Genomic DNA, 227,493 nt, shown 5'->3' with positions numbered 1-227,493 from the left:
GTTGCGGATGGTGGCAGGGCTGGAGCGGCCCACCTCCGGGCGCATCTTTCTCGGCGAGCGCGACATCACCGACCTGCGCTCGCACCAGCGGCCACTGAACACCGTGTTCCAGAACTATGCGCTCTTCCCCCACCTCAACGTCTTCGAAAACGTCGCGTTCGGACTGCGAGAGCGGCGGCAGAAGGACATCGCGTCCAAAGTCGACGCGATACTGGAGCTGGTGCAGCTGCGCGGCTACGGCAACCGCAGGCCGGCCCAGCTGTCAGGTGGACAGCAGCAACGGGTCGCGCTCGCCCGGGCCATCGTGAACGAACCGCAGGTGCTGCTGCTCGACGAGCCGCTCGGCGCGCTCGACCTGAGGCTGCGGCGCCAGATGCAGATCGAGCTCAAGCGCATCCAGACCGAAGTGGGCCTCACCTTCGTGCTCGTCACGCACGACCAGGAAGAGGCGATGACGCTGGCGGACACGATCGCGGTCATGCACAACGGCCGGCTGGAACAGCTGGGCAGTCCCGTCGAACTGTACGAGAACCCGCGGACGACGTTCGTCGCGAACTTCCTCGGCAACTCCAACCTCCTGTCCGGCCAGGTGGGCGAACGCCGTGCCGACGATCTCGTGGTGGACGTCACCGGCCACCGGATCGTGGTCCCCGCCGCTCGTAACCACGCGCCGTCCGGCCGGGTGTACGTGGGAGTACGTCCGGAGAAGCTGCACATCACGACCGCGGAGTCACCGGTCCCGGCCGATCACAACGCCGTGCCCGGCCGCGTCGTCGATTCGAGTTTCACCGGCATCGGAACGCAGTACCAGGTGCGCCTGCCGTGGGGCCAGGAGGTGATGGCCTTCGCTCAGAATCTTTCCGCCGGGGCCCGGTTGCCCGCCGGCGAGCAGGTGACGCTGCACTGGGACGTCGCCCACACCTTCGCGCTCGACGGTGCGGAGGAGGCGACCGCGGGCGACGAGGCGCGGCTCGAAATGGCGACCGCGGGCGCCGTCGGGGCCGAGCCGTGACCACGGCCGGGCAGGCCGTAACCGAGCCGGTGCGCCGGCGGCGGAGCGGCATCCCCACCCCATACCTGCTCCTGCTACCCGGCCTTGCGTGGCTGGCCTTCTTCCTCCTGGTGCCGCTGGTCACGTTGGTGTCGATGTCGCTGCAGAGCGGGTCGTTCGCCACCGGCTACCGGCTCACGTTCGCGTTCGGCAACTACCCCGAGGCGCTGTCGGCCTACCTGCTGTGGTACGTGCGGTCGTTCGAATACGCCGGTATCGCCACGGTCGCCGCTCTGCTGATCGGGTACCCGCTGGCCTACGCGATGGCCTTCAAGGTCGGTCGTTTCAAGTACCTGCTCCTGGTCCTGGTCATCGCGCCGTTCTTCACCAGCTTCCTCGTGCGGACCCTGGCCTGGACGACGATCCTGAGCGACACCGGCCCTGTCGTCGGCGTGTTCCACAGCATCGGCATCCTGGGCGCGCAGGATCGCCTACTGGCGACTCCCTTCGCGGTGATCTGCGGCCTGACCTACAACTTCCTGCCGTTCATGACGCTGCCGTTGTACGCCAGTCTGGAGAAGCTGGACCGACGCATGATCGAGGCCGCCGGCGACCTGTACGCGTCGAGCTTCTCGACGTTCCGCAAGGTGACGTTCCCGCTCTCGCTGCCAGGTGTCGTGGCCGGCACGTTGCTGACCTTCATCCCGGCCGCCGGCGACTTCATCAACGCGGAACTGCTCGGCAGCCCGCAGACGTACATGATCGGCAACGTCATCCAGAGCCAGTTCCTCCGTACCATGGACTATCCGACAGCGGCGGCGCTGTCGGTCGCCCTCATCGCGATGATCATCGTGCTCGTGGCCGTGTACGTGCGGCGAGCCGGCACCGAGGAGCTCGTATGACGACCACCCAGGCTGTGGAGCGTCCGGCCCTACGTCCGGCGCGACGGGGGCCGCTGCGCCGGGTACTCGACTTCGTCGCACGGCATGTCGTGCTCGTCGCGGCCATGGCGACCGTGGCGTACCTGCTGCTGCCCATCGCGGTCGTCCTCATGTTGTCGTTCAACCGCCCGGCGGGCCGCTACAACTACACGTGGAACGAGTTCACGTGGCACAACTGGACCCACCTCTGTGGCGTCGAGGGCATGTGCACGGCGCTCTCCCTGAGCCTGAAGATCGCGGCGCTTACCACGATCGGGGCGACGGTCCTCGGCAGCCTCATCGCCTTCGCCCTGGCACGGCACCGATTCCGGGGCCGGAGTGCGACGAACCTTCTCGTGATCCTGCCCATGACGACCCCGGAGGTCGTCCTGGGTGCGTCGCTGCTCACGCTGTTCGTCAACCTGAAGATGCCGCTCGGCTTCTGGACGATCCTGATCGCCCACATCATGTTCTCCCTGAGCTTCGTCGTCGTCACAGTGAAGGCCCGGCTGGCCGGTTTCGACGGGCGCCTGGAAGAGGCGGCAATGGACCTCTACGCGAACCGATGGCGGACCTTCCGCCGGGTGACGCTGCCGCTGGCCATGCCCGGGATCGTCGCCGCCGCACTGCTGGCGTTCGCGTTGTCGTTCGACGACTTCATCGTGACGAACTTCAACTCCGGCAGCATGGTGACGTTCCCCATGTTCGTGTGGGGCTCCGCACGTCGCGGCGTACCGGCCCAGGTCAACGTCATCGGGACGCTGATGTTCGTCATGACCGTCGTCGTCGTGCTCGTCGCCCAGGTGGTGGCGCACCGCCGCGACCGCTAGCCGCTCTCCGACCAGCGGGAGCGGTGGCGGTCCAGCTCCCATGGGTCGTGAGCTGAGAAGACCTCCACCTCATCTCCATGATCGCAGATCAGAGCGCGTAGCCGCGCCTGCGTGGACACCCTTTCGGCCTCGTCGACCTGGGCGTCACACTGCAGGATGTCCAGCAGTGGATGACCGTGGGGATCGATGAGGTCGAGCTCGCGGTGGTAGTAGTACGCGTCGCCGGCGTGCAGCAACCACCGGTCGTTGTCACGTACCGCCACTCCGGCATGGCCGGCGGTGTGTCCGCCGAGCGGCACCAGAAGGATCTCCGGCGGAAGCCCTTCCAACAGCCGGGCGCCGTCGAATCCGAACCATCTCTCACCTCCGTCCGTGCCGTACGTGACCCATTGCGGCTCATGCGCCCAATGCGCCGGACGGTAGCGGCGGCTGGGAGCCTCCGCGAGCGCCGCCCGTCGTTCGGACTCCAGGAGGTGGACTCTGGCTTGGGGGAAGTCAGGCATCCCGCCGCTGTGGTCCACGTCCAGGTGCGTCAGGACAATATGCCGTACATCAGCAGGATCGTGCCCCAGTCTGGCGACCTGACGTACGGCGGTCTCGGCTGGGTCGAGCAGCGGCTCGGCAAGTTGCATCCAGTCGTGGGCCAGGGACTCCCGCGGTCGTTCCACATCACCCAGGCCCAGCCCCGTCTCCACCAACACCAGGCCTGCCGCATCGGTTTCGACGAGGAGTGCGTGACACACCACGTGCTCCGGAGAGAGGGCGTCATACGTGGGGTCGATCTTGCGCATCGACCCGAGGTTCAGATGATGGATGTTCATGCCGCCTAGACTGCAACTTGAAGCGCAGTTCAAGTCAAGGAGCCCCGTTGAACGAGGCGTTGCTGGACATCGCCGAGGTGGCGGCGCGGACCGGCCTGGCACCGTCGGCGTTGCGGTTCTACGAGAAGAAGGGGCTCATCACGTCCACGGGTCGCAACGGCCTGCGCCGGACCTACCGGCCGGAGGTGATGGAACGCCTCGGTCTGATCACCTGCGCGCGCAGTGCCGGATTCACGATCGCCGAGATCGGCCGATTCCTGGAGTCCGGGCTCGAGCAGACCGAGCTGCGCGCTCGGATGGCGGAGAAGCTTCCACGCCTGGACGAGCAGATCGGCCGGCTCACCCGTATGCGTGAGAGTCTCCGCCACGCCGCGACGTGCACGCACGAGCCGCTCGGCGAGTGTCCGGACTTCAGACGGGCCGTGCGCAACATCTACGCTCCGGAGCCGATCCCGTAGGCCATCCGTTCTGCCTCGTCTCGGAGTGACCTTGAGGAATCACCACGAGGCCGGCGCACGGCCCGAATGACGTGTGGTCGTGGGACATCACGAAATTGTCCGTGCCCACGCGCGGCCAGTTCTTCAACCTATACGTGGTGATCGACATTTTCTCGCGGCACATGGTGCACTGGGAGATTCATATCCGCGAATCGGGTAACTCATCACCCCGCAGTTCATAACAGACGGCACACAAAAGCCGTGGATCATCATGAGGCGGACCGGTAGCGTGATGCCCCGGTCATGGCATTTGGCCTGCCCTCGACCGTGGTTGCTGGATTTCACCACCGATGCATGAGCCGTGAACCACTCGCATGAGCAGACCTGGAGATGACGAATGAAGCGCATGTTAGTTGTATTAGCTGCCGGACTGCTGAGCTCCAGTCTCGTTGCCGCACCGGCCTGGGCCGCCGATGCGGTGACGGACTCTCTGGTCCCCGATATAGCGACCGCTCAGCAGGTCGCGGCGTTCTGGCTTGGAGACGGCGGGGCCAACCTGAGGAACGCCACTCCGTACAACGTCCAGACCGTGGTCGTCGGCGAGCGTGTTCCGACCGCCGGCGTCCCGGCCGATGGCAAATCCGGCTACATCGCGCCCTTGGCCCCGAGCACCTCCGGTCCGCCGAACGTCAAGACGCCCGTTGCCTCAGGCAAGGTGTTCTTCGTCGACGCCGACGGCCGGCCGCACTGGTGCACGGGCACCGCCGTGCATTCGGCCTACCGCAACCTGGTCGCCACCGCGGGGCACTGCGTGTACGACATCCAGGGCAACGCCACCACACTCGACAAGTGGGTCTTCGTTCCCGGCTACTCCGCGGGCACGACTCCGTGGGGCCTCTACGTCGGAAAGCAGGCCTCCACCCATTACGACTTCCGCACGTACACCGATCACGACCGCAACTACGCCTTCGTCAACGTCTACAGCGGCGTCGTCTCCTCTCCCTCAGGGGAGCTGACCGACCTCGGGAGGCTGGGCGACAACGTCGGCGGACAGGGCTTGGCCTTCAACCTGACCGCGGGCACCTCGGTCGACGTCTTCGGCTACCCGGCCGGCCCCCACCCGGACGGCAAGCAGCCTTACACGGGCGAGACCATCGAATCGTCCAGCGGCCCGACGTTCGGCATGAGGATCACCAACTTGCCTGCAGACCAGATCATCGGCGTCGATTCTCGGTTCACCGGTGAAGGCTCCCTCGGCTCGTCCTGGCTGTCTTCCTATGACAAGCGCGCCCACCTCGGCTACCTCAACGGCATCACCACCAGCGTCTCCGACACCGACGGCAACCTGCGCTACGACACGAGCGTCTCCCCGTACTTCGATGGCCAATTGCGCGCGGTCTACGGTACCGCCAGCGGGATCTGGACCGGCTCGATCGTGTAACCGGGCACGGCCTCCGACGATCCCGAGGGATGTCACAGCTCCCGTAAGCCCGCAGAACCACCACCGACCCTCGGCCCCGCGGGGCCGAGGGTCGGCCTGGTCACGGTCGAACACGGGGTCTCGGCCAGTAGATCATCGATGTGGTGCGGCATCAGCGTGCCGAAGACCTGCTCCGCCATCCCGCGCTTGGGCAACGGCGCGAACGAGGTGGGAAGCAGGTCCCTGGATGTCCCCTCTTTCGGCAGGTGAGATGGCGAACGAGCGGTTGCGCGCGGCCCTTCTCGAACACGGCACCACGGTCGACGCACTGGCCGAAGCCGTCGAGGTGGACGCCAAAACGGTGGAGCGGTGGATCACCCAAGGCCGCGTGCCGTATCGAAAGCATCGTTTTGCTGTGGCGTCATTCCTTCACATCCGTGCAGCCATAGGAAGGCTTCGTCCAGCCGGACTGTTAGGACGCGCCGCCGGCAGATGTCCCGGAAAGCAGCTAGTGGCCGCGTCTGGCCCGGCTGCGGGACGGTGTAGCTTTCCACGGTGACCGCTTGCACCCCCTACGGGCTGGAAAGATCCGCATCGCACGGAAGTGGCGACGTGTCGTGAGGATCACCGCGCAGGAGCTCAATCGCGCCACGCTCGCCCGGCAGTTGCTTCTGGGGCGGCAGCGACTGGGCGTCGTCGACGCCGCCAGGCGCGTGGTCGCTCTGCAGGCGCAGCAGCCCGCCTCGCCGTACGTTGCGTTGTGGAACCGGCTTGCCGGCTTCGACCCGGTCGACCTCGACGTTGCCTTCGCCGACCGCACACTGGTCAAGGCGACGCTGATGCGGATCACGTTGCACGTGGTGCACGCAGATGACCATCCGGCCATGCATGCCGCCATGCAGCCGACGCTGCGAGCCGCCAGGCTGGGCGATCCTCGTTTCACGGTGAGCGGGCTCCGCGCCGCCGACGCCGACGTCCTACTCCCGGACCTGCTGGAATTCGCGGGCCGGCCCCGTACCGCGGATGAGGTCCAGGCATGGATCGCCGAGCGGCTCGGGGTTCCCCCGAAGGGCGTGTGGTGGGCGGTGCGGTCGTTCGCACCACTGCTGCACGCCCCTACGGGCGGACCGTGGTCGTTCGGTCCGCGGCCGTCGTACGTCGCGGCGGGGACACCGCCGACGCCTGGGGGAAGAGACACCTCTGACAAGTACCTGCAGACATTGGCCCTGCGCTACCTGGAGGGATTCGGCCCCGCCTCGGTGGCGGACGTGGCACAGTTCGCCCTGGTCCAGCGTTCCAGGGCACGGGACGCCCTGGCTGCTCTCGCGGATGTACTGGAACGGCTGGAAGGACCCGACGGCACGGAGCTGTTCGACGTCCCCGGCGCACCGCGCCCTGCCGAGGACACGCCGGCTCCGCCCAGACTGATGGCCATGTGGGACAGCATCCTGTTGGCCTACGCCGACCGGAGCCGCGTCATTCCGCCGGAGTACCGCAAGCTCGTGACCCGGTCGAACGGCGACGTGCTGCCGACACTCCTGGTCGACGGGTACGTCGCCGGCGTATGGCGCCCGGTCGACGGAGGAATCGAAGCGACCGCCTTCCACCGCCTACCGGCCGAGACATGGGAAGGACTCGCTACGGAGGCCCGGTCGCTGGTGGCACTCCTGGCCAGCCGCGACCCCCGGGTCTACCGACGCCACGACCGCTGGTGGACCACACTGCCCAGCGCCGAGGTCCGGGTGCTCCCTGGGTGATCAGGCGGCGCCCTGGCATCCCGTCGGATGCCAGGGCTGGCCCTTCCGTTCCAGTGGTCGTCGTGCCGTCCATTGGACGGCCCCTTGCCGCGCGGGTGCCTTCGCGGACGTCTCAGTTTCCCCGGTACCGCTCCCCCAGGACTCTCACGAAAGAGGTGAGCAGCCGGGCGAACTCCCGCTGGTCGTCCTCCGGCCATCCGCGCATCGCCGTACCGAAGACCTCGCGCCGGAAGCGGTGGACCTGTTCCGCCTGCTCCACGCCCAGATCGGTGAGCTCCAAGGTGCTCCGGCGGCCATCCTCGGGATCGGCCACCCTCCGGAGCAGCCCGGCATTGACGGCCTTGGCCACCAGACGGCTGGCGCGGGGCTGATCGACGCCCATGCGATCGGCGACGGAACTCACCGTCGCCGCTCCGGGGCCCTCCTCCACGGCGTCGATCACTCCGAACAGCGCGGGGTCCAGCCGGGTATCTCCCGCGATGCGCTGGATCGCGCGACGGCTCTGGCTGCGCCGGATCGCCACCATGGCCCGCTCGACTGCGGCAATCGCTTGTTGGTCTTCCATGAACCCAGGATACATGTATAAATACATGTTATTGTCAGAATACATGCATCTGTCACAGAGGAAGGCGCCATGGACATCTCCGAGATCACCGGCGAGCAGCGTCCCATCGGCTACTGGATCAAACAGCTCCATGTCGCCATCGACCGCTCCATCGACGACCTGCTCGCCAGCGAAGGGCTAACCCGCCGTCACTGGCAGGTGATGAACGTCATCGCCAGGCAACCCCGCACACAGGCGGACCTGGACGCCGAGCTCAGCCCCTTTCTCAGCGCCGAGCAGCCGTCCCTGCGCCCAGTGGCCGACGGTCTCCGCGACCGTGGCTGGCTCACCGGGGACGAGCTGCTCACTCTCACCGGCCCGGGGATCCGCGCGCACGCGGACATACACGACAGGGTGACCGTCACCCGCGCCCGTGTCACCGAGGGCATCAGCGCCGAGGAGTATCGGGCCACGGTCGACGTCCTGGCCCGGATGACGGCGAACATGGGCGGCTGACAGGTTATGACGGTTGGAACGGCCCCACCCGGACGGCTTGACCTGGACCCACCCGGCCTCGCTGATGATCTCGGAAACTCGATGTCGGCCTGAAGCGGCCCCACCCGAGATGCGACGCCCGAAGGTATGTGATGACCCCGCCCCCGGATCCGGCGTCCGGGCGGGCCCGGCTGTCCTACCGCCGCGCCGCCGAACTGTTCGAGTCGGCCACCGCCGAACTACCAGGCTGGCCGTGGACGCTGCATCAACTGCGCCACAGTGCGCTGACCCATGCCGCCGAGGATGGCGCCCACACCTCCACCCTGCTGGCCTACTCCGGGCACACCTCGGTCGCCTCGCTGGCCCGCTACGCCCGCGTCTCACCGGAGGCGTTGGCCCGCTGGCAGGAGGGCCGTGACCCGGCGGCTCGTCGCCGCTGAGCTGCACCTACCGCTGATCGGCCGTCGGCCGATGCCGTGACCTCAGCTGGAGTGGATGCTCTGCCGCTGGGCGGCTTCAGGCTGGGCGGCGGCGATGACGCCATGGATGGCCTGGCCGAGGCGGTCGGCGGCCTGGTCGCGCTGCCGGTGGAATGGTGACGGCGGGCATAGCCGAGCCGCGCACGAGCGTGCGCCGTCCGATCTTCGCTCGGCTGTATCCGCGGATGAGCCGGGCCATGAACACCGGCGGGATGAGCGAGCACCGCCAGGCGCTGCTGGCCGGGCTGACCGGCCAGGTGATCGAGGTCGGTGCCGGCGACGGGGCTACCTTCGCTCACTACCCGCCGTCGGTGAGCAGGGTGGTGGCGGTGGAGCCGGCTGCTGGACGCGACCGTCTGGCCATTGCTACTGGGCGGCTGCCACACCGGCCGCGACACCGCAGCCGCCATCGCTGGAGCGGGGTTCGACATCACCGAACTCGATCGGTTCCTGTTCCCGCAGGCGCGCACCCCGTTCTCCTTCCACATCCGCGGCACCGCCCGCAAGCCGTAGAAGGGCGCCTGACGGCAGGTGTTCGCTGAGTGGTCCAGCAGACGGCCACGGACTCGCTTCGGGATCGAGCTGCGGCCCGGGCCGGTGGATGGTCACCTGCGCTCTTTGGGGTGAGTCTCATACATGCGGGCCGCGACCAGCAGGGCGAACTGGGCGAACTGGGCCAGGTTGGCGCGCAGCCCGAGCCGGACCGGCGCGTGGGGGGTGGTGTTGGGGGTGGTGCTGTCGGTGGTCACGTTCCTTCCTCCAACGGCTGCCCGGTGGCCTTGGCCCAATCGTCGGGGCCGCCGTCAAGCACCCGCACCTGGCGGTGCCCGGCCTGGGCCAGGAGGCTGGCCGCGGTCATGGCGCGCTCGCCATGACCGCACATCACCACGGTCGGCTCACGCGGCACGTCCACGGCACGGACCGGCAACTCGCCGAGTTCGATGTGGGCCGCGCCCGGCACATGCCCGGCGGCGTACTCGCTGTCTTGGCGCACATCCAGCGCCGCGCCGACCTCAAGGCGGTCGGCGGTGACCATCGTGATCCTTTCCTGGCGACCGTCCCATGGTTCGGCCAGCTCGCCAGCCAGCGCCTCATAGCCGATCTTCAATGCTTGCCAGACGATCTCGCCGGCGTCTTGGTCGGCGTCGCGGACGATGACGAACGGCGTACCCGCTCCGGCCGCTCCGCTGGATCTGCCCGCCTGGTGCCACCTGACCGGCCACACCTACCGCGGCCTGCTTTCGGCCAGCCCACGCCCCACGTACGCGGTCCTCGTCGGTGAGCAAGCGCGGCCAAGCGCGCCGCACTCACCCTGGCAGCTCACGTGAACGCCCGGGTGCTCAAATCCGGCGGTCGGTTGCGCTTCTACGAGCACGTACGCTCGGCCAACCCCGCTTTCGGCCTGCTCCTCAATGGCGTCGGTCCGCTATTGCCAGCTCAGCCGTTCTTGCAGGAGCGCCTGCTGGGCGGGGTTGGCGGTCAATTCCAGCGCGCGTCGGTCGCACTCGCGGGCCGCATCAGCCTGCCCCAGCTCGCGCAGGAGTTCGGCGCGAGTGGCGTGGTAGGGCGGATATCGCTCCAGCACGCCGTCCAGATCGTCCAGCTCCGCCACAGCGGCCTCGGCCCCTTGGACGTGCCACAGCGCGACGGCCCGGTGCAGCCGCGTCACCGGGGACGGCGCCAGGTGCACCAACATGTCGTACAGCACCAAGATCTGCGGCCAGTCGGTCTCCGCCCAGCTCGGCGCCTCGGCGTGGCAGGCCACGAGCGCGGCCTGCACCTGGTACGGCCCCGGCCGATGGTGCCTGCGCGCGGTACGGGTGAGCAGCGCGGTGGCTTTCTCGATGGCCGTGCGGTCCCACAGTGCGCGGTCCTGGTCGGCCAGCAACACCAGACGGCCGCCCGCATCGAAGCGGGCCGCGCCGCGGGCGCGGTGCAGCCGGATCAACGCCAGCAACCCGATCACCTCCGGCTCATCCGGCACGAGGCCGGCCAGCAGCGCGGCCAGCCATTCGGTGTCCTCGACCAGGTCGCGGGCGTGGGCGAACTCGGCTGTGCTGGACAGGTAGCCCTCGTTGAACAGCAGGTAGATGACGGCCAGCACCTGCTCCAGCCGCTCGGGCACCTCCTCGGCGGTGGGGATGCGGTACGGGATCCCCGCTTCGCCGATCTTCTTCTTGGCGCGGGTGATCCGCTGCGCCACCGTGGTCTCCGCCACCACGAACGCCGCGGCGATCTGCGCGGTGCTCAGCCCGCACACCACCCGCAAGGTCAGCGCGATCTGCGCCGTACGCGACAGCGCCGGGTGGCAGCAGGTGAAGATCAGCCTCAGCCGATCATCCGGCTCGGCCGCCGCCGACGGCCGCAGCTGGGCGAGTTTGGCGCGGTAGTTCGACTCGCGCCGCAGCACGTCCAGACCTCGGCGGCGAGCCACCGTCAACAGCCACGCGTCGGGCCGGTCCGGGACGCCCTCGATCGGCCACCGCTTGAGCGCGGTCTCGATCGCGTCTTGGACCAGGTCCTCGGCGGCGGAGAAGTCGCCCAGCAGCGACATCAACGAGGCGGCCAGCCGGCCCGCGTGCTCGCGCACCACGCGGGCCAGCGCCTCGCGCGTCACCTGCTCATGGGCGTCGGGGTCCATGACGCCGTCCGCACCTTCGCTCACGACGCGGGGCGGATCTCCACGATCGGGCAGGCTGGCCAGGACCTGGCCAGCTTCAGCGCCTCGTCCAGATCGGCGACCTCGACCTCGGCGAACCCGCTGACCACCTCCTTGCCCTCCACGAACGGCCCGTCGGTGATCACCGGTTCCCCGCCGCCCAGCCGCACGGTGGTGGCGGTGTGCACCGGCGCCAGGTGCGTGTGGTGGGTGATCTTGTCGGCGTGCTCGGCGAACCAGCGGCCCACCGCCTCATAGGCCGCATCCCGCTCCAGCTCGCCCATGGCCTCCAGCTCGGTGGCGAACTGCTCGGTCTCGATGAACATCAGCACGTACTTCACCCCTTGGCCTCCTCAGATCGTGTCGTGTTCTCCTCGAACGGCGATGCGCCGCTCAGCTGGACGGCAACGCGGTGTACAGGTCGATGCCGTTGCCGTCCGGATCGGCCACGGTGGCGTAGCGCATCCCCCAGAACGCGTCGAACGGCTCGGCCAGTCCGCGGTAACCGGCCTCGACCAGTTCGGCGTACTTGGCGTCGACCCCGGCCGGGGCGTCGAACTCAAAACACAGCAGGGTGCGGGGTCCCCCGGTCGGCGCGCTCCAACCGGGCAGGAACGAGGTGCGGAAGGCCTCGGTATCCAGCATCAGGTGCAACCCGCCCGGCAGGTCGCATCCGGCGTGCTCAGGCGAGTGAGGGTCGAGCTTGAACTCCAGCCCGAGGTGGGCGTAGAAGGCGATCGACGCCTGCATATCAGACACCACGATGTCGATGGTGTTCATGGTCGGATTCATGACGCACTCCCTGGGAAACGGTCGTCCTCGACTCGGCGGCCGACTCCACCCGGGCCGTCGGGCGACACCGTAGTGCCGCCGACGCCCGGGCGGTTCCGTGCGGCTGCCTGTCCTTACCCGTAAGACGATCGGCGCATCCCCCGATACGACACCCTTCAGGACCTCAGGTGATGTGCCGGGCGATGTCATTGAGCGCATCGCGCCCGGCCTGCGCCACCTGGCCTTCCATCTGGCGCAGCATGACGGCTTCCAGCTGAGGGGTACGCCGCACGAGATCGGCCGCCATCTCCATGCGGTGCTCCATCGCCACCGCCAGGCGAGCCGGAACCGGCCTATACGCCGGCCTCCGACTGGCCCGCCGCGGGCATAACCCCGACGGCTCAGGCGAGCGCACCCCTGCCCCGGATACGCCGTCTGGCCCGTCCGTGCCCGCACGTCAGCGGGATGAGGCGACGGGCTCGCGCGAGCCGTAATCGGAGTTCCCCCTTTTCTATCCATGATTTCCTGAATTCAGGATTCCGTGTACTCTGAAGAGCATGTTGACGATCGCCCCCGAGATCGAGGTGCTCGCGCGGTTCGGCCGCGCGCTGGCCGATCCGATCCGCTGCCGGATCCTGATCGCGCTGCGCGAGGCCCCGGCCCACCCTGCCGACCTGGCCGAGGCGCTGGGCATCTCCCGCACCCGGCTGTCCAACCACCTGGCCTGCCTGCGCGACTGCGGCCTGGTGGTCGCCTTCCCCGTCGGCCGCCGCACCCGCTACGAGCTGGCCGACCCCCGCCTCGGACACGCGCTGGACGACCTGCGCACCGCGGTGGTCGCGGTGGCCGCCGACGCCACCTGCCCGGACGCGGCGGAGAAGGGCTGCTGCTGATGGCCACGATCGCCCTCGGCCCCACCCCCGCCCGCCAGGCGATACTGACCCGGCGGATCCGGCTGCTGGTGGCCGCCACCATCACCTACAACGTGATCGAAGCGGCGGCGGCCATCACCGCCGGCACCATCGCCTCCTCCGCCGCGCTGATCGGCTTCGGCCTGGACTCCATCGTCGAGGTCGCCTCCGCCGCCGCGGTCGCCTGGCAGTTTTCGGCCGCCGACCCCGAGCGGCGCGAGAAGGTCGCCCTGCGGGTCATCGCCGTCTCGTTCTTCGCGCTGGCCGCCTACGTCACCGTCGACTCCGTGCGCGCCCTACTCGACGCGGGTGAGGCTGAGCATTCCACGCCCGGTCTCATCCTGGCCGCCCTATCCCTGCTGATCATGCCGGTGCTGTCGGCCGCGCAACGCCGCGCGGGCCGCGAGCTGGGCTCGGCCTCGGCAGTGGCCGACTCCAAGCAGACCCTGCTGTGCACCTACCTGTCGGCGGTGCTGCTGGCCGGGCTCGCGCTCAACAGTGCCTTCGGCTGGTCCTGGGCCGACCCGATCGCCGCGCTGGTCATCGCCGCGGTAGCGATCAAGGAAGGCCGCGAGGCCTGGCGCGGGGATGCCTGCTGCGCCCCGAACCCGTTCCCCGTCGACGCCCCCGCCTCTGCCTCGCGTCCGGCGGTGTGCGCTGACGACTGCTGCCAGGCCGACCGTAAGAACGCCTCATGAGCCGCCACCGGATGCCCGCCCGCGTGCGGGCCGCTTACCTCGCCGAGATGCGCACCGCCCGCAGCACCGCCGACTCCGGGGCCCGCTGGAGGCACCTGGAGCGGGCGCACATCATCTCCCAGCCCTGGCCCTGGCCGCACACCCGCAACCATCTGGCGATGTTCGCCCTGGCGGTGCGCGAGCGTGACCGGCGCGAGGCCTTCGGACAGGTGATCCGGATCATCGTCGCGGCGCCCGGCTCGGCGCTGGGCCGCTACCCCGAGGGCAACACCGGCCGCGCCACCGTCCCGCTGACCCAGCCGCAGCCGGTGCCCGAAGACCTGGCCGCCCTGCTGGCAGGCTGAACCACCCCCGTCCCGCCAGCAAGCGCAGGAGGAGATCCGCGCGCGCTGGTGTGAAGGGTGGCCTGCCAGCGGGCCGAGCTCATTCCTCCGGCTCGAACTGATAGGTGGCCGGGGGCACAAATGACGGGTTGGGCTTGCTGTCCCCCTTCGACGGGCGAGGCGACACAAAGACCCATCGAATACTACTCAACGTATTTGCTCTACTACAAAATGTAACATCGCCGTGGTTCGACCTAAGAGGCCATCCCTCACGACAGATCGGAAATGCCATGTCGATGTCACCACGACCTCGATCCGTGTACACCTTGCTGGCCTGCGTCCTGACGACGCTGCTGGCCGCGCCGGCACCACCGGCGACGGCCGACACCGGTACGCACGCTGCCACCGCGCGCCACGCCGCCGCCCAAACCGCCGCGGCGCCTTGCGTCCGGGCGGGCCAGACGACTTACCCCGTCAGCTACTACTGGAAGAACGCACTCGGCATGCAGCTGGGCAGCGGGTCGGTCTCGGTCGACACCTCCCCATCCCTGTGGGGCGGCCAGATCGCCCCGGGCAGCACTTTCACCCTCACCTTGACGCACCGCACCGCCCAATGGCCGCTGCTGGTGCGCACCTACACCACCACCTGGGACCTGTCGTCACTGCTGACCTACGCCGATGTCATCGGCCAGTCGGGGACCGGCACTATCAATGGCACCACCCTGTCGATCGCCTCGTCGGGCTCCAAGACCGACCCGCCTGCGAAAGTCATCACCTTCCAGGTCAGGCAGGGCACCGTCGGAGGCAGCATGACCATCCGGCCGAGCGGGATCAGCAGCGTCATCGCCGCTCCAGGCCAACTTGGAAACAACACCTCCGCGCCCCCGATCCAGATCGTCAACGGGCAGTCCATCTCGCCCACCAAGGCCGCCGACGACACCGCCATCGCCCAGGGCAGGGCCGTCAGTGTGCCCGTCCTGGCCAACGACACCGCCACCGCACCGACGATCAGCAACATCACCACTCCCGGCCACGGCACCGCGACCGTCTCCGGCACCGACGTGGTCTACACCCCCGGTCCGGGCTTCGTCGGCACCGACACCTTCACCTACACCGTCACCACTGCTTGCGGGACCAGCACCGCCACCGTCACCGTCACCCTCCCCTGCACCGATACGCCCATCCGCCTGGCCAACGGCAGCTTCGAAGCACCGCCTGTGACCGGGTTCCAGTTCCTTCCCGACGCCTCCACCAACCCGGGCATCGGCTGGCACACCACCGCCACCGACCGCCTGCTGGAGTTCTGGCACACCGGCACAAACGGGGTCCCGTCGGCCCACGGCCGGCAGTTCGCCGAACTCAACGCCCACCAAGCCGCCACGCTGTACCAGGACCTGCCCACCGTGCCGGGCACCCGCATGACCTGGTCGCTGTATCACCGAGGCCTTTTGGGCACGGACGTGATGCGCGTGCTCATCGGCGCCCCCGGCGCCACCGTGGCCCAGACCCCCACCGGGGCCTCCTCGCCCGACATCGCCGACGACAACACCGCCTGGCGCCTCTACACCGGGGTGTACGTCGTGCCTGCGGGCCAGACCGTCACGCGCTTCGCCTTCGAGTCGGTGGCGACCACGGGTAACAGCCCAGAGAACGGGAACCTCCTGGACAGCGTGACATTCGAAACACCGGTCTGCCCTGCCGCGCCATGAACGCGGTGAAGGCGAACAGAGCATCACGTGCCCGCGTTCGGCTCGACACCCCTCTCACAGCGCCTCTCCACCATCCCCGATGGAACGGGTGTTCTCGTGCTTGGCGTTGACCAAGTCGGCCTCGTCGGTGAACACGGTCCAGTGCTCAACCAGCTCATCCATCCCTAACGTTGGAGGCTCCACGCCTACAGATCCGTCGGGTGTGTCCAGTTAACGGCTCTGGCACGAATGCGGTGGTAACGGTACGTGGTCAGTTCACCTAGGAGAGCAGAATGCGCTGCCGTAGCAGGGCGAAGCCGGCGCGACCGTACATCTGACGTTTCAACAGCTTGACCTTGGTATTCGTGCCTTCCATCGGGCCGTTGCTGTAGGGCAGGGTCAGCCCGGCGACGACGGCCTGCTTATCCTTCTCCAGGCCAAGGGCAAAGCTGTGCAGGGCGGGCAGGTCATCGGCGCGTACTGCGCTGATCCATGCGTCAAGGTCATGACCGCGACGCTGCGTGAGGATGGCGGCGAGCTCCCGCACCCGCGAGGCCAGGGCCGTCAGGTGCGGGCAGGCGGGGATCAATTCCTCCAAGTGCCGGCGGCGATGAGGCGGCAGGTCGTCTGGGCGGCTCATGAGCCAGGTGACCAGCCGACGTGGTGAGGGCGGGGTGCGGTCGGGGTCGGCGCGGCCCTGGTTGAGGTAGCGCACCAGCAGGTTGGCGCTACCCGTGTACCCCTGCTCGCGGATCTCGGCCAGCAGATGCGTAACCGGCACGCCAGGCTCTTCGGCAAGGCGGCGACGTAGGTGCTCGCGGTAGGGGTCGACCAGGGTGGAGCCGTACTTGGGCGGACGCAGAAGATCGTCTGCCGAGGCGGCGCGGGCATAGCGTTTGACCGCGTTGAACCCCCAGCCCAGGCACCGGGCGCACTCGCCCAGTCCGAGCCCCTGGTCAAGGAGCGCGTGGACCTGAGCATGCTTGCGGCGGGTCCGTTCCGCGAGCGCACCGGTGCGGCGGGGCGGCCCGGTGTGCCAGCAGCGGCTGTGGGTGACCACGGTCTTCTCCACCGCGGCGGCCAGGCCGTGCCGCAGATGCCACCGGTCGCTGACCTGCACCGCGTCCGGTGCGCCCTGGCGGATGGCTTCGGCGTAGGCGGCCGAGCCATCACGGCACACGATCTGGGCGCCGGGGTGCTCGCGCAGCCACGCGATCAACGTGGAGGCCTTGCGGTCCGGCAGCACATCGATGCGGCGGTGGGTGACCGCGTCGATGAGCAGGGTCGCGTAGCGGTTCCCGCGCCGCAGCGCGAAGTCGTCCACGCTCAGCACCGCCGGCACCGGCCCGGCCGTGACGGGAACGGCCATCAGCATCCGCAGCACCGTGGTCCGTGAGACCTTCACCGCCAGGCGGGACAGCACAGCCACGCCGGCGCGGCCGGCCAGCACCACCGCCACGTCCACGATCAGCGCGGCCAGCCCCACGGTACGACGCGCATAACGGGCCGCCACCTGCCGAACCTGTTCACGAAACGTCTGCCGCACACATCCGCGGGTTTCACACACCAATCGGCGTATTCGCAGGTCGACGACCACGCTGCCGCTGCCGACCGGCACATCCGCCAGACGCCGCGTGTGATAGGCGTGCACCCGCCGGGCCAGTACCCCACACGCCGGGCAAGGCACCGCCACCGACCGTGTCCGGGCTCGCACAAGCACGACCTGCTGCTCCGCGGCCACCTGCTCGAGAACCACGTCGGCCAACTGCGGGAACAGCGTCTTCAGGATCTCCGAGGCACACGAAGATCGCCCTGCCAGCTCGCACACTCCGTTACCACCGCATTCGTGCCAGAGCCGAAAACACCCGTACAGTCCCTCTTGAGGGTGTACGAGACGCGGGGGAGAACCATGCAGACCAGCAACACGAACATGTCGATCAGCGCGGGAGTCGAGTTCAACCCAGCACTACAGACGATCTACGCCCCATCACAGATGGGGGTCCTGTGCCCGGCTCACAAGCTGGGCGTGCGGCCTGAGGGCTGTCTCGCGCATGCCCGTGCTGGATGCTAAAAGTTTTCGAACAAGTCGATTAGTTGGCGAGCTTTGGAGTGGAGTTCATCGAAGGTCACTATATCGATATCGCGTAAGTTGCGGCGATAAAGTTCAAAACATCGCCGTTTACTAGCCAGATCGAGCTCTCGCTTCGCGTTGCCCACAATTAGCAGGGCCCTGGGATTGAACGCCTTGATCGGCGTCGGATCGTCCTCTTTGGCCAGACAGCGGTATTCCTCAACCAGGGACCGCTTGTTAACGAGAATTTGCTGCGAGGCGCCGCTCAGTTCGCTAGACGGGGACCATGTGTTATTCCTATATTTCTGGCTGGATAGAAGATCTGTCTTTGGAGTCTTAATTTCTATTAGAGCCACATCTTCTGTAAGCCTGTTGCCGTACAGGAAGTCGGCTACGTTTCCATCCCTGTTGTCAATCCCTTTCCCGCCGACGTAAACTTGATCATCTATTATGATGATCGGCTGAGCGTAGACCTGTGAAAGTACCCAGTTGTTCCCCTTTAGCAGGTTATGCCAGTAGGGTTCGTCCGCTCGGCCGAGGCTGGCTTCGTACTTCTGTAAGAAAGCCTTGAGGCGAGCAGCGCCAACGGCCGCGTCGAAGTTAAGCAGTTGCGCGGAGTCTAATTGCCCTAGAAAGTCGGACAGTTGGTTGGCCTGGCGATTTGTAAGCCAATCGAGGAACTTTTGGACGATCGATTCGCTCGCGACGTCCCCATCCAGTATCTGTTCAAGGTTGGCACCCTCTAGTAGGTGCCGCAACCCATTGTTGCGCGGTTCGCGAATGTAGTTTACCTGCCCACGGGGAATTCCATGCTGTTCCGCGATATCGTATATCCGTGCTAAGGTTTCGTGTAGCAGCGAAACTTCTTCGCTTCTTAGAGCAAGGCGCACGCCCTCGCCGTCTTTCAGTGATGACAAGTTTATCGAGTCATAGTTCTGCCAGACACCACTCGGACGTTTCTTTTGATAGACGAACGTTCCTCGGACCACGGGAGGGGCGTCATCTTGCTTGGCTACTAGTTCTGGTTTGAAGACCAGTCGCGCCCGTTCTCCTGATCGCAGAACGATTGGCTCAATGTCGGCAGTGTTCCTTGAGGTAGACCTTATGGCTATCTCTTCTTCGCTCATGCTGTCCTACCAGTTGCGTGTGAATCGAACAAAGCTTCGAGAGTGGGCTCGTCTGGAAACAATGGCGCCCTTCACCGTACCTACTTGGCTCTCGGCTATCCAGAGGTTCCTACCCCTCGGTAATACTGGATAAATGGACAAATGTAGATGTATCAGCACATTTTGAATCAAACGGCCTGAATTGTAGGTGGATTTTGTGCAGCGCAAAGGCCACTCCCCATGATCGGAAAGCGGCCTTTTGATCTTGTGTGCCAGCGAAATGTAGCAACGGCTACGATACGAGCTGATCACCGAGCCGCTTGAGCGCCTTGCGCGTCTCCTCGGAAGAGACCTCGCTGTAGATGTTCATCGTGACCGCGATCTGGCTGTGGCGAAGAATCTGCATCGCTACTCGCGGGTGAACATCCAGCGCGACGAGAAGGGATGCGCAGGTCTTACGTGTGGTGTGTACTTTCACCCTCCGGACACCTGCCTTGCCGCACGCATGAAGTTGGCCCGGTTTGGTGGACACCTGACCTCTGGGGAACCCTGGTTCCCGGAAGGAGTCCACTGTGCCGAACAACTGTCCGCCGGAGTTCCGCCGGCAGATGGTGGAACTGGTGCGCGCGGGACGGTCGCCGGAGGAGCTCGCCAAGGAGTTCGAGCCCTCCGCGCAGTCGATCCGTACCTGGGTGCGCCAGGCCGACCTCGATGACGGCCGCCGCCAAGACGGCCTGACCAGCGCCGAGAGGGACGAGCTGGCCCGGCTGCGCCGTGAGAACAAGATCCTCCGTGAGGAGAAGGAGATCTTGCGTAAGGCCGCGGTTTTCTTCGCGCGGGAGACGGATCAGCTGAGATGAAGTACCGGCTGATCGATGCGGAGAAAGACCACCACGCTGTCTCCCTGCTGGCCCGGGTGCTGGGTGTGTCGCGCCAGGGCTACTACGCCTGGGCCAAGCGCGGCCCGTCCGCTCGCGCCCGTCGTGATGCTGAGCTGACCGAGAAGATCCGCCGACACCACACGGCATCCGATGAGGTATATGGGGCGCCGCGCATCCATGCCGACCTGCGTGAGATCGACGGGGAGCAGGTGGGCCGCAAGCGAGTGGCCCGGCTGATGCGCGCGGCCGGGCTGGCCGGTGTCTCCCGGCGTAAGGGCTGTCGCACGACGATCGCGGATCGGCGGGCTGTAGCCGCGTCGGACCTGGTGAAGCGGACGAGCCGAACCGGATCTGGACGGCCGACATCACGTACGTGCCGACCTGGCAAGGTTTCGTCTATCTGTATGTTCTGTGGAATACGAGCGAAGCGAACTATTCCTTGCAGAACAAGGATTCTGTGGACTGCGACGTAGGAGCATTCCACAGAATCGCTGTGGTCTTGGACGTGTTCTCGAGGCGGATCGTCGGCTGGGCAATGGCCGACCACATGCGCACCGAGCTTGTGACCGACGCGCTGGCGATGGCGATCTACCAGCGCCGCCCCAGCGTCGGTGTGATCCATCACAGTGACTAGGGGAGCCAGCTCGGGTTCAAGGAGTCGTTGCAACACTGCCTGTCAGCACGAGCATAGATACTCGCTGAAGGCCTCGGCGGGAGTACGCCAGCCGAGTGTCTTACGGGGGCGGCTGTTGAGCGCGGCGGCGACTGCGTCCAGATCGTTTCGGCTGTGCCTGCTCAGGTCGGTTCCCTTGGGGAAGTACTGCCGGAGCAGGCCGTTGATGCTTCTATGTCAAGCGGTGAGTTGGTGGCGGGTGATGTGGTGCTGCCAGGACGCTTGGTCGGTGGTCATGGCGCGGTGGATGACGTCGATGAGGTGGCGTTGGAGGATCCGGCGTGCACCGCGTTTGCCTTTGGTGGGTTCGTGTCGGGCCAATAGTTCTTGTGCGGCGGGGTGGAAGCGTTTCTGCACGATGGCTGCGGTGTAGAGGACGCTGTTGAGGCGACGGTTGCCGCCTCGGTGGAGGCGGTGGCGTTCTTTGTCGGAGGAGTAGACCGGGATCGGAGCGCAGCCGGTGTAGCGGGCGAGCTTGGCCGAGCTGGCAAAGCGGGTGATGTCACCGATCTCCGCGATCAGAACCGCCGCGGAGATGTAGCTGATCCCGGTGATTTCCAACAGTCTGGGTGCCAGCGGGGTGACGAGTTCTTTGATCGTGGTGTCGAGGTCGAGAACGCGTCGGTTGAGATCGGCTATCTCGGTGGTCATGTCGGTGAGCGTCCGGTGGACGTGCGTGCCCAGCCGTGCCGCGTCCAGCAGCGTGGTCAGCGAGGCCAGGCCCTTGGGGCGGGCGAGATCGCCCGGGGTGTGGTCGAGCCAGACGTGCAGTTGGGCCTTGAGCTGGTTAATCACCATGGTGCGGCGCTTGATGAGGTCTGTGCGGTAGTCGACCAGGACGCGCAGCTCACGCACGTGTTCGTCGATGCGGTGCCGGTCCAGAGCTGGGGTGGCGATGGCGGCGTGCGCGGCTGCGGCGGCGTCGACGAGGTCGGATTTGGCACCGGTGGCGGCGTGCAGTTTGCGGTGAGCGGCGGTCAGCCGGGTCGGCACCCAGACCACTTCGTGGCCGGCGAGCAGCAGGCCATCGGCCAGGCGGCGAGCGAACCCTCGGCCGTCCTCGATGGCCCAGGTGACGGGCATGCCGTCGGCGAGCGACCGGATCCACTTCAACAGAGCGGTGATCAGGAACGCGTCGTTCTTGACGGTCAGTGGCTTGCCGATCCGTCTGCCGTCGGCATCGACGGCCACTGCGACATGGACGTGCTTGTGCGGGTCGATCCCCACTGTCACCATCGATTCGTCCTCTCTGCTGTCGTAGATGAGACAGAGGCGAGGGCCCTGGCCGGGGGACAGACCTATTGCGAGTTGACGGCTCAGCAGGCTTCTGACTTATTGAATGAGGCCAGATGCCGGGGTCTGCAGCCCTAGCGTTCAGGGCTCTCGCCCTGCGGGCCGTCGTGGACATATCAACGGAAAGCCTTTCGGCACGTGTTCTCCGAGTCACCCGACGGCCCGATCGGAGCATCTCCCGTCGAAGAAGCCCCGCGCGACCCACCCTGCACCAATAGGTGTTCTCGTTGGTGCCGCGCTGCCAGGGACTGTGCGGGTCGGCGAAGTAAACCTCCAGCCCGGTGTCGATGCGCAGTTGAGCCTGCCAAAGAGGGCCAGCGGCGACACGCACTCGGCCATTGACAGCCTCCCGCTACCGCATCCCGTAGGCACCGGCCAGGGGGTGGACGTGACTGCCAAACCTTGCAAGTTCAGATGCCCAGCGTGTGTCAGTCCTCTCAACTACGCTTTGCGATGTCATTAAGAACACGCATAGCGTGCCGGCCTGAACAGGACCGGTACAGTCCGGGGAGAGACGGTCACAGGGTGTACAGCGCGCAGCAGAGCCGCATCGAGAGCTTCATCTGGGGAATCGCGGACGATGTCCTGCGCGATGTGTACGTGCGCGGCAAGTACCGCGACGTGATCCTCCCTATGCTCGTCCTCAGGCGCTTCGACGCGGTCCTGGAGAAGACCAAGGATGCGGTCCTCCGGACCCATGAGGAGCTCAGAGGCCTGGGCTTGATCGACCCCGAGCAGCTGGATTTCCCGCTGCGGGAGGCCGCCGGGGAGGCATTTTACAACACCTCGCCCTTCACCCTTCAGAAGCTTTCCAAGCGGACTAAGACCCAGCAGCTCCGCAGTGACTTTGAGGCATACCTGGACGGCTTCTCGCCGAACGTCAAGGAGATCCTCGACAACTTCGAGTTCCGCAACCAGATTCCCAAGCTGTCCCGCAACGACACCCTCGGCATGCTGATCAAAAAGCTGCTGTCGCCAGAGATCAACCTCTCACCCGAGCCGGTGCTCGACGCGTACGGGCGGGTCCGCCTGCCGGGTCTCGACAACCATGCCATGGGTACGATCTTCGAGAACCTGGTACGCCGGTTCAACGAGGAAAACAACGAGGAGGCTGGCGAGCACTGGACCCCGCGTGACGTGGTCAAGCTCATGACCCGGCTGATGTTCCTGCCCGTCGTGGACAAGATCAAGGGTGGCACGTACCTGCTCTACGACGGCGCGTGCGGCACCGGCGGCATGCTCACCGTCGCCGAGGAAACCTTGCGTAGCCTCTCGGCCGAGCACGGTGCGAAAGACATCGTTACCCGGCTGTACGGCCAGGAGATCAACTCTGAGACGTACGCCATCTGCAAAGCCGACATGCTGCTGAAGGGTGATGGCGAGGCCGCCGACAACATCAAGGGCGGTCCCGAATGGTCCACGCTCTCCAACGATGCCTTCCCCCGTCAGCAGTTCGACTTCATGCTCGCCAACCCTCCGTACGGCAAGAGCTGGAAGGCCGACCAGGAGCGGCTGGGTGGAAAAGCGAATATCTCTGACCCCCGGTTTATCGTCACCTTCGAGGGCGAGACGGAGCCGTCCTCGCTGGTCACCAGCTCCAGCGATGGCCAGATGATGTTCCTGGCGAACATGGTCTCGAAGATGAAGTCTGGGTCGCCACTGGGCAGCCGGATCGCTGAGATCCACAACGGCTCGTCCCTCTTCACCGGGGACGCCGGGAGCGGCGAGAGCAACATCCGACGCTGGATCATCGAGAACGACTGGCTTGAGGCGATCGTCGCACTGCCGCTGAACATGTTCTACAACACCGGCATCGCCACCTACGTCTGGGTGATCACCAATCGGAAGTCCGAGGCCCGTAAGGGCAAGGTGCAGTTGATCGACGCCACCGGCTGGTCCACTCCACTGCGTAAGAACCTGGGAAGCAAGAACTGCGAGCTGTCTGCGGCCGACATCGAGCGCGTCACACAGGCATTCATGGACTTCACTGAGACGGAGCAGTCCAAGATCTTCCGGAACGAGGAGTTCGGCTACTGGAAGATCACGGTGGAGCGCCCACTGCGCCTTCGCAGCCAGTTCACCAAGGCGCGTGTGGAAGTCCTGCGTTTTGCATCAGGTGAGGCGGAGGCGAGGGAACTGCTGCACGAGAAGTTCGGCGACGACCTGTTCACGGACTTCGCAAGCGTGACCAAGCAGGTGCGTGAGCAACTGGAATCGTGGGCGCGCGCGACCGGCTCCGATGAGGAGGAGGTGGACGCCGACGTACCAGTCCTCAAAGAGGCTGCCCGCAAGAAGCTGTTGAACGCAAAGACCTGGGAGCGGGACGGGCAGTTGGTCAAGGTTGGCGCGGCGCTGCTCGGCGACATGGGCGAGCAGAGCTTCGACGACTACAACGAGTTCGACCGGCAGGTCGGTCTGGCGATGGGCCGCCTCGGCCTCAAGCTCAGCCTGGCCGACCGCAAGGTCCTACTGCGTGGTATGAGCTGGCGCGACGAGACCGCGAAGCCGGTGATCCTCAAGCGCCACAAGGCCGGCACGACCGCGCGTCCTCTGTACGGCCTGTACGAGATCGAGGAAACAACGTCGGTGAAGCCTCAGGCCCTCGTCGTCGAGTACGAGCCCGACAGTGAACTGCGCGATACGGAACAGGTGCCCCTGCTGGAACCCGGCGGCATCGAGGCGTTCTTCTGCCGTGAGGTCCTGCCGTACGCGCAAGACGCGTGGATTAAGGAGGGCGCGACAAAGAAGGGGTACGAGATCAACTTTCCCCGGCACTTCTACAAGCCCCCCGTGCTGCGAAGTCTTGAGGAGATCCGAGCGGACATCGTGACGCTGGAGAAGGAAACCGAGGGGCTTTTGGGCGACCTGTTCCTAGGGGGTGCTCAGTGAGCGGAGATCTCTGTCCCTACCCCGAGTACGCAGAACCTGCTGTTTTTGAGCTTGGCAGCATTCCTAGCCACTGGGAGGAACGGCGCGCCAAGTTCTATATGCGAGAAGTGGACGAGCGTTCCCGCTCCGGCGCCGAAGCGCAGCTTTCCGTTTCGCATCTCACTGGAGTAAGACCGCGACGCCACAAGAACGTCACCATGGTTGCCGCGTCTTACGCAGGGCACAAGCTCTGCCATCCCGGTGACGTGGTCGTGAACACAATGTGGGCTTGGATGGCGGCGCTCGGCGTCTCGCCGGAAACCGGACTTGTAAGCCCTTCATATGGCGTATATAGATTGCGCGCCCCTCAAACGTTCGACCCTGTCTACCTCGATCGCCTCCTCAGACTTCCGGCCTATGCCTATGAATATCGAGTTAATTCAACCGGGGTCACTTCATCGCGCCTTCGGCTTTACGCCGATAAGTTCCTCAACATCGCCCTGGTCCGCCCTCCTATCGAAGAACAACGTGCCATCGTCAAGCACGTATGGCACGTAGAGCGAGAGGTCGGAGCAGCCATCCGGGCCAAGCAACGGATGATCTCGTTGCTGACAGAATTGAAACGGGTTACAGTCCAACAAGTTATCTTCGGCGGACTTGGTCAGGCTTCCCAACTGTCAGCGGGTTCAATCGATCCGCAAGACCTACCGGATTCCTGGGATGCTCCGCCATTAAAAGCGGTGGCCTCCATTCAGTCCGGTATAACGCTAGGCAAGGACTACAGCGGCAAGAAGGTTTATGAATATCCCTATCTGCGCGTTGCAAACGTCCAAGCAGGGCGCTTAAGCCTCGATTCAGTTTCCACTATCCACATCCCCAAGAGTGAGGCAGCACGATCTACTCTACAGAAGGGGGATGTTCTTATGACGGAGGGCGGCGATCCAGACAAATTGGGCCGCGGTTGCGTCTGGGATGATGAGATTTCAGATTGCCTTCATCAGAACCATGTGTTCGCGGTGCGTCCCCAAGTCAGACTCAACCCATACTTCTTGACCGAAGTTCTGGGTACTGTTTACGCACAGACGTACTTCTTGCTCAGCAGCAAGCAGACAACGAATCTTGCCTCAACTAACAAGACCAAGATTGGAGCATTCCGCGTCCCGCTGCCCCCACTCGAAGAGCAGCAGGGGATTTTGCAGGAGCTCACCAGCAAGGTCACCCCTATTGGCGTCGCGATCCAACGCGCCGAGCGTGAAATCTCCCTCCTTCGCGAATACCAAATCCGCCTGACCGCTGATGTGGTCACCGGGAAGCTCGACGTCCGTTCCGCCGCAGCGGCGCTGCCCGACGTCGACCCACACGACCCTGGCCCTGCGGCGTACGACGCCGATGAGGAGGGGCTGGACGGCGATGATCTGACCGAGGAGTCGATGTGAGCGGCGCGGCGGGGCTGTACGGCGGTACGGATATGAGTGAGGGAGCCCTCGAACGCGACATCGTCGCGGACATGACCTCGCCGCCGGGAGGGTGGATCGAGGGGTCCGCCAAGTCGTATGACCGTGGCCGCGCCATCGACGTCGAGCAACTCCGGGCGTTCCTTGAGGAGGCACAGCCGGAGGCCGCCGCGGCGTTCGAGCTTGGCAATCCCCAGTCTGAGACGCGCGCGCAGTTCCTCAACCGTGTCCAGGGCTACATCACCCAACACGGCGTCGTAGACCTCCTGCGGAAGGGGATGAACCACTCCACCAGCACGGGCGCCTACGAGATCGTCTTCTACGGGGCGACGCCATCCCCAGGCAACGTTGTCGCAGAGCGACGTCACCGCTCCAACCGCTGGAGTGTGACCCGACAGCTGCGCTACAGCCAGGACGATACCCAGCGAGCCCTGGATCTGGTCATCTTCGTCAACGGCCTGCCGCTCGCGACGTTCGAACTGAAGAACCACCAGACTAAGCAGACGGTGGAGGAAGCGATCGAGCAGTATAAGAACACGCGCGATGCGCGCGAACTGCTCTTCGCCGATGGCCGCTGCCTGGCGCACTTCGCGGTAGATGAGCACTCGGTGCGGTTCTGCACGCGGCTGGCCGACAAGAAGTCCTGGTTTCTCCCCTTCGACAAGGGGCGGGACGGCGGCGCCGGTAACCCGCCCAACCCGCACGGCTACAGGACCGCCTACCTCTGGCAGGACATCCTGTCGCCCGCAAGCCTCGCGGACATCATCGAGCACTACGCCGCGCGGCTGGTAGAGAAAGACCCCACGACCAAAAAGACGAAGCGCTGGCAGATCTTTCCCCGTTACCACCAACTCGACGTCGTTCGCGAGCTCCTCAAGGACAGCGAGGAGAACGGCGCCGGTCAGCGCTATCTGATTCAGCACTCGGCCGGTAGCGGCAAGTCCAACTCCATCGCTTGGCTGGCGCACCAGCTCATCGGTCTCGGCGGCGACGCATCCCCCGTTTTCGATGCAGTCATCGTGGTGACCGACCGCATCAACCTGGACACACAGATCGAGCGTACAGTCAAGCAGTTCACGCAGCGCCGGTCGCTCGTCAAGCACGCTGACAAGTCGAAGGACCTGCGCGAGGCCCTTGCCAACGACACAAAGATCATTATTTCTACAGTTCAGAAGTTCCCGGTGATCCTCGAAGACATCGACAATGCGCACCGGGACCGGCAGTTTGCCATCATCATCGACGAAGCACACTCCGGACAGGGTGGCAAAACAACGCACGCCATGAGCGGCACGCTCGGTGCGACTTCCGTAGACATCGAGGAAGAGGAAACGACCGAGGACAAGATCAATAAGATCATCGACAGGCAGAAGTTGCTTGACAACGCCAGCTACTACGCCTTCACGGCCACGCCCAAGCCCCGGACCTTCGGCTACTTCGGCCGCCGCGGCGAGGACGGGAAAGACCATCCCTTCCACGTCTACACGATGAAGCAAGCGATCGAAGAGCGCTTCATCCTGGACGTCCTAAAGAACTACACGACGGTCGAGAGCTACTACAAGCTGGTCAAGTCGGTCGAGGACGACCCCGAGTTCGACGCCAAGAAAGCCGCGAAGAAACTGCGCCGCTACGTCGAGGGCAACAGTCATGCGATCCAGAGCAAAGCGTCGATCATGGTGGATCACCTGCTGGACAAAGTGATCCGGCCTCGGAAGATCGGCGGCAAGGCCCGCGCCATGGTGGTGGCCGACGGTATCTTGCGGGCGCTGGACTACTACTTCGCCATCAACACGTACCTAGAGAAGTTGGGTAGCCCCTATCGAGCCATCATCGCGTTCTCCGGCGAGCATGAGTACAGCGGCAAGAAGGTCACCGAGGCGAGCCTCAACGGCTTCCCGAGCAGCGCTATCGAGAGGACCTTCCGCGAGGACCCGTACCGCATCCTGGTCTGCGCGGACAAGTTCCAGACAGGGTACGACGAACCGCTCCTGCACACCATGTATGTCGACAAGCCGCTGTCCGGCGTGCGGGCTGTGCAGACGCTGTCCCGGCTGAACCGCGCCCACCCGAACAAGCACGATGTCGCGGTCCTGGACTTCTACAACAAGACCGAGATCATTCGGAAGTCGTTCGAGCAGTGGTACCGCACCACCGTCCTTGCGGGCTCGGTCGATCCCAACAAGCTCCACGATCTACGAGCAGTTCTCGACGGCGCCGGCGTCTACGGCCGCGAGGACATCGACCAGTTCGTTGAGATGTTCCTGGACAAGGAGCCGCGCTCGCGGCTGGAAGCGTTCCTCGACCAGCTCGTCATCGCCTACCAGGAACTCGACAGCGAGGACCAGCAGGTCGAGTTCAAGGGCAGGGCCAAGGCGTTCGTCCGTACGTACGACTATCTGGCGGGCATCCTTCCTTACCGCAATCCCGAGTGGTTGAAGCTATCGATTTTGCTGACATTCCTCACCCCCAAACTGCCTGCGCCGATCGAGGAGGACCTGTCCCGGGGCATCCTGGAGACGGTCGACCTGGATAGCTACCGGGCCGAGCAGCAGACGGCGATCAGCATCGCTTTAAGCAACGAGGACGCGGAGCTGACGGCCAGCGCCCCGATGGGCATGGGACAGCGGTCCGAACCCGAACTGAAGCCCGCCTCGGTCATCCTTCAGGATTTCAATCAGCACTTCGGCAACATCCCCTGGACCGACAAGGACCGGATACGGCACCTGATCACTGTGGAGATCCCGGCGAAGGTCCGCGAGGATAAGCAGTACATCAACGCCCAGCGGTACAACGACGAACAGAATGCCCGAGTCGAGAGTGACGCCGCTGTGCAGCGGGCGATCATGGCGTTCCTGAAGTCTGACACCGAGCTGTACAGCCAGTTCGCGGGCAACCCTGCATTTAAGCGATGGCTGACCGAGATGGTCTTCCGTGAGACCTACGACCCGACGGCCGGCGGCGACGAGAGCCTTGATGCTCAGCGAGACATATAAGTCTGGCCGTTCAGCGTAGGGGCGATTTATCGCCGTAAATATCGTTATGCTATGGACGGGTGGATTTGCATGGTTATTCCACCCATCCGTGCTATTCGCCTGGCATTCTAGGTTTGGCGGCGATTGCTACCTTCACAGTCTTCTCAGTAACCCACAGCATGTGTGTAATGGCCAAGGCCGCGAAGAAGACGGCAGAGAAACAGAGAATCGCCGCTAGTTGATTCGGGCGGGCATCGTTGTCGACTAGTAGTGCAGTAAACGATAGAAGGGTGGCCATGGCGGCCCACCGCATACTTCTTGTATAGGAGCCGAACAGGCGAGGCCATTGCTTGGTTCGGCGCAATATTTCGAATCTGGGAGAATTTACAAAGGTTAGAGCGATAGTGATGGCTGCGATAATGAAACCAAGGAAGGTTCCATGAAGTCCAAGGGTTGCAGCATAAATCTCTTTCCGACGGCTTGCCAGGATGCCTTGAAGTGGATTATTTACTTCCGGTATAAGCGATAGCTTGTAGAGCATCAGGGATATGACGGCGAATGTGAAGAGTTCTTTGGCGAAGGAGGGGAGTCGCCGCCATGCCATCAGTTTGCACCTCTTAGGGGGATTGGTTCAAACCCTTTGAGGACACACTAGCTGACGAGGCCGACAAAAGATCTTCGCGCAGCTCCTCATAGGCCTCGATGATCTTTAGGTAAGCATCGTTGCTGTTGAGAACTCTAGATCTTTGGGTCTGCCGAAGGATCGTCTTCTTGCTGATGAGTTGATCTTCGAGAAGGTTTATTTCATCGGTCCTTCCCGTTTTGGCATCAACGATGGTTGCTTTAAGCTCCCGGGCCTGCTCGCGAAGGTCTTCCTTGCGCATGATGCGACGCAAGAAGTGAATCAAGTCAGACTTGAGATCGAGCTTCTTGTAAGGTTCTGGCTGGAGTATGAGTCCGACAACGGCAGCATCACTTCCAGTGGCAGCGGCATTGAGTGCCCGACCAAGGGACTCGTTAGCCTCCGTGATGGTGGACGTGTACGATCTGCGGACGCGCAGAGTCAGCTTACGGACAGACTTATTTCCCTCCAGCTGCTTCGCTACATCATGGCGAAGCAGGGCTTCCATCGTGAATGATGGAATTGATCCAGACAGGGCGTTCATCATGTACGCAGACAGGCGCCTTGCGCGGGGACCGTAGAAGTTATGCTCCACGCCGACAATCCCATCGGGGAAGAGGCAAATATGCGATGTTTCGCACAGCCCTTCGTCTGCTCCGAGCGTGAGGTTACGGAGCGTTCCTCCAAGTTCGAACTGTGGGAGCGCGTTCTTTCGGATAGTTCCCAGTCGGAGTTTGGTGACTCCTCCTACAGCGTCTATCCAAGCGCACAGGCTACTGCCATCTGACTGGTTCATGTATCGAGGACTGGCGGACTCGAAGGGAAGATCGCTAATTGCCTTAAGGCCGACTTCGAGATCGACGCTGATGTTCTTCGGGATGCCCGTTTCATCAGCGCCTGCGTCGATTCGATAGAAGTAGACGCTGCGCTTGACGCTCGGGGGCTTCGACTGCTGGGGGCGACGCTGGGGCGTCGGAGAACTCATGACTATAGAGTGCCACGAGTTGCTGGCTGCCGCGTCCGTTGAGTGGGTATTCGCATTGATATGCCTGGGTCAAATGACCTGTTTATGCTATATGTCGCCACAGGGTGGCGGACTTGTGCTGCCATGCACCTTCAGAAGATGTCGATGATGATCTTTAAGCATCGTCGCCTCGGAAATCAGAGGGCGGATCCGCCGGCGGCTTCCGCTCCTCAGACTTCGGCCACCCTGCGGTACGAGTGTCTTGCCACCGAGTGACGTGGTGACCCGACTCGATGGGTGCGGGACATGCACGGGATGATCTTGCAAACGATGCGGACTGATCGTGGATCACTACTCACGGCCCGCTCGCGGGATGATCTTTGCCGCGCCCAACCAGGTCGCATGGGGTCGGCGCGCCTCGCTCTGTCTGTTCGCGTGAGCGCGCTGCCAATCGAGGCACCTTTCATGGATACGGAGGAGCACATCAACTCCGTGTGTCAATGGCCGAGTGCGTGTCGCCGCTGGTGGCCGGATAGAGGTCCCCACCCCTTTCGTAGTTGACTACTTCTTGGTGAGACGCGCGGCGGTACGGCACGGGGGCGATCCGTACCGCCGCGCCGGTTCAGGGGACGGCGGGCCGGGCGGTGCGCAGGGTGCGGGTGATCTCTCGTTGCCGGGCCAGGGCGGTGCCCAGGCGTTCGGGCGAGGCACGCAGGATGAGGTATCTGGCGCCGGCCTTCACCTCCGGCAGGGTGAGCGGCTGGTGGCGCATCGCTCTCCACCGCCGCAGGACGGTGTCGTGCTCGATGTACCAGTCAGGGAAGAGCTGCCGCAGCGCGACAAGCTGGTCGTTCTGCTGCGGTGGCGGGGTTTCCTGTCCGAGGTGGGGTTCGGGGGTGACCATCGGGTTCTCCTTGGTGGATGCCGCGGGCGGGCCGGGTAACGCTTCCGCCCCGCCCGCGTCGCGCCCGGCACCGGCGGCTTCTTCCGCGTGGTGCGGTGCGCTGTCGGTCGGCACGACGGCGAGCACCCGGGAAGGAGGGGCCGCCGCCGTGCCTGCTCAGGGGCGGCCGACCCCAGCCGGTGTGGACGCGGACGTCCGGTGCTGGGTGACGGCCCCGGCCGGGGCGGACGTGGGCGCCTGGCGGCGGGTGGCGGCCCTGGCCGTTTCCGCTTCGTTCATCAGCGCCTGCAGCCCGTCGGGGGTGCGGTCGGAGACAATCAACGGCTCGGGAGTGGGCCAGGTCGCGATGGCGTAGAACAGGCGGCTGCCGGTGCCGTACAGCACCGCCCACCCCGGCCAGGCCGCCCCCAGCCGTACGGCCTCGGCCCGGGCGCCGTGATCCCAGGTGTAGGAGGGGACGGCGCTGAGGGCCAGGCCGCTGCGGTGCCGCCCCCGGGGACGGGCGGGCCGTCGCCGGATCACGAGATCACCCGCCCGGCCTGCTCGTGGGCCTCCTGGGCGATGCTCTCCTGCCGATCGGTCGCGGCCCGCAGGGCGTCGATGGTGTCGGCATCGACGGTGCGTTCGGCCCCGGCATGGAACGCGGCCGGAGAAAAGGGGTGCTCACGGCTGGCCCACAGCCGCCCGGCGTCACTGAGGATCACCCGCCAGCCGGGAATCACGGACTCGGGCCGGATGGACGACCGGGGTGTGGTGGGCTGGGCGTCTTCCATGGATCGGACCTCCTGTAGCGGGTCAAAGGCCCGTCCGGACGATCGCAGCGCCGGGCGGAGTGGTGTCGGGAGACGGAGGGGAACGAGGCGAGGCACGCCGTACGGACCCGGCGAGCCGAGCGGAGCAGGCGGGGCAAGCAGGCCGGGCGGCCGGTGCGGTAACGGGGCGGCTGCCACCCGGTGGAGGGCACAACCGACCGTCCGTCTGGGACGGGCCGCGAGACGACGCCCGGTGCCGAGCCGGGGCGGTCTGGTCGCGACGGACCAAGACGGCAGCGCCCGGCGACGGCGGCAGGGCACCCGCCGGGGCAACGACACCGGTACGGCGGGCACAGCGGGCGCGACGGCCGGGGCCTGTTCGGCAGGTCGCTGGGCGGGTACCGGCGCGATCACCTCGGCCGAGGCCTGCGCGACAGACCGCAGAGCGGGCACCGGCGCGACCACCTCAACCGGGCCCTGCCCGGCACCCCGCTGAGCGGGCACCAGCGGAACCACCTCGGCCGGAGCCACCAGGGCGGGCGGCTCGAAGCAGCACAGGGAACGGTCCCCGGTACGGCGGGCCTCCAGGCGGATGACCATCAGCGCGCCGGACGGCGGCGCGTACTCGTGATCGGCGGCCCGGCCGGGACAACCGTGCGCGTATGGCGCGTGCCCGCAGACGGCGCAGCCCATCGGCATCGGCACAGCATCGGCGAAGCAACCGCAGCCATTGACCGTCTGTCTGTCGAGAACTGGAGCACTAGGGTTGGTCACGGGTCAGGAGGTCCTTCCTGATCAAGGACTCGTCACTGGTGTGCGATACCGGTGGCGAGTCCGTTTCTGTTAGCGATCTCGTTCTGTCAGTAGCCTTGCTTGCCTCCTGGCCTGCTGGCCAGTAGGGAAGCTAGGGTGCAGGCCTAGTGGCATGGTGTGGTGCCCATCGACCCTGATTCTTATGAACCTCTGTACCGCCAGGTTGCCGGCGACCTACGCCAGCGGATCACGAGCGGCGCCCTGCCTCCTGGCCAGAGACTTCGGGCGGAGCCTGACCTGGCGCATGAGTACGGTGTGGGGATTGACGCGCTGCGTGATGCTCTTGCTGTTCTCCGGAGTGAAGGCCTTGTGCGAACGGTGAGCCGCGAGGGCTCCTACGTCCGCGAGCAGGTCGAGCCGGTCGTGCTCCGCGTCGAGGGTCCGGCGCGGATACGGGTGCGTTTGCCGACTCTGGCTGAGCGGAAACGTCTGCGATTGGCAGAGGGGATGCCTGTCCTGGTCGTGGACGATGGAGAGACGCGCGTCCTGGCGGGATACGAGACAGAGATCGAAATCCCATGACGTGCCACGTGCACCCCCTTTCAGGGCTGCGTCCTCTGGGCCTCCTATGATGACGTGAGAATCCCACGAAGACAATCGCATCTAATGAATGACCGATAAGTCCATGCCTTGGTGGGAGAGGTGCGGCAAACTGTCCGCATGAAACACTCCACCGTTCGGCTGCGCCGCCTGTCACGTGAGTTGCGCACGCTACGTGCGGCCACAGAGATGACGACGGAGGCCGCTGCCGAACAGCTCGGTTGGTCGCGTAGCAAGCTCAACCGGTTCGAGACAGGTAAGGGTGCGCCGACGCCTGCCGATGTGGCGGCGATCTGCCACCTGTACTGCGTGGAAGCGGCGACCGCCGAAGCCATGGTGCAGCTCACTCGCGAGGTCGCCCGGCGCGGCTGGTGGACTGCCTATTCGGATGTGTTCACCGGGTCGTATGTCGAGTTCGAGGCGGCTGCCAGAGCGATCCATCAATGGGAACCGCTACTGGTCCCTGGCCTGCTCCAGACCGAGGACTACGCCCGGCAGATCATTCGAGCGGGCCATCCCGATCGGCCTGACATTGAGGTGACACGCCGCGTCGATGCCCGGATGCAGCGCAAGACCAGCCTGCTCAGCGATCACATGACGCTGCACATCCTCATTGCTGAAGGCGCCTTGCACCATCCTGTGGGGTCATCCGGCATCATGACCCGTCAGCTTGGCGACATCCTCCACGCTATGGACCGGCCGAACATCACGGTCCAGGTCCTCCCGACGGCGGTCGGCGCTCACGGCGGCATGGAAGGAGCCTTCTCGGTGCTGTCGTTCGACGACGACGATCCGGATCTGGGCTACGCCGAATGCCCAGCGGGTGAGGTGTATGTCGAGGACGGCGAGCAGGTTCGGCGACTTATGCTGACGTTCGAGCGCCTCGCCAGCGCGTGCCTGTCCCCCGAAGAGTCCGCGGCACTCCTCGCCGCGGCGAGGAGCAACCATGATTACCCCTGACCTGTCCGGCGCCAAGTTCCGCAAGTCCAGCCTCAGCGGAGCCAACAACAACTGCGTCGAGGTGGCCACCAACCTTCCGGGTCTCGTCGCCGTCCGTGACAGCAAGGACCCGTCGGGCCCCGTGCTGACCTTCTCCCCGGCAATCTGGAACGACTTCCTGATGGGCATCCGCAGCGGAGAAATCTGACCTGACCAGCTGGGAGATCTCGTACAGCCGTTGCGCCACCTACGTGATGTTGCGCCGGGGTCCGGCCTGCCGGGCCCGGTAGCAGCGCCCTCCGTGCTCAGTCGCAGGCCAGACAGAACGTCACTCTGCGAGCGCTCTTCCCGGTGTACCAGGTGTAACTCGTGAACACCTCAGGTGCTCCAGAGGTTCTGGACAATACCCCTATCAGATAGATAGCTGCCGCCACCACACGGCGATGTCCACATCGTGGCTCAGGGCATCGTCGATGACGCGGTGCAGCGCGAGGTCGACAACACGGTCGTCGTCAGGACGGAAGGGTTTACCGGGATCAGCCATACCGAGCAGCGGCCCGAGGGCATCGATGGCTGGTTTCCAGAGCGTTGACCAGTTGCGTTGGCTGGACACCCTGAATCGGATGCACAGCGCCACGGGGCCTTGCGGCAGCGGGGCGCTGACAACAGCGCTACAGGCATCATGAATCTGCTGCTTCCAGGCGGATGATTCGCTGGAGCCCTTTGTACGCACCCGGAGCTGTGGCTCGCACGGTAAGCCGTCTGCTCGGACAGCGACGGAGACGGCGAATGTCGAGGTCTCTGCATGCCGCTTACGTGCAAATGCCGCATCGAGGCGGCCAGCGCCGATACGCCGCGCGATCGGCATGAGGTAGTTGTCGAGGTCACGGCCCCCCTTGGTCAGCGTGAGGTTTCCAGGCAGGCCGACGATCAGTTCGATTGCGAGACGGCCACTGGATACTGGAACACATGCGTCGGCGAGCGCCTCGACTTCGTCCAGGTAGGTACGTAGCCGTCGTTGATCCGGATGATCCGCTCTCTCCCAGCTCTCGAGGACCGGATGAGTCCGCAGAACGCGCGGCGTGGTCGTCGGTCTGGCAAATGTCGTCTCCACAGCTGGAATATCAGCCGTATCTCCCTTCCGCGCCAGCCCTGTTTCCCGCACTTTCCAGGTCGTCGCAGGTCAGCGGCTATAGAGGTGTTACGGGTAACGCCAACCTTTGATCACCGGTGGCCTCGGAACGGCAGGTGGAGGCTCGCGAGTCGGTCAGAGGAAGAAGATGACCAGAACGAGGCCGAGGCTCAATGCCACGAAGCGGGGCGTTCTCGGGTTTCGGCTGGCCTCGCGGCGGGAGGAGAGCACCAGCACGGTGACCACGGCCAGCGCCGTCAGCAGGTGCAAGCCGTACCACCAGGGAGTGGGCAGCTTTCCCAGGACGGTTCCGGTGAGCAGGTCGTCGGCGGAGCCGTAGCCGGCCAGAGCGCTGAGCAGGACCAGGCCCAGGCCCAGGGCCGCGAGGGCGTACCGGAATCGGCCGAGCAGGGTCCAGACGACGGTTCCCAGGACGAGCAGGACCGAGGAGCTGTGGTGCAGTTGCCGGATGAGCAGGCCGCCACGCACCTCGAAGCTGATCTTCAGGGCCGAGTCGTAGGCGGCGCTCATGGGGACACCCCGCAGCGGCTCGTAGGAGCCGTTGTAGGAGATCATCTGGTTGCTCGGCGTGTAGAAGAAGGCCAGGAAGCTGCCGGTGAGCAAGATGACGACGAAACAGTAGATCAGCATCTCGCCCACCAGCTGCCTCACTCGCTCCATTCGGTGTATTTCACCACAACGGCTCGGCGCCGTCCGGGTTTCTGATCAGTTCCAGGAGTACGACACCAGGAAGGGGGAGGATCAGCAGGTGGAGTTGGTCTGGGTCAGCAGGCCCAACCGCCACGGGAGGGTGTCGTAGTTGCCGCCGGCGTTGGGGTCCAGGCCCTGGTAGAGGTACTGCATCTTGCAGGGGCTGATGGTCAGGGTCTGGTCGACCATGGTGCGGACCATCTCGCCGTGGCTGATGTCCCGGCTCCACGCGGTACCGCTGAAGGTGACGTTGTTGGACCGGGCGAACGGGTTGCTCTCACTGGCCGCCAGCGGCGTCCAGGATCCGGCGATGCTGTTGGAGGTCCAGGACCGGAACCACCGTCGGCCGTCGGACCCGATCGCCTCGACGATCAGCAGGTACTGGTTGGAGCCCTGCACCTTGTAGACGTTGGACGCCTCGAACAGGTTGTTGCGGTTGGAGTCCTGCAACGCGATCACCGTGTTGGTGAACCCGTTGGGGAAACTCGACAGCGTCGTCTGCGATCGGTACAGGTGCCCGTTGTCGTCGGAGGAGAAGAGGTAGCAGTTGGTGTTGTCGCAGATCACCCACATGTCGACCCAGTAGCCGTTGCCGATGTTCTGCTGGATGATGGCGGGCATCGAGGAATAGAAGTTCTTCGGCGCGCTCCACCCGTTGGGGTTGCTGATGTCGCTGTTGGTGGAGTACGAGGCGTTACCGGTCTGATAGACCAGGTACCACAGGTTCTGCGGCGCGAAGTAGAACACCTGCGGCGCCGCCCGGTAGCCGGCGCCGAGCGGGGTGCGGTCCAGGTAGTAGTGCGTCGCCGAGCCGGCCTGCGACCAGTCGGTGAAGTTCAGGTACACCAGGTTGTAGCCCGAGGAGGAAGCGGTGCTGGCGAACACGTGGTACTTGCCGTTGTAGTACACCACCGTCGGGTCCTTGATCCCCGCGATGTTGTGCGTGGAGTCCGACTTCGGCGCGATCAGCGCACCGCTGGAGCTCCACCGGAAGCTCGAGGGCAGCGTACCCCCGGGAGGCGTCGCGGTCGGGGTGGGGCTGGGGGATCCAGAGCTGCCGTTCCAGATCCACTTCTGGTTGTCGCCGCCCCAGCAGGAGTAGAGCTGGATCTTGGTGCCGTTGCCGGTGCCCGCGCCGACGGCGTCCAGGCACAGTCCGGATTGGACGCCGACGATGGTTCCGTCGGAGTTGATGCGCCACTTCTGGTTGTCGCCGCCCCAGCAGGAGTAGATCTGCACTTTGACGCCGTTGGCGGTGCTGGCGGCGTCCAGGCACTTGTTGCCGTAGACCTTGAACTCGTTTGCTGAGGTGTAGGTCCACTGCTGGTTGCTGCCGCCGGAGCAGTCCCACAGCTGCAACTGGGTGCCGTCGGTGGTGCTGGAGTTGGGCACGTCCAGGCAGCGGCCGGAGGCGACGCCCTTGATCTGCCCGTTACCGCCGCCGGGCAGCGTGGAGGTCGGCGTTGGGGTGGGGGTCGGTGTCGGGGTGGGGTTCGGGGTTGCGCTGTTGAGGGCGTTGAGGACCGAGGTGTAGGCGGCCTTCTTGTTGCCGTTGCCGTCGAACAGCAGTGGGGTGTCACCTGAGCGCCAGGAGTCGCTGTCGCGGACGCCCCACACGGTGATGCCGACGCAGCGCGGCACGGCCAGGCAGTCGTTGGTCACGTTGGCGTAGGTCGTGGCCGAGGCGCCCTGGATGTCCAGCTCGGTGAGGGCCACGTCCACGCCGAGGGCGGCGAAGCTCTGCAGGGTGGTGCGGAAGTTGCTGTTGTAGGGGCTGCCGCTGTTGAAGTGGCCCTGGAGGCCGACGCAGTCGATGGGCACGCCGCGCTGCTTGAAGTCGCGGACCATGTTGTAGACGCCCTGGGTCTTGGCCCAGGTCCAGTTATCGATGTTGTAGTCGTTGTAGCAGAGCTTGGCGGCCGGATCAGCGGTCCGCGCGGTGCGGAAGGCGACCTCGATCCAGTCGTTCCCGGTCTGCTGCAGGTTCGAGTTACGCCGGCCGCCGCTGCCGTCGTCGAAGGCCTCGTTCACCACGTCCCAGGCGTAGATCTTGCCCTTGTAGTGGGCCATCACGCCGTTGATGTGGTCGATCATCGCCTGGCGGAGCGTGCTGCCGGACAGGGACTGCATCCAGCCTGGCTGCTGGGAGTGCCAGGCCAGAGTGTGGCCACGCACCCGCTTGCCGTTCTGAACGGCCCAGTTGTAGACGCGGTCGCCGTTGGTGAAGTTGAACTGCCCCCGGTTCGGCTCGGTGGCGTCGATCTTCATCTCGTTCTCGGCCGTCACCATGTCGAACTCGCGGTTGGCGATCGTGGTGTACGCCGAGTCGCCGAGCTTGCCCGCGGCGATGGCGGTGCCGAAGTACCGCCCGCTCTGCGCGGCCGCCGCGCCCAACGTGCTCGCCGCGGCATCGGCGGGAACCGACCCCGTCAGCGCCGTGATCGTGCCGAGTACGCCGAGGGCGCCGGCGACCAGGGCCCGGAGGGGACCGCTGAGGGGCCGCCGGGCTCCAGGTGGGGGTATGGCGTCTGTGCCCATGCCTGAGCCTCCATAACTGAATCACGGAAAGGGGGGAAACGCGGGACCCCCCGCGGGATCGACGCCGCGTCCCATCACCGGGGAACGCACACCACCAGGGCGTCGCAGACGGCGGCCCCTGCCGCGCACCACCGACCTCGCAGGGGGAGACCGCCTGAGGCCTCAGTGTGAAAACCTCTCCGAAATGTGTCAAGCCCACCCTGAAAAGTTTCGGTCACCCCGTCCGGCGTACACGCCTCGCACATACTCCAACGTCCGTCCCGGCCTCCTGAAACTTTGCGGCGGCCTCGACATGCTGGGACGAGACATCGTCGATGAAATTTTCATCGACGCGTCCTCACCGATCAGGTCCGGCGACCCCCCATAACACCAGATGGGCCACGCTCGGCCCCCCTACACGCCGGCACAGCACAGGTCGGCCCCTTGACGGCACCTCCCTGTCTCGTATTTGCTCCGCAGCACCACCACCACCTCCAACCACCTGACAGAGAAGGGAACGTGATCAGGACACCGAAAGTTAACGCTAACAATCCGGCGGCCTGCCCAGAGGAACGTCGGGCAACGATGTGTCTCCTCGGCTCAGGCCTACCTTCCCGGTCAGGCGCTCGCAGCGAGCAGGGATTCCGCGACGGCCGTGCGGGCGTAGAGGACCGAGCGGCCGGCGCGGTGCGCGCTGATTATCCCCGCGTCGCGCAGGGCGGTCAGGTGCTGGGAGACTCCGGCCGCGGAGACGCCGGTACGGCGGGCGAGTTCGGTCGTGGAGGCCGGGGATTCCAACTCGGCCAGAAGGACGGCCCGGGAGCGGCCGAGGACGGCGGCGATCGCGTCGATGCGCGTCACCGGGCGGTGCTCCCAGAGCGTGCCGATGCCTCGGGCAGGGTAGGCGAGCTGGGGTGGCTGCGGCGGCCGTGACCAGGTGAGCATGTTCACGGCGAAGGCGCTGGGGACCAGCAGCAACCCCGGCCCGGAGGTCTCCCGGGAGATGCCGCAATGCCTGCGGACCATCCGGAGGGTGTTGTCGTCCCAGCTCAGCGTGGAATGCAGGTCGTTGAAGAAGTGGCCCACGCCGTGCTCGGCCACCTGGCGGGCACGGTGGAAGACATCGGCGTCCAGCACCGCGCGGATCTTCGCCCAGTACGGGGCGAGCGCCAGTTCCCAGTAGGCCTCGATCTCCTCGGTGATCTGGGCCAGCCGGCTTTCCGGGTCCCTGCGCAACGCCTGGCAGCGGGAAATAGTACGGCCGAGAACATCGAGGTCGGCCAGGACGTGATCGGCCGAGGTGGCGCGGATGGCGGCGAGTTCGGTGGCGAGGGTGGGGGCCAGTTCCCCGGGGGGTGGCGTGAGGAAGTCGGGGAGATAGCCGTTGGGTGGGATCAGTTCGGCCAGCCAGCCCGCGTCCAGCCCGGCGGCGGCCACCCGCGGCCGTACCTGATCAACCCAGGTCCGGTGTACCGGATGTGCGGAGCCCGATGTCAGCAGCTGGAAACTGGTGACGACCTCCCACATCGGCGAGACCGCGAACCGGGTCAACGCCAGATCGTCGGCCGAGAAGGCCAGTTCGGACAGCATGGCGGCTCCATAGATTCGGCCTGAACTTAATCAATGGTTCACGAGTCTATGTGGGCTGCAAGATTTCCGCATGCTCTCCACCTTCAGCGGGCTGCCCCGTACCGCCTGGATCATCTTCGCCGGCACTGTGGTGAACCGGCTCGGTTACGTGATCACACCTTTCCTCGTGTTCTACCTCGGGTCCCGCGGCGTCACCCCGGAGCAGACGCCGTATGTCCTGGGTGCGCTGGGCGCGGGCAACCTGATCGGCCCGGCGGTCGGCGGCCTGCTCGCTGACCGGGTGGGGCGACGTCCCACGATGCTGACCGGCCTGATCGGCACGGCCGTCGCGCAGGGCCTGTTGTTCGCGGCGCCGAACGTGGTCACGCTGGCGCTCGCGGCCATGCTCCTCAGCGCGGCAGGCTCCATGGTCAGCCCGGCCGCCGGCGCGCTGCTGACCGACTCGGTGACCGCCGACCGGCGGCGTGCCGCATTCTCGCTGTTCCATTGGGCGATCAACATCGGCACCGCCGCAGCCGGGATTCTCGGCGGATTCCTGGCCACACACGGCTATTGGATGCTGTTCGCGCTGGACGCGGCGGCCGTACTGACGTACGCGGTCATCGTGGTGACGATGTTGCCCGGCGGACGGGGCGGCGCTGCCCCGGCCGCCGGCTCCACGAGTGGGACGGGCTACGGGGTGGTGTTCCGGGATCCCCTGATGCGTGTACTGCTCCCGCTGTTCGGCATCGGACTGGTCATCTATTCGTTCACCGAGGTCTGCCTGCCGCTGGCGATCCGCGACCACGGCCTGCCCCCTACCGCGCTCGGCATGATGGCCACGCTCAACGCGGTCCTGGTGGTGGTGCTGCAGCCGATCGCCACGAACGTCCTGTCCCGGTTCCGGCAGATCCCCGTCTATGTGGTCGCCAGCGTGATCACCGCGACCGGCATCGCGCTGACCGGGGTTGCGGACAACGTCTGGTCGTACGCCGGGACCGTCGCGCTCTGGTCGGTCGGTGAGGCCATGGTCGGCGGCATCTCGGGCGCGATCATCGCGAGCCTCGCCCCGGCGGACGCCCGCGGCCGCTACCAGGGCAGCTTCCAGTGGACCTGGGGCATCGCGCGATTCATCGCCCTGGCTGCGGGCACGGCCGTCTACGCCACCGCAGGCCCCGCCGTGGTCTGGTGGTTCAGCGCCATCGCGGGCATCGCCGCCGCCCTCGGAGTCGGGGTCATGGCTCCGAGGATCGCTCACCGCACGGCCACCCCCGAGCCCGTGACCACCCCCGAGCTCGCCTCGGCCGCGTCTTCCTAAGGCGTGTTTCAGAAGTGGATCATTGTCGTGAAACGGCCTTGGGGCGGCTCGTGGAGATCTGAGGGACGACCAGTGGGCCGCGGCTGGAGCCGCTGTTGCCCCCGATGCCGGGGATGGGCCGACCCTGGCTACAGTGTCCCGATGCGTGAAACGCCCGAAGAACTCAACGAACTCCAGGCCCTGCTCGACGCCTCCCTGTCCCGCTCCACCACCCACCTCCGCTCGATCATCACCGAGCGCACCCTGACCGCGGAGCAGCTCACCCAGATTCTGACCGGCATGTGCACGCTCGCCCTGTCCACCGTGACGGCGAAGGGCGAGCCGCGGATCAGCGGCGTGGACGGGCATTTCCTGCACAGCAAGTGGTACTTCGGCACGGCGCGCAGCGCCGCCAAGGCCCGCCACCTCGCCGCCCGCCCCGCCGCCAGCGTCGCGCACATGCGCGGCGAGGACTTGGGCGTGTTCACGCACGGCACGGTGGAGATCCTCAACCCCGAGGACGGCGAGCCGGCCGCGGACTGGCCAGACCTGCTCGCGTACTTCAAGGACTTCTACGGCGACGGCGCCTTCGACTGGGACAACGGCGTGGTCTTCTACCGGCTGCGCCCGCACTGGATGACCGTCTACGCCCCCGATGTCGCGAAGCTCACCGCCAAGTGACCGCAGGCTCATGAAACAGACCTCTGGGCCTGTTTCATGAGCGATCACAGCCACTCGTTGATCGCGGCGATGTGAATGGTGGCTTCGTAGCGGACGGCCAGCTTGTCATACCGGGTCGCCACCGCTCGATGGCGCTTGAGGCGGTTGATGCCGCACTCCACGGCATGGCGGCCGCGGTAGTCGTCCCGGTCGAACGCAGGCGGACGGCCACCGCGGCTGCCCCGGTTCTTGCGGTGGCGGATCTGATCAGCCTTCTCCGGGATCGTGCAGGTGCCGTCCCGCTGCCAGCGGCGGAAGAGCCCGTACACCGTCTCCCACTTGCCGTATCGCTCGGGCACGTCCCGCCAGGGTGCACCGGTCCGGGTCCGCCACCGGATCCCGTCGATTAGCTGCCGTTTGGTCAACTTCGGGGGGCGTCCCGCCTTGGTGCCCACCGGCAGCAGCGGCTCCAGCACCGCCCACTGCGCGGCGGTCAGATCGCCACTACTCACCCCAAGATCATCTCAGAAGTGGATCACCGTGGTGATCCACTTCTGAAACACGCCCAGGCCAGCGACGCGAGACTCGCCATGATCTCGCCATGATCAGGGGCTGCCGCTCGGCCCGATCTTGTCGTAGGCCATCGGTACGCTGCCAGCGAGGAGGCGGTAATGGTGCAGATCACCCGGGCGCAGGCGCTCACCCTGCGGATGGCCAGCCTGCTGTTGCGCGGCCGGCATCACGGGACGGACCGGCTACCTGACGTGGCCGGGGTAGTGACCTGGCTAGGTGCGATGCAAGCGCAGGACCTGGCCAGCGGCCTGTGGTCGTTCGGCGTACGCCTGCCCGGATACACCGCCGGCGACGTAACCGCCGCGCTGGAGCGGCGCGAGGCACTGCGCACCTGGCCGATGCGCGGCACCGTCCATTTCGTTCCGTCGCGGGACGCCCACTGGATGCTCGACCTGATGGGTTCGCGGGCACTGGCAGGCGCGGCAAGGCGGCGCGAGTCCCTTGGGCTGAGTGAGGAGGTCGCCGATCGAGCGGTGGAGGTGTTGGGCGCGGCGGTGGCCGGCGGTGGCCGGCTGACCCGATCACAGTGCATGGCCGTGCTGGCCGATAAGGGCATTGAAGCCGCCGGCCAGTTCGGCTACCACCTACTGTGGTACGCCAGCCAGCGCGGCGTGCTGTGCATCGCCCCGAACGTCGGCAATGAGCAGAGCTTCGTGCTGCTCGACGAGTGGGCCCCCGACCCGCACCGGCCCGACCGCGACGAGGCGCTGGCCACCATCGCACTGCGGTACTTCCGCGGCCACGGGCCGACCACGAGGCAGGATTTCGCCGGCTGGACCGGGCTGACCGCGGCCGACGCCAAGCGCGGCATCATGGCGGCCGGCGACCGGCTAGCCAGCGTGACCGTCGACGGCGTCGAGATGTACCTGGAACCGGCGCTGCTCGACACCGCACCATCCGCAATGGACAGCCACGAGGTTCTCGTGCTGCCCGGGTTCGACGAGTACCTGCTGGGCTACAAAAACCGCTCACTCATGCTCGCCGACGAGCACAAGCCAGCCATCATCCCCGGCAACAACGGCATATTCCAGGCGACCGTGGTATGCGAAGGCCGGGTCGTCGGCACCTGGAAACGGTCACTCACCAAGACCAAAGTGCAGATCGTCGTCCATCCACTCGTGCCGCTGGGCAAGGCCGACCAGGCAAGGATCGAGCAGGCGTTCGAAGGGTACGCACGCTTCGTGGGCCGTACGCCCGAGGTGCGCCTGCCGTAAACCCGAAGCAGGATTTCGACGCTGTGACCGGCGCGCTTGGCAATCTCGGGCGCCGCCAGGGCCGGCGTTGTGCTGAACCTCTCGCCCGTCCTCACTCCCGCACAGCTCGCTGTACTGCCGCACCGGCTGGAGTGGATGGCAGGTACGGCAGGAGGCCCCGGGGGGTGGATCTGTCCGGGCCCCCCGAAGCCCCCGACATCAGAGTTTGCCGAGGCCGCGGGCGAGGATGGTGGCGGTGTCCGCGATGACCTTGTTGTCGATGACAGCGTCCGCGGTCTTGCCGTTGGTGTAGATCGACATGATGATGGGCGCGGCCGACTCGCCGGGCCAGACAATCGCGATGTCGTTCGCGGCCGCGTACTGCGAGGTCGTGCCGGTCTTGTCACCGACCTTCCAGGTCGTGGGCAGGCCCGCGCGGATGCGGGCGTCCCCGGTCTCGTTCGCGATCAGCCAGGCGTTCAGCTGCTCCCGGTCCTTGGCGTTCAGGGCCTTCCCCACCGTGACCGCGCGCAGGTCGCGGCCCATGGCCGCGGGCGTCGTGGTGTCGCGCTTCTCCTTGGGGCTCCAGTTGTTGAGCTCGGTCTCCCACCGGTCCAGCCGGGAGATCGGGTCCTTCAGCGTACGGAGGTACCCGGTCAGGCCGGCCGGACCGCCGAGCTGCTTCAGCAGCATGTTGCCCGCGGTGTTGTCGCTCCGGGTGATGGCCGCCTCGCACAGCTGCGCGACGGTCATCCCGTCCTTGACGTGTTTCTCGGTGACCGGGGAGTTCTCCTTCACCTCGGCGTCCGTCCAGCGCACGACCTTGTCCATCAGGCCGGGCTCTGCGGTGCGGGCCTTGTGCAGCACGGCCGCGGCGGCGATCGCCTTGAAGGTGGAGAGCATCGGGAAACGCTCGCCCGATCGGTAGGCGACCGTCTTACCGGTGGCGGTGTCGATGGCGTACGCGCCGATGCGGCCCTTGAAGGACGCCTCCAGCGTGCGCAGTTCCTTCTTGGCCTGGGCTTCGCCCGACACCACCTGAGTGACGGACGGAGTGGTGGACGCGTGGCCCGCCGCGGTGACACCCGTCAGCGGGACGAGTGCGAGTGATGCCAGCACCGAGAGTGTGGCGCGTCGAAAACGCATGGCGATGCCTTCCGGTTGTGGGGTGGATGCGACAGGCAGTCTCACGCCGTCGGTTGATGCGGTCAAAGACTGAAACGGCGGGTTCTATGCCAGAACGGCATAGGCTCACCTCGTGGACGTCCTTGGAGCCTGGCGAGCGTTCGTCAATGTGAGCGAACGAGGGAGCTTCACCGAGGGCGCGGCGGCCACCCGGGTGCCGCAGTCGGTCGCGAGCCGCCGGATCGCCGCCCTGGAGAAGCACCTCGGGGAGCGGCTGTTCGACCGGTCGTCGCGCGGGGCGATCCTCACCCAGTTCGGCCGGGACCTGCTTCCCTCGGCGAAGCGTCTCGTCCGCCTGGCCGACGACATGGAGCACGAGGCGGAGCAGGCCAAGCTCAGTCCCCTCCGGCTTGCCGTTCCCGACATCTGTACGGTTCGCGACCTGGCACGGCTCGATGTGGAGGCCCGCCGAAAGGGCATCTACCTGCACTTTCATGCTGCCCTGCCTGCCGAACGGGCGGAACTCGTCCGGTCTCGCGAGGTCCGCGCCGCCCTCGTCGCCGTACCGCCCGGCGACGCGACCTGGTCCGTACGGCTCGGGCTCGCCGGCGCCGCGGATCTCCCGGTGAAGACCGTCTACGCCGAGACGCTCCGGGCCGGCCGCACCGCGCGGTCGTCGCGGCGGAGCCGGATCTGGATCCAGCCCGAGGACGACGTCCCGCACATCCGCGACCGGATGTTCCGGATCCGGGATGCCATCGGTCTACAGCCCGCACAGGTCGGCGTCTCGACCACGCTCACCACTGCAGCGGCGGAGGTCCTCGGCTCGACGGATCTGCTGCTCTGCTCGGTCGGGCAGGCCGAGGAACTGGGGCTACACTGGCGCCCGCTCGGCGAGATCCAGCTCGTCCGCGGCTTCGAGGTGTCGGCCGCCGTCGGGGACGACGCGGAGCGCATCCGGACCCGGCTCCGGCACCCGATCGCCCGCTGCCTCGGCGCAAACGACCGAGACAGCGGGCACGACCAGGACGGAGGGACACCATCAAGGTCGAGCACCTGATGCGACAGCTCCGGCGAGAGCTCGACGATGCCGGGCTGAACGGATCGTTCCTGGTCCGGGATCTGCACTCCGGTGACGAGATCGGTATCGAGCCGGACCTCGAGTTCCCGATCTCCTCGCTCGTCAAGGTCCCGCTCGCCGTCGCGACGCTCGAACGTATCCGGAAGGGGGAACTCGACGGCTCCACCCAGATCCTGGTTCAGCCGACCGGGATCACCGTTCCGGGGCCGACCGGGCTGGGCAGGTTCCGGCATCCGGCCCGGGTCGCCGTCGACGACCTGCTCTACCTCAGCATCGCGGTGAGCGACAGCACGGCGGCGGACGCGCTCTTCGCCCTCACCCCGCCCACCGAGGTCTCCGCGATGCTGCACGGGCTGGGGCTCCGCGGCATCGCGGTCCGCCATACCGTCCAGGAGCTGGTCGAGACTCCGGCGGAACGTCTCGATCCCGGCGAGGTCCACCTCGCCCACTTCCTCGCCATCCAGGCGGGAACGGCCGGGCGGGGGCATCGGGTACCGCAACTGGACGTGACCCGCGCGAACTCGGGATCCGCGCGGGCGTTCGTCGAACTCCTGCAGGCACTGTGGACCCCGTCTCCGATCGACCCTGGCGTGGCCGAGCGGGTACGGGGCCTGATGGCCGACAACCTCCTGCGGCAGCGGCTGGCCCCCGATTTCAGCTCCGACGCGTCCAGGTGGTCCTCCAAGACCGGGACGCTGCTCAACCTCCGTCACGAGGTCGGCGTCGTCGAGCACGCCGACGGCCAGGTCTTCGCCGTCGCCGTACTGACCGAGTCCCGCGTACCGGCCATCAGCCAACCCGGAGCCGAGGCGCTCATGGCACAGGTCGCGCGGACACTCCGCGATCGGCTACGACAGGACGGGCTACGCAACCTTGCCTGCGGGAGCGGTCCAGGTGTTGCATGACTTGGGGTTGCCGGTGGAAGTTGTCAAGCTCGGTGAGACGTCGAGTTGGAAAACGCCGCGAGGCCCCTCGTAACGCAAGACGGGGCCTGACACGTACTCCTCAGGGCCCCGGCATAGTGGCGTGGTGTCCGTTTAGCGGGCCCGCAAGCGAGCATCGAGGTCCGAACGCGGGACGCTGACATGCGAACAGGCACGATCTGGATGATCATGAGGTTCTCGACGCCAAATGATCAGGAAGACCGTGCCTGCCCCCTCATCATTGCCGATCACCCCTGCCTTGAGCCAACTCGCCGAGCTGGCCGCCTCACCACCATCGGAGCTGGAACCAGCCGAGTGCATGGGCCTGCTCGGCGTCCGCCGGGACCCGCTGACGCCGTCCCGTGGCCGAACACGGGCTGGCGCCGGCAGACCAGTGAGCAGGCCTGGGCGACTACGGCGCCGTGCAGATCTAGGCGGCGTTCTCAGTGAACGGCCGGATCGTGTTACGAGCCCTGAGCGTCAGCAGTTTTCTGACTGATCCGGCGGGCGGCCTCGACAACTGCTGAGCGGTGCAGGGCCAGTCGCTCTGGCGGCCAGGACTGGCTGACCTGTCCGGGATCGACGTCCTCGGCGGCCCAGAACCACGCCTGGGCCATGGCGAGGACCATGGTCAGGAGATCGTCCGGCTGTATCTCCAGGGCGAGATCGCCACGCTGCTGCGCGTCGGCCACTTCCGCGACTTTGCGCCGGAAGCTGTCCGGTTCGAGTCCGGTGGCGGAGGGGCGTTCCAGTAGTCTCCACAGTCGCAGGCGCATCAGGTCCGGCCGGGCGACGAGGTGGTCGAAGATCGCGCCGGCGTATCCGGGCAGGTCCTCGACGTCGAACGGGACCGACTCGGCGCCCTCTGTCATCGCCCGGTGCAGCACCTCGTCGAACAGCTGCTCCTTGTTGCCGAAGTAGACGTAGATCAGCCGCTTGTTCGCACCTGCCGCCTCGGCGATCCGGTCCACTCGGGCGCCTGCGATGCCGTGGGTGGCGAATTCAGTGAAGGCGGCGTCGAGCAGCCTGGCCTTGGTGGCGCTGGAGTTCCGTGGCATGTCCGCCACCGTAGCAAGTAACTATCTAGTTATTGACACCCGCAGGCAGTCGCTCTATCGTACATATCTATCTAGTTAGATACTTATCGGAGGAACCTCTATGGAACACCGCGCACTGGGCCGCCAGGGGCTGACCGTCAGCGTGCAGGGTCTCGGCTGCATGGGCATGAGCGTCTTCTACGGCGCCACCGACGAGACCGAGTCGCTGGCCACCATCGACCGCGCCCTGGAGCTGGGCATCACCCTGCTGGACACCGCCGAGAGCTACGGCCCCTTCGTCAACGAGCAGCTCCTTGGCCAGGCGCTGGCAGGGCGCCGGGATGCCGCCGTCCTTGCTACCAAGACCGGCGTGGAGATCACCGACGACGGCCGGCTACTCGACCTGAACGGCCGGCCCGAGTACGTGCGCCGGGCACTAGAACGTTCGCTGCGGCACTTGGGCACCGACCACGTCGACCTGTACTACCTGCACCGCATCGACCCCAAGGTGCCGATCGAGGAGACCATCGGCGCGCTGGCCGAGCTGGTTGCCGAGGGCAAGGTACGCCACATCGGCGTGTGCGAGGCGTCCGCCCAGACGATCCGGCGTGCCCACGCCGTGCACCCGCTCACCGCTGTCCAGACCGAGTACTCGCTCTTCGAACGCGACATCGAACACAACGGCGTGCTCGACACCCTGCGGGAACTGCAGATCGGACTGGTCGCCTACTCCCCGCTGGGGCGCGGCTTCCTCTCTGGCGCCATCACCAGCCCCGACGACTTCGCCGAGGACGACTGGCGCCGGACGGACCCCCGCTTCCAGAGCGAGAACTTCGACCGCAACCTCGACGTCGTCCGCGAGGTGCGCCGCATCGCCTCCGCCAAGGACGTCACGCCCTCCCAGCTGGCCCTCGCCTGGGTCCAGCACCAGGGCGCGGTCGCCATCCCGGGCACCAAGCGGCGCCGCTACCTGGAGGAGAACATCGCTGCGACCGAGGTGACCCTCTCCGCCGAGGACCTCGCCGCGATCGAGGCGGTCGCCCCGCACGGCGTGGTCACCGGCGACCGCTACGCACCCGCGTTCATGGGCACGCTCAACGGCTGAGGCCCGGCCAGCGCCCCACTTCACTCCTCGCAGGGCGGCAACACCCTCGCAACACAGAAACCCACACGTCTCGAAAGGCCCCCATGCCCCAGCCGGGCACTCGGTCCCGTATTGCCATCGGGGTTACGTCGATCACTTTTCTCCCCGATGGGTTCGGGGCCCACAACCCGGATGTCCTGTTCCCTGGTGCGGACTGGACGACGCGCCCCGGCTACCTGGAGGTCGGGCAGCTCAAGACGGCCTCGTCTCCGATGCGCTGCCCGCTGGGGAACTGCGTGACCTCATGCTCGTGCTTTCCCTGAGCAACACTCCGCTCACGCCCGCCGTGGGCGCCAGCATTGACCGTGAGCGCCGGCGCGCCACCGTCGTCGCGACCGCCACCGCGGTGTTGCGGACCTGAACCTTCATCCTCTACCTGGAGTCTGCCCGTGAAAGTCGTCATCTTCGGCGCGTCCGGCATGGTCGGACAGGGCGTACTGCGCGCCTGTCTCCTCGACCCGGCCGTCACGCGTGTGCTGGTGGTGGTCCGCAGCCCGCTTGGCATCAGCCATCCCAAGCTGCGGGAAGTCATCCACCAGGACTTCACCGACCTGTCCGCCATCTCCGGGCAGCTGGTCGGTCTCGATGCCTGCTTCTACTGTCTCGGCATCTCATCGTCCGGTCGCAGCGAGGCGGAGTACACCCGCGTCACCTACGACTACACCCTCGCTGCCGCACGTGCCGTGTCCGCGTCCAACCCCGGATTGACCTTCACCTACGTCTCAGGAGATGGCACCGACAGCAGCGAACGCGGCCGGACCATGTGGGCCCGCGTCAAGGGCCGCACCGAGAACGCTCTGCTGGCCATGCCGATGGACGCGTACATGTTCCGCCCCGGCTATATCCACCCCCGCCACGGAGCAGTCTCCAGGACGCCGGCGTACCGGGTGCTCTACGCCCTCACCTCCTGGCTCTACCCCCTGCTGCACCGCCTCGCTCCCCGTCACACCACAACCACCGAACACATCGGCCGCACCATGCTCGCCGTCACCCGGCCCGGAGCGGTCGAGCAGCGGATCCTGTACAGCCCGGAAATCAACCGGCTGGGCGGCGGGAGCGGGGATGCCGCGACGAAGACAGGGTGATCGACCGCCGCTTCGCTGGTGCCGTAAACCCACGATCCGGCGGATCTTGCTGCCGAACGCTCCAGTGACTCCGGCTCCTCGATCCTCACGTCTACGGAGACGCTGACGCTGACCCCGCGAGACGCCTGGGGCGCCGCGAGTTCCACGATCAACGGCTCGCGCCCGGGGCGTTCACGTGATCCACGGGTGGGTGTGGCGGCGCGGCCACACCCTTCCCGATGTCTTGCCATCGCGCCGACGCGACTGATGTATACATCCGTCAAATAGTTACCCGAGGGAGAACGACATGGCTTCCCATTCCGCTATCTCACCCCAGGAGGCCGCCGACCGGCTGGCCATCCGTGAACTGATCGACGCCTATGCCCACTGTGCGGACCGCCGCGACGCGAAGGGGCAGATGGCGCTCTTCACTGCCGACACCCGGTTCCTCGTGTTCATGGATGCCACGGCTGCCGAGCCGACTCAGGAGCTGCACGGCCGCGACTCGCTGGCTCCGGTCTTCGACAATCTGAACACTTACGAGACCACCACTCACTTCAACGGGCAGAGCACGGTTTCGCTGGACGGAGACCGGGCAACGGCTGAGAGCTATTGCCTGGCGCATCACCTGTCGGTGGATGAGGACGGACAGCGTACGCTGATGATCGCCTCTATCCGCTATCTCGACGAACTCGTCAAGCAGGACATCGGGTGGCTGTTCGCCGAACGCAGACTGATGGTCGACTGGACCGAGACGCGGCCCTCCGTCGCCTGACTCAGTCGAGCTTTTTCACCACGGCTTCGAACTGACCAGAGCATGCAGGGACCGGCCGTCGAGCTGGTCGAGGACACGGGCAACACCGACGGCACGGACCTGGTGCATCTACTGGCCGCGATCGACCACACCACCGGGGTCGTGCTCGCACAAACCGACGTGCACGGCACGACGAACGAGATCACCCGATTCCGTCCCCTCCTACACGACGTTGACCTGGCCGGGCATGTCGTCACCGCTGCAAGGGCCGGGGCCACGGCCGTGAGGAACGACGCACGCTGAAGATCGTCAGCGTGAAAGCCGGGCTGCTGTTCCCTCATGCTGTTCAGGCGATACAGATCAAGCGGCAAGTCCGAGGCATCGCTGTGGGAAGTAAGAGGCGGACTGTCACCGTCTACGCCATCACCAGCGTGCCCGTTCACCAAGCCGGCCCTGCCGAGCTTGCCGCCTGGATCCGCGGACACTGGACCATCGAAAACCGACTTCACTGGGTCCGCGACGTCACCTACGGCGAAGACCATTCCCAGACCCGTACTGGAAACGCACCCCGCGCCATGGCTACGCTGCGCAACCTCGCCATCAGTGCCCTGCGCTTGACCGGCACCGACAACATCGCCAAAGCCATCCGACATCTCGCCCGAGACGCCGCCCGCCCCCTCCAGATCCTCGGGATCAGGTGATCAATCGCCACTCAACCGACTTTGCCGGGACCCTGACGTACTCCTCGACCTCCATCGGTATTCCAGCCGCACCTATCGACCCTTGGAGGGGAGAAGATGGTTGTCGCCTCCCGGTGTCCGCCGTACACGCAGGGTGCTGGGCGAGATCGGTCAATGGCGCGCCTGCGACGCCATGCGTGACTGGGTGAGGCGGTAGTGCGAGGGCGGGACGCCGTAACGGTCGATGAAGGCTTGGCGCAGGGTCTCGGCCGTGCCGAATCCACAGCGACTGGCCACGGTGGCCATGCACAGGGAAGTGGAGACCAGCAGGTGAGCTGCCGCTTCCGCGCGGGCCTGCCGTACGAACTTGCCCGGGGTCTGTCCGAGGTGTTGGAGGAACAGCCGCGTCAGGTGCCGCTCGCTCACGCCCGCGTCGGTGGCCAGCGCCGCGACGGTCAGGTCTGCGTCCAGGTGGCCGGTGATGTGGTCGACCACCCGTTTGACCAGGCTGTTGGACGGCGGTGGGGCGGCGGTGAACATGCTCATCTGCGCCTGGTTGCCCGGCCGCTGCAGGTAGGTCACGAGCTGCCGGGCTACGGTCCGCGCGAGCTCGGCGCCGTTGTCCTCCTCGATGAGGGCGAGCGTCAGGTCAAGGGCGCTGGTGACGCCGGCCGAGGTGTAGACGTTTCCGTCACGGATGAAGATGGGGTCGGGATCCACGTGGACCTCCGGGTGGCGCGCGGCGAGTTGGTCCGCCCAGCTCCAGTGGGTGGTGGCGCGCCGGCCGTCGAGGAGTCCGGCGGCGGCCAGGATCCACGTTCCCGTGCACACGGACGCCACCCGGCGGCTCTCTCGTGCCAGCCGACGGATGTGCGCGAGAACCAGCCGGTTGGCCGCTGCGTCCTGGCTGCCGATCCCACCGGACACGAGCAGCGTGTCGATCGGGCCTGTGACCCGTTCGAGCTTCTCGCTGGTGTGCAGCGTCACGGTAGGGCCGCAGTCGATGGGCCGCGCTCCCGGTGTAACCAGGCGGACCTTGTAGTAGGGAGCCGCGCCGTACCAGTTCGCGCTCTCCAAGCTCGCCACCACGCAGGCGATGTCGAGTAACGCGGCGGCGTCGTACCCGACGACCACGAAATGCCGCTCCTTCATGACCCAACTGTAGGCCGGAAAGACCGACTGCCCAAGATTCCAGACCTCCCCGCCCGCATTCCTTGGGCGCGGCCTCCCCGCCTCACATAGTTGAACCATGACTCAGACAGCGACGAAAGCGCACAGCGGCTGGCTCAGGTTCACCCTCCACTACATCGAAATGATCGTCGCGATGTTCGTCGGGATGTTCGCCCTGGGGGCCCTCCAGCCCGCGGTCGGCCTGGCTTTCTCCCACGCGCAGTACCCCGAGCTCGGCTACCTGGTGATGGCCTTCAACATGTCCGTCGGCATGGCCGTCTGGATGCGTTTCCGCGGCCACGCCTGGCGGCACACCCTCGAGATGTGCGCCGCCATGTTCGCCCCGGCCGTTCCGCTGTTCCCTCTGCTCTGGCTGGGTGTGATCGACGGCGGCGCGCTGATGGTCCTCGCGCATCTGGCCATGTTCCCCCTCATGCTCGGCGCGATGCTCCTGCGCCACTCGGAACACATCTAAATGCGGCTACCGTGGGGTCGGTGAAGGATCAGCGTGCGGGGGTCGCACGGCCGGGGCGTGGCCACCGATCGAGCGGGCGGCCGATGGTCGCGTCGCTCCTCGCTCTGGCCGTCGCGGTCTCCGGCTGCGCCGCCTCGCAGGGCGCCGCCTCCACGACCGCTCCCAGCCAGACGGCGACACGGCCGGCTCCAGAGCGGTCGGCGACGCCACCGGCGAAGGAGCCCGCACGCCAGGCGCCCGTCCTGCCCGCACCGGACGCGGCGATCCCCACCGGCCCAGCGGAACTGGCCCGTTCCCTGGCCGGCACCACCGCAGAGCTGCGACGGGCCATCGATGACTGGGTGCGCGAGGGAGACCCCGCCAAAGGGAATCCCCCTGAGCCGGTGGTGCTGCTGGCCCTGCACCAGCAGCGCATCTACCGCTACCTGGTCAGCAATCCACAGGTCGCCTCCCGCACCTACGCCAGGTTGCCGAAGGCCCTGGCCGGGCAGGCCGAAGACAACGTGACAGCCGGCCGGGATCTGCTCTCCCTCGTCCACCCCATCAGCGGGTCGGCGAAATTCCGTGTCCAGCCGCCCGAACCCGCCGATGTCCTGCTCGGCCATTTCCGGCGTGCCGGGCGCCGGTTCGGCGTCGAGTGGGAGGTACTGGCGGCGGTGATGTTCGTCGAGACCAAGTTCGGCCGAGTCAGGTCACCGAGCTACACGGGCGCCAAGGGGCCCATGCAGTTCATGCCGGGAACGTGGGACGCCTACGGGATGGGCGGTGACGTCCACGACACCCGCGACGCCCTGCTCGCCGCGGCCAACTACCTGCACGCGTCGGGGGCACCGCGCGACTACCGGCGCGCGCTGTACGCCTACAACCACTCCCAGGCCTACGTCAACGCGGTGCTGCTGTACACGCGCCAGATCAAGCGGGACATCCGGAACTACTACGCCTACTACAACTGGCAGGTGTTCGTGGTCACCACCCGTGGCGACCGCCGCCTCACCGGCCCCTGACCTCACCTGACCCTGCCAAAGAGGGGAACGCCTACCGGCCGGCGTACACGCGAAGACGACCTTGATCCTCCGTCCCCGAGCTGTTGCCCCTCCGGGGTGGGACGAGGCAGACGGGAAGATCCGGCGGGAGAAGTGTGCGCGGCCGGGCATGCGGCGTGGGGGCCGGTCCCGGCCGCCGACAGCTCAGGCCGCGTAGTCACAAGCGTCCCTTGCTCACGAACTTCGGTGTCTGCCAGGAGCGGAAGCGCCTCGCCTACGCCGACGACGCTCGGGTAGCTCCGCCCACCTACGCGCAACAGGCATGCCGAGGATGGCAAGAACGAGCAGGAGCCAAACGGCCAGCTTCCACCAGCCGAGGACATAACCCCACCGGATGAGCACCCCGATCAGCACCATGACGACCGAGGCAAACAAGCATAGAAATCTGTACGCGTGGGTCCTCCACGACAGTGTGACGCACGCGCCCAGGAGTGTTAGTCCAAGGAGCCAGTCCCAGAGGAAGCTTCCGAGGACAGGAGTCGGCTCATCCTGGCGGAGGAAAGCGCCTCCTACTACGAACCATGGCCAAGGCGACCCAAAGAAAGCACGCACCCACCGCACATTCCGACCATAGCCGACCGATTGCTGATCTTTAATTCGTGATGCTCAATGATCATGTGCAGGTGTTGGTTTCCTGCGGTATGCCCAAGTCATGCGGTACGCGCAAGGCGGCGGGCTGACCGCCGCGCAACGAGCCTGGACCACCTGGTGCGTGTGGTCAAGCGGGGGCTGAAGAAGATCCAGTACCGGCCACATCTGATCGATGGCTGCCTGGCCGGGACCGGCCTGGTCCTCAAGCCGTTGTAACTCCACGCATTAAAGCTCAGCAGTCCACTATTGATGACCCTCTTGCGTAATGTCATGATTTAAACGCAAGAAAGGAGATAATTCTATGTGACCGGCGTGTCACAATACGACATTTTCCACCCGCCGAAACTACGGAGCGTCACTTGTCGCAAGGCAGTCAGAATATTACACAAAAGTGATTAAATCCGACTTAATACCGTTAAGGTAACAAAACGATCTTCGTCTTACTCCGGCCGCGCGCCTTTTGCCACTCTTGCCCTCGTATGACCTGTGCGCCCTTTTCCGTACACCAAGAGGAGATCCGTAGGTGGTTGGCAACCTTGCGCTGCTCGAACCGGTTCACAAGGCCTTCGAGCAGCAGGTGCGGCGGACTCCTCAGCACACAGCGATCGTCGCCGGGACGACCCGCACGACCTACACCGACCTCAACGCCCAGGCCAACCGGATAGCCCACGAGCTCATCTCCCGGGGAGTAGGCCGAGGCTCGACCGTCGGCGTGTGCCTGAACCGCGACGAGACGCTGATCACGGCGCTCCTGGGCGTCTGGAAGACCGGCGCCGCCTACGTGCCGCTGGACTCGACCTATCCGGCCGACCGCCTGGAGTTCATCATCGATGACGCCGGGGTGTCACACACGGTGACCTCCGCGGCGCTGTCGGAGCGGCTGCCGGGGCGCGACCTCATCCTGGTGGACACGGTCGACGACCGCCCGTCCGACGATCCGGACCTGCCGAGCGACCCGGCCGACCTGGCCTACATCATGTACACCTCCGGCTCGACCGGCCGCCCCAAGGGCGTCGCGGTCGAACACCGCAACGTGATGACGCTGCTGCGCTGGGACGCCGACTACTTCACCGCCGAGGAGCTGGCCGGGTTCCTCGCCTCGACCTCGGTCTGCTTCGATCCGTCCGTCCCCCAGCTCTACCTCCCCCTGCTGCTGGGCGGCACGGTGATCATGGCGGAGAACCCCCTCGCGCTGCACACTCTGCCCGCCAGGGACGAGGTCACGATGGTCAGCGCGGCGGCCTCGGCGCTGACCGCGCTGCTGCGGGAGCCGCTGCCTCCGGGTGTGCGCACGGTGCTCTCCAGCGGCGAGCCGGTGAGCCGGGCGCTGGCCGACCGCGTCTTCGCCAGCCCTGGCGTGCGGCGCATGGTGAACCTGTACGGGCCGACCGAGTGCACCGTGCACTGCTGCGCTCACGAGATCTCCAGGGACGAGACGGGCGAGCCGCCGATCGGCATGCCGTACGCCTGGTCGGAGCTGTCGGTGCGCGGCGCCGGCGGCGAGGCGCTCGGCGACGGCGAGTCCGGCGAGCTGTGGGTGGCCGGTCCGCTGGTCAGCCGGGGCTACCTGGACCGGCCCGAGCTGACCGCCGAGCGGTTCGTGACCGACACCGAGGGCGTGCGTCACTACCGCACCGGCGACCTGGTCCGCAGGGAGGGCGGGGTCTACTTCTACGAGGGGCGGATCGACGACCAGGTGAAGGTCGCGGGCTTCCGTGTCGAGCTGGGCGAGGTGCAGGGCAGGCTGGTGCGCCACCCGCTGGTGAACCATGCCGTTGTGCTCGCCCCCACCGACGAGGAGGGCACCCGGCGGCTGGTCGCCTACGTCGAACCGGCCGGTCCCGGCCTCAACGACGGGCAGGTGCGGTCCTGGCTGCGCGACTGGCTGCCCGACTACATGATCCCCTCCAGGGTCGTGTTCCTCGACGCCATCCCCGTGGGTCCCACGGGGAAGGCCGACCGCTCCCGGCTGCCCGCGGTGAGCTTCTCCTCCGCCCAGGGCTCCTCCACTCCGGGCTCCTCCGCCCCGGCGTCCTCCGTCACCGTGGGCGCGGCCGAGAGCGAGTACGTCGCCCCCCGCGACGAGACCGAGCGGCGGCTCGCCGCCATCACCGCCGAGGTGCTCGGCGCCCAGCGGGTCGGCGTCCACGACCACTTCCTCGACCTGGGCGGGCACTCCCTGGCCGCCGCCAGGATCTGCGCCAGGATCGAGCACGCGCTCGGGGTCCACGTCCCGCTGACGACGTTCCTGGCGCGGCCCACGGTCGCCGAGCTGGCGCCGTATGTCGCCGAGGCCGCCCCGGCCGCCGTGACACCGCTGGTCCGCCATGCCGGGCGGACCAGCTATCCGCTGACCAGCGTCCAGCGCGACCTGTGCCTGCTGCGCGACATCAGCCACAACTCCGGCGCCACCGCCATCGCCTTCCGGCTCGGGCTGCGCGGCCTCACCTCGGCGGAGCCGCTGCGGGCCGCGTTGGACGCGATCGTGCGCCGCCACGAGGCGCTGCGCGCCGTTGTCGTGGACGGCGTGACCGTCGAGGTCAGGCCGCCGACGCCGGTACCACTGGACGAGCACCGCCCGGCTTCGGCGGAGGAGGCCGACGAGCTGCGACGGGCCGCGGTCGCCCATGACTTCGACATCTCCCGGGAGTCGCCGCTGCTGCGGGCCACCCTGCTGTGGTCGGGGCCGGACAGCGCGGAGATGGTGCTCCTCACCGACCACACCGCGTTCGACGGCTGGTCGCTGGGGGTCGTCATGCGGGATCTCCTCGACGGGCTCACCCACCCCGGCGACGTCCCGGAGCCGCCGTTCCAGGTCGGCGACGCCGCGCTGCGCGAGCAGGCGACCGCCGGAGACACCGAGGCGTTGCGGGCCTTCTGGGCCGAGGAACTCGCCGGGGCGGTCCCGCCGTACGATCTGCTACCCCGCCCGGACGACCGTCCCAGCAGCCTGCGCGGCGAGCGCCTGGTGCGCCGGATCGACCCGGCGACGGCCGCGCGGGCCGGCGAGCTCGCGGCCGACTGCGGTGCCACCCCGTTCGCCGTCTACCTGACCGTGCTCGGCATGCTGGTCGCCGGGCTGACCGACCGGCGGGACGTCGTCCTCGGCGCCGCCGTGGCCGATCGCGCCGACCCCGGTCTGGAGGCCGTGGTCGGCATGCTGGTCGACGTGGTGCCGGTACGGCTGCGCCTGGAGGACGGGCTGTCGCTGCGCGCGGCCGTACGGCACGCGGGAGCCGTGACCGCCCGCGCGATGGACCACCGCGCGCTGCCCGCACGGGAACGGTCCGAGGCCGGCGGCGTCGAGCGCCCGCCCGGCACGGTGCTGACGCCTGTCACGCTCTCGATCCAGCCGTCGGAGGTCCCGCTCTCCCTGGAGCGCGAGGGCGTGGGCGTGGACCTGGTCGGCGAGCTGGACGCGGGCAGCGCCCAGGCGCCGTTGATCGTCTACTTCAACGCCACAGCAGCCGGGCCCGAGCTCCAGGTCGAGTACGACGTGGAGCACCTGGAACGTGCCGAGGCCGAGATCCTCACCGACCGTCTGGTCCGCCTGCTGGCGGACGCGCTGGCTCACCCCGACCGGCCGCTGTCGGCTTTCGAGGTGGTCGGCGCCGAGGAGCGGGCGGCGCTGCTGGCCGCGGGGACCGGCGTGCCGCTGCCCGCCGACGCGCCACGGACCGTGGTGGAGGCGGTGCTGGAGCAGGCCGTACGGCGCCCGCACGCCCCGGCGGTCGTCGACGCCGACGGCGTCCTCACCTACGGCGAGTTGGCCGGCTGGTCGCGGCGGGTGGCCGCGGCGCTCATCCCGGCAGCCGCGGGCGCCTGCGTGGGCGTGTGCCTGCCCCGCGACCGGTACCTCCCCGCGGCGCTGCTGGGCGTGCTGCTCGCCGGTTCCGCCTACGTTCCGCTCGACCCCGGCCATCCGCTCCAGCGGCTCCGCCACCAGGTCGACGACTCCGGCACCAAGGTGATCATCGCGGCGGGCGAGGGGCTGGCGGTGGCCGAGAGTCTGGGCGCCACCGTCATCGACCTGGTCGGGTTGTCCTCGGCGGAAGCCGTACAGGACGGGGTGGATCCCGGTGACCTCTCACCGGTGGAACCCGGCGGCCTCGCCTACGTCCTCTACACCTCCGGCTCCACCGGCAGGCCCAAGGGCGTCGAGGTCACCCACGCCAACCTCGCCGCGTTCGTCGCCTCGATGACGGTCACCCCGGGGATCAGGCCCGGCGACGTGATGCTCGGCCTGACGCCGTTCTCGTTCGACGTGTTCGGCTTCGACCTGTGGGTGAGCCTCTGCCACGGCCTGCGGCTGGAGCTGCTGGGCCGTGACGACGCGCTCGACGGGCGGGCCGTCGCGCGGCGGGCCGAGGAGGCGGGGGTCACGCTGATGACCGCGACCCCGACGACGCTGCGCATGCTGGTCGCCTCCGGCTGGCGCGGCGGGGACGTGCGCGTGGTCGGCATCGGCGAGGTGCTCGACCCGGCCCTCGCCGGTGACCTGCTGGAGCGGGTCGCCGAGCTGTGGAACGCCTACGGCCCCACCGAGACCACGATCTACTCCACCATGATCCAGGTCACGGCCCCGGTCGGTGACCAGGTGCCGATCGGCACGCCGTTGGCCGGGGAGCGGGCCTACGTGCTCGACCGGGCGGGCCGCATGCTGCCCGCCGGAACGCCCGGCGAGCTGTGGATCGGCGGCGCCGGCGTGGCCAGGGGCTACCGGGGCCGGCCGGAGCTGACCGCCGCGGCCTTCACCGAGGACCCGCTGGGCGGGCGCCGCTACCGTACCGGCGACCTGGCCCGCTGGCGGCCCGACGGCACGCTCGACTTCCTCGGCCGCCGGGATCAGCAGGTGAAGGTCCGCGGCCACCGGATCGAGCTGGGCGAGATCGAGACCGTGCTCCGCGAGAGCGTCGCCGACGCGGCCGTGACCGTCTACGGCGGTGACCATCTGGTCGGCTACCTCGCCGCGCCACCGGAGACCGACACCGGCGAGCTGGAACGGCACCTGAGCTCCCGGCTCCCCGACTACATGGTCCCCCGCCGCTGGGTGCTCCTGGACGCCCTGCCCGTCACGGCCTCCGGCAAGGTGGACCGTACCGCCCTGCCCGAACCCGGCGGTGAGGCCACGCGGGTGCCACCGAGCACCGAGGCCGAGCTGCTGGTCGCCGAGGTGTGGGCCGCCGTGCTGAAACGCTCCGACCTCGGCGCGCACGACGACTTCTTCGCCCTCGGCGGTCACTCCGCGACCGCCGCCCTCGTGGCGGCCCGGCTGAGCGACGCCCTGGACCTGCGGGTGCCCGTGCGCCTGCTGTTCGAACGGCGGACGCTGGCCGACTACGCCGCGCGGCTTGAGTCCCTGCTGCTGGCCGACATGGAGGCGGGGGCATGACCGGGCCTGTCGACGTCATCAACGGATATAGCGCCTCGGTCATGAGGCCGACGGAGGAGGTCTCATGACCATCAGCGACGAGCGCCGGAGTGCCCTCGCGGCCCGGCTGTCGGCCGCGCGCCGCGCCGCCGCCCAGGCCGCCCCGGCGATCCCCGCCAGGGAGGCGACCGGCGGCCCCGCTCCCCTGTCCCCCGCCCAGGCCCGGCTGTGGTTCCTCGCCCAGCTCGACGACCTGGCCGCCTACAACGTGCCCGCCGCCGTACGGCTGCGCGGCCCGCTGGACACCGCCGCGCTGCGGGGCGCCGTGCGCGACCTCGCGGACCGGCACGAGGTGTTGCGCAGCCTCGTCACCGACGAGGGCGCCACCCCGGTCGACGCCGACCGGGTCCCGATCACGGTCGAGGACCTCGACGACCACGATCTGCTGGAGGGGCGGCTGCAGGAGGAACTCGGCCGCCCGTTCGCGCTGGACTCCGAGCCGCCCACCCGCGTCCTGCTGCTCCACCTCACCGGCACCGACGAGCACGTCCTGGCGCTGACCGTGCACCACATCGCCTTCGACGCCTGGTCGCGGAACCTGGCGCTGGCCGAGCTGGCCGCCCTGTACGCGGCACGGTGCGGCCTGGCCGAGCCGCCCGCACCGCCGCAGGTGCAGTACGCCGACTACGCGGCGTGGCTGGCCGGGCAGCCGGAGGGCGACCTCGCCTGGTGGGCCGGACGGCTGGCCGGGCTCGAACCGGTCCTGGACCTGCCCGTGGACCGGGCCCGGCCGTCGGTCGCCGACTGGTCGGGCGCCACCGTCCCGGTACGGCTGGCGCCCGCGCTGACCGCCAGGGTCCGCGAGGTCGCCGCCGAGACCGGCTGCACGCCGTTCATGGTGCTGCTGGCCGCCTGGCAGGAGCTGCTGGGCCGGATCTCCGGCACCGACGACGTGCCGGTCGGCGTGCCCGAGGCGGGACGGCTCCATCCCGACGCCGCGCGCATGCTCGGCTGCTTCGTCAACACGCTCGTCCTGCGCGGCGACAGGTCCGGCGAGCCGACCGGCCGCGAGCTGCTGGCCCGGACCAAGGACGCCGCGCTGGACGCCCTCACCCACCGCGACGTGCCGTTCGAACGGATCGTGGAGCACCTGCACCCCGAGCGGAGCCTCGCCACCACGCCGATCTTCCAGGTGCTGCTCAACGTCCTGGACGACCGCCCCCAGGCGCTGGACTTCCCCGGCCTGACCGCGGAGCCCGTGCAGGCCTCGCTGCGCACCACCAAATACGACCTCAACCTCGCCTTCGTCAACGAGGGCGAGGAGTACGACGGCGAGCTCACCTACCGCACCGACCTGTTCGACGAGTCGACCGTGCGGCGCATGGCCGGCTGGTACCTGAACCTGCTGGAGGGCATGCTCGCCGACCTGGACACGCCCGCGGCGGCCGTACCGCTGGAGCCGGTGACCGGGCCCGTGGTCGCGGGCACGCGGATGCGGATGGACCTGACCCGGCCGCTGCACGCGGTGATCGGCGACCGGGTACGGAGCACGCCGGAGGCGACCGCCGCGGTGGACGCCTCCGGATCGCTCACCTACGGCGAGGTGGACCGGCTGGCCAACCGTCTGGCCCACCACCTGGTCGCGGCCGGGGTGCGGCCGGACGAGCCGGTCGGCGTGCTGGTCAACCGGCACTCCGGGCTGGTCCCCGCGCTCCTGGGCGTGCTGCGGGCGGGCGGCGCCTACATGCCGATGGAGCCCGCCTACCCCGACGACCGCCTCGCCTACATGATGGAGACGGCCGGCGCGCGTGTCGTGCTGGCCGACCGCGAGCACGCCGGCCGGGTCCCCGGCACGCTGGTCCTGCCCGACCTCCTGGCCGCCGGGCCCGACGAGCCCCTGGAGGTCGACGTCACCCCCGGCCACCTCGTGCATGTGATCTTCACTTCCGGCTCCACCGGGCGGCCCAAGGGCGCCGCGATCGAGCACCGGTCGGCACTGCACTACCTGCACGGCGTGGCCGAGCTGGTGCCCGACACCTACGCGTCCTACGGCGTGGTCTCCACGATCGCCTCCGACCTGGTGATGACCTGCCTGTACGGCGCGCTCGTCCGGGGCGCCGCGGTCCATTTCGTGGACCAGGACGCCGCCGTCGACCCGGAGGCGTACACCGCCCATCTCGCGGCGCACCCCATCGATGTGATCAAGATGGTGCCCAGCCATCTGGAACTGCTGGCCGCCCACGGCGACCTGGCCCGGATGCTGCCGCGCCGGCTGCTCATCCTCGCCGGTGAGGCGACGTCGTGGGAGCTGGCCGAGCGTATCCGCGCGGCCCGCCCCGACCTGGAGGTGCAGATCCACTGCGGGCCGACGGAGACGATGGTCTCGGTGCTCGGCGGCCGGGTGCCCGACCGTCCGTCGGGGTCGGGGTCGGTTCCGCTGGGCCGTCCGCTGCCCGGCGTCGACTGCTACGTCGTCGACCCCGCGGGCCGTCCGCTGCCCGCCGGGGTGCCCGGCGACCTGTGGGTGGCCAGCCCCAGCCTGGCCCGCGGCTACCTGAACCGCACCGACCTGACCGCCGAGCGGTTCGTCCCCGACCCGGTGACCGGAGCCGGCCGCTGCTACCGCACCGGCGACCGGGTCCGGCTCAACTCCGCCGGACTCGTGGAGTTCCTCGGCCGGGTCGACGACCAGGTCAAGATCAGGGGCTTCCGGGTGGAGCTGGGCGAGGTGAAGGCCGCTCTGCAGGAGCAGCCCGGGGTCCGGGAGGCCGCGGTGCTGCCGATCGGCGAGCGCCGCTCCCGGCGGCTGGCCGCCTGGGTCGCGCCCGCCTCCGTGGACCTCGCCGCGGTCCGGGCGGGGCTGCGCGAGCGGTTGCCCGACTACATGGTCCCGCCCGCGATCGTTGTCCTCGACGAGCTGCCGCTCACCCCGCTGGGCAAGGTCGACCGGGCCCGCCTGCCGATCCCCGAGGCGGCGCCCGCCGCGGAGCGGGTCGCGCCGAGCACACCGACCGAACTGCGGATCGCGGCGGTGTGGGCGGACATCCTGGACGTGGAGGACGTCGGCGTCGACGACGACTTTTTCGCGCTGGGCGGCGACTCCTTCCGCGCGGTGCGGGCGGTCCGGGAGATCGACCCGGCGCTGCGGGTGATCGACCTGTTCACCCGGCCCACGATCCGTGAGCTGGCCACCCACCTCGACGGCGGCGCCGAGGCCACGGCCGGGCTGCTGCACCGCCTGGCCGGTCCGCGCACGGCGAGCCTTACCCTCGTCTGCCTGCCCTACGGCGGCGGCTCGGCCGCCGCCTACCAGCCACTCGCCACCGAGCTGGCCCGCACCTCCCCCACCACGGCGGTGCTCGCCGCCGAGCTGCCCGGGCACGACCCGGCCCGGCCCGACGAGGCCCTGCTGTCGATGCCGGAGCTGACCGACCGGATCGTGGCCGAACTGGCCGGGATCTCCGGCCCGGTCGCGCTGTACGGCCACTGCGTCGGCTCGGCCGCCGCGACCGAGCTGGCGCTGCGGCTGGAGGCGTCCGGGACACCGGTCGCCGGCGTCTTCGTCGGCGGCAGTTTCCCCGACGCGCGGCTGCCCGGACGGCTGTCGGCCTGGTGGAATCGGAGGTTCCCCGCTCACCGCTGGGCCTCCGACCGCACCCAGCGCGACTTCCTGCGCACACTGGGCGCCCTGGATGACGACTTCGGCGATACCGAGATCATGCTGCGCGGCCTGCGGCATGACGTCGAGGAGGCGCAGACCTGGTTCGGCCGCCACCTCGACTCCTCCTCCTTCGAGGAGCGCAGGCTCAAGGCGCCGCTGCTGTGCGTGATCGGCGAGCGGGACCGCGCGACCGAGCTCTACCAGGAGCGCTACCGCGAGTGGGGGGCGTTCGCCGACCAGGTGGAGCTGGCCACGATCCCCCGGGCCGGTCACTACTTCCTCAAGCACCAGCCCGCGGCCCTGGCCCGGCTGATCGAGGAGCACCTGGACCGCTGGACCGACGGCGACCTGCCCGAGCCGATCGGAGAGGTCGAGGTCGCGGGCCGGAGCGCCCGCCGGGACCTGCGCCGCTTCTACACCGTCGCGGCCGGGCAGACCGTGTCGCTGCTCGGCGCCGCGCTGACCTCCTTCGCGTTGGGCGTGTGGGCCTACCAGGAGAGCGGGCGGGTGCTGGACTACGCCCTGGTCACCATGCTCGCCCTGTTGCCGTCGCTGCTGGCGGCGCCGTTGGGCGGCGCGGTCGCCGACCGGGTGGACCGGCGGCTGGTCATGCTGGTGTGCGACGGCGTCTCCGCCGCGGCCACCGCGGTCCTGGTGATCCTGCTGTGGCTGGGACGGCTGGAGGTCTGGCAGGTCGGAATCATCGCCGGGCTGCTGTCGCTGGTGACGGCCTTCCACCGGCCCGCCTACCTGGCGGCGGTGGCGCAGCTGGTGCCCAAGCCGTACCTCATGCAGGCCAACGCGCTGGCGAACCTCGGCACCGGCCTGGGCATGTTCGTCGGGCCGCTGGGCGGCGCCGCGCTCATCACGCTGGTCGGGCTGCACGGCGTGGTGGCCGTGAACATCGTCACGTTCCTCGCCGGGCTCGGCACGCTGCTGCTGGTCCGCTTCCCCGACCGGCTGTTCGTCCGCCTGGAGGAGTCCTTCGGGCAGGCCATCATCGGTGGCTGGCGCTTCCTCGTACGGCGCCGCCCCCTGATGATCATGATCGGGTTCTTCGTCGTGGAGAACTACCTGGGCATGCTCGCCCTGGCTGTGACGGTGCCCACGGTGCTGTCGTTCAGCGACGTCGCGGGCGTGGGCACGGTGACCGCGATGCAGGGCCTGGGCGCGGTGCTCGGCTCCCTGATCATGGTGTTCTGGGGCGGCACCGAGCGGCGCGCGATCGGCATGGTCGGCTTCGTGATCGGGCTCGGGGCCGGGGTGCTGCTGGTCGGGCTGCGGCCCTCGCTGATGCTGGCGGCCTTCGGCGGGCTGATGTGGTGGGCGTTCCTCAGCGTGCTGAACGCGCACTGGCTCGCGCTCATCCAGCTCAAGGTCGGCCTGGAACTGCAGGGCCGGGTGCTGGCCACCAACCAGATGCTGGCGGTGTCGATGACACCGGTGGCGTTCCTCACCGCGCCGGTGCTGGCCGACGACGTCTTCGGCCCGCTGCTCGTCCCGGGTGGTGTTCTCGCGGACACGGTCGTCGGTGACATCATCGGAGTGGGGCCGGGACGCGGCGTCGGACTGCTGCTGGCCGTCTGCGGTGTGCTGCTGATGCTCTGGGGCGCGCTGGGGCTGTGGTACCGGCCGCTGCGGCGCATGGAGGACACGCTGCCCGACGCGGTCGCGGGCGCTGAGATCGCCGACGACCTGGACGCGGTCCAGGTCGAGGCCGACGCCGCCATGCTGGAGGGCACCGCCCGGACCCGGTGAGCGATTCCGCGCCCCAGCGGAGACCGACTCCCCCGGCCACCGGCCAGGGGCACGGCCCGGCCGGCGCACCATCTCGCTGGCCGAGCCGTACGGTGACCGTCTCTGAGCCGCCGTCCCGGTCCGCCAGCCGTCCGAAGACGAGCGTGAGCTCCGCGCCGGTCGTGGCGCTTACCAGGAGCGGGTGCCCGTGGAGCACCTCGGCCACCGGCCGGTCCCAGGTCACGGTCAGCCCGCTCAGGTCGCGCCGGGGATCCGACACGGTCAGCGTGGCCGTACCGTCGCCGCGCTCCCTGACGAGGACCGCGCACGGGGCGGAGGCGGCCAGGCCGCCGACGGCTCCGTCGTTCCAGAAGTTGACGGCGGTGATCCCGAGCGACGGGACCTGGACACCCTGCTGGCGGGCGGTGTTGGCGAGCACGCGCGCCCAGCCGGGGTCGGCGGCGCGGGCCCGGGTCTGCGCCAGGCTCGCACCCGGCAGGAGCAGGTAGACATAACCGGCCGAGCCGGGGTCGACACCGTGGTCGAGCCAGAGGGTCACATAGCTCCGGGTCACCGGGTCCGAGCCGCCGGTGCGTTCCTCGCGCAGCGTGTGCAGGCGGGCGCAGGGCAGGACGTAGCCGCCGTGTCCCTCCAGATGTGCCCAGCCCGCCTGCCCGTCCACGGTGAGCGGGGCGTCGGTTCTGCGGTTGTCCACGACGGTCTCGACCGGCACGCCGTCCTCGCCGGTGATCCCGGCGCCCAGGCAGACCACCGCGTCGTCGAGGAAGAACCACGACTTGAAGGCCTCCATCGTGCTCTCGAAGCCGTTCAGATGCTGGCCGACCGTCGCGTACATGCCGTCGGTGGCGCCACCCACCCAGCGGCCCGGCGGGCAGGTGTCACCCCACTCCTTACCGGCGCCGTCGGCCAGCCGCCGGGTGGAGACGGTCGTGCCCGGCAGGCGGTAGGGGTCGACGGTGGACCAGAAGGAGTCGGAGTACTGGTCGCCGTGGCCCTCGCCCCACCAGTAGAGCATCCCCGAGCCGGTGTGCCAGCCCCGCAGGTTCTCGCCGTTGCCGTGCTCGTAGTGGCCGATCCGGGAGGAGGCCATGCTGAGCCCCGCGCACCAGGTGGGTCTGCGATGGACGGCGCGGGCGCTCATCGCCGGCAGCCGGTGCCCGACGGGTTCGTCGGCCGCGGGGATCGCGTCGTCGCCCAGGATCGCGGCGAGGCGGGCGTGGAACCCCAGATCGCCGCGCTCGGCCGCCGTGAGCATGGGCGTGCAGGTGTCCCGCAGCGCCCATCCCTTGACCATGCCCTGCCAGCGGGCCCGCTCAGCGGCGGAGGCCGCCTCCCCCAGCAGCAGGATCGCGGAGGCGATCTCGCGTCCCCTCCTGTGGTCACCGTACGATTCCCTGCTGATCCCGCGGCCGCTGACGAGGTCCATGCAGAAGCCGTCGTGGACGACCGGCGCGAACGACCTCTCGACGCTGTCGAGAACGGTCTGCCGGTCCGGGTCGGTGATCTCCCACGGCGAGCCGCGCAACACCGCGAACAGTGTCGCGAGACCGGACAGCATCACCGCTCCGTACCCGCCCTGATAGGGGACGGACGTGTGCTGGATGAACGAGCCGTCCCGGTAGAGCCCGTCGCCCTCGGAGACGTAGGGGAAGACCGGGGAGAGCGCCGAGGCGGCCAGCGCGGCCTTCCCCGGGTCGGACCCGAGGATGGCGCGGAGCAGCATCACCATGCACAGGTCCACGCGGTTGGCCGCGGTGCTGGTGCCGCTGTAGTCGTCCAGGCGGCACTCGGGGACGAAGTGGTCCACCGCGTCCCGCAGCGCCCTGCTCTGCTGGTCTGTCAGGTGCGGACCGATCAGCACGGCCGCGTCGAGGAGCTTCTTGGGGGTGCCGATCTGCCAGTTCCACCAGTTGCCGGCCGGGTCCGCGCCCGCGGCGTACACCTGCCGCCGGTAGTGGTCGATGCCGCCTGCGACGGCCGCGGCCAGGTCCGCGTCGCCGGTCAGGCCGGTCCCCGGCAGGGCGTACGCGCGGGCCATGGCCCGCAGCCGCGCCGGGGTGTCGGCGAAGGAGGGGAACGCCAGATCGGGCCAGAGCGACGCGCCGGCCGGCGCCATGGTGTGCCGGTATCCGGCCGCCGTCGTCCCCTGCTTCGCCAGCCGGGTCCGGTACGGCTCGGCCACCGCGTCGAACCCCGAGCCCGCCGTCACGTCCCGCCAGCGGCGGCGGAGCAGGGCGAAGGGATCGTCCCCGGGGTGCGCGACATTCGCCGGGATCAGTGCTCCAGCCGCGGCGATACCGCTGAGCTGGAGAAATAATCGCCTGGAGTATCCAGTCACGCGTGGATTATCACCTGGCAATCCAGGACCGCGCAGGTAAGGACACGGACCGTTCTGGTTCACCGGAGGGCCCGTCGCCCTACCTGCCCGATCTTCAAGCGTGTGGATCCGGGACTGCGCTCACCCCCGGGGGTAGCCGGCGATCACCTCGCGTCCGAAGCGGGCCATCTCGGTGTGCTGGGGCGAGAACTGGAGCAGCATCAGGTCGACCCCGGCCTGCTCGTACGCCCTGATCCGCGCGGTGATCTGCTCCGGGGTGCCGACCAGCCCGGCGCGCAGTCCGCGGTTGGAGACGCTGTACTCCTCCAGCGAGACCTGCGACTCCAGCTGGGAGCCCTCGACGAAGTCCTGGTAGGAGGCGTACGCCTCCGGGGAGGAGCGCACGTCCAGGATGCGCCGCAGCTCGGCCTGCGCCTCCTCCTCGGTGTCGCGGCAGACCACGTAGCCGGAGACGCCGAAGGTGAGTGGTGCCAGCCCCTGGGCCTGCCGGCGCTCACGCATGTCGGCGATCTTCGCGGCGATGGTCTCCGGCGAATCCCCGTGCATGACGTAGGCGTCGCCCCGGGCGGAGATCAGGTCCTTCGCGGTGGGGGACTCCCCGCCCATGTAGACGGTGGGGCGGCGGGTGGGCTTGGGCTCCAGGATGGTGCCCTGAAGGTCGTACAGGTCGCCCTGGTGGCTCACCGTGTCCTCGGTGAGCAGCCGGCCCAGGACCTCCAGCCACTCCCGGGTGCGGGCGTAGCGGGCGTCGTGCACGTCGAACGGGGCACCGTACTGTGCCGCCTCGTCCTTCCACCAGGAGGAGACGACGTTCAGGCTGATCCTGCCGGGCGCGATGGTGTCGAGCGTGGACAGGGCCTTGGCCGTGGCCGACGGCGCGTGGTAGTTGGGCCGTACGGCGAGCATCAGCTCCGTCCGCCGGGTGACGGCGGCGACCGCCGGGGCCAGGGTCCAGCAGTCGAGGGCGGGCGCGCGGTGGCCCTTGATGTCGTTGAGGTTGAGCTCAGCGATCAGGGTGAGGTCGAATCCGTGGTCCTCGGCGTCGACGGCGAGGTCCCGGATGTAGGGCCAGTCGATGCTCATGTCCTCGTCCGGGACGTTGCGCAGCCATCCTCCGAAGATGGGCATCCAGTAGCCGAACCGCATCAGCGGGTCTCCTCTTCCTTGATGAGCCGTCTGACCATGCGGGCGATCTGCCGCGGCCCGGAGCGGGGGGCCGCCGCCTCCACCCCGGGGTTGTAGTTGGTGTTGGTGTTGACGTCGTAGGTCACCAGGCGGCCGTCCTCGGTCTCGATGAACTCGAAACCGGCGACCTCGATGCCGTGCCTGCGGGCGAAGTCCAGGTACTGGCCCAGCACGGGGTGGTCGAAGTCCTCGCGGAGCGCGAACAGCCCCGGTGCCGCGTCGAGCATGCAGCTGTCCGCCGGTACGGCCGGCACGGCGCAGGCGTCCGCGGGGCACAGCTCGAAGCCGCCGCGGGCGGTGTCCGCGGTCAGCGCGTAGACGACGCCGCCGTCGACGATCTCCACCCGGGTGATGTGGGGCCGCGCGGCGCGGAGGTACTCCTGCAGCAGGGTGATGCCGTCGACCGGCGGCTCGTACCCGGGCGAGTCCAGGTGCTCGGCGAAGGCGTCCACGCTGTCGAACAGGGCTACGCCGAGGCCCTTGCCGCCCTGGTTGTGCTTGGCGATGAAGGGGGCCGGCAGCTTGGCCGCCGCCGCCAGGAGGTCCTCACGCCCGACCACGGCGAGCGTGCGGGGCACCTCGATCCCGGCCGCACGGAGCGCGGTGAGCTGGTCGACCTTGCTCATCTCCAGTTCGAGCACCCGGCGCCCGTTGACGACCCGGCGGCCGTGGGCCTCCAGCCAGCTGAGCACCGCCCGCGTGTGGTCCTTGGCGAGCAGGTGGCCACGGGTGTGGGATGAGGCGCTCATCCGGGACCAGTAGACGCCGGGCGGCGGCGGGGCGTCGAGGTCGAGCAGTCCCTCGCCGAGCAGCCAGGGCTCGTGGTCCACCCCCTCGGCCTCGAAGGCCGCGGCGAACGGCGGGTACCACTCGGGATTTTCATGGAGTACGTATGCCTTCACGGCGTGCGTCGTCCTTCCGGCGAACCGTGCGGGGATCTGCCGATTGTCGCACGCGTGACCGGCCATGCCCGGACCGGGCCGACCGGACCGGGCCGACCGGTCTCAGCCGGCGACGCCGGTGAACTCCAGGATCCGCTGCCACGCGTCGGCGCACGCCTCTCCGTGCTCGGCGAAGGACCTGTCGAAGAAGCTGTGCGGCGCTCCGGCGTACGTGTACGACTGAACCTCGACGCCCTGGCGTCGCACCGCGTCCGCGAACTCGGCGAACTCCTCCGGCGGCGTGCTGTCGACCCCGGCGAGAAGCATGAGGAGCGGCGCCTCCATCTCGGGAATCCACGGGCCGACCCGCTCCATCGGCTGGCCGCCGTAGAAGCCGATGCAGCCCGCGAGCCCGTGCCCCTCGGCGGACTGGCGCCAGGAGGCGGAGCCGCCGAAGCAGAACCCGACCGTGAAGATCGCGTCAGGCCGGTCGGCGTCGAGCGAGCGGAGATGCTCGACCGCGGCCCGCACGTCCGTCGCGACCATGTCGGGGGTGACCTGCTTGATGTGCGGCTGCCAGTCGAAGGACGGTCCGTCACGGTCATCGGTCTCCGCGGTCCGCCCGAAGTAGTCGATCGCCACGGCGTGGAATCCCGCTTCGGCGAAGATGACGGCGAGTTCCCGGTAGAAGCCGTGCAGTCCGCGGACATCGGGGAGGATCACGACTCCGCGGCCGTTCGGCTTCTGCGGCGTCGCCGCGTGGGCGAGCACCCGTGTGCCGTCCGCGGCGGTGAGCCGGAGCTCGTGGGCATCGGCGGCAACGCCCGCCAGGTGTGGCCGCGGGGGCCTGGATTCATCGGAATGACACATGATCGCATCATCCCATCGGCCCGGCACCATGCCCTGTCGACGCGGCCCGTCGACGCGGCCGGCGAACGTAACACAATGTTCACATGACCCGGGGCCGAGCTCCGGCAGGCACGCCGCCCACCCGGCCGCAAAGCCTGGGCGCGACCTATAAGGCCAGGTCAGAGGCATTGCCAGAGCTGGAGATGCCCGCTCTCCAAGTGGTCCACCGGGGGACCGGCAGGCAGAGAAAATAGCTTTTTAAGCGCTTCGGACAGCCTTGACCGTTTTATTGGCGATTTATACCATTCGCATCATCTTTATCCGGCGCCGGCGGCGCCGTTTCCAGGATGTCCTCTCTCTTCCCCCAAGAGTGGGCCGTCCCCTGCCTTCTGAGGAGTCGTCATGCCGCTCAGCACCGCGAGGCGGCATCGCAGGGTGGCGCGAACGCCCTCCGTACCGCCGCGGAGAACGCCGAGGAGTCCACACAGCGCAGGCACCCCGTCGCGCTCCGTTACGGACTGACCCTGTTCCCTTATATGCAGGGGCGTTCTGGCCGGGTTACCGTCCGGCCAGAGCTATTGAAAGGAACCGCATGAGATTTCGCAGTATCCGCGGTACGGCCGTCACAGCTGCACTGTGCGTCGCGATGAGCGCCCAGCTGACGCAGCCCGTCCTCGCCGCCCCGGAAAAGTCCGGTGAGCCCCGCTATTCGGCGGGTTCGGCCAGCGTCGGCGACCCGTACTTCCCCAACCAGGGCAACGGCGGATTCGACGTCCAGCACTACGACATCGCGTTCTCGTATGACCCGGCGACCAAGCACATGGACGCCACCACGACGATCACCGCGCTCGCGACCCAGGACATGGACCAGTTCAACCTGGACTTCCAGGGCCCGGAGATCTCGGCGCTGAGCGTGGGCAAGCACCCCGCCGACTTCCGGCGTGATGGGCAGGAGCTCATCGTGACGCCACGCCCGAAGGTCAAGGTTGGCGAGACCTTCACGGTGACCGTGAAGTACGCGGGAACGCCGCCGGTCATCACGGACCCGGACGGCTCCATCGAGGGCTGGGTGCCGACCGATGACGGCGCGTTCGTGGCGGGCGAGCCGCAGGGTGCCCCCTCGTGGTTCCCCGGCAGCGACCACCCGACCGACAAGGCCACGTTCACCTTCCACGCGACCGTGCCGGAGGGTCTCACCGCGGTCGGCAACGGCCAGCTGCTGTCGAAGACGACCAAGGACGGCCGGACGACGTTCGTCTGGGACTCGACCGAGCCGATGGCGACCTACCTCGCCACGGTGACCATCGGTAACTTCCAGGTCAACGAGACCAAGACGTCGGCCGGCATCCCCGTCTACACCGCGGTCGACCCGCGGCTGGTGAGCCAGTCGGCGGCTACCGTCGCCAGGATCCCGGAGATCGTCGATTACCTCAGCTCGGTCTTCGGCCCGTACCCGTTCGCCTCGACCGGGGCGATCGTCGACCGCGCGCCGAACGTCGGCTACGCCCTGGAGACCCAGACCAAGCCGATCTTCTCCAGCTCGCCGAGCCTCGGCACGATGGTGCACGAGCTCGCCCACCAGTGGTACGGCGACAGCGTGTCACCCACGCGGTGGTCTGACATCTGGCTCAACGAGGGCTTCGCGACCTACTCCCAGTGGCTGTGGACCGAGCACACCGGAGGGATCACCGCGCAGCAGACGTTCAACAACTCCAGCAACTACGGGCGGGCCGCGACCTCCGCGTTCTGGCAGACCATCACGGCCGACCCCGGCCCGGTGGACATGTTCGGCAGCGTGCCGTACAACCGCGGTGCGATGACCCTGCACGCGCTGCGCGGCAAGGTCGGCGACGCCGTCTTCTTCCCGCTGATCAAGGGATGGGCCGCCGAACGCAAGTTCGGCAACGCGAGCACCCGCGACTTCATCGCCTATGCGGAGAAGACGTCGGGCATGGACCTGACCAACTTCTTCGACGTGTGGATCTTCCAGAAGGGCAAGCCCACCACCTGGTAGATCCCACCCTGACCGGCGATCTCCCTCCGACCGTGTCCTGACGGCCACGGACCAGTCCGCACCGGCCTCCGGGTGATCCCGGAGGCCGGGAGGACATCACGGCGGCACGTGTTTCCGATTTCGGCGACACGTGCCGCCGCTTTTCATGGAGCGGCCCCCGGCTGCGTGAGAACGTGTGCGAGGGCGTCGAGGGCGGCCGGATACGAGTGTTCGCGTGGCGTGCCGTACCCGACGATGATCGCCTGCGGGTGGCCGCCGGCGCGGTGCCAGTGGTCGCCCAGGCCGCCCAGGGCCAGACCGTGCGCCGAGGCGCGGCCGAGCACCTCCGGCTCGCCGGGCCCACCGGACGGCAGGCTGATCATCGCGTGGAGCCCGGCCGCGATCCCGTGGATGGCGAGACCGGGGAGGGTGCCGAGCCGGGCCAGCAGAAGGTCGCGGCGGCGCCGGTAGCGGAGCCGGCAGGCGCGGATGTGCCGGTCGTAGACGTGGGTGGTGATCAGGTCGGCGAGAGCCAGCTGCCCGATCGTCTCGGTGTGGTGATCGAGATGCAGCTTGGCGTCCGCCACCGGTCCGACGAGGTGGTGCGGCAGCACCATCCAGCCCAGGCGCAGGGCGGGGCCGAGGGTCTTGGACACGCTGCCCAGGTAGGCGACGTGGTCGGGCGCCATGCCCTGGAGGGCGCCGACGGGCTGGCGGTCGTAGCGGAACTCACCGTCGTAGTCGTCTTCGACGATCAGGCCGCCGTGGGTACGCGCCCACTCGGTGAGCGTGTGGCGGCGGGCCGGGTGCAGGGTGACCCCGGTCGGGTACTGGTGAGCCGGGGTCACCACCACCGCCCCGACCTTCTCGTGGCCGCGGAGCAGGTCGGCGCGGGCTCCGCGGTCGTCCACCGGGAGCGCGACGACGGCCGGGCCGGCCCGCCGGACCACCTCCCGGTGGAAGCCCAGGCCCGGGTCCTCCATGGCCACCTCGGCCACCCCGGCGTCGCCGAGCACCCCGGCCAGCAGGGCCAGGGCCTGGGCGTAGCCGGAGGTGACCACGATCCGCTCGGGGGTCGCGAGCACGCCCCGGGTCCGCCCCAGATATTCGGCCAGCGCGACACGGAGCTCGATCCGGCCGCGCGGATCGCCGTAGCCGTAGGCCTCGACCGGCGTCGCGGCGAGCGCGCGGCGGGTGGATCGCAGCCAGGCGTCCGACGGGAACGCGCCCACATCCGGGCTACCCGGCCGCAGGTCGTACCGGGGCACGGCGGTGTCCGGTCGCGGACCGTGCCGGAGTACGGCGGCAGCCGCCTTGAGATCGGCGACCGTGGTGCCTGATCCCCGGCGGGCGGTCAGGTAGCCCTCCGCGATCAGCTGATCGTAGGCGGCGCTCACCGTGCCGCGGGACAGGCCGAGCTCGGTGGCCAGCTTACGGGTCGAGGGCATCCTGGCCCGCGGCGCGAGCCAGCCGGTCCGGATGGCATCGCGCAGGGCGTGCTCCAGACCGGATCGGCGGCCGGTCGCGGTGTCGACCTCCAGGTACAGGTCGACACCGAAAGTGGCCCATGATTCCGACACGATATTGGATCTTAATACCGGTCCGGTGTCTCCTAAAATCGACAGTATGACCACGAACCCTTCTTCCGTCCGGCTGGCAGTGGACAAGCTCGCCCCGCGCATCAACCGGGCGATGAACGCGCTGGACACGGCCTCCAGGGAGACGGAGCTGGAGCCGGCCCTGCTGGAGCTGGTCAGGGCACGCGCCTCACAGCTCAACGGCTGCGCCTACTGCGTCGACATGCACACCAGGGACGCCCGGAAGGGCGGCGAGAGCGAGCAGCGGCTGTTCGCCCTCCCGGTCTGGCGGGAGACGCCGTTCTTCACCGACCGGGAACGCGCGGCACTGGAGCTGACCGAGGCGGGCACCCGGCTCACCGACGGCCCGGTGTCCGACGAGGTGTACGGGCGGGCCGCGGCCCAGTTCACCGAGACCGAGCTGGCCGAGCTCATCTGGACGATCACTGTGATCAACGCGTGGAACCGGCTCGGCGCCATCGCACGCCCCTGGCCCATGGCCTGACCGCACCGGCCTGCGCGGTCACGCTGACCGCCGGTCCTGGGGATGGATACCTGGTTCCCCGAAGACCATGACATGGGCATCCGAGAGGTACGGTCGGCTCATGTCTCAGCGCAGTATGCCGCACGACGCCGCCTCCTGGGCGTGCCCCCACGGGCAGGACGCCCGCCGAGGCTGTGTGGCCTGCTACCAGGAGTCGGTCGATCCCGATCCGGCACTGTCGTTCTGGGAGGTCGCGGCCTGGTTCACCACCGAGCGGCCGGTCCCCATACGGACGCTTCAGGACGTTCACCACCACGGCCGGCGGTTCGCCCTCGACCAGCCGTCCACGCCGCTGGTATACCTGCTGACCGGCCGTGCCCGCGCCCACGGCGGCGTCCAGGCCGTAGCGGGCGTGATCGGGTTCCTCCTCCACAACCGGCATGTGGTCGCCAGCTTCACCGTGACGGAGATCCGGGCGACCTCGCAGTCGGCCACCGGGGCGAGCGCGACCCGTCAGACGGACGTGTGGGTCAGGGGCGCCTGAGGGACGGGTATATAAGGTGGTGTTTCGGGAGGTCACTGTGGGGAGACGGCTGGCTCGCCTGACGGCGTGCGGGATGACCCTGGCCGCGGGGCTCGCGATGGCGGGCTGCGGGATGTTCGGGCAGCCCGGGAACGGCGGGAGCTCCGCTCCCCCGAACACCGTGGCCCAGGGCTTCAAGATCGGCCTGCTGCTGCCGGACTCGACGACGGCGCGCTACGAAAAATTCGACCGCCCCCTCATCACCCAGAGCATCGCCGCGCTCTGCCCCAAGTGCCAGGTCGTCTACTACAACGCCGACCACGACGCCTCCATGCAACAGCGGCAGTTCGACGCGGCGCTCGACGTCGACGTCCAGGTGATCATCCTGGACCCGGTGGACGCCAAGGCCATCGCGCCGATGGTGTCCCGGGCCCACGACGAGGACGTTCCGATCGTCGCCTACGACCGTCTGGCCCGCGGCCCGATCAACGCGTACACCTCCTTCGACAACATCCAGGTCGGCAAGATGCAGGGCCAGGCCCTGCTCGACGCGATCAGCACGGGGGGCGATCCGGAGAGGGGGCCGATCGTGATGCTCAACGGCTCGCCGCTCGATCCGAACGCGAGCGACTTCGCGAAGGGCGCCCGCTCAGTCCTCAACGGCCGGGTGGTGATCGGCAAGGAGTACGACGTCCCGAACTGGAGCCCCGAACAGGCCCGCCTCGACGCGGTCGACGCGTTCACCGCGCTCGGCGCCGCCAAAGTCATCGGGGTCTACGCGGCCAACGACAGCCTGGCCGGCGGCGCCGCCGAGGCGATGCGGGACACCGGGGTCAGGAAAGGCACGCCGCTGACCGGCCAGGACGCCGAGCTGACGGCCATCCAGCGCATCCTGCTGGGCACCCAGACGATGACCGTCTACAAGCCCATCAAGTCCGAGGCCGAGAACGCGGCGGAGATGGCCATCGACCTCGGCACGGGCAAGAAGGTGAAGGGCAGCGGCAGCGGCAGCGGCACCGTGGACAACGGGACCTCGTCCTCGATCCCCGCCCGGATCGTCCAGCCCGCCGTGGTAACCAGGGAGAACATCAAGGAGACCGTGGTCAAGGACGGCTTCTGGAAGGTCCAGGACATCTGCGTGGCGAGCGTCCAGGCCGCCTGCAAGGCCGCCGGGCTCTCCTGAACGAGGCCGGGGCCGGATCACCGGCCGCCGCTCTCGACCGGAGATCCCCCCGGCCGCCGGCGTCTCCAGGCGGGGTACGGAGATCAGCCGTCGCGGCCGGGGTGCGCCACGGGCTCACCGGCCCCGGTGACCTGGGCGACCAGGACGCAGGTGTCGTCGGCCTCGTTGATCGGCACCATGGCCTCCATGACCTCCGACAGCCGGTCCGGGGAGGCCGGGGAGAGGGGGCCGAGCGCCTCGGCCACGGCGGCGCTCATCAGGTCGAGGCCCTCGTAGAGGTCACGGCCGCGCTTCTCGATGAGCCCGTCGGTGAACATCACCAGCAGGTCGTCCGGCCGCAGCCGTACGGTGCCGCAGGTGTAGGTCGCGTCCTCGAAGACGCCGAGCAGGACGCCCGGGTGCAGCAGCCGCTCCACGTGGGAGCCCCTGGCCAGGAGCATCGGGGGATGACCCGCGTGGGTCCAGCGCAGGGTGCGGTCGCCCGGGTGGTAGCGGGCCACGAGCGCGGTCGCCAGCACGTCGGGCCGGAGCTTGCACAGCAGGCGGTTCAGCGCGGTGAGGATCTCCGCCGGGTCGTGACGGGCGAAGGCCAGACCGGTGATCGTGTGACGGAGCTTCGCCATGGCGGAGGCGGCGGCCAGGCCGTTCCCGGCCACGTCGCCGACGGCGAGCAGCACGTCACCGTCGTCCAGGCCGATCGCCTGGTACCAGTCGCCGCCCAGGCAGGCCGCCTTCTCGGCGGGCTGGTAGCGCCCGGTCACCCGCAGGCCGGGCAGGATGGAGGGCTCCGTCTGGACCGGCATGATGATTTTCTGCAGGTGGGCCGTGAGCTGGTTCTCCTCCAGCCGCTGCCCGAGGTCGTCGCGGACCCAGGTGGCGAGCAGGCCGTCGTCGATCCGGGCGAGCCGCAGGACGTAGGTCGAACGGCGCGGGACGCCGTCGGCGACCTCGACGTGCTCGTAACGGATGAACCGCTCGGTCACGCCGGTCTCCATCACGCGCAGGCAGGCCTGCCAGAGCTGCGTGCCCGTCACCGAGGGATAGGTCAGCCGGACGCGCAGGCCGGCCAGTTCCTCGCCCCGCCGGCCGTGGACGTCCTCGGCCTCCGGGCTCACGGCCTGCATGCGGAAGTCGACGATGACGCCCGACGCGTCGCGGACCGGCACCGACCAGCTCGCCGATCCGGGCGTCACGTCGAGCATGGCCCGCATCGCCGCCGAAGGAGCGGGCGGGGCGGCCTCCCCGAGCCCCCCGAACACGAGATCGGTCCCCGGAGGCGCGTCGCACTTCCCGGGAGGCGGCGTGACCTCGGTGGTCGTCTCCAGAACGTCCGGCCCGCTGGAGGACAGCAGGCGACGTTCGTTTCCTGGGCTCAGGATCGCTTCCTTCCGGATGGCCCGTACAAGGCTCGGACGAGACCGGTGCCGAGAGCACCGGCACGGGCTTCTTCAGACGGTCGGGGTGGCCGGGACGGACGGGTTCGGACGGGTTCGGTCGGGGGAGGGATCCGATCCGATCAGGGCAAGAACGGATCTCAGACAGTAAGACTGTAGGGCGCACGCCGAAAGAACATCTTCAAAGTACCCGCCGTCTCCTTTCACGGCGAAAAGACGGCCGCAAATCCCTACGGCACGGCCCTACGGACGGGGAACGGGCAGATCCGGTCGTCCTTTATGAGAGAAAACGACAGTCGTGATGGAGGAAAATGCCGGTTATGCATATTCTGATCATCGGCGGTACCCGGTTCGTCGGACGGCACATCACCGAAGCCGCGCTCGCGGCCGGGCACGAGGTCTCCCTGTTGCACCGGGGCCAGACGGGACCGGAGCTGTTCCCCGAGGCGGAGCACCTGCGGGCCGACCGCAACGAGGACCTGTCGATCCTGCGTGACCGGCGCTGGGACGCGACGATCGACGTCAGCGCCTACCTCCCCTCGCAGATCACCTCCCTCGCCGGCTCGCTCTCCACCGGCCAGTACGTCTTCATCTCCAGCACCGCGGTCTACGCCGTCCCCGAGGCGCCGGGCTTCACCGAGGACTCGCCCCTGACCGAGCTCGACGGCCCGGTCCCGGAGACGGTCACCGGCGCGACCTACGGGGCGCTGAAGGTGCTCTGCGAACGCGCCGCGGTCGACGCCTTCGGACCGGAGACGCTGGTCGTACGGCCGACCTACGTGATCGGCCCGTACGACTACACCGGCCGCTTCACCTACTGGGTGAACCGGATCGCGCGCGGCGGCGAGGTGCTGGCCCCGGGCGACCCCTCCGACCCGATCCAGGTGATCGACGGGCGTGACATGGGCGCCTGGATCATCGCCATGATCGAGAAGACGGGCTCGGGGGCCTTCCACGCGGTCAGCCCCACCCCTCCGTTCTCCTTCGGTGACCTGCTGGAGGCGATCGTGGCCGAGGTCGGGCCGCCCGGGACCACGCTGACCTGGGTCGGCAAGGACTTCCTGCTCGCCGAGGGCGAGAACGGCCGCTCGCTGCCGCTCTGGTCGGAGGGCGGCGCGGGGATGGCGATCAACACCGCGGACCCGGCCGCCGCCACCGCCGCCGGACTCGCCCCGCGTCCGCTGGGCCGGTCGATACGCGAGATCCGCGAGTCCGAGGCGGACTTCTCGACGGAGATCACGATCAGCCCGGACCGGGAGGCCGACCTCCTGGCCAGGTGGCGTTCCCGCCCACAAGGGTGATCCACGGGGCGGCGGCCACCCGCCGCTCCGGCCGGGACTCAGTCCCCCATGTCCCGGGCGACGTTGTCGAGCCGGTCCGCCAGCAGGTCCAGCTGCTGCTCGGTGATCGTGTCACCGGTGACGAAACCCAGCAGGTCCCCGCGGCGCACGACGACCAGCGCCCGGTGATCTTCGTCGATCTCCTCGCCCCTCAGGACCACGCAGTCACCGCGGACGAACACCAGGGCGGCGTCCGGATCCGGTGACTCCAGCAACTGCCGGATGCATTCCCGCTCGATGAGCGCCATGGAGGCACCTCCCCTGTCCGTACGGCGGCCATGCCCTCCGCCCGTACAGCGGCCATGCCCCGGCCCTTCACCGGTCTAACAACCGGACAGGTCAAGCTAAGTCGTGGTACGGCAGGGCGTCCGCGCCCTGCCGTACCATCTACGCCAGGATGTACCGTCTCCCCCAAGATCCCGCGGCGCCGTCCGGCGCACATCTCCCGGCCGCTGGACGTGGTCCGCCTGCGTCCTGAGCCCGACGCACTTCCCCCGGACACGTCAGATGGAGAACCCCCATGCTGAGCCGTCTGCTCCGCACCTACCTGCGGCCCTACTCGTCGGTGCTGACCGCCGTCGTGGCGCTGCAGCTGGTCGGCACCATGGCCTCGCTGTACCTGCCCAGTTTGAACGCCGACATCATCGACCGAGGTGTCGCCACCGGCGACACCGGCTACATCCTTTCCACCGGCGGCTGGATGCTGGCCGTCTCCCTCGTGCAGATCGCCTGCTCCATCGCGGCCGTCTACTACGGCGCCCGCGCGGCGATGGGGTTCGGGCGGGACGTCCGCTCGGCCGTCTTCCACCAGGTGGGCGGGTTCTCCGCCCGGGAGGTCGCCCATTTCGGAGCGCCCTCTCTGATCACCCGCAGCACCAACGACGTGCAGCAGGTCCAGATGCTCGTCGTGATGACCTGCACGATGCTGGTCGCCGCGCCGATCATGTGCGTCGGCGGCATCATCATGGCGTTGCGCGAGGACATCGGCCTGTCCTGGCTCATGCTGGTCTGTGTCCCGGCGCTGCTGATCTCGATCGGCCTGATCATCTCCCGCATGGTCCCGCAGTTCCGCGCGATGCAGACCCGCATCGACGTGGTCAACCAGGTGCTGCGCGAGCAGCTGTCCGGCATCCGGGTCGTGCGCGCCTTCGTCCGGGAACGTGAGGAGACCGACCGGTTCGCCGCGGCCAACGACGCGCTGACCGGGACCGCGCTGCGCGTCGGGCGGCTGACCGCGCTCATCTTCCCCATCGTGATGCTGATCCTCAACGCCTCCAGCATCGCCGTGCTCTGGTTCGGCGCCGACCGGGTGGACAGCGGCGAGATGCAGGTCGGCTCCCTCACCGCGTTCCTCATGTACCTGATGCAGATCCTCATGTCGGTGATGATGGCCACCTTCATCTCGATGATGATCCCGCGCGCCGCGGTCTGCGCCGAGCGGATCGTCGAGGTGCTGGACACCGAGTCGTCGGTGCTCCCGCCCCAGCAGCCCGTACGGCAGGTGCACAGCCGCGCCGAGCTGGAACTGCGCGACGTCGAGTTCCGCTACCCGGGTGCGGCGGCACCGGTGCTGTCCGGCATCTCCTTCCGCGCCGCCGCGGGACAGACCACCGCCATCATCGGCAGCACCGGATCGGGCAAGACGACGCTGGTCTCCCTGGTGCCCCGGCTGTTCGACGCCACCTCAGGCACCGTGTCGGTCGACGGCGTCGACGTCCGCGACCTCGACCCCCAGACACTCTGGACGCGCATCGGCCTGGTGCCGCAGAAGCCGTACCTGTTCACCGGCACCGTCGCGAGCAACCTGCGCTACGGCAACCCGGACGCCACCGACGAGGAGCTGTGGGAGGCCCTGGACGTCGCCCAGGCCCGCGACTTCGTCGAGGCGATGCCCGAGGGCCTCGACGGGCCCATCACCCAGGGCGGCACCAACGTGTCCGGCGGCCAGCGGCAGCGGCTCTCGATCGCCCGGGCGCTGGTCAGCAAGCCCGAGATCTACCTGTTCGACGACTCGTTCTCGGCCCTCGACCTGGCCACCGACGCCCGGCTACGCGCCGCCCTGCGTCCCTACACCGCCCAGGCCGCCGTCGTCATCGTCGGCCAGCGGATCTCCACCATCGCCGACGCCGACCAGATCATCGTCCTCGACGACGGCGTGATCGTCGGCAGGGGCACCCATGACGAACTGCTGGACTCCTGCCCGACCTACATCGAGATCGTCGAGTCCCAACTGACCGCGGAGAGTGCGGCATGAGCGAGCGTCCCATGACCACCACGCGACCGCGACCGCCCGCGGGAGGCGGCGGCTTCGGACGGGGGCCCTTCGGGGGAGCCGGGATGCCCGCGGAGAAGTCGATGAACTTCGGGCCGTCCACACGGCGGCTGATGCGGCGGCTGAGCCCCGAACGCCCCAGGATCATCGCCGTGATCGGCCTCGCCGTGACCAGCGTGATCTTCGCCGTCGTGGGGCCGAAGGTCCTCGGCCAGGCGACGGACCTGATCTTCAGCGGTGTGATCGGCAAGCAGCTCCCCGCCGGGACGACCGCGGAGCAGGCGATCGCGGCCGCCCGCGCGTCGGGCAACGACAACTTCGCCGGCCTGCTCGCGCGGATGGACGTCGTGCCCGGTCACGGGATCGACTTCGCGGCCCTGGGCACGGTCCTGGCCTGGGTTCTGGCGCTCTACGTCGCGGCGTCGGTCTTCAGCTGGTTGCAGGGCCACCTGCTCAACGACGTGGTGCAGCGCACCGTGTTCCGGCTGCGGTCGGACGTCGAGGACAAGCTGAACCGGCTCCCCCTGCGGTTCTTCGACGGCCAGCCGCGCGGCGAGCTGCTCAGCCGGGTCACCAACGACATCGACAACGTGTCCCAGACCCTGCAGCAGACGATGAGCCAGCTGCTGACCTCACTGCTGACCGTGATCGGCGTGCTGGCGATGATGTTCGTGATCTCGCCGCTGCTCGCGCTGATCGCCTTGGTGACCATCCCGCTGTCAATGATCGTCACCGCGCAGATCGCAAAACGCTCGCAGAAGCTGTTCGTCGCGCAGTGGGCCGGCACCGGCACCCTGAACGCCCACATCGAGGAGGCGTTCACCGGCCACGAGCTGGTGAAGGTGTTCGGACGCCGGCCGGAGGTCGAGCAGGTGTTCCGGGAGCGGAACGAGGAGCTTTACCGGGCCAGCTTCGGCGCCCAGTTCATCTCCGGGATCATCATGCCGATGATGATGTTCATCGGGAACCTCAACTACGTCGTCATCGCCGTCGTCGGGGGCGTGCGGGTCGCCACCGGGTCGATGAGCCTGGGCGACGTCCAGGCGTTCATCCAGTACTCCCGGCAGTTCACCCAGCCCCTGACCCAGGTCGCCTCGATGGCCAACCTGCTGCAGTCGGGGGTGGCGTCGGCCGAGCGGGTCTTCGAGCTGCTGGACGCCGAGGAGCAGGAGCCCGACCCCGCCGACCCGGTGACGCCCACCGTCCGGCAGGGCCGCGTCGAGTTCGAGCACGTGTCCTTCAGCTACGACCCGGAGCAGCCCCTCATCGAGGATCTGTCGCTGGTGGCCGATCCCGGGCACACGGTCGCGATCGTCGGCCCGACCGGCGCGGGGAAGACCACCCTGGTCAATCTGATCATGCGCTTCTACGAGCTGGACGCCGGCCGGATCACCCTCGACGGCGTCGACATCACCGCGATGCGCCGCGAGGACCTGCGCTCGCACATCGGCATGGTGCTCCAGGACACCTGGCTGTTCGGCGGCACCATCCGCGAGAACATCGCCTACGGCAACCCGGCGGCCACCGACGAGCAGATCCAGGCCGCGGCGCGGGCCACCTACGTCGACCGGTTCGTGCGCACCCTGCCCGACGGCTACGACACCGTGATCGACGAGGAGGGCAGCAACGTCAGCGCCGGGGAGAAGCAGCTGCTGACCATCGCCCGCGCCTTCCTCGCCAACCCGTCCCTGCTCATCCTGGACGAGGCCACCAGCTCGGTCGACACCCGCACCGAGGTCCTGGTGCAGCACGCGATGGCCGCGCTGCGCACCGACCGCACCAGCTTCGTCATCGCCCACCGGCTGTCCACCATCCGCGACGCGGACCTCATCCTGGTGATGGAGGCGGGAGACATCGTCGAACACGGCACCCACGACGAGCTGCTCGCGGCCCAGGGCGCCTACCACCGGCTGTACGCCGCGCAGTTCAGCGGCGCCGCGGTCCCGGCGGACGACGAGGCCGCCCCGGTATGACGGCGGCATAACCCCGTGGCGGGTGAGGCTCAGGCGGACCGCAGGCCGGACAGCGGGCCTGCGGTCCGCCACCGTCGACTGACGGCCCGCGCGGTCGCGTGTACGGGGTCTGAGGAACATCGGAACCGGACTTTCATCTGATCAGGTGGTGGCCTGAACGGCTCCGGCTCGCCTCAGGCAGACGACAGGCGAGGAGGCTCAGCGACGGTCCGTGAAAGCATTGCGGCACTTCGGGCAAGAAGGGGCGACCATCGTCCACTTGACCCAGCGGAGACGCCTGCATGGCCGTTCCACCTGACCTGGCCGACCCACCCGATCTCCGAGTGGGCTTCGAGCAAATCTTCAACACGCACTTCACCGAGATCCACCGCTACATCGCCAGGCGGCTGTCCGACGACGACGCCGACGACCTGGCCGCCGAAGTGTTCCTGGCGGCATACCGGGGCGGCTACGACCCCTCACGTGGCGAGGTCCGGCCGTGGCTGTACGGCATCGCCACCCATCTCATCGCGCGGCACCGCCGTACCGAGATCCGCAGATGGAAGGCGCTCAGCCGGACAGCCGAGCGCGCCGAGCACAGCTACGAGGACGCCGCGCTGGCCCGCGTGGCGGCGGGCAGGCTGACCGGCAGGCTGGCGGGGGCGCTGGCCGGGCTCAACCGCAGGGACCGCGACGTCGTACTGCTGAGCGCGCTGGGCGGCCTCAGCCACACCGAGGTCGCCGCCGCCCTGCGGATCCCGGCGGGGACGGTCGCGTCCCGGCTCAGCCGGGCCCGCAAGCAGCTCCGCAAGGCACTCGGCGACGTCCACCCCTTGGAGGAGACCCATGGATGAGCTGAACCTCCTGGCGAGGTCACTGCCTGACGCTCCGCCGCCCTCGGCGGAGGTGGTCGAGAAGGCCCGCGCGCGGCTGTCCGCCGCCCAGCACGGGCCGGTACGGCCAGGTAGAACGGATCGGCGCGGCCTTGCCTGGGGATGGACCCTGGGAGCGGCCGCAGCCACGGTCGCCGTCATCATGGCCGTCGCCACGCTGGTGTCGAACGTGACCGCCGCGCCCGCACCGGTGCTCGTGCCCGCCGGCGGCAACGATGCCCTGCTCCGACTGGCGGACCAGGTTGCGAAACTGCCGGACGAGGGCGGCGACTACTGGCGTAGGCCGCTGCTCAACAATGGGCTGATAAGGGTCCGGGCGGGCGGTGAGACGTTCAACGTCCTCTCCTCGTCGCGGATCGACCTCTGGCAGCCGCGCGACCCCCGCGACCCCGTCCAGGTGGAGCAGTGGGAACTGTCCGTCCGCCCCGCCACCCCGGCCGACGAGCGCGCGTGGCGGGCGGCCGGCTCTCCGGTCACGGTCCAGCGAGTGTGCACGCCGGGCACCCGCGCGGGCGACTGCACGGAGGTGCGGCTGCGGTCCAAGCCCTCAGGGTGCGTGTACACGCGCGCGGCCGAGCCAGGCGGCGTGCTCGGTGATCGACGGCTGGGCGAACTCACACTCGCCGACCTCGCGGCGCTGCCCGGCGACGCCGGACAGCTCCGCGAGAAACTGCGGACCTTCTGGAAGACCCGTCAAGACAGCCAGTCCAAGGACAGCTTCGAGGAGTTCCTCTCCACCTCCTCCGCCCTTTTGGAGCTCCCGGTCAGGCCCTCGGTCAGGGCAGCCGCCCTGCGTCTCCTCGCCGGGCTGCCGACGACCAACGTGCGCGGCTCGATCACCGACCCTCTGGGGCGTCCGGGCATCGCGGTCACCTTCGTGAAGAGCGAGGGTTTCTTCGCCGAGTTCGGCACCGACCAGGTGGCGGAGCGGTACACCACCATCCTCGACCCGCGGACCGGCACCGTCCTGGCTCACTCCTCGATCGCGGCTGAGAGCGTCGAGGGGCTCGCCAAGGGGACGTTCATGCACTACCAGGCATGGGCACCTGAGGCCGGCTGGACCAGCGAACGCCCCGAGCGGCCACGCGGCTGCCGGCTCAGCGACCGTCCGCTCCCGTGACGAGGGACGTGAGGAGTTCGAGCGGGCCGCCGAGCTCACCCGCAACGAGCGCGAGCGGACCCTCTTCCTCGCCCGCGCGGCCGCCACCGGCGACTGACGGCCCCGCGGGTACACGGAATCGCTCCCATGAGGTGGAGCCGGTGATAAGCGTAGAATTCGCCATACCGAGGAATTCCTGAACGCCGATTATCATTTCGGCGCCGTCCAAAGCGTTTCACCGCTGCGGCTCCGACGGGGCCGAGACAGGCCGGCCGACCATGACGCCACGGCAAGCAGACTCATCCCTGGCCACTCCCGCCACCGGCGTTCCGCCGGGATCTCCAGCGGAAACACCGTCCGCCGTACGGCTGCGCCTCGCACCTGTCCGTGACCATCCTGGACTCGTGGACGGTGCATGGTGGCCCCGGTCAACGGACGCGGCGGCGGAACTTCCCGGTCTCATCGCGGCCGTCGACCGGCACCTCGGGGAGATGACACTCCGGGTGGGGCTGCAGGTGGACGCCTGGGACGACATCCCGCATCGGATCCCGGCCCCCGGCCGGGCGGTCAGGGTCGGCTGGTTCCGATCCATGGACCGCCGGCTGGTCACCCTGAGTATCAGGGGGAAGGAGGGCATCACGCTTCGGGTGATACCGCCGGACGCGACGGAGGCGCAGGCGGAGGCCGCGTTCGCCGCGTCCGTCCGTCCTGCGTAAGGATCCTCAGCCCCGCGTGCGGGCTTCCCTCCCTGCCGCCCTCCTCGCCCTGGCGCGCCGCGCCCTTCGACCGGCCCCTTACTGGCATGTCCAACATCAGGTTGATATGTCGCAACAAACAACCTTTCCAGCCGTTGACGCGGCTGTAGCCCGTAGTTAACATTTGGCCATTACAGTGCAAAATTTTTGCAAAGATCTGTTACTTTCTGGCCGCCTCTTGCAACTTCTCGCATAGGCGCACCGTATCCATACACCGCTCCGCTCCGCCCCCCCACGGAGAGGCCCCGGGTGATGTTGGCTCCGGCACTGCGTGCTCGGTCACCACCGCGGCGACTGCGATCGCCAGGCGGCGACAGCACGGACGATCCCCCCGCGATGAACCCCGCGATGAACCCCGCAACGCCCCCGGCAGGGCGACCGCGGCCGGCAAGCGGCCGTAGACACCGAGCCCGGCGCAGGCCGGTACGGGTCCCTCGCCCCCGGCATCCCAGAACCCGAGGCCCCCTCGTGAGCAAGGCCGTACCCGTCCGGAGTCGGGTGCGCCGCGCGGCAGAGGTCACGGCCTCCTCACCGCACCCGTCGTTTCAGACAAGAAATAGAGGAACGCGTTGAGAAGTAAGCACGTAACGTTACTGCGGCTGACCGCGGCGGTGCTCGCGACCAGCCTGCTCGCCCTGTTCGGGCCGGTCTCCCCGGCCTCGGCCGACACCAACCTGGCGGCGGGCAAGACGGCCTCAGCCAGCAGCACCACCGACGTCTACAAGGCCGCCAACCTCAACGACGGGAACGCGTCCACCTACTGGGAGAGCGCCAACAACGCCTTTCCGCAGTGGGCCCAGGTGGACCTCGGGACCTCGACCAGCGTGAACAAGCTCGTCCTGAAGCTGCCGCCGCCGGCGGATTGGGCCACCAGAACACAGACCCTGAGCGTGCAGGGAAGCACGGACGGCTCGTCCTTCTCCACCATCGTCGGGTCCACGGGATATACCTTCAACCCGGCGACCGGCAACACGGTGACGATCAACTTCACCGCGACCAGCACCCGGTACGTGCGGCTGAACATCACGGCCAACACGGGCTGGCCGGCCGGCCAGCTCTCCGAGCTCGAGGTGTACGGCCCCACCGTCGGCGACACGCAGCCGCCGACCGCGCCGACGAACCTGGCCTACACCGAGTCCGTCCCGGGCCAGGTCAAGCTGACCTGGAACGCCTCCACCGACAACGTCGGCGTGACCGGCTATGACATCTACGCCAACAACGCCCTGCGCGGGAGCGTGGCGGGCAACGTGCTGACCTACACCGACACCCAGCCTGTCGGCACGACGGTGTCCTACTACGTGAAGGCGAAGGACGCCGCGGGCAACCAGTCCGCGAACAGCAACACCGTCACCCGCAACGGCAGCGTGGGCGGCTCCAACCTGGCCGTCGGCAAGCCGATCACCGCCTCGTCCTCGGTCTTCACCTACGTGGCCACCAACGCCAACGACAACAACGTGACGACCTACTGGGAGGGCAACGGCGGCAGCTACCCCAACACACTGACCGTCCAGCTGGGCTCGAACGCCTCCGTCAGCTCGGTCGTGCTGAAGCTGAACCCCGACAGCATCTGGGCGACGCGCACGCAGACCATCCAGGTGCTCGGGCGCGAGCAGAGCTCCTCCTCCTTCACGAGCCTGTCCTCCGCGACGGTCTACACCTTCAACCCCGCCTCCGGTAACACCGTGACGATCCCGGTCACCGCCACGGTCGCCGACGTCCAACTCAAGATCACCACGAACTCCGGTGCGCCCGCCGGGCAGGTCGCCGAGTTCCAGGTCATCGGCACACCGGCACCGAACCCGGACCTGACGATCACCGGCATGTCGGTGGCTCCCGCGGCCCCGGTCGAGACCGACTCCGTCACCCTGTCGGCCACGGTCAAGAACATCGGGACGGCGGCCTCCGGCGCGACGGACGTCAACTTCTATCTGGGCACCACCAAGGTCGGCACCGCCTCGGTCGGCGCGCTGGCCGCCGGAGCGTCCACCGCCGTCTCCGCCGGCATCGGCCCCCGTGACGCCGGCACCTACCCGCTGAGCGCCAAGGTGGACGAGGCCAACAACGTCATCGAGCAGGACGAGACCAACAACGGCTACACGAACCCCTCCCCGCTGATCGTCAAGCCCGTCGACAGCTCCGACCTGGTCGCGACGACGAGCTGGACGCCGAGCAACCCGGCCAACGGCAACGTCGTCACCTTCTCGACCACGATCAAGAACCAGGGCACCGTGGCCTCCGCGAGCGGCGCCCACGGCATCACACTGACGGTCGCCAACGAGGCGGGCACCGTCGTCCGCACGCTGACCGGCTCCTACAGCGGCGTGATCGCCGTCGGCGCCACGACGAGCCCGGTCAACCTGGGCACGTGGACGGCCGCCAACGGCAAGTACACCGTCAAGACGGTACTGGCCGACGACGCCAACGAACTGCCGGTGAAGCGGCTGAACAACACCGTCACCCAGCCGTTCTTCGTCGGGCGCGGCGCCAACATGCCCTACGACATGTACGAGGCGGAGGACGCCGTCATCGGCGGCGGCGCGGCCGTCGTCGGCCCGAACAGGACCATCGGCGACCTGGCGGGCGAGGCCTCCGGCCGCAGGGCGGTGACGCTGAACTCCACCGGCAGCTACGTCGAGTTCACGACCAAGGCCAGCACGAACACCCTGGTCACCCGGTTCTCCATCCCGGACTCGGCGGGGGGCGGCGGGATCAACTCGACGCTCAACATCTACGTCAACGGCACCTTCCTCAAGCCCATCAACCTGACCTCCAAGTACGCCTGGCTGTACGGCAACGAGACGAACCCCGGTAACTCGCCGGGAGCGGGCAGTCCGCGCCACATCTACGACGAGGCCAACGTCATGCTCGGGACGACCGTCCAGGCCGGCAGCAAGATCAGGCTGCAGAAGGACGCCGCCAACACGACGACGTACGCGATCGACTTCATCAACCTTGAGCAGGTGTCGCCGATCGCGAACCCCGACCCGGCCAAGTACACGGTGCCGGCGGGCTTCACGCACCAGGACGTACAGAACGCGCTCGACAAGGTGCGGATGGACAACACCGGCACCCTGGTCGGCGTCTACCTGCCGGCCGGCACCTACCAGACGTCGAGCAAGTTCCAGGTGTACGGCAAGGCGGTCAAGGTGGTCGGCGCCGGCCCGTGGTACACCCAGTTCCAGGCCCCGTCGACCCAGGACAACACCGACATCGGCTTCCGCGCCGATGGAACGGCGAGCGGTTCCTCGTTCGCGAACTTCGCCTACTTCGGTAACTACACCTCGCGTATCGACGGACCGGGCAAGGTGTTCGACTTCGCCAACGTCTCCGACGTGGTGATCGACAACATCTGGAACGAGCACATGGTCTGCCTCTACTGGGGCGCGAACACCGACCGCATAACGATCAAGAACTCCCGGATCCGCGACATGTTCGCCGACGGCATCAACATGACGAACGGCAGCACGGACAACCACGTCATCAACAACGAGGCCCGCTCGACGGGCGACGACAGCTTCGCGCTGTTCTCGGCCATCGACGCCGGCGGGTCCGACATGAGAGGCAACGTCTACGAGAACCTGACGTCCATCCTGACCTGGCGCGCCGCCGGCGTCGCGGTCTACGGCGGATACGACAACGTCTTCAGGAACATCTACATCGCCGACACACTGGTCTACTCCGGCATCACGATCAGCTCGCTCGACTTCGGCTACCCGATGAACGGCTTCGGCGCCAGCCCGCCGACGAAGTTCGAGAACATCTCCATCGTCCGTGCCGGCGGGCACTTCTGGGGCTCGCAGACCTTCCCCGGCATCTGGGTCTTCTCCGCCTCGAAGGTCTTCCAGGGCATCCGCGTCAGCGACGTGGACATCGTGGACCCGACCTACAGCGGCATCATGTTCCAGACGAACTACGTGGGAGGCCAGCCGCAGTTCCCGGTCAAGGACACCGTCTTCACGAACATCTCGATCTCGGGTGCCCAGAAGAGCGGTGACGCCTTCGACGCCAAGTCCGGGTTCGGCATCTGGGTCAACGAGCTGCCGGAGCCCGGCCAGGGACCGGCGGTCGGTTCCGTGACGTTCAACAACCTGAAGCTGAGCAACAACGCGACGAACGTGAAGAACACGACGTCGACCTTCACCATCACCATCAACCCGTAGGGAGGCCCCGGACCAGCGGGAACGGAGGGGTGCCGCCGGGAGGCCCGACCTCCTGGCGGCACCCCGAGACCGTGCGCCAGGCCGCCGGAGCGCCGGGCAGTGACCAGACCTCCCCTCCGCCTTCCCTCCGCCTTCCCTCCCTGACGGGTGGGGTTCAGAGAAGTTGAGGGAGATCTGGTGAATCACCCACAAGGGGCTGACAAGTGCGTAAAAATTGCAGTACCGCGCACGCCCGCCAGCCCCGAGAGTGGGTTCCGATGCGGAAGATGTCACCGCGCACGCCCGCGGAGTCGCCGCCCCAGAGGCTCGACAGCCTGCCCGTGGAGCCGAAGGACTTCCTCCAGCTCGTGGCCGTGGATTTCACCGGGACCTACCACGTCTACCTCGCGGCCAAGGACGAACGGCTCAAGATGACCAGGCTCTCCATGAGCCTGCTCGCCGCCCCGTTCGCCGCCGCCATCGCGCTGGCGAGCGCGAAGGTGATCAATCCGGTGGCGCTGACCTCCTGGATCGGGGTGCCGTGGTACCTGTTCGCGACGGTCGCCGCGTTCGGGCTGCTGAACATCCTGCCGTTCCTGCGGCTGATCGAGGCGGTGAACGCGCACATGCGGACGGCGCGCGCCCTCAACAACTTCCGCCTCCTCTACGTGGTCCAGCTCAAGGAACACTTCTCCGCCCTCGGCTGGACCCCCAACCTGCCGGTGGACCCCCGCTACCCGGAGACCTACGCGCCGCTCGCCTGGCCGGGCACCCACGTGATGATGCTGGCCCTGGTCAACAGCGCCTACATCGCGGTCGGCGTGCTCGGCGTCATCGGGGCCGAACCCAACGCGGCCCTGCTCCTAGTGATCATCGGCCTGCTCGCGCTGGCGCACTACTTCGTCTACTACATCCGCGCCAACGTCTCCCGGCAGCGCCGGCTCCCACACAACCCGTTCCATTTCCCCAACGTGGAGACCTGAATGCCCGACCTCCTCAGATTCGCGTCTTGTGGGGAGACGTGGATCTGGCTGATGCGACACGTAAGGACCAACGGCAGGCCCGCCGAGGACGACCGGGGCCCGATCGTCGAAGCCCAGGCGGTGCTGTTCGAGATCGCCGAGCTCGGCTGGGACGATCCGATCCTGGAGTGCTACGGCGACTCGGGGAAGATCCCGCTCTACGCCAGCAAGTTCAGCGAGTGCGCGATCGTCCCTCCCTTCAAGTACAGCTACGGCGGCCGGCTCCGCCGGCTCCTCGGCGTCGACCAGCTCCGCTGGGTGACCGAGGTGCTGCGCGCCAAGCCGTACAGCAAGAGCGGCTGGATCTCCCTCACCGTCCCGGGCGAACCCCTCGACGCGGTGCCCTGCCTGACCAGCCTGGCCTTCCGGCTCCGCGACGGGCGGCTGGTGATGACCGCCGCCTTCCGGTCGCAGAACGTGTTCACGTCCTATCTGAACTACGTGCCGCTGCGTAGTATTCAGAGCGAGGTCGCCGACGACCTCGGGGTGGGTTGTGGACCAATGAGGGTCTTCGTCGACGTTCCTCACATCTATGCCGTGGACGCGGCGACGGTCGAGGAGATCCTCCGGCTGTCGGAGCGCGATGGGCTCGGCGAGGGAGCATCGTTACCAGGTCCTGCTGGTCGATCTGGACGGGACTGTGGTCGACTACGCCCGGACGGAGCGCGGCGCGCTTCATGAGGTCCACCACCGTTTCTTCCGGATGGGCCGCGCCGAGTTCCTGACGCGGTTCCACGCCGCCAACGAGCCGCTCTGGGCCGCCTACCGCGAGCATCGGATCACCCTCGCCGAGCTGCGGCTGGAACGCTGGGCCAGGATGGGCGCCCTTCCCGCGGTCGCGGTCGCGTTCGAGGAAGCGCTCGGCCGGAACGTGACGCTGTTCCCCGAGGCCAGAGCCGCCCTGCGGCGGCTGTCCCGGCGGTTCAGGCTGGCCCTGGTGACCGACGGCATCGCCCACGTGCAGCGGGCCAAGCTCCGCCGTACCCGGATCGGCGGGTTCTTCGAACACGTGGTGATCGCACCCGAGGTGGGGCTGCGCAAGCCCGACGGAGAGCTGCTCCACCACACCCTGGACCTGCTGGAGGCCGAGGCAGATGACGCGCTCATGGTCGGTGACTCCCCGGCGAGCGACGGCGGCTGCGCGCAGGCCGCCGGGGTGGACTTCTGCTGGGTGAACCGTACGGAGGCATCACCCGCCCCCGGAATCCCCGTCCACCGGACCGTCACCTGCCTCGGCACCCTCTGAAGGTGAAAAGGCGGCCATCCAGTTCGGTCCGGTGGACGCCGGGTGCGGAAGTGTCCCTCCCCCGTGCGGGGTCAGGCCGGCAGGCGTCTGATGCGGTCGGAGGCCGGGTCGTAGAGGGGTTCGGCGGTGACGGTGGCGCCGATCCAGGTGCCGGTGACGCCCACCTCGACCCGGTCACCGGGGGCGGTCCCGGCGGGCAGGTAGGCGTAGGCGATCGAGCGGTCCACGCGGTGGCCGTACCCGCCGCTGGTCACCCGGGAGGCCGGCTCACCGCCGGCGCGGACCGGCTCGCCGCCCAGGCACACCTGGCGGGGGTCGTCCAGGACGAGGCAGGCGAGGCGGACGGGTGCGTCGCTCCCGTCGGAGGCATCCGGACGGGAGGGCCGGGTGGCCGTCTCCAGCGCGGACCGGCCGAGGAAGTCCTTGTCCCGGGCCATCGCGAAACCGAGGCCGGCCTCGATCGGGGTGGTCTCCGGGGTGATGTCCATGCCCCAGACGCGGTAGCCCTTCTCCAGGCGCATCGAGTCGATCGCCCGGTAGCCGGCCGGGCGCATGCCGTACGGCGTGCCCGCCTCCATGAGCGCGTCCCAGAGCGTGAGCCCGTACTCCGACGGGCAGTACAGCTCCCAGCCGAACTCGCCCACGAACGTCACCCGCTGGGCCAGCACCGGGACGTTCCCGACGCTGATCTCCCTGGCCTTCATGTATCCGAAGGTCAGGTCGTCATCCGACAGCGTGCCGAGGATGTCCAGGGCGCGCGGGCCCCACAGGCAGTAGCAGGCGTGGGCGGAGGTGACGTCCCGGACGTCGAGGCCGTGGCCGCGGAGCCAGGCCGCGTCGTGGACGCCGAAGGCGGTGCCGGTGACCAGGCGGAAGCGGTCCTCGGCCAGGCGGGTGACGGTCAGGTCGGCCTCGATGCCGCCGCGCTCGTTCAGGAGCTGGGTGTAGACGATCGAGCCGGGGGGCCGGTCGAGCTGGCCGGCGCAGACGCGCTGCAGCCGCAGCAGGGCCTGATGTCCAGATATTTCAAGCTTTGAGAATGAGGTCTGGTCGAACAGCCCCGCCGTATCCCGCGTGGCCAGGCACTCCTGCCGGATCGCCGGGGACCAGGTCCGCCCGGCCCACCCGTCCGGCCGGGCCTCCGGCGACTCCGGCGACTCCGGCGACGGGACCGCGTTGGACTCGAACCAGTTGACCCGCTCCCAGCCCGCCTTCTCGCCGAACACCGCCCCCAGCTCCGCATGCCGTACCCACGCCGGAGAGCGGCGCAGCGGCCGGGCGGCGGCACGCTCCTCGCCCGGGTAGACGATGTCGTAGTACGTCGAGTAGGAGTCGAGCGCCTTGGCCCGGGCCCACGACGCGGATCGGGCATGGCCGCCGAACCGGCGCAGGTCCATGCCGAACACGTCGTACTCGGGCGTGCCGTCCACGATCCACTCGGCCATGACCTTGCCCACGCCACCCGCGGCGGCCAGGCCGTGGACGCAGAACCCGGCCGCCGCCCACAGACCGCGGACCGAGGTCTCACCGAGCAGGAACTCGCCGTCCGGAGTGAACGCCTCGGGCCCGTGGACGACCTTCACGATCCCGGTACGGCCCAGCGCGGGGACCCGCCGCACCGCCGACTCCCACGATTCCTGAAATTTCGGCATATCGGGGTCGAACAACGTCCGGGGCTCCGCCAGCGGACGGTCCGTATCCCAGATCTCCGGAGTCCGGATGTACCCCCCGACCAGGATGCCGCCGCCCTCCTCCCGGAAATAGACGATGTTGTCCGGGTCCCGGACCGTGGGCATAGAAGAGGGAACGTCGAAAGGCTCGGTGACGACATACTGGTGTTTGATCGGCACGACCGGAATGTCCACCCCGGCCAGCCGCCCGACCTGTCCGCTGGCCGCGCCCGCCGCGATGACCACGGTGTCGGCCTGCACCGACCACTCCTCGGAACCCGACGCGAGACGGACTCCGGAGATCTCACCGCCCACCACGTCGAGCCCCGTCACCCGGGTCCCGGTGAAGATCCGCACGCCCAGCTTCTCCGCCCCGGCCGCCAGCGCCCTGGCCAGCAGCGCCGGGTCGAGCCAGCCGTCGCCGGGCAGCCAGAGCGCGGCCCGCACGTCACGCGCGTCCAGCAGCGGCAGCATCTCCTCCACCTCGGCGCCGGAGAGCACGGAAAGGCCCAGGCCGTAGGTCTCCCCCGCCCCCGCCAGCCGCAGCGACTCCTCCACCCGCTCGGACGTGGTCGCCAGGCGGAGTCCGCCCACCCCGTGCCAGCCGGGGTCCATTCCGGTCAGTTCGGCCAGCTCGGGATAGAGCCCGGCCGAATACATGATCATCTTGGTCTGGGTGACGGTCGAGCGGAGCTGGCCCACGAATCCGGCCGAATGCCAGGTGGTGCCCTCGGTCAGCTCGTGCCGCTCCACCAGGATCACCTCGCTCCAGCCGAGCCTGGCCAGATGGTAGGCCACGCTGCATCCGGCCACCCCACCGCCGATCACGACGGCCCGCGCGGAGTTGGGAAGTTTCAAGGTCGGCAGCCCCTCTGTAACAACTCGCCCGCAAAAACGGATCAATGGTCTGAAGGTAGGCCAAAGGAGTGCGGCATGCCAGATGCTCTCGCGGACGTCCGAAAGTGGGCCGGACAGCCCGTTATCGCGACGCCGATCAAGGGTGGGCTCAGCCACCGGATCGCCCGGCTGGACACGGCCGACGGGCAGCGATGGCTGCTGCGGGTGCTCGATCCGCGGGTCGCGGAGGCGGGACTCGGCATCCCACTCGACCAGGAGATCGCCAACACGCTCCGCGCGGCCGAGGCCGGGGTCGGTCCCCGGGTCCTGCGCCGGATGCCCGGCTCCCTGCTGCTGGAGTATCTCGACGGCACCACCCTGGACGCGCACGGCGTGCGGACGCTCCCCGGACCGATCGCGGCCGCCTGCCGCCGTCTGCACGCCGGGCCCCGGTTCGTCAACGACTTCTCCATCTTCCGCAAGCTCGACGAGTTCCTCACCCTCTGCCATACCCACGGACTGCGGACACCCGACGGCTACGAGGACAGGTTGCCGGTCGCGGCGGAGATCGAGCGGGCGCTGGCCGCCGATCCGCTGCCGACGGTGCCCTGCCACAACGACCTGCTGCCGGGCAATTTCATCCGCTGCGGCACGGAGATCAGGATCGTGGACTACCAGCTCTCCGGGAACAACGACCCGGCCTTCGAGCTGGGCGACATCGCCGCCGAGGCGGGCTACGACCCCGGCCTCACCTGCCGGCTGGCCCGCGCCTATTTCGGCGAGGACGATCCACGGCTCACCGCCAGGGTCCGGCTCAACCTGATCATGTCCAATCTCACCTGGTCCCTCTGGTTCGCCGTGCACCACGGACTGCTGAAGGAACAGGCGGCGGCCGCCGACTTCGACTACGACGCGGAGGCCGCAGAGAAGTTCGCGCGAGCCGTACGGGACCTGGACGATCCGGGATTCGGTCGGCTCATCGATGACGTCCGGGGCTGCCGCACACCGGCCGCCCCGGGCTCCCCGCCCCCGGGTCCCGGGGACGTACCCCCCGTGTAAGACGCAAGGAGGCTTGATGCCCAAGCCAGTTCCGCCGGTGGACGAGGACGCCAGAAGACTCGCCGAACTCGGCTACCGACAGGAGCTCTCCCGCACCTGGAGCGGCTTCTCCAACTTCGCCATCTCCTTCTCGATCATCTCCATCCTGGCCGGGTGTTTCACCACCTTCGGCCAGGCCTGGAACAACGGCGGGCCGATCGCCATCGCGTGGGGCTGGCCGCTGATCTCGATCTTCATTTTGATCATCGGCCTCTGCATGTCGGAGCTGGTGTCGGCCTATCCGACCGCCGGCGGCATCTACTGGTGGGCCGCCAAGATGGGCAAGCCGATCCACGGCTGGTTCACCGGGTGGTTCAACCTCATCGGGCTGATCGCGGTGACGGCCTCGGTCGACTACGGCTGCGCGACGTTCATGAACATCACGCTCAACCGGTTCGTCAAGGGCTTCGAGGTCTCCCTCGTCAACACCTTCATCCTGTTCGCGGTCATCCTGGTGCTGCACGCGTTGATCAATATCTACAGCCACCGGCTGATCTCCGTACTGCAGAACGTCTCGGTGTGGTGGCACGTGTTCGGCGCGGCCGTGGTCGTGCTCATCCTGGTCTTCGGCCCCGACTCGCACCAGTCGATGTCCTTCGTCTTCACCGAGACGATCAACAACTCCGGCTTCTCCGACTCCTCCTACTGGTTCTACGTGCTGCCGCTCGGCTTCCTGCTGACCCAGTACACGATCACCGGCTTCGACGCGTGCGCGCACGTGTCGGAGGAGACCCAGAGCGCGTCCACGGCCGCCGCCCGTGGCCTGTGGAAGTCGATCTTCTACTCGGCGATCGGCGGCTGGGTCCTGCTGCTGGCCTTCCTGTTCGCGGCCACCGACGTGACGGCGGTCAACGAGGCGGGCGGCTTCGTCGGCGCCATCTTCGACAGCGCGCTCCCCGGCAACCTGGCCACGGCCATCTTCGTGATCTCGACCATCGGTCAGTTCTTCTGCGGCATGAGCTGCGTGACCTCGATGTCCCGGATGACCTACGCCTTCTCCCGCGACGGCGCCATCCCCGGCTGGCGCATGTGGTCGAAGGTGGACGGGAACCGGACCCCGGTCAACGCGATCATCTTCGGCTGCGCCGCCGCGCTCGCCCTGACCCTGCCCGCGCTCTACGAGGCACCCGGCGGCCTGCCGCTGGCCTTCTACGCGGTCGTCTCGGTCGCGGTGATCGGCCTCTACCTGGCGTTCCTGATCCCGATCTGGCTGCGCCTGAGGATGGGCGACGGTTTCGAGCCCGGCCCGTGGACGCTGGGTGCGAAGTACAAGGTCCTGTGCTGGATCGCCGTCATCGAGATCGCTGTCATCTCGATCTACTTCATCATGCCGCTGGTCCCGTCCGCCGTGCCGTTCAGCGAGGACTTCACCTGGACCGCGGTCAACTACGCACCGATCGTGGTCGGCGTGATGGTCCTGAGCGTGGGCCTGTGGTGGATGCTCTCGGCCCGGCACTGGTTCACCGGGCCGCGCCGTACGGTCGACGAGGACCAGCCGGTCGGCTGACCAGGCCCTACGGCCCGCGAGGACCAGCCGGTCGGCTGGCCGGACCGCCCCGGATCAGCTCGCCTCGAAGGCCTCCGCCACCGCGGCCCGGACCCGCTCCATGGCCATGGCGGTGGAGGTCTCCCGGTTCAGCGAGGTCATATCGACCTCGGGCATGCCGCAGGGCACCGCCCAGTCCCACGGGGTCAGATCGCCCTCGACGTTGAGGGCGAACCCGTGGCTGGTCACGCCGCGGCTCTGCCGCATGCCGATCGAGACGATCTTCCGTCCGGTCTCCGCCGTCCACACGCCCGTGAGCAGTTCGGAGCCGGCCGGGGTGTCCCGGCGCTCGGCCGGGACGCCCAGCGCGCCGAGCGCGCGGACGAGCCGGAGCTCCACCTCGCGGACGTAGTCGACGATCCCCTCGTCCTCGCCGAGCTTGACGATCAGATAGCCGACCAGCTGGCCGGGGCCGTGGTAGGTGAGCTGCCCGCCGCGACCCGTGCTCACAACCGGGATGCCGTGGGACGGGTCGGGCAGATGCTGATCAAGCGTGCGCTTGCCGACGGTGTAGACCTGCGGGTGGCTGAGAAGCCAGAGCGTGTCGGGACACTCGTCACGCTGCCGCCGACCGACCAGGTCGGTCATCCGTTCCATGGCCTTCTCGTAGTCGACCAGGTCGTCCTGGACCAGTGACAGGGGGCGTCGCCTCATGTCACCAGCATATTCATCAGTGCTATCTAGTGAGGAACGCCGGGCGTGAACGACTCTGACCGGAAAATGACGACCTCAGCCGGGCAGGCGGCAGCGCTGGAGGCGACCCTGCACGCGTGCAACGACGCCGCGAACCTCGCCTCGCAGACCGCATTCACCACCGGAGCCCGGCGCGAGTACGCGCTGCGCAAGCACACCTACGGCGAGCTGAAGGCACGCGGGCTGGGGGCCCAGGCCGCCCAGCAGGTGATCAAAAAGGTCGCCGACGCCTACACCACACTGCACGCCAACCTCCGGGCCGGGAACCTGGGCCAGCCCGGGTCCGCGCGCCATGCCCGCGCCACCTCCAAGCCGATCGCCTTCCGCGCCGAGGCCGCCCAACCGTTCGACGACCGGTGCCTGTCGTGGCAGATCGACGCGCGCACGGTGTCGATCTGGACGACAGCGGGCAGGTTGCGCAACGTGGCGCTCACCGGGTCCGCCCAACAGCTCACCACGCTCGCCCTGTACCGGAAAGGCGAATCCGACCTGGTCTGCCGGGACGGCACGTGCTGCAGGCCAAGGCCACCAAGTCCGCCAAGCGGCTGCTCAAGAAGCGCCGCCGCGCCGAGGCGCGCTTCGCCGCCGACGTCAACCACACCATCGCCAAACGCATCGTGACCGAGGCAGAACGCACCGGACGCGGCATCGCCCTGGAAGACCTCCAGGGCATCCGTGAGCGGGTACGGCTCCGCAAGCCCCAGCGGGTCACGCTGCACTCCTGGAGCTTTCGCCGGCTGGGAGGCTTCATCGCCTACAAGGCGGCCCGCGCCGGGGTCGCCGTCGTCCACGTGGATCCGGCCTACACCTCACAGGATTGTTCGGTGTGCGGGCATGTGGACAAGAAGAACCGGCCTGACCAGGCGACATTCATCTGCACGTCGTGCGGCTTCGCTGAGCACGCCGACGTCAACGCGGCCCGCAACATCGCCGCGCGCGGTGTGGCGGGCTGGGCAGTGAGTCACGCTGCCGACGACGCGGCCTGAACCGTCGAACCCATCGACGGCGAGGAGCTGCAAGCTCGGTCGTTCACGACCGAGAAGCTGACTTACGGACCGCCGGAGCCTCCGGAATGAGGATCCACATGATCACGTAGGCGACCCAGAGCGGCCCTGGGAAGAGGGAGAGCAGCAGCCACAGCACCCGGACGACGGTGGGCGATATGCCCAGGCTGTCGGCGATCCCGCCGCAGACACCGGCGATTATCCTGTGGTCTCTCGAACGGTGCATTTCATCTCCCGATGGTTGTTCCTCACCCGGTTGAACGAAGGGCCAAGACACCCCCGTTCCCGAGAAGCCCCTGAGAAAACCCTGACAGGGTCGGCCGCCCCGGCCCGACACGGCGCGTAATCATCCATGCGACTCCGTGTCAGTAGGTCTAGGCGAAGGTGATTGATCACGGTACGTTCCGCCTTAGAGCGCCTAACAGAATGCCTGCCGCACTGTCTTTGAGGATCTCTTTCTATGGGAGCGGAGGGACTCGATGTCCGGCGATGCCCACCACGAGCGTTGCCGGACATCGGCCGAGAGCCGGCAATCATCCTCGCCGAGTACACACGCCGGGAAGGTCGCAGACCTTCTTGGCCATCTTCTTTGCCCTGTTGGTGAGTATCTTGGTCGTGTCCTCGCCGGCCCAGTAGGAGTCGGCGGTGTAGAGGCCCAAGGCGCTCCCGCGGCGGACGACGACGTACCGCTCTCCGCCGGAGATGTACAGCTCGCCCTTGAGGGGCTCCTCCGTGCCCCTTTCGTAGGAGCTCCCCTTGACCAGCAGGGCCTCGTCTGCGATGTTCACCTTCTTGCCGGTGTAGCGGTGAAAGCCCCCGGCCACGGTCGCCGTCTGCGGAGCCTTGGCCTTAGCGCATTTTTCCACGTCGGCGCGGAGCTTGCGGAACGCGGCCCCGGCGTTCTTCGCGCTGGGATACAGCACGAGCTGCTCGGTGACGTACGAGGGGGCGCTGGTCCCCCCGATGATGGTCCGCATCGCGATGCGGCCATCGCGGGGCTTCTCCTTGGAGCGGCAGGGGTTGAGCTCAAGCGGCTTGGTCAGCTTGTCGCTGACCGTCCACCACTCATCGGCCGCCTGATCCTCAGCGAGGGGCTTGGTCGCCTCGGCCTCGGTCAGCAGAAACCCTTTGGGGATCTTGACGGTCTCCGCCTGGGCCGTACTGGCCGCGCCGACCGCCGAGGCCACCATGACGGCCGTTGCGATCATCGATATCATCGCTCGCTTGCCCGACATTTCGATCATGAGCTGTTAGATGCGTGATCCTGCTGAAAAGTTCCCCGGCGTCGAGACGGGCAGGGGCACAGCGAAAGTCATTCCGTTAGGAGCTGTTAGGTCCTGTCCGGCGGATCCCGCCGTGACGAGGCGGCGCCCGGCCGGCCTCGGCAGGCGGAAGGTCCACGGGGCACGCCCCAGGCGCACCACCACGCTGTACGGCGCGCACCCCGCCCGGAGTGCGCGCCGCTCGGGGACCCCCCACCCCCCAACCCGAGGAGCATGATGCGCAACCTGTGGACCACCATCGGGATGACGGCGATCCTGGCCATCCCCCTGGCGCTCACCGCACCGGCCGCGTCAGCGGCCGCCCCGCCGAACATCTCACTGGCCAACATGAAGGCACACCTCACCCAGTTCCAGTCCATCGCCAACGCCAACGGCGGCAACCGCGCCCACGGCCGTCCGGGCCATCTCGCCTCGGCGAACTACGTCAAGGGCCTGCTCGACGGCGCCGGGTTCACCACCACCCTGCAGCCGTTCTCCTACAGCGGCGCGACCGGTTACAACGTCATCGCCGACTGGCCGGGCGGCGACCCGAACGACATCCTCATGGTCGGCGGCCACCTCGACAGCGTGACCGCCGGACCGGGTATCAACGACAACGGTTCCGGCAGCGCCGCCATCCTGGAGACCGCGCTGGAGGTCTCCCGCCAGGCCCTGGCACCCACCAAGCACCTCCGTTTCGCCTGGTGGGGCGCCGAGGAGCTGGGCCTCCGCGGCTCGCAGTACTACGTGACGAACCTCCCGGCCGCCGAACGGTCCAAGATCAAGGGCTACCTGAACTTCGACATGGTCGCCTCGCCCAACGCCGGCTACTTCATCTACGACGGCGACGACTCCGACCGCGTCGGCTCGGGCCCCGGCCCGGCGGGCTCCGCCCAGCTGGAGGCGACACTCGCGGCCTACTTCAGCTCGATCGGCGTGCCCACCCGGGGGACCGACTTCGACGGCCGCTCCGACTACGGACCGTTCATCAACGTCGGCATCCCCGCCGGCGGCACGTTCACCGGCGCGGAGGGCATCAAGTCCAGCGCCCAGGCCACCCTCTGGGGCGGTACGGCGGGGCAGGCGTTCGACGCCTGTTACCACCGGGCGTGCGACACCTCGGCGAACATCAACGACACGGCGCTGAGCCGCAACGCCAACGCGATCGCCTACGCGGTGTGGACGACCGCCACCGCCACCCCGCCCGCAGTCGTCTGGCAGGACACCTTCGAGACGGCGACCGGCTGGACCGTCAACCCCGGCGGCACCGACACCGCCACCCTCGGCCAGTGGGAGCGCGGTGTCCCCCAGGCCACCAACTCCAGCGGCGCCAAACAGCTCGGCACCACGGTCAGCGGCGTCAACGACCTGGTCACCGGACGGCTGGCCGGCGCCTCCGCCGGGGACTACGACGTCGACGACGGCATCACCAGCATCCAGTCACCGGCCATCGCCCTGCCGTCCGGCGGCACGCTCAAACTGGCCTTCTCCTGGTATCTGGCGCACGGCTCCAACTCCTCCAGTGCCGACTTCCTGCGGGTGAAGGTCGTCGGCTCCACCACGACCCAGGTGTTCCAGCAGCTCGGCGCGGCCACCAACCGCAACGGCGCCTGGGCCACCGCCAACGTCGACATCTCCTCCTACGCCGGACAGACCGTCCGCGTCCTGATCGAGGCCGCCGACGCCGCCGGCGCCTCACTCGTCGAGGCCGGCGTCGACGACGTCAAGATCACCCGATAGGCGCGCGTACGGCTCCCGCCATCCGTGGCGGGAGCCGTACCCCGTCGCGGAGGTCAGGACGCGGCTTGGCCCACCGCCACCCGTCCGGACAGCGTGCCCCTGGACGCCGGCATCGTCCGTGAGTTTTCCCGCTGCCGTCCGGTTGACAGCGGTCCCAGCCGGATGGCCTGGTCACGGAAGGTCCCAGGCTCCGCTACCCTCGCGTACGTCACGCACGCGCTGGGGACGGAAGGTGCCCAAGTTGATCGGCTGGTTCGAAGCGGTTGTCCTCGGACTCGTGCAGGGATTGACGGAATTTCTGCCGGTCTCCTCAAGCGCTCACGTCAGAGTCGTGTCGGCGTTCTTCGGCTGGCAGGATCCCGGTGCCGCGTTCACCGCGGTGATCCAGCTCGGCACCGAGGCCGCGGTGGTGATCTACTTCCGCAAGGAGATCTGGGAGATCATCTCCACCTGGGTCCGGTCGCTGTGGAATCGCGAGCTGCGCTCGCACCACGCCGCGAGGATGGGCTGGTACGTGATCATCGGAACCCTTCCGATCGTCATCCTCGGCCTGGCCTTCAAGGACTCCATCGAGACCGCCTTCCGCGATCTGCGCCTGATCGGCACGACTCTGATCGTCTTCGGCCTGATCCTCTGGTTCGCCGACCGCACCGCCCGCAACAAGCTCACGCTGCGGAAGAACCTCAGTCTCACGCACGCCCTGGTGTACGGCTTCGCCCAGTCGCTCGCCCTGATCCCGGGTGTCTCCCGCTCCGGCGGCACGATCAGCGCCGGCCTGCTGCTGGACTACCGCCGGGAGGAGGCCGCGAAATACTCCTTCCTGCTGGCCATCCCGGCCGTGCTGGGTTCGGGCTTCCTGGAGCTGTTCAAGATCGGCGAGGGTGGCGCCCCCGACTGGGGCCCGACGATCCTGGCCACCGTGATCTCGTTCGTCGTCGGCTACGCCGCGGTGGCGTGGTTCCTGAAGTACATCGGCACCCACCGTTTCACCGGCTTCGTGATCTACCGCATCATCCTCGGCATCGCCATCATCGCCCTGGTGAGCTCCGGCGTTCTCGACCCCTCGGCCTGACGGTCCGCCCCGGCCCTCGCGGAGGGCCGGGACATGGTCGCGCGCCGTACGGGCCCCGGCGCCCGGACACCGGCGCCCCCCTTTCCCCACCGGCCGCCGGTCTCGGGGAGACTGGGCGGGTGCGTTCCGACTGGTCAGGCCTTCCCGTCCGTCACGTTCTGCCCGAGCTGCTCGCGGCCCTGGACGGGCGGGGCGTCGCCGTGCTCACCGCGCCTCCCGGAACGGGCAAGACCACGCTCGTCCCGCTCGCGCTGGCCGGGCTCCTCGGCGGCTCGGCCCCGAAGCGGGTGGTCGTGGCCGAACCCCGCCGGATGGCGGTGCGGGCGGCGGCCCGGCGGATGGCGTGGCTGCTGGAGTCGGAGGTGGGCGCCGAGGTCGGGTTCTCGGTCCGCGGCGAGCGCAGGACCGGCCCGAGAACGGTCGTCGAGGTCGTCACCACCGGGGTCCTCCTCCAGCGGCTCCAGCGTGACCCCGAGCTCGGCGGCGTGGACGCGGTCCTGGTGGACGAGTGCCACGAACGCCACCTGGACGCCGACACCGCCCTGGCCTTCCTCCTCGACGTCCGTGCCGCCCTCCGCCCCGACCTGCGGATCATCGCCACCTCCGCCACCGCCGACGCCGCGTCCTGGGCCCGGCTGCTCGGCTCCGACGGCCCGGCGCCGGTCGTGCACGCCTCCGGCACCATGCACCCGGTCACGCCCGTCTGGGCGCCGCCCGCCGGGCCCGTCACCCCTCCCCACGGGCTACGGGTGGATCCGGCGTTCCTGGCTCACGTCGCCGGCGTCGTACGGCGTGCGCTGGCCGAGCACGAGGGAGATGTGCTGTGCTTCCTGCCGGGGGTCGGCGAGATCGGCCGGGTGGCCGCGATGCTTCCCGGCGTCGAGGTCCTCCAGGTCCACGGCCAGGCACCGGCCCACGTCCAGGACGCCGTGCTCTCGCCCGGCGAGGCCCGGCGGGTGGTGCTCGCCACCTCGGTCGCCGAGTCGAGCCTGACCGTCCCCGGCGTCCGGATCGTGGTCGACTCCGGGCTGGCCCGCGAGCCTCGCACCGACCACGCCCGCGGCCTCGGCTCGCTCACCACCGTCCGCGTGTCCAGGGCCTCGGCCGTCCAGCGAGCCGGGCGAGCCGGCCGGGAGGCACCGGGCGTGGTGTACCGGTGCTGGTCACAGGCCGAGCACGACCGGCTCCCCGAGCACGCCCAGCCCGAGATCGCCCTCGCCGACCTGACCGGCTTCGCCCTCCAGGCCGCCTGCTGGGGTGATCCCGCCGCCACCGGCCTGGCCCTGCTCGATCCGCCCCCGTCCGCCGCGATGGACGCCGCCCGGCGGACCCTGCACGCCCTGGGTGCTCTGGGCTCTCCCGGCGGCCCGCGTTCCCCGGACACCCCGGGTGCTCTTGACGGGCGGGTCACCGCCCGGGGACGGCGGATGGCCGCCGCCGGGGTCCATCCCCGCCTGGCCAGGGCTCTGATCGACGTCGGCCCCCGGGCCGCCGAGGTGGTGGCGCTGCTGTCGGAGCAGCTCCCCAGGGACGCGGGCGACGACCTGGTCTCGGTCTGGCGTTCCGCCCGGCGGAGCGGCGACGGCTTCTCTGCGCGCTGGCGCCAGGAGGCGAGACGTCTGTCCCGGGCCGTCCCCCGAGCGGACGGCGCTCCGCCGCAGGCCGTACGGGACGCGGAGACCGGCCGGACTCCCACACGGACCGGGGACCGCACGGGACCGGCGGCGGGCGACGACGCCCTGGCCGGCCTGGTGGTGGCGCTGGCCTATCCGGAGCGGGTGGCCAGGCGGCGGGGCGGCTCCTACCTCATGGCGTCGGGGACGGCCGCGGACCTCCCGCCGGGGTCACGGCTGGCAAGCGCGGAGTGGCTGGCCGTCGCGGTGGCGGACCGGCCCGCCGGGGCCGCCTCGGCCCGGATCAGGCAGGCCGTCGTGATCGACGAGGAGACCGCCCGGCTCGCCGCCGCTCCCCTGTACGGCACCGGCGAGGAGGTGGTGTGGCACGTCCCGCGCGGCGAGCGGCGCGGTGACGTCTCGGCACGCCGGGTGGAGCGACTCGGTGCCATCGAGCTGTCCTCGGCCCGGCTCCGCGACGCCGACGTCCGCCCCGCCGTACTGGACGGCCTGCGCGCCGAGGGCCTGGCGATCCTCCGCTGGACACCCGAGGCCGTCGCCCTGCGCGAGCGCCTGGCCTTCTGCCACCGGACGCTCGGCGATCCATGGCACCCGATGGACGACGAGGCCCTGATCGACGCGGCCGACCTGTGGCTGGAGCCCGAGCTGTCCCGCGCCCGCCGCCGCTCCGACCTGGAGCGGATCGACGTGACCTCGGCCCTGCACCGCCTGGTCCCGTGGAGCGCGCGCCTGGCGGAGGTCGCCCCCGAGCGGATCGAGGTGCCGAGCGGGTCGCGGATCAGGGTCGACTACTCCGGCGACCAGCCGGTTCTGGCAGCCAAGCTGCAGGAGCTGTTCGGCTGGGACGAGGCCCCGCGTGTGGCCGGGGTGCCCCTGGTCGTTCACCTGCTCTCCCCCGCGGGCCGCCCGGCCGCGGTCACCGCCGACCTGGCCTCCTTCTGGCGCGGTGACGGCTACCGCTCGGTCCGTGCCGAGCTGCGGGGCCGCTATCCCAGGCACCCGTGGCCCGAGGATCCCCTTTCCGCCGTCGCCACCCGCCGGACCAGCCACCCCCGCCGCTGAGCCTCCGTACGGCTTGCACGCGATCGCCCGATATGGGATATCTTGGTGATATCACTTCGATAGCAGAGGCGGGACTCATGGAACGACGTGCTTTCCGGATGAACGGATTCGCCGTTCTGGCCGGACTGGTGATCCTCGGGATCGTCCTGGCCGCGGTGACGCAGGCGATCGACTCGACCCAGATCCCCGTCGCCGCGATCCTGTGGGGGGTCGTCGTGGTCCTCGTGGCCACCGGCTTCGCGGTTGTCAACCCGAACGAGGCGCAGGTCGTGCAGTTCCTGGGCCGCTACGTCGGCTCGGTGAACGAGGCCGGCTTCGTGTGGGTGCTGCCGTTCACCAACAGGCGGCGGGTCACCCTCCGGGTGCGCAACTTCGAGACGGCCAAGCTCAAGGTGAACGACGCCGACGGCAACCCCGTGGAGATCGGGGCCGTCGTCGTCTACAAGGTGGTCGACACCGCCACGGCCGCTTTCGCCGTCGACGACTACGAGAACTACGTGGCGATCCAGTCCGAGGCCGCCGTCCGGCACCTGGCCACCACCCACCCCTACGACGCCCACGATGAGGGCCGCACCAGCCTGCGCGACGGTGCCGAGGTGGCCGCCGAGCTCACCACCGAGCTGAGCGAGCGCACCCACCTGGCCGGGGTGGAGGTGCTGGAGGCCCGGATCACCCACCTCGCCTACGCTCCGGAGATCGCCCAGGCGATGCTGGTCCGGCAGCAGGCCACCCAGGTCGTCGCGGCGCGCACCCAGATCGTCGCGGGCGCGGTAGGAATGGTGCAGCTCGCGTTGAACAGGCTGGCCGAGGAGGGCGTCGTGGATCTCGACGAGGAGCGCAAGGCACAGATGGTGTCCAACCTGCTGGTCGTCCTCTGCGGCGACCGGGCGATCCAGCCGGTGGTCAACGCCGGCAGTCTGTATGGCTGAGCGCAAAAAGGTCCTGCTCAGGATCGACCCGGCCGTCTACGAGGCAATCGCCAAGTGGGCGGCCGACGACCTGCGGAGCGTCAACGCCCAGCTCGAGTACGCGCTGCGCCTGGCTCTCCGGGGAGCGGGCCGTGACCTCAGGCGGACCGAGCGGGAGACGGCCGGATCGGACGGCGGGACAGAGCGGGATAACGCCGACGAGCCGGACAAGTCACCTGATTGAGATGTGAGAAGCTTCCGTTAAGGCATCCGCCGGACCACACTCGGTTCATGCCGTGGGTGGGAAAGTCCGCAGCGGAGATCGCGGAGGCCGTACGACGGGGAAGGGTCACCGCGCCGGCGGTCGTCGAGGAACACCTCCAGACGATCGCCAAGTACGACGAGCGCATCGGGGCGTTCCGCAAGGTCCGCACCGAACGGGCGCTCGCCGAGGCGCGGACCTTACAGGAGCGGGACGACCTGGCCGGACTGCCGCTCGCCGGAGTACCCGTCGCGATCAAGGACAATGTCGCGGTCCGGGGGGAGGCGACACGCAACGGATCCGCGGCCACGTCGAACGGCGCCGCCACCGAGGACCATCCGGTGGTCGCCAGGCTCAGGGCGGCGGGGGCGGTGGTCGTGGGGATCACCAACGTGCCGGAGCTGTGCCTGGTGGGGTTCTCCGACAGCGTGTACGGCGTGACGCGCAATCCCTGGGACCTGAACCGCACCCCGGGCGGGTCGTCGAGCGGGAGCGCGGCGGCCGTGGCCGCGGGGATGGTCCCGCTGGCCCACGGCAACGACGGGCTCGGTTCGCTGCGCATCCCGGCCGCCTGCTGCGGGATCGTCTCGATCAAGCCGGGCCATGGGGTGGTCCCCGCGCCCGAGCACGACTGGCACGGGATGTCGGAGAACGGCCCGCTGGCCACGACCGTGGCCGACCTCGCCCTGGCGTTGGCGGTGATGGCGGACGACATGTCCCTGGCGACGCCCGGCGAGAGCGAGTCCCTCGAAATCGGCAGCGCCCTCGACGACTACCCGGGCGGGCTCACCCCGTCGGAACCGGTGAAGCTGCGGATCGCGCTGGCCCCGGCACCGCTGCCGCCGGGGTTCGCGGTGGACGCCGAGTTCCAGCGAGCGGCGGTCGAGGCGGCGGACACCCTCGGCTCCGCGGGCCACACCGTGGTGGAGCACGACGCCCGGATGCCCGGCTGGCTCGGCTCCGCCACGATCGCCACCTGGCTCTCCTGCGCCCGGCAGGACGTGGAGGGGCTCGACCCGCGCAGGCTGGAGCGGCGCACCAGGTCGCTTGCGAGAATGGGCCGGCTGCTCGCCAGGTTCGGGATGGACGGCTCAGCGGGCCGTGACCGCTGGCGCGCCTACGGGGCCGACCAGTGGTTCGGCAACGCCGACGTGCTCATCACCCCGACACTCGCCACCATCCCCCCGTCCGCCGAGCGCTGGGGCCGGCGCGGGCTGCTGGCCAACATGCGGACCAACCTGACGTACGCCCCCGCCACCGGGGTCTGGAACATGGCCGGCTGGCCTGCCATGACCCTCCCGTACGGCTGGCACTCCACCGGCATGCCCATCGGCGTCCAGCTCATCGCCGCCCCGGGGGGCGAGACGCAGCTACTGGCCCTGGCCGCCCAGCTGGAGAACGCCCATCCCTGGCTCCGCCACGCCCCGCTCGACTGACGGGCCGCCGTACCGGCGCCGGAGCGGTAACCCGCCCCGGCGCCGACGAGCGGTTCAGACGCCGATGGGGTGCCAGACCGTCTTGGTCTCCAGGAAGGCCGTCAGGCGCTTGGTGCCGGGGTCGGCCGACCAGTCGGTCTCGGCGGGGCGCAGGACGCGCTTGAGGTTCTCCGCCGCCGCCTCCTCACATCTGACCGCCAGGTCCTGGTCGGCGACGCCGGTCAGATCGATGGCGTTGACGTCCATGTGCGCAGCCAGCCAGGGAGCGATCTCCTTGACCGAGCCGGTGAGGATGTTGACCACGCCGCCGGGCAGGTCGGAGGTGGCGAGCACCTCGGCCAGGGTGATGGAGGGCAGCGGGGCGCGCTCACTGGCGATCACGACACAGGTGTTGCCCGTGGCGATCACCGGGGCGATCACCGAGACGAGCCCGAGCAGGGGCTCGTCCGGGGCGACCACCGCGACCACGCCGGTCGGCTCCGGCGAGGAGATGTTGAAGTACGGCCCGGCGACCGGGTTGGTGGCCCCGGCCACCGCGGCGATCTTGTCTGTCCAGCCGGCGTACCAGACCAGCCGGTCGACGGCCGCGTCCACGACGTCTCCGGCCTTCTTCGTGCCCGTCTCGGCCAGTTCGGCGACGAACTGTGCCCGGCGGCTCTCCAGCATCTCGGCGACGCGGTAGAGGACCTGCCCCCGGTTGTACGGCGTCGCGCCGGACCAGCCTCCGAAGGCCTTGCGCGCGGCGGAGACAGCATCGCGGGCGTCCTTGCGGGAGGCCTTCGAAGCGTTGGCCAGGAAGTCGCCCTTGGAGGAGGTCACCACGTAGGACCTTCCGCTCTCCGAACGCGGGAACGCCCCGCCGATGTACAGCTTGTAGGTCTTACGCACGGCCTGCCGTACGGGCTCGCGGCCACTGGACCGCTCCGCCTTACTCATCTCCCCGCCCTCTCCATATGCTCTCCTGCTGTACCAGCCGTGCCGGCACGAAGATCTGACCGCAACGGCTTACCCCGCACCGGTGGGCGAACCAGCCCCGCGGCCCCGGACGGCCGGCGCGGGCGAAATCGTGGCCCCGGGTGCTCTGGGAACGGCGGGTGCGGCGCCTGGCCTCGCGATGCTCACACATCGAGGTACGCCTCCAGCCCGTGGCGTCCGCCCTCCCTGCCATATCCGGACTCCTTGTAGCCGCCGAACGGGGAGGTGGGGTCGAACTTGTTGAAGGTGTTGGCCCAGACGACACCCGCACGGAGCTTGTCCGCCATCCACAGGATGCGCGAACCCTTCTCGGTCCACACTCCCGCCGACAGGCCGAACGGGGTGTTGTTGGCCTTCTCGACGGCCTCGGCGGGGGTACGGAAGGTCAGCACGGACAGGACCGGGCCGAAGACCTCCTCGCGGGCGATCCGGTGCGACTGGGCCACACCGGTGAAGATCGTCGGCGGGAACCAGAAACCCCTGTCGGGCAGCGGGCACGCCGGAGACCAGCGTTCGGCGCCCTCCGCCTCTCCGAGGTCGGACAGCTCGCGGATCTTGGCGAGCTGGGCGGCGGAGTTGATCGCCCCGATGTCGGTGTTCTTGTCCAGCGGGTCGCCCAGGCGCAGCGTGCCGAGGCGCCGCTTCAGCGCGTCGAGCAGCTCCGGCGCGATCGACTCCTGGACCAGCAGCCGGGAACCCGCGCAGCAGACGTGCCCCTGGTTGAAGAAGATCCCGTTGACGATGCCCTCGACGGCCTGGTCGAGCGCGGCGTCGTCGAACACGATGTTTGCGGCCTTGCCGCCGAGCTCCAGGGTGACCTTCTTGCCCGATCCCGCGACGGAGCGGGCGATCAGGCGGCCCACCTCGGTGGAGCCGGTGAAGGCGATCTTGTTCACGTCCGGGTGGTTCACCAGGGCCGCGCCGGTCTCGCCCGCGCCGGTCACGATGTTGACCACGCCCGGCGGGAGATCGGCCTGCCGGCAGATCTCGGCGAACAGCAGCGCGCTCAGCGGGGTGGTCTCGGCCGGCTTGAGGACGACCGTGTTGCCGGCGGCCAGCGCGGGGGCGATCTTCCACGCGAGCATGAGCAGCGGGAAGTTCCACGGGATGACCTGGCCGGCGACGCCGAGCGGCCTCGGGGCCGGGCCGTACCCGGCGTAGCCGAGCTTGTCGGCCCAGCCCGCGTAGTAGAAGAAGTGCGCCGCGACCAGGGGAAGGTCGACGTCGCGGGACTCGCGGATCGGCTTGCCGTTGTCCAGGCTCTCCAGCACGGCCAGCTCGCGCGAACGCTCCTGGATGATGCGGGCGATCCGGAACAGGTACTTCGCCCGCTCGGAGCCGGGCATCGCCGACCAGGTGCCGAACGCCTCGCGGGCGGCCCGGACGGCGCGGTCCACGTCGTCGGCGGAGGCGACGGCCACCTCGGCCAGGACCTCCTCGGACGCCGGGTTGATCGTCTTGAGCGACGTGCCCGTCCCGTCGACGAACTCGCCGCCGATGAACAGACCGTAGGACGGCTTGATGTCGACGACGTCGCGGGATTCGGGGGCCGGTGCGTATTCGAACATCGAATCAGTCCAGGGTGAAGTAGTCGGGGCCCGCGTACCGGCCGGTGGCCATCTTCTGACGTTGCATCAGCAGGTCGTTGAGCAGGGTGGAGGCGCCGAGGCGGAACCAGTCGGGGTCCAGCCAGCCCTCGCCGACGGTCTCGTTGACCAGGACGAGCATCTTGATGGCGTCCTTGGTGGTCCGGATGCCGCCCGCGGGCTTCACCCCCACCTTACGGCCGGTCGCCGCCAGGAAGTCGCGGACCGCCTCCAGCATGATCAGCGTCACCGGGAGGGTCGCGGCGGGCTGCACCTTGCCCGTGGAGGTCTTGATGAAGTCTCCTCCGGCCAGCATGGCCAGCCAGGACGCACGCCGTACGTTGTCGTAGGTCGCCAGCTCGCCGGTCTCCAGGATCACCTTCAGGTGCGCGTCACCGCAGGCGGCCTTGATCGCGACGATCTCCTCGAAGACCTTCAGGTAGTCGCCGGCGAGGAACGCTCCCCGGTCGATCACCATGTCGATCTCGTCGGCTCCGGCCGCCACCGCCAGCGCGGTGTCGGCGACCTTGACGTCCAGGGACGAGCGCCCGCTGGGGAACGCGGTCGCCACGCTGGCCACCTTCACGCCGGAACCGGCGAGAGCGCCGACGGCCTGGGCGACCAGGTCGGGGTAGACGCAGACCGCGGCCGTCGAGGGCACGGTCGGGTCACTCGGGTCGGGACGGACCGCCTTGGCACACATCGCGCGGACCTTGCCCGGCGTGTCGGCGCCTTCGAGGGTCGTCAGGTCCACCATGCGGATCGCCAGGTCGATGGCCTCCGCCTTGGCGGTCGTTTTGATCGATCGAGTGCCGAGCATCGCAGCCCGCTGGTCGGCGCCCACACGGTCAACACCGGGCAGGCCGTGCAGGAAAGCTCGCAGCGTGACGTTGGACGCGGCCACGTCGGCAAGCGGAGTAGTCATAGTTGACACCCCTCCAGAATGCCGACTGGTGTGATTAGTTCCAAACTGGACGCTGCCCAGGCCCCCAGCCCGTTTTCGTCAACATTCGCCGACGTGAGCTGCGATCATGGTCCGGCACCGTCCCCCCCGGACCCGCGAACACCCGTACCGGACGGGGATGCGGCGGCCTGGGAGATCATCCGCCCCCTGAGGACACGCCCTCGTATGTCCACGGCGGAGACCGTCCAGAACGTGGCGCGTCTAAGGCGGTGGGCCGCCTGAAACAGCCGTCTAAGGCGGCGGCCGGCCTGGCCTAGGTAGCCCTACGCCGGAGATCGCCCGGAGATAGGGCATCCGCCCGATGTGGGGGTGGGGGCCTTAGGACGAACCTTGAGTGTGTAAGGAAATCGCACCACTCAAGGAGCACTCGAAATGAGCCCCGAGCTTCACCTCCAGATGATCATCAACCGCAACGCCGAACTCCACGAGCAGGCGGCCAACCACCGCCGCGCCCTCCAGGCCGAGGCGGCCAGGAAGAACCGCGCTGAGGGAGAGCGCCGCCGGAGCTTCTTCGGCAAGATCAACGCGGCATGACCCCGTCACGAGAGCCCGGCCGTCCCTCTCAGCCCGGCCGGGCCTCTCAGCCCCCGTAGGCCCTTTCGCTCGACGATAAATAGGGCGATAGCTACCCATAAGGCATGACATGCTGGACGACATGATGGGTCGGGCGGTAAGCCCCGTCTTCGTGGGGCGGGAGACGGAGCTCGCGGGCCTGGCCGAGGCCTTCGAGCAGGCACGCGACAACGCGGCCGCCGCCGTCCTGCTCGGCGGCGAGGCCGGGGTCGGCAAGACCCGGCTGATCGGATGCTTCGCCGAGCGGGCCACGGCCGACGGAGCGCACGTGCTCATCGGCGGCTGCGTGGAACTGTCCGCGGAAGGCCTCGCCTACGCGCCGTTCACCGCGGCCATCCGCCAGCTCGTCCGCGAGTGCGGCGCCGAGGAGGTCGCGGCGATGCTCCCCGAGGGCGGGGCACGTGACCTGGCCCGGCTGCTGCCCGAGTTCGGCAAGCCGAGCGGCGACCTGGAGAGCGACACCGCCCGCGCGCGGCTCTTCGAACAGATCCTCACCCTGCTGGAGCGGCTGGCCGAACGCCGCCCCGTGATCCTGGTCATCGAGGACATCCACTGGGCCGACCGTTCCAGCCGCGACCTGATCGCCTTCCTCAGCCGGAACCTGCGCACCGCACCGGTCCTGATGGTCCTCACCTACCGCTCCGACGACCTGCACCGCCAGCACCCGCTCCGGCCGGTTCTCGCCGAGCTCGGCCGGCTGGACGGCGTCCTCCGGCTGGACCTGCCCCGGCTCAACCAGGACGAGGTGGCCGCCCAGATGGCCGGCATCCTCGGCAGGGCCCCCGAGTTCGCCATGGTCGGCAAGGTCTTCCAGCGCAGCGAGGGCATCCCGCTGTTCGTCGAGGCGCTGGTCGAGTGCGGGGGCGACTGCTCCTTCCCCGAATCCCTGCACGATCTGATCATCGGCTCCGTCGAGCAGCTCCCCGACGAGACCCAGCGGATGCTGCGCATCACCGCCGCCGGCGGCCTGCGGGTGGGCCACGACCTGCTCGCCGCGGTCAGCGGGCTGTCCGACGTGGACCTGGAGAACGCGCTGCGGCCCGCCATCGCCGCCAACGTGCTGCAGATCGCCGACGGCCGCGCCTACGCCTTCCGCCACTCGCTGATCCGCGAGGCCGTACACGACGAGCTCCTGCCCGGCGAGCACGTACGGCTGCACGCCCGCTTCGCCGAGGAGATCGCCAGGGACCGGGAGCTGGTCCCGCGCGGCCGGGCCGCCATCGAGATCGCCCACCACTGGTACGCCGCCCGCGACGACCTCTGGGCCCTCATCTCCGCCTGGGAGGCCGCCGGAAAGGCCGCCAAGACCTTCGCCTACAACGAGAAGATGCAGCTCCTGGAGCGGGTGCTCACGTTGTGGAACAAGGTCCCCGACGCGGCGGAGCGGATCGGCGTGGACCACACCACGGTCCTGGAGCAGGCTTCGGAGGCGGCCCACGCGTGCGGCGAGGTGGAACGGGGCCTCAGGTTCGTCAAAGCCGCGCTGGAGGAGCTCGACGAGCGGACCGAGCCCGCGCGGGTGGCCGAGCTCGTCGTACGGCGGTCGCAGTTCAAGATGTCCAAGCGGAAGCCCGGGGCGCTGGACGACCTCCGCTACGCCGAGCGGCTGGTCCCGGAACCGGGACTGGACCGCGCCCACGTGCTGTCCAAGCTGGGCTCCTTCCTGATGTTCAGCGGCGAGGTGACCGAGGGGACGGCCCTCACCGAGGAGGCGCTCGAAATCGCCCGCGAGCACGGCGACGAGTGCCTGGAAGCCGACCTGCTGCTCAACCTCGCCCTGGGCCAATCGATCACGGGGCACCTCGACGCCACGATCTCCGCCAACGCGACCGCCCAGACGATCGGCGAGCGCGTCGGCTCCGGCCGCATCATCCTCCGGGCCATCAACAACACCGTGGACACGCTCAACAACATGGGCCGCTCGGCCGAGGCCATCGAGCTGGCCCTCGACGGCGAACAGCTCGCCAGAAAGTACGGCCGCTACCGCATCTCGGGCACGTTCATCGCCAACAACCGGGCGGAGGCGCTGGAGGCCCTGGGCAGATTCGACGAGGCGGCCGAGCTGACCGACCAGGCGCTCACCATGGACCCGACCCTGCGCACCCGCCACCACCTGCGCCGGATCCGCGCGGACGTGGCGATCGCCCGCGGCGAGACGGAGGTGGTCAGATCCGTCCTGAACGAGGTGGACGCCTTCGCCGTCCAGGAGGAGTTCACCCAGGAGCTGACGGCCAACGCCCGGCTCAAAATCGGCCTGCACATGCTGAGCGGCGAACCGCTGGCCGCGCTGGAAGTGGCCGAGGAGGTCGTCCGCACGGCCCGGATCCTGAGCAAACCCATGCTGGGCTGGCGGATGCTCGCCCTGCTGGCAGGGGTCTGCGAGACCACCGAGGCGCTCGCGCCCGAACGGGTGGCGGCGCTACGCGCCCGGATCGAGGAGGCCGGGGCCACCCTGACCGTGGACAGCCCGGTGGCCGAGGCCTACCGGCTCTGCTTCAGCCGCGACCACGATGCCGCGGCCGCCGCCTGGGAGCGGCTGGACCGGCCCCTCATGCGCGTCAGGTCGCTGCTCCACGCGGGGCGGGCGGCGGCCGGCGCTGGGGACCGCGAAGGCGCCGCCGTACGGCTGCGCACGGCCTATCCGATCGCCCTCGCGCTGTCGGCGCAGCCGCTGGTCACGGAGATCGAGTCCCTGGCCCGGAGGGTCGGGGTGACATTGACCCAGGACGCGGCCCCGAGCGCCGACCCCCTGCTGACCCCACGCGAGCAGGAGGTGCTCCGGCTGGTCTCCCAGGGGCGGTCGAACCGCGACATCGCCGCCGAACTGTTCATCTCGGCCAAGACGGTGAGCGTCCACGTCTCGAACATCCTCGGCAAGCTCGGCGTCTCCACCCGAGGCGAGGCCGCTGCCGCCGCCCACCGTCTGGCTCTGATCGGCTGATCCGGCTAAAAGTAGGTCGGCGAATCAGGGTGCCGCTGGACAAGGATCGTGCTTCTCACGATGGTCTCCTTGTACAGAGCCGCCAGCCTGCCGGTGAGCACGGCCTCGCGCGGCCTGTCGTCGGTGTGGACGAACTGGATGAGCCCGTCCCGCCGGCCCAGGCTGATGCACTGGTTGAAGTACCGGAACCGCAGCGGCCGCGGCTCGCGGCCGGCCAGCCGGGCGGCGACGGCGTGGACCGCCTGTTGCGCGGACGGCATCCCGGTCGCGCAGGCCATGCGCAGTTCCTGCCCGTCCGGCCTGCGTACGGCTGCCGCGTCCCCGACCCCGTAGACCTCCGGATGCGAGACCGAGCGCAGCGTCTCGTCCACGATCATCCGCCCGCTGTCGTCGACGGCGAGCCCGGCCTCGCGAGCCAGGTCCGGCACCCGGAAACCGGTGGTCCACACGACGGTGTCGGCACCGACGTGCTCCCCTCCCTCCAGCACCAGACCGTCCGAGCGGACCTCGGCCACCCGGGCGTTCTCCCGGATCTCGATGCCCAGGCGGTCGAACGTCCGCCGCAGGTATCGCTGGGCACGCTCCGACAGCGCACCGCCCAGGACGCCGTCCGTCACCAGCCTGACCTTCAGATCCGGGTAGGACTCGGCCAGTTCGGTGGCGGCTTCGATGCCCGTCAGCCCGCCACCGGCCACGGCGAGCACCCCGCTCTCCCGCACGCGGTCCCGGAGACGTGACGCCTGGCCGGAGACGGCGACGGTGTAGGCGTGCTCGGCGACGCCGGGGACGGAGTCGAGGTCCGGCAGGCTGCCCAGGGCGTAGATCAACGTGTCATAGCCCACGGCCTGCGGCGTCCGTGCCAGCCGTACCGTCCGATCCGCCGGGTCGATCCCCGTCACCCGGTCGACGACGAGCTCGATCCCCGTGCCCTTGAGCGTGTCCTCCAGCGGCAGGTCTCGCAGCTGCTGGCCCGCGGCGAGCTGGTGCAGCCGCACGCGTTCGACGAACCGGTCGCTGTCGTTGATCAGCGTGATCCTGGCGGTCGTCCGCTTGGCCGCGAGCTTCGCCGCGATGAGCCCCGCGTATCCGGCACCGAGGATCACCATGTGGTGTGCCATTTCCCTCTCCCTTCGTCCGCCCTTTGAACCGGCGACCGGGGGAGTCCGTGACAGCGATCGACTGTGAACTACGTCACGTCAGCCGCGCCACGACGAAGGCGAGCTTGTCCGGGTTGACAACCGTATGGACGGCGACGATCCGGCCATCGCTGATCTCGGGGACGGCGATGGCGTTCAACGCCTCTCCCTCCCAGGCGACGATCGCGGGTCCTCCGTTCACGGACCTGATCGCTACCTCCATGTGCTCCGCCCTGAGGCGCCTGGCCAGGCCGATCAGGAGTCGCGCGACCTTGGCGCGGCCGATCACCGGACGCGGAGCCGCCACGGCCTTGCCGCCACCGTCGGCCCAGGCCACCACGTCGTCGGCGAGCAGTCGCTCAAGATCCGCCACGTCGCCCTTGTCGGCCGCGGCCAGAAACCGTTCCACGATCTCCCTCGCCTGCTCGGGCACCGCGCTGAAACGCCTGCGCGGTTCACCGACATGTTCGCGCGCCCGGCGGTAGAGCTGCCGCGCATGCGTCTCGTCGATCTCCAGGATCTCCGCGATCTCGCGGTGGCTGTGGCCGAACGCCTCCCGGAGCACGAAGACCGCCCGCTCCGGAGGGGTGAGCCGTTCCAGGAGCACCAGCATCCCGAACGACAGCGAGTCCCGCTGCTCCACGGTCTCCAGTGGCCCGAGCTCACCGTTCTCGGTGACGACGGGCTCGGGTAGCCACGTACCCACATAGCGTTCCCGACGGGCGCGCGCCGAGGTGAGCCGGTTCAGGCACAGGTTGGTGACCACCCTGGTGAGCCATGCCCCGGGTACGGCTACCGCCTCGCTCCTCTCCCAGCGCAGATACGCGTCCTGCAACACGTCCTCGGCCTCGGCCGCCTCCCCGAGCATCCGATAGGCCAGCCCGAACAGGCCGGGCCGACATGCCACAAACTGCTCCAGCTTGGTCATGACGCCCAGTCTGGCAGGGGGGTCACACCTCAGACAGCGAGGCGCGGCTCCCCGGATCATGGGGATGCCGCCGGCCGGCCGGGAGGGGTACGGTCTCCGGATTCCTCCCGGCCGGGAGGGGGTACGGTCCCCGGGTTCCGCCCGGTCAGCCGAACAGGGGCTCGGCCAGCAGGATGACGCCGAAGATCGCGAACGCGGCGGCGGCGCCGTACCGGATGGTCTTCTCGGGCAGGTGCTTGCCGAGCATCCGGCCGACCGCGATGGCCAGCGCGTCGGCGGCGACCATGCCGACCGTCGAGCCGAGCCAGGTGCCGAACCAGCCGTGCTGGGTGGCCAGCGTGATGGTCGCGAGCATGGTCTTGTCGCCGAGCTCGGCGAGGAAGAAGGCGACGGTCACGGCGATGATCGCCGACCGGGTGGTGCGCTGCGCCTTCTGCGACTCCTCGTCGGTCAGCTCGTCCCCGCGCAGCGTCCACACGGCGAAACCGAGGAACGCGATACCCGCGATGACGGCGATGGCCGTGGTGGGGATCAGGTCGCCGGCCAGCCGGCCCACTCCGACACTGAACAGGTGGACGACCGCGGTGGCCAGGGTGATTCCGGCCAGGACCGGCCACGGCTTGAACCTGGTCGCGAAGGTCATCGCCATGAGCTGGCTCTTGTCACCGAGCTCGGCGACGAAGATCACAGCGAGACTGATCCAGAACGCTTCCAACGGGGGTGCCCTTCCGTGCACGCGACCGGGCCGGAAGAGGTGCACCCGGGGAGTCGGGCATGGCTCCGGCCCGGCAGCATCGATGTATGACTGCCAGGCCGAAGGTCTCGTCCGCCTGGATCCGCCGCAACCGCTCGGATCCGAGGCCCGCGTGACCGGGCGCCCGGAGGCGCCAGTATGTCGATCACGCGATTGGGACTACTCCCCTTCGGGTGTTTCCACCTGACCCTAACAGGCGGAACCCACCCATTGATTCCCCAGGACGGCCGTCCCATCCCCGCGGTCCGAGCTCACCGGCGGGAACCGGGCGGGTCAGAGGTGGGTGCCGACCATCACGGGCTCGTTGACGAGGGTGACGCCGAACTTCTCCCGCACCCCGTCGCGGACCTCACGGGCCAGGTCGAGAAGTTCGGCGGTTGTTGCCGACATTTCAGGATTTGTCATGGCGAGGGTGTGTTTGGTGGAGATGCGCGCCGGGCCGCGCCGGTAGCCCTTGGGGAACCCGGCGTTCTCGATCAGCCAGGCCGCCGGGACCTTGACGGAGCCGTCCGGCATGTCCCAGCGGGGGAAGCCGGGGGCGCGCAGCTCCAGCTCGGCCGCCTCCGGCGCGGTGAGGATCGGATTGGTGAAGAACGAGCCCGCGCTGCGGCTGTCGGGGTCATCGGCGTCGAGCACCATCCCCTTGCCCCGTCGCAGCTCCAGCACCGCCGCGCGGGCCTCCGCCGGCGGCACCCGCTCGCCGAGGGCGACGCCCAGCCTGCCGGCCAGCTCCTTGTAGGCGACCGGGCCGGACAGCCCGTCCCCGGCCAGCTCGTAGGTGACCGCCAGGACGACGTACCGCCCGAGCTCCTCCTTGAACACGCTGTGCCGGTAGGCGAACCCGCACTCCCGCGCGGGCAGGTCGCGCACGTCCCCGCCCTTGCGGTCGTAGACCCGCACCCCGGCGATCGTCTGCGAGACGTCCTGCCCGTAGGCGCCGACGTTCTGGATCGGCGTGGACCCGACCAGTCCCGGGATCCCGGACAGGCACTCGATCCCCGACCGTCCCTCCGCCACCGCGCGGGCAACCAGCGCGTCCCAGTCCTCTCCCGCCTGCACGGTGATCCGGTCCCCGTCGATCTCGATCCCGCGCGAGGCGACGCGGACGACCAGCCCGTCGAAGCCCTCGTCCGACACGACCAGGTTGCTACCGCCGCCGAGCACGAGCACCGGCTCGCCCGCCCGGTCCGCCGCCGCCACCAGCTCGACGATCTGCTCCGCCGACTCCGCCGCCACGAACGCCCTGGCCGGTCCGCCCAGCCCCAACGTCGTGTACGGCGCCAGCCGTACCCCTGCAACCCGCTCAGTCATGCGCTTCCCCACCGCCTGGCCCGCCGAAATCCGGGACCAGCCTACGTGTCGCGGAGCGGCCTACACGTCCCGGAGCGGCCTTAACGCATCCCGGAGCGGCCTACGTGTCCCGGAGCAGCCCCAGCACGCGGTCATAGGTCCGGCGGGACTCCTTGTCCCGGTAGCCGGGATCGACGTCGTGATAGCCGCGGTGCCGTTCCTCGTGGACCGGCAGATCATCGCCGAGGGCGACCAGGGTGCCCGGAAGCCTGAGAGAGAACTCCAGGTCGGCGTTGCGGTAGTAGTTGGCCTCCGCGGGGAACCCGCCCGCCGCGAGTGCCGCGTCACGCCGGACCGCGAACAGGTGGCCGAGCAGGCCACGGACCTCGCCGGGCCCCGCGTCGTGCCACTCGTGTCCGTCCGCCCCGGGATCCACGCCCTTCCACCCCGCCGCGACCACGTCGTCGGCCAGCTCCCTGACCAGCGGGGTGATCGCGTCACCGTCCAGGATCGTGGAGGTCTCCATCACGACGTGCACGTCGGAGGTGTCGAGCTCCAGCAGCTTGGTACGGCTCTCGCCCCATCCCGCCGAGCCTCCCTGCCAGTGTGGGGTCTCGGCCACATGCCAGGCCTCCACCCGATGGGGAAACTCCTCGGCCAGCTCCTCCAGGACGGCGCCGGCACCGTCGACGTCTCCCAGGTCCAGGCAGATGATCCTGGCCTCGGTATGGGCGACCAGGGCGCGGACACAGTCGCGCAGGTCGTCGGGCCAGCCGTCGACCACGAGCCCGACCGTCACAGTCGGCGGTACGACCGGCTCCTCGTGCTCGGCCGGGGTGATCGTCTCGTCAAGCCGTGAAACGGACAGGCTCGCGTCCCACAGCAGCTGGGAGAAGATCATCCGTTCGGGATCGCCCTCGTTCTCGTCCGAGCGGCCCACGAGCCCGGAGCCCGGAGAGGCGGCCTGATCCCCCGGCCGGCCACCCTTCCCCGGTACGGGGACGGAGCTCACCGTGGGCCACACCTCGAAGGGCGGCTTGGGGGTGAGCTCGAAACCGTCCCCGGTGTCGCGGACCAGCCAGCCTTCGGCTTCGATCTCGTCACGGAGCGCGTCGGCCCCGGCGTAGTCACGGTTGTTCCGCGCCTCGGCCCGCAACTCGGCGAGCTCCGTCACGTGAGGTGGTACTTCGCTCATCTCCGGACGCTACCCACGGACCGGGGGAAGAATCAGCCTCCCGGTCCGCGAGCCTCAGGTCTAGGCGAGCTGGACCACCGCGCGGGCCTTGGACAAGACCCGGGAGTCACCGGACCTGGCGGTCAGCGCGACCACCACGCGCTTGTCCTCAAGCTTCTCCTCGATGACACCGCTCACCGTGATGACGGCACCCTGCTCGTCGTCCGGGACGACCACCATCGAGGAGAACCGCACGCCGTAGTCGACGACCGCGCCCGGGTCGCCGGCCCAGTCCGTGACGTACCGGCCACCCTGGGCCATGGTGAACATGCCGTGCGCGATGACGTCGGGCAGGCCGACGGACTTGGCGAACCGCTCGTTCCAGTGGATGGGGTTGAAGTCGCCGGAGGCGCCGGCGTACATCACCAGGTTGGCGCGGCGGACCGGATAGTCGGCGGGCGGGAGCTGCTGGCCCGTCTCGACCTCGTCATATTTCACAGTCGCCGCCATCTCAGGCCGCCCCTCCGCGCTCGACAATGGTGTTGTAGGTCGTGCAGACGGGCTCGCCGTCGACGGTGGTGACGTCGCTCTTGACAGTGATGAGCTCGTTGCGGCCGACGCTGCGGATGTCGGTCACCGTGTAGACGCTGACCAGCTCGTCACCGGCGTGGATCGGCCGGTGGTACTCGAAGCGCTGCTCACCGTGGACCACCATGGCGAAGTTCAGGCCGAGTTCGGGGTCGGCCAGGACCGTCCCGCCGGCCAGGCTGAACACGATGGGGAAGGTCGGCGGCGCGATCACGTCCGGGTGACCGGCGGCCTGGGCGGCCTCCCTGTCCCGGTAGATCGGGTTGTCGTCGCCGATCGCCGTCGCGAATTCTGCGATCTTCACGCGGCTGACCTCATAGGGCGCGGAAGGCGCGGACGCCCGCCCGACGAAATCACGGTTCAGAGCCATCGTGCTCCCTTGCGGATACCGAGCTGGTGAGGCCGACAGTAACAGAACAAGATTCCAGGGCGTATGTCCCCGGGATCGGCCACCAGAGAACCGTAGCCCGTCCCGCGTCCGGCACCGGCTGTGGAGCACGGTCAACACCCGGGCGGAAAAGCTGTACAGACACGACAGACCGGCGCCCTGAACGGGGACGCCGGTCTACGTTGAGTATGTGAGTGCTACTGAAGTACCCATCTCCCGGCGAGAACCGGGAGGCTTCGCAGAGACTTAGCGGGTCTCGCGGTGCGCCTGGTGCGTCTTGCAGTTGGGGCAGTACTTCTTCAGCTCAAGCCGATCCGGGTCGTTGCGCCGGTTCTTCCGCGTGATGTAGTTGCGGTGCTTGCACTCCTGGCAGGCCAGCGTGATCTTCGGCCTAACGTCGGTGGCAGCCACTTGGGAGTGCCTTTCTACGTTCGGGAATGTGGACAACCCAACCTAGCCCCCTTGAGGGGGACCCGGGAGGGTAGTAGCGGAGGCCGGACTTGAACCGGCGACACAACGATTATGAGCCGTTTGCTCTGCCTGGCTGAGCTACTCCGCCTTGGGCCGACGAAATCGACCGACCCTCGCAAGGATACCCGACGGGCAGAGCACCTGCGTACTTGTGCAGGTCAGGGCTATCGCTTCTGAGTTTCCCCAGTATGCCCGTTCGCTCATCGGGAACCTTGAGTGCTTTGTGGGCGACCGTCATGGCCTACCCAAGCCAAAAGCCCTAACCGGATGGTCAGGGCTTTTGGGTTGTCGAGCCCCTTTACGGAATCGAACCGTAGACCTTCTCCTTACCATGGAGACGCTCTGCCGACTGAGCTAAAGGGGCCTGTCTGCGTCGCTTTCGCGCTGCGGACAGGTGTAACCATACACGCCCCGGGAGCGCGATGCGAAATCAATCAAGGTCCACCCGGATCGCCGCACCTCCGTCATCGGCGCCGCCGAAAACCCGCCCACGCGGGGGTCTGCGGGCGCGGGGCGCCCCTCCCCCGCAACACGGCAAGTGATTACCAAGTGGACGACAAGCGGGCCGTCGCATCGTGGTCGGACAGCAAGCCGTACCGGCCGAGGAGAGCACCCGCGATGACCCCCGAACTACTGGGATTCCAGATCACCCACCGAGCCATGCGGGGCGATGTCCGCCGCCTGGCGGACCTGGCCACGGAGCTGACGGAGGGCCGGCAGTCCACCGCCCCGGCCCGCGCCACCGCCATCGCCGGATTCATCACCGTCCTGTGCGCCGGCATCCACCACCACCACACGATGGAGGATCAGGTGCTCTGGCCCGTCATCGAGCGGGCCGCCGGCACCGAGGTGGACCTGCGCGGCCTGAGTGACGACCACTCCGAACTGGACCCGCTGCTGACCGAGATCAACGACCAGGCGACCGCGTTCTCCGCCACCCGGGACGCCTCCGCGCTCGCCGCGTCGCTCGCCCGGCTGGCGGACATGCTCGACGAGCACATCGAGGAGGAGGAGCGGCTGCTCTTCCCGATCATCAGGAAGTACGTCTCCGTGGCCGACTGGAAGACGGTCGAGGACGCGGTCCGCAAGGGCGGGAACATCAGGGTCGAGCTGCCGAAGATCGAGCAGTACGCCAGGCCGGAGGAGCTCGCCAGGCTGCGCGAGCTGGCCGGACCCATGCTGATGGTGCTGCTCTCCCTGCTGCGCGGCGGCCACCGGCGCCGCCAGCGGCTCGTCTTCGGCCCCCTCGCCGACGCCTGAACCGGACTCCGGGCCACGCCCCCGCCCGCGAGATGAAACGATCCGTGGAGACCACGTGTCCGCCCGCGGTGACCCACCTGGCCACCACAGCCCGCTGCCGGGGGGTGCCCAGGTCCACCGTACGGCCGTTGATCTCCGTCTGGAGCGGACCGAGAACACGCACCATGGCAAGGGGCAGCGCAGGCGCCCTTGATCGACTTTGAGGAGCGCAGTGCTGCAGGAACGGCGCAGAGACGCGATTCGAGCGCTTGACGAGAGCGACAGGCCCCACTGGTACTGGCACGGGGTGGACGACGCCGGCCGCGTCTGGCTGTTCGAGACCGTCATCGACGACGGCGGGGAGTACTGGCCCGTCAGGCATGCCGAGCTGGGATCGGACGGCCTCGCCCGCCGGTATTCATGGAGGCACATCGAGGACGAACACGGTTTCCTGGCCGAGGGCCCGATCTATCCGGACGACTTCGGCCTGAACCGCCTGACCGAGGAGGAGTTCGCCACCCTGTGGGCGGCGATCAGCCGATGAGGATGCCCTCCTCGCCACCGGATGTCCGAGCCAGGACACGGGAAATAGCATGATGGCTGACATGGACTACACAGCCCCCCAAGCCGGACATGTAGTGATGATGTGCGGGGTAGCCGGGTCGGGAAAGACGACCTACGCCCAGAAGCTCGAAGCCCGTGGTTACACCCGCCTCTCCGTCGACGAGGAGATCTGGCAGCGCTTCGGCCGCTACGGCGTTGACTACGACCCGTCCGCCTATGCCGGGCTGCAGGAGGAGGCCAAGAAGCATCTCTGGGACCGGTTCCTCGGCCTCCTCGGGGTACGGCAGCCGGTCGTGCTCGACTACAGCTTCTGGCAGCGCGCCACCAGGGACCACTTCAAGTCCGTGATCGAGGAGTACGGCTGCCACTGGTCCTTGGTCTACCTCAAGGTGGACCCCCAGGTCATCCGCCAACGCCTTGCCATCCGGAGCGAGCGCTTCGACGCCAACGCGGCCTTCACCATCACGGACGAGATCCTCAGCTCCTACCTGAACGGCTTCGAGGAGCCCGTCGGTGAGGGCGAGTAGGTCGTCATCCCCGGCTGACCAAGCACGTCGGCGACCAACCGCGCCCGATGGGCCAGGACCGGATCAGCCAGGCGAGCCGCACACGGCCGGTGGGTCGCGGCCGGCCCGCCAGGCTCCTGCGGATACCGGGCGTCCCCGCTGTGATCAGCTTCTGTGGACCTCGTACAGGAAGCAGCCGAACTCCACCGCGCGGGCGTGCACCAGCGCGACCTCCGGGTCGCCGAACAGCCCGTCCAGGACCGCGAGGGCGGAACCCGGATCGGTGGACAGACCGTCGGTGAGCAGGCGTCCGCTGTGGATGTCGCCCTGGTCGGTGTAGGCGCGGAAGACCCGCGACGGACCGCCTAGCGCGACCGGGTAGCCGGGGCCAGGCCCGGAGCACGGCTCCGCGTGGATGTAGACCGGCCCCACCTCCTCGTAGGGACCGGGATCGGCACCTGTCCGGGCCGCCCAGTCCCGCAGCGGCGCGTACGCCACCAGCGCGATCTCCTCCCCCGGCCGGGCGCGCCCCAGGCAACACCGCATCGGGCTGCCTCCCTCGCGGTCCAGATAGGGGCGCGGTGGCCGTCCAGCGTCGTCCAGGTGGCGTAGCCGCTCCAACCTCTCGGGCTTGATCGCCTCGAACTGATATCCCATGCCCCCATCGTGGGCCGGACCGACCGGCGAGGCTGGCGGCTATCGGACCGGCAAACCTCGCGCCTGCTCCGCCGGTGGCGAAGTCCGGCTCCGACCTGGCCACCAGCCCAACGCGCGGGTAGTGCCCGGAGTCCAGAGGCTGGCCCCCATCAACCGTTCGGTGGATTTCGGAAGCGCCACCCACCGATGATTCTCGAAACATGACAGTCATCGAGATAGACGGACTGAGCAAAAACTACGGGGCGGACAAGGCCGTGGACGGCGTCTGCCTGAGGGTGGAGCAAGGCGAGATCTTCGGAATCGCCGGCCCCAACGGAGCGGGGAAGACCACGGTCGTGGAGTGCGCGTCAGGGTTGCGGCGCCGAGACGGCGGCAACCTGCGGGTGCTGGGCCTGGACCCGCAGAACGACCGGCGCAGGCTGCTGCAGCGCATCGGTGTCCAACTGCAGGAGGCGTCCCTGCCCGGCGCGATCAAGGTCGGTGAGGCATTACGGATGTACGCCTCCTTCTACGACAAGCCCGCTGACTGGCGGGAGCTCATGGACGAGTGGGGACTGACGGACAAGAGGCGCGCCGGCTTCGCGAGCCTGTCCGGCGGCTGGAAACAGCGGCTGTTCATCGCACTGGCCCTGGTCGGCAACCCGGAAGTCGTCTTCCTCGACGAACTCACCACGGGCCTGGACCCCTCTGCCCGCCGTACCACCTGGGGACTGATCCGCAACATGCGCGAGCGCGGGGTCACCATCGTGATGGTCACCCATTTCATGGACGAGGCCGCGGCTCTGTGCGACCGCATCGCAATCATCGACCGGGGCCGAGTCGCCGCCGAGGGCAGCCCCCGCGAGCTGATCGCGAAGGGGAGAGCCGATTCGCTGGAGGACGCGTTCCTCGTACTGACCGGAGGGGAGACGGCATGAAAGGCATCACGCACGTCATCGCGGTCGAGCTCAAACTGATCATGCGCGATCCGATGTCGGCTTTCTTCGCCCTGGCCTTCCCGGGGGTCCTGCTGTGGGTCAAGATGCGCACCGGCGCACCTCTGCCGGGCGGGCTGCCGGTCATCGACGCCACAGTGCCGATGCTGAGCGTCTTCGTCATCGGTCTGGCCGGGCTGGTCATCCTCCCCGCCACGCTGGCCCAGTACAGAGAACGCCGGGTGCTCAGGCGGCTGCGCGCCACTCCCGCCTCGTCCCCCATGCTGTTCGGTGCCCAGTGGGCCGCTCACATGCTGCTGGCCGTGCTCGGGACGGTGCTGTTGATCGTCATCGGTCTGGCCGCCTACGGGCTGACGGCACCCGCGAACGCGGCGATCGTCCTCCTGGCGTGGATACTCGGCGCGCTGAGCCTCGGCTCCATCGGCCTCCTCATCGGCGCGCTCGTCCCCAGCGGCCGCACCGCGACCGTGATCGGGCTGAGCGTCTTCTTCCCGATGGTCTTCACCTCCGGCGCCATGATCCCCCGCGAGGTCACATCCGGCTCGATGCGTGCCATCGGCGACCTGACCCCCATGGCTCCCGTGGTCCAGGCAATCCGCGACGGCTGGGCCGGCAATGCGATGTCCCCGGTTACCCTGGGCGTCATGGTCGCGATATCCATCGTCGCCGGCGGCGCTGCCGTCAGGGCGTTCCGGTGGTAGCCACCACCGACCCCGACGTCTCACGCTGGGATCGCGCCTGCCCCACTCTGCCGTACTTGTTCATCCTGCTGCCGGCGGTCTTCGCCTTGCTGCGGGACTGGAGGCTGGAGGTGCTGGCCCTGGCATTGCTCGCCGGAGCCTGGCACTGGTTCATGGTCACGTCACGCTTCAGCCGGATCGAGCGGCCGGTGGTGGTGATCATCCATTTCATCGTGATGCTCGCCGTCATCGGGGCACTGATCAGAATCGACTCGCTGTTCATGGTGGCAGGTCTGGGAACGTTCATCCAGTCCTTCATCCTGCTGCCCGGGCAGTGGGCGTACGCAGGGGTGGCCGCGACGTCCGCCGTGCTGGTCGCCGCTCCCCCTGACCGCGGGCGGACCCCGAGCGAGATGCTCTTCTCCTTCCTCGTCGCGATGCTGATCGCCTCCACCGTCGGCCTGGTCACCCAGACCATCCGCGATCAGAACGAGAATCGCAAGCTGATGATCACGCAGTTGAGGAAGACCGGCGCCAAGCTGGCCGCGCTCGCGGAGGAGAACGCGACTCTGCAGGCCCAGCTACTGACCAGTGCTCATGAGGCCGGCGTGCTCGGGGAGCGGCAGCGGATGGCCAGGGAGATCCACGACACCATCGCGCAGGGTCTGACCGCCATCCTCACCCAGCTCGAAGTCGCCGACAGTGTGATCGACGACGTACCTGCCGCTCGCTCGCGCCTTAACACGGTGCGCACCATGGCCAGAGAGAGCCTGAACGAAGCCCGCCGATCGGTTCAGGCGTTGCGTCCGGCACCGCTGGACGAGGCCCAGCTCGCCACCGCCCTACACGACATCGCCGCGAAATGGTCGCAGAGCACCGGCGTACCCGTCTCCGTGTCAGTCACAGGCGACCCCCGGCCCCTCCATGCGGAGGTGGAGATCACCCTGCTGCGGGTGGCGCAGGAGGCGCTGGCCAACATCGGCAAGCACGCCTCGGCCACCCGGGTCGGCCTCACCCTGTCGTACATGGAGGATGTCGTGGTACTGGACGTGCGTGACGACGGCTCCGGCTTCACCCCTGAGACGGCGGGCTCCTCGGACGCGGGCGGCTTCGGGCTCATCGCGATGCGTCAGCGAGTCACCCGGCTGGCCGGCGCGTTCGTGATCGAGACGGCCCCCGGCCAGGGAACGGGGCTCTCTGCTACCGTTCCGGCCATCCCCGCCGGCCCGGATCCGGAGCCGTCCGACCGCTCCAGAAACGCGTTGTGAGACATGCCGATCCGTATGATCATCGTGGACGACCATCCAGTCGTCCGCGATGGGCTGCGCGGGATCTTCACTGCCGACGATGCCTTCGAGGTCGTCGGTGAGGCGGCCGACGGGCCGGAAGCTCTCGTCGTAGCCATGCGGACCAGACCCGATGTCGTGCTCATGGACCTGCGGATGCCGAAGATGAGCGGCGCAGAGGTCATCCGCCGGCTACGCGAACAGACGCCCGGCATCCACGTGCTGATCCTGACCACCTTCGACGACGACGCCGACGTCCTGCCCGCGATCGAGCAGGGCGCCACCGGCTACCTGCTCAAGGACACCCCGCGCGCCGATCTGCGCCGCGCCGTGCAGGCGGCGGCCCGCGGTGAGACGGTGCTGTCCCCCTCCGTGGCCGACATGCTGATGCACAGGGTGCACACACCGGAACAGCGGACACTGAGCCGCCGAGAGCTCGAGGTGCTCGGGCTCATCGCCCGTGGCGCGACCAATCGTAAGATCGCCGCGGAACTGTTCATCACCGAGGCGACGGTGAAGACGCATCTGCTGCATATCTTCGCCAAACTCGAAGTCAATGACCGGGCAGCGGCGGTCGCGGCAGCATATGAGACCGGTCTGCTCAAGCCGGCCGCCGACAGCTGATTCAAGAACGCCAGGAGAACGCGCCTGGTGACCGGTTACGGAGACTCTTACTCCTGGACAGCGGCGCACCCCCGTACGGGCCAGGGCCCCGGCGAGATCCCCTGAGCGTCCGCTCATGTACGGCTCCGTACCGGCCGAGCGCGAACCGGTCCGCCGCGTACACCACGTCCGTGGACGCAGCCGTGTGTGGTGCGACACCGGCGCCGGCCGCTCCACTCAGCTCCGGCTATCCACGCGGGGCGTACATGATGACCAGCACACCGAGCATGCATACAGCCGCCCCAATGATGTCCCACCGATCGGGCTGGAACTTGTCCACCACCATGCCCCACGCCAGCGAGCCCGCGACGAACACGCCCCCGTAGGCGGCGAGGATACGGCCGAAGTTGGCATCCGGCTGGAAGGTGGCCACGAGCCCGTACAGACCCAGGGCGATGAATCCGGACCCGACCCACAACAGCCCACGTTGTTCTCTCACACCCTGCCAGACCAACCAAGCCCCGCCGATCTCGGCGAGTGCGGCCACCACGAACAGCAGGAGAGAACGCGCGATAGTCACGGCTGCGACTGTAGAGGACCGCTTTCGGTGTGCCGATGAGCCCCCTCATTTTGGCAGTCGCAGCCAGCCCCGCCCGCACATCCAGTGGCCTGCTTCCGACTGCGCAGGAACCACACCAGCCTCCAAGCCAGCGACGCCCCGTCTACTACCGCTCCGCCTCTCAGCACCTGACTCCTTCGATCTGGTCTGTTCGCTGCTGCGCCGGCCGTACTCCGTCCCGCACAGGTCGTCAGCCTCGGCCGGCATCAACGCCTCGCCATGGTCTTCATCATGGACCGCAACACGTCGGGTTCACTCGTCTCGATCTCCGCCTTGTCGGGCAGATCCGCTTGAGCAAGATATACAAACGATCGGTCGTTAATGTAGTTTGGCATCCATGACACATGACGGCCGACGGCTACGCGGGTTGCGCAGTCGGGAGGCGATCCTGGAGCAGGCGGTGAGCCTGGCCTCCGTCGAAGGGCTGGACGGGCTCTCCCTGGGACGCCTGGCGATAGCGACCGGCACCAGCAAGTCCGGATTTTTCGCCCATTGGCGCGATAAGGAGCAACTGCAGCTCGACGCCGTGGAATGGGCCGCCCGCCAGTGGGCCGAGTCGGTCGTGGGGCCCGCCATGCGGGCTCCCGCCGGCGTGCGACGGCTGTTCGCACTGCACGAGGCACGGCTGAGGTTCTACGAGGATGGCGTACTGCCCGGCGGATGCTTCTTCTTCACCGTGCAGGCCGAGTTCGACGACCGGCCCGGAGCGGTGCGCGACCGCGTCGCGCGGTCCCTGCGCGAGTGGCTGGAGTTCATCCGGCGGCAGGTGGCCGAGGCCGTGGCGCTGGGCGAACTGGTCGAGAGCGTGGACGCGGCCCAGCTCACGTACGAGATCGACGCGCTCGGGGAGATGACCGTCCTCCACTCCCGCCTGCATGACGGGCCGGTTTCTCTCGTCCACGCCCGCCGCGCCGTGTTGCAACGCCTGCGCGCGCTCTGCCCGGACCCCACACTTCTCCCGGAGGACTGATCATGATTGACGACGGTGTTCACGAGCCGGTCCAGGTGCATTTCGATGATCTCGACGCCATGGGACTGTTGCACAACTCCCGGTACGCCCTGCTGGTCGAGCGGGCGATCGGCGCGTACTGGCATCGCCTGGGCTGGGCGCCCGATCAGGCCCGGTCGGCGTTCAAGGACGTGTTCCTGGCCGTGCGCGAGTTCAAGGTGACCTACCACGTTCCCATTGCCGGGGCAGGCGAGCCGCTGGTGCACTTCTGGATCGAGCGTATGGGCCGCACCAGCGGCGTGTACGGCTTCCGTGTGCTGTCGGCCGACCGCGCGGTGGTGCACGCCGAGGGTTACCGCGTCAACGTCAACCTGGACCCGGCCACGTTGCGGCCGACGCCGTTCAGCGACGAGCTGCGAACCGCCGCCGAGCCTCTGCTCCGCCGTACGGCGGCGGCATGCTGAGGTCCCGCTGGATCTCCGGTCCGGCGGCCGGGCATCCAGGCCCGCTGGTGGTCGCGCTGACGGACTACCGCATGAACCGACTCCTCGACTTGCCTGGGATCGCCCGGCGCGGCCTTTCGCTGAGCCGCCTGTGGCCGACGCTGCCGGGCGCGGTAGGCATGTGGCTCTGGACCGACCTGACCGGACGCCGGGTCGGCTCGCTGTCGGTGTGGCGGGGGGAGGCCGATCTCCAGGCGTTCGTGCGGCTGCGCGCACACGTGCAGATCATGCGCGAGTACCGCCACCGGGGCATGCTCCGATCCCGCACCTGGCAGACCGACAGTCTGGACCAAGCCGCCTTGTGGCGCGTCGTCAGCCCCACGTGATCCGTGTCTGGGATTTCTCCCGTAATCTCGGCGCCGGGCATGCCGCGTCCGATCAGGGTCACGATCTCGTACGGCGTGGGGATGGGGCCCGGGAGGTCGGCGAACTGCTCGATCAGCCGCCGTGCAGCGGACCGCAGCAACGCCCTGCCGGTTGAGCAGCTTCCGCACTCTGCGTAGTCACTGCGGCCCGCGTAGCCCTTGCGGAACGACAAGGCGGCGGCGCCCCGGGCCGTACCCGTACCGCGCACCCGCCGTACCCAACGCACGCACCGACTCCCGCAGCGCACCGCCGCTCATAGCTGCTCTAGCCACCAGTCCCAAGCGCTACGCGGAGCCCACGGCGTCATTCGAATTGGCTCCGGCCGCTCGGCTCCCGTCATGCGCGGAGAGCCGGTCAGGATGCCACGGCATCCACTTCCGCTCAACCTCCGCCTCCAGATCGACCCCGTGATGTCGTGCCATGAGCAGGACCTGAGACAAGACATCCGCGAGCTCAGATCGAAAGCTCGACTCCAACTCCTCCGGAGAGCACCCCTTGTCCCTGGCCTGCCCGGAACGCATGAGGAACGCCTGCGTCAGTTCACCGACTTCTTCCTGAAGCTTCAGCAGGAACCAGGTGTCATCCCGGGTGATCCCATGCTTGCGAGCGTAAGTGCTCGATACCGCTTCGACCTCGTCTGTGAGCTGCCTCAAGTCCATGCCGGGAGTGTAGGAGGCAAGTCCGACAACCACGTCCGGAGCATCCAACGAAAGCGTTCCAACTCGGAGATCGCCAAGAAGAACAAGACCGGTACCGCCCGGACGATCGCCTCATGAGGATTGACCTCCGCTCAGGGCTGGGGGCGATCGAAGGTCCAGGACTCCGTTCCTCGGCGGTCACTCCAGACCGACTTGACGCACCCCGCCCAGCGGAATACGAGGCGTCCGTGCTACGCCGGTACTACCTTGCGGGCGCTGTCGCGAAGCTGTGTCACCGCGCGGGCGATGAGGTCGCTGCGGCGTCGATCCTGGCGGGCGTGGACGACGATGCGCCGCAAGACGGTGGGGCGGACCACGGGCCTGGCGACGACTCCGTCGGGGAGCTCCGCAACGGCCAGGCGCGGCAGGACGGTGACGCCGATGCCCGTCTCCACCAGTCGCAGCGCCGCCCGGTGATCGTCCAAGCGGGCGGCATAGCGCGGCGTGAATCCGGCGGCCCTGCAAGCGGTCAAGATGATCTGTCCGATCGGGCTGTCGTAGATGTCGTGGTCTATCCAGGGCTCACCTTCGAGGTCCCGGAGAGCGAGTTCGCGGGCATCGGCGAGGGGGTGGGCACCGGGGAGCACGGCGACGAGCTCCTCGATGGTGAGTTCATGACGCTGGTAGCCGTCAAGGTGTACTTCGGCTCCGTTGGCGGGCTCAGTCCGGATGTCGAGGTCTGGTCGTCGGCGGCCGCGCCCATCGACGGGTTCGTTGAGGCTGATCTCGACGGTGAGGTTCGGTTGGTGTCGGCGAACGGTCCGCACGACCTCTGGGATCCACCGCTCGGCCGCAGAAGCAAAGCAGGCGATCGCCAGATGCTGCGTCTGACCGCCCCGGAGGTCTGCAACGACTCGTTCAAGGCGTCCAAAGTCGGCGAGGAGCGACTGAGCTTGATCTGCCAGATGCCATGCGGCATCGGTGGGGCTGATACCGCGTCCTTGCTTCTCGAAAAGGACCAGTCCGGTCTCCTTCGCCAGGGTGGTCATGTGCTGGCTGATCGTCGCGGGAGAGTAGCTGAGGTTCCGCGCCGCTCTGTTGATCGACCCAGCTGCCAGGACTGCGCGCAAGATCGCGAGACGTTGCGGGTTGAGCATGGCATCAAAGGTAAGGCAATGCCGAATGATGAGTCGCATTTGTTTGCTTGTTACGAGCTTTGCCATCGATGGAAGATGGCATCAAGCAGGACATTCGACGTTGTCTCGGGCGCGGTGAGAGAGGGTTGGCGATGGACACGACGTTTTGGGACGAGGCGGACCGCCTCCTGATCCGCTACGGAGCCAGCTTCACCCCGCGGGTCATCGAACGTGCCTCCGGTGCGTATGTCTTCGATCGCCAGGGCACGCCGATTCTCGACTTCACCTCAGGGCAGATGAGTTCCATCCTCGGCCATGCGCACCCAGATATCGTGGCAACGGTTTCGTCCGCGGTCGCGTCGCTGAACCACCTCTTCAGCGGCATGCTCAGCACTCCCGTGCTGGAGCTCGCCCACAGGCTCACCGCGACCCTGCCCCCAACGCTCGGCAAGATGTTGCTGCTCACCACAGGAGCCGAGGCGAACGAGGCCGCGATCAAGATGGCCAAGCTCTCCACCGGCCGCTTTGAGATCGTCTCCTTCGACCGCTCTTGGCACGGCATGACCCAAGGGGCCGCCGCCGCGACCTTCTCCGCCGGGCGGCGCGGCTACGGTCCCCCGACACCGGGAAACCTCGCGCTGCCCGCGCCGAATGCCTATCGTTCGCCGTTCCGATCCTCCGACGGGTCACACGACTGGGAGGCTGAGCTCGCCTACGGCTTTGCCCTGGTCGACCAGCAATCCGCCGGGAGTCTCGCCGCCTGCCTCATCGAGCCCATCCTGTCCTCAGGCGGGATCATCGACCTGCCGCCCGGGTATCTGCGTCGCCTCAAAGAGATGTGTGACGAACGCGGGATGCTGCTCATCCTGGACGAGGCGCAGACCGGTCTCGGCCGCACCGGAGCGATGTACGCGTTCGAGCGCGACGGGGTCACACCCGACATCCTGACGTTGTCGAAGACCTTGGGAGCCGGGTTGCCTGTGGCGGCCGTCATCACGACTGCCGAAATCGAGCAGGTCTGCCACGACCGGGGTTTCCTCTTCTACACCACCCACGTCTCCGACCCCTTGGCGGCTGCCGTCGCGCTGACTGTCCTTGACGTCATCGACCGCGAAAACCTCACAGAGCGTGCTGCGACGCTGGGCGATCAGCTCACCGACCGACTGCTGGCGCTTCGCGACAACTACGAAGTCGTCGGTGACGTTCGCGGCCGTGGCCTGCTCCAAGGTGTCGAGCTCGTCAAGGACAAGAAGAGCAAGGTGCCCGCCGATGCACTGGGCAACGCGATCACCTCGGCCTGTCTCGAACGAGGCCTGCACATGAACATCGTCCAGCTACCTGGGATGGGCGGCATCTTCCGCATCGCCCCGCCTCTCACGATCAGCGACGACGAACTACACACCGGCGTGGACATCCTCGAGGCGTCTCTCAAAGCCGTGCTCGACGCCGCCGCCAGGTGATGTGAATCAGTATCCCACGCCCGTCGCCGCCGGCATCGGTCTGCTCACCGACGCGGACATCGCCGCAACGTTCGGGCTCGACTGGGTCGAGCCCGAGACAGTCGGCGCCTGAAGCCGGTCGATCACGAGGTCGAACCTGACGGCCTTCTCCGATGTCCGAGATTCGTTGCGGCAGCAGTGCCGTCGGTCATGAGTCCGTATGCGACCTGCACGGCATGGGCATGACATTTGCCATACGAGCAGGGGTGCCGGGTGGTCTGATGTGAGCACCCGCGCGCTCGCGGGCGCTGAAGGGTGCGGCGTCGTTCAGATCCAGCCGTGCTTGGCGGCGATGCGCGCGGCCTCGTGCCGGTTCGCAGCGTCGAGCTTCGCGATGGCGGCTGCGAGGTAGTTCCGCACGGTGCCACGGGAGAGCGAGACGCGTTGCGCGATCTCGTCGACGGGTGCGCCGTCGCGCGCAAGGGCGAGAACATCGGTCTCGCGCGGAGTGAGCGGGGAGTCGCCCGCGCCGATCGCCTCGGCCGCGAGCTCGGGGTCGACGTACCGGCCGCCACTCGCGACCTTTCGCACGACGTGTGCGAGGGTGCGAGAGGAAACGGTCTTCGGCAGGAAGCCGCGCACGCCCGCAGCGAGTGCCGACTTCAGATAGCCGGGACGACCGTGCGAAGTCACGATGACGCAGCGGCAGTCCGGCAGTTCGGTTGCGAGCCGTCGGGCCACCTCGATGCCGTCGGGCTCGGGCATCTGCAGGTCGAGCAGGGCCACGTCGGGACGGAGTCTGAGGGCCGTCACGATCGCCTCATCACCTGACGCCGCCTGCCCGACGACCTCGAAGTCGTCATCGAGGTCGAGCAGCCCGGCGATGGCGTCGCGGATGAGATGTTCGTCGTCGGCGACGAGGATGCGGATCATGCGCGGTCTCCCTCCGGGAGCGGGATCGTGGCCTCGAGCAGGAACCAGTCTCCGTCGCGGCGCGTTGCGATCTGCCCTCCGAGCGCTCGGATCCTCTCGGACATCGCACGCAGTCCCGTGCCGGCGTTGGGGCATGCCGCAGCGGGTCCGTCGGCCGCGTCGTTCTCCACGGATTCGACGGGGTCGGCCCCGTCATTCGCGATCGTGAGGAGAACCTCCCCGTCCTCGTTCGTCGTGGCGAGCGTGACCTGCGTCGCCGCCGAGTGGCGCAGCACATTCGTGACGCCCTCGCGGACGACCCACGCGAGCGCCTCGGCGCACTCCTCGGGCACGGGGTCACCTGTCACCGTGCAGCGGATGCCGGCGGAGTCGAGCAGCGAACGCGCGCCCGACACCTCGCCATCCCAGGTCGCGCGGAGCTCGCCACGCACGACGCGACGGACCTCGCTTCCCGCCTCCTCGGCGAGCCGCCGGACGCCGGTGATCTCATCGGCCGCCTGTTCGTCGCTGCCGCGGCGAACGAGCTCCGACGCGAGTTCGCTCTTGACCGCGATCGCCGCGAGGGTGCGGCCGAACACGTCGTGGAGATCGCGCGAGATGCGCAAGCGTTCGTTCGCGAGCGCGAGGGCGGCGCGATCCTCGTGCGCTCTCTGCAACTCCCGCAGGACCCGCAGCATCCACACGTTCGACCAGCCGGCCCACAGGATGACGCTGATCACCGCCGCCCCGACAATGAGGAGCGGGATGTCCGCGACGGCCGCGAGCGGGACGGCCAGGACGAGAATCGCCGCGTTGAGGTGAAGCGTCCGTCGCGCGTCGAGCACAGGCACGAAGCTCGCGGCGACCGACCCGATTGCCGCCGCGACCGTCACGCCCATCGCGGGGACCGGAATCGTGAGGGTCGCGGCGACAAGCGCCACGAGGGCGAGCCCCCAGGCGATGACACCGCCGACTGCGAGCCGCCGGGCGCGGCCGCCGAGGACGTCGAAGCTCCACCGGCTGACGAGGATGTTCCCGGTGACGAGGGCGAGCGCGAGCACGACGGCCACGAAGAACACGACGAGGTGCGTCCCGATGAGTCGGTCGGCGCTTATCAATCCAGCGAGGAGGGTGCCGATCGGGGTCGAAACGGCGCCGTAGGTGGACCAGCACACGTAGGTCTCGAACCGTCGTGCGCTGACCGCCGACCAGTCGCGCATGAACCTCAGTCTGCCATCAATGACCTGCACCTTCATCAGAGGGGGTGAGGGCCGGTCCCGTCCGCCGCGTGCGCAGCCACACCACCACCGTGATCCTCCCCGCGTCGGCCCTCAGACCGCTGATCCGTGACCGGCTGATCGTCGGATCGGCCGCCTCGCCCGAGACGTGTCTGCTCATGACCCACGTGAACATGGTCAACGAGACGTTCGGCAACCTCACCCCGACCAGCGCGCAGGCCGCCCACAACGCACTGATCGAACTCGTCAAGGGCGTACTGAGGCAGCGGGCCGATGTCTCGGAGCCGCACCTGGCACCGGCACCGGCCCAGGCGGCGGGACCTCGAGTCACCGCGCCTCAGCCGTTCAGTGCGATCGTCGGTGGGATCCGCGCCGCACGCGCGGCGGGGTAGAGTCCGGCTACGGCACCGATCATGAGCGTCGCGACCAGTCCCGCGGCCAGGGCGAGGGGAGGCACGACGACGGGCCAGCCGTTGAGCGGAGCGATCACGCTGGTGACGGCGGAGCCGAGCACCGCGCCGATGGCACCGCCGAACGAGGAGAGGACGAGCGCCTCGGCGAGGAATTGGACGCGGATGTGCGAGCGAGTCGCGCCGAGGGCACGCCGCAGCCCCACCTCGCGCTGGCGTTCGATGACCGAGATGATCATCGTGTTGGCGACGCCGATCCCGCCGACGAGGAGGGCGATCCCGCCGAGTCCGACGAGCAGTCCGGTGAAGGCCTGATCGATCGCGGCCTTCGCCGCGAGGGCGTCCGATGGCCGGGAAACACTGGTGTCGCTCGGGGACTGCGGCTGGACGGTGGCGGGCAGCAGCGAGCGCACCCGGTCGAACGCGTTCTCCGCCGCCCGCACATAGACGGTCGAGGGGTTGCCCTGCCAGCCCAACAACGTGGCCGCGGCCGGACCGCCGACCAGGGCGGTGGTGTCCAGCTCGGACGCCAGCGGCGAGGCGGCCAGGATGCCGACGACGGTGAAGGACCGGCCGCCCAGCCATACCTGGGCACCCGGTTCCACCACGCCCAGCCGTTCGGCGGCGGTGGCGCCGAGGACGACGGTGGGGAACGTCGCTGTGGCAGGGGTCAGCCACGCTCCGGCTTTCAGCCTGCTGCGGGTGACCTCGAGCAGGTCGAGGTCGGACGCGGCCACCTGGATGCCGCCGGTCGCCGAGGGATCGACCAGCTCGTTCCGGTACACGTGAAGCTTGGGGAGCGCCGCGATTCCGCTGGCCGCCTCCACCCCGTCGATGAACCTGACCTTGGCGATGGTCTCGGGGGACAGCTTGGTCTGCTCGCCGAAGAGATTCTTCTCCGGCTCGACGCGCAGGAGGTTGGTGCCGAGGCTGGCGAGCTGGTCGTTCACACGCTGTTGACTCGACGCGGAGATGCCGACGACCGCGAGCATCGCCGCGATGCCGATGGCGATGCCGAGCGCGGAGAGGATGGCGCGCAGCGGCCGCGCCCGCACGCCGGTGACCGCGAGGCGGGCCACATCGGCCGGCAGGAGGACGGACCGCTGGCTGACGGAACGACGGCGGGTCACGCGGCCTCCTCCTCGCTCGCGCCGGCCGCACCCTCCGTTGCGCGCGAGTCGGAGACGACCCGCCCGTCGCGCACCGCGATCCGCCGTGGGAAGGCCGCGGCCAGCTCCGGATCGTGGGTGATGACGACCACCGTCGTGCCTGAGCTGTTCAGCTCGCGGAGCAGTTCGACGACGGCGGCGCCCGACTCCGAGTCCAGGTTGCCGGTCGGCTCGTCCGCGAGGAGCAGCACCGGGTCGCCGACGACCGCGCGCGCGATCGCGACCCGCTGCCGCTCCCCGCCAGAGAGCTGGTTCGGCTTGTGGCCGGTGCGATGCCCGAGGCCGACGCGCTCGAGGGCGAGACCGGCACGGCGGCGGCGCTCAGCACGCGGGACGCCCGCGTAGAGCATTCCGTCCGCCACGATGTCGAGCGCCGACACCCCCTCTGCGAGGTGGAACTGCTGGAACACGAACCCGATGCGATACGACCGGAGGGCGGACAGTTCCGCGTCCGGCATCTGCTGCACATCCATCCCGGCGATCGTCGCCGAGCCGGCAGTCGGCCGGTCGAGGGTGCCGATGAGGTTCAGCAGGGTGGACTTCCCGGACCCGCTCGGGCCCACGACGGCCACAAGCTCGCCCTGATCGATGGTCAGGCTCACGCCCGCGCAGGCGAGGACCGCCGGCTGACCGTAACTGCGCTCGACGCCGTCGAGCCGGATGATCTCGGTCATAGCTTCGGGATCACCACCTTCTGCCCTGCCTCCAGTCCGTCACCGGAGATCTCGACCCGGTCGCCCGCGAAGAGTCCCGTCGTGACAGGGACGCGGCGGACCGAGCCTTTCGGGCCCACGACTTCGACGCCGAAGTGCTCGTCGTCCAGTGCGATCAGCGCGACGACCGGGATGGAGAGCACGTTCTTGCGGACCTCGGACGGGAAGCTGACCGTCACGTTGGCCTGCTGCAGGTCGCCGGCGGCAGCAGGGTCGTCGAGCGCCACCACGACCGGGATGGTGACGCTCCCGTCGCTCTCCTGCTTGGGCGTGCCGACCGAGACGACCTTCCCCTTGATCCGCGTCCCGTCCGGAAGCGTGATCTCCACCCGGCCGCGGACCTTCGCCAGCTGCTGATTCGCGAGGGGCAGCTTCACGTTCACCTTCTTCTGGCGGTTCGTGACCGACAGCACCGGCGCTCCCCCGCCCACCGAGCCGCCGATCTTCGCCATGACGGACTGCACGCGCAGAGCGCCCCGGTCGAACACGATCCGACCGAAGTCGACGCGGCCGGTCCGCTCCTGGCCGGTCGCCTTCTGCCAGGCGAGGATCGCCGACGTGGTCGCCCACGTGAACTTTTGATCGGGTTCCCCTTTGAAGAAGCCCAGCGCAGCGAGGTTCTTCTCGAGCTGCTGGACGTCCGGACCGTCGTCCATTCCGGATTCGAACGTCCGCCAGGCGGGGAGCGAGCCGCGGAAGAGGAACACCGGGACGTTGTCCACCCAGAAGAGCGGCTTGCTGATGCCGACGGTCGTTCCCGGCCGCGGCGCCGATGTCAGCACGCCGGAGATCGTCGACCTGACATCGTGCCGGTTGGCGTACTCCAGCGAGCCGGTGGCCTTCACCGAGCCGGAGAGCGTTCCGCGCGCGATCTCCACCTCCGCGGCCTTGGGCGGCTCGTCCGGTACGGGAGACGCCTTCAACGCGGTGGTGGCGAACACCGCCCCTCCGCCTGCGGCGAGGACGGCGACGACTGCGGCGATCCAGAAGATCCGCCATCGGCGCCGTGGTCGAGGTTCGTGGTCCGGGGACGTCATCACTGCCCCACCAGTGGTGCCGGCGCCATGCCACCGCCGCACTGCTCGACCACATTCTTGGGGGTGTCACTCGGCACGCTCAGCGCCTCACCAGGCACGGGGTCCGGCACGTTCACGCCGTTCTCGCGGTAGCACTTCGCGATCTTGAGCAGCGCCTGCTGCGATTCCTTGTCCAGCTTCGCCTTCTCCTCCTTGCTCAGCGGCGGCTGCGTGCCCACCTGCTCCGTGCACTTCTCGATCACCTCCGTGGGGGCCTGGGGGAGGTTCAGGTTGGGGTCAAAGCCGGCGCCCGACGGCAGATCTTCGATCTTGACCCCGTTGTCACGCAGACACTGCGTGTACTTGAGTGTCCAGGAGTCGCGAGAAGCCGGGGCCTTGGACGAGGGATCCGCTGCGTCACCGGTCGCTGCGCACCCCGCGAATGCGAGAAGCAGGGCAGGCACGGCGAGGATCATCGCGAGCCGGCCGCCATGACGGCGGGTGCTGAGTCTCATATCAGGATTCCTCTCTTCCGAGACGCTCGATCCGAGCGCTGGGCACACTCAACGAGAACTCGTGTTCTCGGAAGGTTCAGAGATTCCATTACGTTCGCGTTACACCGCGTCTGGTGAGATTCCGCTGGTGGAGTACCAAGTCGGGGAAGGAGGCCGCCGTGCGCGTACTGATCGTGGAGGATGAGGTCTACCTCGGCGAGGCGATCCAGACAGGACTGCGACGAGAGACGATCGCCGCCGATCTCGTGCACGACGGCGAGACCGCGGTCGACGAGGTGAGCGCGAACGACTACGACGTCGTGGTGCTCGACCGCGACATTCCCGGCCTGCACGGCGACGACGTCTGCGCCTGGGTGGTCTCCAACCGCCCCGCCTGCCGGGTGCTGATGCTCACCGCCGCGAGCGGTCTCGGCGACAAGGTGAGCGGCTTCGAGCTCGGCGCCGACGACTACCTCGCGAAACCTTTCGACTTTCCCGAGTTGGTGATGCGGTTGCGGGCGCTCGAGCGGCGCCCGGCGCAGGGTCGCCCCCCGGTGGTTGAGAACGCTGGGGTGCGATTCGATCCGTTTCGGCGGGAGGTTTACCGAAACGGGCGGCTCGTGCGGTTGGCCCGCAAGGAGTTCGCGGTTCTCGATGTCCTGATGCGCGCCGACGGCGGGGTGGTCAGCGCCGAAACGCTCTTGGAGAAGGCCTGGGACGCCAATGCGGACCCCTTCACCAACTCGATCAGGGTGACGATCTCGAATCTCCGCAAGCGACTCGGGTCCCCGCCGGTGATCCATACGGTCCGCGGCAGCGGATACCGGTTCGGCGCATGAGCGCAGGGACGCGGCGGTTCACCCTCCGGGCTCGGCTCGCCGTCGCCTACGCGGTGCTGCTCTCGGTCACCGGCGCGCTCATGCTCGGGGTCGTGTACCTGTTCATGCGGTACGTGCCCTCCTACTCCTTCGAGCCGCTCGGGAGCCTCCGCGACCTCGAAGGGTTGGCCTCGTCACCGTCGGTGCCCGCTGATCCGGTTTACCCCATGTCGAACACCAATTCGACATTCATGGCACCCGTGGTCAGCAGCACCAACGACGTCTCCACGCTGCTCCTCGCGGTTTCGATCGGGGCCTTCGTCGTTCTCGCCGTGATCGGGGCCATCGCAGGATGGATCATCGCGGGCAGGATGCTGCGCCCGCTGCAGGCGATCAATCGCGTGGCCAAGAGCGCGGCGTCGGGCGACCTCGGACAACGCATCGGCAGTGATGGACCACGCGACGAACTGCACGATCTCTCCGAGACGCTCGACGACATGCTCTCGCGGTTGGAACGGTCCGTCGGCGAGCATCAGCGCTTCGCCGCGAACGCCTCCCACGAACTGCGCACTCCGATAGCGACCACACAGACCCTGCTCGATGTCGCGCTCGCCGCTCCAGACCTCGACCTGCCCACCCTGCGGCTGACAGCGGAACGGGTCCGCGAGATGAACCGGCGCAACCGTGAGACCGTCGAGGCGCTCTTGGCCCTGGCCGACGCAGACGGCGGACAGCTCCGCCGAGAACTGGTCCGAGTGGACGAGCTCGTCCACGACGCCCTGCTCATGGAGCAGTCCGCATCGGATGAGCTCGGCCTCACCGTCGAGGTCGCGGCCACGCCGGCGCCTGTGCTCGGCGATCCGGCACTTCTCCGGCAGGCCGTCGCCAATCTGGTGCAGAACGCGGTACGGCACAACGAACGCGACGGTCGCATCAGGATCGTGGTCGAACCATCATCGGCTCACGTCGTCCTCCGCATCGAGAACACCGGTGCGCCCCTGTCCGAGGACGTCGTCGCAACGCTGACCGAGCCGTTCGTCCGCGGCCAAGGCCGCGTGGCGGGCTCACGCAAGGGACACGGCCTAGGCCTGACCCTCGCACGGAGCGTGGCCGAGGCGCACCGTGCCCGCCTCATCGTCCAGGCCCGTGACGGAGGCGGACTCGTCGTCAAGGTCCGTTTCCGGGCCGCGCCGGAGAACGGATGACCCTCGGCGTGGAGCGCGGCTGCCGTGCCGAACATCGGACCGCACCCATTCTGACCATTCACCACCGCGCCCGTTCGGCAGGCTTGATCGGCGCGATGCTCGCACTCGATGCGAGATCGACGTCCATCAGCCTGAAGGCTTGGTGGGGGCCGCTGCTCAGATCAGGTCATGTGGTTTGGCTAGCCGTGCGGTACCGCGCGCCCTGACGGAGACGGAAAGGACGGCTACGGTGGCCCGTCGACGTATGACATTTGCCATGCGTAAGTCGTGCGGAACGCCGACGAAGCCATTACGGACGACACTGGGGAGCGAACCCGTGCGGCGGGAGTGTGGAGACATGACTCACGATCGCCCCGATTCTCCAACAGGTTCCTCACGTCCTGCCGGTTCGATCATCATGCTCATCCCCTGTGTCCTCCTCATCGTCATCACAGTGATCGTGTGGCTGCGCACGCGCCGCACCGGGCCCGCGCTGACGCCTACGAACTCATCCTCGCTCGAGGCTTCAGCGGCACAATGAGAGGCATTGGAGAGTGGCCGGTGGTGAGCGCACGCCGGTTCGAGAGCTACGTGCGCTGGTCGACATACACCGTCGTCTCCACCCCAATCTCCACTCTCCTCGGCGGCTTCGTCAGCGCCCAGCCGCTCACCACGGAGAACGTCGCCGTGGTGAGCGCTGTGGCCGTCGCCACGTTGGCACTGGTGTGTTGCAACATCGCGGTCAGCCGATGGAGCTTCAATGCCCTCGAAGGACGCGGCAAGCGCCTCCCGATCGCTCTCGTCGTCACGTGGCTGCTCCTGCTCGCCGCCGTCCTAGCGGCGACCGTCGTCCTCCCGATACCGGCCATGCGGGTGGCGGCGGCCGCTGCAATCGCCTCTGCGGCCGCGAGCATCGTCCCCATCCTCAACGCCCGCCGCACGCTACTTCTCAACGTCGCGATCCTCGTGCTTGCCATGCCCCTCGTGGCCGTCTTCCAGATCGCGTTGCTCGTGGTCTGCATGACGCTGGTCAGCGCCGTCCTGTGGATCTGTTGGTCCAGCGTGTGGATGCTGAGCGTCCTCCGCGAACTGCAGGACGCACACGAGGACCGTGCTGCACTCACCCTCGCAGAGGAACGCTTGCGCATCTCCCGCGACCTCCACGACGTGTTCGGCCGCACGCTCACCGCGATCGCCGTGAAGAGCGAGCTCGCCTCCGAGCTCATCCGCCGCGGCCGCGACGACCGCGCGGCCGCGGAACTGAGGGAGGTGCGACGGCTAGCCGACGAGTCGGGCACGGAGGTCCGCAGGGTCGTCCGAGGCGACCTCCAGACGACGTGGGAAGGCGAAGTCTCTGGCGCCCGCGCACTCCTGGGTTCGGCCGGCATCACCTGCACGGTCACCGGCGAAGCAGTACCAACGCCCTGCGCAGAGGCGCTTGCGTGGGTCGTCCGCGAAGGCATCACGAACGTCCTACGTCATTCCTCGGCGACACAGGTGACACTCACCACAACGATCGACGCTGGCGAGGTCCTCCTCACGATCGCGAACGACGGGGTCAGCGACAGCAGACCCGCCCAATCCACCACGGACGATTCCGCACCTTCGGACCCAAACGTCGGCACAGGGCTTCGGGCGATGTTCGACCGAATCCACGCAATCGGAGGGCGCGCCGAGACCCGACGGGACGGGAACTGGTTCCTGCTGGAAGCCGCCGTCCCCCTACCGAAAGAACGAGAATGATCCGCATCCTGATCGCTGACGACGAACACCTGATCCGCGAAGCGATCGCAGGTCTGCTCGAGCTCGAGGACGACTTCGAAATCGTCGGCCAGGTCGCCTCAGGCGACGAAGCGCTGAAGACCGCGCTGCGCCTGCGCCCCGACGTGGCTCTGCTCGATCTGCAGATGCCTTCACCCGACGGCATCGAGGTCGCCCGGCAGCTCACGAACCAGTTGCCGGAGAGCCTGTTCTTGAAACGGCGATCGTGAGCAAGCAGCCGGGCGGCACCGGTTTTCCCTGCGGCTGTCCGCAGGCGCTCAATCCCAAGCACGCCGGCGCTCGGCCAGGTGGCCCCACGCTGATACAACAGCGATGGAGACGATCAGCAACACGACGCTTCCGGCGATGTCGAGCACGTAGTGGTTCCCTGTGATGAGCACGACTGCGGCCATACCCAGCGGAAAGATCCACGACAGCAACGCCAATCGCGGATGGGAGGCCCGCAGCGCGTACCACACGGCATACGCGCACCACAACGACCATCCCACGTGCATGCTGGGCATCGCCGAATACAGGTTCTGGCCGTCCTCGATCTCTCGTGAGGCATGGCCGCCCAGGATGTCGTGCTCGGCAATGATGTCGACGACGCCCGGTAGGGCGAACCGCGGGGGCGACATGGACAGCGCCCAGAAGACGGGCAGCACGAGGACGGCCATCGCGATGAGGGTCCGGCGGACCTTGGCGTAGACATCGGCGTGCCGGACGAAGACCCACACCAGCACACCGATGATCGCGAGGTAGTACAGGCGGTAGTAGTACACCGCCGGTTGGATGAGGGCTGGATGCTCGGTCAGCCACTGGTTCGCCCTCAGTGCGATGTCCAGGTGGAGGGCCCGTTCTATGGATTGCAGGGCCAGAGCGTTGGCGGTGGCGGCTGCGACGTCCTTCCCGGCGGCGGCATGAAGCCGTGAGAAGAGCAGGATCACGAGCAGCAGACCGGCCACTTCGACGAGCGGGGCGGGGCGCCGCCCACCCATCCTCCCGACAAGTGCGGCTGAGCGGGCACGCGCCACCAGTCGCGATAACCGGCCGGCGGCCACCTCACGCGGGCTCACGCGGGTCACGCTAACTCACCCCGCTTCGGCATGGAAGATGTCACAGCCGATGAATGTGTTGCGGGCTGAAGGCCGGCCATGCCGGCGCGAGAACCACGGCGGATGGCGGCGTACAGCTCGATCTTCGACATGCTCGGAAGTCATGTCTCGATTCTTTCTGCGCGGAGCGGTGGCCGGCGATTGCGGGATTGTTCTGTGCGGCGGCGTGGCGCTCGGTCGGCCGTTTCTGCGGCTACGGCGCGGACGCGCTACGGCGATGCCCCGCGCGGCGCGCCGCGCGAGAACGGCCCCCAGGCCGCACGCGCAGCGCGGCGGCGCTGGCGCGGCCCTGCGGCACGGATCCTCGTCAGTCCGCATTGCGCATGATCGGCACGCCTTGCAAGATGTAGGGTCAACTCGCCCATGGAGGTCTTGTATGGCCCTGTCTCCGCCCGACTTCGAGTCCATGTTCCGGCCGGGAATGAGATATGGCTGGCCAAACGGCGGCTCGGTGGAGATCGAGGTTATGGATGTGGGCGTGGTGAATCTGGCCACCGGCCGGCTGGTCGTACGGGACAACGACTGGTGGGTCCCGGACTCCGAGCGTGATCGGGAAGCGTTCACCGAGGAGCTCTCTCCGGGGTGGTACCGCGTGGTGCTGTCGATGGTCGATTTCAACAAGCGCGGCGTCCGGCAGAGGGCTGCCGCGGCCAAGGTAGTGATCAGAGACGGACCGGTCGTCTCCTGGGAGATGGCGCTGCGCCCTGGACAGAACCCGTCAAAAATCGGGGAAGAGGAGTTCTTCGGATTCCACGTCGACAGCGGTCAGGGGTGCTTCCTGGACATCACGGCCCTATCCCTGCTGCATCGACTTCAGCAAGACCCACGCGCCGAGTTGGACGGGGCCCGAGAAGACGTCCTGCACTACGGCTGGGCCGAGATCACCGATACCGCATCCGGGCTGAACATCATCTTGTTCGACTGCGGGATGGGCGACGGCGCGTATCCAACATGGATCGGACGCTCGACGAGCGGTGAGCCGGTGTGCTTCATCAGCGACCTGGAGCTGTTGAGCCACAGCCTGGGACCGATCGGGTAGCGCCCCTGCGCACGCCTCCGCCTGCCGGATCATCCCGTCGCCGTTGCCCACCCGCGGGGGAAGCGGGCCAGGGGTGGGAGGCCGAGGCGGAGCTCTCACTGGTAGAACGACCTTTGTCGGTACGGGCCGACAACGTCAGGCGGTAATGAGCGACTACGAGGCCACGGCTCGGCGGTGGTCCTCCTGGAAGCAAGTGATCTTGATGACGACCATGGCGGCCAGCACGGCTGCGACGATCGATAGACCGATGCTCACGACGTCGACCCGCGCCGCGTCCCGCATCGACTGCAGGTCGCCCCTGAAGAGCATGCGGGCGACGATATTCGAGATCAACGCGCTGATCAGCCAGGCGCTCCACCAGGCCCAGACCAGGCCGGAGCGGGGGGCGGTCGCAATCACTCCCACGAGGGAATCAATGGCTAGCATCACGACGGCCACCATCGCTGAACCACGGATCGGACGCATGGGCACCGGCGGTGCTGTCGGGTACATGAGACTCCCCAAAAGGGACAGACAGGGGCGACAGTATTCCGATGCCCTTCCGGCTCCGACTGGCGGAGTCCCTGACCTGCAACCCTTCTGTGATCAATCATGCCGGGATCACGACCCGCCACACGCCGGTGGCCATTCGGCCAGCAGCCAGCATTGGGGCAGATCCGCCCGCGTGCACGCGGCGGGGCCCAGAGGCCCCGTTCCGGTTAACGGGATTGATCAGTCGCCACTGCTCCCGCTCCGTAGGTGGAGACGACGAGCTTGCAAGCGCTGTTGATCCGTTCGGCCAGCTCGCCGGTCCGGGCTCGGCCAGGTCGCTACGGAGATCTCGTAGGTGACTCGGCCGAGCAGCAGTGCATCGGACTCGGTGTACATTGCCGCGACGGTGGTTCCCATCTCTTCGTCGAGGTCGGGGAATGCCTACAGCTCCGGAGCCTCCACGACTCCGTTGGGCGATAGGAACAACACCGCGACGAGCTTTCTCATCGGCCTGTCAGGACCGCCTGCAGCCGGTCGGCGAAAGCCTTGGGATCACCCATGAAGCCACCGTGGTCGCCGGGGAACAGGACAGGTTCGATGCCCAGGGACGCGGCGAGCGCCTTCGAGGTCCGGTCGCAGAGCTGACCGGCTGACTGCTCTCCGATGCCGATCACGAGACGGGTGCTCCCCGTGCGCAGCGCGTCCAGATTGGGGACCCACTGGGTGGTGGGGCGCAGGGTGTGCAGGAAGAACCGCCGGTCTTCCGCAGCCTCCTTCTCGCCGCGTTCGGCGAACATCTGCTGGAACATCTCCTCCGGCATGGCCATCCCGGCGATCTCCATAAAGATCCGCCAGGCTCCCGTCGCGTCCCCGCCAAGATACGCGGCGATCATGTCCTCAGATCGGGCGATCAGTTCCTTGCGATCCTCCAGCACCTCACATAGCGGGGGTTCGTGCGCGATGACGGTGTGCGCCTGGCCGAGGTGGGCCTGAGCGAGGGCGAGTGCCGTCACCGCGCCGCCGCTGGAACCCAGCACGGCAGCCGGGCCGGCATCCACCTCGGTGATGAGGTGGGACAGGTCTGCGGCGCGTAGTTCCGGAGTGGAGTCCTGATCGGGGTCCTCGACCGGGCTCCGGCCCACGCCTCGCGGGTCGGTGGTAAGCACGGTGTGATCGGCGGCGAGCAGGTCGGCCAGCGGCGCGAACGGCCCGGCGTCCATTGGCGAGCCCACCAGCACGACCAGGGGTCCCTCGCCGCGGAGCTCGTAGTACAGCTGCGCACCAGGAACGTCCAGGGTTCGGGCAGTGACGGGAAGTGCAGTCATCAACTACCTCCAGCGTGGAGACCCGGTCCTTCAGGACCGGGAGGAAACGCGGCTCGGTGCCGCACTTCCGGGTGGGTGGTGTAGCCGTAGCCGTCGGCTCGCTGCAGCAGCCGGACGTGGCGGTGGTGGATGCCCTGCACCGTGCCGTGCCGGGTGGTGATGTTGAAACTGCCGGTGCTGCGGACCGCGACGCGGCCGCAGTGGACACCGGCCTTCTTGCCGCTCGGTACGACGGCGCGGACCAGGTCGCCGGTGGCGAACCCCTTGACCTGCTTGGTCCGGGGCAGCCGCAGCCGGGGAAAACCGTAGCGGTCGGTGCGGGTACGGCAGTAGGTGCCGCGCCCGGTCGCCGTGACCACCAGGACCGTCGACGGCCAGGCGGTGACGTTCTCCAGGGGGCCGACGTGCAACGCGTCAAGGGTGTGCGACTTCGGCGCTTGGGTGCGGGAGCGGTTCCACTTCGTACGGCCACCGGAGGCGGGGTGAACGGGCAGACCGGTCGCCTCCAGTGCCCGCCACAGCGCCCAACGGGTGGCGTTGACGGCGGCTGCGTCCCGCAGCGGAGCCTTCGCCTGCCGGAGGATCTTCGACAACAGCGCGGGCCTGCCCGTGAGGAATTCCTCCACCGGGGTGGCGTTCTTGCCTTGGTTGCACGGGATGCAGGCCAGGGTCAGGTTGCTGATCCGGTCCGAGCCGCCCCGGGAACGCGGGTGGAGGTGGTCGAGGTTCAACGGCACGTCCTGCTTGCCGCAGTACGCGCACACCCGGCCCCACGTGGCCAGCAGGTATTCGCGGACCTCGTACCCGGCGAGGGTGCCCTGCCGGTACTCCACCCCTTCGAGCGGTCGCCCGGCCGACAGGGCGTGGGTGTCGAAGGAGACCCGCTCCACGTGCACGGCGGCCACCGGCGCCCAGCGGGTGAGCCGGGTCACCCACGACAGGGTGGTGTCGACGCGGTGGCGAAGCGACGGCGCCAGCCACCCCTTCGGCTTGGTGCGGTTGGAGAAACGGGGAGCGCGGTAGCGCAGGTTTTTACTGCGGCGCCGACGCCGATACTGCGAACGGGCGGTGAGCTGGTCGCGGATCGCCCCGCCCCGGTGGTCGAGCTGGATCGCGTACCTGCCGGTCCGGCTCCCGTCGCGCTCGGTGAACACGGCCAGGCCGGTGTGCTTGGAGCCGGGGTCGATACCGACCGCGACACCTGCCACGACGCAATCAGCTGCCGTGCGGTCCTTCAGCCGGATAACGAACGGGGTATGCCGGCCAACCACAGCCCGGCCGGAACGCAGGAGTTTCCGCGCGTGGGCAGGGCTCGTGGGTTGCAACGGTTGGCCGTGCCTGTCCAGGACGAACACGACGGGGTGGGCTGGACTGCCCGCTCCCTTCCCCGCCGGAGCCGGGTCGGGGTGACGCCGAGTAGACCGGGTGCCGGTCTGCTCGATCTCCCCTCGCCCAGGTTGAACACCAGGTACCGCCGGGTGGCGGTGTCCGTGAGCCGTTTCGTGCCCACCCTCGGGCGTGTCTGCTCCCACGGATTCGAGAGCTTGGGGCTGAGGAAGCACCCCAAGGTCGGTCTGCGATCTTGTGTTCAACGTAGCCATCAAAATGCACCTCCTTGAGCTGATGGCCAGGGCTGGTCAACGCGGGGCTTCAAGGTGCATTACCGCACCTCAAGCCCCCTCCCTCAGGAGGGGGTCGTTGACCTCTACTCTCCATCTCTTCCTAGGTCTCTCACATGACGTCCGGGCACGACACGTCGACCCGCGCTAGATAGACCGAGCGCCCCACGGAAGTCCCTCCATTTACCTTCTTCCGTCCAGTGCTCGACGCAGCGCGCGCCGCAGGCGTCAAGGAAGCGGTTACGGCGGTGCCCAGGCAGCGTGAGGACCAACGCGCGGACGTCCTCAGTAAGTCCGAGAGTCATCCCCGTTCAAGCACCATCGTGAGCTCCATGCAAAGTTCTCGACTTAGTACTCGTCCACCAGGGCTTTCCAACCCTGGACACCGTCCTCATCCGGCGTCTCCGTCATCCTCCTCACATACCGCTGGTTACATGGGCACCACCGTACGGCGAGGCACCGACATTTTGCCTCCGGCGGGGGTCTCCGGCTCCGGGATGATCGCGATCGCCAGCGCTGAATGCCATATGAGTGGTTACGGCGGAGCCCGATCTCCCGTCTGCCGTCGTCCCAGGTCGAGCCAGGCAGACCAGGGGCGCCCTGCCCCTGGGGAAGATCAGTCAGGGAAGCTGTGCGCGTCCGCGCATGACGTAGAGCTTGATCGCGCGCCACAGGCGTGCCAGATCTCACGGGAAAGAGCGGGGAATCACGGGGACTCAGGGGGAGAACGAAGAAGGCCCCGCACCGCGTTTCCACTGGTGAGGGGCCTGTTTCTGCTGATGCGGCAGGTGCAAGACTTGAACCTGCGTAGGCTGAGCCGACGGTTTTACAGCGGATCGGCACCTCAGCGACGATCACACGTGTGACCTGCCGGAGGTTCTACTGACTGGGACCTACCTCTCAAGATCATCCCGCGCATATCCCGGATCTTGGAATCTCGGCGCAGCGGCCATGAGCCCGGTTCGCAACGCCCTCACCATCGTCGCGATGGTACGCGCCCACCGTTGATCGTTCCGAGCATATTCCGGATCATGAGCGCGCACATCCTCATGCCCGGAGTGGACAACGTCGGCACCGCCGGGCCGCTGAGCTCCACCGGCGCCGCCAGCGTCCTGGTCCGTCGCATCGCTCCACCGCCACGATGTGCGTGGTCAACCCCACGCGCAACATCACCAGCCTCGACATCACCTGGCACAACCCCGTCACCACCGTGGAGACAGCCGACCGACCATCACCGTCCTGGGCACCGGCACCGACCTGCGGATCCGCGTCGACACCAGCGCCAAGAACAGCGGCACCCACAAGATCACCATCGCGCTCCCGTAACGCAACGGCGAACTCCTCCGGCCGGAGTGTGGGTCTGGCCACGCCGAGTGGCCACCAGCCAAGCTCGACCCCGAGGCGATACCGAGCCGCACGAGCTGGTGACCAGGATCGTGGTCCCGGTGGCCGAGTGATGCCGCTATTCGATCGTGCAGAGCGTGCCTTCGGCCAGCACGTGCGCCGCCTTGATGCCGTCGGGCACGCCCGGAGCCTCCAGCCACTCCGGCTCCAGGCGGTCCGCCCAGTCGATGATCTCGGAGGCGAGGGCTAGCGCCTGCGCGTTGCGGCCGTGCACGAGTTCCACGGCGAGCCGCAGGTACGCACCCTGCTGCGTCCCGTCGTGCTCGGCGGCCAACGCAGCGATCCGGTCGGCGGCCCGCACGCCGTGCCCGGGATGCTGCGCGGCAAGGACGGCGAGCACGAATCGGATCCCCGGCGGCTCGGCATCCCACCGGTCTAGCAGCACCGGAACCTGGTCGCCGACGGTCCGGAACACCTCCTCGGCCCACGCACCCGGCTGGAGCGGCTCCTCCTCGTCCAGCGGGAGGTCGGCGAACGCGACCAGGTTGTCGTTGCGGCGGCCACCGGCGACCATCAGCCACAGGTAGAGGTCCCGGCGCTGCCGCGCGGGCACCACGTCGGCGATGATCAGCTCGGTGAGGAACGGCAGCGCGGGGGCGGTGGCCTCGTAGCAGTCGCCCTGGTGCAGCAGATCGTCGCCGAACAGTTCGTCGAGGACCTCGTCCCACTCCCCCGTGCCGTCCGCTAGCTCGCGCAGCAGGTCGGGGACGTCGGCGGCGGACCCGTGCGCGTGCTCCAGGTCGCCCCACGGCACGTCGTCGAGACCGGCCAACTCCACGATCCCCGGGGTGGCGAAGTCCGGTGTGAGCGCCAGTGGTTCCAGAGGTGGCGCCGGGACGACGGTGACCTCCGGGACCGGCGGACGCGCCTTTGTCCCCCTCACCTCGATCGGGGCGGTCCAGCTGCGATACTCGGCCATCCGGCTGACCTCGAACCGGCTGCCGCCACTGGGCCGGCCGCCGTGCGTCCGCGCGATCGCCGCGGCTTCCCGGCTCACCGCCTCGATCTGCCGGTGACCCACGGTGTCGACCGGGTAGGGGCCCTCGTCGAGCGCCATCACCAGCCAGCCGCCGTCCGGGTGCGGACGGGCGAAAACGCAGGGGAACCCGTACACCGCGAGCTGCTCGGCGAACGCCTGCGCGGCCGCCTCGTCGGGCACGACGAAGTCGTGCATCCCCGCCATCGCGCTCCAACCGGCCACGCGCTCGTCTCCGTCCTGCCGCTTCTGCTGTCCCCCTCCTGCCAGCCTGTCAGATCGGCCGACCTCGTTTTCCGCGGCTGCCCGACGTCCCGCGAAAGGTGACCTCCGATGACCGCGTTCGACGCCCCGCTCTACAACGCGACCCCGGCTTCTGCTGAGCCGGGGCGAGCCCGCCGTGATGATGGGCACCAAGGCCCGCGCCCACCCCATGTCGGCACTGGATCGGCTGGGCGTCACCGTCCGGGCGGGAGTTAGCGTGGTCAAGGTGCTGCCGGGCGGGGTGGAGCTGGAAGGAGGCGAGTTCGTCGCCGACCCTTCGAGCGCCGCGCTGGAGTCCCGCACTCAGGACAGCGCCGCGCATGCTCATCGGCGGTGACCAGGTCCACGATCGGGCCGTCCGGCCCGTCAGCAACCGCGGTGACGGCCAGGCCGTCAAGTCTCAGCAGACGGGCCGTACCGTTACCCATGGCCGTGGCTCTTCTGTTGTGATCAACTTTGTCTCGGCAACAATATGATCACCGATGGCCACGGGCCTCTTCGCATCAGGGTCCACTCGGGACAGCAGGCCGAGTCGGCCGACCCCCGCTAACTTCGTTGAGCCGTCATCCAACTGCCGACCTACGCTCCCGACCTCGATCCGGCGGAGGGCATCTGGTCGCTACTTGCCGCGGGGGCTGGCCAACCTCGCGGTGACCGGCCTGGACCAGCTGGTGCGGGTGATCAAGCGAGGGCTGAAGAAGATCCAGTACCGGTCGCATCTGATCGACGACTGCCTGGCCGAGACCGACCTGGTCCTCAAGCCGCTGTAACTTCACGGATTAAAGCTCAGCAGTACGTATAGCCTCTTTAATGCTTCCTTGCAAACTTCCTCATCAATCTTCGACACATTGTCGCTACTTACAATATCGAAGACTTTTTCTTGATGAATGCGGACGCATTCTGCCACGAACTCTGGAGTTCGAATCTCGTCCCCTCTTGTTACACCATGAAAGGAGACCAAGTGATTCATAAGAATACATCGCAGCACTGAGGCAAGATTGTGAACGCTCGATAGCATTTGGCTAGATATTCGCAGCACAAGGCGTTTTGATCGCAGGCTTTATGGTAGTACTTGGATTTCGCCAAAAATTCTAAGCCATCCAGTTCTTCACCGCGAAACAATCCGCCTAAGTCAAAGGAAAATGTACTAGTATTTCCCCATGAAAACTTCAATTTGGCTGCACCGACTGGGTTTACCCATGGGGCGCTCGCTCTTGCAGTAGCTTCAAGCCACTTCTTGGCACGGCGAGCACCTATGCGACCAGCTTCCTACACCTCCTCCTCTGTCATACTTTTGAACGTTACAGTCCGATGACCTTGCATGCACCTCTCTGATAGCTATCAATCGATATCCTCTGCCGTTTTGTTATGTACAAATTCGCCACAAACCAGACATGTACGCCTAATTTCTTCGTACACCGGACGTACGATCTCAATCGTTTCTTCACGGGACATCCTGCAAGCGTTACGATCTTCCTTCGGGTCGGCCGCGCTCATCAGCTGGGCCGATTTTCCATGCTGACGGGGGCAATGAAGGACGCCCTATGACTGGACGGGAGATCTGTTATGAGGCGCACACTGATCGCGTTAGGCATCGGCTTGGGTCTGCTGGGCTCCACTGTCGTCTCCGCACCGGCTCAGGCCGCGAGCGCGGCGACGGACCCTCTGGCCTCCACTGTGCCAGCCGCTCAGCAGGTCGCGGCGTTCTGGCTCGCCAACGGGGCCGCCAACCTGAAGAACGCCACACCCTACGCCGTGCAGACCGTGGTTCGCGGGAAACGCCTGTCCACCGCTGTCGTCCCGGACGGCAAGCCCGGCCTAATCGCGCCGGTGCAGGGCCCGCTCTCGCCGAAGGGGAAACTGCCCACGACCTCGGGCAAGGTGTTCTTCGTCGGTGCCGACGGTCAGCCCCACTGGTGTACGGGCACCGCCATGCAGTCGACCTACCGCAACCTCGTCGCCACGGCCAGTCACTGCGTGTACGACACCCAGCGCGCCGGCGCCACGCTCGACAAGTGGGTCTTCGTTCCCGGCTACTCCGAGGGCACCACCCCGTGGGGCCTGTACGTCGGAAAGCAGGCCGTCACCCATTACGACTTCGTCGCGTACGCGGACTACGACCGCGACTACGCCTTCGTGAACGTGTACAACGGCGTCGTCTCGTCTTCCTCTGACGTGCTGACCGACACCGGGAGGCTGGTCGACAACGTCGGCGGGCAGGGCCTCACCTACAACCAGAAGACGACCTCCTCGGTCGACGTCTTCGGCTACCCGGCCGGCCCCAACCCCGACGGAACCCGGCCCTACACAGGCCAGACCCTCGAATGGAGCTACGGCAAGACCTTCACCGCCCTGGCTCCGGCCATCAAGGGCGAAGAGCTCACCGGCGTCGACTCCCCGTTCACCGGTGAAGGCTCCCTCGGCTCCTCCTGGCTGTACCGCTACAGCAGCAACAGCCGCACCGGCTACCTCAACGGCATCACGATCAGCGTCTCCGACACCGACGGCGACAACCGCTACGACACCAGCGTCTCCCCGTACTTCGACAGCGAGACGTACGCGGTCTACTCCGCCGCCGTCAACCTCTGGACCGGCTCCATCGCATAGACGGCCGCCGCACACTGCCGCACCCGCCTACCCGGGCGGGTGCGGCAGGGCCCCTCATTCGCTGAAGCGGGCCAGATGGCCCCGCACCCTGGGCCTGGTGCCGAATACGTGCCGAAACTCCTATCGGGAAACACGTTTCTGCTGATCAGAGAGCTTTCGTGGTAGGGCTGTAAAACCATCGGCTATGAGAAGAGCCTGGCGGATCTCGCGGCAATGGATCGTTTCCCAGCGCTATGTTCACCGGCCTAGTGCCAGGGGTGGGAGGGGCCGCTGTCATGACAGAGAAGGCGAGAAGTGACGCCCGCCGGACCTTCCTTGACACGCTGCAGAATGGTCAGGTCCGCAAGGGCATCGTGTCCTCAGTTGTTGACTTCGGTGCGTTCGTAGATCTTGGTGGCGCGGATGGACTGGTAAGCGTCCCTAACCTGTCCTGGAGGCGCTTCGACCATCCGTCCGAGGTTGTGCAGGTGGGGCTGGAGATCACCGTCACGGTTCTGCACGTGGATTTGGAGCGTGAGCAGGTCGCCCTGTCACTCAAGGCCCTGCAACCAGACCCGTTGCAGCAGTTCGCCCGCACCCAGCTCGGCCGTATCCTTCCTGGACGCGTCACCAAGGTCACCCCGATCGGAGTGTTCGTCGGCGTCCAGGAAGGTGTGGAGGGACTGGTGCCCATCTCCGAATTCACAGCGCACAACATCGATGACCCCGAGCAGGTACTGCAGCTCGGTGACGAGGTTGTCGTCCAGGTCATCGATATCAACATCGACACGCGCCGCGTCAGCTTCGCCCTCCAGGCGGGCAAAGGCCCTATCGCCACGTGAAACGCAGCGCTCTTGAAAACTGCCATGCCTGCGATAGGGACGCTCGGATCCAAGATGATCGCCAACACGAGACCGCGGAGTCGTAAGTGGCCGAGGGGTGCCTAATCGTCCCGCCCGCCACGACCCAGGCGAGCCCAGCAGACCGGTTCCTCCGGCTCAAGCCCGTCCCTGACCGTTGGCATCCGATGGCCGAGGAACGGCACCAGGTCGAGGGACACGCGAAGACGAGCATGATCCTCCGTCGCCGGCCCGCTGCCCCTTCGGGGTGGGATGAGGCAGACGGGAAGATCAGGCAGGGGGACAAGTGCGTGTCCGCACGGGGATTAATCCTTGATCACGTGCCCCGAGCGTGCCCTAAGCCAGGGTCAGTCAGGGGGAATCACGGGGAATCACGGGGACTCACGGGCGAGCAACGAAGAAGGCCCCGCACCGCGTTTCCGCTGATGAGGGGCCTCTTTCTGCTGGTGTGGCAGGTGCAGGACTTGAACCTGCGTAGGCTGAGCCGACGGTTTTACAGACCGCTCCCTTTGACCACTCGGGCAACCTGCCGCGTCATCCGCTCGAGGCGGCGACAGGGAAAAGAATAGCGGACTTCCGGGCGGGACGTGACATCGACGGAGGCCACCCGCCGGTATCCGGCCGTACCAGGACTTTCGGGCGACGCGCATGCCGGGTTCTCTCGCATCGGAAGCGAGGATGGGCGCCGGGCAGCGGAGGCTTCTCGCCTGCTTCGACACCACCGACGGAGCGTTGACAGTCACGTTCCTCATGAGCCGACAGGCGAAGCGCTAGGGTCGGCATGAAAGCTAGAAAGGATAGTCGACGCATGGCCGACAGCAGTTTTGACATCGTCAGCAAGATCGACCATCAGGAGGCCGACAACGCGCTGAACCAGACGGTCAAGGAGGTCGGGCACCGCTTCGACTTCAAGGGCACCGGCGCCACCATCGCCTGGTCGGGCGGCCAGAAGGCCGTCGAGATCAAGGCCAACAGCGAGGAACGCGTCAATGCCGTCCTTGACGTGTTCAAGGACAAGCTGATCAAGCGAGGGCTCTCGCTCAAGATCCTGGATGCGGATGAGCCCAAGCTGTCCGGCAAGGAATACCGCCTCGTGGTCACCCTCAAGGAGGGCATCGACCAGGAGCACGCCAAGAAAATCTCGAAGATCATCCGGGATGAGGGGCCCAAGGGGGTCAAGGCCCAGATCCAGGGTGAGGAACTGCGGGTGAGTTCCAAGAAGAGGGACGAACTGCAGGAGGTCATCGCCCTGCTCAAGGGCAAGGACCTGGAGATCGCCCTCCAGTTCACGAACTACCGCTAGCAGACGGACAGTCAGGACCCCGCTGCGGCTCAGGGTCCAGTCCGCCGCAGAGGCACATGCGGGGCACACGGCCGAAGACACGCGTCTTCGCCTGTGCCCACGCTTCTTCAGGGCTCCAGCACGGCGCGGAGACCGGATCCCGCGGTAGGTGGAGACGGCTCCGGAGCCTCCCGTGGAGGGCCGGCCCCTGTCCGGGTCGAGCCGCCTGGCGAATGTGGCCGATCCGTGACGCAACCTTTCGCATCTGTCCCGCATCTATCCAGATGACGAAAGGAAAACCGGTGAAGCCCTTACGAGTATGTGCCGCACTCGCGGCAGCGGCAGCGGCAGCGGCCATGATCGCGACTCCGGCGGATGCGAAGACGGGAGCCGCATCCGACGACTCCGTCCGGTACGCCTGGCTCAAGAGCTGCCCCGAGAAGGAATACAGGATCCCCTGTGGCAAGTGGACGCTGACCATGCGCAGCGGGAAGGTCATCAAGCTGGCCGACGCGCGGGTCAATCCCAAGCAGGCCAATGGCAAGGTGGACGAGGGGGCCGGCGCCCCGTTCAGGGTCAGCGGTGACGGCCGGTCCGTGAGCTACATCAAGGGTGACAAGCTCGTCATCCGCGATGTGAACAGCGGAAAGGTCCGCCCGCTCCCCGGTAAGGCGGCCGATCTGCCCAGAGGGCTCAGCCAGAATGACGTGGAAACCGTGCTCTCCCCCGACGGCTCGATCGCCGTGGTCGACTACTCCGACGACGCCGAGAAGCTGCCGAGCCTGGTCGCCAACCTGAAGACCGGCAAGGTGACGGAGCTGCCGTCGAAGAACGAGGTGATGAGCTTCAGCCCCGACGGGCAGCACCTGCTGACCGGCCGGTTCACCGATGACAACACCACCGAGTTCGCGGTCTTCGACGCCGACGGCCACAAGACGTCGAGCCGGGTCGTCCCGCAGATCGTGTCCAACAACACGCCGATCGCGCTGGCCGACGACGGGACCACCGTCGCCCTGGTCGTCTCCGGCGGGTCGAACCGGCCCCGCCTGCACATCTACGACCTGTCCTCCGACACCGTCTCCGACGCGGTCGCTCTCGGTATACCCAAGAACGAGAGCGCGCAGCGTCTCTACTGGGACGCTGCCGGCACCATGACACTCTGGACCAGCAGAAGCGACAAGGATGGCGACATCTTCTCCGCGGTGAAGCGGACGGTGAACGCCGGGACCGGAACCACGCACAGGCTGGACTCCTTCAAGGTCAGGACCGACTCGTGGATCTGGTGGCTGCCCGGCGAGTGATGGTGATCTATCTTTCCTTTTATGGGGAAAATTCATGACAAGATCGACGATCGGCTGCGTCAGTTCATCGAGGCGCAGCCGGTCTACTTCGTCGCGACCGCTCCCGAGCAGGGTGGTCATGTCAACGTCTCCCCCAAGGGATACGCCGACACCTTCGCCATCCTCGACGACACCACGATCGCCTACCTCGACCTGGACGGTAGCGGCGTGGAGACGATCTCCCATCTCCGCCAGAACGGCCGCATCACCGTCATGTTCTGCGCCTTCTCCGGCCCGCCCAACATTCTCCGTCTGTACGGCACCGGGCGGGTCGTCGTCCCGGGCAACCCCGACTTCCCCGACCTGATCAAGCGCTTCGGCCCGCACCCCGGCGTCCGGTCGATCATCGTCGTCGACTGCGACCGCATCTCCGACTCCTGCGGTTTCTCCGTCCCGTTCATGTCCTTCGACAAGGACCGGACCCTGCTGGACGAGTGGACGGGCCGTAAGGACGTCCAGCAGAAGCGCACCTACCGTGCCAAGAACAACCGCCAGAGCATCGACGGCATCCCCGGCCTCGCCCCGGAGGAGACCGACCCCGTCACCTGGTCTTCCTGAAGGTCCCGCCTCCTCGCACTCACCGGTGGGGGTAGTCCGCGAACGGGCCACGTATCCGCCCAGAAACATGATCATTTCCGGCATGATCCAATGAAGGCACGGAAATACCTCCCGGCATGCTTCTTGATGACACTGGCGGTCATACCGGGGAAAAGCCTTCTATGGCGCGTACAGTGGCCCGTACGCGCCGGTCCCCCTGTCGATGAGTTCAGGGGGTCCCACGTTGAGGGTGTTCCGCCGGTCGGCCCTTCTCATCGGTGTGCTCGTCGTGGTCATGGGATCAGGGGCTCCGGTGGAGGCGGACATGGCGGTGGAGGCCACGGGGCCTTCAGTCCGCTATGCGGGGATGGACGGCTGTGTCTGCGCCCCCTGGACGCTCTGGACCTGGGGCGGTCAGGTGATCAAGCTCACCGACGCCCGGGTGTTCGCCGGGAAGGCCGGTAAGCAACCGGCGCCGCTCGCCCTGTCTCCCGACGGGGGGTATATCGCCTACTTCCGGCGGGAGGACGGGGCACTCGTCATCCGGGACATGTCCACCGGAGGGGTGCGCGAGGTCCCTGGGGTGCAGTGGTCGCGCCAGCTGCGCTCCACGCGGATCGACCTCGCCCCCGCCGGGCGTTACGTGGTTCTGGGCAGCGGGCAGGCCGACAGGGTCCTCAACGCGCGGAACGGGAGGAGCTCGGCGGTGCCGCCGGGACTGCGGCCGTGGAGCTTCAGTCCCGACGCCAAGCTGATGCTCGCCGTCGACGACGAGTTCAGGGCCGGGATCTACTCGACGGCCACCCTGGCCGAGAAGGGACGCGTCCCCGTAGGAGGTGCGCTCAGCCCGGACGGTACGACCGTCGCCTACTTCACCTCCGACGACTCGGCCATCGGCCTGTGGAACGTGGCGGCGGGGAGATCGGGCGCACGGCAGCCGATCGCGCTCCCCGCCGCGAAGATCCCCATCCGGCTCCGCTGGGACGGCGACGGCCACCTCGACCTGCAGATGGTCGAGGCGGCCGGCAACGGGGACAATGCCGTCTACAGCTGGTATCGGCTGGACCAGGGGTCGGGCGTTGCCCAGCCGGTGGACACCTTCACCGTGCCCGACTCCGTCCGCAACCCGATCGTCTCCGGGCTCAGTCCCTGACCTGAGGTCAGCGGCGGTAACCGGCCATCCGCTCCAGCCGGGCGACGCGCTCGGCGGTGGGCGGGTGGGTGGAGAACAGCCGGCCGATCCCGGCACCGCGGAAAGGATTGGCGATCATGAGGTGCGAGGCGGAGGCGAGGCGGCCGTTCTCGGGGAGCGGCAGTTGCCGGGTGCCCATCTCGATCTTCCTCAGTGCCGACGCGAGGGCCAGCGGATCACCGGTCAGCCGGGCCCCGGACTCGTCCGCCTGATACTCGCGGGAGCGGGAGATGGCCATCTGGATCATCCCGGCGGCGACCGGGCCGAGCACCATCATGAGCAGGACGCCGATGAAACCGGGGCCCTCGTCGTCGTCCCCGCCGCCGAAGAGCAGGCCGACGTATCCGAGGTAAGTGATCATCGTGGCAAGCGCGCCCGCCACCGAGGAGATCAGGATGTCCCGGTTGTAGACATGGGACAGCTCGTGCCCGATGACCCCGCGCAGCTCGCGCTCGTCGAGGAGCTGGGTGATGCCGTAGGTCACGCAGACCGCGGCGTTGCGGGGGTTGCGGCCTGTGGCGAAGGCGTTGGGCTGCATGGTCGGCGAGACGTACAGCCGGGGCATGGGCTGGCGGGCCTCGGTGGAGAGCTGGCGCACGATCCGGTAGAGGGTGGGCTGCTCGACCTCGCCCACCGGCCGGGCGCGCATGGCGGACAGGGCGATCCGGTCGGAGAAGAAGTAGGCGACGCCGTTGGTCCCCAGCGCGATCAGAACCGCGATCTGCACGCCCGCGCCGCCGCCCAGCCATGCCCCCACCGCGATGATCACCGCGGACAGTGCGCCGAGAAGGACCGCGGTACGCAGACCGTTGTGGTGCACTGCACCCCCCTTTCGGTTGATGCCGATTCACCAGTGACAACGTCTCCGGCCGGGCCGAACGTTCCCAGGGGTGTTCAGCCGGGGGCGGTGAACACCCCTGGCAGGAGGCCGAGCACCGCCTGCGGGGCGATCGAGAAGACCACCGCGACGGCTCCCGCCAGCACGATCGCCACACCTACCGGCGCCCACCGGGTACGGCTACCGCCCTCCGCGGGGGGAACGCCGGCGCTCTCGGCCACCGGGACCGGGGTGAAGATCCGTACGGCCCAGGCAAGGTAGTAGTAGAGCCCGATGACCGTGTTGACGGCCATGACCACGGCCAGCCAGCCCCCGCCTCCGTCGACGATCTCGCGGAACACCACGATCTTGGCGAACAGCCCGGCCAGTCCCGGTGGCAGGCCCGCGAGGCAGATCAGGAAGAAGGCCAGTGCCACTCCGGCCACCGGGTTGCGGAACGCCAGGCCCCGGTAGTCGTCCAGCTCGTTCCGGCCACCGCGTCGCGACACCAGCATGACCACCGCGAACGCGCCGAGATTCATCGCCGCGTAGAACACCAGGTAGGCGATCGAGGCGCTCACCGCCTCGTTGCTGCGGACTCCGAGGGGCGCCAGGATGTAGCCCGACTGGGCGACCGAGGACCAGGCGAGCAGGCGCACGGCATGGCGCTGGCGCAGGGCCAGCAGGTTGCCGACGGTCATCGTCAGCGCGGCGATGATCGCGACCAGCGGGGCCCAGACGGCGATCTGGCCCCGCAGCGCGGCGAACAGGATGAGGATCAGCCCGGCGAACCCGGCGGCCTTGGAGATCACCGAGAGCAGGGCGGCGACCGGGACCGGGGCGCCCTGGTAGACGTCACCCGCCCACGCGTGGAACGGGACTGCCGCGACCTTGAAGGCGAACCCGGCGAGCACCAGGACCATTGCCACAGTGAGCACCGGCGGCAGGTCGTAGACGATCTGGAGCGTGGAGGTGTAGGCCCCGGCGGCTACGGCCTGTCCTGCTCCGGAACCGGCCGCGGCCCCCGTGAGGGGCTCCCGCAGAACTTGGGCCAGCCGGTCGAGGTAGACGGTCCCGGTCATGCCGTACAGCAGGGAGACCCCGAAGAGCATCACCGCGGTGGAGACCACGGAGACGAGGAACAGCTTGACCGCCGCCTCCGAGCTCCGGCCGTCGTAGCGCCGCAGGGCCGTGAGCGCGAACACCGGCAGCGAGACCAGCTCCAGCGCGACCACGAGCATGACCAGGTCACGGGAGGCGGGCAGGGCGACCGCGCCGATCAGCGTGCACAGCAGCAGGAAGTACCACTCTCCGACGGGGACGTCTCCGGAGGAGAGCTCCGCCATCGACAGCAGCACCACGATGACTCCGGCGGCCAGTGCGAGACCCGCGAAGATCAACGTGAAGTCGTCGACCACGAACGAGCACAGCGCCGAGGAGTCTCCAGCCGGCCCACCCGGCCCTGACGCAAGGGTTCCGAGGTTCAGCGGACCGATGCCGGCCCTGGCGGGGCCGGGCAGCCCGGCGGGCACGCACAAGGTCCGCATCGGATCTCCGCCCCGCACCGCCTGCGCGACCACCACGGCCAGAGCTCCCAGCACTCCTGCCAGGGTGACCGCGCCGAGCGCGGGCCGGGCGTACGGCGCGCGGGGCAGGAAGACGTCCAGGAGCAGCACGAGCCCGGCGGTGAGCACGAGGACCAGCAGCGGCGCGACCGCGTAGTAGTCGATCGACTGGATCACGGCGCCCCCAGGAGGCTCTGGACCACCGGGTCGGTGACGAGGAGAAGCGTCTTCGGCCAGAGACCGAGCAGCAGGATCAGCGCGATCAGGGGCACCCAGGTGGCCAGCTCGTAACCGGTGACGTCCCGCATGCCCGCGATCCCGACGCCCGCCGCGGTCCGCGGCCGGCCGCCGCCTCTCCCGCCCACCTCGGTGAGCACCGGGGCGTGGACGGTCTCGACGGACCGGCCGTGGGTGACGCGGGAGAGCATGAGCAGGAAGTAGGCGGCGGTCAGGACGGTGCCGACACCTCCGGCGGCCATGAAGACCAGGTAGAGCGGGCGAGACAGCGCCGCGGCGGGCTCGAAGGCGCCGAGGAGGGGCAGCATCTCGCCCCAGAAACCCGCCAGGCCGGGCAGCCCGAGAGAGGCGACGCAGGCGAAGGTGAGCACGGAGCCGAGATGGGGCAGGCGCGACAGCATGCCGCCACCGAGTGCGGGCATGTCGGCGGTGCCGTAACGCTCCTTGACCGCCCCGACGACGAAGAACAGCAGGGCGGTGATCAGGCCGTGGGCGATGTTGCCGAACAGCGCGCCGTTGATCCCGACCGGGGTGAGCGTGGCCAGGCCCAGCAGGACGAAGCCCATGTGACCGATGGAGGAGTAGGCGATCATGCGTTTGAGGTCACGCTGGGCCAGGCAGGCGAGGGAGCCGTAGATGATGCCGATCACCGCGAAGGCGCCGAGCCAGGGGGCCACGGCCGAGGCGCCATGGGGCAGGATCGGGATGGCGATCCGGGCGAGGCCGTAGGTGCCCATCTTGAGCAGCACGCCCGCGAGGAGCACCGAGCCGACGGTGGGCGCCTCGGTGTGGGCGGCGGGCAGCCAGGTGTGCAGCGGCCACATGGGGGTCTTGACCGCCAGGCCGATGCCCACGGCGAGGAAGGCGAGGACCTGAACCGAGGGGGACATTCCCGATCCCCGGGCTCGGGCGAGGGCGGTCATGTCCAGGGTGCCGGTCTGTGCCCAGATGAGAAGGAGTCCGAGCAGGAGCACGACGGAGCCGAGCAGCGTGTAGAGGATGAACTTGGCCGCCGCCGCCCGGCGGGCAGGCCCGCCCCAGACGGCGATCACGAAGTACATCGGGATGAGGACGACCTCGAAGAACACGAAGAACAGCAGCAGGTCGAGCGCGAGGAACGTGCCGATCATGCCTACTTCGAGGACGAGCAGCGTGAACACCAGGGCCCGGGGCCGGTTGCCGCCCGGCTTGGGCCGCAGCAGCTGTCCCGGCCCGTCGGCACGGCCCCAGCACAGGTAGACGGAGCACAGGAAGGTCAGCAGCGTGGTCAGCACGACCAGTGGCAGCGAGATCCCGTCCACCCCGAGGTGGAACCTGAGGTCCAGCCCCGGGACCCAGGCCAGGTCGGTCGAGAACTGCACCCGGGCCGGGTCGCCGTAGTCGAACCCGGCGGCCAGCACCACGGACAGCGCGAACGTGACCCCGGACACGGCCAGGGCGTGCGTACGGAGCAACCGCCCCCTGGCCGCGCTGTCCGGTCCGAACGGTGCGAGCAGTACGGCCGCACCTGCCAGCGGCACCCCGAGAAGTGCGATCAACACCCAGTTCATGATCCGGCCACCTCACCCGGGGTCAGAGCCGTGAGCCGGCCACCGTACGCGCATGACGCGGCCGGGACCGCGTTCGCCGTCGCATCACCGCCGGGCAAGTCGGCGGACACCACGGGGGCGGCCGAGAACGGAGGGAGGGAACTCACCCGAAGATCACCGCCCCGACCGCGAGGAGGAGGACTCCGGCGAGCAGGCCGGTGATGTAGAGCTGGGCGTTGCCGTTCTGTGCCAGGCGCACCAGGCCCGCCAGTCTCACGGTCGCCCGGCCCGAGCCGCGCACCGCGCCGTCGACCACGCGGTCGTCGGCGCGGGCGACCATCTGGGCGAGGAGGAGCACGGGCCGGACGGACAGCACGGTGTAGAGGGAGTCGGCGTAGAAGGCCTGCTCGCAGGGGGCACGGAGGGGGCCGAGCACACGGGCCGGATCGGCTGAGGGGTCACTGCGCCACATCGTGTAGACCACACCGGCACCCAGCAGCGCCAGCCCGACGGTGAGAGCGGCCGTGCCCCAGTGGACGTCGGCGACGCCCACGGAGCCCAGGAAGAGGGCGGGGACGGCGAGGACGACGATCGGCCAGCGCATGACGGCCGGCACCTCGTGGGCGGTGCCCGGCCCCGGTCCGGGAAGGGCACCGGCGGAACGCTCCCCGAAGAAGGTCCGCAGCCATGCGCGGGTGGCGTAGGCGCCGGTCACCGCGACCGTGGCCAGCGCGCAGCCGTACAGCAGCAGGGCGGCCGCGTCGGTGAGCGGCCCGGCCGACAGGGCGCGCTCGATGGCCACCAGCACCTCGTCCTTGCTGAAGAAGCCGCTGGCCGGGGGCAGGCCCATCAGGGCGGCGAAACCGATCGTCATCGTGACGAAGGTGACGGGGAGCTCCCTGCGGAGTCCTCCCATCGCGCTCATCAGATTGGAGCCCACGGCATGGATCACCGCTCCGGCGCAGAGGAAGAGCAGGGCCTTGAAGGCGCCATGGGTGATCAGATGGAAGATCGCCGCGCTCTCGGATCCGGCGGCCAGGGCGCCGGCCATGTAGGCGAGCTGGCTGATCGTGGAGTAGGCGAGGACGCGTTTCAGGTCGTCCTGTGCCAGAGCGGCCAGGGCGGCGCCCAGCATGCCGAGCGCCGCGAGGACCGCGAGGACGTCCATGGTGGGGCCGGCACCGAGGAAGACGGGGTAGAGGCGGGCGACGGCGAAGATTCCGGCCGCGACCATGGTGGCCGCGTGGATGAGGGCGCTGATCGGAGTCGGACCGGCCATCGCGTCGGGGAGCCAGACGTGCAGCGGCACCTGCGCGCTCTTCCCGACGACTCCGGCGAGCAGCAGCAGGGTCGCGGCGACGATCGTGCCGGAGGACATCTGGGGCACCTTGACGATGACGTCGGCGATTTTGAAACTGCCGGCCGCCGTGCCGAGGACGAAGACGCCGAACAGGAAACCCACGTCGCCGAGCCGGGTGACCAGGAACGCCTTGACCGCCGCCCGCGAGTTGGCCCGCTCCTCCCACCAGTGCCCGATCAGCAGGTAGGAGCAGATGCCCATGATCTCCCAGCCGACGTAGAGGACGAGGAGGTCGGCCGCGTAGACGACCAGGAGCATGGCACTGGTGAACAGGCTGATGAACGCGCTGTAGGACGGGTAGCGCCGGTCACCGGCCAGATAGCCGATCGAGTAGATCTGCACGGCCAGCGCGACCACGGTGACCAGCACCGCGATCAAGGCGGAGAGGCCGTCGACGAGCAGTCCGACCGTGATCGGCACCGAGCCCGTGTCGATCACGTCGAGCGTTCCGGTGACGCCGGTGATCCCCAGCGGGCCCGCGGCGCCGGGAGGGGTGAACGGCTCACCCGGCCCCGCCCCGGTCCAGCCGGCGTAGGCCAGCCAGGCCGCGAGTGCCGTGGAGAGCGCGGTGGGCACGACCGCGATCCAGGCGGCCCGGCGGCCAGCGGCCACGTCGGCGGCTCCGCCCCGGAGGCCCCGGGGGAACCGGGATCCCAGCAGCCCGCAGGCCGCCGCGAGGAACGGCAGCAGGATGGCGAGCGCGGCGACGATGATCATGGCGTCTCACCTGACCTGACGGCCGTTCCGGGCGCGGATCGGCCCTGGCCGGCGACGGGGGGCTCGGCGAGGGACGGGTCCCGGGCCGGTCCCTCGGACTGGGCTTGAGCGGTGCCGGAGTCAGAGGGCTCGGCCAGGCCGCGGAGGCGGTCGAGGTCCACGGTCTGGCGGTTGCGGTAGAGCGCGAGGACGATCGCGAGACCGAGACCGACCTCGGCGGCGGCGATCACGATGACGAACAGCGTGAGGACCTGACCGCCGTGCAACCGGTCACGCAGCCACACATCGAACGCGACCAGGTTGAGGTTGACCGCGTTGAGCATGAGCTCGACGGACATCAGGATGAGGATCGTGTTGCGGCGGGCGAGCACGCCGTACACCCCGATGGAGAACAGCAGCGCAGAGACGACGGCCGGATAGACGATGTGCAACGTCAGTCCCTCCCACGGATGTCAGTGCGGGACAGGACGATGGCACCGATCAGTGCGGCGAGCAGGAGGACCGAGAGCGCCTCGAACGGGAGCACCCAGTTCCGGAAGATGCTGGAGCCGAGCTCCTTGGCCGAGCCGCCGCCGGATTCCAGCGGGGCGTAGGCCGTGCGGAAGCCGTCGACGACCACGGTGACCAGCACGACGGCGGTGGCGATCGCCACGACCGCGGCGGCCGGCCGGTTACGGCTGTCGAGGTCGGCGGTTCTGCCGATCGGGGCGCGGGTGAGCATGAGGCCGAACAGGAGCAGGGCCACGATCGCGCCGACGTAGATCAGGACCTGGACCCAGGCGACGAACTCAGCCGTCAGGACCAGGTAGCCCCCGGCGAGCGCGCCGAAGCAGACGACCAGCCAGAGGGCTGCGTGGACGAGCTGTTTGGTGGTCACCACCAGCAGCGCCGATCCGACGGCCACCGCGCCCAGCAGCAGGAAGACGATCTCCTGCCCGGTCGGTGACAGATAGGACGGCACTCCGGTCACGTCTCCTCCTCAGGCTCTTCGTTCGGATCCGTGGAGGAAGTCTGCTCCGGTTTTCCCACCGCCCGGGACACACCGCCCCCACCTGTGGATAACTTCTCGACAGACGGCCCGCCTGTGGATGAGTCGTCGTCCTTCCTGGGGAGGGCTCCCGGCGGCCGGATGGCCCGGACACCGGCGTGCCCCGCGCTCGGGGCGGCCCGGGTCGCGCCGGGGCCGGTGACCCCGGGACGGGGGCGGACGGGGCGGGAGTCCGCGGCCAGTTCCTTCGGGGGATCGGCGTTGGGCTCGTGGGCCGGAGGCGGGGGGACGGTCTGCGCCCAGGCGGCCAGTCTGTCCTTCTCGTGGAGGAGGTTACGGATGTCGCCCTCGGCGTACTCGAACTCCGGAGACCAGAACAGGGCGTCGAACGGGCAGACCTCGATGCAGATCCCGCAGTACATGCAGAGGGAGAAGTCGATCGCGAAGCGGTCGAGCATGTTGCGGGCACGGGGACGGCCGCCCTCGGGGGCGGGGAGGGTCTCCTTGTGGGAGTCGATGTAGATGCACCAGTCGGGACACTCGCGGGCGCAGAGCATGCACACCGTGCAGTTCTCCTCGACCAGGGCGATCACCCCCCGGCTCCGGGGGGGCAGGTCCGGTCGAACGTCGGGGTACTGCTGGGTCACCGATCTGCTCAGCATGTGGCGAAGGGTGACGGAGAGCCCCTTCACCAACCCCACTCCTGGTATCCGTGCCACAACTCAACATCATGGCGCATAGGGGTTCACTCGGGAATCCGGTGGCCCGGTAGAAGCGGCTCCCGGCCCCTCCCGGCCGCCCGCCGCAGTTATCCACAGCCGTTATCCACAGTCTGTGTGTTCGATAACCGGTCCACAGCCGCCGACATCACTCCGGGGATCGTCAATCAGCTCACCCCGCGAGAACTTTGACGACCCCCGTCAGCGCGAGCTGGACCAGTGCCAGCGGCACCAGGCCTACCCAGGCGAGTTTCTGGAGCTGGTCCTCGCGGAGCCGGGGGAAGCTCACCCGGACCCAGATCACCACGAACACCAGGATGAACACCTTGATGAGCATCCACAGGGGCCCGGGCAGGAAGGGTCCGTGCCAGCCGCCCAGGAACAGCACGCTGGTGAGCGCGGAGATAACGATGATCCCGGCGTACTCGGCCAGCATGAACAGGGCGAACCTGATCCCGGTGTATTCGGTAATCGGGCCCATGATGATCTCGGAGTCCGCGATCGGCATGTCGAACGGCGGGCGGCGCAGCTCGGCGAGCCCCGCCACGAAGAAGATCACGCCGCCGATCGCCTGCCAGGGCAGCCACCACCACTGCCAGGCCTCCACGATCCCCGGCAGGGAGAGGGTTCCCGCGGCCATCGCGACGCTGGAGGCCGCCAGGACCAGCGGCAGCTCGTAGGACATGAGCTGGGCCGCCGAGCGTATGCCGCCGAGGACCGAGTACTTGTTCCCCGACGACCACCCGGCCATGATCGCGCCGAGCACACCGACTCCCATCACGGCCAGGACGAAGAACAGCCCGGCGTCCAGGTCCGCCCCGACCAGGCCCGGTCCGATCGGGATGACGGCCATCACCACGAGATAGGGGATCAGGGCCACCCCGGGTGCCAGGGCGAAGACCCGGCGGTCGGCGGCGGCCGGGACCACGTCCTCCTTCTGGACGAACTTGACCCCGTCCGCGATGAGCTGCGCCCAGCCGTGGAAACCCCCGGCGTACATCGGGCCGAGGCGCGCCTGCATGTGCGCCATGACCTTGTGCTCGGTCTGCCCGGCGACCAGCGGCAGCACGAGGAAGACCACGACGATCCCAACGAGCCGGACAGCGACGTCGAGCACCTCAGCCATCACGCCCTCCAACCGTCGAGCACCTCAGCCATCACGTCCCCAGTCGGCGGGCACGCCGGGCGGGAGGGTCTTGCGGCGGCTCGGCGAGCCGTGATCGGACTCGCCGGGCTCCTTGGCCCCCGGCCAGGCCTTGGCGACCCGCGCGGCCAGCACGAAGTCCTTGCGCAGCGGGAAGCCCTCGAAGCCGTCGGGCAGCAGCAGCGGGACCAGGTTCGGGTGACCCTCGAAGATCACACCGAACATCTCGAAGGTCTCGCGCTCGTGCCAGTCGGCGCCCCGGAAGACACCGACCGCGCTGGGCAGGCGGGGGTCGGCGCGGGGAACCCGGGTGCGCAGCAGCAGGTGCCCGTGCGTGTCGGGATCGAACACGTGGGCGACCACCGAGAACCCGTCCGGCGGGTCGTCCACCGCGGTCAGCCAGTCGAAGAACTCGTATCCTCCGGAACGGGCGAACTCCAGCAGGTCGATCCAGTCGCCGGGCTGGACGTCCACCGTGATCTCGCCGAACGACTCCGACACCTGGGCGCGCGTGCCGTACCGCTCCTGGATGGCGACGGCGGTGCCGTGCCCCTCGCCGCTGCTCATACGCTCAGCTCCTCGTGGGGTCAGACATAGCGGTCGCTCAGGTTCTCGGCGGCGATCTTCTCCTGGAGCATCATGATGCCGTGGAGCAGCGCCTCGGGCCGGGGCGGGCAGCCGGGGACGTAGACGTCCACCGGGATGATCTGGTCGACGCCCTTGGTGACGCAGTAGGAGTCCCAGTACGGGCCGCCGGAGTTGGAGCAGGCGCCGAAGGAGATCACGTACTTGGGGTCGGGCATCTGCTCGTAGAGCCGCTTGACCGCGGGGGCCATCTTGTCGGTCACCGTGCCTGAGACGATCATCAGATCGGCCTGCCGGGGACCGTTGGCGAACGGAATGACCCCGAACCTGATGAAGTCGTGCCGGCTCATCGAGGTCGCGATGAACTCGATGGCACAGCAGGCCAGGCCGAAGTTGAACGCCCAGAGCGAGTAGCGCCGTCCCCAGTTGAGGATGAAGCGCATGGGTCTGGGGGCCAGCCGGGAGACCGGCCCCACGGTGGGCATCGGAAGGTCTGCCATGACACCCATTCTCCTTCAGCGTCGATGATGCCGCTCGCCCGGCCGACCTGTTCTCAGGTCCAGGTGAGCACGTCAGGTCCAGGTGAGCACGCGCTTGCGCCAGGCGTACAGGATCCCGAGCGCGATGAAGCCCAGGAAGACGAACATCTCCACCAGGGTGGTCATCCCGAAGCCGGGGGCGGCGAAGACCATCGCCCACGGGAAGAGGAAGACCGCGTCCACCGCGAACACCACGTAGAGATAGGTGAAGACGTAGTAACGGATCTGGGACTGTGCCCAGTCGTCACCGACCGGGTCGACGCCGCACTCGTAGGTCAGCAGCTTCTCGGGAGTCGGGCGGTGGGGGCGGAGCAGCCGGTTGACGGACAGCGCCCCCGCGACGATCACCAGCCCGATCGCGAACAGCGTGAGGACCAGCCCGTAGGAGCTGAAATACCCGCTCATGGATCCTCCCCGAGAGCTCCGCCGGACGGAGTCCTCTCCCCCTCACCTATAGCAGTATCCGGCGTCGCCGTCACTTGGCGAAGCAGTTGCACCCTCACGGTCCAAACCTCTTCCCGATTAACCCCAAAACCCGGCAAAAGCTAACAAATCACGTTTACTGTGTCATTCATGCCCAAACTGCGATTCGTCGGAGGAATCGCGCTGGTTGCCGCCACCGCAACGGGGTGTGGTCTGACCGCCCTCTCCCCTCTCGCGAAACACCCCCTCCCCTCCGAACCCACGATGATCAACTACGTGGACCCGTCGCGGGTCCACGGGCTGAGCGTCCTGGAAGTGAGCGGAGGTGACTCCGGGGACCGGCGCGTGTACGCCTCCTACCCCTCGGTCGACGACGCCCCCCGCCTCACGGAGAAGCTCCACCGGACGATCATCGAGGATCTCGACCGGTTCGGCAGGGACCCCTCCACGAGCACCGCCCGCTCCCATCCCGAGTTCAACGTGGACTGGCAGCTCACCGCCGCGTCCGGCCAGGTGATCGGTGTCCGGCTCCGCATCGGCCAGACCCTCGGATCCGGCTGGTCCGAGGCCCGCACCACTGTCTGGTACGACCGGGTGAACAGGCGCGCCCTGGACTCCAGCGCCCTCCTCAAGGGCAGATCCGAGCTGGTCGAACTGGCCCGGCTCGTCCGGCAGAAGCTGACCGACCGGGGGCCGAGAGTGAACCCGCAGGCGGTCAGACCGGATGCGAAACTGTTCGACTCCCTCAGCTTCAACCCGCGCGGCGACCTCGTCGTGGAGTTCGACGACTACCAGGTGGGGGAGGGATCCCTCGGCCGGGTGGCGGTGGCCGTACCCGCCTCCGAGGCGAAGCCGCTGCTGTCGGAGACGGGGTTGCGCGCGCAGCAGGCGGCCTCGGCGACGGCGGAGGAACCGTCGATGGAGTCGATCGAGTCCATCAGGACGGCGGACACGACCAAGCTTCCGGCGCAGAGCTCCAAAGCGGGCAGCGTGGACTGCGCCAAGGCCAAGTGCATCGCGCTGACCTACGACGACGGGCCGGGCCCGGACACCGGACGGCTGCTGGACATCCTCGCCCGCAAGGGTGCCAGGGCGACCTTCTTCACCGTCGGCTCCAACGTCTCCACCCGCCCCGAGCTGCTCCGGCGGATGCGACAGGAGGGGCACCTGGTGGCCAACCACACCTGGTCCCATCGCGACCTGACCACCCTGCCCGCCAACCGGATCTTCGACCAGCTCAACCGCGACCAGTACGCGATCACCCAGGCGATCTGGCAGGTTCCCACGCTGATGCGCCCGCCGTACGGCGCGAGCAACGCCCAGGTCGCCTCCGTGGCGCGCCGGCTGGGCCTGTCGGTGGTCCGGTGGAACGTGGACCCCAAGGATCTGGGCACCTCCGACCCCAGGGTCATCGCCGACCGGGCCGTCTCGGAAGCCAGGCCGGGAGCGATCGTCCTCATGCACGACGTCCACGGCTCGACCGTCGACGCGGCCCCCGAGATCCTGCGGCGCCTGGCGGAGAAGGGGTACACCTTCGTCACCGTCCCCGAACTGTACGGCTCGCGCGGCATGCAGCCCGGCAGGACATATGATTCCGCCGCGTCCGGTGACAACACGGGTGTGTCCGGCGGTTTCACCCGCGCACTGGAGAAGCAGTCAATGCCATAACCTGCAGCTATGGGCACATAGCCGCAGGCGATGAGCCCTGATCTCGGACGAGACATATAGTTGGGCATCGTGACGCCAACTGTCCTCTTCGGCCGCCTGCATGTGGACCTGTGCCGGCTCGCTGCCGGGCTGTGTCGGGCCGGCCGCTCACGATCATGACCCCCGTAGGCCGGGTCGCCCGGCCGCACGCGCGACGCCCGCGCTCAGACTCCGGCTCCGCGGCCGCCGAGAATGTGCAACGTAGTCGCATTCCTCCACCGAGTGAGACGCAGAAAATTACGCGCCACTCCGAAGGATCCGGCAACGCGAGACATTACGCGTCACTCCAAGGGATCTAGCATGGAACTAACAACGCGCAACCAGCAACGGCGCCCTATCGCGTCGAGGAGGACCGAGCTGTGACCAAGCAGGTTCAGCAACTCGATCGCGTGATCATCCGGTTCGCCGGAGACTCCGGCGATGGCATGCAGCTGACCGGTGATCGCTTCACCGCGGGAACCGCCGAGTTCGGCAACGACCTGTCGACCCTTCCCAACTTCCCCGCGGAGATCCGCGCCCCCGCAGGGACCCTGCCGGGCGTGTCGAGCTTCCAGCTGCACTTCGCCGACCATGACATCCTCACGCCGGGCGACGCCCCGAACGTGCTGGTCGCGATGAACCCCGCCGCGCTGAAGGCCAACCTCGGCGACCTGCCGCGAGGGGCCGACATCATCGCCAACACCGACGAGTTCACCAAGCGCAGCCTGCAGAAGGTGGGCTACGACGGCAACCCCCTGGAGGACGACTCGCTCGCCGCGTGGCGCGTCCACCCGGTGCCGCTGACCTCGCTGACGGTCAAGGCGCTCGAAGGCTTCGCGCTGTCGAAGAAGGACGCCGAGCGCTCCAAGAACATGTTCGCCCTCGGGCTGCTGAGCTGGCTCTACCACCGGCCGACCGAGGCGACGATCCAGTTCCTGGAGAACAAGTTCGCCAAGAAGCCCGACATCGCCAAGGCGAACATCGCGGCCTTCCAGGCGGGCTGGAACTACGGGGAGACCACCGAGTCCTTCTCGGTCTCCTACGAGGTCAAGCCGGCCCAGCTGCCCCCCGGCGTCTACCGCAACATCTCCGGCAACCAGGCCCTCGCCTACGGCCTGATCGCCGCCTCCGTGCAGTCGAAGCTGCCGCTGTTCCTCGGCTCCTACCCGATCACCCCGGCCAGCGACATCCTGCACGAGCTGTCCAGGCACAAGCGGTTCGGCATCCGCACCTTCCAGGCCGAGGACGAGATCGCCGGCGTCGGCGCGGCGCTCGGCGCCGCCTTCGGCGGGGCGCTCGGCGTCACCACGACCTCCGGCCCCGGTGTGGCGCTGAAGGCCGAGACCGTCGGCCTGGCGGTGACCACCGAGCTGCCGCTCATCGTGGTTGACGTGCAGCGCGCGGGGCCGAGCACCGGCATGCCCACCAAGACCGAGCAGACCGACCTCCTCATGGCCATGTTCGGCCGTAACGGTGAGTCGCCGCTGCCGATCGTGGCGCCGTCCACCCCGTCCGACTGCTTCGACGCGGCCATCGAGGCGGCCCGCCTCGCGGTGAAGTACCGCACGCCGGTCATGCTGCTGTCCGACGGCTACCTCGCCAACGGCTCCGAGCCGTGGAAGGTGCCCAGCGCGGCCGAGCTGCCGGACATCTCCGTCGAGTTCGCCACCGCGCCCAACGGCGAGGACGGCACGACCTTCCTGCCGTTCAAGCGTGACACCGAGACCCTGGCCCGTCCCTGGGCCATCCCGGGCACCGCGGGGCTGGAGCACCGGATCGGCGGCATCGAGAAGGCCGAGAACACCGGCAACATCTCCTACGACCCCGACAACCACGACCGGATGGTCCGGCTCCGTCAAGCCAAGATCGACGGGATCGCCCAGGACATCCCGCCGCTGGAGGTCGACGACTCCGATGGCGACGCCCGGGTGCTGGTCCTGGGGTGGGGCTCCACCTACGGTCCGATCGCGGCGGCCGTACGGCGGATCAGGAAGTCGGGCGGCAAGGTCGCCCAGGCCCATCTGCGGCACCTCAACCCGCTTCCGGCCAACACGGGCGAGGTCCTGCGGGCCTACGACAAGGTGTTGCTCCCCGAGATCAACCTCGGCCAGCTCGCGCTGCTGCTCCGCGCCCGTTTCCTGGTCGACATCATCAGCTACAACCGCGTGCGCGGACTTCCGTTCAAGGCCGAGGAGCTGGCCGGCGTGATCCAGGACGTGATCGACAGTGAGTGACCTCATCAGCAACGGCAGGGGCCTGTCCCTGGTCCCCAAGTCCGACGTCAAACTGGGCATGAAGGACTTCAAGTCCGACCAGGAGGTCCGCTGGTGCCCGGGCTGCGGTGACTACGCGATCCTGGCCGCGGTCCAGTCCTTCGTTCCCGAGCTCGGTCTCAAGCGCGAGAACATGGTGTTCGTCTCGGGCATCGGCTGCTCCTCCCGGTTCCCGTACTACATGGACACCTACGGTTTCCACTCGATCCACGGCCGCGCCCCGGCGATCGCGACCGGGCTGGCCGCCTCGCGTCCCGACCTGTCGGTGTGGGTGATCACCGGTGACGGCGACGCGCTGTCCATCGGCGGCAACCACCTGATCCACGCGCTGCGCCGTAACGTCAACCTGAACATCCTGCTGTTCAACAACAGGATCTACGGCCTGACCAAGGGCCAGTACTCGCCCACCTCCGAGGTCGGCAAGGTCACCAAGTCCACCCCGATGGGCTCGCTGGACAGGCCGTTCAACCCGATCTCGCTGGCGATCGGCGCCGAGGCCTCCTTCGTGGCCCGGACCATCGACTCCGACCGCAAGCACCTGCAGTCGGTGCTGCGCGAGGCCGCCGAGCACAAGGGCACCTCCCTGGTCGAGATCTACCAGAACTGCAACATCTTCAACGACAACGCCTTCGAGCAGTTGAAGGACCCGGAGCAGCGTGACGACATCACGCTGCGCCTGGAGCACGGCCAGCCGATCGTCTCGGCCTCCAAGGCGGTACGGCGCGCGGCCGACGGCGGCATCGAGGTCGTTCCGCGGTCCGCGGTGAGCGAGGACGAGATCCTCGTCCACGACGTCCACCGCGCCGACCCGTCCCTGGCCTTCGCCCTGTCCCGGCTGGACGAGCCCGCCTTCGAGCACGTCCCGATCGGGGTCTTCCGGAGCGTGGAGCGTCCGTCCTACGACGAGCTGATGGCCGCGCAGCTGGAGGAGGCCGCCGGTGAGCGCGGCAGGGGCGACCTGGACGAGCTGCTGCTCGCCGGAGACACCTGGCGCATCGGCTGACACGCCGGGACAACCGCCGGGCCGTTGATGTGAACGGCCGCGTAGCCGGAGCCTGCGACAGGGGACCCGCCGGAAGGCGGGTCCCCTGTCGTTTCCGTAGAGCGCCTGACCTGCCGCTCCCGGAGGCCCGGTCCGGCGGGTACCTCGCCGGCCGAAGATCCACGTCGCATGTCAACCATCGTGCGGCCTCAACCGTCCTCCCCTCCGGCGACACATGCGCTGACCCGCCTCAGAGCCGAGGAGAGACACATGTCCCAGCCCCCGGCAATGGGAGACCCGTCAACACCGGCACCGGCCCGCCCGGCCTGGAACGGCGGGCGAGCGCTGGTGACGGGTGCCACCGGATTCATCGGGTCCCACCTGGTCAGGCGGCTGAGCTCACTCGGCGCCGAGGTTCACGCGGTGAGTCGCCGTCTCCAGAAGGCGGATCACACCGAGATCTGGCATGCCGCCGACCTCCGCGACGCGGACTCGACCGCGGAACTGATCACAGCGGTGCGCCCGGACGTGGTGTTCCACCTCGCCAGCGAGGTGGACGGCGCCAGAGATATCCGGATCGTCCGGCGAGTGCTGGAGAACAACCTGACAAGCACGGTCAACGTGCTGACGGCCACCGCGGAGGCGCCGCACCCCATCAAGGTGATACTCAGCGGCTCCAGTGAGGAGCCCCGGCCGGGAAACGGCCACGCTCCCCCACCCTCCCCCTATGCGATGGCCAAATGGGCGGCCACGGAGTACGCGCGGCTCTTCCAGCGGCTGTGGAACGCACCACTCACCATCCTGCGGCCCACGATGGTCTACGGTCCCGGCCAGCGGGACACGAGAAAGCTGGTGCCCTACGTGACGCTCGCCCTGCTCCGCGGCGAGGAGCCCAACCTCACCAGTGGGGCCAAGCTCGTCGACTGGGTCTACGTCGAGGACGTGGTCGACGCGTTCATCGCGGCGCACGAGACCGGCAACGCGACCGGTCAGATCTTCGACATCGGCACCGGCACGGAGACGGCCGTCAAGGACACGGTCGAGATGCTCTTCCAGACCGTCGGCACGCCGCTGCGACCCCGCTTCGGGACGGTCGCGGATCGCCCGCTGGACATCCCCCAGGCCGCCGACCTCGGCCCCGCCGCCGAGGTGCTCGGCTGGCGTCCGACCGTTGATCTGCAGGAGGGCCTGCGACGGACCGTGGCGTGGTACCTGGAACATCGCCGGTGACAGCGGGTGACCTCCGAAACGGACCGGTAATGAAACCGGCTCAGAGGACGATGCCCAACTGTGACAATCACGTACTCGAATCCCGGTTTCAGCGATGACGAGCGACGTTCCCATCTCTACGACGGCCAGGTCTTTCTCTATCCCGCTCGCCCCGAGTCACGGGCTCTGATCGAGTTCGCACAGGAGCTGATCAGGAAGGCGTTCGGCGCTCTTGACCCGGAGACCGCGCAGCATGATCTGTCGGTCCAGAAGTTCGCCGCCATCCTGTCCGAGCTCAAACCGCGGTTCATTCACCATCCCCGGGCGAAGGAACTGCTGCAGGCGTTGCTCGGCTCTTTCGGCTGCGACGCGGAGAAGACCTACTTCGACGTCCCCCGGATGCGCTCCTCCACTTCTGACAACTACCTCACCAGCGGCATCGCCTACGCCTTCCACCCGCACCGCGACACCTGGTACTCCGCACCGCTCTCCCAGGTGAACTGGTGGATTCCGATCTTCGAAGTGGTCCCGGAGAACGTGATGACCTTCCACCCGCGCTACTGGGACAGTCCGGTGAAGAACGGTTCCCACCGCTACGACTACTACGAGTGGAACCGCACCAGCCGGTTCAACGCGGCGCAGCACATCGGCAAGGACACCAGAGAACAGCCCAGGCCCGAAGAGCCCATCGAGCTGGAGCCCCGGGTGACCCTGGTGCCGGAGCCGGGCGGAGTGATGATCTTCTCTGGCAACCAGCTCCACTCGTCGGTGCCGAACACCTCGGGCAAGACCCGCTTCAGCATCGACTTCCGTACCGTCCACCTGGACGATGTGATCGCCAGGCGCGAGGCCCCCAACGTCGACTGCGCGTGCACCGGCACCACGCTCCGCGACTTCCTGCGCGTATCCGACCTGGAACGGATGCCCGAGGACGTGGCGCTGGCGTACGAGGGCGGGAGTTGATGCACGCGATCTCCAAGAACGTCGTCAACCTCACGGTTCACGGCATCGGCCCGACCGCCAGGGAGCTGGATCCCGGTGAGGACGCCACGTGGGTGGGCGTCGAGCAGTTCGAGCAGGTGCTGGACGCGGTGGTCGGCCGGGACGACGTCCGGATCACCTTCGACGACGGCAACACGTCGGACGTGGAGATCGCCCTGCCCCGGCTGCTCGAACGCGGCCTCACCGCGGAGTTCTTCGTGCTGGCCGGTCTTCTCGGCGAGCCGGGCAGGCTGGACGCGGACGGTGTCCGGGAGCTGGTGGCGGCGGGCATGCTGGTCGGCTCGCACGGCTGGGCACACCGCGACTGGCGGCGGCTGGACGAGAGCCAGGCGGACGAGGAGATCGCCGGCGCCCACCGGCTCCTCACCGAGCTCACCGGGCGGCGGGTATCGAGAGTGGCCATCCCCTTCGGCTCCTACGACAGGCACGTGCTCAGCAGGCTGAGGCGGGCGGAGGTGACCCGCGCCTACACCAGCGACGGCGGCCACGCCCGGCCGGGCTCCTGGCTGCAGCCGCGCAACAGCCTGCGCCACGACATCGACGCCACGTGGGCCCCTCGGGTCATGGACGGAACTCCGTCACTGCCGCTCCGTACGCGCCGGGTCGCCGCGCGCGCGTTCAAGCGCGTCCGAGGCTGAGCGCGGGATGTGGAACGTGGTAACGCCACCGTCGCACCCGGCGATGACGAATATATGACGCCTGGTGCCCCCCGGATCGCCGTAGTGATCGTCACCTACAACAGCGCGGAGGTACTCGAAGGTTGTCTCCATTCCCTTGCCGAGGGCGCGCGAGGCGTGCGCCTCGCCAAGGTCGTCGTGGCCGACAACGCCTCGAAGGACGACTCCCTCGGGATCGCCGGGAAGGCGTCCGGCCTTCCGCTCCAGACCGTCCAGCTCGGCCGGAACGCCGGTTACGCGGCGGCGGTCAACGCGGGTGTCGAGGCGCTGGACATCCAGGAGCTCGACGCGGTGTTCGTGATCAACCCCGACTGCAGGTTGCGGCCGGGCGCGCTCGCCCCGCTCGCCGGCGCCTTGGGCCGGCCGGGGCGCGGCATCGCCGTACCACGCCTGATCAACCCGGACGGCAGCCTGCAGCCCTCCCTTCGCAGGACGCCCACCGTGCGCCGGGCGCTGGTGGAGGCGGTGATCGGCGGAGGTCTCGCCGGCCGGATCGGCACTCTCGGCGAGCTGGTCACCGACCCCGGGGAGTACGAACGGCCTGGCGCCGCGGCGTGGGCGACCGGCGCGGCCATGCTCGTCTCCACCGAGGTCATCAGGGAGATCGGCCCCTGGGACGAGTCCTTCCTGCTCTACAGCGAGGAGACCGAGTTCGCGCTCCGTGCCGCCGACCACGGCTGGGCGCTCTGGTACGAACCGGCGTCGGTGGTCGAGCACATCGGCGGCGACTCGGGCGTCAACCCGACTCTCGCCGCGCTGCTCATCGTCAACAAGGTGAAGCTGTTCCGCCGCCGGCGGAGCACACCGGCCGCGTCCGTCTACTACCTCGCGGTCGTCCTCGGCGAGGGCGTGCGGGCGCTGGCGGGACGCCGTACGTCAAGAGCGTCGGTCGTGGCTCTGCTCAGGCCGTCGCGACGGCTTCAGAAGCTCGCGGACTGACCCGGCTGCCGATGGGGGGAACGACGATGAGCATGCCCGCGAGCGAGGAGCCCGACGGGCCGGACGCCTCCGGGCCCTCCCGGCCCGTGACGGCCCGGAGGGAACGGACAGCGCGGACGGTGCAGACGGTGCGGACGGTGGGGTTCGGCGCGCTCGCCGCGGAGGAGCTGGACGCCTGGCACCTGTTGCGGGCGGCCAACCCCCTGCTGGACAGCCCCTACTTCCATCCCGGCTTCGCCGCGGCCGTGCACGCCAGCGGCCGCGAGGTGCGCGTCGCCGTGGGCAGGGACCGGGCGGGTGACGTCTGTGCCCTGCTGCCCCATCACCGCGAGCGATCGCTGATCAGGCCCGCGGGCTGGCCGGCGGCGGACTTCCAGGGGCCCGTGCTCGCCCTCGGTTCCTCCTTCCCTCCGCTGGCGCTGCTCACCGGCGGAGTGCGCGGCTTCGCGTTCGACCATCTGGTCGAGAGCTGTGCGGACTTCGAGCCCTGGGTGGAGTCCCGGCGCCCGTCACCGTTCCTGGACGTCTCCGGCGGCCTGGAGGGATACCTGGGCCGGGCGTCGCGGAGCGGTAAGGACAACATGGGGCAGGCACGTCGGCGCGCCGCGAAGGCCGAACGGACCCATGGCACGGTGCGGTTCGTCGCCGACACGGTCGACGCGGAGGTCCTGGACCGGGTGGTCGAGCTCAAACGCGCACAGTACGCCGCCACAGGTGCCAAGGACTATTTCGCCGAATCGGACCGCCGTAATCTGTTAACCCGGCTGCTTCACACCCGCGATTCCTCATTCGGGGGTATTTTGTCCACTTTGCATGCCGGACCCCATATGGTTGCGGCACATTTCGGAATACGTTCGGAAAATGTCCTGCACTGGTGGTTCCCGGTCTACGATCCGGCCTTCGCCGGCCTCGCCCCCGGATGGATGCTGCTGCGCGAGCTCGCCGCGGCGGCGCCGGTCCTCGGTATCGCGCGCATCGACCTCGGACGGGGAGACGACGAGTACAAACGGCGTGCCAAGACCGGCGAGACCCTGGTGTGCCAGGGGATCGTGACCCGGAGTCCGTCCCGGCAGGCGTTGCGGCGGGCACGGAACTCCATGGTGACCATGGCGAAATCATCCACACTCGGCCCCAGCCTGCGGAATATTGTGCGAAAACTCCGCACCTTCAAACAATAATCGCGCCCGGTCCGCCGGGTGACCACTTCTCGAAATCGTAACGATCGAAAGAAATCATCCGACTAACGGGTGAGTCGGGCGAGGCTTAGCGAAACGCCTCCGGCCCCGCAACCAGCCGGCAAGTGACGCGATGGAGGCAGCGCACATGAGAATCAGCGTGTTCGGGCTCGGCTATGTCGGTTGCGTCTCCGCGGCCTGCCTCGCGGCCAGCGGCCACGAGGTTGTCGGGGTCGACGTCAATCCCACGAAAATCGACCTCATCTCCCGCGGCCAGGCACCCCTCGTTGAGGAGCGGATCGGCGAGTTGACCGCCGAGGTCGTCCGGAGCGGTGCCCTGCGGGCCACCACCGACGTCGCCGAAGCGATCAACGCCACCGAGATCTCGCTGATCTGCGTGGGCACGCCATCCGCGCCGAACGGCAGCCTCTCCACCATCCACCTGGAGCGGGTGGCCGAACAGATCGGCCAGGCGCTGGCCGGCAAGAACGGCCGGCACACGGTCGTCTTCCGCAGCACCATGCTCCCCGGCACCTGCTCCGACCTGCTCGTCCCGATTCTCGAACGGACATCGGGGCTACGGGCCGGGACCGGCTTCGGCGTGGCGGTCAACCCGGAGTTCCTGCGCGAGGGCACCAGTGTGCGTGACTTCTTCGAGCCGCCCAAGACCGTCATCGGCGAGCTCGACACCGCGAGCGGCGACGCGGTCGCCGCCCTGTACGGCGGCATTCCCGGCGAGGTCTTCCGGGTTCCCGTGGCGGTCGCCGAGATGACCAAGTACGCCGACAACGCCTTCCACGGTCTGAAGATCAGCTTCGCCAACGAGATCGGGGCGATCTGCCAGGCGATCGGGCTGGACTCGCACCGGGTCATGGACGTCTTCCTTGCCGACCGCAAGCTCAACATCAGCCCGGCCTACCTCCGGCCGGGCTTCGCCTTCGGCGGCTCGTGCCTGCCCAAGGACCTCCGGGGGCTGGTCTACGCGGCCCGGCGGGCCGACGTGTCGGTGCCGCTGCTCTCGCATGTCCTGCCGTCCAACGAGGACCATCTGCGACGCGCCTTCGAACTGGTGACCGCGGCCGGCAGCCGCCGGATCGGGCTGTTCGGGCTGTCGTTCAAGCCCGGCACCGACGACCTGCGGGAGAGCCCGCTGGTGGAGCTGGCCGAACGTCTCCTCGGCAAGGGATACGACCTGCGCATCTACGACGCCAATGTCTCCCTGTCCCGCCTGATGGGGGCGAACCGGGACTACATCGAGAGCAGGCTGCCGCACCTGGGCGACCTGCTGAGCAACTCCGCCGACGACGTGCTCTCGCACGCCGACGTGTGCGTCGTCGGCTGTAAGGACCCTGCCGTGCTGAGCGCGCTCGCCGGCGCGGGAGACCGTGTGATCATCGATCTCGTCCGCCTTCCCGACGCCGACACGCGCCGGGCACATTCTGGATACGTGGGCCTTGGCTGGTAAAGCACTCATTCTCGTCGAGAACCTCTCCGTACCGTTCGACCGGCGGGTGTGGCAGGAGAGCACCGCACTGCGCGACGCCGGCTGGGAGGTGCACGTCATCTGCCCCCGGGGCACCAAGCGGGACACCGAACCGTACGTCCAGACAGAAGGGGTGAAGATCTACCGCTACCCGCTGCGGGCGGCGACCGGTGGCCCGTTCGGCTACCTGCGGGAGTACGGCTCGGCACTCTGGCACACCTTCCGGCTCGCCCGGCGGATCGGTCCGGTGGACGTCGTGCACGCGTGCAACCCTCCGGACCTGCTGTTCCTCGTGGCGAGAATGTTCAAGCGGCGTGGAGCGCGGTTCGTGTTCGACCAGCACGACCTGGTGCCCGAGCTCTACCTGTCCCGGTTCGACCGCGGCGAGGACTTTCTCTACCGCGCGGTGTGCCTGCTGGAGCGGCTCACCTACCGGGCGGCCGACGTGGTCATCGCGACCAACGAGAGCTACCGCGAGGTCGCGATCACCAGGGGCGGCAAGCAGCCCGGAGAGGTGTTCGTGGTGCGCAGCGCGCCGGCGGTCGAGCGGTTCCATCAGGTCACCGTCGAGGAGTCGATCAAACGGGGGAAGCCGCATCTGCTCTGCTATCTCGGCGTTATGGGGCCGCAGGACGGCGTGGACTACGCGCTGCGGTCGCTGGCCAGTCTCCGTGACGACCTGGGCCGGACGGACTGGCACGCGGTGTTCGTCGGCGCCGGCGACATCTTCGAGGACATGGTCGCCTTCTCCCGCGAGCTGGGCCTGTCGGACTCCGTCGAGTTCACCGGCAGGATCCCGGATGAGGACCTGCTCCGCTACCTGTCCGCGGCGGACGTCTGCCTGGCGCCTGACCCGTTCAACCCGCTCAACGACGTGTCCACCATGAACAAGATCATGGAGTACATGGCGATGGGCCGCCCGATCGTCTCCTTCGATCTCCGGGAGGCGCGGGTCTCGGCCGGAGACGCCGCGGTGTACGCACCGGCCAACGACGAGCCGGAGTTCGCCAAGCTGATCGCCCGGCTGCTCGACGATCCGCAGGAGCGCCACCGGATGGGCGAGGCCGGTAAGGCCCGCGTCACCGGCCCGCTGTCGTGGGAACGCTCCAGGGCCGCGCTCCTGGCCGCCTACGAGGCCGCCTGTTCCTGACGTCCACGTGAGAAGGGAGCACCTGCCATGAGCGTGCTCATCGAGACCGTCGCCGACACTGCCATGGCAGCCGCCGTCGGGCTGCCGGAAGGGCTGCGGCGGTCCTACAGATGGCTGCGCCGTACCACCGGCCAGCTACTGTTCGAGCGCCGGTACGGAGTACGGACCTCGGAGGTCGTGGGCCTTGAGGAGTTCGGGCTCGCACGGCAGGACAGGGTTTACTACTCGGCGGCGAACTGGCAGACCCTGCGACGCGCGCTGCCCCGGCGCGACGTCGGCGAGCACGACGTGTTCATCGACCTCGGCTCCGGCATGGGTCGCATGGTGCTGGAGGCGGCGGCCCGCTACCCGTTCAGGAAGGTGATCGGTGTCGAGCTGTCCGAGGAGCTCAACGACATAGCGCGGAAGAACATCGCGGACACCCGCCTCCGCCTGCGCTGTGAGGACGTCGACCTCGTCCAGTCGGACGTACTCGACTACGAGATCCCCGACGATGTCAGCGTGGTGTTCCTCAACAACCCCTTCCGGGGCGAGACCTTCGCCACCGCGATCGGGAAGCTGATCGCGACCGTGGACCGGAACCCGCGCGCGGTCACGGTGATCTACTTCAACCCGGTCGAAGAGGAGTTCCTGCTCCGCACCGGCCGGTTCCGGCACCTGCGCACGGTGAGACTGGGACGCAAGACCGGGCAGGACGGCCCGTTCGGCTCGGTCCGGGTATACGCGATCACCGAGCGGGCCGATGCCTGACCTCACCGACCGCGGGGGCGGCGGCCCGCTCCGCCGTACCGGCCGGACAGCCGTCGCCGGGACCGGCGCGGCGGCGGGCCCGCACGGGCTACCCCCCCGCCTGGGACCGGCTGCCGGTGTCGCCGCCCCACGCCACCTGGCCGCCACGCGAGGCCCGCACCCAGGTCAAGGCCCGGTCCATGAGCAGGACTGCGAGGTAGCAGCCCGCATCGAGCGGGCTCACCCTGCGCCTCGCCACGAGAGTGCCCAGCGAGCTCAGCCGCAGGCGCCCCTCGGCCGCGGACCGGCCCAGCTCGGCGAGCTGCCGGTTGCCCAGGCGCACCCGCACCCGCCGGTTCAGGTGCGCCGAGACGGTCCTCGCCGGGCGCACCAGCGACCGGGCATCGGGCACCACCATCCGCTCGTGAGGGGCGAAGCTGCCGTGCGCCCAGCCGTCGTCGGAGATCACGTCCGGCAGCGGGAAGACCCTGGCGTGCCCCTGTTCGGTGAGGACGTAGACCCCGACCCCGGCCAGCGCCCGGAACGGTGCGACCAGCTGGTCGTGCACCTTGTGCATGCGCCGGGCGATCCAGCCGACCCCGTCCAGATCCCAGGCCGGGACAGGAGCGCAGGCGAGCACGCCGGGCAGGCCGGCGGCGGCGACAAGCGCGCGCACCGACGCGGCGCTCAGCTCGACGTCGGCGTCCAGATAGACGCGGGGAAAGGTCCGGCAGGTCCCGTCGCCGAGCCGCAGCGCGTTGGCCTTACCCGGCACCGGCGTCTCCACCACGCGGACACCGGCCTGCCTGGCGACTTCCGCCGTACGGTCGGAACACGCGTTCGCCACCACCACCACGTCGAACTCGCCCGGCACCGTTCCCGCGAGCAGCCGCCGCAGACCGCTCGCCACGACGGCTTCCTCGTTGTGCGCGGGAACGACGACGCTGACAATCGGCTGCCGTCCACCCGGCCGTACAGGGCTCGGCGGAGCGTCCTCATCCGCAGCGCCGTTCACTCCGAACGCCTCCCGACCACCGTGAGAAAAGGCTGACGAGTTGAGAGTAGAACGAAGCGAAATCGACGGCGTGCTGTTGTTCGTACCGACGCCGCACCGTGACGACCGAGGGCTGTTCACCAGGACTTTCGACAGGGTCCTCGCCGAGGAGCACGGGCTGGACCCCGCGCTTTTCGCGCAGGACAGTCAGTCCCGCTCGCGGCGGGGAACGATCCGTGGAATGCACGGCCGCTCCGGCCGGGGTGAGGCCAAGCTGGTGCGCTGCGCGCGCGGAGCGGTGCACGACGTGCTGGTCGACGCCCGCCCCGGCTCACCCACCTTCGGCGAGCAGACCTCCGTGCTGCTCGACGACGAGACGTTCGTCACCCTCTACGTGCCGCCGGGACTGCTACACGGCTTTCAGGCCCTGACCGAACAGACCGACGTCTGCTATCGCATCGATCGGGAGCACGACCCCGCCGAGGACCTCTCCGTCCGCTACGACGATCCCGGGCTGGGAATCCGCTGGCCACTTCCCGTGTCGGCGATCAGTGAGCGGGACCTCTCCGCGGGATCATGGGCACAACTGCGGGATCGGCTCCGCCGTTCCGACGAGAGGGAGTGAACGACGATGCGATGGGTCAGTCTGTTCGCCGCCGTCTCGGCGGTCACCGCGGCGTTCCTGGCAGGATGCACGTCCTCTCCGGCCGAGAGCCCGACGAGCACGCCCACCGGTGCCACCGGCCGGTGCCCCGCGTATCCGACCCCGGCCTGCACCGGCGTGCCACCCGGCACCCGGCTGACCGTGAAGGCCCTCAACGAGGACGGCGCCGCCTACCGGGTGAGGACTCCGGGCACCGTGCTGGACGGCGTGCACATCAACGGCGACCTGCTGATCCACGCCGACAACGTCACTGTCAGGAACAGCCGGATCGACGGGATCGTGATCAACGCCGACGGGCCCCGGACCTTCCGGTTCACCATCACCGACTCCACCGTGGGACCCGCCCAGGGCTGCCTGACCCTTCCGGGCATCGGCCAGGACAAATACACCGCCACCCGGGTGCACATCCGCGGCCACGGCGACGGCTTCCGAGCCTCCGGCGACGACATCGTCATCCGGGACTCCTACGTCGACCTGTGCTCGAACCCGGGCGACCACTCCGACGGCATCCAGACCTACAACACCGGCAGAGGCCTCATTTTCGACCACAACACCGTCGACCAGCGCCACGCCAAGGACATCACCGCACCGATCTTCCTCACCGACAAGCAGATCGTCGACGCCGTCGTCACCAACAACCTCGTCATGGGCGGCACCTACAGCATCCAGCTTAGAAACGGACACGGCAAACTCGTCGTGCGCGGCAACAAGTTGGTCGACAGATCCTGGGTTTACGGACCGGTCGATTCTGAGTGCAAGGCGATCGACTGGGCGGACAACTGGCTGGTGACGATCGACGAGAACTACCGCATCACCTCGACCGTCGGCCCCCTGGCCTGCGTAGGCTGATCTCCTTATCTAATTCTCCCTGTTGTTGGCGTCTAGGGCGACATGCCACTTATGTCCGGAAAGCCGAGTAACGGCATAGCGGGAAAAGCATTTGCTTATAACACTTCTGGGCAATACTCACGAAACCAGTGCATCGCTATGACCTCAACCGCAACAATGGCCTCTGCGCGAGGACCAAAACGGACACATTGTCGAGCCGACCGCAAATCGGCGCGGAGGTCAGAGAAATGGCCAGTGCACACTCCCCCCGCCGTGGTGGAAATAGTGAAGGCGGATTACCCCGCCGCCGGCGGCCACGCTCGGGGCTGGTAGCAGTCCTGACCGTGGCCCTTGTGGCGGTATCCGTGCCCGCTGTCTGGTTCATCACCCGCAGCGACGTCACCATCGAACAGGTGGCCGCAGCCCAGCCCGTACCCGCCGCCGAGCCGCAGGAGCCCAAGGAGGCGAGCTTCTGGTCGCCGAGCACCGAGGTCAAGGCCTCATCGCGCTCCGACCGCGCGCCCGTCGAGCTGGGCATGCGCTTCACCGCCGCCCAGAGCGGCGTGGTGACAGGCGTCCGCTTCTACAAGGCCCGCGGCGACAAGGGCAGGCACACCGGCAGTCTGTGGAGCGCGAGCGGCAGACGGCTGGCGGGTGTCACATTCGCCGGAGAGAGCGCCTCGGGCTGGCAGGAGGCCCGCTTCGCCTCCCCGGTGCAGCTCAAGGCCAGGCAGCTCTACACGGTCTCCTACCACAGCGAAGACGGCAACTACGTGGGCAGCAAGGGCTTCGGCTCCACCCGGTCGGGTCCGCTGGCCACGACGTCCCGCAACGCGGGAGTTTTCGGGTACGGCGAGAGCGCCTTCCCCCGCAGGTGGAACCCCAAGGGCTACAACTACTGGGTGGACGTGATCTTCCGCTGGCACCACCACTCTCCGGCGCCCGAGCCCACAGAGTGGCCCGGACGACCGTCGGACCTGCCCACCGAGAGCTCGGGTGAGACTCCGGGCGCCACCCCCAGCCCGGGCCGGACGGCAGAGCCGGGCGCCACCCCCAGCCCGGGCCAGACCGCAGAGCCGGGCGCCACCCCGGACCCGGGCCGGACGGCAGAGCCGGACCCCGGCAAGACCGGCACTCCGGGCCCCGACCCGGTAGGGACCCGCGGCCCCAGCCCCTACCCCAGCACCACCAGGACCACCGGCCCCGGTCCCGTCCCGACCACGACCCACACGCCGAAGCCGACGCCGGCACCGGGACCGGCGCTGTCTCCCGAACCGGGCAACCACGGTTGCGCGGACTACCCGACCCCGGCCTGCACCGGCGTGCCATCCGGCACCAAGCTGCTCATGAAGGCCCTCAACGAGGACGGCGCCGCCTACCGGGTCACCACACCCGGAGCCGTGCTGGACGGCGTGCACATCAACGGCGACCTGCTGATCCACGCGGACGGCGTGACCATCACGGACAGCCAGATCGACGGAAGCGTCATCAACGCCGACGGGCCCCGGACCTTCCGGTTCACCATCACCGACTCCACCGTGGGACCCGCCCAGGGCTGCCTGACCCTTCCGGGCATCGGCCAGGACAAATACACCGCCACCCGGGTGCACATCCGCGGCCACGGCGACGGCTTCCGAGCCTCCGGCGACGACATCGTCATCCGGGACTCCTACGTCGACCTGTGCTCGAACCCGGGCGACCACTCCGACGGCATCCAGACCTACAACACCGGCAGAGGCCTCATTTTCGACCACAACACCGTCGACCAGCGCCACGCCAAGGACATCACCGCACCGATCTTCCTCACCGACAAGCAGATCGTCGACGCCGTCGTCACCAACAACCTCGTCATGGGCGGCACCTACAGCATCCAACTCAGAAACGGACACGGCAAACTCGTCGTGCGCGGCAACAAGTTGGTCGACGGATCCTGGGTTTACGGACCGGTCGAGGCCGACTGCGCCAGGATCGACTGGGCGGACAACTCGCTGGTGACGATCGACGAGAACTACCACATCACCTCGACCGTCGGCCCCCTGCCCTGCATGAGCTGACAGAGCCGGCCGTACCGGTAGAGCGCCGTACCGGTTGGCGGACCGGGCAGGGCGGGGCGGCTAACCGCCCGCCCTGCCCGGTCTGCGGATCAGGTCCCTGGCGGCGACGCCGACGCGGGCGCGCCAGGGAGCACTGGATTCGCGGGTCTGCCGGGCCGTCTCGGCCGCACCGCGCAGCAGCGATCCGGTGGCGCCGACCAGCAGGAACGACAGGCCGGTGACAGTGGCGAAGGACAGCAGGTCGAAGGTCGCCGCCCCGATCAGCGGGACCACCAGGCAGGCGGCGAGGGTGAGACCAAGGTCGCGGGTACCGGGATCGGTGCTCAGGTAACGGGCGCGGAGGCCCGAGTAGATCCCGCACACGAACAGCCCGATGACCGTCACGACACCGATCAGGCCGGTCTCCACAGCGGAGAGGAGGTACTGGTTGTCGAAGACCTGGTGCTTGGGCGCGTACCAGGTGCCGGCCCCGCGCCCCAGCCACGGGTGCTTGGCGATCTCGTAGCTGGCGACCGCGTAGTCGTGCGTACGGTAGCGGATGCTGTCGTCGGTGCCGGCGTTCGCGAACAGATCGTAGAACGTGTTGATGAGCCCCGGTGCCATGAACCTCATCACGATCAGGAACCCGACTGTGACGAGCAGTGTCTGGATCCGCCGTCGGGCAGGCCAGCCGAGGAACATCACCACGGCGACACCCATCAAGCTCAGCACCGCCGACCGGGAGACCGAGAACATCAGGCCCACCCCGATCAGACCTGAGCACACCCACCACCGCAGGGCCGGTCCGCCGCGCTCACGGGCCTGGAACCCGTAGTGGACGGCGATCGGGAGGATCATGGCGCTCACGACACCGAACTCGATGGGATGGCCGGTCGTCGCAGCAACCCGGCGGAAGTCGGATCTCGCACTGACGAACCCGTCCTCGGAGGTGTAGCGGAGCCCGGGAAGCTCCAGGTAGCGGGTGAGGTCGAGGTCGAACAGGAACTGGCAGGCTCCGATCACCGCGATCACCGCGCCCGCCACCACGACGGCCTTGAGGACGAAGTCCAGGCGCTCGGGACCGCGGACCCCGTCGCACACCATGAGCGCGAGTCCGGCCCCGGCCACCAGCAGGATCAGGGTGTGATCGGCGAGCTTGAGCTCGTCGGCGGGGAGGTAGCCGTAGGTGGCGTACCCGAAGGTGGCCACCATCGCGGTCACGAAGACGAACAGCGCGGTGCGCACGGGCGTGCGGCCCTTCGCCATCCCCAGAGTGAGCGTGAAGTGCGCGCACAGCCAGCAGAGGGTGGCGATGAGGGCGACGAGATCGGCCGGGGTGATCGACAGCGGCAGTACCCGGAAGACCAGGCGGGCAGGGACGATCATCAGGGCCGCGACGAAGAAGCAGACCAGGGTAGCGCCGTCGGCACGCTGACGGGCCGGGAGGGCGAGATCGGCCGGCACGGCCGTCATCAGCGTCTCACCGGATCGCCGGCGGGCAGGCGGCCGTTGGACGCGGATGCGTCCGGCGACGCCCTGCCCGCCTCCTCCGCGGTGGCGGGCGGGGCGTCGCCGGTACGGTCCCGCTCGTCGTCGCGGCGCCGGGCCCTGCGTGCCTGGCCGAAGCTCTCGGCTGCGAACGCGGCGCACAGGCTCACCACGGCACCGACGCCCACCGCTGCGGCGACGGCGCGCAGTTTCCGGCCGCGCTGCGCCTCCGGCGTGGTCGGCGGCACCGCCTCGTAGGTGGTGATGTAGGTCGCCCGGGGCGCTTTCACCACCTGCTGGCGGTCGAACAGCTCGCGCCTCGTCCGGGCGAGGACCCGGGTCACGATGTCCAGTGCCCCTTCCGCCGACGCGCTCTCACCCTCGACGAACAGGAAGGGGCCCGTGGCCAGCGACTCCAGGTTGCTACTACCGTTGGTGACCTTGAAGGAGGTGTCCCCGCCCTCCACCGCGCCGAGTTCGACCGCCATGTCCGGTGTCCCCATCACCGTGATGAGGATCGAGGCGGAGACGCTGAGCCCGTTGTCGAAATTGAGCATGGGGTTGGTCAGGCCGTTGGGGACGTCCGGGTTGCTCGGCAGGGTGCCACCTGTGGTCGGCGTGGTCAGGATGAGCACCGCGCTGGAGATGTAGGTGGTGGGAATCGTCGAGTAGATGCCCGCGGCTATGGCGAGGGACAGCGCGAACGTCGGCATGACGATGTACCAACGCCGGAACAGGACGAGGATCGTCCCCCAGAAGTCCATGCGCTCCCTCTCCGCACCGGACAGCGGTCAACCGGACCGAAGCCTGCTGGTGATCGTTGACCGTGCTACTTCTCGTGCTCGTCCAGGCCGCCGGCGCGCATGAACACGATGGTGTCCTTGCTCTGCTCCTTGCGGTGCGCCAACGGCTCCTCCTCGTCGTCGTCCATCAGGACGACGAACTGGACCGAGTCGTCGTGGAACGGTCCTTCCCCGGTCTCGTCTGTCCCCGGCACCGTAGGAACGGCCTTCGGGGGGTGTTCGACCACCGGCTCGCCACCACGGTCCGGACGGCTGAACCCCTCCGAGTCACGCGGGGCGGGCGGAGGGACGTCGCCGGCGGCCCTCCGGCGGCCTTCCCGGATCTGCGTCACGCCGTACGCGATGCTCAGACCGATGAAGAGGACGGAGAACAGTGCCGCGCCCGCGGCCATCAGTTTGGTGGAGATCTTGGCCTCGGGGGTGGACGAGGGCACCACGTCGACGACCGATATGAAGGTGGAGCGCGGGGCCTTGAGCGCCTGCTGACGGTTGGCCAGCTCCTTACGGATGCGCTGTTTCGCCTTGAGCACCACGTCCTGGGCCATGACAGCGGATCTACTCTGGACCTCAACATAGATGAACGGGCCGTTGGTGCTGATGCCCAGCAGATCCGGGTTGGTACGGCCGTCATTGATCGTGATCTGGGTGGGGCCGTTCTTCACCACGCCGAGATCGGCCGCGACCTCCGGAGTGTTCAGGGACAGGATGAGGATGCCCGCGGTGACGCGGAGGCCGTCACTGAACTGGAGCAGCGGGTTGGTCAGCCCGATCGGCCTGGTGGGGTCGGATGAGAGCGTTCCACCGGTGGCGGGGGTGGTCAGCACCATGGACGCGGTCGACACGTAGTACGTAGGCACCAGGAAAAAGACCAGGGCAGCGGTGCCGAGCGAGAGCAATATCAGCGGGGGGCCGATGAGTTTCCGTCTGGTGAGGCCGAAAATGGCTTTCCAGAAGTCCATAGGTCTCCGCCCCCTATTTGTGCCGGGGCACTGCCAACCCCCGAGGCAATCCAGTTACCAATCGAGAAACAGACACTTCCCGTTACATCGGACGGACAGGGAACCCAGACCGGCCAGCATCCTCTATGGGATGTTACGTCTGGCGACCATACAACGATAGACCCGTGGATAGCTTAAAAAAGGGCGGATACGAGGGCCTGTACCGGCCCGAGACGGGGGTTGATCGGATGACGTCCTCCGAAGAGGGCATCCGGGACGGCTCGCCCGATATTTCCACCCATGTTTCCGCGGAACGCGGCAGGCTCGCGGGGCTCGACGGGATCCGCGGCGTGGCGGCCCTTTTCGTCATGGTGCACCACTGCTGGCTGCTGTCCTTTCCGGGTTATCCGGCCGGCACCGGCCCGGGCTGGCTCGGCTGGCTCCTCTACGGGCACTTCGCGGTGGTCGTGTTCATCGTCCTGTCGGGCTTCTCGCTCGCCGTCTCCCCCGCCCGGTCGGGGTGGCGGCTCGGAGGCGTGCGCCGGTTCGCCCGGCGTCGCGCCTGGCGTATCCTCCCGCCGTACTGGGCCGCCCTGGTGTTCAGCCTGGTGATCGCCTGGACCCTGGTCCCCCAGCCAGGGGAGGGAGCGCCCACGGCGAAGTCGGTGGCCGTCTACGGCCTGCTGCTCCAGGACCTTTTCGGCGCGCCGAGTCCCAACGGGGCCTTCTGGTCCATCGCCGTCGAGGCCCAGCTCTATCTGGTCTTCCCCCTCCTGCTGCTGGTCCTTCGCCGGGCGGGCGCGGTCGTGATGCTGGTGGCCGTCACCGCGGTCGTGGCGGCGGTCGGGCTGCTGGCGCCCATCGTGCCCCTTGTGGACACGCTGATGCGGCTGACCCCCCAGTTCGCCGTGCTGTTCGCGGTGGGGGTGATCGCCGCGGGCGTCGTCGGCGCGGAGGAGCGCGCACGGCGGCTGCCGTGGCACTGGATGGCGCCGCTCGCCGCGGTCCCGGTGTTCGCGGTGATCGCGGTGCGGGGCTCGGTGTGGACGGTGGGGCACTACTTCTGGATCGACATGGCGCTCGGCCCCGCTATCGGACTGCTGCTGGCCGCGGTGGCGACAGGCAGGCCGGCTGCGCTGGTGCGGCTGCTGGACCTGCGGCCGATCCGGAGTCTGGGTTCCTTCTCCTACACGCTCTACCTGATCCACGCCCCGATCGTCGTGGTGATGTTCCAGATGGTCGTCGCTCCGCACCTGCCGGCCGGCCTTCCGTCGTTCCTGGCCGTCCTCGCGCTGGCCGTGCCGGTGGGCCTGCTGGCGGCCCGCTCGTTCGCCGCGGTCTTCGAACTCCCCTTCCAGCGTCACCGTAGCTGGCCCGCGCTGCGCACGGCTGCCCTGGCCAGGGTGTCGCGGATGCGCGCGGCCGTACGCCCAGCACCGTAGGCGGAGGCCGGGCCGTCAGCTCAGCGTCCGGCCGCGGAGCGTTCGGAGAGCCGGCCGCTGCGGATCAGCTCACCGGCCAGCCGCATCAGCGTGCGGCTGCGGTGAGATGCCGTACGCCACTGGCGGCGGGCGTACATCCGGTGTGCGGCGGCACGCGCGCGACGGCGCTGCTCGTCGGCGAGGCCGGACTCGCGCAGCCAGCGCAGGATCTCGCGGTACTGCAGGGTCGAGGAGAAGTGCGCCTGCCAGGCGGGCACCCCGAGGCGGCGCCCGACCGCCCCGAGGCGCTCGTGCTTCCAGTTGCGGTGGGCGAGCACCTCGGGCACGTGGCCCCACGGCCCGGCCAGCGCGAGCTTGGCGGCGAACACCTCGTCCTCACGGAGCATGTTGCGCCGGGGGATGTCCACCACGCGGTCCCGGCGCATCAGGCCGTACAGGGGGTCGATCAACAGGTGGCTCTCGTTGAGCATGCGCAGCATCTCGGCGAACCGCTCGACCGGGTCGTCGGACAGCAGGCCCGTCCCGTCGTAGACGCCGGTCTGGGTCGTGCCGTCGGGATCGGTGTAGGCCACCTGCGTGGTCACCAGGATGAACCGCTCGTCCTGCTCGAAGGCGCGCAGGGACCGGGAGACGCACTGGGGTGCCAGCCAGTCATCGTCACCGACCCAGCGGAAGAACGTCCCCCGGGCGACCCGCCCCGCGTGGATGAAGTTGTTGAGCAGTCCCACGTTCCGCGGCTGCCGGTGGTAGACGATCCGGCTGTCGGACCGCGCCAGTTCGCGGCAGAACTCCTCGGTGTCGTCGGTGGAGGCGTTGTCGCAGATCACCAGTTCGATGTTCTCGTGGTCCTGCGCCAGCACCGACCTGACCACTCCCTCCAGCCTCGCGGCGCCGTTGCGCACCGGCAGTCCGACGGACACCAGCGTGTCGTTTCCAAGCATCCGGTCTCCTCCGTGGGTCAGCGGGAACGTACGGGGATCAACTCGGTCACCCGGCCGCCCAGTTTCCTGAGTACGGCCTGCGGCACGACGACGAAGATGAAGACGAGCAGTCCCGCGCCGCCCGCCACGCACAGCTGGATCAGCGGAGCGCGGTGGACGACCTGGGCCAGCGTCAGCATGACGATCGCCGCGAGCGCGCCGCCCAGCAACGGGCGGACCAGGGCGGTGGCGATCGGGGCGAGCACCGCTCCCGCCCGGTGGAGGGCCAGCGTCGCCAGCGGCAACGCGACCAGGACGGCGACGACCGCGTGTCCGATCGCCGCACCGCGGATGCCGTCCACCCGCGCGCCGATCATCAATGCGGGGACCAGGACCACCGCCCAGCCCAGGTTGAGCCAGACGGTGGCCTTGGTGGCCCCCATCGCGGCCAGGATGTCGAACGCCAGGGCGGTGAGCATCCGCACCACCATCAGGATCGCCAGGAATCGCAGCACCTCGGCGGAGGGCGCCCAGCGTTCGCCGTACAGGAACACCACCACGGAGGGGGAGAGCGTCCCCAGCAGGACGGCGACCGGCAGCACGATTGATATCAGCAGCGGCACCGCACGCTGCACCCCGAGGGACAGCGACTCCTCGTTCTCCTCTGCCAGCCGGGAGAAGCTGGGCAGCGCCACGTAGCGTACGGCGGTGCCGATGAGGCCGGGAACCCAGCTGGAAATGTTGAAGGCCAGCAGGTAGAAGCCGAGCAGGGTGAGGCCGAGGACGTCGCCGACGATCACGTAGTCGGCGTTCAGCAGCAGCCCCTCGATGCCGAGGCTGACGCACAGCGGCAGCCCGAAAACCAGCAGCTTCCTGGCGATCGCGCGGTCCAGGCCGAACTTGATCCGCACCCTCGCGTAGACGACCACCAGCACCCCGGTGACCACGGCGCCGCAGAGCTGCCCCCAGGCGAAGCTGAAGGCCCCCGCGCCACCGGCGGCGAGCACGATGGACACCGGGGCGTTCACCAGGAAGCCCGCCAGGTTGGCCTTGGTGAGCTTGTCCTGTTCGAACCTGCGCAGCAGCGCCGCGCTGCGCACCGCGGTCAGGCCGTAGACGAGGTTGGTGGCGCTGAGCACCCGGATCACCCAGGTGGCGTCCTCGCTCCCGGACGCCTGCGCGAAGTAGGGAGCGATGACCCAGAACACCCCGTACAGGGCGGTGCTGGACACGATGGCCACGATCGTCGCCGTGGGCGCCATGTCCTCCAGCCTGCCCCGCCACTGCACGGTGGCCGCGATGATGCCGGCGTCGTTGATGTGGATGACGAACTGGCTCGCGGCCATCGCGATGGCGTAGACGCCGAAGTCCTCCGGCACCAGCAGGCGGGCGAGAACCAGGCTCACGGCGAACGACCCGGCCCTCACGGCCAGGTTGCCCAGCACGCTCCAGCGCAGTCCGCGACCGGCCTGGCGGCCGATCTCCCCGACGTGGGAGGCGGCCGCGTCCGGCTGCCCGGGCTCCGCGTCCTGTCTGTCTTCCATCTCTTACCCTTCACAGCCTGCCTGTCGAACCGCCGCCACTGCCTCAGCGCCTCGATCAGGTCAGGTGGGCTCCTCGATCCGTTCCAGCCAGATCTCCCGCCAGAACGGGATGAACTCCCGCGGGCAGCTGACGGTGTACGCGCCCGCGCATACGATGCCCTCCAGGACGATGCACGGGTTCTTCATCTGGAGCATCCGGCCGGTTCTCTCGTCGATGCATCGATCGACCCGTGAGAGCACCCGGGCCGTCTGCCCGCAGTAACGTGACATCTCCTCCTCGAACCCCATGCCTCGGTTGAGCAGGTCCTGGTTGAGGGTTTTGACGATCTCCTCCTTGGACTTGATCCGGACGAGCTCTCCCGGCTGGAGGTCCAGGATGTCGCTCGGCGTCGCGCCGGCGAGCCGGCCCTTGACGAATCCCCACCGCAGGCCTTCCCTGATCCGCAGCCAGCTTGGCAGCGCGTGCCGACTGCGGTCCTGGAAGCGGTTGAAAAGCCCGACGAGAAAGGCCCGGAGGGTGAAGAACATGCCGGCGTTGCCGGTGCGCACGTCCATGACGTACTGCCGGACGTCCTTGAGCGGCAGGCAGGTGGGCGCGGCCCGCAGCAGCTCGGTGGCCTGGCAGGAGAAGCGTTCCTCCCCGTCCGGGCCGAGCTCCTTCCTGGCGGCTCCCTCGACGATCGGCAGGAGGCGGCGGCCCGCCGCGAGGCCGCCCGGACCGGCGGGTGCCGCGAGATCCCGCGCCCCGCCGTCCGCCGCGGCGTCATCCGGGGCGGCGGCCGCCGGAGAGTCACCGGGGTCCGCCCTCTTGAGCCATGCCTCCTTCCAGTAGATCAGGCAGGCTGTCTGGCAGCCGCCGTGCGCCTGTCCGTCACAGCGCGCCCCGGTCAGGTGCACGGCGCGCTCCATCCGCCGCATGCCGGTGTGGCTGATCGTGTCACAGAGCTTGTGCGCCACCTTGTGCACGGTGAGCCGCCGCCCGCAGAAGGCCAGCATCTCCGGCATGAAGGGCAGCTCCTCCAGCTCGCCCTTCTCGTCCAGCGTGGCCATGATCTCGGCCTCGCTGAGCACCTCCACCAGCTCGCCGACCCGGAGGTTGAGCGCCCCGGGATTCACGATGGTCCGGGCCCGTGTCATCTCTGCTGCTCCTTGAGGAGTCCCTCGTCGCACAGGGCCTGTGCCGCATCCGCCACGACGGCGAAGGGCAGGCTGGACCGTTCCGCGATGTCGAGGAGGCGGTGCTCCCCGTCGGAGAGGTTCAGCACCCACAGCATCGCCATCTGAGCCTGTCTGGTGTCACTGCGACCGCCCAGCGATCCGTACAGTCCCCGCCTGCCCAGCTGCGGCTCGCCGTACGGGCTGAGATTGAGGTAACGGCGGTCGCGCTCCAGCACCCGCGTGATCTCCCAGCAGGTCTCCAGGGTGTCCGTCATCGCCTCGGGCGAGACGAAGTCCGGGTTGTCCGCCGAGGTGTGGTACTCGGGGTAGCCGGCGTACGGCGTGCGGGTCAGGGAGCCGACCGGCAGGTTGAACCCGGGCGAGCAGAACTGCCGTTCGTCGTAGCCGTACGGTGAGAAGTCCACGATCTCGTGGTCGCGCCCCGAGGTACGCAGGACGTGCCGTACCGCACGGTCGATCTCCGCGTCCCCGCGCCTGCTGCGCTTGTAGGTCAGCGCGCCGCGGTCTCCCGCGCAGGCCAGCACGAGCCCGTGCTTGATCCTCCCGACACGCTCACGATTACCCGCCAGCCAGGTGATCGCGCCGATGGTGCCCGGCATGAACAGGAAGCGGTAGGTGTACCACGGGTCGGCACCGGCCAGCCGCCGCGCGAGCCGGGTCGCCACGGCGATGCCCGCAAGGTTGTCGTTGGCCAGTGAGGGGTGGCAGACGTGACAGGAGATGAGCACCTCGTCGTGGACCCGGCCTGGCACCACGTGCTCACCATAGGTCAGGTGGCCGTCGGCCAGGGTCGAGTCGATCCGGACCTCGTAGTCACCCTCGGGGAGGTTGGCCAGGGTGTTCTCCCGCAGACAGAAACCCCAGGTCTCCGCGTAGTAGCTGGTCCGGTACGGGATCAGGTCGGGCTGCTCGGGGAGCGTGTGCAGGTGTTCGCGGAGCTCTGCGAGGGGCATCGTCGCCGACACCGGAACGCTGTAGCCGACCACGTGGAGGTTGGACTCGGCGAAGTCGACCACCCGGGCACCCGAGGCGTCCTTGATGTAGGCGTCGCGAATGTTCCATTCCTTGGGCACCGTCCAGTCGAGGACCTCGGTCCCCGTCGGCACCTCGCGGATCCGCAGCGGGACGGACTCCCCGACGATCTCCAGTGTGCGGCGCACCCCGTCGCCGGTGATGCTCCGGCAGAGCGGGTAGAGCCGCTCGACCAGGGCGTGCATCTCCCGTCCCACGGTGTTGTCGGCCGCCATCGGTTCAAGCGTCACCGGCGTCCGCCTCGTGTGGTCGCAGCGCGTCGTCGACGGTGCCCTCCGCGCGGCGGGCCGACAGCCGCGCGAGCCTGGTGAAACGATGCTGGAAGTCCTGCTCGGTAAGGCCGAACCGCCGGTAGGCGTCGACCAGCTCGACCGCGCCGTCCTTGACCGTCCAGCGCGCCTCGTAGCCGGGGAGCGCGGCACGGACGCGGGAGAAGTCCACCCGGTAGGAGCGCGGGTCCGCGCCGGCCTCACCGGTGATCGCCAGCGTGGATCCGGGCACCGCCTCGACGACCTCGGCGGCGATCTCCGCCACGGTCACGTTGTTCCGCTCGGTGCCCACGTTGAACGCCCTGGCGTGCACGGCGTCCCGGGGAGCGGCGATGGCCAGGACGAAGGCGTCCGCGATGTCCTCGGCGTGCACCAGCGGCCGCCACGGGGTGCCGTCGGACAGCACCCGCACCTCGCCGGAGAGCAGTGCGTGCCCGACGAGGTTGTTCAGCACGATGTCCGCGCGCAGCCGCGGGGAGAACCCGAACGCGGTGGCGTTACGCAGGAAGACCGGGGTGAAGTCGCTGTCGGCGAGATCAACCAGATCGTCCTCGACGCGGACCTTGGATTCGGCGTAGGGGGTCACCGGGCGTAGCGGCGCGTCCTCGTCCACCAGGTCGTCGCCACCGGAGGCACCGTAGACCGAGCAGGTGGAGGCGTACAGGAACCGGCGCACGCCCGCATCGCGGGCCAACCGGGCCAGACGCACCGAGGCATGGTGGTTGATGCCGTAGGTCAGGTCCGGTGCCAGCGAGCCAAGCGGGTCGTTGGACAGCGCGGCCAGGTGCACCACGGCGTCCACTCCGGCCAGTACGTCGGCGGTGACGTCCCGCAGGTCGGCTGTGTGGCCGGGCGGGTCGTCGGGCATCGGACCCAGGACACAGTCGGCGAACAGCCCGGAATCCAGGCCGATCACCTCGTGACCCGCCTCGGCGAGCGCCGGGGCCATCACACTTCCCAGATAGCCCTGGTGCCCGGTCAGCAGCACGCGCATCCGGTTCATCCTCCAGCCAGATCGAGAGTCAACTTGTTGATGTGGAACGCCTCCGCGTAGCGCGCGTGGCACTCGATTCCGCGGATGCGGGCCAGTCCGAGGAACGCCTCGCGGTCGTACCAGGGACGGGCCCGTTGTGAGGGGTAGTGCTGCTGGAGCAGGGCCGCCTTCGCCTCGGCCACCTCGGGTGTGAGCGGCTGGTAAACCGACGGCCGCCCAAGGTCGCCGTCCCACTTGACGATCTCGTAGCCGAGCACCTGGTGGTCGCGGAAGGCCGTCGGCACCAGCCGCGCCAGACCTCGGTGGTCCTGGTGGGCGTCCCCGGGATGCGGCGCGAACAGCAGGTCCGGGTCGGTCCGCGCGCGCAGTTCCTCCACGGCGCCCTTCGCCTCGTCCCAGTGTGCGGGCAGCCGCCCGTCGGGTAGCTTCAGCACGGTGAGCCGCAGGTCGGCGCCGGGGCAGAAGGCGGCCAGTGCCGCGTGCTCCTCGTCCTCCCGCTCGGTGCCACCGCCGGAGAGGACCAGCGCGTCCACCCGCGTTCCGGGGCGGGCGGAGCAGACGGTCAGCAGGCTGCCGCCCGCGCCGATCGCAATGTCGTCGCAGTGGGCGGCGAGCAGCGCGATCCGGCCGACCGCGGGCGGCCTGAATCCGATCATGCTGTCCGCACCGCCGGTTCTCTTTCCCACAGGGCCCACGGCCGGTCGCCGCGCGAATAGGCCTCGTCGAGAGCGATCCGCTCCTTGACCGTGTCGGTCGGCCGCCAGTAGCCGCGGTGGGGGTAGGCGAGCATCCTGCCGCGCTTGGCGAGCTCGGCGCAGCCGTCCGCGACGAGGTCGCCACCCGGCGGGATATGGTCGAAGACCTCCTGGCGGAGCACGAAGTAGCCGCCGTTGACCCAGAGCGGCATCTGGCTGACCGGCGTGATCCCGCCGACCATCCCGCTCTCGCCGAGTTCGACGCAGTGGAAGGTGTCCGACGGCGGGACGACCATCATGGAGGCGGCCGCGCCGGACGCGGTGAAGCGATCGATGATCTCCGGCAGCGGCGCGTCGGTGAGCACGTCGGCGTAGTTGGCCAGGAACATCTCCTCACCGTCGAGATGGCGGCGGACCCGGCGCAGCCGCTCGCCGATCGGCGACTCGATGCCGGTCTGCACGAAGGAGATCGACCATTCGGAGATGTCGGTGGACAGCAGCTCGACCTTGCCGTCGTGCAGGACGAAGTCGTTGGAGATGGTCTCCTGGTAGTTCAGGAAGAAGTCCTTGATGTGGTGCGCTCCATAACCGAGGCAGAGGACGAACTCCGTGTGCCCGAAGTGCGCGTAGTAGCGCATCACATGCCAGATGAGCGGCCGGGGACCTACGAGCTGCATGGGCTTGGGCACATCACCGGGGGTTCCGGTGCGCATCCGCGTGCCGTACCCACCGCAGAAGAGGACGACCTTCACGGATTCACCTCCACGATCTCCAGTCTGGGGATGGGGAAGACGAGCCGGCCGCCCCAGGCGTGCACGGAGGACAGCTGGCCGATGAGCTCCTCACGGAGATTCCAGGGCAGGACCAGCACATAGTCGGGCCGGTCCTCGGCGATCCGCTCGGGCGGCAGGATCGGGATCCGCGTGCCGGGGGTGAATCTGCCGTGCTTGTAGGGGTTGCGGTCCACCGTGTAGGCCAGCAGGTCGGGGCGGACACCGCAGTGGTTGAGCAGTGTGTTGCCCTTGCCCGGGGCGCCGTAGCCGACCACCGTCCTGCCCTGCTCGGCGGCCTCGACGAGGAACCTCAGCAGGTCCCGCCGCACCCGGGCCACCCGGGCGGCGAACTCGGTGTATCCGGCCAGCTCGTGCAGGCCCGCCGCCTTCTCCGCGGCGAGCACCTGCCTCACCCGCTCGCCCGGCTCGCCGGCCACCTCCTGCGGTCGCGCCCACAGACGGATCGAGCCGCCGTGGGTCGGCAGCAGCTCGACGTCCACCAGCGTCAGCCCACCGCTCGCCAAGGCACGCTGTGCGGAGGCGACCGTGTAGTACTGGAAGTGCTCGTGGTAGATCGTGTCGTACTGGTTCAGCTCCATGAGCGTGAGCAGGTGCTGCACCTCGATGGAGACCCAGCCGTCGTCGGCCACCAGCGCGCGCAGGCCCTTGGTGAACCCGACGACGTCGGGGATGTGGGCGTAGACGTTGTTGGCCACCACGAGGTCGGCGGGCCCGTGTTCCTGGCGCACCGTGGCGCCGACCTCGGGGCCGAGGAACGCCGTGACCGTCGGGACGCCGCCGTCCCTGGCCGCCTGACCGACGTTCTTCGACGGCTCGACACCCAGGCACCGGATCCCCCGGTCGACCACGTGCCGCAGCAGGTATCCGTCGTTGCTGGCCACCTCGACCACGAACGAATCCCCGCCCAGCCCCAGCCGGTCGACCGCCCCGTCCACGAACTCCCGCGCGTGCTCCACCCACGAGGTCGAGTAGGACGAGAAGTAGGCGTACTCGGTGAAGGTGTCCTCCGGCGTGATCAACGGCGGGATCTGCGCCAGCCAGCAGCCGGTGCACACCCTCAGGTGCAGAGGGTAGGTGACCTCGGGCTCGTCGAGCTGCCCGGCGGTGAGGAACCGCTCGCAGGGGGGTGTCGCTCCGAGGTCGACGACGCTGGCAAGACTCGTCGATCCGCACAGCCGGCAGGTTGTCATGAATACGCTCCCTCGCCGCGGAACGCGGCTCGACCGGTCTCTCTCAAGATCATTTCAGTGAGCGCGGACCCTAGGATTTCGCGCGATTCTTCGGCGGCGTTACACCGGACCGCTGTGGCATGCTTCGGCCCATGGAACCTCTCAGCATCGACGGAGCCTGGTGCCACACGCCCCGCGTCCACACCGATCCCCGCGGCGTATTCCTGGAGAGCTACCGCTCCGCCGACCTGGAGGAATCCATCGGGCACCGGCTGGATCTCGCCCAGGTCAACTGCTCGGTCTCCGGCCGAGGCGTCCTGCGTGGCGTCCACTTCGCTGATGTCCCTCCCGGTCAGGCCAAATACGTCACCTGCGTCTCCGGGTCCGTCCTCGATGTCGTCGTGGACATCCGCGTCGGCTCGCCCACCTTCGGCCGGTGGGAGAGCGTGCGCCTGGACGACGAGTCCCGGCGCGGTCTCTACATCGCCGAAGGGCTCGGCCACGCGTTCATGGCGCTCAGCGAGCAGGCCACGATCGTCTACCTGTGCTCGCAGCCCTACGCCCCCGGCCGCGAGCACGGGATCCACCCCCTCGACCCGGCCGTCGGGATCGGCTGGCCGACCGGCCTGGAGCCGCTCCTGTCGGACAAGGACGCCGCGGCGCCCACTCTCAGGGAGGCCCTGGAGGCCGGGCTGCTGCCGGACCACCGCGCGTGCGCGGCCCACTACGACGGCCTCGCCGCATCCGCCCGGGACCTCACCGCGCCTAGCCACTGACGAGCACCTCGGACTCTCGCAGCGCCTCTCGCCAGTCCCGCATCGGCGGCAACCCCGCCCGGCTCCAGCGCTGGTGCCCCAGCACGCTGTAGGCCGGCCGCGGCGCGGGGCGCGCGAACTCCTTGGTGGAGACCGGGGTGATCCGGCCGGGGTCCGCGCCGACCAGTTTGAAGATCTCCCTCGCGAAGCCGTACCAGCTCGTCTGGCCGGAGTTGGTGGCGTGGTAGATCCCCGGCGGAGGTCCGGTATGCCCCAGCTCGACGATCCCTCCGGCCAGGTCCCCGACCCAGGTGGGCGGCCCGATCTGATCGTCGACGACGTCCAGGACCGGTCTGCTCCTTTCGAGGCCGGCTATCGTGCGGACGAAGTTCTTGCCGGTCGCGCCGTACAGCCAGGCGGTCCGCACGACGTAGCCGGTCTCGGGGAGCGTCTCCAGCACGGCGAGCTCGCCGGCGAGCTTGGTGCGCCCGTAGGCGTTGACCGGGGAGGGCGGCGCGTCCTCGGGATAGGGGTCCAGCGCGGTCCCGTCGAAGACGTAGTCCGTGGAGGGCTGGATCATCCTCGCGCCGAGACGCCCGCACGCCTCGGCCAGCGTCCGCACCCCGTGCCCGTTGACCGCGAGCGCCTCGGCTTCGCGCGTCTCGGCGTCGTCCACCGCGGTCCAGGCCGCGCAGTTGACCACGATGTCCGGCCGGCAGGCCGACACCAGATGACGGACGGCGGCCCCGTCACGGAGGTCGAGCTCATCCCTGCACAGGGCGAGGACGGGCTCCCCCACCGATTTCAGGCGGCCGAGCAGCTCGGTGGCGAGCATGCCGGAGGCGCCGGTGACCAACCACCGGCTCATGCGATCTCCCCGTCCCGCCGGGCCGTGGCCGCCTCCCACCAGTCCGAGTTGTCGGCGTACCAGCGGACCGTGTCCGCCAGGCCCTGCTCGAACGGGATCTCCGGCCGGTAGCCGAGGGCGCGCAGCCGGGAGTCGTCCAGGGAGTAGCGGCGGTCGTGCCCCTTACGGTCCTCGACGTACTCGACCATGTCCCAGCCGGCGCCGCAGGCCGCCAGCAGCCGGGCGGTGAGCTCGGTGTTGGTCAGCTCCGCCGTACCGCCGATGTGGTAGACCTCCCCGGGCTCGCCCCGCTCGGCGACGAGCCGGATACCGGCGCAGTGGTCGTCGACGTGGATCCAGTCCCTGACGTTGCCGCCGTCGCCGTAGAGCGGGACCTTGCGCCCCCGGAGAAGGTTGGTGACGAAGAACGGGATCACCTTCTCCGGATACTGACGGGGTCCGTAGTTGTTGCCGCATCGGGTGATGGAGACCGGCAGGCCGTGGGTGACCGCGTAGGCGAGGGCGATCATGTCACCACCCGCCTTGGCCGCGGAGTACGGCGAGCGCGGCCGTATCGGCGCGTCCTCCTTCCAGGAGCCGGCGTCGATCGACCCGTAGACCTCGTCGGTGGACACCTGCACCACCCGCGGGGTGCCCGCGTCAAGACACGCCTGCATCAGGGTCTGCGTGCCGAGCACGTTGGTCCGCACGAACTCCCCGGCGCCGTCGATGGACCGGTCGACGTGGGACTCGGCCGCGAAGTTGACGACGACGTCGTGGCCGGGAACCACCTCGGCCAGGAGCCTGGCGTCGCAGATGTCACCGTGCACGAGGTCGTGGTCCGTGCCCTCCAGGTTCGCCGGGTTGCCGGCGTAGGTGAGCTTGTCGAGAACGGTCACGGCGGTGTCACCCGCGCCGAGCATGCGGACGTAGTGGGAGCCGATGAATCCGGCCCCACCGATGACCAAGACCTTCATGAGCTGATCTGGACCTTGCTGTGATCGCCCAGCACGAGGCGGTGGGCTCGGGGGGTGGTGGGGGCGGGGGTGACCTCGACATCGTGGCCGATGAGCGAGGCCTCGATCCGGGACACCCCGGAGATCGAGGACCGGGGCAGCACGATCGAGTATTCGATCTCGCTGGCGCTGATCACGCAGTCGGCCGCGATGGAGGTGAAGGGGCCGACGTAGCTGTCCAGGACCCGGGCCCCGGCGCCGATGATCACCGGGCCGACGATGCGGGAGCGCTCGACCACGGCGCCCGGCTCGACGACCACCCTGCCGATCAGCTCGCTGGCACCGTCCACCCGGCCGCTGACACGGCCGTCCAGGGACTCCAGGACCAGCCGGTTGACCTCAAGCATGTCGGTGACGTTCCCGGTGTCCTTCCAGTAGCCGGAGATGACGGTGGACTCGACCTCGTGCCCCTCCTTGATCAGCCACTGGATCGCGTCGGTGATCTCCAGCTCGCCCCGCCATGACGGCTTGAGCTCGGCCACCGCCTCGTGGATGACGGGGGTGAACAGGTAGACGCCGACGAGCGCGAGGTCGCTCTTGGGATCGGCGGGCTTCTCCTCCAGCCCGACCACGCGGCCTCCGGCGTCGAGCTCCGCGACGCCGAACTGCCGGGGATCACCGACCTGGGTGAGCATGATCTGGGCGGACGGCCGGTCACGGGCGAACCGGTCGACGATGTCGCGTATACCGCCGACGATGAAGTTGTCGCCGAGATACATGACGAAGTCGTCGTCGCCCAGGTAGTCGCGGGCGATCAGCACCGCGTGGGCGAGGCCGAGCGGGGCGTGCTGACGGAGGTAGGTCACCCGCAGGCCCAGCGCGGAGCCGTCACCGACGGCCGCCTCGATCTCGGCCTGCGTGTCGCCCACGACGATCGCGATCTCCCGGATCCCGGCGGCGGCGATGGCCTCAAGCCCGTAGAAGAGCACGGGCTTGTTGGCCACCGGGACGAGCTGCTTCGCGGAGGTGTGGGTGATCGGCCTCAGCCGGGTGCCCGATCCCCCCGCGAGCACGAGTGCTTTCACGGCTAGTAGGCCCCTTCTCCGCCGGTGACCGCGCTCCAGGTTTTCCAGAGGATCTGCAGATCCAGCAGGAGCGACCAGTTCTCGACGTAGCGCAGGTCCAGGCGGACCGACTCCTCCCAGGTCAGGTCGGAGCGGCCGCTGACCTGCCACAGGCCGGTCATGCCTGGTCTGACGACCAGACGTCGGCGCACGTCCTCGCCGTACTGTCTGACTTCCTCGGGCAGCGGTGGCCTCGGCCCGACGAGCGACATCTCCCCGCGGAGCACGTTGAGCAGCTGCGGCAGCTCGTCGAGGGAGTAGCGGCGGAGGAAAGCGCCGACCCGGGTGATTCTTGGATCGTTCCTCATCTTGAAGAGGACTCCGTCGAACTCGTTGTGCCGCTGCAGGTCGACCTTGAGCCGTTCCGCGTCGTCGACCATGGTGCGGAACTTCACGACCTTGAACTCCCTGCCGCCCTTACCCACCCTGATCTGCCGGAACAGTGCGGGACCCGGGCTGGTCACGCGGATCAGCACGGTGACGCCCAGCATGGGCACGGCCAGCACCAGCAGGGCCAGTCCCGCGCCGACCCGGTCGAACAGGCTCTTGGCGAGATGCTTGGCACCGTCGAACGCGGGATGCTCGACATGGAGCAGCGGCATTCCGGCCACCGGGCGGATGCTGATGCGCGGACCGGCCACGTCCATGAGCGCGGGCGCGACAAACAGGTCGGTGCGGGCGTCCTCCAGCCCCCAGGCGATCCGGCGCAGTGCCGCGCCGTCCAGCTCGGGGCAGGCCAGCACGGCGACGGCGTCGGCGTTGACCTCGGTCACCACGTCGGCGACATCGGCGAAGCCCCCGAGCACCGGGATCCCGTCGACGTCGAAGGTCTCGGATCCCACCGGCAGGCATGCCGCGACCACCGACATGCCGTGGTGCGGTTGCCGTCGGAGCTGCATCACCAGATCCAGCACCGACTCCCGGTGCCCGACGGCGACCACCTGGCGCATGTACTCGCCCAGAGATCGACGCCGGTGCAGCCGCTTGCGCATCCGGTATCGGAAAACAACCGTGAGCATGAGGGCCAGCGGGAACATCGCCATCACAAAACTACGAGCAATGGTGGTTTGTGTGGCATATGCCCCGATCGCGACAGCAGCCGTCAGACCGACCCCTCCGTCGAAAACCGCCCGAAACTCCTCCGTCCCCTCTCCGTGGGCGCGCTTACGGTAAGCACCTCCCACCGCCAGCGAGAACGGCCATGCCAGGGCGAGAGCAAGCCCCAGCAGCGCCTCCGTTCCCGGAATGTAGGCACCGGACCAGAGCCGGACTCCCAGAACCGACTCACATGCGACCACCGCACACCCAAGGTCTCCTGCCATCAGGATCCGCACGTAGGAACGTGTCCAGATGCTCGGAGCGGTGCGTACCGAACTGTTGAGGAGCGCGATTGCGGGCCCCTCTGTCCCCACCCTCATACCACCCCACCCAGACGCCCCAGCGTTATCAGGTAATGGGACGTTCACCGCGTTTCAATGGTTTACAGCTTTCGCCGATGTATCAGGAACGTGGATACCCATGGAAATCCTAGTGATCAATATTGACAAGGGGAATAGCAGCCCATAGCCCATCACTGGCCAAAATGGGTCATACGTACCATCTTGACGGAACGGTCCAAACATGTATATTGATCGACCGTATTAGCCGGACAAATAATGATCAGTCGTAATCGAAATCCGGCAGGGTCGAGGGGGGCTCGGGACTGCGCCAGACGACGACGTAGTCGTCGCGGGTGGCGCCCACCGCCTCCCCGAGCCGGTCGAGGTCGAAGTCCGGAAGATGGCGGAGGCGGGCGAGGAAGGTGGTGTCGGTGGCCGACCTGGGTACCACACACCCCTGACCTCGACGATCAAGAAGTATGTACAAGATGTCCGAATCCGGGTCGCCCGCTACTCGCACCTCGATGACGTCCTCCCACGCGAGGGCGTCAACGCTGCCGTCCGCGTAGTGGCGGGTCACGCCTTCTTCGGTGACATAAACGTAGGAGTCCGGCATTGAATTGCCGTTCATGGCCGCGATTGTGACGACTTCAAGGCGTTGGGTGCAAGAGAAGCGCACAAGTCCGGCCACCGACGCCGTCCCCCGATCACCACGCGACCGCCGCCTGATCGGGGACCCCTGGGACCTCATACGGCCGCCCCGCCCCACGGGAGACCTTCAGTCCGTGCCCCAGCCGTGGTCCAGGTGGGCGGCGACGGCCTGCCTGGCCGCCTCCACCGGTCCCCTGCCGAGCGCGTCGAGCAGGTCCCGGTGCTCGGCGACCAGCACGTCCCGGTCGGTGTAGACGGTCCGCAGCCGCACCAGGCCGAGACGGGTCTCGGCGGCCAGCATGGCGTAGAGCCGCTCCAGCCGGGGACTGCCCACCGCGACGATGAGCGCCTGGTGAAGCGCCATGTGCTCGGCCACCGCGTCGGACCAGGGGGCGTCTCCGGGCAGCGCGGCCATCCGCGCCAGCGCCTCGTCGGCCTCCTCGACCCGCCGCCCGGCCAGGGCGGTGGCCATGAGGTCCTCCAGCGGGCGCCGCACGAACATGAGGTCGTCCAGATCGGCCGGAGTCACCTCCACCACCTGGGCGCTGCGGTGCCGTTCGCGCCGGAGCAGGCCTTCGTTCACGAGTACGGCCAGCGCCTCCCGCACGGTCGGCCGGGCCACGCCGTACTGGGCGGAGAGCTCCTGTTCCGGCAGCGGGGTGCCCGGGGCCATCTCGCCGGAGAGCACCCGGCGGCGCAGGGCGTCGGCGAGGGCGTTGACGGCGGAGAGAGGGCGGAGCGGAGTGGTCACGCCGACGACTCTATTGCCGTGGCTCCGGCCCGGCGGCTCCGGCGCCGTCCGGGGAGGGCCACCACCGCCAGGCCAGCGCCGAGCAGTGCCAGTCCCGCGATCGAGGTGGGCGTGAGCAGTTCGCCGAGCACGACGACACCGAGCAGGGCGGCGACCGCGGGCTCGGCCAGGGCGAGGGTGGCGGCGGTCGCGACGGGGGTGGTGCGCAGGCCCCTGCCGTACAGGATGTAGGCCAGCGCGGTGGTGGCGCAGCCAAGGTAGAGGGCGGTGAGCAGGCCGCGCGGGTCGGCGATCCAGCCGGTGCCCGTCCACAGCAGGACAGGGAGCATCACGACCCCGGCCCCACCGAACATCGCGCCCATCACCACGTCGGAGGGGGCCCCCGCACCGATCATCCGGGCCGCCGTCACCGCGTAGAACGCGTAGAGCAGGCCGCCGAGCAGCGCGAGCAGGATCCCGTCCAGCCGTGCCTCACCACCCCCTCCGGTGAGCACGGCGCAGCCCGCGATCGCCGCCGCGGTCGCCCCCGCCCAGCGCCGGGTGGGCGGCACCCGGTCGAGCAGCCAGGACAGCAGGCCGGTGAAGACAGGACCGCTGCCGATGGCGACCACGGTGCCGATGGCCACGCCGGTCCGGCTGACCGAGGCGAAGAAACAGAGCTGGTAGGCGGCCACGGCCACCGCGGCCGGCAGGAGCAGGCCCCGGCGCGGCAGGGAACGGATGGCCGGCCCGGCGGCGACCGCGATCACCAGGCCGCCGATCACCAGACGGGCGGCGGCCAGGGAGACGGGATCGACACCGGCGACGAGCAGTCCGGCGGTGCCGGCGGTGCCCCAGAGCACGGCGGCACCGACGACGGCGACCTTCATAGGCTCGATTGTCTGACAACCAGACAATCGAAGTCAAGCGGTCACCTGCACCGAGGCCCTCTCCTCCCGGTGGGTGCCCCCACGGGGAGAGGTGCCCGGAGATGCACCGCTCCGCAGTTACCCAAAAGCTATAAATCGTTTCTTGATATGAATCACCCACACCTATAGTCGCCGATGTCCTATGTTGCTAGGGTTTCGCCACTGTTAACGCACGTATCCGTAGTGCGAGGTACGATGGCCGGCCGCAGACACGCGATCAGGGTAAAAATCTTTACCCTCCTACTAGTACCGGTTGTCTCTCTTGTAGCAATTTGGGCATTTGCGGCGATTCTGACATTTCAGAGTGGAAAAGAGCTGCTCCGAGCCCGCGATGGGTACGAGCACGGCATCGTTCCCACCCGGGCGCTGACCACCGCCCTCCAGCACGAGCGGCTGCTCTCCCTGTCCGTCCTGGGCGACCCCACGGGCCCGCGGGCCGGACTCGACGCCCAGCGGATCCGGACGGACATCGCGCACGCGGAACTGAGACGGATGGCCCCCCTGCTCCAGAGGGACATGACGCCACCCGTGTGGAACCGCGTGCTCCAGCTCATGTCCGCGATGGACCGCCTCACCGAGACACGGAGCGGGGTGGACACCCGCACCGCCGACCGGATACAGACCCTCGACGGCTACAGCACGATGATCAGTGCGGCCTTCGATGTCTACGACAAGATCCCGACGTCTTCGGACAACGACCAGAACGACCAGACCCGCGCCGTCGTCCTGGTGGGACGGAGCCGGGAGATGCTCAGCCGGCAGGCCGCGCTGATCGCCGGCGCCGTGGCCGAGGGCGGCATGAGTGTGGCGGAACGCACCAGGTTCAGCGAGCTCGTCACCGGCCGCGGGCTGCTCTACTCCCTGGGGTTCAGCCTGTTCGACGAGGAGTTCCAGGGGCTCTACCGGGACCTGCAGGACTCCGCCGCCTACGACTCGTTCGAACGGATCGAGGACATCGTCGCCACGGTGGCCAGGCCGGACCCCTCCTGGGCGACGGTCACGGCGAGCCTCTCCGACACCTTCGACAGACTCGGCGGAGACGTCAGCAAGCGCATCGCCGAACGGTCCGAGGCACTCGCCACCGGAATCCTGATCCGGATCGGCGTCGCCGGCGGCCTGGGCCTGCTCGCGGTCGGGATGTCCATCTTCATCTCGGTAAGGTTCGGCCGCCGGATGAACGCCGAGCTCGTCGGCCTGGAGCGGGCGGCCCTCCGCCTGGCGAACGAACGGCTGCCGGACGTCGTCGAACGGCTCGGCCGGGGTGAGGACGTCTGCTCCGAGGCCGAGGAGCTGAACTACGGCACCACCACCGAGGTCGTCAACGTCGGCAGGGCGTTCACCTCCGTCCAGCGGACCGCCGTCGAGGCTGCCGCCGGTCAGGCTCAGCTGCGCAGGAGCGTCAACAAGGTCTTCGTGAACCTGGCCAGGCGCAGCCAGTCGCTCCTGCACCGGCAGCTCGCCATGCTGGAGGCGATGGAACAGCGGGCCAGTGACCCGGAGACCCTCGACGACCTGTTCGGCCTGGACCACCTGACCACCCGCATGCGCCGCCACTCCGAAGGTCTGATCATCCTGTCCGGCGCGGTCCCCGGCCGGGGCTGGCGGGTACCCGTCACGATCTACGACGTGGTCCGCGCCGCCGTCGAGGAGATCGAGGACTACCAGCGCGTGACGGTGACCGTGGCACAGGGCCCCCGCCTGGTCGGCACGGTCGTGACCGACGTGATCCACCTCGTGGCCGAACTGGTGGAGAACGCCGCCCTGTTCTCACCCCCGCACACCATGGTGAGCGTCCGCGGCGAGATGGTGGCCAGGGGCTACGTCATCGAGGTGGAGGACCGCGGGCTCGGCATCGCTCCGGCCGAGATGTCCCGGCTCAACGAGCGGCTGGCCGGCCCCCCGGAGCTCGACCTGGTCGGCAGCGACCGGCTCGGCCTGTTCGTCGTGACGCAGCTCGCCGCCCGGCACGGTATCCGCGTGTCGCTGCGTCCGTCCCCCTTCGGCGGCGTCACGGCGATCGTGCACCTGCCGGGCGAGCTGGTGGTCGAGGCGGCCGAATCCCCGATCACCTACTCGGCCGAGGTCGAGTGGATCGCCACCGGCAGCGGTCTTCCCAGACGTGTACGGCAGGCCGCGCCCGGACGGCCGGCCGTACCGGCCGAGGCGCCGCAGTCGATCCCGGGCAGTGTGATGACGTCGTTCCGCGAGGGATGGCGCCGCGCGGAGCAGGAAAGCGAGGAGGAGTGACCGAACGCTGGCTCGACCAGGACGCCGGACCCATCGTCCGCCCCTACACGCTCACCGGTGGCCGGACCCGGGCCACCGGAGCCCCGTTCGATCTGATCGCCCGCGTGGTGGCGGTCATGATCCCGCCGCAGGACCTGCCGCCCGAACACTCACTGATCATGAATGCCTGCCGCGTGCCGGTCTCGGTCGCCGAGCTGGCCACGGAGACCGGCATACCGGTCGGGGTGCTCCGGGTTCTCCTCGGCGACCTGAAGGGGTCCGGCCTGATCGCCGTGTGGCTCCCCGCGACCGCCGTCGCGTTCCCCCAGGAGAGCGTGCTCCGCGACGTACTCGCAGGGCTCAAGGCACTCTGACCCGCCTCCCGGGATTCCACCCGGCGGGTCAGTCGGTGGCCAGGCGGGCGTGCCGCTCCACGTCGTGCCGGACGCCTCCGTAGCTCAGCTTGGCCCGCTCGACTCCCTCGACCGGGAACCCGGCCCTGGTCGCCACCGCGCAGGAGGCCGGATTGTCGAGCCGGTGCCCCAGTTCGAGACGGAACAGTCCCCGCTCCCGGAACGCCCAGTCCGCCAGCCGCCGTACCGCGGCCACGGCGACCCCGCGCCCCCTGGCGTGCGGTGACGTCCAGTAGGACACCCAGCCGGTGTCATGCGCGTCGATGTTGCTCACCGCGACGTTCCCCACCACCTGACCGCCCACCACGACGGCGAAGGCCTGGGCATCCTCCCGGAACCCCCACACCCCCATCCACTCCAGCGCCGCCTCCCGCGTGTCGATCCGCCGCGCCGCCTCCCGCGCCATGTCCGGCGAGCCGAACGCGTCGAGCAGGACCGGCGCGTCTTCGGGCCGCCAGCCCCGCAGTTCCACCTCGATCATGCCGTGCAGGCTAGTGCCGCGGCCGGAGGCCCGGGAAGACCGGCGACACCGTCAGAGGGAACCCACCCTGCCCGGAAAATCTTGACTGATGAACGCCTTCCTCGACGCACTGCACCGCAAGGGGGTACGGGCCGTGCACCTCGGCATGGTCACCACCAACACCCCGGCCCGGGCCTTCTACGACCGCCTCGGTTTCCACGAGATCCCGGTCGCCGATCCCGGCCCCCTCACCTACCTCGGCCGGGGAACGGACCGTACGGCGGAGCCCACCGGGCGGAGCGGCCTCAAAAGTTGATCATGTGGCCCGCCAGGCCGTGGATCGCCTCCTTCACCGCCTCGCCGAGCGTGGGGTGGGCGTGCACGTTACGTGACATCTCATGGACGGTCAGATCCCACTGCTGGGCCAGCGTCAGCTCGGGCAGCAGCTCGGTGACCTCGGGCCCGATCAGGTGGGCGCCGATCAGCTCTCCGTGCTCGCCGTCGCTGAGGAGCTTGACGAACCCGGTGACGTCGCCCAGGCCGTGGGCCTTGCCGTTGGCGGTGAACGGGAACTTGGCCACCTTCACGTCGTAGCCCAGCTCGTGGGCCTGCGCCTCGGTGAAGCCGAAGCTCGCGATCTGGGGCTGGCAGTACGTCGCCCGCGGGATCATCACGTAGTCGAGCTCCATCGTCTCCGCGCCCGCGATGGTCTCCGCGGCGATGATCCCCATGGACTCGGCCGCGTGCGCGAGCATCAGCTTGGCGGTCACGTCGCCGATGGCGAAGATGTGCGGCACGCTCGTACGGCCCCGGCCGTCGATGCCGATGGCGCCACGGTCGGTCAGGGCCACCCCGGTGCGCTCCAGGCCGTACCCCTCCACCCGGGGCTGGAAGCCGATCGCCTGCAGCACCTTGTCGGCCTCGAGAACCTGCTGCCGCCCCTCGCGCGAGACCGTCACCCGCACCCTGTCGCCGGAGTCGTCGATGGACTCCACGCGCGTGGAGGTCAGCACCTCGATGCCGAGCCGCTTGTAGCGCCGCGCCAGCTCGGCCGAGACCTCCTCGTCCTCCAGGGGGACGATGCGGTCGAGGAACTCCACGATCGTCACCTTGACGCCGTAGTTGTGCAGCACGTAGGCGAACTCGACCCCGATCGCGCCCGCCCCCGCGATGACGATGCTGTCGGGGAGTTCCTCGCTCAGGATCTGCTCCTCGTACGTCACGACCCGCTCCGTCACCGAGGTCCCCGGCAGCAGCTTCGTGGTCGCGCCCGCCGCGATGACGCAGTGGCCGAACGTCACCGTCTCCGTGCCACCGTCCCCGCGGGCCACCTCCAGGGTGTTGGCGTCGACGAAGGTGCCGCGGCCGTCGTACTCGGTGATGCCGTTCTTCTTCATCAGGTAGTGCACGCCCTTGACGCGCCCGTCGGCGACCTTGCGGCTGCGCCTGAAGGCCTCGCCGTAGTCGAAGGTGACCTTGCCCTCGACGCGGATGCCGAACGTCTTGGCCTCGTGCGTGAACAGGTGGGCGAGTTCGGCGTTGCGCAGCAGCGCCTTCGAGGGGATGCATCCCACGTTGAGGCAGACGCCACCCCAGTACCGTTCCTCGATGATCGCGGTGCTGAGTCCCAGCTGTGCGGCGCGGATGGCGGCCACGTATCCGCCCGGCCCCGCTCCGAGGACAACGACATCGTAATGAGTGCTCATATTCGGACCATAGTCAACGGCCTCCTCCCGGACGAGAAGGCGGTCCGGACTACCGTGCCGCCGGGGAGGAACGCCGGGATCCCTACCGGCCGGGCCGCGGTCCGCACCGGCTGCTCTCCATCTGAGGGCCGACGCCCTATTGACAAAACTATCTTGTACATAAAAAATTGCTTTTGCGATGAGAGACGTTCTGTATCTGGAAGAGATCGAGCAGGCCGAAGCCCTGCTCAAGCCACAGCGCATCGAGGTGCTGCGGCAACTCGCCGAGCCGCGCTCGTGCACAGAGGTGGCAGCCCGGCTCGGCCAGACCTCCCAGCGGGTCTACTACCACGTGAAACGCCTGGTGGACGCGGGTCTGGTGGACCAGGTGTCGGAACGCAAGGTGCGGGGCATCCACGAGGGCGTCTACCAGGCGAGCGCCCGCGCCTACTGGATGTCGCCCCGCCTCGTCGGCCGGCTCGGCCTGCGCAAGACGCAGGACGAGATGAGCCTCGGCTACCTGCTCGACCTTATGGAGGAGGTCCAGGCCGACATCGCCGCACTCGACCGGACAGCGCCCGAACTGCCCTCGGTGGGCGTGTCCGGCGAGATCCACGTGTCACCGGAACGCCGTCAGGAGTTCCTCAACGAGCTCCAGACCGTGCTGCAGGACCTTTTCACCCGCTACGGCGGCACCGATGGTGACGCTTTCAAGCTCGCCGTGGCCTGCTACCCCAAGGGAGAGAACCCATGAGTGAACCGATGAAGCTCCGTGTCCGCCTGGCCGCACCGATCAAGGCTGTCCACCACGCCCTGACCGACGCCGTCTCGTTGCGCGCCTGGCTCGCCGAGCACGCCGAGGTCGGCCTGCCGCACCGCTACGCGTTCTGGGGCCGCGACACGCCCGAGGGGGACGCTCCCCACCAGTGTCCGCTGCACGTCGACGACCGGACGCTGCGCTTCTCCTGGCTGCTGGACGGCGAGGACACCACGGTTGAGATCCGTCTTGAGGAGGAGGGCCCGGACTCGACCGTCCTGACGCTGTCGCAGACCCACTTCGACTACCAAGAAATGATCACCGGCAGCAGTATCCGCGGCGTGCTGCAGACGTACTGGTCGCTGGCGATCGCCAACCTGGCCGACCATCTCGAGGACCGCGAGCTCACCCTCAGGCCCGACCTCACCTCTCCGGACCTGAAGGGGCAGTTCGTCATCGACGCCTCGCCCGAGGCGGTGTTCGACTCACTCGTCGACTCGGAGAAGGTCAGCCGGTGGTTCAACTTCCCCGTCGGGATCGAACCGCACGTCGGCGGGCGCTACGCCATAGGCGGCTTCGACGCGGGGCCCGCCGCGAAGATCATCGACCTGGACCCCGGCCACACGATGACCGTCGACTGGGGCGACTCCGGCGTCACCACCTGGGAGCTGGAGGACTCCGGCGGCAGGACGAGGCTCACCTTCGTGCAGAGCGGGTTCGACACCGGGCGGCCGCCCTACGCGGCGTGGATGGGCTGGCTCAGCGGCTTTGCCGAGCTGCGCCGCTTCCACGAGCTGGACGACTGGCGCTCGATCTGGCTCGACGCCGACGCATCCGGCACGCCGGACGAGGTCGCGGCGGCCGAGTGACCGAGGGCGCCGCCGCCGGGTGAGCTCTTCGCCTTCCGGGCCCCATCTGTTCAGGGAAGCAGCAGGCCCCAGTAGAGAGCCCAGGGGACGAAGACCACCCCGCCGGCGAGCAGGAGGCCGAGCCGTACCCGCTCACCCGGTGACACCGGGCCGCGGGTACGGCGCCAGGCCAGTGCGGTGAGAGCGGTGGCGGCCACGGTGGCCACCGCGAGGGCCTGCAGCGCCAGCCAGATCAGCGGGCGACCGGCCAGCACGGGGCCGGGAGTGGCCAGCTTGACTCCGGTCATCAGCAGGTAGAAGAGGTAGGACAGCGACCCGAGGACCACCGCGATCCCTCCGGCGCTGAGCAGCCGCGCGGCCCCGGTCACCGGGGGTCGCGAGCCGCCGCGGAGGCGCCGCGCCAGCGCGACCACCGGATAGGCGGCGAACGCGACCAGGAACAACAGCACCATCACGAGCTGGAGGAACGCCGACTCCCACCAGGCCGGGGGATCCATCGGCACGGTCGGCGCGTCCTGCACGGGGGCGGGGCCGGAGGTCTGGGCCGTGGGGAGCCTGCCCGCCGTGACGTCTCCGACCCAGGTGCCGACCAGGTCGGCGTAGCCGGGGGCAAGCTCGGGAAGCCGGGTGACGCCTCTGTCGGGGGTCCGGTGGGCGGCGTGGTCGGCGTCGGGGAAGAAGTGGAACGTGTAGTGCCTGTTGCCGCCCTTCTCCAGTGCCCCGGCGAACGCCGGCGGGCTCTCCTCGGGTGGGGTCAGCAGGTCGTGGGTGCCCCAGATGCCGAGCACCGGCTGACGTACCGCGGCGATGGTCGGCCCGGGGTCGTAGTAGGGCTCGGGGAACATGCCACCGTCGGCGATCGTCCGGTACATGGCGGGCACGGCCCGGTCGACGAGCGGGCCCGCCACCCCAGCCTTGCGCAGCCCAGCCGCCACGGCCCAGGTCTGCTGCCGCAGCGGCGGCAGACCGTTGGCGCCGACGAGCACCACGAAGGCGATGTCCTTCGAGCGGGCCGCCGCGATCGGGGCCACCCAGCCGCCCTCGCTGAACCCCCAGATGCCGACCTTCGCCGGGTCGACGCCCGGCTGGGAACGGAGCGCGGCCACGGCGCCGAGCGCGTCGTCGGCGAGCTGCGTGTAGGACCGCTGGAACAGCGAGTAGCCCTCTGACCGCTTGTCGTAGACCAGGACGGCCAAGCCCCGGCGGGCGAACTCGACGGCCTCGCCCATCAGCTTCGTGCGGGGCGTGCCCGTGCCCGCGCCGTGCACCAGGACCATGCCCGGCCGGGCGGATCTCCCCTGTGCGGGGGAGAGGACCGTGCCGTGCAGGGTGAGGCCTCCGCTGCCGCGGAAGCTCACCTCCGTCGCACGCAGATCGGAGGGTACGGCAGGCGGGGTCGTGGCTGCCGCGGCCACGTCGGAGGGTACAGCGGGTGGGGTCGTGGCTGCCGCGGCCGCGGGGGCGGCGAGCAGGCAGAGGGCGACGGCCAGTGCCGGGAGGATTCGTCTCACATGCCAAAAGTAGTCTGCAGAGACTTCTCGGCATAGAGTTGTCTGCAGATATCGTTCTGCAGGACTAGGCTGTTCATCATGAAGGATGACGAGCCGTTCCTGCTCGACGACCCCGCGAGGCTCAAGGCGTTGACCCATCCCATGCGGCGGCTCATGCTGCGCCACCTGAGCATGCACGGCCCCGCGACCTCGACGACGCTCGGCGAGCTGCTCGGCGCCAAGACCGGCACGACGAGCTACCACCTGCGCCAGCTCGAGAAGTACGGCTTCGTCGAGGAGATCCCCGAGCGCTCGGTGGGCAGGGAGCGCTGGTGGCGCAGGGCCGGGGCGACCAGGGACATCCGGCTGCCCCGGCCCGATCAGCTCGCCCCAGAGGATCGGCCCGTGCTGGCCGCGTTCCACCAGTTCGCCATGGACGAGGATCGTGAGCTGTTCGAACGGCTCCCCTCGGTCTACGAGCGCGATCCCGAATGGGTCAAGGCCTCGCGCGGTCTGGGCCGGATGACCAAGGCGGAGTTCGAGGAGTTCTTCGAGGCCTACATGGACCTGCTGAGGAAGCACAGCCCGCGTGCCGAGGACGCGCCCCCCGGCGCGCGCCCCATGTACGTCCGGCTCTTCGCCTTCCCCGCCGACGAGGATTGACAACGGCCCGTCTCCCGGAGGGGCCACCCGCGGATCGGCGTCTTCTGCGCGGTATCACTGACAACGGATCTCCGCTCCGGGCATCAGCCGGACGCCCGCGTGCGGTGCGTCCGGCTTACGGGCGATCCTCCACGGTCAGCCCTCCGTTTCCGGGATGAGACGCTCTTAGGCGCCGATCCGGCCGACCAGCTCGTGCATCAGTTCGGCCACCCGCCTGCGGTCGCGGGGCCCCTCCGTGCTCCGGGCCATGGTCGCGGCGTCCGGCTCCAGACGTTCGTAGATGTGCGCGCCCGCCTGGGTGAGCAGGTCGTCCCGTCCGCCTAGGCTTGCCTCTGGTTCCGACCGGGGGAGTTGGTTTGTCGCGTTTTCCGATACCTCGCCGCGCGCGGGGGATCGTCGTCGTGGTGCTCACCGCTTTCATGACCGTCTACCTGCTGGCCATGCCGCTCGGCTCCGTAATGGGCGTGCCGGTACTCGGGCTGCAGCTCGTCTGGGTGGTGCCCTCCCTCAGACGGTTCAGGGGGATACCGCTGCTCGCCGTACAGGCCTGCGCCGGTTACGCGGCGGTGCTCTGTTATGACACCTCCGTCGGCATCCTCGGCTTCCTGGCCGGCTCGCTGCTGCTCAGCCGCCTGTGGACGCTGGCGCCGGTGGTGGCGATCAGTGCGGCGGTGATCGATTCTGTGCGCCAAGGCGACGTGTCCGACACCGCGAACGTCACGATCAGCATGGTCCTGAGCTCGCTCGTGATCTACGGCCTGACCCGCCTGACCGAACGCGTCGACGAGGTGCACGCCACCCGGCTGGCGCTGGCGATGGCCGCCGTCGCGGAGGAGCGGCTACGGATCGCCGCCGAGCTGAACGACGGCCTCGGCCATGGACTGACCGTGATCACCCAGGGCACAGAGCTTGCCCTCGCCGAGCCGCCACGCACCGCTGAGGTGATCGGCGAGGTCGTCATCACGGCCCGCGCCGCCCTGGCCGACGCCCGCACCGCCTCGGCGGGGTATCGCGCGATGTCGCTGGCCCCCGAGATCACGACCGCCCGCGCGATGCTGTCGAGTGCGGGGGTCGCGGCAGAGGTGCGCCTCGGCCACACCGAGCCACTGGGTCTCGCGGGCGCGCTGCTCGCCACCGTGCTGCGGGAGTCGGTGACGGAGATCGTACGGCGGGGCACGGCCAGGACATGCGTGATCGAGACGGAGGAGGCGGACGGCCGGATGAGCTTGCGCGTCACGGACGACGGCGCACGCACGGCCGCCGACGACGGCCTGGGCGGCCTCCCCCGCCAGGTGTCCGACGCCGGCGGCGTCCTCACCACCGGCCTCACTCCCGCCGGCCACCATACGGTCACCGTCACCCTTCCCGTCCACCCGGAGACACGGCCCGCGCCCGTTCCGCCGCCGGGCGGGCGAGTCGGCGCGCGGGGGTGGCCGGCGCTCCTCCACGGCGACCAGGCCGCCTACACCGTCTCCGTCGCCGTGCTGGCCTCCGTCGTCATGGGGTTCAGCGTCAAGGCCCTCCTGTATGTGCCGGGAAACGTCGTGCCGGCGGTCGTCTGTCTCGCGGTCATCGTCGTCATGCAGCTGCGGTCGGTCACCGGCCGTCACATGTGGGCGCTGACGCTGATGACCCTCCTCACCTACCTGCCGGTTCTCGCGTTCGGCCGGGCGTGGCTCGGAGTCGCGGGTTTTCTCGCGGGCCCGATCCTCCTCGCCTTCCCCGCGCCGATCGCCTGGCCGCTCGTCGCCTGCGTGATGACAAGCGTCGCCGTGATCGGCTCCGTCCTCGGTCTGCCCCTTCCCGACACGGTCAATTTCACGGTGAGCACGCTGGTCACCGGGCTGGTCGTCTACGGCCTCGTCCGCCTGGCCCAGCTCGTCAAGGAGCTCCAGAACGCCAGGGAGGAGCTGGCCCGCTCGGCCGTGCTGGAGGAACGGCTGCGCGCGGCCCGGGACCTGCACGACCTGCTCGGCCACAGCCTCGCCGCGATCCTGCTCAAATGCGAGCTGGCCCGCCGCCTCGATCCGGAACGCGCCCGCGCCGAACTCCTCGACGTCCTCGCCATGACCGCACAGGCCGAGGCCGACCTGCGGGCCGTCTCCGGCGAGCACCGCGACCTCTCCCTCACCGCCGAAGCCGAGTCCGCCCGCTCGGTGCTCACCGCCGCGGGGATCGAGGTCTCCCTGGGCCTGGCCCACGGCGCGCTTCCCGCCGAGGTCGAGACCGCGCTGAGCGCCGTACTCAGGGAGGCTGTGACCAACATCCTGCGGCACAGCGCCGCCCGCCGCTGCGTCATCGAGACGCTGCCGGAGTCGGGCGGTGTACGGCTGCGCGTACGCAACGACGGCGTGCGCTCGCCGGAGGGCCGCCGGGGCTCGTCCGGCATCGGCAACCTCACCACGCGGCTGACGTCCCTCGGCGGCCTGATGAGCGTCGGGGCGGAGAACGGCTGGTTCGAGCTCGACGCCCACGTCCCGCACGGGAGCCTCGGCGAGCCGGGCACACCGGCCCGCCGATCCGGCGCCGAAGTCACCCGGTGACCGGCCTCTAGATCCAGCCCGCTTCGGCGGCGATCCGCACCGCGTCCGTCCGGTTACGGGCGTTGAGCTTGGCGACCACGGCGGTGAGGTAGTTGCGGGCCGTACCGGCCGTCACGAACAACCGGCCCGCGATCTCGGCCGCGTCCGCCCCCTCGGCCGCGAGGCGCAACACCTCGACCTCGCGGGCCGTCAGCGGGTTGTCCGCCAGGTCCCAGGCAGTGACCGCCAGCGACGGGTCCAGGACGCGCTCGCCCCCGGCCACCTTGCGGATCGCCACGATCAGGTCATCGGGCGGCGCGGTCTTCAGCAGGAATCCGTCCACCCCGGCGGTGAGCGCGCGACGCAGGTGACCCGGCTTGCCGTACCCGGTCAGCATGAGCGTGCGGCAGGTGGGCAGGCGTGAGCGGAGCTCGGCCGCGGCGGCGAGCCCGTCGAGCGTACCGGGCATGTCGATGTCGAGCACCGCGACGTCCGGGCGTTCGGCCAGCGCGGCGGACACCACGGCGTCACCGGACTCCACAGCGGCGACGATCTCCAGGTCCGCTTCAAGACCGAGCAGCGCGACGAGGGCGCCCCTGATGATGTGCTGATCTTCAGCCAGAAGCACACGGATCACGGTGACATATCTACCAGTGTCCGGATCATGATGACGTCATACCCGACCGATGATCACGTCTCTGGTCGACGACTCAGCAGGTCAGCAGACTCGACGGCATGAGAGACGTGGTGCGTTTGGACGCGGTGAGCAAGGTGTACGGGAAAGGTCAGGGCGCGGTCGCGGCCCTGCGCGAGGTGACGGTGGGCATACCCCAGGGGAGCTTCACCGCCGTAATGGGCCCGTCGGGCTCGGGAAAGAGCACGTTCCTGCACTGTGCGGCGGGGCTGGACACGCCTTCGGCGGGCTCCGTGCAGCTCGGTGACACCGCGCTGCACGGCATGGACGAGACCCGGCTGACCGAGTTGCGCAGGCAGCGGGTCGGATTCGTGTTCCAGGCGTTCAACCTGGTGTCGTCGCTGACGGTCGTCGAGAACATCACGCTGCCACTGCGACTGGCGGGCACCGGCGTGGACCGGGCGTGGCTGGCGGAGATCGTGTCCAGGGTCGGCCTGGAAGGACGCACCGGGCACCGCCCGGCTCAGCTCTCCGGTGGCCAGCAGCAGCGCGTGGCGATCGCCAGAGCCCTGGTGACCAGACCCGAGGTGGTGTTCGGCGACGAGCCGACCGGTGCGCTCGACACGATGACCGCGCGCGACGTGCTGGTCCTGCTGCGCGAGGTGGTGGACGGGATGGGCCAGACGGTCGTGATGGTGACACACGACCCGGTGGCCGCCTCCTACGCCGACACCGTCCTGTATCTGGCCGACGGCCGGATCGTGGACTCGATGACCGCACCGACCTCGGAGAAGGTCGCCGAGCGGATGACCAGGCTTGGAGCGTGGGTGCGATGATCTGGCTCGCCCTGAAGACGTTACGGCACCGCAAGGCCGGATTCGCGGGCGCGTTCCTCGCCCTGCTCTGCGCCGCCGCCCTGGTGTGTGCCTGCGGCATGCTGCTGGAGACCGGGCTGCGCGGAAACGTGGCCCCCGAGCGCTACGCGGGCACACCCGTGGTCGTCGCGGGCGACCAGTCCGTCCGCCAGACCATCCGCAAGTCGGCGGAGAAGAGCAAAACGAAGGCCAAACCGCTGTCGGAACGCGCCTGGATCAGCATGTCCATCGCCGAGAGACTCCAGCGGACGCCCGGGGTGGAGAAGGTCGTCACCGAGGTGACCTTCCCCGCCTACACGGCGGACGGCGAGCTCACCGGCCACGGCTGGGAGTCGGCCGCGCTCACTCCTTACACATTGGTCGAGGGGCGTGCTCCCCGGGCCGACGACGAGGTCGTGGTCGAGAGGGGCAGCGGGCTGAGGCCGGGGTCCCGCCTCACGGTCCGGTCCACGGCCGCCCCGCGCCGATACCAGGTGGTCGGGGTGACCGACAAGACGCTGGGCAGCCTGTTCTTCTCGACGCGGGAGGCCCGGCGACTGGCCGGCAGGCCCGGCATGGTCAGCGCCATCGGCGTCTTCCCCCAGGTGGACATCTCGGTCGAGGGTGCGGTCGCCTACCGCGGCGACGAGCGCGGCAAGGTCGAGTTCCTCGACGCGGAGAAGTCGCGGGTGAAGCTGATCAGCCTTGGCGGCGCCCTGGGCGGCACGTCGCTGCTGGTCGCCATCCTCGTCGTGGTGGGGACGTTCGCTCTGTCCATCCAGCAGCGCCAGCGCGAGATCGCCCTGCTGCGGGCCGTCGCGGCGACGCCCCGGCAGATCCGCAAGCTGCTCGGCGGCGAGGCTCTCATGGTGAGCCTGGCAGCCGGACTCATCGGCTCCGCCGTGGGCGTCGGCCTTGGCTTCTGGCTGCGTTCACGTTTCGTCGTCCTGGGCGCGATGCCGGAGAACCTCAAGCTGGTCGTCAGCCCGTTCCCGATCTTCACGGCCCTGCTGGCCACCGTGGTGGCGGCGTGGGCGGCGGCACGCGTCTCGGCCCGCCGTACGGCACGCATCCGGCCGGTGGAAGCGCTCGGCGACGCGGCACTGCCGACCCCGCGCCTGCCGTGGGGCCGGTTGGTCGCGGGGCTGGTCTTCACCGGCGGCGGCATCGCACTGACCATCGTGCTGTCGGCGCTGTCGACGGAGGCCGCGTCCAGCCCGGTCACCATGCTGACCGCGCTGGTGTGGACGGTCGCCGTGGCCCTGCTCGGCCCGATCATCGCGCGGGTGGCGGTCGCGGTGCTGAGCGTGCCGTTACGCGTTTCACGGGTGGGCGGCTACCTGGCCGCCGCCAACCTGCGCGCCGGGTCGCGGCGGCTCGCCTCCGTCATCACCCCGCTCAGCCTGATGGTGGCGATGACCTGCACGATCCTGTCCGTGCAGACCACGATGGGGTACGCCGCCGGGCAGCAGACGGCCGCGGGCAGCAGGGCCGACTACGTGCTCGGGCCGCGCGTCTCCGGTGTCACCGCCGCCGCCGTGCGGAAGGTGCCCGGAGTCGTGGCGGTGACCGAGGTGCTGCGCACCTCCGTCAGGATCGGACTGGAGAAGTACGGAGCGCAGGCCGTCACTCCGGCAGGGCTCGACCGCACCCTCGACCTCGGGGTCACCTCGGGCTCCTTCCGGGACTTCGGCGGGGAGTCGATCGCGGTCAGCGAGACAGTGGCCGCCCGGCTGGACGTGTCGGCGGGCAGCCGGATGAACCTCACACTTGGCGACGGCACTCCCGCCGTGGTCGAGGTGGCCGCGGTCTATGCCAGGGGCCTCGGGTTCGGCGAGCTCACCCTCCCCCACGACATGGTCGCCGGGCATGTGGACGACCCGCTCGGCACCCTGCTCGTCTCCGCGCCCTCCGTGCCACGCGGAGCCCTCGAACGGGCCGCCCCCGGCATCACGGTCCTCGACCAGGCGCAGGCCGCCGAGGTGAGCGCCCCCAACGCCGAGGTGAACTACGTGGCGATGGGCCTGATCATCGCGTTCACCGCGATCGCCGCGGTCAACACGCTGGCCATGTCCACCTCGGACCGCTCCCGTGAGTTCGCCCTGCTCCGCCTCGTCGGCACCACCCGGCGTCAGATCCTGCGGATGCTGCGGCTGGAGACCCTGGCCGCCGTGCTGATCGCCGTGGGCCTCGGCACGATGATCTCCCTGGTGACACTGGCCGCGTTCAGCCTCGGCATGACAGGCTCCGCCCAGCCGTACATCCCGCCGCTCACTTACCTCGCGGTGATCGCCGCAGCGGGCGCGCTCGCCCTCGCGGCGACCGTCCTGCCCGCCCGTTTCGCCCTCAGGGACCAGCCCGCCGAGGTCGTCGGCGCCCGCGAATGACCGCGGAGACGTCGGGGACGGCCGATGGGGTGGGCCCGCAGGCACCACCCCATCCGTGTCTGGCCGACGTCAGCCGCAGTGCCCGAACGGACTGTCGTACTTGGCCGAGCCGATGGAGCCGCCCCACTTCACGCAGGTGGCGGCGGCCTTTGCGCGCACCGGGCCCGCGTAGTACTGGTAGCTGCCGGAGTCGGTCTGCCTGGCCTTGCCCTGGACCTCAAGGTAGGCGCTGGCGTTGACCTTGCCGCTGCCACTGGCACGCAGGGTGGTGACGCAGTTCTGGCCGGTGGCCGAGGAGTACATCAGGACCACGCGGCCCTGCGAGCCCAGCGGCGCCGAGTCGATCTGCTTGTAGCCCGGACCGCACACCTGCGTCGCGCTGTACGGGTTCGAGCCGCTGGGGGCCGGCTGGGTGGTGGTGGTGGGGGCGGTGCCGCCACCGCAGTTCCTCGAGGTCACCGACTGGTTGGGGTAATTGAAGGTGGAGCCGTTGAAGGAGGCGCGGACGATGGCGCCCGAGGGGGAGCGCTGCTCGTAGTGCAGGTGCGACACGATGGAGTACTTGGCCGAGCTCTTGCCCACCGTGCCGATCTTCTGGCCCTGCGCCACGCTCGCGCCCGACGAGACCGACAGCGAGTTCAGATGCGCGTAGAGGGTCGTGCTGCCGTCGGAGTGACGGATCTTGACCAGGTTGCCGTAGCCGTTACTCGTCTGGTAGGCGGCCGTCACGACCGTGCCGGCCGCTGCCGCCACGACAGTCTTGCCCAGGTCGGCGTCCCCAGCGCCCCAGTTGAAGTCGATCTCACTGCCGGTGTGAGCGTAACTATTGCTGCTGCCCGCCCAGGTCTCCCCGCAGGGGAAGGGGAGCTGGAACGTGGGACCGGCGGCGCGAGCCGCGGCGCTCGCCGTCCCCGAACCGGCCAAAGTGACTACGGCGCCACAGAGGCCCGCCAATAGGATCTTCATTCGCATATCGCGTAAGACTGCCATCCGGATGATCAACATGTCTGGAATTTCACCAAAAATCCACACATGACTCTGGAGCAGGATGGCCGGATCTGCAAGGTATGTGTCCTTGCAGCCATTGCTGCGGATGGCCAAGTATGGCGATATGTCTCAACGCGTCGTCATCGTGCTTTTCGATGGCTTCCAGTTGCTCGATCTCGCGGGCCCGGCCGATGTCTTCTCCGCAGCCGGTCTGCTGAATCCTGACGCCGACTACCGGGTGGAGGTCACGGCTGTCCACGCGGGAGCCGTGCGCTCCCTGTCCGGAGTCACAGTGGCCGCCGAGACGCCGCTGCGGAGCGTGAAAGGTCCGATCGACACGCTGCTGGTCGTCGGTGGTCTCCCAGCCCGTACGGCTGTCGCCGACCAGGCGGCGTTGGTTCCGGAGATACGCAGGCTTGCCGGGGAGTCAGATCGTGTCGGATCCATCTGCTCGGGCACGTTGCTGTTGGCCGAGGCCGGCCTGCTGGAAGGGCGGCGGGCGACCACCCACTGGGCGGTGGGGGACATGCTCGCCCGCGAGCATCCGGACGTGCAGGTGGACGCCGATCGTATCTACGTACGCGACGGCAACGTGTGGACTTCGGCGGGGGTCACCTCGGGGATCGATCTCGCTCTTGCCCTCGTCGCCCACGACCACGGGCACGATCTGGCCAGGGAGATCTCTCGCTGGCTGGTCGTATATCTGCAGCGACCAGGCGGGCAGAGCCAGTTCAGTACGCCGCTGAGCGCGCAGACGCCAAAACGCGAACCTCTGCGCGACCTGCAGGGCTGGATCGAGGAGAACCTCAATGCCGACCTGTCGGTGGAGGCCCTCGCAGGACGCGTGAACACGAGTGTTCGCCACTTCTCGCGTGTGTTCAGGACCGAGGTCGGCGTGCCACCCGCGCGGTATGTCGAGCACGCACGGACGGCGGCAGCCAGGCGACTGCTGGAGAGCACCGATGAGCCGCTCGACCGGATTGCCACCCGGGTCGGACTCGGGACGCCCGAGACCCTCTACCGCGTCTTCCGGCGACATCTCAAGGTCTCGCCGGGAGAGTACCGGCGCAGATTCCATGACGAGGAGAGCTGATATGCACATCGCCATCCCCCTGTACGCGGGTTACGACGCCATGGACGCCCTGGGACCGTACTTCGTGCTCCGGAACATCCCCGGCGCGACGGTCACCTTCGTGGCTGAGCGGCCAGGCGTCATCGCCGACGAGGGAGTCACGCTGACCGCCACCGCCTCCTTCGCCGACCTGCCCAGACCCGATGTCCTGGTGGTGCCGGGCACCAAGGACGTGAAGCAGAGCATGGCGGACCAAGAGCTGATCCACTACGTGAAGACGGCGCACCCGACCACCACATGGACCA

Annotated in this window: 208 protein-coding genes, 3 tRNA genes and 5 pseudogenes (2 of these 216 only partly in view); 115 read left to right on the top strand and 101 right to left on the bottom strand. The window is 68.6% G+C overall.

Annotated elements, in window-relative coordinates:
- The 3 genes in view from ACIN94_RS03310 to ACIN94_RS03300 are tightly spaced (each overlapping or abutting the next) and all read left to right on the top strand, a layout consistent with a single transcriptional unit that may run on beyond the window.
- Positions 1-1,012, top strand: the 3' portion of a protein-coding gene (locus ACIN94_RS03310; protein WP_400698946.1) for an ABC transporter ATP-binding protein. It extends 152 nt beyond the left edge of the window; only the last 1,012 of its 1,164 coding nucleotides appear in the window; the start codon falls outside the window, past its left edge; the stop codon is at positions 1,010-1,012.
- Entirely contained in the window at positions 1,009-1,893 is an 885-nt protein-coding gene (locus ACIN94_RS03305; protein WP_400698943.1) for an ABC transporter permease, read from the top strand. Before ACIN94_RS03310 ends, ACIN94_RS03305 begins: the two co-directional genes overlap by 4 nt.
- Entirely contained in the window at positions 1,890-2,741 is an 852-nt protein-coding gene (locus ACIN94_RS03300; RefSeq protein WP_400698940.1) for an ABC transporter permease, read from the top strand. The genes ACIN94_RS03305 and ACIN94_RS03300 overlap by 4 nt, the downstream gene beginning before the upstream one ends.
- On the opposite strand, the gene ACIN94_RS03295 is transcribed toward ACIN94_RS03300, so the two are convergent.
- Positions 2,738-3,562 carry an MBL fold metallo-hydrolase gene (locus ACIN94_RS03295; RefSeq protein ID WP_400698937.1) on the bottom strand — a complete coding sequence of 275 codons (825 nt, stop codon included), beginning with the start codon at positions 3,560-3,562 and terminating at the stop codon, positions 2,738-2,740. The two genes, ACIN94_RS03300 and ACIN94_RS03295, sit on opposite strands and share 4 nt — an antisense overlap.
- A gap of 47 nt (positions 3,563-3,609) precedes the next feature.
- Here ACIN94_RS03295 and ACIN94_RS03290 point away from each other — a divergent pair, with 47 nt between their 5' ends.
- The 4 genes from ACIN94_RS03290 (at position 3,610) to ACIN94_RS03275 (ending at position 7,176) form a co-directional block, all read left to right on the top strand.
- Positions 3,610-4,020: a MerR family transcriptional regulator gene (locus ACIN94_RS03290; protein WP_400698934.1), complete on the top strand. Its 411-nt coding sequence runs from the start codon at positions 3,610-3,612 to the stop codon at positions 4,018-4,020.
- A 38-nt stretch (positions 4,021-4,058) separates the two neighbouring features.
- Positions 4,059-4,241, top strand: a complete 183-nt coding sequence (locus ACIN94_RS03285) for a DDE-type integrase/transposase/recombinase (RefSeq protein ID WP_400699943.1) — start codon at positions 4,059-4,061, stop codon at positions 4,239-4,241.
- A 155-nt stretch (positions 4,242-4,396) separates the two neighbouring features.
- Complete coding sequence (locus tag ACIN94_RS03280) at positions 4,397-5,440, top strand: trypsin-like serine peptidase (RefSeq protein WP_400698931.1); 1,044 nt, start codon at positions 4,397-4,399, stop codon at positions 5,438-5,440.
- Positions 5,441-6,036: 596 nt separating this feature from the next.
- A complete protein-coding gene (locus ACIN94_RS03275) occupies positions 6,037-7,176 on the top strand; it encodes a winged helix DNA-binding domain-containing protein (protein ID WP_400698929.1) in 1,140 nt (379 codons plus the stop codon).
- A gap of 112 nt (positions 7,177-7,288) precedes the next feature.
- Here ACIN94_RS03275 and ACIN94_RS03270 read toward each other — a convergent pair whose 3' ends face one another.
- Complete coding sequence (locus ACIN94_RS03270; RefSeq protein ID WP_400698926.1) at positions 7,289-7,741, bottom strand: MarR family winged helix-turn-helix transcriptional regulator; 453 nt, start codon at positions 7,739-7,741, stop codon at positions 7,289-7,291.
- A 69-nt stretch (positions 7,742-7,810) separates the two neighbouring features.
- On the opposite strand from ACIN94_RS03270, the gene ACIN94_RS03265 reads away from it, so the two are divergent.
- From ACIN94_RS03265 to ACIN94_RS03255, 3 genes are all read left to right on the top strand, one after another.
- Positions 7,811-8,236: a MarR family winged helix-turn-helix transcriptional regulator gene (locus ACIN94_RS03265; RefSeq protein ID WP_400698924.1), complete on the top strand. Its 426-nt coding sequence runs from the start codon at positions 7,811-7,813 to the stop codon at positions 8,234-8,236.
- Between the two features lie 131 nt (positions 8,237-8,367).
- Entirely contained in the window at positions 8,368-8,655 is a 288-nt protein-coding gene (locus ACIN94_RS03260) for a tyrosine-type recombinase/integrase (RefSeq protein ID WP_400698921.1), read from the top strand.
- Between the two features lie 402 nt (positions 8,656-9,057).
- The gene (locus ACIN94_RS03255; protein ID WP_400698918.1) at positions 9,058-9,207 is read left to right on the top strand and encodes a hypothetical protein; all 150 of its coding nucleotides are present in this window, start codon (positions 9,058-9,060) and stop codon (positions 9,205-9,207) included.
- 92 nt (positions 9,208-9,299) lie between these two features.
- On the opposite strand, the gene ACIN94_RS03250 is transcribed toward ACIN94_RS03255, so the two are convergent.
- The 6 genes from ACIN94_RS03250 to ACIN94_RS03225 all read right to left on the bottom strand — a co-directional run bounded on the left by ACIN94_RS03250 (position 9,300) and on the right by ACIN94_RS03225 (position 12,437).
- A complete protein-coding gene (locus ACIN94_RS03250) occupies positions 9,300-9,443 on the bottom strand; it encodes a hypothetical protein (protein WP_400698915.1) in 144 nt (47 codons plus the stop codon).
- Positions 9,440-9,919, bottom strand: a complete 480-nt coding sequence (locus tag ACIN94_RS03245) for a rhodanese-like domain-containing protein (RefSeq protein WP_400698913.1) — start codon at positions 9,917-9,919, stop codon at positions 9,440-9,442. Before ACIN94_RS03245 ends, ACIN94_RS03250 begins: the two co-directional genes overlap by 4 nt.
- A 201-nt stretch (positions 9,920-10,120) precedes the next feature.
- A complete protein-coding gene (locus tag ACIN94_RS03240) occupies positions 10,121-11,359 on the bottom strand; it encodes an RNA polymerase sigma factor (RefSeq protein ID WP_400698911.1) in 1,239 nt (412 codons plus the stop codon).
- Positions 11,356-11,694, bottom strand: a complete 339-nt coding sequence (locus ACIN94_RS03235; protein ID WP_400698908.1) for a YciI family protein — start codon at positions 11,692-11,694, stop codon at positions 11,356-11,358. Before ACIN94_RS03235 ends, ACIN94_RS03240 begins: the two co-directional genes overlap by 4 nt.
- 52 nt (positions 11,695-11,746) lie before the next feature.
- Entirely contained in the window at positions 11,747-12,145 is a 399-nt protein-coding gene (locus tag ACIN94_RS03230) for a VOC family protein (RefSeq protein ID WP_400698905.1), read from the bottom strand.
- A gap of 163 nt (positions 12,146-12,308) precedes the next feature.
- Positions 12,309-12,437: a hypothetical protein gene (locus ACIN94_RS03225; protein WP_400698903.1), complete on the bottom strand. Its 129-nt coding sequence runs from the start codon at positions 12,435-12,437 to the stop codon at positions 12,309-12,311.
- 244 nt (positions 12,438-12,681) lie between these two features.
- Here ACIN94_RS03225 and ACIN94_RS03220 point away from each other — a divergent pair, with 244 nt between their 5' ends.
- The 4 genes from ACIN94_RS03220 to ACIN94_RS03205 all read left to right on the top strand — a co-directional run bounded on the left by ACIN94_RS03220 (position 12,682) and on the right by ACIN94_RS03205 (position 15,765).
- A complete protein-coding gene (locus ACIN94_RS03220; protein WP_400698900.1) occupies positions 12,682-13,017 on the top strand; it encodes an ArsR/SmtB family transcription factor in 336 nt (111 codons plus the stop codon).
- Positions 13,017-13,733, top strand: coding sequence for a cation transporter (locus ACIN94_RS03215; RefSeq protein ID WP_400698897.1), 717 nt, complete (start codon positions 13,017-13,019; stop codon positions 13,731-13,733). The genes ACIN94_RS03220 and ACIN94_RS03215 overlap by 1 nt, the downstream gene beginning before the upstream one ends.
- A complete protein-coding gene (locus tag ACIN94_RS03210) occupies positions 13,730-14,077 on the top strand; it encodes a DUF3703 domain-containing protein (RefSeq protein ID WP_400698894.1) in 348 nt (115 codons plus the stop codon). Before ACIN94_RS03215 ends, ACIN94_RS03210 begins: the two co-directional genes overlap by 4 nt.
- Positions 14,078-14,373: 296 nt before the next feature.
- Positions 14,374-15,765, top strand: coding sequence for an Ig-like domain-containing protein (locus ACIN94_RS03205; RefSeq protein WP_400698892.1), 1,392 nt, complete (start codon positions 14,374-14,376; stop codon positions 15,763-15,765).
- Positions 15,766-16,024: 259 nt separating this feature from the next.
- Here ACIN94_RS03205 and ACIN94_RS03200 read toward each other — a convergent pair whose 3' ends face one another.
- The 3 genes from ACIN94_RS03200 to ACIN94_RS03190 form a co-directional block, all read right to left on the bottom strand.
- Positions 16,025-17,521 (bottom strand): ISL3 family transposase, encoded by a 1,497-nt coding sequence (locus ACIN94_RS03200; protein WP_400699941.1) that lies wholly within the window; start codon positions 17,519-17,521, stop codon positions 16,025-16,027.
- A 290-nt stretch (positions 17,522-17,811) separates the two neighbouring features.
- Positions 17,812-18,942 carry a Shedu immune nuclease family protein gene (locus ACIN94_RS03195; protein WP_400698889.1) on the bottom strand — a complete coding sequence of 377 codons (1,131 nt, stop codon included), beginning with the start codon at positions 18,940-18,942 and terminating at the stop codon, positions 17,812-17,814.
- Between the two features lie 271 nt (positions 18,943-19,213).
- Complete coding sequence (locus ACIN94_RS03190) at positions 19,214-19,399, bottom strand: hypothetical protein (protein WP_400698886.1); 186 nt, start codon at positions 19,397-19,399, stop codon at positions 19,214-19,216.
- A gap of 94 nt (positions 19,400-19,493) precedes the next feature.
- Here ACIN94_RS03190 and ACIN94_RS03185 point away from each other — a divergent pair, with 94 nt between their 5' ends.
- Genes ACIN94_RS03185 through ACIN94_RS03175 form a run of 3 tightly spaced genes read left to right on the top strand, consistent with a single transcriptional unit; the run spans position 19,494 to position 20,436 of the window.
- Positions 19,494-19,781: a transposase gene (locus ACIN94_RS03185; protein ID WP_400698883.1), complete on the top strand. Its 288-nt coding sequence runs from the start codon at positions 19,494-19,496 to the stop codon at positions 19,779-19,781.
- Entirely contained in the window at positions 19,778-20,275 is a 498-nt protein-coding gene (locus ACIN94_RS03180; RefSeq protein ID WP_400698881.1) for an IS3 family transposase, read from the top strand. Before ACIN94_RS03185 ends, ACIN94_RS03180 begins: the two co-directional genes overlap by 4 nt.
- Entirely contained in the window at positions 20,176-20,436 is a 261-nt protein-coding gene (locus ACIN94_RS03175; RefSeq protein WP_400698878.1) for a DDE-type integrase/transposase/recombinase, read from the top strand. The genes ACIN94_RS03180 and ACIN94_RS03175 overlap by 100 nt, the downstream gene beginning before the upstream one ends.
- A gap of 42 nt (positions 20,437-20,478) precedes the next feature.
- Here the strand turns inward: ACIN94_RS03175 and ACIN94_RS03170 are convergent.
- Both ACIN94_RS03170 and ACIN94_RS03165 read right to left on the bottom strand, forming a co-directional pair.
- Positions 20,479-20,652 (bottom strand): annotated as a pseudogene (locus ACIN94_RS03170) (transposase); the annotation flags it as partial.
- Positions 20,653-21,711, bottom strand: coding sequence for an IS110 family transposase (locus ACIN94_RS03165; RefSeq protein ID WP_400698875.1), 1,059 nt, complete (start codon positions 21,709-21,711; stop codon positions 20,653-20,655). It lies immediately after the preceding pseudogene.
- A 582-nt stretch (positions 21,712-22,293) separates the two neighbouring features.
- Between ACIN94_RS03165 and ACIN94_RS03160 the strand changes: the two genes are divergently transcribed.
- The 3 genes from ACIN94_RS03160 to ACIN94_RS03150 are packed head-to-tail and all read left to right on the top strand — an operon-like array spanning position 22,294 to position 29,080.
- The gene (locus ACIN94_RS03160) at positions 22,294-24,657 is read left to right on the top strand and encodes an N-6 DNA methylase (protein ID WP_400698872.1); all 2,364 of its coding nucleotides are present in this window, start codon (positions 22,294-22,296) and stop codon (positions 24,655-24,657) included.
- The gene (locus ACIN94_RS03155) at positions 24,654-26,072 is read left to right on the top strand and encodes a restriction endonuclease subunit S (RefSeq protein ID WP_400698869.1); all 1,419 of its coding nucleotides are present in this window, start codon (positions 24,654-24,656) and stop codon (positions 26,070-26,072) included. Before ACIN94_RS03160 ends, ACIN94_RS03155 begins: the two co-directional genes overlap by 4 nt.
- The gene (locus ACIN94_RS03150) at positions 26,069-29,080 is read left to right on the top strand and encodes a type I restriction endonuclease subunit R (RefSeq protein ID WP_400698867.1); all 3,012 of its coding nucleotides are present in this window, start codon (positions 26,069-26,071) and stop codon (positions 29,078-29,080) included. The genes ACIN94_RS03155 and ACIN94_RS03150 overlap by 4 nt, the downstream gene beginning before the upstream one ends.
- Before the next feature lie 91 nt (positions 29,081-29,171).
- Here ACIN94_RS03150 and ACIN94_RS03145 read toward each other — a convergent pair whose 3' ends face one another.
- The 5 genes from ACIN94_RS03145 to ACIN94_RS03125 form a co-directional block, all read right to left on the bottom strand.
- The gene (locus ACIN94_RS03145) at positions 29,172-29,663 is read right to left on the bottom strand and encodes a hypothetical protein (RefSeq protein WP_400698864.1); all 492 of its coding nucleotides are present in this window, start codon (positions 29,661-29,663) and stop codon (positions 29,172-29,174) included.
- A 13-nt stretch (positions 29,664-29,676) separates the two neighbouring features.
- Positions 29,677-30,666 (bottom strand): hypothetical protein, encoded by a 990-nt coding sequence (locus tag ACIN94_RS03140; protein WP_400698861.1) that lies wholly within the window; start codon positions 30,664-30,666, stop codon positions 29,677-29,679.
- Positions 30,667-31,267: 601 nt separating this feature from the next.
- Positions 31,268-31,675, bottom strand: coding sequence for a hypothetical protein (locus ACIN94_RS03135; protein ID WP_400698858.1), 408 nt, complete (start codon positions 31,673-31,675; stop codon positions 31,268-31,270).
- A gap of 30 nt (positions 31,676-31,705) precedes the next feature.
- Positions 31,706-32,071: a hypothetical protein gene (locus ACIN94_RS03130; RefSeq protein ID WP_400698855.1), complete on the bottom strand. Its 366-nt coding sequence runs from the start codon at positions 32,069-32,071 to the stop codon at positions 31,706-31,708.
- Positions 32,068-33,075, bottom strand: a complete 1,008-nt coding sequence (locus tag ACIN94_RS03125) for a hypothetical protein (protein ID WP_400698852.1) — start codon at positions 33,073-33,075, stop codon at positions 32,068-32,070. The genes ACIN94_RS03130 and ACIN94_RS03125 overlap by 4 nt, the downstream gene beginning before the upstream one ends.
- Before the next feature lie 156 nt (positions 33,076-33,231).
- Here ACIN94_RS03125 and ACIN94_RS03120 point away from each other — a divergent pair, with 156 nt between their 5' ends.
- The 3 genes from ACIN94_RS03120 to ACIN94_RS03110 all read left to right on the top strand — a co-directional run bounded on the left by ACIN94_RS03120 (position 33,232) and on the right by ACIN94_RS03110 (position 34,801).
- The gene (locus tag ACIN94_RS03120; RefSeq protein ID WP_400698850.1) at positions 33,232-33,636 is read left to right on the top strand and encodes a winged helix-turn-helix domain-containing protein; all 405 of its coding nucleotides are present in this window, start codon (positions 33,232-33,234) and stop codon (positions 33,634-33,636) included.
- A gap of 138 nt (positions 33,637-33,774) precedes the next feature.
- Positions 33,775-34,614, top strand: a complete 840-nt coding sequence (locus tag ACIN94_RS03115) for a helix-turn-helix domain-containing protein (protein WP_400698847.1) — start codon at positions 33,775-33,777, stop codon at positions 34,612-34,614.
- Positions 34,601-34,801 (top strand): DUF397 domain-containing protein, encoded by a 201-nt coding sequence (locus ACIN94_RS03110; protein ID WP_400698844.1) that lies wholly within the window; start codon positions 34,601-34,603, stop codon positions 34,799-34,801. The genes ACIN94_RS03115 and ACIN94_RS03110 overlap by 14 nt, the downstream gene beginning before the upstream one ends.
- Before the next feature lie 204 nt (positions 34,802-35,005).
- Here ACIN94_RS03110 and ACIN94_RS03105 read toward each other — a convergent pair whose 3' ends face one another.
- From ACIN94_RS03105 to ACIN94_RS03090, 4 genes are all read right to left on the bottom strand, one after another.
- Positions 35,006-35,707: a hypothetical protein gene (locus ACIN94_RS03105; protein WP_400698841.1), complete on the bottom strand. Its 702-nt coding sequence runs from the start codon at positions 35,705-35,707 to the stop codon at positions 35,006-35,008.
- 153 nt (positions 35,708-35,860) lie between these two features.
- Complete coding sequence (locus tag ACIN94_RS03100) at positions 35,861-36,406, bottom strand: hypothetical protein (RefSeq protein ID WP_400698838.1); 546 nt, start codon at positions 36,404-36,406, stop codon at positions 35,861-35,863.
- Positions 36,407-36,487: 81 nt separating this feature from the next.
- Entirely contained in the window at positions 36,488-38,974 is a 2,487-nt protein-coding gene (locus tag ACIN94_RS03095) for a non-reducing end alpha-L-arabinofuranosidase family hydrolase (RefSeq protein ID WP_400698835.1), read from the bottom strand.
- Positions 38,975-39,571: 597 nt separating this feature from the next.
- Positions 39,572-40,543, bottom strand: coding sequence for a helix-turn-helix domain-containing protein (locus tag ACIN94_RS03090; RefSeq protein ID WP_400698833.1), 972 nt, complete (start codon positions 40,541-40,543; stop codon positions 39,572-39,574).
- A gap of 70 nt (positions 40,544-40,613) precedes the next feature.
- Between ACIN94_RS03090 and ACIN94_RS03085 the strand changes: the two genes are divergently transcribed.
- Together ACIN94_RS03085 and ACIN94_RS03080 are read left to right on the top strand one after the other, a co-directional pair.
- Positions 40,614-41,840 (top strand): MFS transporter, encoded by a 1,227-nt coding sequence (locus tag ACIN94_RS03085; RefSeq protein ID WP_400698830.1) that lies wholly within the window; start codon positions 40,614-40,616, stop codon positions 41,838-41,840.
- A 141-nt stretch (positions 41,841-41,981) separates the two neighbouring features.
- Positions 41,982-42,500, top strand: a complete 519-nt coding sequence (locus ACIN94_RS03080) for a pyridoxamine 5'-phosphate oxidase family protein (RefSeq protein ID WP_400698827.1) — start codon at positions 41,982-41,984, stop codon at positions 42,498-42,500.
- A 44-nt stretch (positions 42,501-42,544) separates the two neighbouring features.
- Here the strand turns inward: ACIN94_RS03080 and ACIN94_RS03075 are convergent, their stop codons facing one another.
- Positions 42,545-42,991 (bottom strand): transposase, encoded by a 447-nt coding sequence (locus ACIN94_RS03075; protein ID WP_400698825.1) that lies wholly within the window; start codon positions 42,989-42,991, stop codon positions 42,545-42,547.
- Positions 42,992-43,150: 159 nt separating this feature from the next.
- Here ACIN94_RS03075 and ACIN94_RS03070 point away from each other — a divergent pair, with 159 nt between their 5' ends.
- Positions 43,151-44,266 (top strand): winged helix DNA-binding domain-containing protein, encoded by a 1,116-nt coding sequence (locus ACIN94_RS03070; protein WP_400698822.1) that lies wholly within the window; start codon positions 43,151-43,153, stop codon positions 44,264-44,266.
- A gap of 198 nt (positions 44,267-44,464) precedes the next feature.
- On the opposite strand, the gene bla is transcribed toward ACIN94_RS03070, so the two are convergent.
- Positions 44,465-45,391, bottom strand: a complete 927-nt coding sequence (gene bla / locus ACIN94_RS03065) for a class A beta-lactamase (protein ID WP_400698819.1) — start codon at positions 45,389-45,391, stop codon at positions 44,465-44,467.
- Positions 45,392-45,503: 112 nt separating this feature from the next.
- Here bla and ACIN94_RS03060 point away from each other — a divergent pair, with 112 nt between their 5' ends.
- Both ACIN94_RS03060 and ACIN94_RS03055 read left to right on the top strand, forming a co-directional pair.
- Positions 45,504-46,430: a LysR family transcriptional regulator gene (locus tag ACIN94_RS03060; RefSeq protein ID WP_400698816.1), complete on the top strand. Its 927-nt coding sequence runs from the start codon at positions 45,504-45,506 to the stop codon at positions 46,428-46,430.
- A complete protein-coding gene (locus tag ACIN94_RS03055; RefSeq protein WP_400698813.1) occupies positions 46,430-47,356 on the top strand; it encodes a serine hydrolase in 927 nt (308 codons plus the stop codon). The genes ACIN94_RS03060 and ACIN94_RS03055 overlap by 1 nt, the downstream gene beginning before the upstream one ends.
- Before the next feature lie 482 nt (positions 47,357-47,838).
- Here ACIN94_RS03055 and ACIN94_RS03050 read toward each other — a convergent pair whose 3' ends face one another.
- Positions 47,839-48,432 (bottom strand): TetR/AcrR family transcriptional regulator, encoded by a 594-nt coding sequence (locus tag ACIN94_RS03050; RefSeq protein WP_400698811.1) that lies wholly within the window; start codon positions 48,430-48,432, stop codon positions 47,839-47,841.
- Between the two features lie 100 nt (positions 48,433-48,532).
- Here ACIN94_RS03050 and ACIN94_RS03045 point away from each other — a divergent pair, with 100 nt between their 5' ends.
- The 5 genes from ACIN94_RS03045 to ACIN94_RS03025 all read left to right on the top strand — a co-directional run bounded on the left by ACIN94_RS03045 (position 48,533) and on the right by ACIN94_RS03025 (position 52,074).
- Positions 48,533-49,516, top strand: coding sequence for an aldo/keto reductase (locus tag ACIN94_RS03045; protein WP_400698807.1), 984 nt, complete (start codon positions 48,533-48,535; stop codon positions 49,514-49,516).
- Positions 49,517-49,944: 428 nt separating this feature from the next.
- Positions 49,945-50,640 carry an epimerase gene (locus tag ACIN94_RS03040; RefSeq protein ID WP_400698804.1) on the top strand — a complete coding sequence of 232 codons (696 nt, stop codon included), beginning with the start codon at positions 49,945-49,947 and terminating at the stop codon, positions 50,638-50,640.
- Between the two features lie 286 nt (positions 50,641-50,926).
- Positions 50,927-51,394, top strand: coding sequence for a nuclear transport factor 2 family protein (locus tag ACIN94_RS03035; protein ID WP_400698801.1), 468 nt, complete (start codon positions 50,927-50,929; stop codon positions 51,392-51,394).
- 42 nt (positions 51,395-51,436) lie between these two features.
- Positions 51,437-51,676 carry a hypothetical protein gene (locus ACIN94_RS03030; RefSeq protein WP_400698798.1) on the top strand — a complete coding sequence of 80 codons (240 nt, stop codon included), beginning with the start codon at positions 51,437-51,439 and terminating at the stop codon, positions 51,674-51,676.
- An 11-nt stretch (positions 51,677-51,687) separates the two neighbouring features.
- A complete protein-coding gene (locus ACIN94_RS03025) occupies positions 51,688-52,074 on the top strand; it encodes a transposase (protein WP_400698795.1) in 387 nt (128 codons plus the stop codon).
- Positions 52,075-52,224: 150 nt separating this feature from the next.
- Here ACIN94_RS03025 and ACIN94_RS03020 read toward each other — a convergent pair whose 3' ends face one another.
- Positions 52,225-53,205 carry a GlxA family transcriptional regulator gene (locus tag ACIN94_RS03020; RefSeq protein WP_400698793.1) on the bottom strand — a complete coding sequence of 327 codons (981 nt, stop codon included), beginning with the start codon at positions 53,203-53,205 and terminating at the stop codon, positions 52,225-52,227.
- A 97-nt stretch (positions 53,206-53,302) separates the two neighbouring features.
- On the opposite strand from ACIN94_RS03020, the gene ACIN94_RS03015 reads away from it, so the two are divergent.
- From ACIN94_RS03015 to ACIN94_RS03000, 4 genes and pseudogenes are all read left to right on the top strand, one after another.
- A complete protein-coding gene (locus ACIN94_RS03015) occupies positions 53,303-53,698 on the top strand; it encodes a hypothetical protein (RefSeq protein ID WP_400698790.1) in 396 nt (131 codons plus the stop codon).
- A gap of 20 nt (positions 53,699-53,718) precedes the next feature.
- Complete coding sequence (locus ACIN94_RS03010; RefSeq protein WP_400698787.1) at positions 53,719-54,702, top strand: lytic murein transglycosylase; 984 nt, start codon at positions 53,719-53,721, stop codon at positions 54,700-54,702.
- A 1,153-nt stretch (positions 54,703-55,855) separates the two neighbouring features.
- On the top strand, positions 55,856-60,724 hold the full coding sequence (locus ACIN94_RS03005; protein WP_400698784.1) for an amino acid adenylation domain-containing protein: 4,869 nt from the start codon (positions 55,856-55,858) through the stop codon (positions 60,722-60,724).
- A 64-nt stretch (positions 60,725-60,788) separates the two neighbouring features.
- A pseudogene (locus tag ACIN94_RS03000) lies at positions 60,789-65,777 on the top strand (amino acid adenylation domain-containing protein); the annotation flags it as partial.
- A gap of 124 nt (positions 65,778-65,901) precedes the next feature.
- Here the strand turns inward: ACIN94_RS03000 and ACIN94_RS02995 are convergent.
- The 4 genes from ACIN94_RS02995 to ACIN94_RS02980 all read right to left on the bottom strand — a co-directional run bounded on the left by ACIN94_RS02995 (position 65,902) and on the right by ACIN94_RS02980 (position 71,396).
- A complete protein-coding gene (locus ACIN94_RS02995) occupies positions 65,902-68,460 on the bottom strand; it encodes a polysaccharide lyase 8 family protein (RefSeq protein ID WP_400698782.1) in 2,559 nt (852 codons plus the stop codon).
- Between the two features lie 120 nt (positions 68,461-68,580).
- On the bottom strand, positions 68,581-69,606 hold the full coding sequence (locus ACIN94_RS02990; protein ID WP_400698779.1) for an LLM class flavin-dependent oxidoreductase: 1,026 nt from the start codon (positions 69,604-69,606) through the stop codon (positions 68,581-68,583).
- Positions 69,606-70,547, bottom strand: a complete 942-nt coding sequence (locus tag ACIN94_RS02985; RefSeq protein WP_400698777.1) for a RimK family alpha-L-glutamate ligase — start codon at positions 70,545-70,547, stop codon at positions 69,606-69,608. Before ACIN94_RS02985 ends, ACIN94_RS02990 begins: the two co-directional genes overlap by 1 nt.
- 102 nt (positions 70,548-70,649) lie before the next feature.
- Entirely contained in the window at positions 70,650-71,396 is a 747-nt protein-coding gene (locus tag ACIN94_RS02980) for a dienelactone hydrolase family protein (protein WP_400698774.1), read from the bottom strand.
- A 571-nt stretch (positions 71,397-71,967) separates the two neighbouring features.
- On the opposite strand from ACIN94_RS02980, the gene ACIN94_RS02975 reads away from it, so the two are divergent.
- Positions 71,968-73,389: a M1 family metallopeptidase gene (locus tag ACIN94_RS02975; protein WP_400698771.1), complete on the top strand. Its 1,422-nt coding sequence runs from the start codon at positions 71,968-71,970 to the stop codon at positions 73,387-73,389.
- Between the two features lie 143 nt (positions 73,390-73,532).
- Here ACIN94_RS02975 and ACIN94_RS02970 read toward each other — a convergent pair whose 3' ends face one another.
- Positions 73,533-74,948 (bottom strand): PLP-dependent aminotransferase family protein, encoded by a 1,416-nt coding sequence (locus ACIN94_RS02970; protein WP_400698769.1) that lies wholly within the window; start codon positions 74,946-74,948, stop codon positions 73,533-73,535.
- Positions 74,949-74,994: 46 nt separating this feature from the next.
- On the opposite strand from ACIN94_RS02970, the gene ACIN94_RS02965 reads away from it, so the two are divergent.
- The 3 genes from ACIN94_RS02965 (at position 74,995) to ACIN94_RS02955 (ending at position 77,135) form a co-directional block, all read left to right on the top strand.
- A complete protein-coding gene (locus ACIN94_RS02965) occupies positions 74,995-75,450 on the top strand; it encodes a carboxymuconolactone decarboxylase family protein (protein WP_400698766.1) in 456 nt (151 codons plus the stop codon).
- Between the two features lie 100 nt (positions 75,451-75,550).
- Complete coding sequence (locus ACIN94_RS02960; protein WP_400698764.1) at positions 75,551-75,973, top strand: hypothetical protein; 423 nt, start codon at positions 75,551-75,553, stop codon at positions 75,971-75,973.
- 37 nt (positions 75,974-76,010) lie between these two features.
- The gene (locus ACIN94_RS02955; protein WP_400698761.1) at positions 76,011-77,135 is read left to right on the top strand and encodes a sugar ABC transporter substrate-binding protein; all 1,125 of its coding nucleotides are present in this window, start codon (positions 76,011-76,013) and stop codon (positions 77,133-77,135) included.
- 83 nt (positions 77,136-77,218) lie between these two features.
- Here the strand turns inward: ACIN94_RS02955 and ACIN94_RS02950 are convergent, their stop codons facing one another.
- Positions 77,219-78,394: a PP2C family protein-serine/threonine phosphatase gene (locus ACIN94_RS02950; RefSeq protein WP_400698758.1), complete on the bottom strand. Its 1,176-nt coding sequence runs from the start codon at positions 78,392-78,394 to the stop codon at positions 77,219-77,221.
- Between the two features lie 455 nt (positions 78,395-78,849).
- On the opposite strand from ACIN94_RS02950, the gene ACIN94_RS02945 reads away from it, so the two are divergent.
- Complete coding sequence (locus tag ACIN94_RS02945; RefSeq protein WP_400698755.1) at positions 78,850-79,830, top strand: NAD-dependent epimerase/dehydratase family protein; 981 nt, start codon at positions 78,850-78,852, stop codon at positions 79,828-79,830.
- A 38-nt stretch (positions 79,831-79,868) separates the two neighbouring features.
- On the opposite strand, the gene ACIN94_RS02940 is transcribed toward ACIN94_RS02945, so the two are convergent.
- On the bottom strand, positions 79,869-80,117 hold the full coding sequence (locus tag ACIN94_RS02940) for a hypothetical protein (RefSeq protein WP_400698752.1): 249 nt from the start codon (positions 80,115-80,117) through the stop codon (positions 79,869-79,871).
- Between the two features lie 272 nt (positions 80,118-80,389).
- Here ACIN94_RS02940 and ACIN94_RS02935 point away from each other — a divergent pair, with 272 nt between their 5' ends.
- The 9 genes from ACIN94_RS02935 to ACIN94_RS02895 all read left to right on the top strand — a co-directional run bounded on the left by ACIN94_RS02935 (position 80,390) and on the right by ACIN94_RS02895 (position 93,247).
- The gene (locus ACIN94_RS02935) at positions 80,390-82,123 is read left to right on the top strand and encodes an ABC transporter ATP-binding protein (protein ID WP_400698749.1); all 1,734 of its coding nucleotides are present in this window, start codon (positions 80,390-80,392) and stop codon (positions 82,121-82,123) included.
- A gap of 83 nt (positions 82,124-82,206) precedes the next feature.
- On the top strand, positions 82,207-84,114 hold the full coding sequence (locus ACIN94_RS02930) for an ABC transporter ATP-binding protein (protein ID WP_400698747.1): 1,908 nt from the start codon (positions 82,207-82,209) through the stop codon (positions 84,112-84,114).
- Positions 84,115-84,395: 281 nt separating this feature from the next.
- A complete protein-coding gene (locus ACIN94_RS02925; RefSeq protein WP_400698744.1) occupies positions 84,396-84,947 on the top strand; it encodes an RNA polymerase sigma factor in 552 nt (183 codons plus the stop codon).
- Positions 84,940-86,106: a CU044_5270 family protein gene (locus ACIN94_RS02920; RefSeq protein WP_400698741.1), complete on the top strand. Its 1,167-nt coding sequence runs from the start codon at positions 84,940-84,942 to the stop codon at positions 86,104-86,106. The genes ACIN94_RS02925 and ACIN94_RS02920 overlap by 8 nt, the downstream gene beginning before the upstream one ends.
- 257 nt (positions 86,107-86,363) lie before the next feature.
- Positions 86,364-86,801 (top strand): DUF5994 family protein, encoded by a 438-nt coding sequence (locus ACIN94_RS02915; protein WP_400698738.1) that lies wholly within the window; start codon positions 86,364-86,366, stop codon positions 86,799-86,801.
- 608 nt (positions 86,802-87,409) lie between these two features.
- Positions 87,410-91,000 (top strand): discoidin domain-containing protein, encoded by a 3,591-nt coding sequence (locus tag ACIN94_RS02910; protein ID WP_400698735.1) that lies wholly within the window; start codon positions 87,410-87,412, stop codon positions 90,998-91,000.
- A gap of 266 nt (positions 91,001-91,266) precedes the next feature.
- Complete coding sequence (locus tag ACIN94_RS02905) at positions 91,267-91,962, top strand: hypothetical protein (protein ID WP_400698733.1); 696 nt, start codon at positions 91,267-91,269, stop codon at positions 91,960-91,962.
- A gap of 51 nt (positions 91,963-92,013) precedes the next feature.
- The gene (locus ACIN94_RS02900) at positions 92,014-92,682 is read left to right on the top strand and encodes a thymidylate synthase (RefSeq protein ID WP_400698730.1); all 669 of its coding nucleotides are present in this window, start codon (positions 92,014-92,016) and stop codon (positions 92,680-92,682) included.
- A complete protein-coding gene (locus ACIN94_RS02895) occupies positions 92,642-93,247 on the top strand; it encodes an HAD-IA family hydrolase (RefSeq protein ID WP_400698727.1) in 606 nt (201 codons plus the stop codon). The genes ACIN94_RS02900 and ACIN94_RS02895 overlap by 41 nt, the downstream gene beginning before the upstream one ends.
- A gap of 71 nt (positions 93,248-93,318) precedes the next feature.
- On the opposite strand, the gene ACIN94_RS02890 is transcribed toward ACIN94_RS02895, so the two are convergent.
- Positions 93,319-95,775: an FAD-dependent oxidoreductase gene (locus ACIN94_RS02890; RefSeq protein WP_400698724.1), complete on the bottom strand. Its 2,457-nt coding sequence runs from the start codon at positions 95,773-95,775 to the stop codon at positions 93,319-93,321.
- 75 nt (positions 95,776-95,850) lie between these two features.
- On the opposite strand from ACIN94_RS02890, the gene ACIN94_RS02885 reads away from it, so the two are divergent.
- Both ACIN94_RS02885 and ACIN94_RS02880 read left to right on the top strand, forming a co-directional pair.
- A complete protein-coding gene (locus tag ACIN94_RS02885; RefSeq protein WP_400698722.1) occupies positions 95,851-96,813 on the top strand; it encodes a phosphotransferase in 963 nt (320 codons plus the stop codon).
- A 16-nt stretch (positions 96,814-96,829) separates the two neighbouring features.
- Positions 96,830-98,359, top strand: a complete 1,530-nt coding sequence (locus ACIN94_RS02880) for an amino acid permease (protein ID WP_400698719.1) — start codon at positions 96,830-96,832, stop codon at positions 98,357-98,359.
- A 54-nt stretch (positions 98,360-98,413) separates the two neighbouring features.
- On the opposite strand, the gene lipB is transcribed toward ACIN94_RS02880, so the two are convergent.
- Positions 98,414-99,052: a lipoyl(octanoyl) transferase LipB gene (gene lipB, locus ACIN94_RS02875; RefSeq protein WP_400698716.1), complete on the bottom strand. Its 639-nt coding sequence runs from the start codon at positions 99,050-99,052 to the stop codon at positions 98,414-98,416.
- 66 nt (positions 99,053-99,118) lie between these two features.
- On the opposite strand from lipB, the pseudogene ACIN94_RS02870 reads away from it, so the two are divergent.
- A pseudogene (locus tag ACIN94_RS02870) lies at positions 99,119-100,077 on the top strand (RNA-guided endonuclease InsQ/TnpB family protein).
- 43 nt (positions 100,078-100,120) lie between these two features.
- Here ACIN94_RS02870 and ACIN94_RS02865 read toward each other — a convergent pair.
- Positions 100,121-100,321, bottom strand: a complete 201-nt coding sequence (locus ACIN94_RS02865) for a PspC domain-containing protein (RefSeq protein WP_400698713.1) — start codon at positions 100,319-100,321, stop codon at positions 100,121-100,123.
- Between the two features lie 307 nt (positions 100,322-100,628).
- A complete protein-coding gene (locus tag ACIN94_RS02860; RefSeq protein ID WP_400698710.1) occupies positions 100,629-101,303 on the bottom strand; it encodes a hypothetical protein in 675 nt (224 codons plus the stop codon).
- A 288-nt stretch (positions 101,304-101,591) separates the two neighbouring features.
- Between ACIN94_RS02860 and ACIN94_RS02855 the strand changes: the two genes are divergently transcribed.
- From ACIN94_RS02855 to ACIN94_RS02830, 6 genes are all read left to right on the top strand, one after another.
- Positions 101,592-103,097: a M28 family peptidase gene (locus tag ACIN94_RS02855; RefSeq protein ID WP_400698708.1), complete on the top strand. Its 1,506-nt coding sequence runs from the start codon at positions 101,592-101,594 to the stop codon at positions 103,095-103,097.
- Between the two features lie 232 nt (positions 103,098-103,329).
- Positions 103,330-104,169, top strand: a complete 840-nt coding sequence (locus ACIN94_RS02850) for an undecaprenyl-diphosphate phosphatase (RefSeq protein WP_400698706.1) — start codon at positions 103,330-103,332, stop codon at positions 104,167-104,169.
- A 119-nt stretch (positions 104,170-104,288) separates the two neighbouring features.
- A complete protein-coding gene (gene hrpB / locus ACIN94_RS02845; protein ID WP_400698704.1) occupies positions 104,289-106,865 on the top strand; it encodes an ATP-dependent helicase HrpB in 2,577 nt (858 codons plus the stop codon).
- Positions 106,866-106,942: 77 nt separating this feature from the next.
- Entirely contained in the window at positions 106,943-107,794 is an 852-nt protein-coding gene (locus ACIN94_RS02840) for an SPFH domain-containing protein (RefSeq protein WP_400698702.1), read from the top strand.
- Positions 107,787-108,017: a hypothetical protein gene (locus ACIN94_RS02835; RefSeq protein WP_400698699.1), complete on the top strand. Its 231-nt coding sequence runs from the start codon at positions 107,787-107,789 to the stop codon at positions 108,015-108,017. The genes ACIN94_RS02840 and ACIN94_RS02835 overlap by 8 nt, the downstream gene beginning before the upstream one ends.
- A gap of 47 nt (positions 108,018-108,064) precedes the next feature.
- Complete coding sequence (locus ACIN94_RS02830) at positions 108,065-109,471, top strand: amidase (RefSeq protein ID WP_400698697.1); 1,407 nt, start codon at positions 108,065-108,067, stop codon at positions 109,469-109,471.
- 54 nt (positions 109,472-109,525) lie between these two features.
- Here the strand turns inward: ACIN94_RS02830 and ACIN94_RS02825 are convergent, their stop codons facing one another.
- The 3 genes from ACIN94_RS02825 to deoC all read right to left on the bottom strand — a co-directional run bounded on the left by ACIN94_RS02825 (position 109,526) and on the right by deoC (position 112,957).
- On the bottom strand, positions 109,526-110,407 hold the full coding sequence (locus tag ACIN94_RS02825) for an aldehyde dehydrogenase family protein (RefSeq protein WP_400698695.1): 882 nt from the start codon (positions 110,405-110,407) through the stop codon (positions 109,526-109,528).
- 182 nt (positions 110,408-110,589) lie between these two features.
- Entirely contained in the window at positions 110,590-112,014 is a 1,425-nt protein-coding gene (locus tag ACIN94_RS02820; protein ID WP_400698692.1) for an aldehyde dehydrogenase family protein, read from the bottom strand.
- 4 nt (positions 112,015-112,018) lie between these two features.
- Entirely contained in the window at positions 112,019-112,957 is a 939-nt protein-coding gene (gene deoC, locus ACIN94_RS02815) for a deoxyribose-phosphate aldolase (protein WP_400698689.1), read from the bottom strand.
- Between the two features lie 411 nt (positions 112,958-113,368).
- On the opposite strand from deoC, the gene ACIN94_RS02810 reads away from it, so the two are divergent.
- Together ACIN94_RS02810 and ACIN94_RS02805 are read left to right on the top strand one after the other, a co-directional pair.
- Positions 113,369-113,530 (top strand): hypothetical protein, encoded by a 162-nt coding sequence (locus ACIN94_RS02810; RefSeq protein ID WP_400698686.1) that lies wholly within the window; start codon positions 113,369-113,371, stop codon positions 113,528-113,530.
- Positions 113,531-113,639: 109 nt separating this feature from the next.
- On the top strand, positions 113,640-116,510 hold the full coding sequence (locus ACIN94_RS02805; RefSeq protein WP_400698683.1) for a helix-turn-helix transcriptional regulator: 2,871 nt from the start codon (positions 113,640-113,642) through the stop codon (positions 116,508-116,510).
- 5 nt (positions 116,511-116,515) lie between these two features.
- Here ACIN94_RS02805 and ACIN94_RS02800 read toward each other — a convergent pair whose 3' ends face one another.
- From ACIN94_RS02800 to ACIN94_RS02755, 10 genes are all read right to left on the bottom strand, one after another.
- Positions 116,516-117,628 carry an NAD(P)/FAD-dependent oxidoreductase gene (locus tag ACIN94_RS02800; protein ID WP_400698680.1) on the bottom strand — a complete coding sequence of 371 codons (1,113 nt, stop codon included), beginning with the start codon at positions 117,626-117,628 and terminating at the stop codon, positions 116,516-116,518.
- 73 nt (positions 117,629-117,701) lie between these two features.
- Positions 117,702-118,574, bottom strand: a complete 873-nt coding sequence (locus ACIN94_RS02795) for an RNA polymerase sigma-70 factor (protein WP_400698677.1) — start codon at positions 118,572-118,574, stop codon at positions 117,702-117,704.
- Between the two features lie 145 nt (positions 118,575-118,719).
- On the bottom strand, positions 118,720-119,289 hold the full coding sequence (locus ACIN94_RS02790) for a TMEM165/GDT1 family protein (RefSeq protein ID WP_400698674.1): 570 nt from the start codon (positions 119,287-119,289) through the stop codon (positions 118,720-118,722).
- 312 nt (positions 119,290-119,601) lie between these two features.
- Positions 119,602-120,639 carry a UDP-N-acetylmuramate dehydrogenase gene (locus ACIN94_RS02785; RefSeq protein ID WP_400698671.1) on the bottom strand — a complete coding sequence of 346 codons (1,038 nt, stop codon included), beginning with the start codon at positions 120,637-120,639 and terminating at the stop codon, positions 119,602-119,604.
- Between the two features lie 100 nt (positions 120,640-120,739).
- On the bottom strand, positions 120,740-121,813 hold the full coding sequence (locus ACIN94_RS02780; protein WP_400698668.1) for a hypothetical protein: 1,074 nt from the start codon (positions 121,811-121,813) through the stop codon (positions 120,740-120,742).
- Between the two features lie 60 nt (positions 121,814-121,873).
- The gene (locus tag ACIN94_RS02775) at positions 121,874-122,302 is read right to left on the bottom strand and encodes a MaoC family dehydratase (protein ID WP_400698665.1); all 429 of its coding nucleotides are present in this window, start codon (positions 122,300-122,302) and stop codon (positions 121,874-121,876) included.
- 1 nt (position 122,303) lies between these two features.
- A complete protein-coding gene (locus ACIN94_RS02770; RefSeq protein WP_400698661.1) occupies positions 122,304-122,750 on the bottom strand; it encodes a MaoC family dehydratase N-terminal domain-containing protein in 447 nt (148 codons plus the stop codon).
- A gap of 264 nt (positions 122,751-123,014) precedes the next feature.
- Positions 123,015-123,179: a 50S ribosomal protein L33 gene (gene rpmG / locus ACIN94_RS02765; RefSeq protein ID WP_030921771.1), complete on the bottom strand. Its 165-nt coding sequence runs from the start codon at positions 123,177-123,179 to the stop codon at positions 123,015-123,017.
- A gap of 74 nt (positions 123,180-123,253) precedes the next feature.
- Positions 123,254-123,327, bottom strand: a tRNA-Met gene (locus ACIN94_RS02760).
- A gap of 203 nt (positions 123,328-123,530) precedes the next feature.
- A tRNA-Thr gene (locus tag ACIN94_RS02755) sits at positions 123,531-123,603 on the bottom strand.
- Positions 123,604-123,788: 185 nt separating this feature from the next.
- On the opposite strand from ACIN94_RS02755, the gene ACIN94_RS02750 reads away from it, so the two are divergent.
- The 3 genes from ACIN94_RS02750 to ACIN94_RS02740 all read left to right on the top strand — a co-directional run bounded on the left by ACIN94_RS02750 (position 123,789) and on the right by ACIN94_RS02740 (position 125,569).
- A complete protein-coding gene (locus ACIN94_RS02750) occupies positions 123,789-124,499 on the top strand; it encodes a hemerythrin domain-containing protein (protein ID WP_400698656.1) in 711 nt (236 codons plus the stop codon).
- A 211-nt stretch (positions 124,500-124,710) separates the two neighbouring features.
- Entirely contained in the window at positions 124,711-125,022 is a 312-nt protein-coding gene (locus ACIN94_RS02745; protein WP_400698653.1) for a hypothetical protein, read from the top strand.
- Positions 125,023-125,083: 61 nt separating this feature from the next.
- A complete protein-coding gene (locus ACIN94_RS02740; RefSeq protein ID WP_400698650.1) occupies positions 125,084-125,569 on the top strand; it encodes an AAA family ATPase in 486 nt (161 codons plus the stop codon).
- 144 nt (positions 125,570-125,713) lie between these two features.
- Here the strand turns inward: ACIN94_RS02740 and ACIN94_RS02735 are convergent, their stop codons facing one another.
- Positions 125,714-126,205, bottom strand: coding sequence for a DUF1203 domain-containing protein (locus tag ACIN94_RS02735; protein WP_400698648.1), 492 nt, complete (start codon positions 126,203-126,205; stop codon positions 125,714-125,716).
- 200 nt (positions 126,206-126,405) lie between these two features.
- On the opposite strand from ACIN94_RS02735, the gene ACIN94_RS02730 reads away from it, so the two are divergent.
- Genes ACIN94_RS02730 through ACIN94_RS02715 form a run of 4 tightly spaced genes read left to right on the top strand, consistent with a single transcriptional unit; the run spans position 126,406 to position 129,730 of the window.
- Positions 126,406-127,122 carry an ABC transporter ATP-binding protein gene (locus tag ACIN94_RS02730; RefSeq protein ID WP_400698645.1) on the top strand — a complete coding sequence of 239 codons (717 nt, stop codon included), beginning with the start codon at positions 126,406-126,408 and terminating at the stop codon, positions 127,120-127,122.
- Entirely contained in the window at positions 127,119-127,841 is a 723-nt protein-coding gene (locus ACIN94_RS02725; RefSeq protein WP_400698642.1) for an ABC transporter permease, read from the top strand. The genes ACIN94_RS02730 and ACIN94_RS02725 overlap by 4 nt, the downstream gene beginning before the upstream one ends.
- Positions 127,835-129,088 (top strand): sensor histidine kinase, encoded by a 1,254-nt coding sequence (locus ACIN94_RS02720; protein WP_400698639.1) that lies wholly within the window; start codon positions 127,835-127,837, stop codon positions 129,086-129,088. The genes ACIN94_RS02725 and ACIN94_RS02720 overlap by 7 nt, the downstream gene beginning before the upstream one ends.
- A gap of 3 nt (positions 129,089-129,091) precedes the next feature.
- Positions 129,092-129,730: a response regulator gene (locus tag ACIN94_RS02715; RefSeq protein ID WP_400698636.1), complete on the top strand. Its 639-nt coding sequence runs from the start codon at positions 129,092-129,094 to the stop codon at positions 129,728-129,730.
- A gap of 226 nt (positions 129,731-129,956) precedes the next feature.
- On the opposite strand, the gene ACIN94_RS02710 is transcribed toward ACIN94_RS02715, so the two are convergent.
- Entirely contained in the window at positions 129,957-130,289 is a 333-nt protein-coding gene (locus ACIN94_RS02710) for a YnfA family protein (RefSeq protein ID WP_400698634.1), read from the bottom strand.
- 376 nt (positions 130,290-130,665) lie between these two features.
- On the opposite strand from ACIN94_RS02710, the gene ACIN94_RS02705 reads away from it, so the two are divergent.
- Genes ACIN94_RS02705 through ACIN94_RS02695 form a run of 3 tightly spaced genes read left to right on the top strand, consistent with a single transcriptional unit; the run spans position 130,666 to position 132,106 of the window.
- Entirely contained in the window at positions 130,666-131,298 is a 633-nt protein-coding gene (locus ACIN94_RS02705; protein WP_400698631.1) for a TetR/AcrR family transcriptional regulator, read from the top strand.
- A gap of 2 nt (positions 131,299-131,300) precedes the next feature.
- On the top strand, positions 131,301-131,741 hold the full coding sequence (locus ACIN94_RS02700) for an acyl-CoA thioesterase (RefSeq protein ID WP_400698628.1): 441 nt from the start codon (positions 131,301-131,303) through the stop codon (positions 131,739-131,741).
- Positions 131,735-132,106, top strand: a complete 372-nt coding sequence (locus tag ACIN94_RS02695; protein WP_400698626.1) for a hypothetical protein — start codon at positions 131,735-131,737, stop codon at positions 132,104-132,106. Before ACIN94_RS02700 ends, ACIN94_RS02695 begins: the two co-directional genes overlap by 7 nt.
- Positions 132,107-132,430: 324 nt before the next feature.
- On the opposite strand, the gene ACIN94_RS02690 is transcribed toward ACIN94_RS02695, so the two are convergent.
- Together ACIN94_RS02690 and ACIN94_RS02685 are read right to left on the bottom strand one after the other, a co-directional pair.
- Entirely contained in the window at positions 132,431-132,805 is a 375-nt protein-coding gene (locus ACIN94_RS02690) for a pyrophosphatase (protein WP_400698623.1), read from the bottom strand.
- Between the two features lie 230 nt (positions 132,806-133,035).
- Complete coding sequence (locus ACIN94_RS02685; protein ID WP_400698621.1) at positions 133,036-134,007, bottom strand: LysR family transcriptional regulator; 972 nt, start codon at positions 134,005-134,007, stop codon at positions 133,036-133,038.
- Positions 134,008-134,009: 2 nt separating this feature from the next.
- On the opposite strand from ACIN94_RS02685, the gene ACIN94_RS02680 reads away from it, so the two are divergent.
- Positions 134,010-135,380, top strand: coding sequence for an aspartate aminotransferase family protein (locus tag ACIN94_RS02680; protein ID WP_400698618.1), 1,371 nt, complete (start codon positions 134,010-134,012; stop codon positions 135,378-135,380).
- A gap of 306 nt (positions 135,381-135,686) precedes the next feature.
- Here the strand turns inward: ACIN94_RS02680 and ACIN94_RS02675 are convergent, their stop codons facing one another.
- Together ACIN94_RS02675 and ACIN94_RS02670 are read right to left on the bottom strand one after the other, a co-directional pair.
- The gene (locus ACIN94_RS02675) at positions 135,687-136,292 is read right to left on the bottom strand and encodes a DNA-binding response regulator (RefSeq protein WP_400698616.1); all 606 of its coding nucleotides are present in this window, start codon (positions 136,290-136,292) and stop codon (positions 135,687-135,689) included.
- The gene (locus tag ACIN94_RS02670; protein WP_400698613.1) at positions 136,289-137,491 is read right to left on the bottom strand and encodes a sensor histidine kinase; all 1,203 of its coding nucleotides are present in this window, start codon (positions 137,489-137,491) and stop codon (positions 136,289-136,291) included. The genes ACIN94_RS02675 and ACIN94_RS02670 overlap by 4 nt, the downstream gene beginning before the upstream one ends.
- Before the next feature lie 68 nt (positions 137,492-137,559).
- On the opposite strand from ACIN94_RS02670, the gene ACIN94_RS02665 reads away from it, so the two are divergent.
- Positions 137,560-137,901, top strand: a complete 342-nt coding sequence (locus ACIN94_RS02665; protein ID WP_400698610.1) for a hypothetical protein — start codon at positions 137,560-137,562, stop codon at positions 137,899-137,901.
- On the opposite strand, the gene ACIN94_RS02660 is transcribed toward ACIN94_RS02665, so the two are convergent.
- The 4 genes from ACIN94_RS02660 to ACIN94_RS02645 are packed head-to-tail and all read right to left on the bottom strand — an operon-like array spanning position 137,847 to position 141,332.
- Entirely contained in the window at positions 137,847-139,049 is a 1,203-nt protein-coding gene (locus ACIN94_RS02660; RefSeq protein WP_400698607.1) for an ABC transporter permease, read from the bottom strand. The two genes, ACIN94_RS02665 and ACIN94_RS02660, sit on opposite strands and share 55 nt — an antisense overlap.
- Positions 139,046-139,762: an ABC transporter ATP-binding protein gene (locus ACIN94_RS02655; RefSeq protein ID WP_400698605.1), complete on the bottom strand. Its 717-nt coding sequence runs from the start codon at positions 139,760-139,762 to the stop codon at positions 139,046-139,048. Before ACIN94_RS02655 ends, ACIN94_RS02660 begins: the two co-directional genes overlap by 4 nt.
- Complete coding sequence (locus ACIN94_RS02650) at positions 139,759-140,838, bottom strand: efflux RND transporter periplasmic adaptor subunit (protein ID WP_400698602.1); 1,080 nt, start codon at positions 140,836-140,838, stop codon at positions 139,759-139,761. The genes ACIN94_RS02655 and ACIN94_RS02650 overlap by 4 nt, the downstream gene beginning before the upstream one ends.
- The gene (locus ACIN94_RS02645; protein ID WP_400698599.1) at positions 140,838-141,332 is read right to left on the bottom strand and encodes a hypothetical protein; all 495 of its coding nucleotides are present in this window, start codon (positions 141,330-141,332) and stop codon (positions 140,838-140,840) included. Before ACIN94_RS02645 ends, ACIN94_RS02650 begins: the two co-directional genes overlap by 1 nt.
- Positions 141,333-141,490: 158 nt before the next feature.
- Here ACIN94_RS02645 and ACIN94_RS02640 point away from each other — a divergent pair, with 158 nt between their 5' ends.
- The 4 genes from ACIN94_RS02640 (at position 141,491) to ACIN94_RS02625 (ending at position 145,304) form a co-directional block, all read left to right on the top strand.
- Complete coding sequence (locus ACIN94_RS02640; RefSeq protein ID WP_400698596.1) at positions 141,491-142,150, top strand: response regulator transcription factor; 660 nt, start codon at positions 141,491-141,493, stop codon at positions 142,148-142,150.
- On the top strand, positions 142,147-143,334 hold the full coding sequence (locus ACIN94_RS02635; protein WP_400698594.1) for a sensor histidine kinase: 1,188 nt from the start codon (positions 142,147-142,149) through the stop codon (positions 143,332-143,334). The genes ACIN94_RS02640 and ACIN94_RS02635 overlap by 4 nt, the downstream gene beginning before the upstream one ends.
- Positions 143,335-143,775: 441 nt before the next feature.
- A complete protein-coding gene (locus tag ACIN94_RS02630; RefSeq protein ID WP_400698591.1) occupies positions 143,776-145,056 on the top strand; it encodes a sensor histidine kinase in 1,281 nt (426 codons plus the stop codon).
- On the top strand, positions 145,053-145,304 hold the full coding sequence (locus ACIN94_RS02625) for a response regulator transcription factor (protein ID WP_400698589.1): 252 nt from the start codon (positions 145,053-145,055) through the stop codon (positions 145,302-145,304). The genes ACIN94_RS02630 and ACIN94_RS02625 overlap by 4 nt, the downstream gene beginning before the upstream one ends.
- A 48-nt stretch (positions 145,305-145,352) precedes the next feature.
- Here the strand turns inward: ACIN94_RS02625 and ACIN94_RS02620 are convergent, their stop codons facing one another.
- Positions 145,353-146,150 carry a phosphatase PAP2 family protein gene (locus tag ACIN94_RS02620; protein WP_400698586.1) on the bottom strand — a complete coding sequence of 266 codons (798 nt, stop codon included), beginning with the start codon at positions 146,148-146,150 and terminating at the stop codon, positions 145,353-145,355.
- Between the two features lie 415 nt (positions 146,151-146,565).
- Between ACIN94_RS02620 and ACIN94_RS02615 the strand changes: the two genes are divergently transcribed.
- A complete protein-coding gene (locus tag ACIN94_RS02615) occupies positions 146,566-147,228 on the top strand; it encodes a DUF4241 domain-containing protein (protein WP_400698584.1) in 663 nt (220 codons plus the stop codon).
- Between the two features lie 153 nt (positions 147,229-147,381).
- Here ACIN94_RS02615 and ACIN94_RS02610 read toward each other — a convergent pair whose 3' ends face one another.
- The 4 genes from ACIN94_RS02610 to ACIN94_RS02595 form a co-directional block, all read right to left on the bottom strand.
- Entirely contained in the window at positions 147,382-147,627 is a 246-nt protein-coding gene (locus tag ACIN94_RS02610) for a DUF4328 domain-containing protein (protein WP_400698581.1), read from the bottom strand.
- A gap of 575 nt (positions 147,628-148,202) precedes the next feature.
- Positions 148,203-149,024 carry an alpha/beta fold hydrolase gene (locus tag ACIN94_RS02605; protein ID WP_400698578.1) on the bottom strand — a complete coding sequence of 274 codons (822 nt, stop codon included), beginning with the start codon at positions 149,022-149,024 and terminating at the stop codon, positions 148,203-148,205.
- The gene (gene iscB / locus ACIN94_RS02600) at positions 149,024-150,379 is read right to left on the bottom strand and encodes an RNA-guided endonuclease IscB (protein WP_400698575.1); all 1,356 of its coding nucleotides are present in this window, start codon (positions 150,377-150,379) and stop codon (positions 149,024-149,026) included. Before iscB ends, ACIN94_RS02605 begins: the two co-directional genes overlap by 1 nt.
- Positions 150,380-152,105: 1,726 nt before the next feature.
- Positions 152,106-153,248: a hypothetical protein gene (locus tag ACIN94_RS02595; RefSeq protein ID WP_400698573.1), complete on the bottom strand. Its 1,143-nt coding sequence runs from the start codon at positions 153,246-153,248 to the stop codon at positions 152,106-152,108.
- A gap of 178 nt (positions 153,249-153,426) precedes the next feature.
- On the opposite strand from ACIN94_RS02595, the gene ACIN94_RS02590 reads away from it, so the two are divergent.
- The 4 genes and pseudogenes from ACIN94_RS02590 to ACIN94_RS02575 all read left to right on the top strand — a co-directional run.
- Complete coding sequence (locus ACIN94_RS02590; protein ID WP_400698570.1) at positions 153,427-153,624, top strand: hypothetical protein; 198 nt, start codon at positions 153,427-153,429, stop codon at positions 153,622-153,624.
- Between the two features lie 286 nt (positions 153,625-153,910).
- Complete coding sequence (locus ACIN94_RS02585; protein WP_400698567.1) at positions 153,911-154,057, top strand: hypothetical protein; 147 nt, start codon at positions 153,911-153,913, stop codon at positions 154,055-154,057.
- Between the two features lie 796 nt (positions 154,058-154,853).
- The gene (locus tag ACIN94_RS02580; RefSeq protein ID WP_400698564.1) at positions 154,854-155,894 is read left to right on the top strand and encodes a trypsin-like serine peptidase; all 1,041 of its coding nucleotides are present in this window, start codon (positions 154,854-154,856) and stop codon (positions 155,892-155,894) included.
- A gap of 281 nt (positions 155,895-156,175) precedes the next feature.
- Positions 156,176-156,688 (top strand): annotated as a pseudogene (locus ACIN94_RS02575) (S1 RNA-binding domain-containing protein); the annotation flags it as partial.
- 494 nt (positions 156,689-157,182) lie between these two features.
- Here ACIN94_RS02575 and ACIN94_RS02570 read toward each other — a convergent pair.
- Positions 157,183-157,264, bottom strand: a tRNA-Tyr gene (locus ACIN94_RS02570).
- Between the two features lie 277 nt (positions 157,265-157,541).
- On the opposite strand from ACIN94_RS02570, the gene ACIN94_RS02565 reads away from it, so the two are divergent.
- From ACIN94_RS02565 to ACIN94_RS02550, 4 genes are all read left to right on the top strand, one after another.
- Positions 157,542-158,036, top strand: coding sequence for a YajQ family cyclic di-GMP-binding protein (locus ACIN94_RS02565; RefSeq protein ID WP_400698562.1), 495 nt, complete (start codon positions 157,542-157,544; stop codon positions 158,034-158,036).
- 335 nt (positions 158,037-158,371) lie between these two features.
- The gene (locus tag ACIN94_RS02560; protein ID WP_400698560.1) at positions 158,372-159,316 is read left to right on the top strand and encodes a hypothetical protein; all 945 of its coding nucleotides are present in this window, start codon (positions 158,372-158,374) and stop codon (positions 159,314-159,316) included.
- A gap of 21 nt (positions 159,317-159,337) precedes the next feature.
- Positions 159,338-159,913: a pyridoxamine 5'-phosphate oxidase family protein gene (locus ACIN94_RS02555; RefSeq protein ID WP_400698558.1), complete on the top strand. Its 576-nt coding sequence runs from the start codon at positions 159,338-159,340 to the stop codon at positions 159,911-159,913.
- Between the two features lie 223 nt (positions 159,914-160,136).
- Entirely contained in the window at positions 160,137-161,045 is a 909-nt protein-coding gene (locus ACIN94_RS02550) for a WD40 repeat domain-containing protein (RefSeq protein ID WP_400698555.1), read from the top strand.
- 7 nt (positions 161,046-161,052) lie between these two features.
- Here the strand turns inward: ACIN94_RS02550 and htpX are convergent, their stop codons facing one another.
- The 11 genes and pseudogenes from htpX to ACIN94_RS02495 form a co-directional block, all read right to left on the bottom strand.
- On the bottom strand, positions 161,053-161,904 hold the full coding sequence (htpX, locus tag ACIN94_RS02545; protein ID WP_400698552.1) for a zinc metalloprotease HtpX: 852 nt from the start codon (positions 161,902-161,904) through the stop codon (positions 161,053-161,055).
- A 74-nt stretch (positions 161,905-161,978) separates the two neighbouring features.
- The gene (locus tag ACIN94_RS02540; protein ID WP_400698549.1) at positions 161,979-163,643 is read right to left on the bottom strand and encodes an NADH-quinone oxidoreductase subunit N; all 1,665 of its coding nucleotides are present in this window, start codon (positions 163,641-163,643) and stop codon (positions 161,979-161,981) included.
- Complete coding sequence (locus tag ACIN94_RS02535) at positions 163,640-165,253, bottom strand: NuoM family protein (protein WP_400698547.1); 1,614 nt, start codon at positions 165,251-165,253, stop codon at positions 163,640-163,642. The genes ACIN94_RS02540 and ACIN94_RS02535 overlap by 4 nt, the downstream gene beginning before the upstream one ends.
- Positions 165,254-165,395: 142 nt before the next feature.
- Complete coding sequence (locus ACIN94_RS02530; protein ID WP_400698544.1) at positions 165,396-167,309, bottom strand: NADH-quinone oxidoreductase subunit L; 1,914 nt, start codon at positions 167,307-167,309, stop codon at positions 165,396-165,398.
- Between the two features lie 146 nt (positions 167,310-167,455).
- A pseudogene (nuoK, locus tag ACIN94_RS02525) lies at positions 167,456-167,740 on the bottom strand (NADH-quinone oxidoreductase subunit NuoK); the annotation flags it as partial.
- Between the two features lie 2 nt (positions 167,741-167,742).
- Positions 167,743-168,279 (bottom strand): NADH-quinone oxidoreductase subunit J, encoded by a 537-nt coding sequence (locus ACIN94_RS02520; protein ID WP_400698541.1) that lies wholly within the window; start codon positions 168,277-168,279, stop codon positions 167,743-167,745.
- Positions 168,276-168,959: a NuoI/complex I 23 kDa subunit family protein gene (locus ACIN94_RS02515; RefSeq protein WP_400698538.1), complete on the bottom strand. Its 684-nt coding sequence runs from the start codon at positions 168,957-168,959 to the stop codon at positions 168,276-168,278. The genes ACIN94_RS02520 and ACIN94_RS02515 overlap by 4 nt, the downstream gene beginning before the upstream one ends.
- A 229-nt stretch (positions 168,960-169,188) precedes the next feature.
- Entirely contained in the window at positions 169,189-170,142 is a 954-nt protein-coding gene (nuoH, locus tag ACIN94_RS02510) for an NADH-quinone oxidoreductase subunit NuoH (RefSeq protein ID WP_400698535.1), read from the bottom strand.
- 24 nt (positions 170,143-170,166) lie between these two features.
- A complete protein-coding gene (locus ACIN94_RS02505; protein WP_400698534.1) occupies positions 170,167-170,727 on the bottom strand; it encodes an NADH-quinone oxidoreductase subunit C in 561 nt (186 codons plus the stop codon).
- 20 nt (positions 170,728-170,747) lie between these two features.
- Entirely contained in the window at positions 170,748-171,230 is a 483-nt protein-coding gene (locus ACIN94_RS02500) for an NADH-quinone oxidoreductase subunit B (protein WP_400699939.1), read from the bottom strand.
- Positions 171,231-171,317: 87 nt separating this feature from the next.
- Positions 171,318-171,689 (bottom strand): NADH-quinone oxidoreductase subunit A, encoded by a 372-nt coding sequence (locus tag ACIN94_RS02495; protein WP_400698531.1) that lies wholly within the window; start codon positions 171,687-171,689, stop codon positions 171,318-171,320.
- A gap of 168 nt (positions 171,690-171,857) precedes the next feature.
- Here ACIN94_RS02495 and ACIN94_RS02490 point away from each other — a divergent pair, with 168 nt between their 5' ends.
- The 12 genes from ACIN94_RS02490 (at position 171,858) to ACIN94_RS02435 (ending at position 185,033) form a co-directional block, all read left to right on the top strand.
- On the top strand, positions 171,858-173,375 hold the full coding sequence (locus ACIN94_RS02490) for a polysaccharide deacetylase family protein (RefSeq protein ID WP_400698528.1): 1,518 nt from the start codon (positions 171,858-171,860) through the stop codon (positions 173,373-173,375).
- A 69-nt stretch (positions 173,376-173,444) separates the two neighbouring features.
- Positions 173,445-173,534 carry a putative leader peptide gene (locus ACIN94_RS02485; protein WP_400698526.1) on the top strand — a complete coding sequence of 30 codons (90 nt, stop codon included), beginning with the start codon at positions 173,445-173,447 and terminating at the stop codon, positions 173,532-173,534.
- 239 nt (positions 173,535-173,773) lie between these two features.
- Positions 173,774-175,627 carry a 2-oxoacid:acceptor oxidoreductase subunit alpha gene (locus ACIN94_RS02480; protein ID WP_400698523.1) on the top strand — a complete coding sequence of 618 codons (1,854 nt, stop codon included), beginning with the start codon at positions 173,774-173,776 and terminating at the stop codon, positions 175,625-175,627.
- Positions 175,620-176,669 carry a 2-oxoacid:ferredoxin oxidoreductase subunit beta gene (locus ACIN94_RS02475; protein ID WP_400698521.1) on the top strand — a complete coding sequence of 350 codons (1,050 nt, stop codon included), beginning with the start codon at positions 175,620-175,622 and terminating at the stop codon, positions 176,667-176,669. Before ACIN94_RS02480 ends, ACIN94_RS02475 begins: the two co-directional genes overlap by 8 nt.
- 249 nt (positions 176,670-176,918) lie before the next feature.
- Positions 176,919-177,878 (top strand): NAD-dependent epimerase/dehydratase family protein, encoded by a 960-nt coding sequence (locus ACIN94_RS02470; protein ID WP_400698519.1) that lies wholly within the window; start codon positions 176,919-176,921, stop codon positions 177,876-177,878.
- Between the two features lie 60 nt (positions 177,879-177,938).
- Entirely contained in the window at positions 177,939-178,820 is an 882-nt protein-coding gene (locus ACIN94_RS02465) for a phytanoyl-CoA dioxygenase family protein (RefSeq protein ID WP_400698516.1), read from the top strand.
- Complete coding sequence (locus ACIN94_RS02460) at positions 178,820-179,497, top strand: polysaccharide deacetylase family protein (protein ID WP_400698514.1); 678 nt, start codon at positions 178,820-178,822, stop codon at positions 179,495-179,497. Before ACIN94_RS02465 ends, ACIN94_RS02460 begins: the two co-directional genes overlap by 1 nt.
- A gap of 54 nt (positions 179,498-179,551) precedes the next feature.
- Complete coding sequence (locus ACIN94_RS02455) at positions 179,552-180,475, top strand: glycosyltransferase family 2 protein (RefSeq protein WP_400698511.1); 924 nt, start codon at positions 179,552-179,554, stop codon at positions 180,473-180,475.
- A gap of 26 nt (positions 180,476-180,501) precedes the next feature.
- A complete protein-coding gene (locus tag ACIN94_RS02450; protein WP_400698508.1) occupies positions 180,502-181,653 on the top strand; it encodes a GNAT family N-acetyltransferase in 1,152 nt (383 codons plus the stop codon).
- 145 nt (positions 181,654-181,798) lie between these two features.
- Positions 181,799-183,115 (top strand): nucleotide sugar dehydrogenase, encoded by a 1,317-nt coding sequence (locus ACIN94_RS02445; protein WP_400698505.1) that lies wholly within the window; start codon positions 181,799-181,801, stop codon positions 183,113-183,115.
- Positions 183,105-184,283, top strand: a complete 1,179-nt coding sequence (locus ACIN94_RS02440) for a glycosyltransferase family 4 protein (protein WP_400698502.1) — start codon at positions 183,105-183,107, stop codon at positions 184,281-184,283. Before ACIN94_RS02445 ends, ACIN94_RS02440 begins: the two co-directional genes overlap by 11 nt.
- Positions 184,284-184,310: 27 nt before the next feature.
- Positions 184,311-185,033, top strand: coding sequence for a methyltransferase domain-containing protein (locus ACIN94_RS02435; RefSeq protein ID WP_400698500.1), 723 nt, complete (start codon positions 184,311-184,313; stop codon positions 185,031-185,033).
- 88 nt (positions 185,034-185,121) lie between these two features.
- Here the strand turns inward: ACIN94_RS02435 and ACIN94_RS02430 are convergent, their stop codons facing one another.
- The gene (locus ACIN94_RS02430) at positions 185,122-186,027 is read right to left on the bottom strand and encodes a glycosyltransferase (protein WP_400698497.1); all 906 of its coding nucleotides are present in this window, start codon (positions 186,025-186,027) and stop codon (positions 185,122-185,124) included.
- Positions 186,028-186,067: 40 nt separating this feature from the next.
- Here ACIN94_RS02430 and ACIN94_RS02425 point away from each other — a divergent pair, with 40 nt between their 5' ends.
- The 3 genes from ACIN94_RS02425 to ACIN94_RS02415 all read left to right on the top strand — a co-directional run bounded on the left by ACIN94_RS02425 (position 186,068) and on the right by ACIN94_RS02415 (position 189,552).
- Positions 186,068-186,631, top strand: coding sequence for a dTDP-4-dehydrorhamnose 3,5-epimerase family protein (locus ACIN94_RS02425; protein ID WP_400698495.1), 564 nt, complete (start codon positions 186,068-186,070; stop codon positions 186,629-186,631).
- A gap of 6 nt (positions 186,632-186,637) precedes the next feature.
- Complete coding sequence (locus ACIN94_RS02420) at positions 186,638-187,519, top strand: hypothetical protein (RefSeq protein WP_400698492.1); 882 nt, start codon at positions 186,638-186,640, stop codon at positions 187,517-187,519.
- A gap of 332 nt (positions 187,520-187,851) precedes the next feature.
- Positions 187,852-189,552, top strand: coding sequence for a DUF4082 domain-containing protein (locus ACIN94_RS02415; protein WP_400698490.1), 1,701 nt, complete (start codon positions 187,852-187,854; stop codon positions 189,550-189,552).
- Between the two features lie 60 nt (positions 189,553-189,612).
- Here ACIN94_RS02415 and ACIN94_RS02410 read toward each other — a convergent pair whose 3' ends face one another.
- From ACIN94_RS02410 to ACIN94_RS02400, 3 genes are all read right to left on the bottom strand, one after another.
- Positions 189,613-191,004 carry an O-antigen ligase family protein gene (locus ACIN94_RS02410; protein WP_400698488.1) on the bottom strand — a complete coding sequence of 464 codons (1,392 nt, stop codon included), beginning with the start codon at positions 191,002-191,004 and terminating at the stop codon, positions 189,613-189,615.
- Complete coding sequence (locus ACIN94_RS02405) at positions 191,004-191,783, bottom strand: hypothetical protein (RefSeq protein WP_400698485.1); 780 nt, start codon at positions 191,781-191,783, stop codon at positions 191,004-191,006. Before ACIN94_RS02405 ends, ACIN94_RS02410 begins: the two co-directional genes overlap by 1 nt.
- Before the next feature lie 65 nt (positions 191,784-191,848).
- The gene (locus ACIN94_RS02400) at positions 191,849-192,781 is read right to left on the bottom strand and encodes a hypothetical protein (protein WP_400698483.1); all 933 of its coding nucleotides are present in this window, start codon (positions 192,779-192,781) and stop codon (positions 191,849-191,851) included.
- A gap of 227 nt (positions 192,782-193,008) precedes the next feature.
- Here ACIN94_RS02400 and ACIN94_RS02395 point away from each other — a divergent pair, with 227 nt between their 5' ends.
- A complete protein-coding gene (locus tag ACIN94_RS02395) occupies positions 193,009-194,202 on the top strand; it encodes an acyltransferase family protein (protein WP_400698480.1) in 1,194 nt (397 codons plus the stop codon).
- Positions 194,203-194,222: 20 nt separating this feature from the next.
- Here the strand turns inward: ACIN94_RS02395 and ACIN94_RS02390 are convergent, their stop codons facing one another.
- The 8 genes from ACIN94_RS02390 to ACIN94_RS02355 are packed head-to-tail and all read right to left on the bottom strand — an operon-like array spanning position 194,223 to position 202,819.
- A complete protein-coding gene (locus ACIN94_RS02390) occupies positions 194,223-195,143 on the bottom strand; it encodes a glycosyltransferase family 2 protein (protein ID WP_400698477.1) in 921 nt (306 codons plus the stop codon).
- A gap of 17 nt (positions 195,144-195,160) precedes the next feature.
- Positions 195,161-196,666, bottom strand: a complete 1,506-nt coding sequence (locus ACIN94_RS02385; RefSeq protein WP_400698475.1) for an oligosaccharide flippase family protein — start codon at positions 196,664-196,666, stop codon at positions 195,161-195,163.
- A 60-nt stretch (positions 196,667-196,726) separates the two neighbouring features.
- Complete coding sequence (locus ACIN94_RS02380; RefSeq protein WP_400698472.1) at positions 196,727-197,803, bottom strand: hypothetical protein; 1,077 nt, start codon at positions 197,801-197,803, stop codon at positions 196,727-196,729.
- Positions 197,800-199,107 carry a DUF4910 domain-containing protein gene (locus ACIN94_RS02375; protein ID WP_400698469.1) on the bottom strand — a complete coding sequence of 436 codons (1,308 nt, stop codon included), beginning with the start codon at positions 199,105-199,107 and terminating at the stop codon, positions 197,800-197,802. The genes ACIN94_RS02380 and ACIN94_RS02375 overlap by 4 nt, the downstream gene beginning before the upstream one ends.
- The gene (locus ACIN94_RS02370; protein WP_400698466.1) at positions 199,097-200,140 is read right to left on the bottom strand and encodes an NAD-dependent epimerase/dehydratase family protein; all 1,044 of its coding nucleotides are present in this window, start codon (positions 200,138-200,140) and stop codon (positions 199,097-199,099) included. Before ACIN94_RS02370 ends, ACIN94_RS02375 begins: the two co-directional genes overlap by 11 nt.
- A gap of 5 nt (positions 200,141-200,145) precedes the next feature.
- Positions 200,146-200,796, bottom strand: a complete 651-nt coding sequence (locus ACIN94_RS02365; protein WP_400698463.1) for a PIG-L deacetylase family protein — start codon at positions 200,794-200,796, stop codon at positions 200,146-200,148.
- Positions 200,793-201,587, bottom strand: coding sequence for a sugar phosphate nucleotidyltransferase (locus ACIN94_RS02360; protein WP_400698460.1), 795 nt, complete (start codon positions 201,585-201,587; stop codon positions 200,793-200,795). Before ACIN94_RS02360 ends, ACIN94_RS02365 begins: the two co-directional genes overlap by 4 nt.
- The gene (locus tag ACIN94_RS02355) at positions 201,584-202,819 is read right to left on the bottom strand and encodes a methyltransferase domain-containing protein (RefSeq protein ID WP_400698457.1); all 1,236 of its coding nucleotides are present in this window, start codon (positions 202,817-202,819) and stop codon (positions 201,584-201,586) included. Before ACIN94_RS02355 ends, ACIN94_RS02360 begins: the two co-directional genes overlap by 4 nt.
- Before the next feature lie 131 nt (positions 202,820-202,950).
- Between ACIN94_RS02355 and rfbC the strand changes: the two genes are divergently transcribed.
- Complete coding sequence (gene rfbC, locus ACIN94_RS02350) at positions 202,951-203,574, top strand: dTDP-4-dehydrorhamnose 3,5-epimerase (protein ID WP_400698454.1); 624 nt, start codon at positions 202,951-202,953, stop codon at positions 203,572-203,574.
- Here rfbC and rfbD read toward each other — a convergent pair.
- From rfbD to ACIN94_RS02315, 7 genes are all read right to left on the bottom strand, one after another.
- A complete protein-coding gene (gene rfbD, locus ACIN94_RS02345) occupies positions 203,564-204,421 on the bottom strand; it encodes a dTDP-4-dehydrorhamnose reductase (RefSeq protein ID WP_400698452.1) in 858 nt (285 codons plus the stop codon). The two genes, rfbC and rfbD, sit on opposite strands and share 11 nt — an antisense overlap.
- On the bottom strand, positions 204,418-205,377 hold the full coding sequence (rfbB, locus tag ACIN94_RS02340) for a dTDP-glucose 4,6-dehydratase (protein ID WP_400698449.1): 960 nt from the start codon (positions 205,375-205,377) through the stop codon (positions 204,418-204,420). Before rfbB ends, rfbD begins: the two co-directional genes overlap by 4 nt.
- A complete protein-coding gene (locus tag ACIN94_RS02335) occupies positions 205,374-206,441 on the bottom strand; it encodes a glucose-1-phosphate thymidylyltransferase (protein WP_400698447.1) in 1,068 nt (355 codons plus the stop codon). The genes rfbB and ACIN94_RS02335 overlap by 4 nt, the downstream gene beginning before the upstream one ends.
- A gap of 2 nt (positions 206,442-206,443) precedes the next feature.
- Entirely contained in the window at positions 206,444-207,898 is a 1,455-nt protein-coding gene (locus ACIN94_RS02330) for a sugar transferase (RefSeq protein WP_400698445.1), read from the bottom strand.
- Positions 207,899-208,139: 241 nt separating this feature from the next.
- Positions 208,140-208,490 carry a hypothetical protein gene (locus tag ACIN94_RS02325; RefSeq protein WP_400698443.1) on the bottom strand — a complete coding sequence of 117 codons (351 nt, stop codon included), beginning with the start codon at positions 208,488-208,490 and terminating at the stop codon, positions 208,140-208,142.
- Positions 208,491-208,637: 147 nt separating this feature from the next.
- A complete protein-coding gene (locus tag ACIN94_RS02320) occupies positions 208,638-209,261 on the bottom strand; it encodes a GntR family transcriptional regulator (RefSeq protein ID WP_400698440.1) in 624 nt (207 codons plus the stop codon).
- Positions 209,258-210,130: a DMT family transporter gene (locus ACIN94_RS02315; RefSeq protein WP_400698437.1), complete on the bottom strand. Its 873-nt coding sequence runs from the start codon at positions 210,128-210,130 to the stop codon at positions 209,258-209,260. The genes ACIN94_RS02320 and ACIN94_RS02315 overlap by 4 nt, the downstream gene beginning before the upstream one ends.
- Before the next feature lie 174 nt (positions 210,131-210,304).
- Between ACIN94_RS02315 and ACIN94_RS02310 the strand changes: the two genes are divergently transcribed.
- Together ACIN94_RS02310 and ACIN94_RS02305 are read left to right on the top strand one after the other, a co-directional pair.
- The gene (locus ACIN94_RS02310) at positions 210,305-212,416 is read left to right on the top strand and encodes a nitrate- and nitrite sensing domain-containing protein (RefSeq protein ID WP_400698434.1); all 2,112 of its coding nucleotides are present in this window, start codon (positions 210,305-210,307) and stop codon (positions 212,414-212,416) included.
- Positions 212,413-212,769, top strand: coding sequence for a DUF742 domain-containing protein (locus ACIN94_RS02305; protein WP_400698432.1), 357 nt, complete (start codon positions 212,413-212,415; stop codon positions 212,767-212,769). The genes ACIN94_RS02310 and ACIN94_RS02305 overlap by 4 nt, the downstream gene beginning before the upstream one ends.
- 28 nt (positions 212,770-212,797) lie before the next feature.
- Here the strand turns inward: ACIN94_RS02305 and ACIN94_RS02300 are convergent, their stop codons facing one another.
- A complete protein-coding gene (locus tag ACIN94_RS02300; RefSeq protein ID WP_400698429.1) occupies positions 212,798-213,289 on the bottom strand; it encodes a GNAT family N-acetyltransferase in 492 nt (163 codons plus the stop codon).
- Positions 213,290-213,377: 88 nt separating this feature from the next.
- Between ACIN94_RS02300 and ACIN94_RS02295 the strand changes: the two genes are divergently transcribed.
- Positions 213,378-213,584 carry a GNAT family N-acetyltransferase gene (locus ACIN94_RS02295; protein ID WP_400698426.1) on the top strand — a complete coding sequence of 69 codons (207 nt, stop codon included), beginning with the start codon at positions 213,378-213,380 and terminating at the stop codon, positions 213,582-213,584.
- Here ACIN94_RS02295 and lpdA read toward each other — a convergent pair.
- A complete protein-coding gene (lpdA, locus tag ACIN94_RS02290) occupies positions 213,574-214,974 on the bottom strand; it encodes a dihydrolipoyl dehydrogenase (protein ID WP_400698424.1) in 1,401 nt (466 codons plus the stop codon). The two genes, ACIN94_RS02295 and lpdA, sit on opposite strands and share 11 nt — an antisense overlap.
- 178 nt (positions 214,975-215,152) lie before the next feature.
- Here lpdA and ACIN94_RS02285 point away from each other — a divergent pair, with 178 nt between their 5' ends.
- Positions 215,153-215,707, top strand: a complete 555-nt coding sequence (locus ACIN94_RS02285; protein WP_400698421.1) for a helix-turn-helix domain-containing protein — start codon at positions 215,153-215,155, stop codon at positions 215,705-215,707.
- Entirely contained in the window at positions 215,704-216,579 is an 876-nt protein-coding gene (locus tag ACIN94_RS02280; RefSeq protein ID WP_400698418.1) for an SRPBCC domain-containing protein, read from the top strand. Before ACIN94_RS02285 ends, ACIN94_RS02280 begins: the two co-directional genes overlap by 4 nt.
- Positions 216,580-216,629: 50 nt before the next feature.
- On the opposite strand, the gene ACIN94_RS02275 is transcribed toward ACIN94_RS02280, so the two are convergent.
- On the bottom strand, positions 216,630-218,090 hold the full coding sequence (locus ACIN94_RS02275) for an alpha/beta hydrolase family protein (protein WP_400698416.1): 1,461 nt from the start codon (positions 218,088-218,090) through the stop codon (positions 216,630-216,632).
- A 78-nt stretch (positions 218,091-218,168) separates the two neighbouring features.
- Between ACIN94_RS02275 and ACIN94_RS02270 the strand changes: the two genes are divergently transcribed.
- A complete protein-coding gene (locus ACIN94_RS02270; RefSeq protein WP_184755117.1) occupies positions 218,169-218,732 on the top strand; it encodes a transcriptional regulator in 564 nt (187 codons plus the stop codon).
- A gap of 356 nt (positions 218,733-219,088) precedes the next feature.
- Positions 219,089-221,275, top strand: a complete 2,187-nt coding sequence (locus tag ACIN94_RS02265) for a sensor histidine kinase (protein ID WP_400698413.1) — start codon at positions 219,089-219,091, stop codon at positions 221,273-221,275.
- A 7-nt stretch (positions 221,276-221,282) separates the two neighbouring features.
- On the opposite strand, the gene ACIN94_RS02260 is transcribed toward ACIN94_RS02265, so the two are convergent.
- Positions 221,283-221,891, bottom strand: a complete 609-nt coding sequence (locus ACIN94_RS02260; protein WP_400698411.1) for a DNA-binding response regulator — start codon at positions 221,889-221,891, stop codon at positions 221,283-221,285.
- Between the two features lie 98 nt (positions 221,892-221,989).
- Here ACIN94_RS02260 and ACIN94_RS02255 point away from each other — a divergent pair, with 98 nt between their 5' ends.
- The gene (locus ACIN94_RS02255) at positions 221,990-222,724 is read left to right on the top strand and encodes an ABC transporter ATP-binding protein (RefSeq protein ID WP_400698409.1); all 735 of its coding nucleotides are present in this window, start codon (positions 221,990-221,992) and stop codon (positions 222,722-222,724) included.
- Positions 222,721-225,129, top strand: a complete 2,409-nt coding sequence (locus ACIN94_RS02250) for an FtsX-like permease family protein (protein WP_400699937.1) — start codon at positions 222,721-222,723, stop codon at positions 225,127-225,129. The genes ACIN94_RS02255 and ACIN94_RS02250 overlap by 4 nt, the downstream gene beginning before the upstream one ends.
- A gap of 69 nt (positions 225,130-225,198) precedes the next feature.
- Here ACIN94_RS02250 and ACIN94_RS02245 read toward each other — a convergent pair whose 3' ends face one another.
- Entirely contained in the window at positions 225,199-226,095 is an 897-nt protein-coding gene (locus ACIN94_RS02245) for a M23 family metallopeptidase (RefSeq protein ID WP_400698407.1), read from the bottom strand.
- Between the two features lie 145 nt (positions 226,096-226,240).
- Between ACIN94_RS02245 and ACIN94_RS02240 the strand changes: the two genes are divergently transcribed.
- Both ACIN94_RS02240 and ACIN94_RS02235 read left to right on the top strand, forming a co-directional pair.
- On the top strand, positions 226,241-227,209 hold the full coding sequence (locus tag ACIN94_RS02240; RefSeq protein ID WP_400698404.1) for a GlxA family transcriptional regulator: 969 nt from the start codon (positions 226,241-226,243) through the stop codon (positions 227,207-227,209).
- Position 227,210: 1 nt separating this feature from the next.
- Positions 227,211-227,493: the start of a DJ-1/PfpI family protein gene (locus ACIN94_RS02235; protein WP_400698401.1), read on the top strand. Its footprint extends 341 nt past the window's final position; 283 of the gene's 624 nt are visible here — the first part of the coding sequence; it begins with the start codon at positions 227,211-227,213; its stop codon lies off the right edge, out of view.

It is taken from the genome of Streptosporangium sp. NPDC087985 (assembly GCF_044741965.1).
Lineage (GTDB): Bacteria > Actinomycetota > Actinomycetes > Streptosporangiales > Streptosporangiaceae > Streptosporangium.
This window is presented reverse-complemented; position numbering and strand designations above follow the sequence as displayed.

Excerpts from the sequence above, each read along its gene's own strand:
- ACIN94_RS03300 (WP_400698940.1), top strand. The coding sequence starts at position 1,890 with ATGACGACCACCCAGGCTGTGGAGCGTCCGGCCCTACGTCCGGCGCGA.
- ACIN94_RS03295 (WP_400698937.1), bottom strand. The coding sequence starts at position 3,562 with ATGAACATCCATCATCTGAACCTCGGGTCGATGCGCAAGATCGACCCC.
- ACIN94_RS03280 (WP_400698931.1), top strand. The coding sequence starts at position 4,397 with ATGAAGCGCATGTTAGTTGTATTAGCTGCCGGACTGCTGAGCTCCAGT.
- ACIN94_RS03270 (WP_400698926.1), bottom strand. The coding sequence starts at position 7,741 with ATGGAAGACCAACAAGCGATTGCCGCAGTCGAGCGGGCCATGGTGGCG.
- ACIN94_RS03265 (WP_400698924.1), top strand. The coding sequence starts at position 7,811 with ATGGACATCTCCGAGATCACCGGCGAGCAGCGTCCCATCGGCTACTGG.
- ACIN94_RS03260 (WP_400698921.1), top strand. The coding sequence starts at position 8,368 with ATGACCCCGCCCCCGGATCCGGCGTCCGGGCGGGCCCGGCTGTCCTAC.
- ACIN94_RS03230 (WP_400698905.1), bottom strand. The coding sequence starts at position 12,145 with ATGAATCCGACCATGAACACCATCGACATCGTGGTGTCTGATATGCAG.
- ACIN94_RS03225 (WP_400698903.1), bottom strand. The coding sequence starts at position 12,437 with ATGGAGATGGCGGCCGATCTCGTGCGGCGTACCCCTCAGCTGGAAGCC.
- ACIN94_RS03220 (WP_400698900.1), top strand. The coding sequence starts at position 12,682 with ATGTTGACGATCGCCCCCGAGATCGAGGTGCTCGCGCGGTTCGGCCGC.
- ACIN94_RS03215 (WP_400698897.1), top strand. The coding sequence starts at position 13,017 with ATGGCCACGATCGCCCTCGGCCCCACCCCCGCCCGCCAGGCGATACTG.
- ACIN94_RS03210 (WP_400698894.1), top strand. The coding sequence starts at position 13,730 with ATGAGCCGCCACCGGATGCCCGCCCGCGTGCGGGCCGCTTACCTCGCC.
- ACIN94_RS03195 (WP_400698889.1), bottom strand. The coding sequence starts at position 18,942 with ATGAGCGAAGAAGAGATAGCCATAAGGTCTACCTCAAGGAACACTGCC.
- ACIN94_RS03180 (WP_400698881.1), top strand. The coding sequence starts at position 19,778 with ATGAAGTACCGGCTGATCGATGCGGAGAAAGACCACCACGCTGTCTCC.
- ACIN94_RS03165 (WP_400698875.1), bottom strand. The coding sequence starts at position 21,711 with ATGGTGACAGTGGGGATCGACCCGCACAAGCACGTCCATGTCGCAGTG.
- ACIN94_RS03145 (WP_400698864.1), bottom strand. The coding sequence starts at position 29,663 with ATGGCATGGCGGCGACTCCCCTCCTTCGCCAAAGAACTCTTCACATTC.
- ACIN94_RS03140 (WP_400698861.1), bottom strand. The coding sequence starts at position 30,666 with ATGAGTTCTCCGACGCCCCAGCGTCGCCCCCAGCAGTCGAAGCCCCCG.
- ACIN94_RS03115 (WP_400698847.1), top strand. The coding sequence starts at position 33,775 with ATGAAACACTCCACCGTTCGGCTGCGCCGCCTGTCACGTGAGTTGCGC.
- ACIN94_RS03110 (WP_400698844.1), top strand. The coding sequence starts at position 34,601 with ATGATTACCCCTGACCTGTCCGGCGCCAAGTTCCGCAAGTCCAGCCTC.
- ACIN94_RS03100 (WP_400698838.1), bottom strand. The coding sequence starts at position 36,406 with ATGGAGCGAGTGAGGCAGCTGGTGGGCGAGATGCTGATCTACTGTTTC.
- ACIN94_RS03095 (WP_400698835.1), bottom strand. The coding sequence starts at position 38,974 with ATGGGCACAGACGCCATACCCCCACCTGGAGCCCGGCGGCCCCTCAGC.
- ACIN94_RS03090 (WP_400698833.1), bottom strand. The coding sequence starts at position 40,543 with ATGCTGTCCGAACTGGCCTTCTCGGCCGACGATCTGGCGTTGACCCGG.
- ACIN94_RS03085 (WP_400698830.1), top strand. The coding sequence starts at position 40,614 with ATGCTCTCCACCTTCAGCGGGCTGCCCCGTACCGCCTGGATCATCTTC.
- ACIN94_RS03080 (WP_400698827.1), top strand. The coding sequence starts at position 41,982 with ATGCGTGAAACGCCCGAAGAACTCAACGAACTCCAGGCCCTGCTCGAC.
- ACIN94_RS03070 (WP_400698822.1), top strand. The coding sequence starts at position 43,151 with ATGGTGCAGATCACCCGGGCGCAGGCGCTCACCCTGCGGATGGCCAGC.
- bla (WP_400698819.1), bottom strand. The coding sequence starts at position 45,391 with ATGCGTTTTCGACGCGCCACACTCTCGGTGCTGGCATCACTCGCACTC.
- ACIN94_RS03055 (WP_400698813.1), top strand. The coding sequence starts at position 46,430 with ATGCGACAGCTCCGGCGAGAGCTCGACGATGCCGGGCTGAACGGATCG.
- ACIN94_RS03050 (WP_400698811.1), bottom strand. The coding sequence starts at position 48,432 with ATGCCACGGAACTCCAGCGCCACCAAGGCCAGGCTGCTCGACGCCGCC.
- ACIN94_RS03045 (WP_400698807.1), top strand. The coding sequence starts at position 48,533 with ATGGAACACCGCGCACTGGGCCGCCAGGGGCTGACCGTCAGCGTGCAG.
- ACIN94_RS03035 (WP_400698801.1), top strand. The coding sequence starts at position 50,927 with ATGGCTTCCCATTCCGCTATCTCACCCCAGGAGGCCGCCGACCGGCTG.
- ACIN94_RS03030 (WP_400698798.1), top strand. The coding sequence starts at position 51,437 with ATGCAGGGACCGGCCGTCGAGCTGGTCGAGGACACGGGCAACACCGAC.
- ACIN94_RS03020 (WP_400698793.1), bottom strand. The coding sequence starts at position 53,205 with ATGAAGGAGCGGCATTTCGTGGTCGTCGGGTACGACGCCGCCGCGTTA.
- ACIN94_RS03015 (WP_400698790.1), top strand. The coding sequence starts at position 53,303 with ATGACTCAGACAGCGACGAAAGCGCACAGCGGCTGGCTCAGGTTCACC.
- ACIN94_RS02990 (WP_400698779.1), bottom strand. The coding sequence starts at position 69,606 with ATGCGGTTCGGCTACTGGATGCCCATCTTCGGAGGATGGCTGCGCAAC.
- ACIN94_RS02980 (WP_400698774.1), bottom strand. The coding sequence starts at position 71,396 with ATGTGTCATTCCGATGAATCCAGGCCCCCGCGGCCACACCTGGCGGGC.
- ACIN94_RS02975 (WP_400698771.1), top strand. The coding sequence starts at position 71,968 with ATGAGATTTCGCAGTATCCGCGGTACGGCCGTCACAGCTGCACTGTGC.
- ACIN94_RS02965 (WP_400698766.1), top strand. The coding sequence starts at position 74,995 with ATGACCACGAACCCTTCTTCCGTCCGGCTGGCAGTGGACAAGCTCGCC.
- ACIN94_RS02960 (WP_400698764.1), top strand. The coding sequence starts at position 75,551 with ATGTCTCAGCGCAGTATGCCGCACGACGCCGCCTCCTGGGCGTGCCCC.
- ACIN94_RS02945 (WP_400698755.1), top strand. The coding sequence starts at position 78,850 with ATGCATATTCTGATCATCGGCGGTACCCGGTTCGTCGGACGGCACATC.
- ACIN94_RS02940 (WP_400698752.1), bottom strand. The coding sequence starts at position 80,117 with ATGGCGCTCATCGAGCGGGAATGCATCCGGCAGTTGCTGGAGTCACCG.
- ACIN94_RS02935 (WP_400698749.1), top strand. The coding sequence starts at position 80,390 with ATGCTGAGCCGTCTGCTCCGCACCTACCTGCGGCCCTACTCGTCGGTG.
- ACIN94_RS02930 (WP_400698747.1), top strand. The coding sequence starts at position 82,207 with ATGCCCGCGGAGAAGTCGATGAACTTCGGGCCGTCCACACGGCGGCTG.
- ACIN94_RS02925 (WP_400698744.1), top strand. The coding sequence starts at position 84,396 with ATGGCCGTTCCACCTGACCTGGCCGACCCACCCGATCTCCGAGTGGGC.
- ACIN94_RS02920 (WP_400698741.1), top strand. The coding sequence starts at position 84,940 with ATGGATGAGCTGAACCTCCTGGCGAGGTCACTGCCTGACGCTCCGCCG.
- ACIN94_RS02915 (WP_400698738.1), top strand. The coding sequence starts at position 86,364 with ATGACGCCACGGCAAGCAGACTCATCCCTGGCCACTCCCGCCACCGGC.
- ACIN94_RS02905 (WP_400698733.1), top strand. The coding sequence starts at position 91,267 with ATGTCACCGCGCACGCCCGCGGAGTCGCCGCCCCAGAGGCTCGACAGC.
- ACIN94_RS02900 (WP_400698730.1), top strand. The coding sequence starts at position 92,014 with ATGCGACACGTAAGGACCAACGGCAGGCCCGCCGAGGACGACCGGGGC.
- ACIN94_RS02885 (WP_400698722.1), top strand. The coding sequence starts at position 95,851 with ATGCCAGATGCTCTCGCGGACGTCCGAAAGTGGGCCGGACAGCCCGTT.
- ACIN94_RS02880 (WP_400698719.1), top strand. The coding sequence starts at position 96,830 with ATGCCCAAGCCAGTTCCGCCGGTGGACGAGGACGCCAGAAGACTCGCC.
- lipB (WP_400698716.1), bottom strand. The coding sequence starts at position 99,052 with ATGAGGCGACGCCCCCTGTCACTGGTCCAGGACGACCTGGTCGACTAC.
- ACIN94_RS02865 (WP_400698713.1), bottom strand. The coding sequence starts at position 100,321 with ATGCACCGTTCGAGAGACCACAGGATAATCGCCGGTGTCTGCGGCGGG.
- ACIN94_RS02860 (WP_400698710.1), bottom strand. The coding sequence starts at position 101,303 with ATGATCGCAACGGCCGTCATGGTGGCCTCGGCGGTCGGCGCGGCCAGT.
- ACIN94_RS02855 (WP_400698708.1), top strand. The coding sequence starts at position 101,592 with ATGATGCGCAACCTGTGGACCACCATCGGGATGACGGCGATCCTGGCC.
- ACIN94_RS02840 (WP_400698702.1), top strand. The coding sequence starts at position 106,943 with ATGGAACGACGTGCTTTCCGGATGAACGGATTCGCCGTTCTGGCCGGA.
- ACIN94_RS02835 (WP_400698699.1), top strand. The coding sequence starts at position 107,787 with ATGGCTGAGCGCAAAAAGGTCCTGCTCAGGATCGACCCGGCCGTCTAC.
- ACIN94_RS02830 (WP_400698697.1), top strand. The coding sequence starts at position 108,065 with ATGCCGTGGGTGGGAAAGTCCGCAGCGGAGATCGCGGAGGCCGTACGA.
- ACIN94_RS02825 (WP_400698695.1), bottom strand. The coding sequence starts at position 110,407 with ATGAGTAAGGCGGAGCGGTCCAGTGGCCGCGAGCCCGTACGGCAGGCC.
- ACIN94_RS02820 (WP_400698692.1), bottom strand. The coding sequence starts at position 112,014 with ATGTTCGAATACGCACCGGCCCCCGAATCCCGCGACGTCGTCGACATC.
- deoC (WP_400698689.1), bottom strand. The coding sequence starts at position 112,957 with ATGACTACTCCGCTTGCCGACGTGGCCGCGTCCAACGTCACGCTGCGA.
- ACIN94_RS02810 (WP_400698686.1), top strand. The coding sequence starts at position 113,369 with ATGAGCCCCGAGCTTCACCTCCAGATGATCATCAACCGCAACGCCGAA.
- ACIN94_RS02805 (WP_400698683.1), top strand. The coding sequence starts at position 113,640 with ATGCTGGACGACATGATGGGTCGGGCGGTAAGCCCCGTCTTCGTGGGG.
- ACIN94_RS02800 (WP_400698680.1), bottom strand. The coding sequence starts at position 117,628 with ATGGCACACCACATGGTGATCCTCGGTGCCGGATACGCGGGGCTCATC.
- ACIN94_RS02795 (WP_400698677.1), bottom strand. The coding sequence starts at position 118,574 with ATGACCAAGCTGGAGCAGTTTGTGGCATGTCGGCCCGGCCTGTTCGGG.
- ACIN94_RS02785 (WP_400698671.1), bottom strand. The coding sequence starts at position 120,639 with ATGACTGAGCGGGTTGCAGGGGTACGGCTGGCGCCGTACACGACGTTG.
- ACIN94_RS02780 (WP_400698668.1), bottom strand. The coding sequence starts at position 121,813 with ATGAGCGAAGTACCACCTCACGTGACGGAGCTCGCCGAGTTGCGGGCC.
- ACIN94_RS02775 (WP_400698665.1), bottom strand. The coding sequence starts at position 122,302 with ATGGCGGCGACTGTGAAATATGACGAGGTCGAGACGGGCCAGCAGCTC.
- ACIN94_RS02770 (WP_400698661.1), bottom strand. The coding sequence starts at position 122,750 with ATGGCTCTGAACCGTGATTTCGTCGGGCGGGCGTCCGCGCCTTCCGCG.
- ACIN94_RS02740 (WP_400698650.1), top strand. The coding sequence starts at position 125,084 with ATGGACTACACAGCCCCCCAAGCCGGACATGTAGTGATGATGTGCGGG.
- ACIN94_RS02735 (WP_400698648.1), bottom strand. The coding sequence starts at position 126,205 with ATGGGATATCAGTTCGAGGCGATCAAGCCCGAGAGGTTGGAGCGGCTA.
- ACIN94_RS02730 (WP_400698645.1), top strand. The coding sequence starts at position 126,406 with ATGACAGTCATCGAGATAGACGGACTGAGCAAAAACTACGGGGCGGAC.
- ACIN94_RS02725 (WP_400698642.1), top strand. The coding sequence starts at position 127,119 with ATGAAAGGCATCACGCACGTCATCGCGGTCGAGCTCAAACTGATCATG.
- ACIN94_RS02715 (WP_400698636.1), top strand. The coding sequence starts at position 129,092 with ATGCCGATCCGTATGATCATCGTGGACGACCATCCAGTCGTCCGCGAT.
- ACIN94_RS02705 (WP_400698631.1), top strand. The coding sequence starts at position 130,666 with ATGACACATGACGGCCGACGGCTACGCGGGTTGCGCAGTCGGGAGGCG.
- ACIN94_RS02700 (WP_400698628.1), top strand. The coding sequence starts at position 131,301 with ATGATTGACGACGGTGTTCACGAGCCGGTCCAGGTGCATTTCGATGAT.
- ACIN94_RS02695 (WP_400698626.1), top strand. The coding sequence starts at position 131,735 with ATGCTGAGGTCCCGCTGGATCTCCGGTCCGGCGGCCGGGCATCCAGGC.
- ACIN94_RS02690 (WP_400698623.1), bottom strand. The coding sequence starts at position 132,805 with ATGGACTTGAGGCAGCTCACAGACGAGGTCGAAGCGGTATCGAGCACT.
- ACIN94_RS02685 (WP_400698621.1), bottom strand. The coding sequence starts at position 134,007 with ATGGCAAAGCTCGTAACAAGCAAACAAATGCGACTCATCATTCGGCAT.
- ACIN94_RS02680 (WP_400698618.1), top strand. The coding sequence starts at position 134,010 with ATGGAAGATGGCATCAAGCAGGACATTCGACGTTGTCTCGGGCGCGGT.
- ACIN94_RS02675 (WP_400698616.1), bottom strand. The coding sequence starts at position 136,292 with ATGATCCGCATCCTCGTCGCCGACGACGAACATCTCATCCGCGACGCC.
- ACIN94_RS02670 (WP_400698613.1), bottom strand. The coding sequence starts at position 137,491 with ATGCGCGACTGGTCGGCGGTCAGCGCACGACGGTTCGAGACCTACGTG.
- ACIN94_RS02655 (WP_400698605.1), bottom strand. The coding sequence starts at position 139,762 with ATGACCGAGATCATCCGGCTCGACGGCGTCGAGCGCAGTTACGGTCAG.
- ACIN94_RS02650 (WP_400698602.1), bottom strand. The coding sequence starts at position 140,838 with ATGACGTCCCCGGACCACGAACCTCGACCACGGCGCCGATGGCGGATC.
- ACIN94_RS02645 (WP_400698599.1), bottom strand. The coding sequence starts at position 141,332 with ATGAGACTCAGCACCCGCCGTCATGGCGGCCGGCTCGCGATGATCCTC.
- ACIN94_RS02635 (WP_400698594.1), top strand. The coding sequence starts at position 142,147 with ATGAGCGCAGGGACGCGGCGGTTCACCCTCCGGGCTCGGCTCGCCGTC.
- ACIN94_RS02625 (WP_400698589.1), top strand. The coding sequence starts at position 145,053 with ATGATCCGCATCCTGATCGCTGACGACGAACACCTGATCCGCGAAGCG.
- ACIN94_RS02615 (WP_400698584.1), top strand. The coding sequence starts at position 146,566 with ATGGCCCTGTCTCCGCCCGACTTCGAGTCCATGTTCCGGCCGGGAATG.
- ACIN94_RS02605 (WP_400698578.1), bottom strand. The coding sequence starts at position 149,024 with ATGACTGCACTTCCCGTCACTGCCCGAACCCTGGACGTTCCTGGTGCG.
- ACIN94_RS02590 (WP_400698570.1), top strand. The coding sequence starts at position 153,427 with ATGATGGGCACCAAGGCCCGCGCCCACCCCATGTCGGCACTGGATCGG.
- ACIN94_RS02580 (WP_400698564.1), top strand. The coding sequence starts at position 154,854 with ATGAGGCGCACACTGATCGCGTTAGGCATCGGCTTGGGTCTGCTGGGC.
- ACIN94_RS02565 (WP_400698562.1), top strand. The coding sequence starts at position 157,542 with ATGGCCGACAGCAGTTTTGACATCGTCAGCAAGATCGACCATCAGGAG.
- ACIN94_RS02560 (WP_400698560.1), top strand. The coding sequence starts at position 158,372 with ATGATCGCGACTCCGGCGGATGCGAAGACGGGAGCCGCATCCGACGAC.
- ACIN94_RS02555 (WP_400698558.1), top strand. The coding sequence starts at position 159,338 with ATGGGGAAAATTCATGACAAGATCGACGATCGGCTGCGTCAGTTCATC.
- ACIN94_RS02535 (WP_400698547.1), bottom strand. The coding sequence starts at position 165,253 with ATGAACTGGGTGTTGATCGCACTTCTCGGGGTGCCGCTGGCAGGTGCG.
- ACIN94_RS02530 (WP_400698544.1), bottom strand. The coding sequence starts at position 167,309 with ATGATCATCGTCGCCGCGCTCGCCATCCTGCTGCCGTTCCTCGCGGCG.
- ACIN94_RS02515 (WP_400698538.1), bottom strand. The coding sequence starts at position 168,959 with ATGCTGAGCAGATCGGTGACCCAGCAGTACCCCGACGTTCGACCGGAC.
- nuoH (WP_400698535.1), bottom strand. The coding sequence starts at position 170,142 with ATGGCTGAGGTGCTCGACGTCGCTGTCCGGCTCGTTGGGATCGTCGTG.
- ACIN94_RS02505 (WP_400698534.1), bottom strand. The coding sequence starts at position 170,727 with ATGAGCAGCGGCGAGGGGCACGGCACCGCCGTCGCCATCCAGGAGCGG.
- ACIN94_RS02500 (WP_400699939.1), bottom strand. The coding sequence starts at position 171,230 with ATGCCCACCGTGGGGCCGGTCTCCCGGCTGGCCCCCAGACCCATGCGC.
- ACIN94_RS02495 (WP_400698531.1), bottom strand. The coding sequence starts at position 171,689 with ATGAGCGGGTATTTCAGCTCCTACGGGCTGGTCCTCACGCTGTTCGCG.
- ACIN94_RS02490 (WP_400698528.1), top strand. The coding sequence starts at position 171,858 with ATGCCCAAACTGCGATTCGTCGGAGGAATCGCGCTGGTTGCCGCCACC.
- ACIN94_RS02470 (WP_400698519.1), top strand. The coding sequence starts at position 176,919 with ATGTCCCAGCCCCCGGCAATGGGAGACCCGTCAACACCGGCACCGGCC.
- ACIN94_RS02460 (WP_400698514.1), top strand. The coding sequence starts at position 178,820 with ATGCACGCGATCTCCAAGAACGTCGTCAACCTCACGGTTCACGGCATC.
- ACIN94_RS02455 (WP_400698511.1), top strand. The coding sequence starts at position 179,552 with ATGACGCCTGGTGCCCCCCGGATCGCCGTAGTGATCGTCACCTACAAC.
- ACIN94_RS02450 (WP_400698508.1), top strand. The coding sequence starts at position 180,502 with ATGAGCATGCCCGCGAGCGAGGAGCCCGACGGGCCGGACGCCTCCGGG.
- ACIN94_RS02445 (WP_400698505.1), top strand. The coding sequence starts at position 181,799 with ATGAGAATCAGCGTGTTCGGGCTCGGCTATGTCGGTTGCGTCTCCGCG.
- ACIN94_RS02435 (WP_400698500.1), top strand. The coding sequence starts at position 184,311 with ATGAGCGTGCTCATCGAGACCGTCGCCGACACTGCCATGGCAGCCGCC.
- ACIN94_RS02420 (WP_400698492.1), top strand. The coding sequence starts at position 186,638 with ATGCGATGGGTCAGTCTGTTCGCCGCCGTCTCGGCGGTCACCGCGGCG.
- ACIN94_RS02410 (WP_400698488.1), bottom strand. The coding sequence starts at position 191,004 with ATGACGGCCGTGCCGGCCGATCTCGCCCTCCCGGCCCGTCAGCGTGCC.
- ACIN94_RS02405 (WP_400698485.1), bottom strand. The coding sequence starts at position 191,783 with ATGGACTTCTGGGGGACGATCCTCGTCCTGTTCCGGCGTTGGTACATC.
- ACIN94_RS02400 (WP_400698483.1), bottom strand. The coding sequence starts at position 192,781 with ATGGACTTCTGGAAAGCCATTTTCGGCCTCACCAGACGGAAACTCATC.
- ACIN94_RS02395 (WP_400698480.1), top strand. The coding sequence starts at position 193,009 with ATGACGTCCTCCGAAGAGGGCATCCGGGACGGCTCGCCCGATATTTCC.
- ACIN94_RS02390 (WP_400698477.1), bottom strand. The coding sequence starts at position 195,143 with ATGCTTGGAAACGACACGCTGGTGTCCGTCGGACTGCCGGTGCGCAAC.
- ACIN94_RS02385 (WP_400698475.1), bottom strand. The coding sequence starts at position 196,666 with ATGGAAGACAGACAGGACGCGGAGCCCGGGCAGCCGGACGCGGCCGCC.
- ACIN94_RS02380 (WP_400698472.1), bottom strand. The coding sequence starts at position 197,803 with ATGACACGGGCCCGGACCATCGTGAATCCCGGGGCGCTCAACCTCCGG.
- ACIN94_RS02370 (WP_400698466.1), bottom strand. The coding sequence starts at position 200,140 with ATGCGCGTGCTGCTGACCGGGCACCAGGGCTATCTGGGAAGTGTGATG.
- ACIN94_RS02365 (WP_400698463.1), bottom strand. The coding sequence starts at position 200,796 with ATGATCGGATTCAGGCCGCCCGCGGTCGGCCGGATCGCGCTGCTCGCC.
- ACIN94_RS02355 (WP_400698457.1), bottom strand. The coding sequence starts at position 202,819 with ATGACAACCTGCCGGCTGTGCGGATCGACGAGTCTTGCCAGCGTCGTC.
- rfbC (WP_400698454.1), top strand. The coding sequence starts at position 202,951 with ATGGAACCTCTCAGCATCGACGGAGCCTGGTGCCACACGCCCCGCGTC.
- rfbD (WP_400698452.1), bottom strand. The coding sequence starts at position 204,421 with ATGAGCCGGTGGTTGGTCACCGGCGCCTCCGGCATGCTCGCCACCGAG.
- rfbB (WP_400698449.1), bottom strand. The coding sequence starts at position 205,377 with ATGAAGGTCTTGGTCATCGGTGGGGCCGGATTCATCGGCTCCCACTAC.
- ACIN94_RS02330 (WP_400698445.1), bottom strand. The coding sequence starts at position 207,898 with ATGAGGGTGGGGACAGAGGGGCCCGCAATCGCGCTCCTCAACAGTTCG.
- ACIN94_RS02325 (WP_400698443.1), bottom strand. The coding sequence starts at position 208,490 with ATGAACGGCAATTCAATGCCGGACTCCTACGTTTATGTCACCGAAGAA.
- ACIN94_RS02315 (WP_400698437.1), bottom strand. The coding sequence starts at position 210,130 with ATGAAGGTCGCCGTCGTCGGTGCCGCCGTGCTCTGGGGCACCGCCGGC.
- ACIN94_RS02310 (WP_400698434.1), top strand. The coding sequence starts at position 210,305 with ATGTCCTATGTTGCTAGGGTTTCGCCACTGTTAACGCACGTATCCGTA.
- ACIN94_RS02300 (WP_400698429.1), bottom strand. The coding sequence starts at position 213,289 with ATGATCGAGGTGGAACTGCGGGGCTGGCGGCCCGAAGACGCGCCGGTC.
- ACIN94_RS02295 (WP_400698426.1), top strand. The coding sequence starts at position 213,378 with ATGAACGCCTTCCTCGACGCACTGCACCGCAAGGGGGTACGGGCCGTG.
- lpdA (WP_400698424.1), bottom strand. The coding sequence starts at position 214,974 with ATGAGCACTCATTACGATGTCGTTGTCCTCGGAGCGGGGCCGGGCGGA.
- ACIN94_RS02285 (WP_400698421.1), top strand. The coding sequence starts at position 215,153 with ATGAGAGACGTTCTGTATCTGGAAGAGATCGAGCAGGCCGAAGCCCTG.
- ACIN94_RS02280 (WP_400698418.1), top strand. The coding sequence starts at position 215,704 with ATGAGTGAACCGATGAAGCTCCGTGTCCGCCTGGCCGCACCGATCAAG.
- ACIN94_RS02270 (WP_184755117.1), top strand. The coding sequence starts at position 218,169 with ATGAAGGATGACGAGCCGTTCCTGCTCGACGACCCCGCGAGGCTCAAG.
- ACIN94_RS02255 (WP_400698409.1), top strand. The coding sequence starts at position 221,990 with ATGAGAGACGTGGTGCGTTTGGACGCGGTGAGCAAGGTGTACGGGAAA.
- ACIN94_RS02250 (WP_400699937.1), top strand. The coding sequence starts at position 222,721 with ATGATCTGGCTCGCCCTGAAGACGTTACGGCACCGCAAGGCCGGATTC.
- ACIN94_RS02245 (WP_400698407.1), bottom strand. The coding sequence starts at position 226,095 with ATGAAGATCCTATTGGCGGGCCTCTGTGGCGCCGTAGTCACTTTGGCC.
- ACIN94_RS02240 (WP_400698404.1), top strand. The coding sequence starts at position 226,241 with ATGTCTCAACGCGTCGTCATCGTGCTTTTCGATGGCTTCCAGTTGCTC.